Source organism: Burkholderia sp. AU16741 (assembly GCF_002223345.1).
GTDB classification, from domain to species: Bacteria; Pseudomonadota; Gammaproteobacteria; order Burkholderiales; family Burkholderiaceae; genus Burkholderia; species Burkholderia sola.
Genome location: NZ_NKEZ01000003.1, coordinates 1,194,750 through 1,423,496, shown reverse-complemented (window position 1 = coordinate 1,423,496; position 228,747 = coordinate 1,194,750). Strand labels below are relative to the sequence as shown.

The window sequence follows — 228,747 nt, the reverse complement described above, 5'->3', positions numbered from 1 at the left end:
AACCTGAAGCACAACAAGGTGCTGCACGAGCGGACCATTTTCCTGACGTTCGTCACGCGCGACATTCCGTACGTGCGCGACGACAAGCGCCTGAGCTCGCGCGATGCGGGTGGCGGCCTGTACATCGTCAAGGCCGAGTACGGCTTCAACGAGACGCCGGACGTGAAGGCCGTGCTCGAGGAATTCGGCCGCACGCACGACATGACGTTCGAACTGATGGACACCTCGTTCTTCCTCGCGCGCGAAACAGTGGTGCCGACGCATCTGCCCGGCATGTCGATCTGGCGCGAACGCGTGTTCGCGTGGATGCATCAGAACGCGGCGAAACCGACCGACTTCTTCTCGATTCCGGCGAACCGCGTCGTCGAGCTCGGCACCAAGATCGAGATCTGACGGGCGCGGTGGGGCCGCCCCCATGCGGCGGCCATGCCGAGCAGGCCGCGCGCTTCGCCGAAGCAATAAAAAACCCGCCTTTCGGCTAATGCCGTTCAGTTAAGAACTGAACGGCATTTTTGTTTTGGGTGTTGTAAACGGTGATGGAGGCTGTTAACCTGCGTCGCCATGCTTGATGACACCCTGAATTTTCTCGCTGAAGAACAGGAGACGCCCGACTGGGCTCGTCTGGGTGAGCACTTGCCCTACGAGTGGATTGAGCAGGTGGTGGCTTACACGGGACGGGCGAGCATCCGGCAACGCCGCTTGCCCGCTGAACAGGTTGTTTGGCTGGTTATTGCGCTGGCATTGTATCGGCATCAATCGATCAGCGAGGTTGTCGACGATCTCGATCTTGCGCTACCGGATATGCAGGCGCCGTTCGTCAGCAAGAGCGCTGTCGCTCAGGCCCGGCAGCGCCTGGGCGCGCAACCACTGAAGGCGCTGTTCGAATTGTCGGCCAAGGCGTGGGCCGAGCAGGACCGCAAACAATACCTGTTCAAGGGGTTGAGCCTGTTTGCGATGGATGGCACGACGCTCAGGACGGCGGACACCCCCGAACATCGGGCTCATTTCGGCGCCCAGGTTTATGCCGGCAACACCATCGCCAGTTATCCGCAGGTCCGTGGCGTGACGCTGACTGCCGTGCCCACGCACCTGATCCGCAGCGCGGCGTTCGGTCCGTATGGCACGAACGAGATGCTATATGCCAAGGATCTGCTCGACGCCATCCCCGATGATTCGCTGACGGTATTCGACAAGGGGTTTCTATCTGCAGAAATCCTGTGTGGCTTGAGCCGCGCGGGTTCGAACCGTCACTTCCTCATCCCGGCCAAGGCCAACACCAAATGGGAAGTCATCGAGGGAACGCCTGATGATGCGGTGGTAAGCATGCGCGTGTCGCCCCAGGCACGCAAGAAATGCCCGGACCTGCCAGAGGTGTGGCAGGCGCGAGCCGTCACCCTGGTCGACTCAAGTGCCCGCAAGCGCGTACTGCTGACGTCACTGTTCGACCGAAAACGCTACACGAGCGCCGATATCGTGGCCTGCTATGCGCGCCGCTGGCAAATTGAAACCAGCTATCGAGAACTCAAGCAGACGATGATGGGCATGGCGCCGATCCTGCGCAGCCGCAGCGTTGAGGGGGTGTATCAGGAAATCTGGGGCGCGCTGATTGCCTACAACCTCGTGCGATTGGAGATTGCCAAGGCCGCGCTTGCGGTGAAGTGCGAGCCGACCGAGATTAGCTTCGTGCGCGCCTTCCACGTCATCCAGTACGAATTGCACTGGGCCGCGGTTACCCGTGCGCAGGGCAAACTCCCAGCCCTGCTGCAACGACTGCGACTACGTCTGGTCGCGCTACTCAAAGAAGAACGGCCCGCTCGAAAATTCGAGCGGGCCGTGAAGGCTGTGCCAAAACGCTATGCCGTCCGTGTCCTTAAAAAGAACCTTAACTGAACGGCATTACGCCTTTCGGCGGGTTTTTTGTGCGTCGACGCTTCGCGTGCTCAGCGTTTCAGCTTCGCGAATGCGGCGGCCATCGCGCCGGCCGGTTCCGGCTCGCGCGAACGCTGCGGGCGGGCGGCGCCGCGGCCCGCGTTGCCGCGATCCTGGCCGCCGCGCGGGGCCATGCCGGGCGCGGCCGCGTCGTCGTCGAGCCGCATCGTCAGCGCAATGCGCTGGCGCTTCACGTCGACGTCGATCACCTTCACCTTGACGACCTGGCCGGCCTTCACGACTTCGTGCGGATCCTTGATGAACTTCGTCGACATCGCGGACACGTGGACGAGACCGTCCTGGTGCACGCCGATATCCACGAACGCGCCGAATGCGGCGACGTTCGTCACGACGCCTTCGAGCGTCATGCCCGGCACGAGATCCGACACCTTTTCGACGCCTTCGCGGAACGTGGCCGTCTTGAATTCCGGGCGCGGATCGCGGCCCGGCTTCTCCAGTTCGGCCAGGATGTCGCGCACGGTCGGCAGGCCGAAACGTTCGTCAACAAATTCCGCCGGAGACAAACCCGACAGCGCTTCGCGGTTGCCGAGCACGTCGTCGATACGCTTGTTGATTTTCGCGAGCATCCGTTCGACGACCGGATACGCTTCCGGGTGCACCGACGAGCGGTCGAGCGGATTCTCGCCGCCGTTGATGCGCAGGAAGCCGGCGGCCTGTTCGAAGGTCTTGTCGCCGAGGCGCGGCACCTTGCGCAGATGCTCGCGCGACGGGAACGGGCCATTCGCATCGCGGTAGTCGACGATGTTGCGCGCGAGCGTCGCGTTCAGGCCCGACACACGGGCGAGCAGCGGGGCCGACGCCGTGTTCGCGTCGACGCCGACCGCATTCACGCAATCCTCGACGACCGCGTCGAGCGAGCGGGCGAGTTCGCGCTGGTTCACGTCGTGCTGGTACTGGCCGACGCCGATCGCCTTCGGCTCGATCTTCACGAGCTCGGCGAGCGGGTCCTGCAGGCGGCGGGCGATCGACACGGCGCCGCGCAGCGACACGTCGAGTTCGGGGAATTCCTTCGCGGCGAGCTCGGACGCCGAGTAGACCGACGCGCCGGCCTCCGACACGACGATTTTCTGCAGCCGCAGCTCCGGGTGTTTCGCGATCAATTCGCTCGCGAGCTTGTCGGTCTCTCGCGACGCGGTGCCGTTGCCGATGCTGATCAGCTCGGCCTGCGTCTGCGCGGCGATGCGCGCGAGTTTCGCGATCGAGCCGTCCCAGTCGCGGCGCGGCTCGTGCGGGTAGATCGTGTCGGTCGCGAGCACCTTGCCGGTGCGGTCGACGACCGCGACCTTCACGCCCGTGCGCAGGCCCGGGTCGAGGCCGATCACGGCCTTCGGGCCGGCCGGCGCGGCGAGCAGCAGGTCGTTCAGGTTGCGTGCGAACACGCGGATCGCTTCGGTTTCGGCCGTTTCGCGCAACTGCGTGAGCAGTTCGTTTTCGATATGCGGCTGCACCTTCACGCGCCAGCACCAGCGGCAGACGTCGGACAGCCATTTGTCGGCCGGCCGGTTCTGGTTCGCGATGCCGAAATGGCGCGCGATCATCGCCTCGCCGGGGTGCGGCACCTGCGCGTCGAGTTCTTCGCCGAGGCCGAGCTTGATCGTCAGCACGCCGGCGTTGCGGCCGCGGAACAGCGCGAGCGCGCGGTGCGACGGCACGGTCTTGATCGTTTCCGCGTAGTCGTAATAGTCGCGGAATTTCTCGCCTTCCTCGTTTTCCTTGCCCTCGACGACGGCCGACGACACGACGCCCTGGCTGTGCAGGTAGTCGCGCAGCTTGCCGAGCAGCTCCGCCGTCTCGCCGAACTGCTCGGACAGGATGTCGCGCGCGCCGTCGAGCGCGGCCTTCACGTCGGCGACGCCCTTGTCGGCGTCGACATAGGCGGCCGCCTCGGCCTGCGGGTCGAGCAGCGGGTTCGCGAGCAACGCCTGCGCGAGCGGCTCGAGGCCGGCCTCGCGGGCGATCTGCGCACGGGTGCGGCGCTTCGGCTTGTACGGCAGATAAAGGTCCTCGAGCACCTGCTTGCTGTCGGCCGCGTCGATCGCGGCACGCAGTTCGTCGGTCAGCTTGCCCTGTTCGTCGATGCTCGACAGGATCGCGGCGCGGCGATCCTCGAGCTCGCGCAGGTACAGGAGGCGTTCCTCGAGCTGGCGCAGCTGCGTGTCGTCCAGGTTGCCGGTCACTTCCTTGCGGTACCGGGCAATGAACGGAACGGTCGAGCCTTCGTCGAGGAGTTGCACGGCCGCCGCGACCTGGCGCGGCTGGACGGACAGTTCGGTGGCGATGCGCTGTACGATCTTGAGTGCTACGGTTTCCGTCATGTCGTGGATGGTCTGTCTGCCTGCTGAAATCGCGGCGCGGGCCGGCAGGCCCGAAGCGGCGGGCTGCCCGGCGGGCCCGGCGAGGCCGGAGGCCGCGGGTGAATGAAGCGGGGCATTTTGCCATAAATGGCGGAGCGTCCAGCCGGGGGTGATAGAATTTGACACATGTCCCGCAGCTTTCCTACGACGTTGCCAACTTCCCGTATTTCTCTCGTCGCGCTCGGCGCAGCGCTCGCCGCGGCTTTGTCTGCCGGGCCTTCCGGCGCATTCGCGCAGGCCTCGGACGCCGCCGCGTCCGCGTCCGTTGCCGCCTCGGCCGCCCCGGATTTCGACGCCCGTCAAAAAGTGCTCAATCAACGCTCCGCGGAAAACGATTATCGTTATGCGGTGGCGGAGCACGATTGCTATAGCAAGTTCTTCGTCAATCACTGTCTCGGCAAGGCGCGCGACCAGATGCGCGAGGAGCGGGCTAGCATCCGCCAGGAGCAGCTCGCGCTCAACGACGAGCAGCGTGCGGTGCGGGCGCAGCAGCGCGACCAGCAGCAGGCGCTGAAGCAGGCCCAGAACGCGGCGGAAGCACCGCAGCGGGCGGCGAACGACGCGGCCAACGCGGCTGCATTCCGCGACAAGCAGGAGCAGAATGCACTGAAGCAGGCGCAGCGCGGCGCGGAAGGGCCGCAACGTGCGGCGAGCAAGCAGGCATACGACCAGAAGCAGGCGGATTTCCAGCGCAAGCTCGACCAGGCGCGCCAACAGGCGGCGCAGAAGGCGCAGGAGCGGGCGGACAACGCCACGCGCTACGAGCAGAAGCAGAAGGAAGCCGCGCAGCACAAGGCCGATGTCGAGCGGCGTCAGCAGGAAGCGGCCGAGAAGGCCAAACAGCAGCAACAGCAGGGGCAGTAACGTGTTGAATTGATCGGGATCAGTCTCGGGCGCGTCGGCATGCCGGCCGTCGCGCTGCTTCGATGAGGAGGCAAGTATGCAAAACCGTCACACGGAACAGCAGCAGGAATTGCACAACCGTTTGGCTGCATTGCAGGAGCAGCACCAGCAGCTCGCTCGGGAGATCGAGCTGAAGGAAGGACACTCCGACATCGACGACATCACGCTGCACCGCCTGAAGAAGGAAAAGCTGGCGGCCAAGGACAAAATCATTTTGCTGCAATCGCAGCTCGAACCGGATAAGCGCGCCTGAGCGCGGCCTGGCAAGCGCCGGCGCCGCCCGGGCGCTGGACACAGGAACGCTTGCCTTGAATTCACCGCTTGAAGCCACCCCCGATGCCCGACGTGACACGACGTCCGCCGGGCGCGCTCGTGCGCCCGAAGGCACCTTCGAGCTGAGCCGCAAGCGCGTCGACGAACTCGACACGATCTTCGGCGAAGGCGGGTTGCTGGCGCGCGCGCTCGACGGCTATCGGCCGCGCACGTCGCAGATCGAGATGGCGCGCGCGGTCGCGTCCGCGATGGAAGCGTCGGCGCGACGGATGCCCGAGCCCGAGATCTTCGAAACCCGCAAGCGGCCGGCGCGCCGCTTGGGCGACGCCGACAAGCCGGCCGGGCCGGCCGGGCCGGCCGCGGAGGATGCCGCGGCAACCGAGTCCGACGGCGACGCAGGCGACAACACGCTGATCGTCGAGGCCGGCACGGGCACCGGCAAGACCTACGCGTATCTGGTGCCCGCGATGCTGTGGGGCGGCAAGGTGATCGTGTCGACCGGCACGAAGCACCTGCAGGACCAGCTGTTCCAGCGCGACATCCCGACCGTGCGCAATGCGCTCGCGGTGCCGGTGACGGTCGCGATGCTCAAGGGCCGCGCCAACTACCTGTGCCACTACTACCTGCAACGCACGGCCGACAACGGCCGGCTGCCGTCGCGGCAGGATACGGCCTATCTGCAGGAAATCGTCCGCTTCGCGAAAATCACGAAGAGCGGCGACAAGGCCGAACTCGCGAGCGTGCCGGAAAACGCGCCCGTGTGGTCGATGGTCACGTCGACGCGCGACAACTGCCTCGGCCAGGAATGCCCGCACTACAAGGAATGTTTCGTGATGCAGGCGCGGCGCGAGGCTCAGCAGGCCGACGTCGTCGTCGTCAACCATCACCTGTTCTTCGCGGACATCATGCTGCGCGACACGGGGATGGCCGAACTGCTGCCGAACGCGAACACGATCATCTTCGACGAAGCGCACCAGTTGCCGGAGACGGCGACGCTGTTCTTCGGCGAGACGCTGTCGACGACGCAGATCCTCGAACTCGCGCGCGACACGGTGGCCGAAGGCCTGAGCCATGCGCGCGACGCGGTCGAGTGGGTGAAGCTCGGCGGCGATCTCGAGCGCGCGGCGCGCGACTTGCGCCTCGCGTTCGCGAACGACCAGATCGTGCGCATGTCGCTCGCGCAGCTCGGCGACGATCACCCGATGTTCGGTGCGCTCGACGCGCTCGACGTTGCGCTCGACGCGCTCGCATCGGCGCTCGCGGGCCAGGCCGAGCGCGCGGAATCGCTCGGCGCGTGCTTGCGGCGCGCCCGCGAACTGCAAGACCTGCTGGCCGGCTGGGGCGCGCCCGGCGCGGCGGAAGCGGCCGCGAAGGCCGATGCGGCGGCAGCCGGCGACAAGGCGGCCGCCGACGGCGATCCGAACGAGAAGGTGCGCTGGGTCGAAGTGTTCGCGCATACCGTGCAGCTGCACGAAACGCCGCTGTCGGTCGCACCGATTTTCGCGAAGCAGCGGGCGGGCGTGCCGCGTGCATGGGTGTTTACGTCGGCCACGCTGTCGGTGCGCGGCGATTTCACGCACTACGCGGCGCAGATGGGCCTCAGCTCGCGTCGTTCGATGACGCTCGCCAGCCCGTTCGATTACCAGTCGCAAGGGTTGCTGTACGTGCCGCGCAACCTGCCGCAGCCGTCGTCACCGGCGTTTACCGATGCCGTCTTCGATGCCGCGCTGCCGGCGATCGAGGCATCCGGCGGCGGCGTGTTCATGCTGTGCACGACGCTGCGCGCGGTCGACCGGATCGCGTCGAAGCTGCGCGACGTGATCGAATCGCGCGGCTGGAACACGCCGCTGCTCGTGCAAGGTGACGCAAGCCGCACCGAGCTGCTCGACCGCTTCCGCGCGTACGGCAATGCGATCCTGGTGGGCAGCCAGAGCTTCTGGGAAGGCGTCGACGTGCGCGGCGATGCGTTGTCGCTGGTCGTGATCGACAAGCTGCCGTTCGCGCCGCCGGACGATCCGGTGCTGGCCGCGCGGCTCGACGCATTGACGAAGAAGGGGCTGAGCCCGTTCGCCGTGCACCAGTTGCCGCAGGCCGTGATCACGCTGAAGCAGGGCGCGGGCCGGCTGATTCGTGCGGAGACGGATCGCGGCGTGCTGATGATCTGCGACACGCGGCTCGTCGACAAGCCTTACGGGCGCCGGATCTGGCAAAGCCTGCCGCCGTTCAAGCGCACGCGCGAGATCGCGGTCGTGCAGGATTTCTTCGACGAGCATCGCTCGGGCAAGCACGCGTGACCGCACACGCGGCGCGCCGCGCATGAATGCCCCGGCGCCGCCCGAATGCGGCGCCAATAAAAAACCCGGCTCGATGGCCGGGTTTTTTGCATGCGCAACGGGTGTTACATCGCGCCGTGTTTCAGAACTGCCACCACGACTTCTTCGTACCGGGGCGCGCATGGCCGGTCACGTACGGGCTGTCGGGGAACGTGCCCGCGAGCACGCGCTTCGTGTCCTCGGCGAGTTCCGGCTGGTTCAGCTTGCCGTACGACAGGATCATGATGTGCAGCGCATCCTCGATCGCCGGCGCGCCCTTGTAGTCCTTGATCGCGAGCTGCGCGCGGTTGATGGCCGCGACATACGCGCCACGACGGTAGTAGTAGTCGGCCGCGTGCACTTCGTGCGATGCCAGCGCGTTGACGATGTAGCGCATCCGTGCGGCCGCGTCGGGCGCGTACTTGCTCTTCGGGAAGCGGTCGACGACGACCTTGAACGCATCGTACGATTCGCGCAGCGCCTGCGGATCGCGCTCGCTCATGTCCTGGCCGGAGAAGCGCCCGAACAGGCCGAGATCGTCGTTGAAGTGGATCATCCCCTTCAGGTAGTACGCGTACGGGATGTCCGGATGATCGGGGTGGAGCTGGATGAAGCGATCGACGGCCTGGTCGGCGGCTGCCGCTTCGTTGTCCTTCCAGTTGCAGTATGCAACGTTGATCTGCGCTTGCTGCGCGAAATGGCCGAACGGATCGCGGCCTTGCAGCGATTCGAAATATTTCGCGCACTTGCCCCAGTCGCCGCCGGACAGTGCGTCCTGGGCCTCTGAGTATAATTTGTTGTTCGACCAGGTAGCCGTCTCGTCCTGCTTCTGCGGCAAGCCGTGGCAGCCGGCGATGAGGGCCGCGGCCGCTACCGCCGCAGCCCGGGCGGCGACGGTTCTGGCCGTGCGTTTGGTCGAATTCATCATGCTCGCATGTCCTAGCTTCAAGTCTCGGTGACCCAGTCTAAATGACCCGTTCAAGTTCGCAGAATGCCCAGCCGGGCACACCAAATCGCGAAGATTATAGCCCAAGCGATCGGCCCGCCGACGCTGCGTCGGGGGATTCCCTCGATGACGATCTGGCCGGCGACGCATTGCAGCCGCCCGTGGTGCCGTCCGCGGCGGGCGACGATGCGCCGCGCGTCGTCGAAGTGCCGCTGTCGCTCGCGGGCGAACGACTCGACAAGGCGCTCGCCCAACTGTTCCCCGAATTCTCGCGCAGCCGCCTGCAGAGCTGGATCGAGGCGCAGCGCGTGCTCGTCGACGGCGCGCCGGCGAAGATCCGCCAGCCGGTGCCGCTCGGCGCGAAGATCCAGCTCGTGCCCGATCTGCTGCCCGAGCAGCTCGCGTTCACGCCGGAGCCCGTGCCGCTCGACGTGATCTACGAGGACGACGCGCTCGTCGTCATCAACAAGCCGGCCGGCCTCGTCGTCCATCCGGCCGCCGGCAACTGGAGCGGCACGATCCTCAACGGTTTGCTGCATCGTTACGGCGACGCGGCGGCCGGCCTGCCGCGCGCAGGGATCGTCCACCGGCTCGACAAGGAAACCTCCGGCCTCATGGTCGTGGCGCGCACGCTGGCCGCGCAGACGGACCTCGTGCGCCAGCTGCAGGCCCGCACGGTGAAGCGCCGCTATTTCGCGCTGGTGTGGGGCACGATGCCCGAGGCGGGCACGATCGACGCGCCGATCGGCCGCGACCCGCGCGAGCGCACGCGCATGGCCGTCGTTACCGGCGCGTCGGGCAAGCCCGCGCGCACGCATTTCCGTACGGTTGACACATGCCTGTGGCAACGTCAGCCGGTGTCGGCGATTCAGTGCGATCTCGAAACCGGCCGCACGCACCAGATCCGCGTGCACTGCGCGCACGCCGGGCACCCGCTGCTTGGCGATCCCGTCTACGGGCGCGCGCGCGGCAAGCGCTCGGTCGCGCCGCTGCCGGACGGATTCGCGCGACAGGCGCTGCATGCGTGGCGGCTCGGCCTCGTGCATCCGGTCACGGGCAAGGCGATGCAGTGGCGCTGCCCGCTGCCGGACGACATGAACGCATTGGTCGCGGCGCTCGGTTTCGGGCAGGGCGACGAGGAATTCGACGACGACGACGGTGTCTACGACGATGACGATTTCGGCGACGAGTATCACGACGACGAGCCGTACCTGGACGATGAGGAGGAGTGAGTGCCGATGACGAACCTGGCGCCGTTGACGTGGCAGGACTGCGTGCAGCCCGACTGGCAGGTGTCGCCGCGCGTGCGCGCGCTGATCACGACGCGCGACGGCGGTGTGAGCGAAGGCCCGTACGGGCGTTGGCGGGACGGTGCCGCGCTGCCGGGCGGGATGAATCTCGGTTTGCATACCGGTGACGATCCCGATCATGTCGCCGTCAATCGCGCGCGCATGCTGGCGCTCGCCGGCCAGTCGAGCGCCGCGTGGCTCGAGCAGGTTCACGGTGCGCAGATCGTGCAGGCGGACGAGGTGATTGCCGCTGCGCCCGCTGCAACGGCGCCGGTGCGGGCCGACGCGAGCGTCACGAACCGGCCGGGCGCCGTCTGCGTGGTGATGGTGGCCGATTGCCTGCCCGTGCTGCTGTGCGATGCGCAGGGCCGTGCGGTCGGCGCCGCGCATGCGGGCTGGCGCGGGCTTGCGGCCGGCATCGTCGAGCAGACGGCGGCGCGCGTCGCGGCGCTGGCGGGCGGCGCGACGCGCGCGCTCCATGCGTATCTCGGGCCGGCGATCGGCCCGCAGGCGTTCGAGGTGGGCGCCGACGTGCGCGATGCGTTTCTCGACACGGCCCCGCAGTCGGAGCATGATGAAACCCGTCATGCGTTCGTCGCGATCGACGGCGCGCCCGGCAAGTTTCTCGCCGATCTCCATGCGCTCGCACGCTTGCGACTCGCGCGTGCCGGCGTGGCGCACGTGAGCGGCGGGGCCGCGTGCACGGTCGCCGACCGCGCGCGCTTCTATTCGTACCGGCGCGACCGTGTGACGGGCCGCATGGCCGCGGCAATCTGGCTGGCCGATTGACGGCATGCGCATGCGTGCGCGGTTTTGTTGCGCCGCGAAATCGGGTTATCTCGATATTGAGGCGGCAATGCGGCGCCGCATGCGCGACTGAATGAAAAATCCCGGAGTCAAGCCATACAAAATGTTTTATGTTTCGCCGGAACCCTTGTCCCGTCTGTTGCGCGCGGATTATCTCCGTGTAGAAATGTTCAGTGGTTTGATCGTGCGCTTCACATGGGGAAAACGATAATGATAAAAATACCGCACTGCGGCAGAATCTGGAGACGCCTCTCCAGAGCATGACGGCCCGGCTCGCAGCCGGCACGCCGCGCGCGAGCAGGATTTCACGATTGACGCTCACGAATCACCGGTAAGGCAGGTAATGACAGCATCGAAAAATTCGTCGACGTCCGCGCATGCGGGCACTTCCGCAGGCAGCGCCGGTTTCGATCCGGCCGCCCAGCCGATGCAGCAGATGTTCGAGTCGTGGTTGAACGCGTGGCGCGGTTTTGCCGATCCGGCGCGCGCCGCGACGGCATCGGCCTCCGTCAATCCGTTCGCGACATTCCAGTTCCCGACGTCGTTTCCGTTCCAGATGCCGTCGATGCCCGACTTCGGCGCGATGGCGTCGCCATTCGCGGGGCTGAAGCTGCCGGTGGCTGCGATTCCGCCCGAACGGCTCCAGGCATTGCAGGCCGACTACGCGCGCGATTGCATGACGCTGATGCAGCAGGCGGCCGCCGCGAAGCTCGAGTCACCGGAATTGAAAGACCGTCGCTTCAGCGGCGACGCGTGGAAGGCGTCGCCCGCGCATGCGTTCGCGGCCGCGTGGTATCTGCTCAACGCGCGTTACCTGCAGGAGCTGGCCGACGCGCTGCAGACCGATCCGAAGACGCGCGAGCGCATCCGCTTCACGGTCCAGCAATGGACGGCCGCCGCCGCGCCGAGCAACTTCCTCGCACTCAATCCCGACGCACAGAAATCGATCCTCGAAACGCAGGGCGAAAGCCTGCGGCAGGGGATGATGAACCTGCTCGGCGACCTGCAGCGCGGCAAGATTTCGCAGACCGACGAATCGCAGTTTGTGGTCGGCAAGAACCTCGGGTGTACCGAAGGCGCGGTCGTGTACGAGAACGACCTGATCCAGCTGATCCAGTACACGCCGAAGACGGACAAGGTGTTCGAGCGGCCGCTGCTGATCGTCCCGCCGTGCATCAACAAGTTCTACATCCTCGACCTGCAACCCGAGAATTCGCTCGTCGCGCATGCGCTGTCGAACGGCCATCAGGTGTTCCTCGTGTCGTGGCGCAACGCGGACGCATCGGTCGCGCACAAGACGTGGGACGACTACATGAACGAAGGGCTGCTCGCGGCGATCGACGCGGTGCAGCAGGTCAGCGGCCGCGAGCAGATCAACACGCTCGGCTTTTGCGTCGGCGGCACGATGCTCGCGACCGCGCTCGCGGTGCTCGCCGCGCGCGGTGAACATCCGGCCGCATCGATGACGCTGCTCACCGCGATGCTCGACTTCACCGATACGGGCATTCTCGACGTATTCGTCGACGAGGCGCACGTGCAGATGCGCGAGCAGACCATCGGCGGCAAGAACGGTACGCAACCGGGCCTGATGCGCGGCGTCGAGTTCGCGAATACGTTCTCGTTCCTGCGGCCGAACGATCTCGTGTGGAACTACGTCGTCGACAACTACCTGAAGGGCCGCACGCCCGCGCCGTTCGACCTGCTGTACTGGAACAGCGATTCGACGAGCCTGCCGGGCCCGATGTACGCGTGGTACCTGCGCCATACCTATCTCGAAAACAAGCTGCGCGAACCGGGTGCGCTGACCGTGTGCGGCGAATCGGTCGACCTGTCGCTGATCGACGTGCCGACCTTCATCTACGGTTCGCGCGAGGATCACATCGTGCCGTGGCAGACGGCCTACGCATCGACGTCGATCCTGTCGGGCCCGTTGAAGTTCGTGCTCGGCGCATCGGGGCACATCGCGGGCGTGATCAATCCGCCGGCGAAGAAGAAGCGCAGCTACTGGGTCAACGACGACCTGCCCGAATCCGCGGACGACTGGTTCGCCGCGGCGACCGAGCAGCCGGGAAGCTGGTGGACGACGTGGGTCGAGTGGCTGGACGCGTACGGCGGCCGCAAGGTCGCGCCGCCGGCCCAGGCGGGTTCCGCGCAATTCCCGGTGATCGAGCCGGCGCCCGGGCGCTACGTATTGCAGCGCGATTGACGAAAGCCGGACAGCGGCGCACGCTGTCCGGCGCACCGCAGTTTTTTTAACAGGGCCGGTAACGATGCGCCGTGTCGTGCGGGCCTGGAGGAAAGGGAAATGACGGATGTAGTGATCGTATCGGCCGCGCGGACCGCGGTCGGCAAATTCGGCGGCTCGCTCGCGAAGATCGCGGCGCCGGAACTGGGCGCGACAGTGATCCGCGCGGTGCTGGAGCGCTCGGGCGTGAAGCCCGAGCAGGTCAGCGAAGTGATCATGGGCCAGGTGCTGACGGCCGGCTCCGGACAGAACCCGGCGCGGCAGTCGCTGATCAAGGCAGGGCTGCCGAGCGCCGTGCCGGGCATGACGATCAACAAGGTGTGCGGCTCGGGCCTGAAGGCCGTGATGCTGGCGGCGAACGCGATCGTCGCGGGCGACGCGGAGATCGTGATCGCGGGCGGCCAGGAGAACATGAGCGCGGCGCCGCACGTGCTGCCGGGCTCGCGCGACGGGTTCCGGATGGGCGACGCGAAGCTGGTCGACACGATGATCGTCGACGGGCTGTGGGACGTGTACAACCAGTACCACATGGGCATCACGGCAGAGAACGTCGCGAAGGAATACGGGATCACGCGCGAAGAGCAGGACGCGTTCGCGGCGCTGTCGCAGAACAAGGCGGAAGCCGCGCAGAAGGCCGGGCGTTTCGATGACGAGATCGTGCCGGTGTCGATCCCGCAACGCAAGGGCGAACCGCTGCAGTTCGCGACCGACGAGTTCGTGCGTCACGGCGTGACGGCGGAGTCGCTGGCCGGGCTGAAGCCGGCGTTCGCGAAGGACGGCTCGGTGACGGCGGCGAACGCGTCGGGGCTGAACGACGGCGCGGCGGCGGTGCTGGTGATGTCGGCGCAGAAGGCGGCGGCGCTGGGCCTGACGCCGCTGGCGCGGATCAAGGCGTACGCGAACGCGGGCGTGGATCCGAGCGTGATGGGCATGGGCCCGGTGCCGGCGTCGCGCCGTGCGCTGGAGCGCGCGGGCTGGACGCCGGGCGACCTGGATCTGATGGAGATCAACGAGGCGTTCGCGGCGCAGGCGCTGGCGGTGCACAAGCAGATGGGCTGGGACACGTCGAAGGTGAACGTGAACGGCGGGGCGATCGCGATCGGCCATCCGATCGGCGCGTCGGGCTGCCGGATCCTGGTGACGCTGCTGCACGAGATGGCCAAGCGCGATGCGAAGCGCGGGCTGGCGTCGCTGTGCATCGGCGGCGGGATGGGCGTCGCGCTCGCGGTCGAGCGTCCGTAACCGGCCCTCCGTAACCGGCCGTTCGCCACTGGCGAACCGGATCCGTGCGCCGGCCGATTGCGGCTTCGGCCGGCGTCACGTGAAGTCAGAGGGGGCTTCAGGCAGCTCTCGAAACCAAAAAATGGAGTGAGATTTATGTCTCAGCGAATTGCGTACGTAACGGGCGGGATGGGCGGCATCGGCACCAGCATCTGCCAGCGCCTGTCGAAAGACGGCTTCAAGGTGGTTGCAGGTTGTGGCCCGAACTCGCCGCGCCGGGTGAAATGGCTCGAGGACCAGAAGGCGCTCGGCTACGACTTCATCGCGTCGGAAGGCAACGTCGGCGACTGGGACTCGACCAAGGAAGCGTTCGACAAGGTCAAGGCCGAAGTCGGCGAGATCGACGTGCTGGTCAACAACGCGGGCATCACGCGCGACGTCGTGTTCCGCAAGATGACGCATGAAGACTGGACGGCCGTGATCGACACCAACCTGACGAGCCTGTTCAACGTGACGAAGCAGGTGATCGACGGCATGGTCGAACGTGGCTGGGGCCGCATCATCAACATTTCGTCGGTGAACGGCCAGAAGGGGCAATTCGGCCAGACGAACTATTCGACCGCGAAGGCCGGCATTCACGGCTTCACGATGTCGCTCGCGCAGGAAGTCGCGACGAAGGGCGTGACGGTCAACACCGTGTCGCCGGGCTACATCGGTACCGACATGGTGAAGGCGATCCGTCCGGACGTGCTCGAGAAGATCGTCGCGACGATCCCGGTGCGGCGTCTCGGCGGGCCGGAGGAAATCGGTTCGATCGTCGCCTGGCTCGCGTCGAACGATTCCGGTTTCGCGACGGGCGCCGACTTCTCGCTGAACGGCGGCCTGCACATGGGCTGAGCGTCCGGGCTGCGCGGGCCGGATGGCCGCGCAGCCGGGCGTTTCCGAAGGCCCCCGCCTCCCGGATTCGGGCGGCGGGGATTCGTCACTTGCGCTACGCTGCACTCAAAGGCGTTACATGACTACTACAAAGAAGACGGCCGAACGGCTCATCAAGAAGTACCCGAACCGCCGGCTCTACGATACCGAGACAAGCACGTACATTACGCTGACCGACGTGAAGCAGCTCGTGCTCGAGCAGGAGGACTTCAAGGTCGTCGATGCGAAATCCAACGAAGACCTGACGCGCAGCATCCTCCTGCAGATCATTCTCGAAGAGGAAAGCGGTGGCGTGCCGATGTTCTCGTCGTCGATGCTGTCGCAGATCATCCGTTTCTACGGTCATGCGATGCAGGGCATGATGGGCACGTACCTGGAAAAGAACATCCAGGCATTCATCGACATCCAGAACAAGCTCGCGGATCAATCGAAGAACCTCTACGAAGGTAACGCGATGAACCCGGAAGTCTGGTCGCAGTTCATGAACATGCAGGCCCCGATGATGCAGGGGATGATGACGAGCTACATCGAGCAGTCGAAGAACATGTTCGTGCAGATGCAGGAGCAGATGCAGAACCAGGCGAAGTCGATGTTCAGCACGTTCCCGTTCAAGCAGCCGGGATCGTCGGAGCCGGAGAAGAAGTAAGCGGCGATCCGGTGTGGACGCGCAAAGTGTCGCACCGGCATCGCGTGGGACGTCCCGTGCGGGACGGCAACCGGCCGCGTCGCGGAACGATTGTCCGCACGGTGGCATTGCCCGCGCGTACATGGGCGTTGTCGTGCCGTCGCACATCGGTGCAGATTAAAACGCACAAGGCCGACCGGCAAAGCCCGGTCGGCCGAACATCAGATAAATCGCCGATTGTAAAAAAAGCCGATGGCCGGATTTTCGGCCGGCTTATCGAACCGCGAAGCGGCCTGCCGCCGATCCATTCGCGCAATTATTTCCGTAAATAAACAGATTTCTATTTTCGGAAAATGCCGAGTAGATGATCGGGAACACTTCCTTGGCGCTGAACGAGTAAATGCCATCGTTGATGGATACGAGGAGATTGCCGCTCGTATCGGTTTCGATCTTGTCGATCTTGCCTGCCTTGCAAAGCGATTCCGCAGACGCATACGAGGAGGCGGCAAGCATCATGACGGAAGCGAGGGTGGCCGCAAGTTTTCTCATGGTCTTTCCTTGATGAATGAGTGGATTGCTGGGGTTGTGATGCGGGTCATGCACGGTTCAGTATTGGCTGGCCGAATGGGCGCCGATGTCTGAGTGACGTGAAATATATCGGAGGTTGATCGGGTTTTGGATGAGGGTGGCGGATTTGGAAATGGTTTTTATTGATTGTTGAGTGTTATAAATTATTCTGATGAATTGTATTGTGCGGTCAGGCGAAGATCGGGGGGGGCTGAGAATAAATAAATTTATCGATTATTTTTATTTATTTCTCTATTTTTTATTTGCTTGGCCGGATTTTTTGAGTAATGGCATCCGGTATTGAGGCTGGCAGCCGATGCTGCAAAGGGGCATATTCACGGGCGATGCGCGCGGCGGACACGTTTCGTATGCGATTTGTCAGTATCGCGCGGTGAGTGCGGTCGATAGCGATAGTCATGCGTCTGCGCCGACAACCGGCCGGCCGCAACTCCATACGGAGTTCGGCCTGATCGCCGATGGCGACGAGGCGGTCTGGTTCAACCGGTGCCTGACGATGTATCCGAAGTGAACATCGGATCGAGTACGGGCCTGCTTCGGTGGACTTCTTGCGATTTCGTCACGGAATTGGAGGCGTCACGCCGGATCGAATCCGTTTTCGCCATCCGGCGGCGGCAGATCGAGAACGAGCTTGACCGCGCTGTAGTTGGCCTTGAGCGAAAACACGCGGCCGATCACGAGAAACGTCTGCCGGGAATTTTCGAGCTCGACGAAGTCGCCGGGTTGCGGCACGTGGGCACCCTGGTCGTAGGAAAAGCTGGTGCTGGTTTGCTCACCGATGGCTTCTGCCGCGTGTTCGGTGAATTCGATCGTGATGTGGGTGGTCATGCGAGCCCCGTTGAGTGGAGGGAAGAGAGCGATGGCTTCGATTTTCGCATAGCGGCGCCGCGAATCCGTGCCGATTTTTGTGCGATACGCTTGACCGCAACTTCACTCTCCGGGGGGGGGCGTGTGCGCTGAACGATGCGGCGGGATGCACCGGAAGGCGTCATTCACGGGTGCTCACTTTGACGAAGCAGGCACCCGTCGCCCAGCCTCTCGGGTTTCTATTTACAGCGCCAACGTGGTAATTGTCGGATCCCATTCGTAGTAGCTGTGAAGGCTTTGCGTCTCCCCGTCTGCGTCGAGCTTGTATAGTGCGAATTCGATATTCCACGCGCCTTGATTGTTGGAGCGGCGGTAAGGGTCGTCGCACAGCAGGTATTGATGATTCCGATCTGGACAGGGGCGGTTTTGACCATGGACGTTCTGCCCTGCGCCTCTTCAATCACTTTTTCCGCATTAATCACCGCGAGCAAGGTGATTTCCCGAATGCCGGCGTCAATGTTGGGTTGCTTGTACATTTCGTTTCCTCGAGTGAATTGCTACCGCGGGTCGAAGGGGGCGCGCGATTTGTCTGCAAGGCCGGTGACTGTCGTGGAGCGTTGGCCGAAAAACCGTGATTGACTCAATTTGATTCGCGACCTTCGGGTTCACGGCATGACGTATGCAATCTCGCACACGAAAAACATAACTTCCCCCGCGCGGCACATCCATTACACTCGATTACATGTCCACGTCATTTGAATTCCGTATGATCGGCTGAAGCGGCAAAGCCCGATATTGGGCTTGCACTTGCCAGCACGGCGGGAACCGGTGCGGTTTTCACAGAGGGTATTGGGGTCCGGTGGCTTGAGTGCGATTACCCATTGCACGGGCTTGCGTTCGGTCGTCACGGCATGCGGCATAGAGGCTGTCCCGCGCACGGCCGGGCGGGGGGCGAAGGCGCCGGTTCCCGCAACCGCAGGCCTGTCATTCATTTTGGCTCGCCGCCCCTAAATGGCTGTAAACTCACGCTTTTGCTGCCACGCCCCACATTCCAGATGTCCCAGTCCCCCAAAGTAGGGTTCGTATCCCTCGGGTGCCCGAAGGCGCTCGTCGATTCCGAACAAATCATCACGCAACTGCGCGCCGAAGGTTATGAAATCTCCGGCAGCTACGACGGCGCCGACCTCGTCGTCGTGAATACCTGCGGCTTCATCGACGAAGCCGTGCAGGAAAGCCTCGACGCGATCGGCGAAGCGCTGACCGAAAACGGCAAGGTGATCGTCACCGGCTGCCTCGGCGCGAAGTCGAGCGCGAGCGGCTCGAACCTGATCGAGGAAGTCCATCCGAAAGTGCTCGCCGTCACCGGCCCGCACGCGGTGGGCGAAGTGATGCAGGCCGTGCATTCGCACCTGCCGAAGCCGCACGACCCGTTCGTCGACCTCGTGCCCGCGGCCGGCATCAAGCTCACGCCGCGCCACTACGCATACCTGAAGATCTCCGAAGGCTGCAACCACCGTTGCACGTTCTGCATCATCCCGTCGATGCGCGGTGATCTGGTATCGCGCCCGGTCGCCGAAGTGATGCTGGAAGCCGAGAACCTGTTCAAGTCGGGCGTGAAGGAACTGCTCGTGATCTCGCAGGACACGAGCGCATACGGCGTCGACGTGAAGTACCGCACGGGCTTCTGGAACGGCAAGCCGATCAAGACGCGCATGACCGACCTGGTCGCCGCGCTCGGCGAACTCGCCGCGCAGTACGGCGCGTGGGTGCGCCTGCACTACGTGTATCCGTATCCGAGCGTCGACGAAGTGATTCCGCTGATGGCCGAAGGCCCGTTCAAGGGCCACGTGCTGCCGTATCTCGACGTGCCGTTCCAGCACGCGCACCCGGAAGTGCTGAAGCGCATGAAGCGGCCGGCGAACGCCGAGAAGGTGCTCGAGCGCGTGCAGAAGTGGCGCGAGATCTGCCCGGACCTGACGATCCGCAGCACGTTCATCGCGGGTTTCCCCGGCGAGACGGAGGAACAGTTCGAAACGCTGCTCGACTTCATCCGCGAGGCGGAACTCGATCGCGTCGGCTGTTTCGCGTATTCGCCGGTCGAGGGCGCGACCGCGAACGACCTGGACGGCGCGCTGCCGGACGAGGTTCGCGAGGAACGTCGCGCGCGCTTCATGGAAGTGGCGGAGGAAGTGTCGGCGAACCGCATGCAGCGCAAGGTCGGCAAGACGCTCAAGGTGCTGATCGACGAAGTCGGCGCGGAAGGCGGCATCGGCCGTACGGCAGCCGATGCGCCGGAGATCGACGGCGTCGTCTACGTCGAGCCGGCGGCGAAGGCATCGAAGCGCTACAAGGTCGGCGATTTCGTGTCCGTGAAGATCACGGGCGCCGACGGCCACGATCTGTGGGGCGAGGTATAAGCGATGGCCGCTGGATTCCCGGAGATCCTCGCGCTCGGCGAGGCGATGATCGAATTCAACCAGTCACAGCCGGGACGGCCTGAATACCTGCAGGGCTTCGGCGGCGACACGTCGAACTTCTGCATCGCGGCGGCGCGCCAGGGCGCGTCGACGGGCTTCGTGTCGGCGATCGGCGACGATCCGTTCGGCCGTCTGCTGGCCGACATGTGGGCGTCGGAGCAGGTAGACGCGACGTACGTGCGGATCGACCGCTCGGCGCCGACCGGCGTGTATTTCGTCACGCACGGCGCCGATGGCCATCAGTTCGACTATCTGCGCGCGGGGTCGGCGGCGAGCCGCTACGCGACGGCCGACTTGCCGCTCGACGCGCTCGCGGCCGCGCGGGCCGTGCACCTGTCGGGCATCAGTCTGGCGATCAGCACGGCCGCGTGCGACGCGGCGTTCGCGGCGATCGACCATGCGCGTCGCAACGGCGCGAAGGTCAGCTTCGACACGAACCTGCGGCTGAAGCTGTGGCCGCTGCCGCGTGCCCGTGCGGTGATGCGCGAGGCGCTGCGGCAGACGGACATCTGCCTGCCGAGCTGGGACGACGTCACGGCGCTCACCGGCGCGAACGATCGCGACGCGATCGTCGACGCGATGCTCGAACACGGGCCGCAGGTCGTCGCGTTGAAGCTCGGCAAGGACGGCGCGTATGTCGCGACGCCGCACGAACGGCGCGTCGTGCCGGGCTTCGCGGTCGAGGCCGTCGACGCCACTGGCGCGGGCGACTGCTTCGGCGGCGCGTTCGTCGCGCGGATCGTCGCGGGCGACGATCCGTTCGCGGCCGCGCGTTATGCGAACGCGGCGGCGGCGCTGTCGACGACCGGTTACGGTGCGGTCGCGCCGATTCCGCGTCGCGATGCGGTGGAACGCCTGATGCAGGGCTGACGCGAAACGCGCAAGCCCCGCGCATCCGCGGCGCAGGCTTGCGCGGTCATGCAGGAACCGGGTCCGGCCCGGCACGGTCCGCGATGGTCGGGCGAATCTGAAGCAAGGAGCAACACACGGTGGGTCGATATTCGGAATGGCAACGGGCGCTCGTCGTCGCGGGCGCGCTGGTGGCAAGCATCGCGATGCCGACGGGGGTCGCCGCGCAGGCGGTCGCGCCGGGCGTGCAGCAGGGCGAACCGGCGCCGGCGCGGCCGCTGAAGCCGAATCCGGAGTTTGCCCGCCTGCCGCGCTACGAAGGCACGCTCGGCGATCGGCCGATCGTCGTGCACCTCGGCCCGAAGACCGACGAGGAAGGCGTGCACGGCGAATACCAGTTCGCCGACACGGGCGAAGTCGTGCTGCTCGCGGGCGACCGCGACGGCGATACGCTCGAGATCGAGGAGTCGAACGACGGCACGAACATCACCGGCGTGTGGATCGGCCGCTTCGACGCGACGGGCGACCTGAAGGCCGACCGGATGAATTCGGACGAATCGGACCCGCAGCCGGTCGTGCTGCGTCTGGCGCCGGGCAAGCGCGCGGCGCTGCAGGTGCGCGACGGCCGCGTGCAGGAAATCGAGACGGTGGGCGGCGTCGTCAACCTGCGTACCGACGACTGAGCGCGTGCTGGCTCGGTGCGCGCGGCGCGCATTGTACCGGGCCAAGCGCGCCGATTTTGGCTACTCTAACGACATATTCCGCAACCGAACGGCCGCGTGCCCGGCCCCCCAGTCATGACTGCATCCACTCCCAAGCGCGCGCTGCAAACCCGCATCGTTCAACCCGACGACGTCATTCCGGAAGGCTTCCGTTCGTTCGTGCCGCCGGTCGCGCGCGCGTCGACGGTCGTGTTCCCCGATCTCGCGACGATGCGCGCGCTGGTCTGGCACGACGACAATCAGTGGCGCTACGGGCTGCACGCGACGCCCACGTCGCTCGCGCTCGCGCAGCGGCTCGCCGAGATCGAAGGCGGCACGCACGCGCTGCTTCAGCCGTCGGGCCTCGCGGCGATCATGAACGTCTACTTCGGGATCGTGAAAGCGGGCGACGACGTACTGGTTCCGCATAACGTGTACGGCCCGAACGCCGATTTCGGCCACTGGCTCGCGAACGATTTCGGCATCACCGTGCGCTTCTACGATCCGCTGATCGGCGCCGGCATCGCCGAGCTGATCCAGCCGAACACGCGGCTGGTCTGGCTCGAGGCGCCGGGCTCGGTGACGATGGAGGTGCCCGACGTGCAGGCGATCACGGCGGCCGCGAAGGCGCGCGGCATCGTCACCGCGATCGACAACACCTTCTCGGCGGGGCTCGCGTTCAAGCCGTTCGCTCACGGCGTCGACATTTCGGTGCAGGCGCTGACCAAGTACCAGTCTGGCGGCAGCGACGTGCTGATGGGCGCGACGATCACCGCGAACGCGGAACTGCACGCAAAGCTGAAGCTCGCGCGGATGCGCTGCGGGATCGGCGTGTCGGCCGACGATTGCTCGCTCGTGCTGCGCAGCCTGCCGAGCATGCAGGTGCGCTTCGATGCGCATAGCAAGAGCGCGCTTGCGCTCGCGCGATGGCTGAAGGGGCGGCCGGAGATCGCGACGGTGCTGCACCCGCAGATCGCCGACTGCCCGGGGCACGCGTCGTTCATGCGCGATTTCACGGGCGCGGGCGGGTTGTTCTCGGTGGTGTTCGACGCACGCTACAGCGCGGAGCAGATCGACCGTTTCGTCGAGTTGCTCGAGCTGTTCGCGATCGGCTGGAGTTGGGGCGGCGCGTGCAGCCTCGCGATGCCTTACGACGTCGCGTCGATGCGTCCGGACTGGCCGCATCGCGGCACGCTGGTGCGTTTCTACGTGGGTCTCGAGGACGAAGCGGACTTGCGCGCGGACATCGAGCGGGCGATGCAGGCCACGCTCGGCTGATCGCACGCCGGCAACGTCCGGCACAAAAACGAAACGCCGGCGCGATGCGATATCGCGCCGGCGTTTTCATTGACGGTGCCGGGGGATCAGAACAGGCGCAACAGCCCGTCGAGGCCGACATGGTCGAATGCGACGGTGGCCGCATCGCGCACGACGGGCTTCGCGTGGAACGCGACCGACAGCCCGGCTTCCGCCATCATCTTCAGGTCGTTCGAGCCGTCGCCCATCGCGATCGCGCGGCTCGGCTCGAGGCCGAGCGACGCGCAGGTATCGCGCAGCAGGCGCGCCTTCACGTCGGCGTTGACGATCTCGCCCAGCACCTTGCCGGTAAGCTTGCCGTCGACGATCTCCAGCGTGTTCGCATGCGCGTAGTCGAGGCCGAGGCGGGCTTTCAGCCGCTCGGTGAAGAACGTGAAGCCGCCCGACACCAGCAGCGTCTTCATGCCGGCGGCCTTCACGCCGGCCAGCATCGTTTCGGCGCCCGGCGACAGTTGCAGCCGTTCTTCGTACACGCGCTCGAGCGCGTGCGCGTCGAGCCCGGCCAGCAGCGCGACGCGGCGCGTGAGGCTTTCGTTGAAATCGCGGATCTCGCCGCGCATCGCCGCTTCGGTGATCTCCGCGACCTGCGTTTTCAGCCCGCAGAAATCGGCGATCTCGTCGATGCATTCGATCGTGATCAGCGTCGAATCCATGTCCATCACCGCGAGCCCGAAATCGCCGAGCGTGCGGCCGGCCTCGACGAAGCCGAAGTCGAGCGCGTGCGTGCCGCAGTACGCATCGATGTCGAGGCGTTGCGCCGGGCTCGCGTTTTCGATGCGCAGCGCGTGATCGTCGGTCTGCACGACGCGGGTGCCGCGCGACAGCGCGAGCAGCGGTTTGTGATGGGCGTCCGACAGCGGCGCAAGACTCTGGATGACGAGATTGTGGGTCATGACGAGTGGTTGGTAAGCGAATGAATGACGTGCGCGGCCCACGGGCGGCCGCCTGCGCGCGCGGGCCCCGTGCGGCGGCGGGCCAGTGCGTCGCGAACGCGCCATTGTAGCCGGTTGGCCGCGCGTGGCGGCCGGCGCGGGCGCGAAACCGTGCGCGGGATGGCGGTGGTCACCCGTTTGCGCGATCCCAGTACGGCGGATCGCCGAAATGCTCGGCCAGGAACGCGATGAACGCGAGCGTTTTCAGCGGCACGTGCGCGCGGCTCGGATAGACGGCCCAGATCGCGACGTCGTCCGCGAACGGGTAGTCGTCGAGCACGGTGACGAGCGCGCCGCTCGCGAGCAGCGGGCCGACGTCCCAGGTCGACTTGATCGCGATCCCGAAGCCGTCGACGAGCGCTTCGCGGATCGCCTCGCCGTTGCTCGCGACGAGCCGGCCGCCGACCCGCACCGTGAGCGCGCCTTGCGGCGTCGCGAACGACCAGTCGCGCTGGTCGCCGAGGATCACGCATTCGTGCTGCGTCAGGTCGGCCGGATGGCGCGGCGTGCCGTGTTCGGCGAGATAGGCGGGCGAGCAGCACAGCACGCGCCGGTTGGTGGCGAGCTTGCGGGCGACGAGCGTCGAATCCTTCAGCGCGCCGAGACGGACCGCGACGTCGTAGCCGTCGTCGACCAGATCGACGATCTCGTCGGACAGCCGCAGATCGAGCGACACGGACGGGTAGCGGCGCAGGAACGCCGGAATCACCGGCGCGACGTGCTGGCGTCCGAACGACGACGACATCGACACCTTCAGCCGCCCGTACGGCTCGTTGCGACCGCGACCGACTGACGCACGCGCCGCGTCGGCGGCCGCGAGCAGCGCGTCCGCGCGTGCCATGAAGATTTCGCCGTCCTGCGTAAGGCTGATGCGGCGCGTGGTGCGGTGCAGCAACCGCGCGCCGAGCTGGCGTTCGAGCTGGGCGATGCGCGCGCTCGCGACCGCGGCCGACACGCCGAATTCGCGCGCGGCCGCGCTGACGTTCGCGAGCAGCGCCGCGCGCACGAACAGCGCGACGTCGAGCAGGTCGAGCGGCTTGTCGGGCGCGGGAATCGGACCAGCCTCGGGATCGGACGTCATTATTCTGAAATTCCTGAAAATGTTTCAGGAAATATAGCGGTTTTCTCGAATGATCGGGTTGCCTACGATGGCACGCATGGAGGTTGCGCCGCAGCCTGCCGGATCCCCCTGAAAGGAGTATCGAGATGAAAGCCGTTGGATTGACCCGTTATTTGCCGATCGACGACCCGCAAGCGTTGCTCGACGTGGAACTGCCGCAGCCGGTGCCGGGCCCGCGCGACCTGCTCGTGAAAGTCGAGGCGATTTCCGTGAACCCGGTCGACACCAAGGTGCGTGCGCCGAAGCCACAGGTCGAGGAGACGTCGCGCGTGCTCGGCTGGGATGCGGCCGGCACGGTCGTCGCGGTCGGCGCCGACGTCACGCTGTTCCGGCCCGGCGACGAAGTGTTCTACGCGGGCAGCATCACGCGGCCCGGCGCGAACAGCGAATTCCACGCGGTCGACGAGCGAATCGCCGCGCTGAAGCCGCGCACGCTCGACTTCGCGGCGGCGGCCGCGCTGCCGCTCACCGCGTTGACCGCGTGGGAAGCGCTGTTCGATCGGTTGCGCGTGTCGCCGCAGGGCGCGGACGCCGGCAAGTCGGTGCTGATCATCGGCGGCGCGGGCGGCGTGGGCTCGATCGCGATCCAGCTCGCGAAGACGCTCGGCAAGCTGCACGTGATCGCGACCGCGTCGCGGCCGGCATCGGCCGAATGGGTGCGCACGCTGGGCGCGGATGCGGTGGTCGACCATTTCGGCGACCTGCCGGCGCAGTTGCGCGAGGCCGGCCATCCGAGCGTCGACTACGTGCTGATCTTCAACGATACCGACCATCATTTCCCGGCCGCCGCGGAAGTCATCCGGCCGCAGGGCGGTATCTGCACGATCGTCGAGAACGCGAAGCCGGTGCCGGTCGAATTGCTGAAGGCGAAGAGCGCCGCGTTTCACTGGGAATTCATGTTCACGCGCGCGATGTTCGAGACGCCGGACATGATCGAGCAGCACAAGATCCTCGGCGAAGTCGCGCGGCTGATCGACGCCGGCACGCTGCGCACGACGCTCGGCGAACAGCTCGGCACGATCAATGCCGAGAACCTGCGGCGCGCGCATCGAATGCTCGAGGGCGGCCGTGCGATCGGCAAGCTCGTGCTGAGCGGCTTCTGAGCCGGCAACGCGCGTCGATAAGGTGACGGCGCCGCGAACGCAAGCGGGGTAACACCCGATGCGTTTGCGGCGCATTGCATCCTGCTTGGCGGTAGACTGGCAACGCATCATGCATCTAAAACCGCGCGGCACGCGCGTGCCGTCGCTTGACAAGGAGGTCAGCATGAGCCAACGCAGCTTGTCGGTCGCCGCATCGTGGTCGGTCGTGTTCGCGGCGGCGTGCGTCAGCGCGAGCGTATTCGCGGCGCCGCCGGTCAAGGGCAGCCTGAAGGGCGGCGGGACGGGACAGCTCGAATACACCGTCAAGGTCGACTCGAAGACCTTCGGCAATACGCAGGAGACCCGCAAGATCCGCTCGGGCGAGACGGACGATTTCAACTGGAAGTCGGTACCGCCGAGCGGTGCGGTCGCGATGCCGGACGGTTGCCCGAACGCCGACAACCTGCCGCGCGACGCGAACGGCGCGATGGTGCGGCAGACCCAGGTGCGGCTCGCGCCGTCGGTCGACGCGAAGGGTATCGCGAACGTGCAGTTGAGCTTCCAGGCGGCCGCGCCGAAGGGCACGCGCAGCGTGACGGCCGGCGGCAAGTCGCTGCAGTGTCCGGACGTCGTGTCGGTGAGCCAGGTGAAGTGGGTGTCGATTCCGACCAACGGCGGGTCGAAGGCCGTGACGATGAGCGAAGGCACCAAGGTGACGGTGTCGATCAAGCATTGAGCGGCGCGCGCGGGCCGGCGTTTCGTCCGGTGCGCGCGCAACCGGTTCGGTGGGCGGCCGGGCAGGGCCGCACGCGAGCGCGTCGTGCGGCGCCGCCGTTGCAATGCGCTTGCGCCACCCGTTTCGCGGCATGGTGCGCCGACCGTGCAGAGGCGATGCGTGACGTCTGCGGATGTCACGTTATGCTCGCCCGCATCCTTTCCTTTCCGTCACGACATTCCGCGCTTGGCCCGCAGCGGCGGCTACGTCGGCGCGCAGGCCTATGTGACGACGCCGCGCGCGGTGCGGCTCGTCGCATCGGTCGACGGCTCGCGCCCGACGCGGATATCGCGGCCGCCCTTCGACAGGCAATCGGCAAGCGACGCCGCGCGCATTGATCGCGCCGGTTGCCCGATGTGCCGCCGCCGCGCGTCAGTGCGCGCGCTCTTCGAGCCGCGACGCGAGAAAGCGGTGATCGGCGGAGAACAGCCGGCGATAGGTCATCAGCACCGCGCCGACGGTGCCCAGCGCCGAGGCCGCCGCGATCAGGAACATGATCACGATCTGGTAGCGCACGGCCTGCAGCGGCGACTGGCCGGCCAGCACCTGGCCCGTCATCATCCCCGGCAGGCTCACGACGCCGACCACCGCCATCTGGTTCAGCGTCGGCAGCATGCCCGCCCGCACGGCCTGGCGCGCGGCGTCCTGCGCGGCTTCCCAGCGCGTCGCGCCCAGTGCGAGCGCGGTCTCGACGCGATCGCGGCGCGCCGTGAGTTCTTCCATCATCCGCTCGACGCCGAGCGACACGCCCGTCAGCGTATTGCCGAGAATCATCCCGAGAATCGGGATCGCGTATTGCGGCGCGAACCACGGATGGATGCGGATCACGACGAACAGCCCGACCGCCGCGACGAACCAGCTGCTGAACCAGATCGACGCGATGCTGTCGATGCGCTGGCCGCGGTACGTGCGCTTGCCGCGCCCCGCGCCGGCGAAACCGGCGATCAGCGTCATCAGCGCGGTGAGCGGCAGCACGACGTACCAGTGCGGATGGCCGAACACCCAGCCGAGCACGTAGCCGATCGCGAGCAACTGCACGACGGTGCGCACCGCCGCGAGCGCGAGCTTGCGGCCGAGGCCGAGCGACAGCGCCGCCGAGATCGCGCCGTTGACGGCGACGAGCGCGGCGGCGATGCCGACGTCGACGAGGCTCAGATCCTGCAGGGCCGGGCTCATTGCGCCTCCGTCGGGTTGGCCGCATGCAGGACGCCGGCCTGCATCACGAGCCGCATCGTGCCGATTCGCGCGGCCTGGGCCGGATCGTGCGAGATCCACATGTAGGCGCGGGCATCGGGCGCCGCGTCGAACCATGCCTCGACGAGCGCTTCGATCGCGCGCGCCGATTCGGGATCGAGCGCGGAGGTCGGCTCGTCGAGCAGCAGCACGTCGGGATCGAGCTGCAGCACGCGTAGCAGCGCGGTGATCTGCGCTTCGCCGCCGGACAGGTCGCTCGCGCGCTTGTCGAGAAAATCGGCGCCGCGGCCGGCCTGCGCGGCGAGCGCTTCGGCGCGGGCGCGATCGAACGCGACGTCGCGATAGATCGCGAGCGAGTACGGGTAGCGCAACTGCGATTCGACGGTGCCGTCCATCTGCGCGGGGCGCTGGCGGACATAGGCGATGCTGCGCCGATAGCGCGGAATCGCGCTGCGCCGGATCCGGCGGCCGCGCCACAGGACGTGACCGCCGTCGAGCGGATCGAGCAGCGCGAGCGCGCGCAGCAGCACGCTCTTGCCCGATCCGGATGGTCCGGTGATAGCAATTCGCGATCCCGCGGCGAGGCTGAAATCGGTCGGGGCGAGCAGCGTCTTGCCGCTGCTGGCGTCGCGCCGCGTGATGTGCTGTGCGTCGATGAGGCCGGTGGGAGAGGTCATGGCAAAAGTGAAAAAAAGCGTTAATGGCGCCGAAAGGCCGCCATGTCGTGCGCCATAATACCGAGTGAAAAGCCGCAGTTGTCGTGCGCCGTTCGTCCACGCTAGCGGCCCGGCATGGTGCGGCAACGCTTCAGAACAACAACGGAACCGCCATGACGCTAACCCGAGCCATCGGCAAATCGGCTGCATGGATCGTCGGTATCGTCGCGGTGCTCATCGCGGCGGCCGGCATCTTTATTGTCACGTTCGACTGGAACCGCGCGAAACCGTGGGTCAACGAACAGGTGAGTACCGCGCTCGGTCGCCCGTTTGCGATCAACGGCGATCTCAAGGTCGGCTGGCGTCGCCCCGATGGCGAGACCGGCTGGCGTGCATGGGTGCCCTGGCCGAGCTTCTCGGCCACGCAACTCGAGATCGGCAATCCCGACTGGGCACAGGCGCCCAAGTTCGTCACGCTCGATGCCGCGCACTTCGATCTCGCAATCCTGCCGCTGTTTGCGCATGAGATCGTCATCCCGTCGATCGACGTCGTCAATCCCGCCGTGGATCTCGAACGGCGCGCGGACGGCAGCAATACGTGGACCTTCCAGTTCAAGCAATCGTCGCAGCCTTCGCGGTGGAAGGTGCGGCTCGACAGCTTCGGGTTCGCGAAAGGCACCGTCACGTATCGCGACGCAATCACGAAGGCCGACCTGACCGTCGCGATCGATACGCTTGGCCAGCCGATTCCGCTCGGCGACGTGCTGAAGGAACAGGAGCAGACGTCGCGTGCGGCGTCGGCGCAGCGCGTGGGCAAGCACGGCGCCGCGCAACTGGGCGCGAAGGCCGATGCGCAAGCCGCGTCGGGGGCGAGTGCGGCTGCGGCCTCGGGGGGGGCGGCTGCGAGCGTCGTTGCTTCGGCGGCTTCCGGTTCGTCGGGTGCATCCGCTTCGTCCGCGTCTTCCGCGTCGGCGGCCTCCACCGCGTCCGGCGCGAGCGGAGCCGCGGCGCCCGCGAAGCCGTCCGGGCCGACCTATGCATTCGGACTCAAGTTCGACGGTCGCTACAAGAACGTGCCGATCAGCGGCACCGGCAAGGTCGGCGGCGTGCTCGCGATCCAGGACACGACGCGGCCGTTCCCGCTGCAGGCCGACGTGAAGGCCAGCGATACGCGGCTCGCGATCGTCGGCACGCTGACCGACCCGACGCATCTCGCGGCGCTCGACCTGCGGCTGTGGCTGCAGGGCACGTCGATGTCGCACCTTTACCAGCTCACCGGCATCACGCTGCCCGATACGCCGCCTTACGCGACCGAAGGGCGCTTGATCGGCAACCTCAAGCCGAACGCGAGCACGTTCCGCTACGAGAACTTCAACGGCCGGGTGGGCGGCAGCGATCTCGGCGGCACGCTCACGTGGGCGCAGCGCGAGCCGCGTCCGAAGCTGTCGGGCGAACTCGTGTCGAACCTGCTGCAGTTCTCCGACCTCGCGCCGGTGATCGGCGCCGATTCGGCCGCGAGCAAGAAGAAGCGTGGCGACACGACGCGCCAGCCGCCCGACCGCGTGCTGCCGGTCGCGGCGTTCCGCACCGAACGGTGGAGCGCGATCGATGCGGACGTGAAGTTCACCGGCCGCAAGCTGATCAAGAGCCCGCAGTTGCCGATCACCGACCTGTACACGCATATCCTGCTGCAGGACGGCGTGCTGACGCTCGAGCCGCTGCAGTTCGGCGTGGCGGGCGGCACGCTCGCGACGAACGCGCGTCTCGACGGCAGCCGCACGCCGCTCAAGGGGCGCTTCACGTTGAGCGCACGCCACCTGAAGCTCAAGCAACTGTTCCCGACGCAAAAGGTGATGCAAACGGCGCTCGGCGAGATCAACGGCGACGCGTCGCTGTCGGCGACCGGCAATTCGCCGGCCGCGCTCGCCGGGACGTCGACCGGCGAGGTGAAGGCGCTGATCACCAACGGCCGCATCAGCCGCTTGCTGATGGAGGCGGCGGGGTTGAACGTCGCGAACGTCGTCTACGAGAAGCTGTTCGGCAACCGCGACGTCAACATCAACTGCGCGGCGATCGACTTTGTGGCGAACGACGGCATGCTCGACCCGAAGGTGTTCGCGCTCGATACCGACGATGCGCTGATCAACGTCGACGGCCCGATCAACCTGCGCGACGAATCGCTGGACCTGAAGATCCATCCGCACACGAAGGGCTTCCGGATCTTCTCGCTGCGCTCGCCGTTGTATGCGAAGGGCACGTTCAAGAACCCGAAGGTCGGCGTCGATGCGGGCGCGCTCGCGCTGCGCGCCGGCGCGATGGTCGGGCTCGGGCTGGTCAACCCGTTCGCGGCGCTGATCCCGCTGATCGCGCCGAGCAACAACCGCGACGTGCCGTGCTCGGAACTGTTCGGGCAGATGAAGGCGCCGGCGGCGCAGAAGGCGGCCAAGAAAGCCGGCAAGTGACGCGCAGCCGCGAGAGCGGCATGCGCTGCCGGGCGGGCTTGGCGTCGTTGCCGCGCCTGGCCGGGCGTCGGCCGCGCTGTGCTCAGCGGCGGGCGCGCGCCCAGACGATCACCGGTTCGACCTCCCGGCCGGCGATCCGCACCGGTCCGGCGGTGCCGAGCTGCAGCCGGTCGCCGTCCAGGCTGACGACACGCTGCTGGACGTTGCCGATCCAGTTCGGATACAGGCTGACGTCCATTTCATGGGTCAACGTGCCGTCGTCGTCGACGTTGAAGGGGCCTGAATACGCGATGTAGCCGTGCGCCGCGGCCGCGCGCTCCTCGATGCTGCCGCCCTGCAGGTCGCCGTCCGCGTAGGGCGGGCGGCCGGCCGCCATCAGCTGCGCGGACATGTAGCCGTCGGGCGTGTAGAGAATCCAGCCGCGCGCGTCGCGGCCGAGCGGATAGGTGACGGTACTCCCGTCGCGCGGGCGGATTTCGTACGACACGAGGCGCCATGCGCCGACGAGTTGTTCGCGAAGCTGGCTGGCGAGCATGCGGCGTTCCGGTGAGACGGCGGTGAGACGCGTGCCGTCATGTTGACGGGCCGCCCGGCGGCGGGTGCGAGAGCCGCGAATGGGCCGCCGGGCCGGGGCGGTCGGCAGTTTCTCCGACACCTGCTAAAATACACGGTTTTCCGTCGATTTCTCTCTTAACGGGACCTGCCGTGCTTTCTACTGCCAACATCACGATGCAATTCGGGCCGAAGCCCTTGTTCGAGAATATCTCGGTCAAATTCGGCGAGGGCAACCGCTACGGTCTGATCGGCGCGAACGGCTGTGGCAAGTCGACCTTCATGAAGATCCTCGGCGGCGACCTCGAGCCGAGCGCCGGCAACGTCGCGCTGGAGCCGAACGTCCGCCTGGGCAAGCTGCGCCAGGACCAGTTCGCGTACGAAGACGTGCGCGTGCTCGACGTCGTGATGATGGGCCACACCGAGATGTGGGCCGCGATGACCGAGCGTGACGCGATCTACGCGAACCCGGAAGCGACCGACGACGACTACATGCACGCGGCCGAACTCGAAGGCAAGTTCGCCGAATACGGCGGCTACGACGCCGAAGCGCGCGCGGGTGCGCTGCTGCTCGGCATCGGCATCGAGGAGAAGTTCCACAACGGCACGATGGCCGACGTCGCGCCGGGCTGGAAGCTGCGCGTGCTGCTCGCCCAAGCGCTGTTCTCGAAGCCGGACGTGCTGCTGCTCGACGAACCGACCAACAACCTCGACATCAACTCGATCCGTTGGCTCGAGCACACGCTCAACGAGTACAACTCGACGATGATCATCATCTCGCACGATCGTCACTTCCTGAACTCGGTGTGCACGCACATGGCCGACATGGACTTCGGCACGCTGAAGGTCTGGCCGGGCAACTACGACGACTACATGCTCGCATCGGCACAGGCGCGCGAGCGCCAGGCCGCGGCGAACGCACGGGCGAAGGAGCGCGTGGCCGAACTGCAGGACTTCGTGCGCCGCTTCTCGGCGAACAAGTCGAAGGCGCGTCAGGCCACCAGCCGCGCGAAGCAGATCGACAAGATCAAGATCGAGGAATTCAAGCCGTCGTCGCGCCAGAACCCGTTCATCCGCTTCGAGTTCGAGAAGAAGCTGCACAACGTCGCGGTGGTCGCCGAAGAGATCACGAAGAAGTACGAGCGCACGATCTTCCAGAACTTCAACCTGTCGGTGCAGCCGGGCGAGCGCATCGCGATCATCGGCGAGAACGGCGCGGGCAAGACGACGCTGCTGCGTTCGCTGCTCGGCGCGCTGCCGCTCGATCACGGCACGGTGAAGTGGTCCGAGAACGCGAATGTCGGCTACATGCCGCAGGACACGTACGAGGAATTCCCGAACGACATCACGCTGATGGACTGGATCGACCAGTACCGCAAGGACGGCGACGACGAAACGATGGTGCGCGGCACGCTGGGCCGCCTGCTGTTCTCGTCGGACGACATCAAGAAGTCGGTGAAGGTGCTGTCGGGCGGCGAGAAGGGCCGCATGATCTGGGGCAAGCTGATGCTGGGCCGCCACAACGTGCTGCTGATGGACGAGCCGACCAACCACATGGACATGGAATCGATCGAGTCGCTGCAGATCGCGCTCGAGCAGTTCGAAGGCACGCTGATCTTCGTGTCGCACGACCGCGAGTTCGTGAGCGGGCTGGCGAACCGGATCATCGAAGTGAAGACGGACGGCACGCTGTTCGACTTCGGCGGGAATTACGAGGAGTTCCTGACGAGTCAGGGGCAGGAGTAAGTGTCCTCAGGTTTCCTCCGGCCGTGAGTCGAGCTTAGGCATCGCCGCACGGAGCGAACCGCCGGAAGCGCTACAGGCCCGCATCGACAGCCATGTCGCTGCGGGCTTTTTCATGTCGCCGCGGCAAAACCGTCCGCGCCGCGCATTCCAGTTTCCTCTGCTGAATCGACTTCAGGTAAATTACCCACCCAATACCCCCATCATTCCCCATTTCGCCCCGGAGCCGCCTTCGATGCAGGACCATCCTCGCCCGCTCGACCTGTCCGGCCTTGCGCCCAGCCTGTACGCGCAGGGCACCGAGGAGGGCATCCTGTCCCGCCTGATGGAGCGGATCGTGCCGACCAACCGTTTCTGCGTCGACATCGGCGCGAGCGACGGCCTGCGCAACAGCAATACCGCGCGATTGCTGCGCGAACAGGATTGGGCCGGCGTACTGGTGGAAGGCAGCGCATACCGGTTCGGCAAGCTCGCCGCCCACTACGCGGGTGTGGAGCGCGTGCGCCTGCATCACGATCGCGTCCAACCCGATACGGTCGATCAATTGCTCGCCGATGCGAACGTACCGACCGACTTCGACCTGCTGTCGATCGACATCGACGGCAACGACTACTGGGTGTGGCGCGGCCTGCAGGCGTTCCAGCCGCGCATCGTCGTGATCGAATACAACCCGTACTACACGCCGCCCGAGCGCTGGGTCATGTGCTTCAATCCGGACCACGAATGGGACGGTTCGACCTATTACGGCGCGAGCCTCGAATCGCTCGTGCACCTCGGCCGCCGGAAAGGCTATGAGCTCGTCTGCTGCGACGACATGGGCAACAACGCGTTCTTCGTGCGACATGACCTGTACCCGCTGCTCGGCATCGCGAACAACGCTCCGTCGGTGTTGTTCCGGCCGGCGATGTACAAGCTGCGATACGTCGGACACAACACGTTCCTGACCGGTCACCCGTATCGGCACGGGCCGGCCGAGCACATCTGAATGGATGCGCTCGCCGTCACCTTCGACGAGATTCGCGACGCCTACGGGTTCGGTCGCGGCGGGCCGCCGACGCAGGTCAGCGAACGGGTATGGCATTTGCCGACCAACAGCGGCGCGGGCGTGGCGGTCAAGCTCTATGCGCTTGAACACCATGCGCGCGCGCTCAAGGAAACCGCCGTCCTCACGCATCTCGAAACGCACGGCGATACCCGTTTCCATGTGCAGACGCTGAAGCGCACGACGTCCGGCGAATCGCTTTGGTCGGGACAAAATTCCCATGCGATGCTGACGCGCTGGGAAGCCGGGCAATTCAAGACCTACGATACGTTCTCGCCAGCCGAATGGGATGCGCTCGGTGCGAGCCTGGCCGCGTTGCACGTGAGCCTCGAACGACTGCATCTGCCGTCGCTCGATACGATCGGCGCGCGGCTGACCTCGATCGATGCGGATGCGGTACGCCGCAATTTGCTGGACGCACTCGATCGAGCCGATGCGAACGCCGCTGCCTCCGCGAACCTGCGCCGCTACGTCGATCTCGCGCTGCGCCTGCTCGACCGCTACTATCCCGGCAGCGTCGATGCGTTTCCGGCCGACGATCCGCAGCATCCGATCCACAACGACTACAACCAGTTCAACTATCTGTTCACGGGCACGCTGCCGCCGTTGATCGTCGACTGGGAAGCGTCGATCGGCGCGCCGCGCGAATACGAACTGGTGCGCTGCCTGAATCATTTGCCGCTGGAAGCGCCGCACCTCGCGCAAGCATTCGTACGCGCGTACCGACGCGTGCGGCCGGTGAACCCGGCGCACATCGCATGGGCGGTCGATGCCGCATGCGTGCAGCACGCGCTCAAGCTGTGGATCGTGCAGGGCTGGCTCGACGATCCGTCGCGCTTCGCGTCGCACCTGAACGGCGCGGTGACGATGGCGTCCGCGATGGCGGACGCGCGTGGCCTTCTGATAGATTTCTTTTCCCGTTGCGTGGAAACAGGAAGCTGATGTGAGTGCGAACCCGAACAAGATTCCGAATCCGCCGCAAGCCGGCGAGCGGCAGCACGTGTTTCCGCCGCCGCTGGATCGCGATTACCGCGTCGAGGACGGGCGCGTCCAGACGCGCTCGCTGGAAGCGCATATCGTCGATCACTGCAATCTGACCTGCGCGGAATGCTGCTCGCTGTCACCGCTGTTGCCGGAGTGGTACGCGAGCCCCGAATCGATCGAAGCCGATTTGCGCAAGGCCGCGAAGGTGCTCCGCCCGCGCATGTTCAAGCTGGTCGGCGGCGAACCGTTGCTGCATCCGGCGCTCGTCGAGCTCGTCGAACGCGTGCGCGGCACCGGCATCGCGCCCGTGATCTCGGTCACGACGAACGGCCTGAAGCTCGGCGAGATGCCCGACGCGTTCTGGCAGGCAGTGGATGCGCTGACGATCTCGCGCTATCCGAAACCCGCGCTTTCCGCCGACCTGATCGCGCATGTCGAGCGTCAGGCCGCGCGCTTCGACGTGCGGCTGAACTGGAAGGTGCAGGACGTGTTCACGACGATGAACCGCGCGCAGCCCGGCACGGATCGCGACGAAGCCCGGCGCCTGTATCACGATTGCTGGATTCGCGAGCGCTGCCATATGATTCGCGACGGCATGTTCTACACGTGCACGCGGCCCGCGCATTTCCATACGCTGTACAAGGGCGAGAAGGATTTCCAGGCCGACGGCCTGGCGCTGCGCGACGACGCGGGCATGCTCGACGCGATGCTTGCCTATCTGCAACGCGAGACGCCGCTCGAAGCGTGCCTGCATTGCCAGGGCGGCAGCGCACCGGTGGCGCCGCATCGCGTCCTCAAACGCATTGAAGTGGACACCTTGAAGGCTCGTTATCCATGATCGTCGGCACGCGCGACCCGTTCGGTTTCGATCGTCTGCACTACCATCCGCGCAGTGGCGTGTCGGCGTCCGGCATCCGCGCCGTATTGCGGGCGGCGGGGCAACCGGCCGGCGCGCCGGATACGGCTGCCATCGCGGGCTACCTGAGCGGCGAGCGCCTCGTCGGCCGCACCGTGCTGCGCGACGTGCGCGCGGTGCCGCCCGGCCACGCCCTGATCCGGTCGCCGCAAGGGCTGACGGCGCAGCCGGCGCCCGAGCGGCCGCAGCCTGCCGATCTCGACACCGTGCTGCGCGCGTCGCTGCAACGTGTGCTCGACAGCGGCAAGCGGGTTGCGCTGGCGCTGAGCGGCGGGCTCGATTCGGCGCTGCTGCTCGCGTTGCTGCGCGAACTGGGCGCGCTGCGGCACGTGACGGCCTACATCCTCGCGACCGACATGCCCGATTACTGCGAACGCGACGCGGCGCTCGAACTCGCCGCGCAGATGCAGGCGAGCGTGAAGATCGTGCGCGCGAACGAGGCCGATTTCATCGCGGCGCTGCCGAGAACGACGTATGCGGTCGAGGAGCCGATGTTCAACCTGCATCCGGTCGCGAAACTGCTGCTGGCCGACGCGATGGCGGCGGACGGCGTCGAGGTGGCGATTACCGGTGACGGCGCGGATCAGGTGTTGCGCCGCGACCGGTCGGCCAACTATCTGCCGCTGTGCCACGCGTTGTTCGACGAGGCGTCGGTCGACCTGCATCCGCCGTTCGTCGACGCCGCCGTCGTCGCGCATCTGACGAGCCTCGCGCCCGACCCGGACAAGCGGTGCCTGCGCGAGCTCGGTGCGCGCCTGAACCTGCCGGAGCGTCTCGTGCGCGGCCCGAAGCGCGGGCGCCTCGCGCCGGCGATGGATCTCGCGACGCTGCTCGATCGCGACCGCACGCATGCGCTGGCCGATACGTTCGGCGTTGGCGCCCCCGCTTTGCAGACGGATACCGAACGCGTGCTGTGGACGACGCTGACACTGTTCCTCGATCATCTCGATCGTCTTCACCCCGATGTCGCGCATCGCCCAGCCTGAGCCGCTCATGAAACGCATCCTGTTCTGCGTGGTGCCCGAGAAGGGCCACGTCAATCCGTGCATCGGCCCGGCCCAGCAGTTGCGCGCCGCCGGCTGCGACGTCGCGTTCTATGCGCCGGCCGACATCAGCGCACAGCTCGACGGCGCCGGCGACTTCGCGTTCGTCGGGCCGCGCGAGACGCCCGAGCGCCACGACCTGTCGCGCGGCGCGAGCTTCGCCGCGAACATTCGCGACGCCGATTGGCTGCGGCACTGGATCCGGACGCTGCTGATCGACCTCGCGCCCGCGCAGGTGGACGGTATCCGCGCGGTGCTGCGCGAATGGCGGCCCGACGTGGTCGTGATCGACCCGCTGCTGTATGCGGCGGCGATTGCGGCCGAGCTGGAAGGGCTGCCGTGGGTGTCGATGTCGAATTCGCTGAATCCGGTGCTGCCGGACGATCTCGATTCGGAGTTGCTGCGCACGGTGCGCTGGCTCGAACCGGAACGCACGCGCCTGTTCGCGCGCTACGGCCTCGACGCACGCTTTCGCGGTTGCGACGTGCTGTCGCCTCACCTGACGCTCGCATTCACGACCGACGCGCTGGTCGGCACGCCGCCGCCCGGTGTCGAACTGGTCGGCCCTGCCATGCCGTCGGGCCCGCGCGGCGACGAGACGGCATTTCCGTGGGAACGCGTCGACACGGATCGTCCGCTCGTCTACATGTCGCTCGGCAGCCAGCTTTACTACCACCCGGAGGTGTTCGCGAAGGTGATCGACGCGACGCGCGCGACGTCGGCGCAACTGGTGCTGTCGGTCGGCGAACTGGTCGATTCGGATCGGCTGCCGGCCGGCGACGAACGCGTGATCGCGGTGCGTTACGCGCCGCAACTGGCGCTGCTGCGGCGCACGCACGCGTTCGTCAGCCACGGCGGCGCGAATTCGGTGATGGAGTCGCTCGCGTGCGGCGTGCCGATGCTGCTGTCGCCGTTCTGCAACGACCAGTTCCATTCGGCGCACTTCGTCGAGCGGGCCGGCGCGGGCTGCGTGCTCGATCTGCAGCAGGCCGGCGTCGCGGCCGTTACCGATGCGCTCGAACGTCTGTTGCGTGCCGGATCGTTGCGTGAGCAGGCGGCGCGAATCCGCGACAGCTATGCCGCGCACGACGGCTCCGCGCAAGCCGCCCGCCTGATCAGCGCACTCGCTTCAGGAAGCCGCCTGGCGACAGCGTCATGAGGACGCGGTCCTCGATGTCGTGATCGATGTCGAACCGGTCGTCGCGGGCGAGAAATTCGCGTGCGGCCGTGGCCGGGTTGTTGCCGCGGCCGTACGGCTTGCCGTCGAACATCGACTCCGGCAGGTACTCCATGATGGTGTCCATCACGATCGCGTAGCTGCCGGGCGTTACGAACGGCGCATAGCATTCGAGTTCGCGCAGCACGTGCGCGTGCGTATGCGCGAGATCGAGGATCGCCATCACGCGCGCGCCGTCGTGAATCTGCGCCCGCACCGAGGCGAGCGTGTCGGCCGCGCACGATTCGCCTTCGATCAGCACCATGCGATGGGCGAGCTGGTGCGATTGCAGGCGCTGGCGGACTTCGTCGCGCAGGCGCGGCTCGATCGCGATGACGCGGCCGGGGTTGCCGGCCAGTTCCAGCATCGACGCGGTGAACACCACGCCGCCGCCCGCCGCGATGCCGGTCTGGACGATGCAGTCGGGGCGCTCGCGCCAGATCAGTTCCTGCAGCGCGAGCATGTCGCCGGGCAGATGGAAGAAGCGCTCGCCGAGCCAGCGGGTCTGGAACAGATGGCCGAATTCGGCGGCGCGGGTCAGCCATTCGATGTTGATGTCCCGCATGCGGGCCGAAGGACGCTCTGACATGGTCGATGCAACGAGTAGGAGTGACGTGAAAACGCTGGAGCCGTGGCTACACCAGTACTGGAACATCGGGCCGGCGCGCCTGCACGCGCTGGCGTCGGGCCATACTAACAAAACCTATCTCATCGAGTGCGATGCGGCGCGCACGGTGCTGCGCGTGTCGTGGTCCGGCAAGCCGGTCGGACAGATGCGGCGCGAGGCGTCGATACTCGGTCAGCTTGGCGAGGCGCGCGCCGCGTCGCGGCTGCCCGCGCTGCCGCGGCTACGGCCGACCGCCGATGCAGGAACCGGCGTGCGGATGCCGGACGGACGCTGGCTGCATCTGTTCGAGCATATCGACGGCCGCCCCGGCTTGCCGGACGACGCGCACGCAGGGGCGACCGACGCAATGCGCACGCTCGCGCATCTGCATATGGCGCTGGCCGCGATACCCGCCAGCGAAGCGGCGCCGCTCGCATGGCTGTCCGCACGTCATGCACGGGTGGCGGCGCGCGCGATGCCGTCGCTGCCGGCCGACTTGCACGACGACTACGACACGGTGATCCGGCGGATCGGCGCGCATCTCGACGCGGCGGCGTCGTGGCTCGCGGGGCCGGTGCATTGGCTGCACGGCGACTATCACGCGGGCAACCTGCTGTATGTCGGCAACGCGGTGAACGGCGTGCTCGATTTCGACGATGTGGGGCAGGGCGCGCAATGGCTCGAGGCGGCCTTTGCGTCGTTCGCGCTGTCGCGCGATGCGGGCCGGGACGACAGCTTCGTGTTCGACCGCGGGCGATGGACGGCCTGCCTGCACGTTTATGCCGCGACGCGGCCGGATGCGGCGCCCGATTGGCTGCGCGACAACCGCGACACGCTGACGGCGCTGTTCTGCGCGGACCAGACGCTGATCCATCTCGAAGCCGCGCAGCGCGGCCTGTGGATGCCGGGGCCCGGCATCGGATTCCTCGGTGGCTGGCGCCGGTTGCTGGACGGGGCGGCGCCCGCGGGCTAGCCGATCGTCGCGTCAGCGCTGCCGGTTCAGGAACAGCCGCACGGCTTCGACCGTGTTGGGGCGCGCGTCGCCGTGCCGCGATCCGTCGTGCAGACAGAACAGCACGTCGCGATGCTGCGCCATGCACGCGTCGACATGCGCGCACATCGCGTCGAGCAGCGCCTGCGGCGATGGCGCCGGCCGTTGCCAGTCGTTCAGTATCGCGGTCCAGCCCGTGTGTTCGCGTCGCAGGCGTGCGAGCACGTCGGCGCGATCGTCGTGCGGCATCAACCCGTACGGCAGCCGCAGCGGGATCGCATCCGGTGCGGCAAGGCCGGCGCCGCGATAGACGTCGCGAATCAGCGCATCGGTCGTGTCGATTTCGTCGATCAAGGCGGCGTCCGCGAGCGCGCCCGGCTTCGCATGCGAATAGGTGTGATTGCCGAGCCGGTGGCCTTCGCGCGCGATTCGCGTCGCGACGTCGTGCGCGAAGGCCAGGTGCTTGCCGAGCACGAAGAAGGTCGCCGAGCACGACGCATCGCGCAGCACGTCGAGCAGCGCGGGCGTCGACGGGCCGGGGCCGTCGTCGAAACTGAGGTGAATGGATGTCATGGGTCGCCCGGGTCGGTTACCGAACCGGCTCGATGGCCAGCGGACACGTGCCGACCGGACGCAGCCGGGTGCCGGTCCATTCGTAGAAGAACCGGGCCGTTTTCGCCGGCACGGCTCAATCGGCCAGCCGCTTGTCGGCGAGCGCCTTGCAGCAGTCTTCGTACACCCACTGCACGAGTTTGGCCCGATAGTCGAGATCGTCGGTATCGACGATTTCCTCGACCGCGTCGCGTGCCCACGACGCGTCCACGAACCCCGCATGCCGTTTCGCGATGTCCTGCGCGAGCGCCGCGAGCCGGGCGACCGAGAGCCAGTCGGCCTGGCGGTGATGGCGGTCGAGCCAGCGGTGCGCGGCCTGGACCTGGAACGCGGCGTCCGGCCAGGATTCGTTCAGGTAAAACGCGCCGAGGTTGCCGCAGGTGAGCCAGCAAAGCAGCTCCAGGCGGTCTTGCGAGCCGAGGGTATGGGATGCGTCGGACATGGCAGCGCTCACGAAGTGCGTCGATTCCGGGCGGCGCCGGCCGCGACGGGCCGATGCCGATAGTAAAAACATAGCACGATGCGGGCCCGGCCGCGCACCCGGGCGGATGCTGACGCGGCGGCGGCCCGACGAACGCCGCGCCGGCCATGCGCGTCACCCGGCGGAGCATTCGGCGCGAGGGTGCGCCGCCCTTTCGGATGGCTGTCATTCGTCACACCAGCCGCCGAAACGCTCGCTAGAATGTCGGCTTCCCTGGAGGCGGAAAGCGATGAAAATCTACGACCAGTTCTACATCGACGGCGCATGGCGCAAACCGGCCGGCACCGGCACGATCGACGTGATCGATTCGGGCACCGAAGCCGTGATCGGCCGGATTCCCGAGGGCGTCGCGTCCGACGCACAGGACGCGATCCGCGCGGCGCGCGCGGCCTTCGACGCGTGGGCGGCCACGCCGGCCGCGACGCGCGCGGGCTACCTGCGCAAGATCGTCGAGCATCTGCAGGCGCGCAGCGAGGAACTCGCGCAGTCGATCACCGGGGAAGTCGGCATGCCGATCAAGCTGTCGCGCGCGATCCAGGTCGGCGGCCCGGTCTAGAACTGGAAGGCGTACGCGAAGCTCGCCGAATCGTTCGAATTCGAGGCGCGGGTCGGCAATTCGCTGGTGGTGCGCGAGCCGGTCGGCGTCGTCGCGGCGATCACGCCGTGGAACTACCCGCTCAACCAGATCACGCTGAAGGTCGCGCCGGCGCTCGCGGCCGGCTGCACGGTGGTGCTCAAGCCGTCGGAAGTCGCGCCGCTCAACGCGTTCATGCTGGCCGAAGCGATCCACGAGGCTGGGCTGCCGGCCGGCGTGTTCAACCTCGTGTGCGGGTATGGCCCGGTCGTCGGCGAGGTGCTGGCCACCGATCCGGACGTCGACATGGTGTCGTTCACCGGCTCGACGCGCGCGGGCAAGCGCGTGGCCGAGCTGGCGGCCGCGGGCGTCAAGCGCGTCGCGCTGGAGCTGGGCGGCAAGTCGGCGTCGGTGATCCTCGACGATGCCGATTTCGCGACGGCGGTGAAGGGCACGGTCAACGCGTGCTACCTGAACGCGGGCCAGACCTGCTCCGCGCATACGCGGATGCTGGTGCCGGAAGCCCGCTACGAGGAAGCGCGCGAGATCGCGAAGGCCGCGGCCGAGACGTACGTCGCGGGCGACCCGCGGCAGGAGACGACGCGCCTCGGCGCGCTGGCGTCGGCCGCGCAGCAGCAGCGCGTGCAGGCTTACATCCAGCGCGGGATCGACGAAGGCGCGGAACTCGTGACGGGTGGCACCGGCTTGCCGGCAGGGCTCACGAAGGGCTTCTTCGTGAAGCCGACCGTGTTCGGCCGCGTCGATCCGAAGGCGACGATCGCGCAGGAAGAGATCTTCGGGCCGGTGCTGTCGATCATCACGTATCGCGACGAAGACGAGGCCGTGCGGATCGCGAACGACTCGCCATACGGGCTCGGGGGCGCGGTGTGGGCCGGCAGCGACGCACGCGCGATGCGCGTCGCGCGCCGCATCCGCACGGGGCAGGTCGACATCAACGGCGGCGCGTGGAACGGCGCCGCGCCGTTCGGCGGCTTCAAGCAGTCGGGGCACGGCCGCGAGAACGGCGTGTACGGGCTCGAGGAATACCTCGAATACAAGTCGATGCAGCTGAAGCCGGCGAAGCCGGCCTGAGCGTTTCGTCCCGCCTGACCGCGCAACGGCACGCTCGCGTGCCGTTTTTTTATTGACGGCCGTCAAGGTGCGCGGCGGTGGATCGTCGATCATCGCGATTTCGATGTTCCGACGAGGTTTCAGATGACCGTACGCACTTCCTTTCCGCCGCTGACGATCCGCGGCCGCACCTTGCTGCCCGTCGTGCAGGGCGGCATGGGCGTCGGTATCTCCGCGCACCGGCTGGCGGGCAGCGTCGCGCGCGAAGGCGCGGTCGGCACGATCGCGAGCATCGACCTGCGCCACCATCATGCGGATCTGCTCGCGCGTTGCCGCGCGCAACCCGATCGCGCGACGCTCGAAGCGGCGAACCTCGACGCGCTCGCGCGCGAGATCCGTCTCGCGAAAACGTACAGCGAAGGGCGCGGGATGATCGCGGTCAACGTGATGAAGGCGGTGAGCGCGCATGCGGACTACGTGCGGGTCGCGTGCGACGAGGGCGCGGACGCGATCGTGATGGGCGCGGGCCTGCCGCTCGATCTGCCCGATCTCACGCAAGGGCACGACATCGCGCTGATCCCGATCCTGTCGGACAGCCGCGGGATCGCGCTGGTGCTCAAGAAGTGGATGAAGAAGGGGCGCCTGCCCGATGCGATCGTGATCGAGCATCCGGCGCACGCGGGCGGGCACCTCGGCGTGACGCAGATCGACGACATGCACGACGGTCGTTTCGATTTCGCGCGCGTGCTCGACGAGACCGCGCAGGTGATGGCGTCGCTCGGCCTCGCCCGCGACACGATCCCGTTGATCGTCGCGGGCGGGATCAACAGTCACGACACGGTGCGCGCGGCGTTCGCGGCCGGCGCGAACGGCGTGCAGGTCGGGACGCCGTTCGCGGTGACCGAAGAAGGCGATGCGCATCCGCACTTCAAGCGCGTGCTCGCCGATGCGACGCCCGACGACATCGTCGAATTCGTCAGCGTGACGGGGCTGCCGGCACGCGCGGTGAAGACGCCGTGGCTCGATCGTTACCTGCGCAACGAGACGCGCATTCGCAACAAGCTCGGCGCGTTCAAGCAGCGTTGCCCGACCGCGCTCGAATGCCTGAGCGTATGCGGGCTGCGCGACGGCATCGAGAAATTCGGCCACTTCTGCATCGACACGCGGCTCGCGGCCGCGCTGCGCGGCGACGTCGCGAACGGGTTGTTCTTCCGCGGCCGCGAAGCGTTGCCGTTCGGCCGCGCGATCCGCAGCGTGCGCGATCTGCTCGACCTGCTGCTGACGGGCAGTGCGACCGAGCCTGCGGCAAACCGTCCCACGTTTACGCTGGCTTGACCAATATCAAGATGACGAAAAGACCCTACAGGGAGAATGGAAACCATTCTTTGGGGGTCCGTACCATGCATAAAACGATTCGAACTTGTGTCACCGCAGCCGCCGTCGCGGCCAGCTTCGTCGCGATGCCGTCGCTGTCGCACGCGGCGTCGCCGGGCGACGGCATCAACCAGGGTGACGTACTGGTCCGGCTTCGCGCGATCAGCATCCAGCCGAACGAACGCGCGAGCGACACGCTCGGCGCGATCAACACGGGCGTGAACAACGCGATCGTGCCCGAACTCGACTTCACGTACATGATCCGCGACTACCTCGGCGTCGAGCTGATCCTCGGCACGTCGCGGCATCAACTGACGTCGAGCCTCGGCAATCTCGGCGGCGTGGGCGTGCTGCCGCCGACGCTCTTGCTGCAGTATCACTTCAACCATGCGGGCAAGGTGCGTCCTTACTTCGGCGCCGGGTTGAACTACACGTACTTCTACAACAACGGGCTCAACGTCGGCGGGGAGGGCGTGTCGATCAACAAGAGCAGCTTCGGCCCCGCGCTGCAGTTCGGCGTGGACGTGCAGTTGACGAAGAAGGTGTTCATGAACGTCGACGTGAAGAAGATCTGGATGAGCACCGATGCGACGCTCGGCGACAAGGGCATCGGCACGCTGCACATCGATCCGCTGATCGTCGGCGTGGGCGTCGGGATGAAATTCTAGGCGCGACGAAACAAGAACAGAGTTGGGGTTGGCGGCATGGCGGTCGGCATGCCGCTCTTTTTTTGTGCGGCGGATTTACAGCTTGTCGTACTGGAAACGCATCGCGGTGCCTTCGCGCGTGATGCGCTCCCACACCGCGCGCTTTTCGTCGTCGCTCAGGAACACCCAGTTCGACACTTCGGCGGCCGTGCGGCCGCAGCCCTTGCAGACTTCGTCGAAGAGCGTCGAGCACACGCCGATGCAGGGGCTGTCGGGGAGGTCGTGAAGATTGGAGGCCATCGGAAGGGTTTGCGCAGTTGAATCGTCAGCCGCCATTTTAATGCATCGCGGCGCCCCGGCCGGCCGCCGGGGCCGGGCGCCGCCGCCCGCCATCCGAACGCCGCGTCGCCGCTGCCCGTTTTTCCCGGTGGACAGCCGCCGATTACCCGATAGAATTCCCCCGGAACGCGCCGCCGCACGGGCGGCTCGACCGAGCGGCGGCGGGAATCTGTTCCGTTTGCGCGACACCGGCACGATTTTTTTGTGACGGGGCGCGAATGATGGTAGTTTTCGGGGTTTTCGAGGGGCGGCACACCAGAATGCGCCGCCATGACGAGGCAGACGGCAGCCGGGCAACGCGTCCGGCCGAAGGGAGAACGGGATGAAAGCAAAGGTAGTGGGCCGGTTCGCAGCGCTCGCGCTGTGCGTGGGGGCTTCGGCGGCAGCGGCGAAGGATACGCAGCTCAATGTCTATAACTGGTCGGACTACATTGCGAAGGACACGATCCCGAACTTCGAGAAGCAGACGGGCGTCAAGGTTCGCTACGACAACTACGACAGCGACGACACGCTGCAGGCGAAGCTGCTGACGGGCAGCTCGGGCTACGACATCGTCGTGCCGACCAGCAACTACGCGGGCAAGCAGATCGCCGCCGGCATCTTCGCGCCGCTCGACAAGTCGAAGCTGCCGAACCTCAAGTACCTCGATCCGCAACTGATGGCGCTCGTCGCCGGCGCGGACCCGGGCAACAAATACTCGGTGCCCTGGGCATACGGCACCACCGGCCTCGCGTACAACCTGACGAAGGCGCAGCAGGCGCTCGGCAAGGTGCCGCTCGACAACTGGGACATCCTGTTCAAGCCGGAAAACCTCGCGAAGCTGAAGACCTGCGGCGTGTCGGTGCTCGACGCGCCCGACCAGATGTTCGCGGCGGCGCTGCACTACATCGGCAAGGATCCGATGAGCACGAACCCGGCCGACTACAAGGCCGCGATGGAGGTGCTGAAGAAGATCCGTCCGTACATCACGCAATTCAACTCGTCGGGCTACATCAACGACCTGGTCGGCGGCGACATCTGCTTCGCGTTCGGCTGGTCGGGCGACGTCGTGATCGCGAAGCATCGCGCGATCGAGGCGAAGAAGCCGTACAAGATCGAGTACTACATTCCGAAGGGCGGCGCGCCCGTGTGGTTCGACGTGATGGCGATCCCGAAGGATGCGAAGAACAAGGAAGCCGCGCTGCAATGGATCAACTACATCGAGGATCCGAAGGTGCACGCGGCGATCACGAACGCGGTGTACTACCCGAGCGCCAACACCGAGGCACGCAAGTACGTGCGGCCCGACGTCGCGAACGACCCGGCCGTGTACCCGCCGGCCGACGTCGTGAAGACGCTGTTCCTGCTCAAGCCGCTGCCGCCTGAAATCCAGCGTCTGCAGACGCGTCTGTGGACCGAGCTGAAGTCGGGCCGCTGACGCGAGCCGAAGTGAACCCGTAGTCATGAAGCCCCTGGTGCCCCCGGGGGCTTTGTTCGTCTAACGCAGGAGAGAAGCAGCACATCATGAATAGCCAGTCGGGTGCGCCGGTCGCAGGCGCGCCGTTCTCCGTTTCCTCCTCCGGCGCCGATGCGCGCGCCGAGAACTTTGTCCAGATCGTCGACGTCGTCAAGAAATTCGGCGACACCGAGGCCGTGCGCAGCGTCAACCTGACCGTGCGCCAGGGCGAGCTGTTCGCGCTGCTCGGCAGCTCGGGCTGCGGCAAGTCGACGTTGCTGCGGATGCTCGCGGGCCTCGAGACGGTCACGTCGGGCAAGATCCTGATCGATGGCGAGGATCTCGCGCAGATGCCGCCGTACAAGCGGCCCGTGAACATGATGTTCCAGTCGTATGCGCTGTTTCCGCACATGTCGGTCGAGTCGAACGTCGCGTTCGGGCTGAAGCAGGAAGGCACGCCGAAGGCCGAACTGAAGGCGCGCGTCGCGTCCGCGCTCGAACTCGTGCAGATGGGCAAGTACGCGAAGCGCAAGCCGCACCAGTTGTCGGGCGGCCAGCAGCAGCGCGTCGCGCTCGCGCGTTCGCTGGTCAAGCGCCCGAAGCTGCTGCTGCTCGACGAGCCGATGTCCGCGCTCGACAAGCAGATTCGCCAGCGTACGCAGATCGAGCTCGTCAACATCCTGAACAAGGTCGGCGTCACCTGCATCATGGTCACGCACGACCAGGAAGAGGCGATGACGATGGCGAACCGTCTCGCGGTGATGAGCGAAGGCCAGATCGTGCAGATCGGCTCGCCGAACGAGGTGTACGAATACCCGAACAGCCGCTTCTCGGCCGAGTTCATCGGTTCGACGAACCTGTTCGACGGCGTGACGGTCGAGGACGAACCCGATCACGTGTACATCGAATCGCCGGAACTGCCGAGCCGGCTGTACGTGAGCCACGGGATCTCGGGCCCGCTCGGGATGCCGGTCACGGTGTCGGTGCGCCCCGAGCGGATCGCGCTCACGCGCAAGCCGCCCGAAGGCGCGTTCAACTGGGCGCGCGGCCGGATCAGCAACGTCGCGTACATGGGCGGCTATTCGCTGTATCACGTGAAGCTCGACGGGGGCAAGACGGTGATCGCGAACGTGTCGAGCCTCGCGATTTCCGAACTTGACACGCCCGCGCTCGCCGACGAGATCTACGTGCGCTGGAGCGCGACCGCCGGCGTGGTGCTGACGTCATGAACGCGTTCAAGTCCCTGCTGGAGTGGCCGGTGCGGCGCTTCAACCTGACGGGCGCCACGGCGGTCGTGGCCGGGCCGTTCACGTGGCTCGTGCTGTTCTTCCTCGTGCCGTTCGTGCTGGTCGTGAAGATCAGCTTCGCGGAGCTGCAGCTCGGCATCCCGCCGTATACGGAGCTCGCGTCGTACACCGACGGCGTCGTGCACATCGCGTTGAACCTGTCGCACTACGCGTTCCTGTTCACGGACAGCCTGTATTTCGCGACCTACGTGAACTCGGTGTGGGTCGCCGCGATCACGACGCTGCTGTGCCTGCTGCTCGGCTATCCGATGGCGTACTACATCGCGCGCTCGAACCCGGCCACCCGCAACCTGCTGATGATGGGCGTGATGCTGCCGTTCTGGACGTCGTTCCTGATCCGTGTATACGCGTGGATCGGGATCCTGAAGAACAACGGGCTTCTGAACAACTTCCTGATGTGGATCGGGCTCACCCATACGCCGATCGAGCTGTACCGCACGAACTACGCGGTATACATCGGGATGGTGTATTCGTACCTGCCGTTCCTCGTGATGCCGCTCTACGCGCACCTCGTGAAGATGGACCTGCGCCTGCTCGAAGCCGCGTACGACCTCGGCGCGAAGCCGTGGAAGGCGTTCGTGCGGATCACGCTGCCGCTGTCGAAGAACGGGATCATCGCGGGCTGTCTGCTGGTGTTCATCCCGGCGGTCGGCGAGTACGTGATTCCGGAGCTGCTCGGCGGCGCGAATACGCTGATGATCGGCCGCGTGATGTGGAACGAGTTCTTCAACAACGCGGACTGGCCGATGGCGTCTGCCGTGACCTGCGCGATGGTGCTGCTGCTGCTCGTGCCGATGGCGATGTTCCAGCACTTCCAGGCGAAGGAACAGGGAGGCCGTCGATGAAGCCGAATCGTTACCTGCAGTTCGCGGCGCTGTTCGTCGGCTTTGCGTTCCTGTACATCCCGATCATCAGCCTGATCGTCTATTCGTTCAACGAGTCGAAGCTCGTCACCGTGTGGTCGGGCTTTTCGTTCCGCTGGTATACGGCGCTCGTGGAGGACGACGAACTGCTGACGGCCGCGTGGCTGTCGCTGAAGATCGGCGTGCTGACCGCGTTCGCGTCGGTGTTCATCGGCACGTGGGCCGGCTTCGTGCTCGCGCGGATGGGCCGCTTTCGCGGCTTCGCGCTGTTCAGCGGGATGATCAATGCGCCGCTCGTGATCCCCGAGGTGATCCAGGGGATCTCGCTGCTGCTGCTGTTCATCGAGCTCGCGAAGTGGATCGGCTGGCCGGCTGAGCGCGGCGTGTTCACGATCTGGCTCGGCCACGTGATGCTGTGCATCTCGTACGTCGCGATCATCGTGCAGTCGCGCGTGCGCGAGCTGAATCCGTCGCTGGAAGAAGCGGCGCTCGATCTCGGCGCGACGCCGCTGAAGGTGTTCTTCACGATCACGCTGCCGCTGATCTCGCAGGCGCTGGTCGCGGGCTGGCTGCTGTCGTTCACGCTGTCGATCGACGACCTCGTGCTGTCGGCGTTCCTGTCGGGCCCCGGCTCGACGACGCTGCCGCTCGTCGTGTTCTCGCGCGTGCGCCTCGGGCTGAACCCGGAGATGAACGCGCTCGCGACGCTGTTCATCATCGCGGTGACGGCCGGCGTCGTGATCGCGAACTTCGTGATGCTGCGTCAGGAGCGCAAGCGGATGGCGGGGTTCGCGGCCTGATACGCCGGTTGCGGCCGTCATGAAAAACGCCCGGTGCCGACGACGAGTCGGGCCGGGCGTTTTGTTTTGATGGCGCGTGTCCTCGTGCGCCGAGAGTTCACGCGCCGAACGCCGCCTTCGCCAGCAACCCCACCGCGACACAGACGAGCACGGCCGCGAACCCGGCCTGCACGTGCCGTGCGGAGAGGTGGCGCGACGCGCTGCGGCCGGCGGCCATGCCGAGCGCGGTCGCGACGCTGAACCACAGCGTCACGTCGAGCGGCGCGCGCGTGCCCGACACGAGCGTCGCCAGCACGCCGCCGGTGCCCACCAGCGCGATTACCATCAGCGACGTCGCGACCACCCCATGCATCGACACGTTCGTGAACTTGCGCAGCATCGGCACGATCACGAAGCCGCCGCCGACGCCGAGCAAGCCCGTCATCAAGCCCGTGACCGCGCCGGTCGACGCCAGCGCGATGCCCACGGGCCACGACCACACGAGCCGGCCCGTATCGGGATTCACGCGGCCGACGCACAGCGGCGACGCATCCGCGTCGGTCGCCTGCTGCCGTAGCGCCTGTCGCAGCAGGCGGCCGGCGACGACCAGCATCGTCAGCGCGAACAGCGTGAGCAGCAGGCGCTGCGGCAGCACGTGCGCGAGCCGCACGCCGAGCGTGGTCAGCGGCACGCCGGCCACCGCCATCAGCAGCGCCGCGCGATAGCGCACGAGCCCGCGACGAAAGCCTTCGAGCGCGCCGAGCGCGGCGCTGCCGGCCACCGCGACGAGTGCGACGGGCGTGGCCTGCTGCATCGGCCAGCTCATCCCGACGACGAGCGCGGGCACCGCGAGAATGCCGCCGCCGGCGCCGGTCAGGCCGAGCACGGCGCCGACGAAGCCGCCGAGTACGAGGGAAATCAGCATGACGTCATCGCGCTCCGGTCAACGGGCGATCGCGGGCTTCGCGAGCCATTCGCGGCCCTTGAGCATCGCCTTCCAGTAGAGCGGCGGCAGCACGCGCTCCTTGAGCAGCCACGCGAGCCGCGACGGGCGCTTGCCGTCGATCAGCCACGCGGGGAAGGTCGGCGCGACCTTGCCGCCGTACAGGAATTCGGCGAGCACGATCTTGCCGCGCTCGACGGTGAGCGGACACGAGCCGTAACCGTCGTACGCGGCGTCGCCGTGCGCGCGGCCGAGCGACGCGAGCAGGTTGTGCGCGACGACGGGCGCCTGCTTGCGCGCGGCCGCGGCCGTCTTCGCGTTGGTCGTGTTGGTGACGTCGCCGAGCGCGTAGATGTCCGCGAACTGCTTGTGCCGCAGCGTCGCCGGATCGACGTCGATCCAGCCGGCCGCGTCGGCGAGCGGGCTTGCGCGCACGAAATCGGGCGCCTTCTGCGGCGGCACGACGTGGATCATGTCGAACGCACGCTCGACGGTTTCCTTGCCGCCGTCCGGCAGCGCGCGCGAGAACGTCGCGCGGCGTGCGGGCCCGTCGATCGCGACGAGGTTGTGGCCGAACGACAGCGCGATGTCGTAGCTTTTCACGTACTCCATCAGCGCGGGCACGTAATCGGCGACGCCGAACAGCGCGCCGCCCGCATTCAGGAATTCGACGTTCGCGGCGTCGAGGCGCTCCGTGCGCCGCCAGTGGTCGCACGACAGGTACATCGCCTTTTGCGGCGCGCCCGCGCACTTGATCGGCATCGGCGGTTGCGTGAAGAGTGCATGGCCGCCGCGGAACGCGCGCACGAGCTCCCACGTGTACGGCGCGAGATCGTAGCGGTAGTTCGACGTGACGCCGTTGCGGCCGAGCGTGGCGGTGAGGCCGTCGATCGCATGCCAGTCGAGCTTGAGCCCCGGACACACGACGAGCTTGCGATAGCCGATGCGCCGGCAGCCGTCGAGCACGACCGCGTGCGCGTCGGGCTCGAAGCCCGCGACCGCGGCCTGAATCCGCTGCACGCCGCGCGGCAGCAGGTCGGTCATCCGGCGCGCGGTCGTCTCGGGCCGGAACACGCCCGCGCCGACCATCGTCCAGCCGGGCTGGTAGTAGTGGACGTCGGCGGGATCGATCACCGCGATGTCGAGCGACGCGTCGCGCGCGAGCAGGCTCGACGCGACCGCGATGCCGGCCGCACCGGCGCCGACGATCACGATGTCGTGCCGCGCGTCCACGGCCGGCGCCGCGCGGCGGCCGCCCTGCGCGATACGCGAGGCGAGCGCGCTCAGGTCGTAGCCGGCCGCGCCGGCGGTGGCGACGAGGTCGTCCAGCGGGCGCAGCGCCGCCTGCGACAGCGCCCACAGCGTGGCCGACCGCGTGCCGCTGCGGCAGTACGCGAGCACGGGCCCGTCCAGTGACGCGACGAGCGCGCCGAACTGCGCGGCCTGGTCGTCGGTCACCTTGCCGGTATCGACCGGCAGGTAGTGCACGTCGATGCCGAGCGGCGCGGCGGCCGCGCGGATCTCGGTGACGGTCGGCTGGTCGGCGCCTTCGCCGTCGGGTCGGTTGCAGATGATCGCGCGGATGCCCGCCGCGTGAAGCGCGGGCAGGTCGGCCGCCGCGATCTGCGGCGAGACCGACAGCGTGTCGGTCAGCTTGCGGATGGTCATGTCGGGTCTCCGGTGGGGCGCGCGGCTCAGATCGCGTCGAGCGGAATCTTCAGGTAGCGCACGCCGTTGTTCTCGGGTTCGGGCAGGTGGCCGGCGCGCATGTTGACCTGCACCGACGGTAGCATCAGCACGGGCATGTCGAGCGTCGCGTCGCGCGCGGTGCGCATCGCGACGAAATCGTCCTCGGTCACGCCGTCCTTCACGTGCACGTTCGCGCGGCGCTGCTCGGCGACGGTCGTCACGAACTGCACGTCGCGCCCGCCCGGCTGGTAGTCGTGGCACAGGTAGAGGCGCGTGTCCGGCGGCAGCGCGAGCACGCGCGCGATCGAACGGTACAGCGTGCGCGCGTCGCCGCCGGGGAAGTCGCAGCGGGCCGTACCGTAGTCGGGCATGAACAGCGTGTCGCCGACGAACGCCGCGCGCTGCGTCGCGTCTTCCACGCAGTAGGTCATGCACGCGGGCGTGTGGCCCGGCGTGTGCAGTGCGCGGATCGTCAGCGCGCCGAGCGCGAGTGTGTCGCCGTCGTCGACGAGCCGGTCGAACTGGCGGCCGTCTTCCGCGAAGCCGGGGCCTGCGTTGAACAGCGTGCCGAACACGTGTTGCACGCGGCGCACGTGCGAACCGATCGCAATCTGGCCGCCGACCTGCGCTTTCAGGTACGGCGCGGCCGACAGGTGGTCGGCGTGCACGTGCGTCTCCAGCAGCCAGTGCACGGTCGCGCCGAGTTCGGCGACGCGCGCGATCAGCCGGTCGGCGCTGGCGGTGCGCGTGCGGCCGGATTTCGGGTCGTAGTCGAGCACGCTGTCGATCAGCGCGCACGCGCGGCTCGCGGTATCGAGCAGGAGATAGCTGACGGTGTGGGTGGCCGGGTCGAAAAAGCCTTCGACCGCCAGGGCGGGGGCGTTGCTCACGGGGTGTCCTCGATCGGGTTCTGCATCTGCAATCGCGATCTTTACCTCAAGAAGCATGCCAGCCGGCGGCGCGGCACCGGTTGATGTGGCAACGACTTGATTCGGCTCGGGTTTTCGGCGCATTGGCGGCGTCGAGAAGGCGGCGGCGACATCCGGTGGCGGACGGGGGCTGCCACAACTGGCAGTGTCGTGGCAGAATTGGCAGTCAGCCTGGCAGTCCGTCCGGGCGCCCCTTCGCCGAGCGAGCCGCCGCATGAATCCGCACGACACCATTCCGATCGTCCCCGTCCCGCGCCGCGACGCGATGCCGGACGTCCGCGCGCTCGTCGCGTATCTCGAGCAGGACCCGCTGCCGATGATCGTCGTCGACCCCGACTACCGGATCCTCGCGGCGAACGATGCGTACCGGCGCCAGTTCGGCGTGGCGGGCGTCGAGCACGTGGGCCGGCACTGTTTCCAGGTATCGCATCACTACGACGTGCCGTGCGACCAGGCCGGCGAGCATTGCCCGATGAAGCAGGCGCTCGAATCGCGCGGGCTGAACCGCGTGCTGCACATCCATCACACGCCGCGCGGCCCCGAGCATGTCGACGTCGAGCTGCGGCCGATCTTCGATGCACACGGCAACGTGATCGCGTACGTCGAGCGGCTGACGACGGTACGCAGCGCGTCCGCGCAGCCGAGCGCGGAAGGGCTCGTCGGCGGCTCGGACGCGTTCAACGCGGCGCTCGGCGCGCTGCAGCGCGTGGCGCCCTCGACGCTGCCGGTGCTGCTGCTCGGCGAATCGGGCACGGGCAAGGAGCTGTTCGCCCGCGCGCTGCGCGAGGCGAGCGATCGCGCGATGGGGCCGTTCGTCGTCGTCGATTGCTCGGGGATCGCCGAGACGCTGTTCGAGAGCGAACTGTTCGGCTACGAGAAGGGCGCGTTCACCGGCGCGAACCAGCGCAAGCCGGGCCTCGTGGAAACCGCGCAGGGCGGCACGCTGTTTCTCGACGAGATCGGCGACGTGCCGCTGCCGATGCAGGTGAAACTGCTGCGGCTGATCGAATCGGGCACGTTCCGGCGCGTGGGCGGCGTCGAGGCGCTGCGCGCCGATTTCCGGCTCGTCGCGGCCACGCACAAGCCGCTGCGCGAGATGATCGACGACGGCCGGTTCCGGCAGGATCTCTACTACCGGATCAACGCGTTTCCGATTCCGCTGCCGGCGCTGCGCGAACGGCAGGGCGACGTCGCGCTGCTGGCCGAATCGATCCTGCGGCGGATCGCGAACGCGCGCGGCAAGGCGGGCGACGCGAATGCCCGGCCGTTCACGCTGACCGAGCGCGCGCGGGCGTGCCTCGACGCGTATGCATGGCCCGGCAACATCCGCGAGCTGCGCAACGTGCTCGAACGCGCGTGCCTGTTCGCCGATGACGGCACGATCCGCGTCGAACATCTGCCGGCCGAGCTCGTCGCGGCCGCGGCGGCGCCGCACGCACCGGCAGCGGATGCGCGCGGCGTGTCGGACGCGGAGCTCGTCCGGGTCGCCCGCGCGTTCGACGGCACGCGCAAGGCGCTGGCCGCGCAGCTCGGATTGAGCGAACGGACGCTGTACCGCCGGATGAAGGCGCTCGGGCTTGGCACGCGCGAGCGCTGAGCGGGCGTCGCGCGCGCGGCTGGCGGCGGCGGGCGGCTTTATCGATAATGGCGCGTTCGATTCCCGTTTTCTCCATCGCCGATGAAAAGACATGCCCTCTTGCATTGCCTGTTGCTTGCAGCCGCGGCATTGGCCAGCCCGGCGCACGCCGCCGACTACACGTGGACCGATGCGGCCGGTGCGCATGCGGTGACGCTCGCCAGAACCGAGTCCGGCGATGACGTCGAACTCAAGGTGTCCGCGACGCTCGACGGCCGCCCCGACTGGATGGTGCGCGACTACGTGAAGGCATGCCCGGTCGACGTGATTCTCGACGTCGTGCCGAAGTCGATCGAAATGCGCGACCTGCTCGGCAACGGCCGCAAGCAGTTCCTGTTCGCGTACAAGATCGGTTGCCGCGGCGACGTGAGCGCCGATCAGGTCAAATACTTCCTGATCGACGCGGGCACGAAATACGTGCTGCGCGGCGAGGAAACCGTGACGATCAACGGCAAGTTCGTCGACGGCGGCGCGGCGCCCGTGCCGAACGCGGACCTGAAGGGGCAGCCCGCGTTTCTGCGTTACATGATGAAGCGCTGGCGCGGGATCAGCCTGCGTAACGACTAGGCGGGCGCTTGGCCATTGGGCGTGGGATTCCTGCTGCCCGTGGTGAAACGGGCGGCACAGGGGAAACCCGCGTGCCGCCCGGGAATCATGCGATCAGCGCGCCGGCGCCAGCTGTGCCATCGCCTCGCGCATGAAACCGAGCAGCGTCTCGTCGGTCCACGAATCCTTCGTCAGCGCCGGCTCGTTCATCAGCGCCTGGCGGAATTTCGCGTGCGTGGCCGGATCGTGGCCCGCGTAGCTGCGGAACAGCTCGAGCCAGCGTTGCGCGAGCGCGCGGCCTCGCGGCGAATCGGGCTGCGCGCCCGCATCGATCGCGTCGCGCACGTCGGCCATCAGTTGCGGCCATTCCATCGCCCGTTCCCGGTAGTGCGCCCGCATGAAACGGATCTCGTCCGGCCCGAGGTACTGCTCGAAGATCCGCATTTTCGTTTCCGCCGAAGCGCGCAGCACGTAGTCGCGCAACGCGGTTGAAATGCCGATCTTCGACTGCATCGACGGCTCTTGCGCGTGCATCAGGTTCAACTTCGCGAGCAAGCGCGGATCGTTGTTCGTGTCGCGCACCAGCAGCGCCATCCAGCGCGCGGCGAGCGCCCGCACGCGTTCGTCCTCGGCGGGCACGCCCGCCTCGTGCAGCGTACGGACCTCGTCGACGAGCGCGATCCATTCCGCGTCGCCGGCCTGGCTCTTCCGGTACATCGGCAGGCGCGCGAGTTCTTCCTCGGAGAAATATTTGTCGTACACGGTCATCAACTCCAGTGTGGTGAGCCAATCGGCCAGTTCCGGCTCGGTGCCCGCCGCGAGCTGTGCATGCAGGCTCGCGAGCCGCTCGCGCAGCTGCGCGGTTTGCGCGAGCTGGCGGTCGAGCGACGCGATCTGTTTCGCGACGAGATCGACGAGCGGCGTGCAGGGCCGGTTCAGGTAGTCGCCGATTTCGGCGAGCGACAGTCCGAAGCGACGCAGGGCCTGGATCTGGTGGAGCCGGGCGATGTCGTCGCGGTCGTACAGCCGGTAGCCGTTGTCGGCGCGCGCCGAAGGCGTCAGCAGACCGATTGCGTGATAGTGATGAAGCGTGCGGACGGTCAGCCCGCTGCGTTTCGCCAGGTCTCCCACTTTCAGCCGCATTCGTTCCTCCGTTCGGTGCGCACACTGGAGTCTCGAACGTTACGCTACGTGAGGGTCAAGCGGAAGATCGGCGATCGGACGGGCGTGGCGGAAGTTCGCACGCGCGTCCGATCGGAGGGGTGGTTACTGCGGTGATTGCGCCGAAGGGGCGGGCGCGGCGGCACGGGCCTGCGTGCTGGCCGTGCCGTCGCCGGCGGCTTGGGCGTTTTTACCGGACGTGTCGCCGTTGCCGGCCGGCGGCGTGCCCATCGCCTGGTAAAGCCGCGCGGTATCCGCGAACCGTGCGCCGGTCGCGCGAATCTCGTCGAGCCGTGCATTGCGGTACTGCAACTCGCTCGCGCGCGCGGCCGACGGCGGCAGCGCACCGAGCCGCACGCGGGCGGCCGCGTCGTCGTATGCGCCACGGGCGGACAGCGCGGCGCGCGACGACGCATCGAGCGCCTCCGCGTCGTGCTCGAGCGCCGCGAGCGAATCGGCGACGTTCTGGAACGCGCCGAGCACCGCCTGCTTGTACTGGTCGACCGCGGCCTCGTAGGTCGCCTTCGCCGCGCGGCGCTGCGCGAGCAGCGCGCCGCCGTGGAAGATCGGCTGGCTCAACGACGCGCCGACGTTCCAGATCGCGCCCGCCCCCGACAGCATCGCCGGCCAGCTGAAGCCTCCTTTGCCCATCGCCGCCGACAGCGACAGTTGCGGAAACATCTGCGCGGTCGCGAGGCCCACCTCGGCGGCGGCGGCCTTCAGCCCCGCGTCGGCGGCCTGGATGTCCGGACGGCTTTGCAGCAGATCGGACGGCACGACGACGGGCACCTGCTCGGGCAGGTGCAGATCGGTCAGCGCGAGATCGGCCGGCGGCCGGTCGGGCGTGCGGCCGACCAGCACCGCGAGCGCGTGGCGCGCCGAGTCGCGCTGCTGGCGCAGTGCGGGCAAGCCAGCCGCGAACGTGTCGGCGCTTTGCCGGGCATTCAGCGCGTCGCTGCGCGAGGCCGAACCGAGCGCATGGCGGCGCTCGGCGTCGTGCGCCTGGTCGTTCGCGAGCGCGACGAGCCGCTCGGTCGTGTCGATCTGCGCATTGAGCACCGACACGGTGATCGACGCGGTCACGATGTTCGCGGCCAGCGCGCGCCGCGCGGATTCGAGCTGGAACGCGCTGACGTCGACGCGTTTCGCGAGCGCGCGGTTCGCGAAGCGCGACACGCCGAACAGGTCGACCGTATAGCTCGCCTGCAGTTGCCCGACGAACGTGTCGTACAGCAGCGTCGGCGCGCCGAGCGCGGGAATCGGCACGCCGAGCGCGCGCTGGCGCGTGGCCTGGCCGACCGCGTCGATCGACGGCAGCATCGAGCTGCCGATCTGCCCGCGCAACTGTTCGCGCGCGGCGTCCAGCGAATGCGACGCCGCGCTCAGCGTCGGGCTGTTGCGCAGCCCTTCGTCGACGAGCGCGTTCAGCGCGTCGGAGCGGTACTGTTTCCACCAGTCCGGCACCGGCTGCGCGCCAACTTCGAACTGCTGCGCGACGCCTTGCGCGGATACGGTCTGCTGGATTTGCGGCGCGGCGCCGTAGTGCGCGGGCGACGGCATCGCGGGCGGCTCGCCGCTCGGCGCGAACCATGCGCAACCCGCGAGCGGGCCGGCGACGCTCGCCGCGGCGAGCGCCCGCACGGCTTTCTTTTTCAGGGTCATCGATCGATCCATGGTCAGACTCCCGACGGCGCGGCAGGCGTGGCGCCTGGCGGCGGCCCGTCCTGCGGGTCGCGTTCGTCGCGCTTCACGCGGAACCACGTCGCGTACAGCGCGGGCAGGTAGAACAGCGTCAGCACGGTCGCGCTCGTGATGCCGCCCATCAGCGCGGTCGCCATCGGCCCGAAGAAGTTCGAGCGCAAGAGCGGGATCAGCGCGAGCACCGCGGCCGCGGCCGTCAGCGTGATCGGGCGGAAGCGCCGCACGGTCGCGCCGATGATCGCGTCGACGCGGCCGTGGCCGGCCGCGATGTCCTGCTCGATCTGGTCGACCAGGATCACCGAGTTGCGCATGATGATCCCGAACATCGCGATCACGCCGAGCATCGCGACGAAGCCGAACGGCTGGCCGAACAGCAGCAGCGTCGCGACCACGCCGATCAGCCCGAGCGGCGCGGTCAGCACGACCATCAGCACGCGCGAGAAGCTCTGCAGCTGGATCATCAGCAGCGTGAACACGGCGATCGCCATCAGCGGCATCTGCGCGTTGATCGACGTCTGCGCCTTCGCGCTTTCCTCGACCGAGCCGCCGATGTTGATCTGATAGCCGACCGGCAGCTGCGCGCGCAGCGCGTTCAGCTTCGCGTCGACCGCATGCGTGACGTCGATGCCCTGGGCGCCGGCGCGCACGTCCGACTGCACGGTGATGGTCGGCTGGCGGTCGCGCTCCCACACGACGCCGTATTCGAGCGTCGGCGTGAAGCGGCCGAGCGAGCCGAGCGGCACGGGGCCGTTCGGCGTCGGCAGCGCGAGGCCCGCGAGCTTCGCCGGATCGACACGGTCGGCGCGCGGCGCGCGCAGGTCGACCGCGATCAGCTTGTCGCGCTCGCGATACTGCGTGACGGTCGTGCCCGACAGCGTCATCGCGAGGAAGCTCGACACGTCCTGCGACGTGACGTTCAGCTCGCGCGCCTTCTTCTGGTCGAGCTCGAAGCGCACCGAGCGCTCGGCCGGCTCGTCCCAGTCGAACTGTACGTTGACCGTGCGCGCATCGCCGCGCATCGTCGCCGCGACCTTCTCGGCGATCGAGCGGACCGTCGCGATGCTGTCGCCGCTCACGCGGAACTGCACCGGATAGCCGACCGGCGGGCCGTTCTCGAGCCGCGACAGGCGCCAGCGCACGGCCGGAAATCTGTCGCGCAGCGTGGTTTCGAGCCAGGTCGCGAGTTTCTCGCGATCCTCGACCGATTTCGCGGTGATCACGAACTGCGCGAAGTTCGGCAGTTGCAACTGCTGGTCGAGCGGCAGGTAGAAGCGCGGCGCGCCGCTGCCGACGAAGTTCACCGCATGGTCGATCTCGGGACGCTTGTCGATCGCTTTCTCGAGCCGCTCGGTCTCGCGCAGCGTCGCCGCGAACGACGCGCCTTCGGGCAGCCGCAGATCGACCAGCAGCTCGGGCCGGTCGGAGCTCGGGAAGAACTGCTGCGGCACCAGCGAGAAGCCCATCATCGCGACGACGAACAGCGCGCCCGTGATCAGCAGCACGACGAAGCGCCGCTCGATGCACCAGTCGATCCAGCCGCGCAGCCGCCGGTAGAAGCGGGTGTCGTAGATGTCGTGCTCGTGATCGTCGGGCAGGTGCGCCTCGTGCGCGTGCCGCTTGCGCTCGGGCAGTATGTGATAGCCCAGCAGCGGGATCAGCACGACGGCCGCGAACCACGATGCGATCAGCGCGATCGCCGATACCTCGAAGATCGAGCGCGTGTATTCGCCGGTGCTCGATTTCGCGAGCGCGATCGGCAGGAAGCCCGACACCGTGACGAGCGTGCCCGTCAGCATCGGGAACGCGGTGCTGGTGTACGCGAACGCGGCGGCGCGCGCGCGGCTGTAACCCTGTTCGAGCTTCACGGCCATCATCTCGACCGCGATGATCGCGTCGTCGACGAGCAGCCCGAGCGCGAGCACGAGCGTGCCGAGCGACACCTTGTGCAGCCCGATGTCGAACAGGTACATGAACAGCGCGGTGACCGCGAGCACGACCGGGATCGAGATCACGACGACCATCCCGGTGCGCAGCCCGAGCGACACGAGGCTCACGACCAGCACGATCGCGACCGCTTCGGCGACGGCTTCGAGGAAGTCGTCGACCGAATGCGACACCGCGTGCGGCATGCTCGACACCTCGGTCAGCTTCAGGCCGGCCGGCAATTGCGCCTGCAGCTCCTTCGATTCGGCGTCGAGCGCCTTGCCGAGCCGGATCACGTCGCCGCCCGGCTGCATCGTCACGCCGATGCCGAGCACGGCTTTGCCGTTCATGCGCATCTGCGTGACCTGAGGATCGTCATAGCCGCGCTTCACGGTCGCGAGATCGCCGAGCCGGAACGTGCGGCCGTTGATGCGGATCAGCGTATTCGCGATCGCGTCGACGTTGTCGAACTGGCCGCTCGGCCGCACGAACACGCGATCGTCGGCGGTCGTCAGCACGCCGGCCGACGAGATGTCGTTCTGCGCGTTGATCGCCTGGCCGAGCTGCTGCGGCGAGAGGCCGAGGCGCGTGAGCTGCGCGTTGTTGACCTCGATGAAGATCCGCTGGTCGGGGTCGCCGAAATAGTCGACCTTGCCGACGCCCGGCACGCGCAGCAGCACGGTGCGCAACTGGTCCGCGTAGTCGTGCAGTTGCGCGGGCGTGAAGCCGTCGCCCTCGAGCGTCCAGATGTTGGTGTAGACGTCGCCGAATTCGTCGTTGAAGAACGGGCCCTGCACGCCGGGCGGCAGCGTGTAGCCGATGTCGCCCACCTTCTTGCGGATCTGGTACCAGGTCTCGGGCACGTCCTTCACGGGCGCCGAATCCTTCATCGTGAAGAAGATCAGCGATTCGCCGGGGCGCGAATAGCTGCGCAGGAAGTCGATGGCCGGCGTTTCCTGCAGCTTGCGGCCGATCCGGTCGGTCACCTGTTCCTGCACCTGCCGCGCGCTCGCGCCGGGCCAGAAGGTGCGGATCACCATCACGCGGAACGTGAACGGCGGGTCTTCGGATTGGGCGAGCCGCGTGTAAGCGAGGATGCCCGCGAGCGTCGCGAGCGCGATCAGGTAGACGACCAGCGCCTGGTGGCGCAGCGCCCATGCGGACAGGTTGAAGCGGCCTTCTTCGTGGGAGACGCTCACGATGCGAAGTCCTCCGGATGCAGCGGCGCGATCGCCCGCACCTTCTCGCCCGCGCTGACCGTGTGCACGCCTTGCAGCACGACGCGCTCGCCCGGTTGCAGCCCGTGCGACACGGTGACCGTGCGCTCGTTGAAGCGCGCGACCTCGACGCGGCGCAGCTCGAGCGTGTCGTCCTTCGTGCGCACGACCCACACGGCCGGTTGCGCGCCGTCGTGGAACAGCGCGGTCGCGGGCAGCGTGATCGGCTGCGTATTGCCGGCGGCCGGCGCGCCGTCGAACGCGACGTCCGCGGTCATCCCGAGCCGGATCGCCGGATCGGGCACGCCGAGCGTGAGCTTCACGCGATAGGTGCGGCTTTGCGGATCGGCGGCCGGCGCGATTTCGCGCACCTTGGCGGAGAACTGGCGGCCCGGCAGCGCCGGCAGCGTGATGGTGGCCGCATGACCGGGCGCGAGCGACGCGAGCGCCGCCTCGGGCACGTCGCTGACGACGTCGACGTCGCCCGACCACGCGAGCTGGTAGACCGGCTGGCCGGCCGACACGTTCTGGCCGGTATCGGCCTGTTCGGCGGTGATGGTGCCCGCATGGTCGGCGACGAGCGTCGCGTAGCGGAGCTGGTTCTTCGCGAGCGCGAGCTGCTGCTGCGCCTGGTCGCGCTGCGCGAGCGCCGACGTGTAGCTGTTCTGCGTCTGTTCGAGCTGCGCGGTGGCGATCAGGTTTTCGCGGGCCTGCGCGCGATCGCGGTCGAGCTGCTGCTTCGCGAACGCGAGGCTGTGCGACGCGGCATCGAATTGCGCCTGCGCGCTCGCGGCGTTCTTTTCGACGTCGGACGGATCGAGCAGCGCGACGACCTGGCCGACCTTCACCGTATCGCCGAGCCGCACCCGGCGCTCGATGAGCTTGCCGGCGATGCGGAACGACAGCGGGGTGGCATAGCGCGGCTGGATGTCGCCGGGCAACGTGCGCGCGGCGGCGGCGGTGTCGGCCCGCGCGGGCAGCGCGACGACGGGGCGCGGGGCGGGCGGCGCGGATTCTTTCGGATGACAGGCGGCAAGGACGAGCGCGGCGCCGATCAGCAGCGCGGCGCGGGAACCGGAGCGATTCACGAAACCCCCAGGTGAGGTGGAGCGGAACGAGGCCGGCAAGCGCGGCGGGCGCTTGCCCCAAGTGGCGCCGGCAGCGGCGCACACGGACAGACGAACGACATCTTCGGAAACTGTGGCGGATTCTAATACACGCCTGTATTTGAATGCAAAGATGAATCCGAAAGGGAAGGGATGCTAGACTGCGCGGCATGAAACCACAGCGCTTAACCCGCGAGCAGAGCAGGGACCAGACGCGCGAACGTCTGCTGAAAGCCGCGCATCGCATTTTTCTGAAGAAAGGCTATGTGGCCGCGAGCGTCGAGGACATCGCGGCGGCGGCCGGCTATACGCGCGGCGCGTTCTACTCGAATTTCCGCAGCAAGTCCGATCTGTTGCTGGAATTGCTGGAGCGCAACCACGAGGAGGTGCGGGCCGACTTCGAGGCGATTTTCGAAGGGGGCGGCACGCGCGAGCAGATGGAATCGATGGCGCTCGCGTATTACCGGACGCTGTTTCGCGACGACGAATACTCGCTGCTGTGGGGCGAGGCGAAGCTGCAGGCCGCGCGCGACGCGAAGTTCCGCGTGCGCTTCAACCAGTTCCTGCACGGCAAGCGCGTGCAGATGGCCGAATTCATCGAGCGCTTCGCCGAACGGGCGGGCACGCCGCTGCTGCTGCCGGCCGACACGCTCGCGTTCGGGCTGATGTGCCTGTGCGACGGCGTGCAGTCGTATTACACGGCCGATCCGCAGCACGTGTCGGCCGACGTGGCCGAAGCGGTGCTCGCGGGGTTCTTCGCGCGGGTCGTGCTGGGGCGCGCGCCGGACTGAACACGGCAGGCGGCGCGGGCGATGCGCGTCAGCGCTCGCCGGTCATCCGCCGGTACGCGTCGAGCAACGACGTCTTGTAGACGACGCCCGCGAGCGTCGGCTCGGCTTCGCTTTCGATCACCGGCAGCCGTTCGCCCTGGAACGCCATGAAGCGCTCGAGCGCGGTCGCGAGCGGCATGTCGGGCGTGAGCAGCGGAAACGGCGTGTGCGCGTAGTGCGCGGCCGTCTTGTCGGTCGTGTCGCGCTTGTCGAGCAAATCGGACGTGATGTCCTTCAACGCGACCGCGCCGCGAAAGCGCCCGGTGTCGTCGGTCACGTACAGGTATTTCACCGGATATTCGAGAAACACGCGCGTCATGTCGGCGACGCTCGCGGTGAGCGGCACGACCGTCTGCGCGGGCTGGATCAGCTCGCGCATCTGCGTGGTGCGCAGCCGCTGCCGCTCCTGCGCGTCCTGGTGGTGGTGCTGCGTGATGTCGTACATCGACGTCGTGCCCGTTGCGCGCGCGACGAAATACGCGAACACGCACGACACCAGCAGCGGCAGCACGACCTGATAGCTCAGCGTCATCTCGAAGATCATCAGGATCGCCATCAGCGGCGCCTGCGTGGCGCCTGCCATGAACGCGCCCATCCCGACGATCGCGTACGCGAAATACGCGGACGTATGGCCCGGCCACAGCGCGCCCATCGCGAGCCCGAACAGCGAGCCGAACACCGCGCCGACGAACAGCGTCGGCGTGAACACGCCGCCGATCGCGCCCGAGCCGGCCGTCGCGGCGGTCGCGATCACCTTGAACACGAGCACCGCGACGAGCGCCTGCCAGGTCCACGGCGAATGGAGGATGTGGTTCACGACGCTGTAGCCGTTGCCCCACACGTCCGGAATCCACACCGAGATCACGCCGACGACGAGGCCGCCGAGCGCGAGCCGCACGGGCAACGGCACGGGCAGCCGCTTGAACTGCGTCTTCGACGCGTCGAGCAGGTGCAGGAACTGCGGCGCGAGCACGCCGCACAGCGCGCCGAGCACGACGAACGGCAGCACCTCGGCGCCCGTCACGGCCGGAAACACCGGCATCTCGTACGGCGGCCGGTAGCCGCCGAATTCGCGCATCACGATGTTCGCGACGACCGACGCGACGACCATCGGCCCGAAGCTCTCCATCGCGATCGTGCCGAGCACGATCTCCGACACGAAGAATGCGCCGGCGATCGGCGCGTTGTACGCGGACGTGATGCCGGCGGCCGCCCCGCACGCGACCAGCAGGCGCAGGCGCGGCGGGTCGAAGTGCGCGAAGCGGCCGACGAGCGACGCGGCGAGCGCCGCGAGCTGCACCATCGGGCCTTCGCGGCCGATCGAGCCGCCGCTGCCGATCGTCAGCAGCGACGACACGCTGCGCCACAGGCTCTGCCGGACCGGCACGACGCCGTTGCCGAGCGCGACCGATTCCATGTAGTCGGTCGTGGCGGCCGCTTTGTCGCCGCGCGTCGCGAGCAGCAGCACGCAGCCGGCGAGGAAGCCGCCCGCGGCCGGCATCCAGAATCGCACGTACCACGGCAGGCTTTTCGCCATCTGCACGAAGCTGCCGCTGTGCCCCGAGATCAGCCGCTGCATCAGGTCGATGCCCTCGCGGAACGCCATCGTGGCAAAGGCGCCGCCGACGCCGACGATGGCCGACCAGATCAGCATCGTATGGGCGTCCGACAGGCGGAGCAGCGTTCGGGCGCGAGTGCGCAGCTTCAGCAGGAACGAGAGCACGGCTGAAAGGGGGCGATGGAAAACGACGCGAAGCATAGCACTGCGCCGCGCCCGCGGGTCTTCCCCGTCGGGCTTCCCGTAGGGCGCGGCGCGCGAACCGTCGCGGACGTGCGGCTCAGCCAAGCCAGTGCTGCACGGCCCAGGTGATCGCGTAGCCGCCGGCGATCAGCCACACGTACAGGATCAGGCCGGTCATCAGCGCGCGCGGGCCGGCCGCGCGGATCTGCGCGACGCGCGTCTCGATGCCGAGTGCGGTCATGGCCATCGTCAGCGCGAAGGTGTCGAGCACGTTCAGCGTATGCGTGACGTCCGCGGGCAGCACGTTCAGCGAATTGACGATCACGAAGCCGAGGAAGCCGAGCGCGAACCACGGCACCGCCACCTTGCGCTGGCGTTGCGTGCCGCCGGCCGCGTCGTGCGCCGAGCGTGCCGAACGGGCGAGCCACCAGCCGAGCGCGAGCAGCACCGGCACCAGCAGCATCACGCGCGTCATCTTCACGATCGTCGCGACGTGCACGACCTGCGGGCTGATGTCGCTCGCCGCGCCGACCACCTGCGCGACCTCGTGGATCGTGCCGCCGAAGAACAGGCCGAGGCCGGCCGGATCGAGGTTCAGCAGCCCGGCGTGATAGGCGAGCGGATACAGGAACATCGACAGCGTGCCGAACAGCACGACGCTGCCCACGGCCATCGCGCTCTGGTGCGGCTTCGACTGCAGCGTCGATTCGAACGCGAGCACGGCGGCCGCGCCGCAGATCGCGCTGCCGGCGGCGGTCAGCAGCGCGGCGTCGCGGTCGAGCTTCATCAGCTTCATGCCGACCCAGGTGCCGATCGCGAGCGTGCTGACGACGACCAGCGCCGATACCGCGAGGCCCGGCAGCCCGACCTGCGCGATTTCCTGCAGGCTCACGCGCAAGCCGAAGAACGCGACCGCGATGCGCAGCAGCTTGCGAGCGGAGAAATTGACGCCGGCCGCCCAGCTGGCCGGCATGCCGTCGCGCAGCGCGTTGCCGTACAGCGCGCCGGCGACGATGCCGACGATCAGCGGCGACAGGCCGAGCCCCGCGATCGCGGGAAGCTCGGACAGGCTCGTGACGGCGGCGGCGAACAGCGCGACGAACAGCACGCCGTTCAACTGGCCGCGCATCGACGGCGCGGCGTGGCTGATAGGGGAAGTCGGAGCAGTAGACATGGAAGCACCGTGATGGACCGTGTGGCGATGGTGTAATCCTAATTTCGTTATATCGATATGAAAAATTGTGATTTGTGACGTAAAGTATCAGGAACGCCGATAATTTCTGCCCATGACCCCGGATCAACTGATAACGTTTGCCGCCGTCGCCGAGCATCTGAACATCAGCCGCGCCGCCGTCGCGCTGCATCTGTCGCAGCCGGCCGTGTCGGGCCAGTTGCGGCTGCTGCAGGACGAGTTCGGCGAGCCGCTGTACCAGCGCGACGGCCGCGGCATCCGCCTGACGCCGGTCGGCGAGCAGCTCGCGCAGTACGCGAAGGCGCAGCGCGATACGTTCGCGCAGGCGCGTGCGTTTCGCGATGCGGTGCGCGGGCTGGAAGCCGGCACGCTGCGCATCGGCGCGAGCACGACGCCCGCGAGCTATCTGCTGCCGTACCTGATCGCGGCGTTCCAGCCGCGTGCGCCCCGCGTGGCGATCCAGACGATGAGCGGCAATACGGCCGACGTGGTCGCGGCGCTGCCGTCGCTCGACATCGCGCTGATCGAAGGGCCGCCCGGCGAGGCGCTGCCGCCCGGCACCGCCGTGCATGCATGGCACGAGGACGAGATCGTCGCGATCGTGCCGGCTGGCCATCCGCTCGCGGCGCCCGGCCACGACGCGGGCGTGACGCTCGCTGCGCTGGCCATGCATCCGCTCGTGCTGCGCGAGGCGGGCTCCGCCGTGCGGCAGCTCGTCGAGCGCGCGTTCGCGCATGGCGGCGCGCCGATGCGTGTCGCGTTCGAGATCGCCGGCGTCGAAGCCGTGAAGGAGGCCGTGCGCGCGGGGATGGGCGTCGGGTTCGTGTCCGCGATGTCGCTGCGGCACGAGGATGCGGCGCTCGTGCCGCGCTCGCTGGCGCCCGCGCCGCTCACGCGGCACTTTTCCATTCTCGTACCGCATGGCGGCGCGCCGTCGCGGGTCGCCGTGCAATTCCTCGAAATGAGTCTTGCGCAGGATCTCGCGTAGGCGCTCGAAGCCGCGCCGGGAACATGCATTGCATACGGCCGGGGCGCGTATTCGCGTCACGACAGAGCCTTAGGGATTTCCTCTATGGCGTGTGTCCGAAGCGAAGCGCACCATCCGTCTCAAGCAAATGGAACCGGTTCCATTCCGGTGAAAAAGGGCAATATGGCAGACATCGTGATCGTGGCGAGCGCATTCGGAATGGACCGGGTGCGCCAGGAGGGCCACAGTGCATTCATCGCGACCGTGGCGGCATCCGGCGCGGCCGGTTTCGAAGTGCGGCGCGAACTGTTCGCGTCGGACGACGACACGGCGCCCGGCGCGCTGGCCGCGCTCGGCGCGCAGATCGCCGGCCACGGGCTGTGGTCGGTCTATTCGACGCCGGATTCGCTGTATACGGAAACGGGGGCGCTCGATGCCGACGCATTGCGCGACGCGCTCGCGCAAGCCGACGCGCTCGGCGCGCGCTTCGTGAAATTCCAGCTCGGCGGCTTCGCCGGCGATGCGCACGCGGCGGAGATCGACGCGCTGTCGCGCGGCGCGCGGGCCCGCGTGGTGGTGGAGAACGGCCAGCTCGAGGTCGGCGGCGCGTTCGCGCAGTTCCGCGGGCTGTTCGACGCGCTCGCCGATGCCGGCCTGCCCGACGCGCTCGGCATGACGTTCGACATCGGCAACTGGCAGTGGCGCGGCGAAGCGCCGCTCGATTGCGCGCAGGTGCTCGCACCGCATGTGGAATACATTCATTGCAAGGCCACCGAAGGCGACGGCGCGCGTCGTTTCGCCGCCGCGCCGGCGCCGAACGACCCGCTCGTGACCGGCGTGCTCGCGGCGCTGCCGCAGCATGCGCCGCGCGGCATCGAGTTCCCGTTCGACGCGGCCGACCTGGCCGGCGATGCGTGCCGGCGCGTCGCGTGGCTCGCGACCGCGTAACGGCGGCAGGATCCTGAGGAGTTCAGTCATGAAAGCAGCACTCGATGTCGTGACCTACGGCGAAGCGATGGCGATGTTCGTCGCGACGGAGCCGGGCCACCTCGCGCACGCCGGGCAATTCGCGAAGCGGATCGCCGGCGCCGATCTCAATGTCGCGATCGGCCTGTCGCGGCTCGGCTTCCGGGTCGGCTGGATGAGCCGGGTCGGCAGCGATTCGTTCGGGCGCTACGTGCTCGACACGCTGGCGCGCGAGGGCATCGACGCGTCGTGCGTGACCGTCGATCCGCGCTACCCGACCGGTTTCCAGCTGAAGTCGCGCAACGACGACGGCAGCGACCCGACCGTCGAATATTTCCGCAAGGGCTCGGCGGCGAGCTACCTGTCGTGCGACGACTACGTGGCCGACTACGTGCTCGGCGCGCGTCACCTGCACCTGACGGGCGTCGCGCCGGCGATCTCGGCGACGTCGTGCGAACTCGCATTCCGGCTCGCGCGCGAGATGCGTGCGGCCGGCAAGACGATCTCGTTCGACCCGAACCTGCGTCCGACGCTGTGGCCGTCCGCCGACGTGATGGCGAAGACGCTGAATGCGCTCGCGACGCTCGCCGACTGGGTGCTGCCGGGTCTGGCCGAAGGGCGGCAGCTCACCGGGCACGACACGCCGGCCGACATCGCGGGCTTCTATCTCGCGCAGGGCGCGCGCGGCGTCGTGATCAAGCTCGGCGAGCAAGGCGCGTATTTCCGCACGGCCGACGGCCGCGAAGGCACGATCGCAGGCGAGCGCGTCGACAAGGTCGTCGATACGGTCGGCGCCGGCGACGGCTTCGCGGTCGGCGTGGTCAGCGCGCTGCTCGAAGGGCGCAGCGTCGAGCAGGCGGTCGCGCGCGGCAACCGGATCGGTGCGCTCGCGATCCAGGTGATCGGCGATTCGGAAGGATTGCCGACGCGCGACGCGCTCGACCGGCTGGAAAAGGTCAGCAATCGCGCCGATCGCCTAGAGGAAACCGTCACCGCGCAATGAGAGGCCGGACACGGCACGATCCGCGGATCCATTTCGTGCTTCATGCACGGTTTTGCATGAGACCGGACGACGCAACGATGCGCCGATGCCGGTCTACTCAGGAGACACTCTGATGGCAGCCAATCTCGCAGCTCGACGCTGGTGGACGATCATGCCGATCGTCTTCATCACGTACAGTCTTGCCTACCTCGATCGCGCGAACTACGGGTTCGCGGCGGCGGCCGGCATCAACCAGGATCTCGGCATCAGCAAGGGCCTGTCGTCGCTGATCGGCGCGCTGTTCTTCCTCGGCTACTTCTTCTTCCAGATCCCCGGCGCGATCTATGCGGAACGCCGCAGCGTGAAGAGGCTCGTGTTCGTCAGCCTCGTGCTGTGGGGCGGTTGCGCGGCGCTGACCGGCGTGGTCAGCAACATCCCGTCGCTGATGGCGATCCGCTTCGTGCTCGGCATCGTCGAGGCGGCCGTGATGCCGGCGATGCTGATCTACATCAGCAACTGGTTCACGAAGAACGAGCGCTCGCGCGCGAACACGTTCCTGATTCTCGGCAACCCGGTCACCGTGCTGTGGATGTCGATCGTGTCCGGTTATCTCGTGCATGAATTCGGCTGGCGCCACATGTTCATCGCCGAAGGCGTGCCGGCCGTCATCTGGGCCGTGTGCTGGTGGGTCCTCGTGCAGGACAAGCCGGCCGATTCGCCGTGGCTCAGCGCGCAGGAAAAGCGCGATCTCGACGCCGCGCTCGCGGCCGAGCAGGCGGCGATCAAGCCGGTGCGCAACTATGGCGAGGCATTCCGCTCGCCGGCCGTGATCAAGCTGTGCGCGCAGTATTTCTGCTGGAGCATCGGCGTGTACGGCTTCGTGCTGTGGCTGCCGTCGATCGTGAAGAACGGCTCCGACCTCGGGATGGTCGCGACCGGCTGGCTGTCCGCGCTGCCGTACCTCGCGGCGACGATCGCGATGCTCGCGGCGTCGTGGGCGTCCGACAAGGTCGGTTCGCGTCGCGGTTTCGTGTGGCCGTTCCTGCTGGTCGGCGCGGCCGCGTTCGCCGCGTCGTACGCGCTCGGCTCGTCGCATTTCTGGATCTCGTATGCGTTGCTGGTCGTCGCGGGCGCCGCGATGTATGCGCCGTACGGCCCGTTCTTCGCGATCGTGCCGGAACTGCTGCCGAAGAACGTCGCCGGCGGCGCGATGGCGCTGATCAACAGCATGGGCGCGCTCGGCTCGTTCGTCGGCTCGTATTTCGTCGGCTATTTGAACGGCGCGACCGGGTCGCCCGTCGCGTCGTACGCGTTCATGAGCGCCGCGCTCGTCGCCGCGGTGATCCTCACGCTGTCCGTCAAACCCCAGGCGCGCGATGCGCATCCGCTCGCCGCGCCGCTGCAAGGAAAATGAAACGATGAAGCCCCGTATCGTCGCGTACAAGCCGCTGCCCGATGACGTTCTCGCGTACCTGCGCGAGCATGCGGACGTCGTGCAGGCCGACGGCGCCGACGCGCTCGCCGCCGCGCTCGGCGACGCCGACGGCGCGATCGGCGCGAGCCTGAAGGTCACGCCGCAGATGCTCGATCGCGCGCCGCGGTTGAAGGCGTGGTCGACGATCTCGGTCGGCTACGACAACTTCGACGTCGCCGATCTCACGCGGCGCGGCATCGTGCTCGCGCATACGCCGGACGTGCTGACCGAGTCGACGGCCGATACGGTGTTTTCGCTGATCCTGGCCTCCGCGCGGCGCGTGGTCGAACTGGCCGAGTGGGTGAAGGCCGGCCACTGGCATCGCAGCATCGGCCCGGACCTGTACGGCACCGACGTGCAGGGCAAGACGCTCGGCATCGTCGGGCTCGGGCGGATCGGCGGCGCGGTCGCGCGTCGCGCGGCGCTCGGCTTCCGCATGCAGGTGCTGTACGCGAACCGGTCCACGCATGCCGAGGCCGAGACACAGTACGGCGCGCGGCGCGTGACGCTCGACGCGCTGCTCGCGCAATCGGATTTCGTGTGCCTGCAGGTGCCGCTGTCGCCCGACACGCGCCACCTGATCGGCGCGCCCGAATTCGCGAAGATGAAGCGCGGCGCGATCCTGATCAACGCGTCGCGCGGGCCCGTCGTCGACGAAGCCGCGCTGGTCGATGCGCTGCGCGCGGGGACGATCCGCGGCGCGGGGCTCGACGTGTTCGAAAAGGAGCCGCTGCCGGCCGATTCGCCGCTGCTGCGGATGAAGAACGTCGTCGCACTGCCGCATATCGGCTCGGCGACGCATGAGACGCGCCATGCGATGGCGCGCTGCGCCGCGGAAAACCTGGTCGGCGCGCTGGCCGGCACGCTGCGCACGAATCTCGTCAATCCGGATGCGCTGGCGCACGCCTGAGTCGTCGCCGCAACCGGCGCGACGCGGCGCAGGCGCCGTTAGAATCGATGATCTTGGTGCCGGAGGGCTGGCTGCGTTATGATCGCCCGCGCTCGTCGTATCGACGGCCGGCCACGCGGCCGGCGGCGTCGCGCGACGGGCATCCGCGCCAGGTCCGGTGCGGCCGGCTGCCGTAGCGCGCGGCTGACGGGCGCGGCTCGACGGCGCAGCGCCGGGCCGGTACAGGCGCCCACGCGCCAGGACAGGGGAGGCCGCTGGTTGGCTTACGTTTCCAACAACAAAGGTCCGTCTGCTCGAGAAGCGGCGCGGATCGTACGTCGCGAGGCACGACAGTGACCGATTCGCAACCTTCCACGACGCGTCCGGCGACGATCAGCGACGTCGCGCGCGAGGCCGGCACGGGCAAGACCAGCGTTTCGCGCTATCTGAACGGCGAGACGCATGTGCTGTCCGTCGATCTGCGCCAGCGGATCGAGGCGGCCATCGCGCGGCTCAACTACCGGCCGAACCAGATGGCGCGCGGGCTCAAGCGCGGCCGCAACCGGCTGCTCGGCATGCTCGCGGCCGACCTGACCAATCCTTACACCGTCGAAGTGCTGCAGGGCGTCGAGGCCGCGTGCCATGCGCTCGGCTATATGCCGCTCATCTGTCACGCCGCGAACGAAGTCGAGATGGAGCGCCGCTTCCTGCAACTGCTCACGACCTACCGCGTCGAAGGGCTGATCGTCAACGCGCTCGGTGCCGAGGAAGACGTGCTGCGTCCGCTGCGCGGCGCCGGCATTCCGGCCGTGCTCGTCGACCGCACGGTCGAGGGCTTCGAGGCCGACCTGATCGGCCTCGACAACGCCGATGCGATCGAGACGGCGCTCGGGCACCTGGTCGAACACGGTTTCGACGCGATCCATTTCGTCGTGCAGCCGTTCGAGCACGTCAGTTCGCGACGCGTGCGCGAGACCGCGTTCCGCGCGGCGCTGGCGGCGCGCGGGCTGCCGGCGCCGCCGACGGTCGTGCTCGATCTGAACGAAGCGGACGCGGCCGCGGCGGCGCTCGCCGACGTCGATGCCCGCATCGACGATGCGGCCCGGCGCGGCGTGCGCGCCGCGCTGTTCGCCGCGAATGCGCCGGTCGCGCTGGCGATCGCGCGCCATCTGCGCGCGCGCTTCGGCGCCGCATGGCAGCAGCAGGCGGCGCTGCTGTCGATCGACGATCCGGAATGGGCCGAGCTGATCGGCATCACCACGATCCGTCAGCCGACCTATGAAATCGGCTACAAGGCCGTCGAATTCGTGCACGAGCGGATCGACGGCGCGGCCGGCGACGTGCGCGTCGCGATGCTGCCCGGCGAGTTGATCGCGCGCGCGTCGACCGCAAGCTGAGTATCATTCGGGGCACGCGGCGCGTCAGGTGCGCTGCCTCGAACCAAGGAAATACATGACTGTCGCTCCCGTCACGCTGGCGGCGCTGATCGCCGCCACGCTGATCATCGCGCTGCTGCCGCTCGTTCTCTACCGCTTCCTGCGCAAGCCGCTTGCGCTCAACCGCCGCGACACGATCGTCGGCGTCGCCGTCTTCACGCTGTTCGCGATGATCCTCGAGCGCGCATTCCACGGGCTCGTGCTGAGCCACACGCCCGAGGACGGCTGGCTGACGCAGCCGCTCGCGTTCGTCGCGTACGGCGCGCTCGCGTCCGCCGTATTCGAGGAAGTCGGCCGCTATCTCGGGATGCGTTTTCTGAACCGCCGGTACGGCGCATCGGCCGGCGACGGTCGCGGGATCGGCTACGGAATCGGCCACGGCGGCGCCGAAGCGTGGTTCGTCGGCGTGCTCGTGTGGGGCCAGTGGTCGTATCTCGCGTGGCTCGCGAGCCGCGGCCAGCTCGAGACGCAGCTGGCCGACCTGCCGGTCGACACCGTGGTGCGGCTGCACATGATGCTCGCGACGCTGTCGGCCCAGTCGATCTTGCTGTTGCTGCTCGAACGCTGCGCGGCGTTCGCGGTGCAACTGGCGCTGTCGGTGCTGGTGTGGCGCGGCGTGCAGGCCGGCCGAATCGCCGTGTTGCCGCTCGCGATTGTGCTGCATGCGCTCGCGGCGACGCCGACGCTGCTGTACCAGGTGCGCGTGCTGCCGGCCGCGTGGGTCGAGGCCGCGTATTTCGTGCTGGCCGCAGTCCTGGTGGTCGTGCTGGTGAAGACGTGCCGGCCGTCGCGTGCGGCGGCCTGACGGGAGAGACGGAATGGACGACTATCTGATCGAATGCCAGAGCGCGGAATTCGACGCGCTCGCGCGCGTGATCTGCGATCTCTTTCCGGAGCAGACGCGCTTCGCCGAAAGCAGCGACGCGCGCGGGCGCTTCCTGTCCGTGCACTGGCTCGCGATGCGGTTCGGCGCGGTGCCTAAGCGGATGACGCTCGACATCCGGATCGTGCCGGCCGCGCTCGCGCGCTACCTGGCGCTCAAGCCGATGCAGCGCGCGCGCAGCCATGCGGTGCTGCATGCGTATACGGAAGCGATGCTCGGGTCGCTCGAAGAACGGCACGCGGCGGGCGAGGCCGTCGAGCGCGACGCGGAACTCGAACTCGACGAAGATTTTGCGTGAGCGGCGGCGCCGGCATCGGGCCGGCGCGGTGCATTATGCGTCGCGGTAAACCTGCGCGAAGCGCTGCGCCTGCACGACGCCGTAGTCGCCGGGCGCATACTGCATCACCCAGTCGCCGGCCACGCCGCGCAGCGTGTCGCCGTTTTCCGAGCGGGCGATCGTAAACGGTTCGTCCATCCGGCGCGCGAGCACGACGGCCGGCCGATTGCGATAGGCACCCGGCGTGCCGGGCGCGAGCGCCGGATCGGCGGGCAGGTATTTGGCGTCGAAGCGCGCGCGCGACACGACCCAGCGGTCGCCCGTCGAGCCGGTGATCAGCGCGTCGCCCGCGACATAACGGTTCGGGCCTTCGAGGCTCATCAGTTCGCCGTCGGCATCCGCGAACGACACGGCGACGGTTTCGTCCTTGACGACGCGACGGGCCTGCGGATCGGTATGCAGATCGAGTTGCTTGAGTTCGAGCATGGCGGGGAAGGGCGGGAAACCGGGAAAAGCCGGGAGCTTATCCCGAATTCGGCGCGCCGTGTGACGCGCCGTCGCCGATCGCGCCGTTCGGCCCGGGCGGGCCCGCACGGCGCCGGCAGGGAGGCCGTCAGGGCTGCGCGGGCGCGCTCGCGGCCGGCGCGGCGGCCGCCTTGCCTTCCTTGCCCTTCGTCTTGCCCTTGCCGCGGTGCTCGCCGCCGTGATGCAGCCAGTTGCGGAAGGTCGTGTCGGCCAGCGCTTTCTGCTCGGCCGGGAAGCTCTCGTAGAGCGGCGCGAATGCGTCGGCGAGCTTCTTCGCGCCGTCGGCGTTCGCCTGCGACAGTTCCGCATACTGCTTGATGTCGTCGAGCGCGGACACGTCGCGCTTGGCCATCCGTTCGCTATAGAGGCGGCCCATCGTGGCGCCGTTGTCGCGCATCGTATCGGCGAACGTCTTCCATTGCGGCTCCTGCGCCGACGTGATCTTCAACTGGTCGTGCAGATACTTGATGCGCTCCTCGATGCGCGCTTCGTGGCGTGCCGCGCGTTGCTCGGCGCTCGGTGCCGACGCCGCGACCGTCGTGGCCGGCGCCTGGGCGGGTGCTTGCGGCTGCGCCGGGGTTTGCGCGAATGCGCTGGCTGCAACGACGAGCGTAGCGAGGGTGAGCGAGATTTTCTTCATGGTTGGCTCCCGGGGTGGTGTCTTGCGAGCGGGCGCGGCGGCCATCGCCGCCGGCGCGGATCTCGCGTCGCCCATTATTAGTAGCACGTTGCCTGCAGGGCGGCAGTGAATGCGACACTTGCTTACATCCGATACGAATCGAAATCGAAGCGTCGAAGCCGGGCCATACCGGTTGGGCGTGCACGCGTTCGGCGCTATCATCGCGTCACTTTCCACTCCGTCGGCACGTGCGTGCCGGCCCAGCGTCATGCGTCCACCCCGCCTCGACCAACTCGACGATCTCGACCGGCAGCTCGTCGCGCTGCTGCAAGCCGACGCGCGCGCGAGCGTCGCGGATCTCGCGCGCCAGCTCGACGTGGCGCGCACGACGGTCGTCGCGCGCATCGCGCGGCTCGAACGCACCAACGTGATCGCCGGGTACAGCGTGCGGCTCGGGCAGGACGTGCTCGACGCGAGCATCTATGCGTACGTCGGCATCATCCTCACGCCGAAGTTCGGCAAGGACGTATTGCGCAAGCTCGACCGGATGCCGGAAGTCCAGTTGCTGTGCGCGGTGAGCGGCGAGTACGACTACGTCGCATGGCTGCGCGCCGATTCGCCCGAACGGCTCAACGATCTGCTCGACCAGATCGGCACGCTCGAAGGCGTCGAGCGCACGACGACGTCGATCATCCTGTCGCGCAAGATCGATCGCGGGACGATCGGCGGCTGAGTTGTTGTACGTCGCGCCGCGCATGACGAACGGCGCGAGCGCATGCGCGGCGCAGGCTTCGTTGCGTCACGGGCGCCGGGATCAATGTCGCGTAGGTGCCCGCACGTATTCGCATCGGCCTTCGCTGGACATCATGATCGGCACGGGCGCCCGTCGCCATTCTTTCGCGTACTTCACGCGTCTCTCCCGAATCGCCTTCCGTATTCCGCTTCTACCGGCGTGTCGCACCTGACGCATGAGCAGTTCGTGCGTTCGGAACCACGCCGTACGTCGTCTTCGCGCATGCAATGCACAACCGTCCGCCAACGGGTGGTTTGCGACAGCCTTGCCACGCGATTTCTAGATGGATTGGTCGTTTCGACGAAATATATCGTCATAACGTCGAAACTATAGGTCGTTTCGCATCATTCTTCGTCTTGGAACTGATTTTGAGCGTCCCTACACTGTGTTCATGGCTCGACGCCGTACACCCACACCAACCCATCATCAGGAGATAAGCGCATGAAAATCGCCATCGTCGGCGCAGGTCTGATCGGCCACACCATTGCTCACATGCTGCGCGAAACGGGCGACTACGAAGTCGTCGCGTTCGATCGCGATGCGGATGCGCTCGCGAAGCTGTCGCGCGAAGGCATCGCGACGCAACGGGTCGACTCGGCCGACGCGAATGCGATTCGCGAAGCGGTGAAGGGCTTCGATGCGCTCGTCAACGCGCTGCCTTACTACCTCGCGGTCAACGTGGCCGCCGCCGCGAAGGCCGCGGGCGTTCATTACTTCGACCTGACCGAAGACGTGCGCGCCACCCATGCGATCCGCGAACTGGCCGACGGCTCCGACCGCGCGTTCATGCCGCAGTGCGGCCTCGCGCCGGGCTTCATCGGCATCGCCGCGCACGAGCTCGTGAACGGCTTCAGCGAAGTGCGCGATGTGAAGATGCGCGTGGGCGCGCTGCCGGAATATCCGACCAACGCGCTGAAGTACAACCTGACGTGGAGCGTCGACGGCCTGATCAACGAATACTGCCAGCCGTGCGAGGCGATCCGCGACGGCCGCAAGCAGTGGGTGCAGCCGCTCGAAGGCCTCGAGCACTTCTCGCTCGACGGCACCGAATACGAAGCGTTCAACACGTCGGGCGGCCTCGGCACGCTGTGCGAGACGCTGTCGGGCAAGGTCGAGACGCTCGACTACAAGTCGGTGCGCTACCCGGGCCACCGCGAGCTCGTCCAGTTCCTGCTGGAAGACCTGCGCCTGTCGACCGATCGCGACACGCTGAAGTCGATCATGCGCCGCGCGGTGCCGTCGACGAAGCAGGACGTCGTGCTCGTATTCGTCACGGTGACGGGCGTGAAGGACGGCCAACTGGTGCAGGACGTGTTTACGCGCAAGATCTTCGCGAAGGACGTGTGCGGGATGCACATGAGCGCGATCCAGATCACGACGGCCGGCGCGATGTGCGCGGTGCTCGATCTGTTCCGCGAAAAGAAGCTGCCGCAGAGCGGTTTCATCCCGCAGGAAAAGGTGTCGCTGAAGGCGTTCCTGGCGAACCGTTTCGGCAAGCTGTACGAAGGCGGCACGATGGAGCGCATGCACGCGGTTGCCTGACTGTCGTCGTTACCAGACGATTCGCCAGCCAGTCTCCGGCACGAGGGCCGTACGACGCCGGGAGCGCAGCAGCGCTTCCGGCGTCGTTTTTTGCGGGAAGGGAAAGCGCGATCAGGCCGGCAGCGGCGGGACGATCGTCGCCGGTTGCGGCGGCGGCACGATGCGGTACAGCAGCGCGTCGATGTCCGCGTCGGACGGCGCGGTGTTGTCGAACATCACGATACCGTCGCATTCGCGGCCGGTCGGCACGAAGCGGCGCTGCCGGTATTCGTCCCAGTGCGCGAGCTTGTACGCATCGTTCGGATTGGCGCGCGCGACGATCCGCCGATGCGCGACGTCTTCCGACGTGTGGACCCAGACGACCGTCAGCGTGACGTCGGGCGCGATGCCGAGCCATGCGCGATCGAGGATGCGCCGGTCGCGCACTTCACGCGACAGCGGGCCGACGACGAGCGCGCCGATGCCGAGCGAAAGATTTTCACGGGCCGTGTCGAGCAGGCCCTGGTATTCGGGATCGCGAAGATGTTTCAGGTAGAGCGGGCTGTCGCGGTCGTTCGGATCGTCCGTGAGCGCGGCCATCGCGGCCGCGCTGTAGCGGCCGTACAGCGTGTCCTTGTCGAGCAGGCAGAACGCCTCGCCGGTCGCGCGCATCAGCGGCCCGATGAGCCGCTTCGCGAGTGTGGTCTTGCCGGTGCCGGCGTGACCGCAGAAGAACACGAGATGCGTCACGAATACCGGCTCCCCGCGTCCCGGCGCGACGTGTCGCCGCGCTTGTCGTCGCGCGAGAACACTTCCGCTTCCAGCCACATCGCGTTGATGATGCCGAAGCCGAGCGCCACGCCGATGCCGAGTATCCACGAGAAATACCACATAGGTCTGTCTCCTTGACGGTGGGGCCGCACGGCCGTTGTGCATTGCGCAACGCAGGCCCGGCGGGCCTGTCGGCGTGCCCCGACGCGCGTGCCGCGGCGCACGCAGCACGATCATGACCAATATCGGCGGGCCGCGCAAGCCGGGCCGTTCGTGCGGCAACCCGGTAAACTGATGCGCAAACCGCAACATCGTGGACAACATGCTGATCAACTGCGCTGCTTACCAGGATGGCCGCAAGCTGGCCGATATCGACATCGACGCCATCAGCGATTACGTGTCGAAGCCCGAATGCTTCGTATGGGTCGCGCTGAAGGATCCGACGCCCGAGGAAATCGACCTGATGGGCGAGGAGTTCGGGTTGCACGAGCTTGCGCTCGAGGATGCCCGCAAGGGCCATCAGCGGCCGAAGATCGAGGAATACGGCGATTCGCTGTTCGCGGTGCTGCATACCGTCGAACTCGACGACGACGGGGAATTCAAGGTCGGCGAACTGAACGTGTTCGTCGGCCCGAATTACGTGCTGTCGATTCGCAACCATACGGAGCACGATTTCCGCGACGTGCGCAAGCGCTGCGAGCGGGAGCCGCATCTGCTGCGGGAGGGCTCGGCGTTCGTGTTCTACGCATTGATGGACCAGGTCGTCGACCGGTATTTCCCGATCCTCGAAACGCTTGGGGCCGAACTCGAGGAACTCGAGGATCGCATCTTCGCGAAGGCGACACCCGCGTCGTCGCGCGCGATCATCGAGGATCTCTATTCGCTGAAGCGCCGGCTCGTGCTGCTGTACCAGCACACGGCGCCGCTGATGGAGCCGCTCGCGAAGCTCACCGGCGGGCGCGTGCCGCAGGTCTGCAGCGGGATGGCGGCTTACTTCCGCGATGTGTACGACCATCTGCAGCGGATCGTGAAGACGATCGAAGGGCGCCGCGAGATGGTCGTCACCGCGATCCAGGTCAACCTCGGGATGATTTCGCTCGCGGAGAACGAGGTGACCAAGCGGCTCGGCTCGTTCGCCGCGCTGTTCGCGATACCGACGATGATCGCCGGCATCTACGGAATGAACTTCGCGAACATGCCCGAGCTGCACCTGAAATACGGGTTCTACGGCTGCATCGCGGTGATGGCCATCGCCGACCTCGCGCTGTGGTGGCGCTTCAAGCGGGCAGGGTGGCTGTAGGGCCTGTTTACGCCGGCCGCGGCGCGTGCTTGCCGACCACGACGCGCCACGGCCGCACGCGCCACGATTTCACGAGGCCGTTCTGCACGTACGGATCGGCGCGCGCGAACGATTCGGCCGCTGCCGGCGAATCGCCTTCGAACACGAGCACGGCCTGATCGGCCGGCTCCGCCAGCGCGCCGGCGAGCACGAGTTCGCCGCGCTCGGTCGCGGCCTGCGCGAGCGCAAGATGCTCCGCACGGAATGCGTCGCGCCGCGACAGGTAATCGTCGACGAGTTCGTAGATCAACTGGTAATGCATGATCGCTCCGGGAGTCGGTTTCCGCCGCGGGACAGTGGGCGGCCGGCTCAGTATAGGGCACCGGGAAAGCCGTGGGCCACGGCGTTTGCCGGCGCGCCGGCGGGCATTCGCGGGCGCGCTTTTGAATGTCGCATCCGGGCGGTATCTTCTTGTTTCCCTAGATAAATGCAACTAACGGTCGAACTTCTCGTCATCGGCCAATTGTCGAGCTCATCCGCCTTTACACAGGCACCGCCTAAATTCGTCTACAAAAATGAGGGGCTGCCCAAGCCTGTTCCGAGGCGGAATTTCGCCTGCCGGCGAGGGCGGCGAGCGATGAAAAGGGGCCGGTGGCCGGCTGTGGGCCATCTGCACGGGGCGCCGCGCAAGGGCGTTTCCATTGGGCCGAAATGCGACCTATGCTGAACGAATCCGGAGCGAACGCCGTTCGCCCGATTGGCCCGATTTGCCCAGACGAGGTGCGCCATGCCGGTCTCAGCCACCCTGCAGGATTGCCTGCGCCAGAAGTCATCGCGGTACGAAGTCGTGTACCACCCCTATAGCCATACGAGCATGGAGACGGCTGCCGCCGCGCACATTCCCGGCGATCGCCTCGCGAAAACCGTGCTCCTCGAGGACGCCGAGGGTTACGTCGCCGCCGTACTGCCGACGACGCACGCCGTGCGCCTGTCGGACCTCTGGGTGAAGACGGGACGCCATCTCGTGCTCGCCCGGGAGGTCGAATTACGCGAGCTGTTCAAGGATTGCGACATGGGCGCGCTGCCGCCGGTCTGCATGGCGTACGGGATGAAGACGTTCCTCGAGGAACGCCTCGCGCAGCAGCCGGAAGTCTATTTCGAGGCCGGCGATCATGAGGCGCTGATTCACATGACGCAGGACGAATTCCTGATGCTGATGGAGACGGCCGAGCGCGCGCATTTCTCGCACAGGATGCAGGGGATGATGCTGTCCTGAGCGATGTCGGTGGGGCGTCGAGAAAGCCCGCGCGCAGGCATTTTCGGCCGCGTTCGGTGAGGGCAATGCAGTCGTGCCGGTGCAGCGAGATCCTGCTTCGGATAATAGATTGGTTATCGGCCGCAGCCGGCGACAGCGGCACGACATGTCTGGGCGTACGACTTCGTATTCGACGAGTGCGCCGACGGCCAACAGTTGAAGTGTCTGACGGTGATCGACGAGTACACGCGGGAATGCCTGGCAATCGACGTGGCCGGATCGATTCGTTCCGGACGTGTCATCGAAGTCCTGTCCCAATTGGTCAGCCTTCATGGTGCGCTTCGTTACTTGCGTTCGGACAACGACTCAGAGTTCGTATCGAGCGCCATCCTGAGGTGGCCTGCACAGAATGGCATGGACATGGCACTCAGCGACCCCGGCAAGCCTTGGCAGAACGGCGCGGACGAGAGCTTCAACGGCAAGTTCCGAGATGAATGCCTGAGCCTGGAATGGTTTCGAACCCGCATGGAAGCGAAAGTTGTGATCGAGCAGTGGCGGCGTCACTACAATGCCATCCGACCACATTCGAGTCTGGCCTATCCGCCGCCCCACGAGTTCAAGCAGCGGTATTGTTCAGCTGAAGCAGCCGAGGCCCTTCTCCAAGATTGAAATGGCACGAAGAAATCAGGCAGGTCAAGACCCGCCGGCAGCTCGATGAATAATATGCGTGACGACTTAGTGGAAGACGAAAAATATATTGGACGTCACGAAATGGATGTTGCATTGTTCACGCATTCGATGTGATCGCAGAAAGTGTGCTGAGCGGTGCAGCAACGCGAACGCAGAGAGCGCCATACATGATTGCGGTCATGGCTCCTGTTCCCGGAGCCGGGGCCTGGACGATCCGCGGCGTGCGCGACGCATGTGCGCGTGCGTGTAGCAGGATCAGCGCAACAGGCAAAGAAAAGCGGCAAAAAGGACCTGAGAAGATGAAGGAGACGCGACGGACGCGGGCGGCATTCCGGATCGGGCGCAAACCCGACCCGGCTTCGCCGCTACGCCCAGATCGAGATCTGTTCGACCGACAACGCGGTCGCGACGGCAGGGCGGCGGAGCATGCGCTCCGTATGCGCGGCCCAATGTTCGAACCCGCGCATGTCGAGCTTCAGCATGTTCCCCCATTTGAAAAATATCAGCAGCATCGGATCGACGATCGAGTAGTGCTCGCCGAGCGCCCAGTCGCGCGCCGCGAGCCGTTCGTCAATCTGCGCATACGCAGCAAGGATGCCCGCGCGGCCTTTCGCGCGAATGCCGTCGTGCGCAGCCGGGTCTTCGCTGAAACGCGACGGATGGAAGTTGAGCGCGACCGTTCCGGGCAACACTGACGCCAGCCAGTTCATCCACTCGATGGCACGTGCGAGGCCCATCGCGGTATCGGGCACGAGCCGCGCCTGCGGAAAGCGCAACGCGAGATAGAGCAGGATCGCCGACGACTCTGTCAGCACTTCGTCGCCGGTATGCAGTACGGGCACCTTGCCTTTCGGGTTGAGCTGCCGGAATTCGGCGCTCTGCGTCGCACCGTCCTTGATCGAGACGAGTGCGAGTTCGAATGGTTCGCCCAGCTCGCGCAAGATGACGTGCGGTGCAAACGAAAGATGGCCGGGGCAGTAGAACAGCGTATGAGTTGTCATATTGATTAAGTCTCCTATTTATCTCTGGTGGAGATGCTGACCGGGTTTGTCGTGTCGACGCGTCGCATGGTGCATGACGCCCGGTCGAAAGTCAAAAGCGAAGGACGATGTGAAGGATCTTGCGGTTCGGTGAAGGCGAAGCCGGCCGGTGCGATGCGCGCGGGCCGGGATGAACGTGCGTTTCTGGAGCGTGATCGTGATGCGGATGATGAGCCTCGACGAATTGATCGACAGCGTGAAGACGTTTCTGGCCGGGATCGACCCGGGCGCGCCGGCGCGCGTGACCGCGCAGACGAACCTGCTCGACGCCAACCTGCTCGATTCGCTGTCGCTTGTGCACTTCGTGCTGTTCATCGAGCAGACGCTCGGCATCGACATCCCGATCGGCGACTTCGTGCTCGACTCGATCGCGTCGGTCGCGGCGATCTACGACCACTACGTGCTCGGCACGCCGCATGCCGCGAGCGCGTCGTGATGACGCCGGACGACCTGCTTCGTGACGAGCCGTTCGCGTATTTCGCATACGGCTCGTGCATGAACCTTGCGAGCCTGTCGGCGTCGCTCGGCTGCGACGCGGCGACGTACTTCGCGGGCGCGGCGCGGCTCGACGGCCATCGCCTCGCGTTCAATTACGCGTCGCTCAACGAGCCGGTCTGCTGCGCGAACATCGAGCCGGCTGCCGGTGCGATCGTCGAGGGCGCGCTGTACCGGTTGCCGATGCGCATGCTCGACGCGCTCGAGCGTCGCGAAGGCGTGCATCTCGGCCGCTACGTCCGCTACGCGGTCGAGGTGCTGGAGCCCGGCGGGCGGCGCGTACATGCGCTGACGTATCGCGGTGCGGTCACGCTCGATTGCGACGCCGCGCCGAGCGCGCGCTACCGCGACCTGCTGATTCGTGGGCTGGCCGACGCGGGCGTGTCGGCGGCCTATCACGACCGCACGGTCGCCTACATGGCGGGGCTGCGCGATCGGCCGCCGCGTGCGGCATGACGGAATCAAGGCATCGAGCGCTCCACAAGAGCGCCCGATCCAGCGGTGCGTTCGCGACTTCGAACGTCGACGAGCGTTTTAAAGGCGCCCTAAGCGGGCATGTGAGCAAAAGGTTGAACATGAACAAGGCTTTCGACCATCCGCGCGTCATGCGCATCTTGCGCGTTGCCTGCGACGCTGCGCCCGGGCACAACGACGTACAACGAGCCCCCCGGATCTGCGGCAACACCACGAACGGACCTCGCGAGGCCGACGCGCACCTGATCCGCGCCCGCGAGCCGGATCGACACCCGCCCGGCGTGCCGCACACATGCGTGCGGCACGCGGCACCCCGCATGCGAGAACGAGCCGACCGGAGGAGGACGGCTCGCCGCCTCGTGCGCCGGATCGCGGGTGCCGCCGTCGGGCGACGCGTGCAAGACGCCGTGCGCAACGAATGACAATCGATCGCAAACAAGGAAAAAAATCATGGAGACGCTCGTATCGACCCTATTGCCCGCAGAGCGGGCGTCGGAAGACGCCGCCTATCGCAAGGTCGCGTGGCGGCTGATGCCGTTACTGCTGTTCTGTTACCTGGTGTCGTATCTCGACCGCGTGAACGTGGGCTTCGCGAAGCTGCAGATGGCAGGCGATCTCGGGCTGTCCGACGCGGCCTACGGGCTCGGCGCCGGCATCTTCTTCTTCGGTTATTTCATCTTCGAGGTGCCGAGCAACCTGATCCTCCACCGCATCGGCGCACGCGTCTGGATCGCGCGAATCATGGTGACGTGGGGCGCGGTGTCCGCGCTGACGATGTTCGTCACGACGCCGACGGCGTTCTACGCGATGCGATTCCTGCTCGGCACCGCCGAGGCCGGCTTCTTCCCGGGCGTGATCCTGTACCTGACCTACTGGTATCCGGCCCATCGGCGGGGGCGGATCACGACGATGTTCATGACGGCCGTCGCGCTGTCGGGCGTCGTCGGCGGCCCGATTTCCGGCTACATCCTGAAGGCGTTCAACGGCATCAACGGGTGGCACGGCTGGCAGTGGCTGTATCTGCTCGAAGGGCTGCCGTCGATCGTCGCGGGTTTGCTCGTCTACGCGCTGCTCGACGACCGGATCGCGCAGGCGAAGTGGCTGAACGACGAAGAGCGCGCGCTGCTCGAACGCAACGTGAATGCCGAGGATGCGGTCAAGTCTCACCTGTCGCTCGGTGCGGTGCTCGCGAATCCGCGTGTGTGGCTGATGTGCGCAATCTACTTCTCGTTCGTGATCGGCCTGTACGGCGTCGGCTTCTGGCTGCCGACGCTCATCCATGCGACGGGCGTGGCCGATCCGCTGACGATCGGGCTGCTGTCGACGGTGCCGTATGCGCTTGCGGTGGTCGCGATGATCGCGATCGCACACAGTTCGGATCGCCTTCGCGAGCGCCGCTGGCATCTCGCGGTGCCCGGTGCGATGGGCACGGTGGGGCTCGTGCTCGCGGTCGGCTGGGCGCATCAGACGGGGCTTGCGATCGCGGCGCTGACGCTCGCGACGATGGGCATCCTCACCGCGATTCCGCTGTTCTGGAGCCTGCCGACCGCGTTCCTCGGCGGCACAGCGGCCGCCGCCGGGATCGCGATGATCAATTCCGTCGGCAATCTCGCAGGCTTCCTCGGCCCTTATCTGATGGGGCTGCTCAAGCAATTGACCGCATCAAACGACGCGGGCCTCTACATGATGGCCGGCTGCATGGCGCTGGGCGGACTGCTCGCGCTGTCGCTGCCGAAAGCGCTGGTGAACCGGTAGCGATGCGCGGCTTTTCCCCCATGCACGGAGAAAGGACATGATCCACAACGAACCCGCACTGTTCCCCGACCAGTCGATGGGCGCCTCGCCGCAGCGCTTTCGCGACGCGATGTGCCGCGTGGCGTCGGCCGTTCACGTACTCACGAGCGACGGGCCTGCCGGGCGCTGCGGCATGACGGCGACCGCCGTGCTGTCGGTGTCCGATGCGCCGCCGACGGTGCTCGTGTCGGTCAATCGCGGCAGCGTATCGGCGCAGCGGCTGATCGCGAACGAGGTGTTCTGCGTGAACACGCTCGGCGCCGCCGACCGGTTTCTCGCCGACGTGTTCGCGGGCAGGACCGCGCACGAGCGCGACGCGCGCTTCACGGTGGGCGAGTGGGGCGAGCTTGCGACGCGCGCGCCGGTGCTGGCGAGCGCGCGCATCGCGCTCGACTGCCGGCTCGTCGCGTCGATGAGCGCGGCGACGCATGAGCTGCTGGTCGGCGAAGTGGTGGCGCTGCACTGTGCGGTGCCCGACGACGACACGCTCGTCTATCTGCAGCGGGAGTTCCGCGTCGTGTGACGACGCGTGCCGACAGGATGACCGACATGAAACGCGAAATCGTACTAGCCACCAACCGCTGCCGCGGCGAGATCCTCGCCGGCGGTTTTCGCACCGACGTCGCGCGCATCGCGCAGTGCGCACGCACGCATCTCGGCGACTACGCCGACAACCCGCATGTGCGTGCGCTGCTCGTGGCGCTGGAGAACCGCTGCCTCGCATCGGGACGCCTGCTCGATCTCACGTACTCGGTGGACCCGAGTTTCATCCTCGGGTTCTTCGACGTGCCCTACAACGCCGACGCGTTCCTCGAGGCGGCCGCGATCGCGCCCGTGCCGATTCCGCCGAGCGTACTCGCGATCGCGCCGGACGGCAACGCGCTGCCGGTGCAGATCCGCATGTGCACGGACGGCTTTCTCAATCCGCTCGCGGTCGCGGTATTCGGCGAGAACTTCATCGACGCCGACCTGCGCGCGTATCACAAGGCGTACTACTTCATCGACAAGTTCGTCGAGCGCTTCAAGCGCCATACGCGCCCGGCAATCGAAGCGAACTGGTCGCCCACCGCGTTCCCGGATCTGCTCGCGGCGGACGACGAGCTGCTGACGCAGGCGAGCGCGATCTGGGTCCATCTGCACGAGTACCACCATCGCACGGGCTTCCTGCCGATCCCGGAGTACCTCGATGCGAAGAGCACGCGCAACGGTGCGGGCGCGGAGGAGTTGCGGGTCGACATCCTGTCGATCCTCGCGCTGTTCCGGCTGCGCTCGGACGACCGCGTGCTGCGCGCTTCGATCCAGTACATCCTGGCCGAGCGCCTGATCCGCTACCCGCTGCAGGCGCCGCCGCTCGACAACTACGACGCGCGCTCGTCGGTCGCGCTGTTTCATTACCTGTCCCGTCACGGCGTGATCGCGCAGCGTGGCGGCTCACTCTATTTCGAAGGGGGCTACGAACGCCTGACCCAGGCGCTTAGGTCCATCGTGATCAAGCTGACGGCGCTCGAATACAAGCTCAGCGTGTCGTCCGATCTCGACCGGAGAAAGATCCTGTCGTTCGTGCTGCCGACGCTCGCGAAGAACGACAACAACTGGGGCGCGGCCGGCAGGCCGCATTGACGGCAGCCCGCCACCCGCCCCCATTTCGCAACGAATCAACCGAGGATCACGATGCCCACCTATCGTTCACGCACTTCCACGCACGGCCGCAACATGGCAGGCGCGCGCAGCCTGTGGCGCGCCACCGGGATGACCGACGCCGATTTCGACAAACCGATCATCGCGGTCGTCAATTCGTTCACGCAGTTCGTGCCCGGTCACGTGCACCTGAAGGATCTCGGCCAGCTGGTCGCGCGCGAGATCGAAGCCGCCGGCGCGGTCGCGAAGGAGTTCAACACGATCGCGATCGACGACGGCATCGCGATGGGCCACGACGGCATGCTGTACAGCCTGCCGTCGCGCGAGCTGATCGCCGACAGCGTCGAGTACATGGTGAACGCGCACTGCGCGGATGCGATGGTCTGCATCTCGAACTGCGACAAGATCACGCCGGGGATGCTGATGGCCGCGATGCGCCTGAACATCCCGGTGATCTTCGTGTCGGGCGGCCCGATGGAATCCGGCAAGCTGACGTTCCGCGGCAAGCGCCGCGCGTTCGACCTGATCGACGCAATGGTGGTGGCGGCCGACTCCCAGGTGACGGACGACGAGGTGCGTGCGGTCGAGAACGTCGCGTGCCCGACCTGCGGCTCGTGTTCCGGGATGTTTACCGCGAACTCGATGAACTGTCTCGCCGAGGCGCTCGGGCTCGCGTTGCCCGGCAACGGCTCGGTGCTTGCGACGCATGCCGAGCGCAAGCGCCTGTTCATCGAGGCCGGGCGCACGATAGTCGATCTCGCGCGCCGCTACTACGAGCAGGACGACGCGAGCGTGCTGCCGCGCTCGATCGCGACGCGCGATGCGTTCGAGAATGCGATGACGCTCGACATCGCGATGGGCGGCTCGACCAATACGGTATTGCACCTGCTCGCCGCCGCGCACGAAGGCGAGGTGCATTTCACGATGGCCGACATCGACCGGCTGTCGCGCCGCGTGCCGGTGCTGTGCAAGGTCGCGCCGTCGGTGCAGGACGTCCACATGGAGGACGTGCACCGGGCCGGCGGCGTGATCGGAATCATGGGTGAACTCGATCGCGCGGGGCTGCTGAACACGACGCTGCCGACCGTCCATGCGCCGAGCGTCGCGCACGTGCTCGCGCGCTGGGACGTGATGCGCAACCGCGTCGATTCGGTGTCGCGCTTCTATCGCGCGGCGCCCGGCGGCGTGCGCACGCATGTCGCGTTCAGCCAGGACAACCGCTACGACGAACTCGATCTCGACCGCGCGAACGGCTGCATCCGCGATGCCGAGCACGCGTTCTCGCGCGACGGCGGGCTCGCGGTGCTGTTCGGCAACATCGCGCGCGACGGCTGCATCGTGAAGACCGCGGGCGTCGACGGCGGGATGCTGAAGTTCACCGGCACCGCGCGCGTGTTCGAAGGGCAGGAGGAGGCGGTCGAAGGCATCCTCGGCGGTGAGGTCGGTCCGGGCGACATCGTGATCGTCCGCTACGAGGGGCCGCGGGGCGGCCCGGGCATGCAGGAGATGCTCTATCCGACCAGCTACCTGAAATCGAAGGGGCTCGCGAAGCAGTGCGCGCTGATCACCGACGGTCGCTTCTCCGGCGGCTCCTCGGGGCTGTCGATCGGGCACGTATCGCCCGAGGCGGCGGAGGGCGGCGAGATCGGGCTGCTCGAGAACGGCGACGCGATCGAGATCGACATCCCGAACCGCTCGATCAACGTCCTCGTGTCCGACGACGAACTGCGGCGCCGCCGCGCGGCGATGGAGGAGCGCGGCGCGCGTGCGTGGCAGCCCGAGAAGCGGCAGCGCCGCGTGTCGGGCGCGCTGCGCGCATACGCAGCGATGACGACGAGCGCGGCGCGCGGCGCCGTGCGGATCGTGAAGGGCTGACCGTGCGGCCCGCCCCGAACCATCCGGCGGCCGATGCGCAGGTCGACACCGTGCTCGTCACGGGCGGCCGCGCGCCGGCCGCGCATCACGGCTTCGTCAACCCGCCGGTGTATCGCGGCTCGACGGTGCTCGCGCCGAGCGTGGCCGACCTGCTCGGCTACACGCAGCCATACGTGTACGGCCGGCGCGGCACGCCGACCACGGCCGCGCTGCAGGAAGCGGTGCGCGCGCTCGATCACGGCGCGGGTGTCGTGCTGTGCCCGTCGGGGCTTGCCGCAATCACGACCGCGCTGTCGTCGTGCCTGTCGGCCGGCGACCATCTGCTGATGACGGATGCGGTGTACAAGCCCGCGCGCCAGCTGTGCGACGGCGTGCTGCGGCGCGCGGGCATCGAGACGACCTACTTCGATCCGTTCGCGTCAGTTGACGCGCTCGCCGCGCTGATCCGGCCGAACACACGTGCGCTGTATCTCGAAGCGCCCGCGTCGCAGAGCATGGAGCTGTGCGACGTGCCGGCGTTCGCCGCGCTCGCGCGCGACCGCGGGCTCGCGGTGCTGTTCGACAACACGTGGGCGACGCCGCTGTTCTTCGACGCGTTCGCGCACGGCGCCGATCTCGTGATCCAGGCCGGCACCAAGTACCTCGCCGGTCATGCGGACGTGATGATCGGCATGGTGTCGGCGTCCGCGCGCGCGCTGCCGGCGCTCGAACAGTATCAGCGCGACACGGGGCAGTGCGTCGGCTCGGACGACGCGTTTCTCACGCTGCGCGGCATCCGGACACTCGGCGTGCGGCTTCGCCAGCACCAGGCGAACGCGCTGCGCGTCGCGCGCTGGCTCGCCGCGCGTCCGGAAGTGCGGCGCGTGTGCTATCCGGCGCTCGAGGACGATCCCGGTCATGCGCTGTGGGTGCGCGACTTCGGCGGCGCGACGGGGCTGTTCTCCGTCGTGCTGCGCCCGGCGCCCGCGCAGGCCGTCGCCGCGCTGCTCGAGGGGCTCGCGTATTTCGGGCTCGGCTATTCATGGGGCGGCTATGAAAGCCTCGCGATGCCGTTCGACTGCAGTGCGTACCGCACCGCGTCGCACTGGGACCCGGGCGGCCCGTGCGTGCGCTTTCACATCGGGCTCGAAAACGCCGACGACCTGATCGGCGACCTCGAGGCCGGCTTTGCCCGCTTCAACGCCGCGCGCTGACGCCGACACGAGCAGCACGCGCGCGGCCCGCACGTTTCGCACCGCATTCCAATGACGAGGAGCCCCGTATGACGAAGCAACTCTGCCTGGGTGGATTCATGCGCCCCATCTGCCTGCACACAGCGTGGTGGCGGCACCCGAGCGCGCCGACGCTCGCGAACTTCAACTGGCCGGTGATCCGGTCGCTCGCGCAGAAGCTCGAGCACGCGTGCTTCGACGCGGTCTTCACGGCCGACCACCTCGCGGTGATGCCGATGCCGCCGAATGCGCTCAAGCGCAGCGGCACGATCACGTCGTACGACCCGCTCGTGATGCTGTCGGCGATCGCCGCATGCACCGACCGCATCGGCCTGATCGCGACCGGCACGACGAGCTACGAGGATCCGTACCTGCTTGCGCGCCGCTTCGCGTCGCTCGACCACCTGAGCGGCGGCCGCGCGGGCTGGAATATCGTCACGACGGTGAACCCGGAGGCTGCGCTCAACTTCGGTCTCGAGACCGCGCTGCGCCATGCCGAACGCTACGAGCGCGCCGAGGAATTCTTCGACGTCGTGACGGGGCTGTGGGACGGCTGGTCCGATCACGCGCTCGTGATGGACAAGGAGGCGGGGGTGTTCTCCGATCTCGACAAGATCCGGCCGCTCAACCACAAGGGCAAGTTCTTCTCGGTCAAGGGGCCGCTGAACATCGCGCGGCCCGTGCAGGGCTGGCCGGTGATCGCGCTTGCCGGTGCGTCGGAGGAAGCGCGCGACATGGCCGCGCGTTCGGCCGATCTGGTGTTCGGCAACGCGCGCAGCATCGAGACGGGCCGGGCGTTCTACCGCGACGTGAAGTCGCGCGCGGTCGCGGCCGGGCGCAACCCCGATCACGTGAAGATCCTGCCCGCCAACCAGGTGTATGTCGGCCGCACGCGCGCGGAGGCGCTGGCGAAGAAGCGCTACATGGACGATCTCGTCCACGTGGACAGCAACATCCCGAACCTGTCGATCCGGCTCGGCGTCGACTGCTCGAAGTTCGATCCCGACAAGCCGTTGCCCGAGCTGCCGCACACGGAACAGGGGCAGGGCAACCAGCGCGAATGGGCGGCGCTCGCGCGCCGCGAGGGATTGACGGTGCGCGAGCTGGCGAAGCGGGCGGCCGAATCCGGCACCGGCGAGATGGTCGGCACCGCATCCGAGATCGCCGACCAAATGGAGGAGTGGCTGATGACGGAGGCGTGCGACGGCTTCATCGTCGTGTTCTATACGGTGCCCGACGGCTACGACGACTTCGTGACGATGGTGGTGCCGGAGCTGCAGCGGCGCGGGCTGTTTCGCACCCGCTACGAAGGCACGACGCTGCGCGAACACATCGGCCTGCCGCGGCCGAAGAGCCCGCTCGACTGAGCGGCGCGTCGCCAGATTTCGTTCCGGGAGACCGCAATGACCCACGATTCACCCCGATCCACATGGATGACGACGCCGTACCGCCGCCGGCTCGGCGTGCTGAGCGACGCCGCACACCTGCCGCTGCTGGGTGACGGGCTATGCGGCGTCGAGCGCGAGACGCTGCGCGTCGATGCCGCCGGCCGGCTCGCGCTGACGCAACACCCGCACGCGCTCGGCGCGGCGCTCACGCACCCGTCGATCACGACCGACTACGCGGAGCCGCTGCTCGAGTTCGTCACGCCGCCGCAGCACGATGCGGCCGACGTGATCGAGCGGCTCGACGAGCTGCACCGCTTCGCATGCGGCGCGATCGGCGACGAGCTGCTGTGGAGTCAGTCGATGCCGTGCCCGCTCGACGACGACCGCCGCATTCCGATCGCGTGGTACGGCACGTCGAACATCGGCATCCTGAAGCACGTGTACCGGCGCGGGCTGGCGTTCCGCTACGGCAAGGCGATGCAGTGCATCGCCGGGATCCACTACAACTATTCGCTCGCCGATGCCGTGTGGCCGCTGCTGCGCGACGTGCACGACGGATGCGAGCCTGCCGGCCGCGATGCGCGCGACATGCGCTCGGCAGGCTATCTCGCCCTGATCCGCAATTTCCATCGCTACGGCTGGCTGCTGCTGTATCTGTTCGGCGCGTCGCCGGCGCTGTGCGCGGGTTTCGTCGCCGGCGACCGGCACGGGCTCGACGCGTTCGATGCGCAGACGCTGTACCTGCCGTACGCAACGAGCTTGCGGATGAGCGACCTCGGCTACCAGAACCGGGTGCAGGGCGCGTTCGCGCCGTGCCTCGACAACCTGCCCGCGTACCTGGACGGCCTCGCGCGAGCCGTCGCGCAGCCGTGCCCCGAGTACCAGGCGATCGGCGCGAAGCGCGACGGAGAATGGCTGCAGCTCAGCACGCACTTGCTGCAGATGGAGAACGAGTTCTACTCGTCGATCCGCCCGAAGCGCACGGTGCGCAGCGGCGAGCGGCCGATCGATGCCCTGCGCAGCCGCGGCGTCGAATACGTCGAGGTGCGCTGTCTCGACATCGATCCGTTCGCGCCGCACGGCGTCGCCGAGACGACGCTGCGCGTTGTCGATGCGTTCCTGCTGTTCTGCGCGCTCGACGACAGCCCGTGCCTCGCGGGTGCCGAGCAGGACGCGTGCCGGCGCAACTTCGCGGCGGTCGCGCGGGAGGGGCGGCGCCCGGGGCTCGAGTTGCAGCGTGGCGGTGAGCGCGTCGCGCTGCGCATGTGGGCGCACGAATTGCTTGCGCGAATCAACGAGGCGGCCGGCGTGCTGGATCTGCAGCGCGGCGACACGCGCACGACCGCCGCGCTCGACGCGCAATACGCGAAGCTCGACGATCCGCAGGCGACGCCGTCGGCGCGCGTACTCGATGCACTGCACGCGCTGCGCGACGAGCCGGGCGGCGCGTGCTTCGCGTTCGGGATGCGGCAGACGCTCGCGCATACCGGGGCGTTCCGCGCGCGTCCGCTGCCGGCCGACGTCCAGGCGCGTTTCGACGCGACCGCGGCCGAATCGCTGAGCCGGCAGGCCGACCTGGAGCGCACGCAGATCGGCAACTTCGACGCGTTTCTCGCCGCGTATCACGCGGGCACGCTGAACCAGGAGTGCGGCGAGCCGACACATGGTGCGCACTGATACGGTCGCCACCGTATCGAATCCATCTCACGGAGGACAGATGAGCAGTATCGCGGAAATGAAGGCCGATCGCGGGTTCTCGGCGCGGGCGGCCGGCGCGGGCGCGTTGGCGTCGTTCGTCGGCTTTGCATCGACGTTCACGCTGATCGTGAATGCGCTGACGAACGTCGGTGCAACGCGCGCGCAGGCCGCGTCCGGCCTGATGGCCGTCTCGATCGTAATGGGGCTGGCCGGCATCGTGCTCAGCTACCGGACCCGGATGCCCGTCAGCGCTGCGTGGTCGACGCCCGGCGCGGCGCTGCTGCTCGGCCTGGGCGCCGTGAAGGGCGGCTATCCGGCCGCGGTCGGCGCGCTCGTGCTGACCGGCGTGCTGCTCACGCTGGCCGGGCTGTGGAAGCCGCTCGGCCGCGCGATCTCGAGGATTCCGCTGCCGATCGCCAACGCGATGCTCGCGGGGATCATCCTGAACCTCTGTGTCGCCCCGATACACGCACTCGAGCAGTATCCGCTGTACGTCGCGCCGATCCTGCTCGTCTGGGTCGTGATCATGCGGGTTCGCAAGATTCTCGCCGTGCCTTGCGCTGCGGTCGCGACGCTGATCGTGATCGCGTTCATCGCGAAGACGGGTGGCGTCGGCGCGACCGGGATGTTGCCGCACCTTGCGCTCGTCGGGCCCGCGTTCTCGGCATCGACGATGGTGAGCGTCGCGGTGCCGCTCTTCATCGTGACGATGGCGTCGCAGAACATCCCGGGCGTCGCGGTGCTCAACGTCAACGGCTACCGGCCCGAGGCGTCGCGGCTGTTCACGGCCACGGGGCTGTGCAGTCTGCTCGCCGCGCCTTTCGGCGGGCCGCCGATCGGGCTGGCCGCGGTCACCGCCGCACTGTGCGCCGGCGAGGAGGCCGGCCCCGACGAATCGCGGCGCTACTGGGCCGGAATCGTCTGCGGCGCCGCGTACATCGTGTACGGGTTCGCGGCGAGCGCCGCGACGCTGTTCATCGCGGTCGCGCCGCCGATCATCATCGAAGCGGTTGCCGGCCTCGCGCTGATGAACGCCCTCGGCGGCGCGCTGCTCAATGCATTCACCGAGAAGGACGCGCGCGAGGCCGCGATCCTGACCTTCCTCGTGACGATGGCGAGCCATGCGTTTCTCGGCATCGGCGGCGCGTTCTGGGGCCTGCTGACCGGCATCGGGCTGACGTGCGTGCTGCGTCGCGAGAAGGGCCGGTGATGCCGCGCGACGACGCGGCCCCCGCAGTTCTGCCATTCCCTTAAAAAAAACGGAGAAGACATGCAGCACAACATCGTGAAAGTGACCGCGACGCCGGTGTTCGCGCGTGGCGACGCGGAGATCGCCGGCGTGCGCTTGTCCGGCAAACTGTCGGGCGTCGTCGTCGAAATCGAGACGTCGCAGGGCGTGGTCGGCCACGGCTTCACGGCGATCACCGACGAAGCGGTCGTGGCCGCGGCGATCGATCACGTCGCCGCACCCAACCTGGTCGGGATGAACGTCGTCGAGCGCGAGCGGATTCTCGACAAGCTGTACTGGCTGCTATGCCCGCGCGGGCAGACCGGCTATGCGGGGCACGCGATTTCCGCGATCGACATCGCGGTCTGGGATGCGATCGGCAAGATCGCGGAGCTGCCGGTATGGAAAATGCTCGGCGGCGCGCGTCCGGTCGTGCCGCTGTATACGACGTTCGGCTTCGCGTCGCTCGAGCGCCCGGAGCTGATACATGCCGCGCGTGCGCTCATCGGCGGACATCACCGCATCAAGATGATCGTCGGCTATCACGCGCTTGCGCGCCGCGACGAAGGGCGGTCGCTCGACCAGGTCGTCGCGGACGACGTTGCGCGCGTGCGCGCGGTGCGCGATGCGGTGGGCGACGCCGCCGAGATTTACATCGACGCGAATTGCGGGCTCGACCACTATCACGCGCTGCGGCTTGCCGAGCGCGTGGCCGATTGCGACATCGGTTTCTTCGAGGAGCCGATCGCCGGGAACGACCCCGCGAAGCTCGCCGACCTGAGAAAGCGCGGCGGCATTCCGGTCGCCACCGGGCAAAGCGAGGGGCAGTTGTTCCGGTTCAGGGATTTCCTCGTGAATGACGCCGTCGACATTCTCCAGCCAAACGTGTGCGTGTGCGGCGGGTTCTCCGTCGCGGCGCGTGCGGCCGCGCTCGCACAGGCGTTCGGTGTGCCGATCGACAACGGCGGCACGTTCCCGTTCCACAACATGCATCTGCACGGCGGACTCGCGAACGGCGGCTCGGTCGAGTGGCACGTCGTCGCGGTCGATATCTGCCGAAACCTGTTTACCGGCCTGCCGACCGCGCAGAACGGGACGTTGGCACTGCCCGACACGCCGGGCCTCGGTTTCGGCATCAATCGCGATGGGGTCCGCGAATTCTCGTCGGGCCCGGGATCGCAGGGGCACGGTAAAGCCTGACCGGTGTCGCGCCCGTTCGCGTCGATCGGGCGTGCGATGAACTACTAGCGATCGACCGTTTCGTCCACGGCGCGGCGTGGCTGCGATCCGTGTGTTGATCGTCGTACGGTAGAAGGCAGGAGAATCCGTCCCGGCATGCCGGGATTTACGCGGTTCTCGTTTGAATCATGTGGGGGGCAGTGTCCGCACGATGTTGATGAAGCTTGCGAGCACACGGCTGATATCACCCGTCCGCCACGCGAGGCCGGTTTCAACGATGAACGGGTTGTGTGCGAGCGGCCGATAGATGACGCCTGTACGTCGCAGGTTACGCAATGATTGCGGCACCAGCGCAACGCCAATGCCTGCGGAAACGAGGCTGATGATCGTCTGCATCTGGATTGCTTCCTGGCCGATTCGCGGGACAACGCCTGCAGCGCTGTAGCACCCCATGATGCCATCGTAAAACTCCGGCGCGAGACGACGCGGAAAAATCACGAGTGGAAGCGTTGCGACTTCCTTCAGGTGGATGGGCACATCCTCCGGAGCGTTCGACACGGCAGTTGGCATCGCAAGCACGAGCGGCTCGCTCAGAAGCGGCAAGTACGATATCTCGGCCACGTAACGTGGTGGCACCGGGGCGATAATCAGGCCTGCGTCGATGTGGCCCGCGGCCAACTCGTCGATTTGCACGTCAGTCGTCGATTCGGTAAGTTGCAACCGCACCAGCGGATAGCGCGTTCCGAACTCGCGTAGCAATGAAGGGAGAAGCCCGTAATCGGCAATCGATACGAACGCGAGTGACAACCTCCCGGTCTCGCCGAGCGCGAGGCTTTGCGCCAGAGGGGGAAGCGCCTCTGCAGCCGCGAGGAGTTTGAGCACTTCCGGAAGCAGTGCTTCGCCGACCGCGGTTAGCGCAACACTGCGCTTCGTGCGCGCAAATAACTCTACGCCGAGTTCCCCCTCCAGGGCGCGAATAGCCTGTGACAGCGGAGGCTGGGTCATTGATAGTCGCGCGGCCGCGCGACCGAAATGCCGCTCTTCTGCAACGGCCACGAAGTAATACCATTGACGTAAATCGGGGGGGAAGTTTGGCATTTGTTCAATCTGAAGTGCGGCTGAACGGTGATGAATAATATATTGGACAAGCGGGTCGTGGTGTAACGAGGCAGCACTGGACATCGATGCTGTCGAGACGATTTCTACCTCTGAACCCGTGGAAAACGGGAGGATTACCGAGTCCGTTCCAGAGCGAAGTTCCTTCGTATAGACCACGCTTGGAATTCGATTCATCCATGCCTCCGTCTCTCGGTTTTACGAAACGTTGGCTTCCATTTTTCCGACCGCCCTCAGTTCGAGAGTGGCGCGTCTGGTGGAATTGGTCAGCTTCCGGTCGACAGGTATTGCTGGGGCGCCTGCCCGAACAGCCGCCGGAACATCACGATAAAGGCGCTCGGCGTGCTGTACCCGAGATCGAGCGCGACGGACGCGACGCTCGCGCCCTGCGCGAGCCGCGTCATCGCCTCGTTCGCGCGCATGTGCTGCCGCCAGTGGCCGAAGCTCATTCCCGTTTCGTCGCGGAAATGCCGCGCGAGCGTGCGGCTGCTCGTGCCGATCTCGTCGGCCCAGCGGTCGAGCGTGTAGTCGTTCGCCGGGTCCGTCATCATGTGCTCGCAGATCGCCAGCAGCCGCCGGTCGCGTGGCAGCGGCAAGCCGCCTTCGCCGAGCGGCGGCGCTTCCTCCAGCAGCTTCAGCAGCAGCGGTACCGACAGCGCGGTGCGGCCGTCGGGCGGGTAGTCGTAGCCGTCGGGCAGCATGTTCGCGACAAGTTCGCGAATCAGCGAGTCGATCGCGATCACCCGGGCGGTCGACCAGCGCCACGGCGTGGCGTCCGACTCGACGCTGATCGTGCACAGAGTCAGGCTCCCGACCGCGTGCAGTTCGTGGTCGATGTTCGGCGGTAACCATACGCCGCGCGACGGCGGCAGCGTCCAGGTGCGGTTCGGCGTCAGCACGCGCACGACACCCTTCAGCGCGACGATCACGTGACCGAATTCGTGCTGGTGCCATGGCTCGTGCTGGCCGTTCTGGTACGCGATCGCCCGCACGATGACCGGGCGCGGCAGGCGCCGCCGTTCGTGCGGATAGCGATTGAGCAGGAATTCCTTCATCCAGGGTCCGGGTCGAGTGATTCGAGATGTTCAGCGTCGGACAGAATTTGGCTGAAATTGAATATTTTTTGTCTACCTGCGAAATAAGGTAGTCGTTATTCTTGCTGGGTGTCAAATAAACGAAAACGATAGTGCGACTAAAAATGGTAATGAGTCGCATTAGCAATGTCGAGAATCGGCGAAAGCCATACGCAGGGGCGACTGGAATGAGGTTCGGGGAAATGGGAAGGCCATTGAAGCTGGGCATCGCGGCGACGCTGCTGGGCGGCACGGTGCTGCGGGCGAACGCCGCGGACGACGCAACCGCGCCCGCGCCCGCATCGGGCGGCACGCTGCCGGCGCTGGAAGTGCGGGCGCGGTCGATGCAAGACCCGACGGGGCCGGGCGTGGGCTATGTCGCGACGCGTTCGACGACTGCCACGAAGACGGATTCGGACCGACTCACGCAGCCGCAGAGCGTGTCGATCGTCACGCGCGGCCAGATGGACGATCTCGGCGTGCAGACGGTCGACCAGGCGCTGCGTTATACGCCGGGCGTCTATTCGCAGGACGGCACCGATATCCGCTTCGACCAGTTGGCGGGGCGCGGCTTCCCGCTCGATTCCTATTTCGACGGCCTGCATCTGTACCAGTCGCCGCGTTTCGCGACGCCGCGCATCGATCCGTACTTCGTCGAACGGATGGAAGTCCTGCACGGACCGGCGTCGGTCCTGTACGGTCAGGGCAGCCCGGGCGGCCTCGTCAATTACGTGAGCAAGCTGCCGACGGCGGAGCCGTATCACGAAGTCATGCTGCAGGTCGGCAACCACGACAACTACCAGCTCGGCTTCGACTTCAGCGGCCCGGTGGACAAGGCGGGCACGGTGTCGTACCGCGTGGTGGGCCTCGGCCGGACGGCCGACACGCAGGTCAGCCAGATCAAGGACCAGCGGATCGCGATCGCGCCGTCGGTCACGCTGCGCCCGGATCGCGACACGACTTTCACGCTGCAGGGCGGTTTCCAGCGCGATCCGAACGGCGGCCTGTTCAATCCGGTGCCCGCGAGCGGCACGCTGTTCGCGAACCCGAACGGCCGGCTCGGCCCGGACCGCTATTTCGGCGATCCCGACCGGGACGGCATGCAGCGCACGCAGTACTGGTTCGGTTATCAGTTCGAGCATGCGTTCGACGACCGCATCAGCGTGTCGCAGACGCTGCGCTACCTGCACATCGACCAGCACTACTACCAGACGTCGGTCACGAGTCCATTCGCGGCCGATGGCAAGACGGTCTCGATGTGGGGCAACGTCGACAACGAGCACTACACGCAGTTCGAGGTCGACACGCATGCGCAGGCGCGCGTCTCGACCGGGCCGATCGAGCATACGGTGCTGTTCGGCATCGACTATCAGCGCTCGATGCTCGGTGACAACGAAGGCAACGCCGTGGTCGGCACGGTCAACCTGTTCCAGCCGAACTATGCGGCGCTGGCGACCCAGCCCGTCAACACGCGGCTCGACTATGCACTCAGCACGTTCGGAATCTACGCGCAGGACGAGGCGCGCTACCGGAACTGGGTGCTCACGCTCGGCGTGCGTCAGGACTGGACCGGCGGCAACCAGCAGACCACGTCGATCGCGACCGGCGCGGGCACGCTCTATCACTCGAACGATCACGCGTTCACGTGGCGCGCGGGCCTCGCATACCGCTTCGACAACGGGATCGCACCTTACGTCAGTTTCGCCCGTTCGTTCCAGCCGCTGCTCGGCGCGGCATTTGGCGGCCAGCCGTACTCGCCGACCAAGGGCAAGCAGCTCGAGGCCGGCATGCGTTACCAGCCGAAGGGTTTCGACGGGTTCTTCTCGGTCGCGGCGTTTACGCTCACGCAGGACAACGTGCAAGTGACCGATCCGGCCCATCCGCAGTTCGCGATCCAGACCGGGCAGGTGCGCTCGCGCGGCATCGAGGCGGAGGCGCATGCGAACGTCACGCCGAACCTGAAGCTGATCGCGTCGTATTCGTACCTGAACCAGTCGGTGACCGAGAGCACGACGGCGAACCTCGGCAAGCGGCCGACGGTCGCGCCGCGCCACACGGCGGCCGCCTGGGCCGACTACACGTTCCTGTCGGGGCCGCTGCGTCACTTCGGGATCGGGTCGGGCGTGCGTTACACGAGCCGTTCGGCGGGCGACAGCACGAATACGTTCGACGTGCCGGCGCGTGTGCTGGTCGATCTGGGCGTGCACTACGACCTGAAGAACTGGCGACTCGCGCTGAACGTGAACAACCTGTTCGACCGCGAATACATCTCGTACTGCTCGTCGGCGTCGGTGTGCTATTGGGGCGCGACGCGGACGGTGCTCGGCACGGCGCGCTATCAATGGTGAGCCCGGTGCGGAAGAACATCGGCGGTTTCGATGCGCAACAGGTAGACGCGACACGCCGCCGCGCGCTTGCGTGGTGTGCGGCGGCGCTCGGCGGCATGAGCGCCGCGGCGCGTGCGGTCGTTGCGGCGCCGCCATCGTTGCCCATGAAGCCGGCTTTCGCACCGAACGCACCGAGAATCGTCGTGCTGGACTGGCCGCTGACCGAGATCGTGCTGTCGCTGGGCGTCGTGCCGGTGGGCGTGTCGCGTCCGCCGTGGTACATGCGTGTCGACGGCGTTCCGCCGTTACCGCGCGACGTGACCGATACGGGGCTGCTGTTCCAGCCGAACTTCGAGGTGCTCGATGCGCTGAAGCCGGATCTGATCGTGATCACGCCGTTCCACGCGCCGCTGCGCGCGATGCTCGAACGGATTGCGCCGACCTTGACCGTCGGTCTGTTCGGGCAAGGCCTCGATGTGTATGCGGCCGTTCGCGATGCGACTCGGCAGCTCGCGCAGGTCTTCGACCGCCCGGCGACAGCCGACGTGCTGCTGGCGCGGGCCGATGCGCAGCTTGGCAACGTCACGCGGCAGCTGGCTGGTTTTCGTGCGACGAAGCGGCCGGTGTACCTGCTGTATCCGATCGACGATCGGCACATGTCGGTGCTCGGTGAAAACAGTCTGTACGGCGGGGTGCTGTCGCGCGTCGGGATCGCGAATGCATGGCGTGGCGATGCCGATCCGCAAGGTGCGACGCAAACCGAACTCGCCGCGCTCGCGCGGCAGCCCGACGCGCAGGCGCTGGTGCTCGACATGCCGCCCGGTGTCGGTGCGCAGCTGGCGCGTGGCCCACTGTGGAATGCGCTCCCGTTCGTGAAGGCAGGCCGCGTGCGCACGCTCGGCGCGCTGCCATCGCTCGGGGGCGTCGTTGCGTCGATGCGCTTCGCGCATGGCCTGGCACTCGCATTGCAGGAGGGCGCGCGATGAGGGCGCGGACGATGACGGCCGATGCCGGCTCGCGCGCGTGGATGCTGCCGGCGCTGCTGGCGCTGGCAACGGTGTGGGCCGTCTTTCACACGCTGGCCGCGCAGCTTCCCGTCGCGCAATGGCCGGGCATGCTGACGGGCGGCGCGGACGTGTCGATGGCGCAACTCGTCGCGCGCTATGCGTGGCTGCCGCGCGTCGTCGTGTCGATGACGACGGGCGCCGCGCTCGCACTGGCCGGGGTCGTGTTTCAGCAGGTGCTGCGCAATCCGCTCGCGGAGCCGTTGACGCTTGGCGTATCGTCGGGCGCGTCGCTCGCGCTGTCGGCCACGTCGATCGTCGCACCGGCGCTGGTGGCGGGCGAGCGCTTCGCGGTTGCGCTCGGCGGTGCGGCGATCGCGATCGCGGCGACGCTCGCGCTGACCTGGCGCAAGGGTTTCGCGCCCGTGCCGGTGACGCTCGCCGGCATGGTCGTGAGCCTGTACGGCGGCGCGCTCGCCGTGCTGCTGGCGATCGTGAACGAGCGTTCGCTGGTTGCGGTGTTCATCTGGGGCGCGGGCTCGCTCGTGCAGAACGGCTGGGAGGTCGCGGCCTGGCTCGTGCCGCGCGTGGCCGGCTGCATGGTCGCGGCGTGGCTGCTCGCGCGGCCGCTGGCGCTGTTCGCGTTGGACGATCGCGGCGCGCGCCAGCTCGGGTTGTCGGTCACGGCGGTGCGGTTGGTCGCGCTCGCGATCGCCGTGTGCCTGAGCGCGCTCGCGACGAGCGCGGTTGGCGTGATCGGTTTCATCGGGCTTGGCGGCCCCGCGCTCGCGCGGCTCGCGGGGGCGCGCCGGCTGCGCGACCAGCTCGCGTGGGCGCCGTGCATCGGCGCGCTGCTGCTGACGCTCGCGGATCAGCTCGTGCAGTGCCTGCCCGGCGTACTGGGCGGCCGGTTGCCGACCGGCGCGGCGCTGGCGCTGCTCGCCGGTCCGCTGCTGCTGGCGATGCTGCGGGGCGTCCGTACCGGCGGCGTGCGGTCTGCGATCGATACGTACGACACGCGGCGCCGTTCCGTCGTCCGGTTCGTGTTGCCGGGCGGCGTTGCGCTCGTGCTGGCCGTATGGGTGTCGCTGCATTTCGCGGTGACGATCGACGGCTGGCAATGGACGCATGCCGCGCAATGGCCGGCTGTCGCGTTCTGGCGCGTGCCGCGCGTCGCTGCATCGCTCGGCGCGGGCGTGATGGTTGGGCTGGCCGGCACGGTGCTGCAGCGCCTGATCGGCAACCCGATGGCGAGCCCGGATCTGCTCGGCGTGAGCGGCGGCGCGATGCTCGGGCTGCTGGCGGTCGCGCTCGGCGTGGGCGTGCCGTCCGCGCCCGCGTTGCTCGGCGGTGCGTCGGCGGGCGCGCTCGCGTGCCTGGCGGCGATCATCGCGTTCGGGCGTCGCACCGGCTTCGCGCCGGACCGGATGCTGCTCGCCGGCATCGCGATCAGCGCGTTCTCTCAGGCCGCGATCGTGCTCGCGACCGCGCGCGGCGGCGTGCAGGCCGAACTGCTACGCGCGCTGCTGTTGGGCTCGACTTATGTGGTCCTGCCGCAGACTGCGGTTGCGGTGTGGATCTGCACGGTCGCGGGGGGCGCGCTCGCGTGGCTGGCGCTGCGCTGGCTCGACATCCTGCCGCTCGGTGCCGACGTCGCGACCGCGCTCGGCGTGCGTGCGAGCCACGCACGGGCGGCACTGTTCGTGGTGGCCGCGCTCCTGACGGCGGGCGCGACGATCGTGATCGGACCGATGTCGTTCGTCGGCCTGATGGCGCCTCACTTCGCGCGGCTGCTCGGCTTCGCGCGCGCGCGTTCGCAACTGCTCATCGCGGCGCTCATCGGCGGGCTGCTGATGGTGGCCGCCGACTGGCTCGGCCGCAACCTGCTGTTTCCGCAACAACTGCCGGCGGGCATTCTCGCGACGCTGATCGGCGGTCCGTATTTGTTCTGGCTGCTGCGACGATGATGCCGGCGGCACGTTCAATCCCCACTACAACCGATGGCGGCGCGCCGCCCGTCGCGCGAGCGGCGCGGCCGCGTCGCATGCGCAAGGACACTCCATGTCGCTGTTTCGTTTCCTGACCGGCAGTTTTCGCTGGACCCTGCCGTTCGCGTTGTTGACGAGCCTCGCGAGCGGGATCGGCAATGCGACGCTGATCGCGCTGATCAACCAGGCGCTCGGCGCACCGCCCGAACGCCTCACCGCGCTCGGCTGGCGTTTCGCGGCTGTCGTCGTCGCGGTGCTCGCCGCGCGCGCCGTGTCGCAGATGCTGTTCATGTCGCTCGGGCAGCGTGCGAAGGCGATGCTGCGCATGCGCACGATCCGCCGCATCGGCGACGCGTCGTACCCCGATCTCGAACGGCTCGGCAGCGCGAAATCGCTGTCGGTGCTCACGCAGGATCTCGACACGATCGTCGTGTTTTTCGTGAATTTGCCGACGATTGCGATGCAGGGCGCGGTCATTGCCGGCTGTCTCGCGTATCTCGGCTATCTGTCATGGCAGATCCTGCTGTTCGCCGCCGTCACGATCGGGATTGCGATGCTCGGCTTCCGCGCGGTCCAGGGGCGCGCGATGGCCGACCTGCGCGATTCGCGCAGGCGCGAGGACGATCTCGTGCGCCACTTCCGCGCGCTGTTCGATGGGGCGAAGGAACTGAAGCTTCATCGGGCGCGGCGTGACGCGTTCGTCGGTGAAATGCTGGAGCCGGGCGTCGAAGCCGTGCGCGTGCAGCGCACGCGCGGCTACATGCTGTACGCGGCCGCGGCGAGCTGGGGCAACCTGGTGTTGTTCGCGTTCATCGGCCTCACGCTGTTCGTGCTCGCGCGCTGGTTCGAGATCGATGCACGCGTCGCGTCGGGCTACGCGATGGTGTTCCTGTACATGATCATGCCGATCGAGGGGCTGCTCGCCGCGATTCCGTCGCTCAGCCTCGCGCGCGTCGCGTTCGAGCGTATCGAGCAGCTCGACGCGGAACTGCCGCGCGAGCCGGCCGACGGCGAACGGCCCGGGCACGCGTTCGCGCGGATCACGCTCGACGGCGTCACGCATCGCTACGTGCGCGACGGCGAAGCGTTCACGCTGGGGCCGATCGACCTGTCGTTCGTACCGGGCGAAACGGTGTTCCTGATCGGCGGCAACGGCAGCGGCAAGACGACGCTCGCGAAATTGATCACGGGCCTTTACGCACCGGAAGGAGGGCGGATCCTGCTCGACGGCGAACCGGTCGACGCGGCATCGCGCGAGCGCTACCGCCACCTGTTCTCGGCGGTGTTCAGCGATTTCTTCCTGTTCGAGCGGCTGTTCGGAATCGACGCGGCGTCGCGCCAGCGGGCGCACGCGTTGCTGGACGCGCTGCAGTTGTCGCACAAGGTCGCGGTCGACGGCGCCGCGTTCTCGACGCTCGACCTGTCGCAGGGGCAACGCAAGCGGCTCGCGCTGCTGGTCGCATACCTGGAGGACCGGCCGTTCTACGTGTTCGACGAATGGGCGGCCGACCAGGACCCGCTGTTCAGGGACGTGTTCTACCGGCAGCTGTTGCCGGAACTCAAGGCGCGCGGCAAGACGGTGCTGGTTATTTCGCACGACGACCGCTATTTCTCGCTGGGCGATCGCAGCGTGAAGCTCGACTACGGGCGGATCGTCGCGCAGTTCGGTGCCGTGACGTCGCATTCGACGGTATCTCCGACATGAATCCGATTGCTTCCGTATCGGCGCAGGCTTGCGCGCCGGAGTCGTCCGTGGCCGCGGCAGCGCGGATGGCCGAATTGCAGGCGCCGTTCTTCGCGCTCGAACGCGTGTCGTTCGAAGCGGCCGGGCGTGTGCTGCTGCATCCGGTCGATCTTGCGTTTGCGCGCGGCAGCGTGGTCGGCCTGCTCGGTCACAACGGCTCGGGCAAGTCGACGCTCTTGAAGCTGCTCGCGCGGCAGCAGCGACCGCATGGCGGCACGATTCGGCTGCAGGGCCGGCCGCTCGACGCATGGGCGAACCGGGCGCTCGCACGTGCGATCGCGTATCTTCCGCAGCATCTGCCCAGTACCGACGGCCTGACCGTGCGCGAACTCGTCGCGCTGGGGCGCTATCCGTGGCATGGCGCGCTGGGCCGGTTCGGCGACGATGATCGCGCGATGGTCGACGAGGCGCTGCGTGCGACGGACACCGCGGCCTTCGCGGACCGGGCCGCGGACAGTCTGTCGGGCGGCGAACGGCAGCGCGCGTGGCTCGCGATGCTCGTCGCGCAGCGCAGCGAGTGCCTGCTGCTCGACGAGCCGATTTCCGCGCTCGACATACGGCATCAGATCGAGGTGCTGGCGCTCGTGCGCGCGCTGGCGCTCGAGCGCGGCCTGTGCGTGGTGGTGGTGCTGCACGACGTGAATCTCGCCGCGCGCTACTGCGACCGACTCGTCGCGTTGCGGCAGGGGCGCGTCGTGGTCGACGGCACGCCGGCCGAGTTCATGTGCGACGCCGTGCTGACCGACGTCTACGACGTCCGGATGGGGACGGTCGCGCATCCGATGGGCGACGGGCGCATCGGGTTCCCGTATTAGGTGGCGTTTGCGTAGCAAACCGATACCACTTTGGCTTGTCTTGAAAAAGCAGATGGCGTTGTCGCGGGCCATCTACCAAAAATCAGTCAGGATTTAATTTGACATAATCAACATTATCGACATTTTTGTTGTAAGAGCAAAGTTGTAATGTCGTATCTGGGCAAAGTTGAAATGTCGTAGTTCGAGGGTTTCGGCGCATGCTGGCGGCGATTTGAACTGCCGGAGCGCATCGTGGGCCAACCTGGACTGATCACCATGAGCACGCGGGAGAACGATCGTCGTCACGAAAGAACGGGCTCGTCGTCTCTGCTGGACATACGCGCCCGCAATAGTTCGAAAGCCTCGTTGCTTGTAACTGCTTTCCCGAACAGATAGCCTTGCCCATAAGTACAACCTCGCTCTCTAAGTGCATCCTCAAGCTCGATGGTCTCAATCCCTTCAGCTAAGGTTGACAACCCGAGCCCGCTGACAAGGCTGAGCATCGCGTCGACGATCTTTTCGCTTTCCCTATCAACAAGCATCGATTGAATGAAAGATTTGTCGATCTTGACCTTATCGAAATGCAATTCGCGAAGATGATGCAGACTTGCGTATCCCGTACCAAAATCATCCAGAGACACCCGTATCCCCCATCGCTGTAAATTCTCGATTGTTGATTTTGTCGCCTCAATATCTCCTACCAAGGCTGACTCAGTCATTTCAATTTCCAAACGTTCTGGCGGAAAATCTTCCTCATTAAGAATCGAAAGGATTTGGGCTGGAAAATGTGCGTCGGCGAGCTGTTGAGGAGACACATTCACCGCCAGCGATGGAGTGCCTGGCCACTGCCGGGCATCCCGGCAAGCCTGCCTTAATATCGCGAGCGTAAACGAGGCCGCCAATCCGAGCCGTTCAATGACTGGGACAAACACCTCCGGGGTGACGGGCCCGCGCGTAGGATGAGTCCAACGCGCAAGCACTTCAAAGCCATGAATCTCTCTTGTGGAGAGGTCGACGAGCGGCTGATAATACGGACAGATTGCGTGAGCCGTAACCGCCGTCCGTATGTCAATCTCGAGTTCAGCTTCTTTCCGAAGTTCCTCTCGCATGCTTTCCTCGAAAAACTGGTATTCGCAGATCGACTTTCCTTTGGCACGATACATGGCGGCATCCGCAGATCGTACGAGCGAGTCTGCATCAGATCCGTCACGGGCGTACATTGCCACGCCGATACTTCCACCCATCTCGAGATGAATTCGCTCAATATCAAACGGTGCCCGCAGTGCCTCGATTACACGGATTGCGAGTGCCTCCGCGCTTTGCTGCGCTGCGTGCTCGTCGAAACTGACAAGGAGGGCGAACTCGTCGCCGCCGTGACGGGCGACGATGTCGGTTGTACCTACAAGCGCGCGCAGCCGGTTCGCGATAGTACACAGAACAGTATCACCCGCAGCATGACCATAGAGGTCATTGATTGGCTTGAACCGAACAAGATCAATTACGTACAAAAAGTGCTTCCGGTCGGACGTGTCGTCTTTGAGGTGGTCAATGCGCGAGCGGAGATGCCTTCGGTTGAACAGCCCGGTCAGAGGATCGTGATGTGCAAGGCGTGTGGCGGTTTCCTCGGCGAGCTTTGTCGCAACGTAGGTTTCACGGAGCACTTCCGTGTTGAGTCGGAAGCGTTGGAACGCGCAAATGAGGCCGCCAATTTCATCTCTACGATCGGTCACCGGAAACTGAGTGTCCTCTTGACCTGAAGAAAGGCGGCTAAGTGCGTCGGTGATTCTTTCCAAGGGATGAAATATGAGCAATTCAAGCCGACGCGTCGTCCAAAACTGCACGGCGCATGCCAGGATGCCGACTCCGATAACCAAGAAAAATAATGCCCGTGACGTGCGGACGATTCGAAATGTGTCTATATATGCAGCCGCCGCGTTGGCGTCAATGAGTGTGTCGATTGCCCCGTCAGCCGCTTCGTACAGATTTTTGGTTTCACCTTCAAACGCGGCTTCTGGTGAGCTGCTATTTTCCCAGTCACTCTCAGAGACAATATACGCGTTCGTCCTTTCGAGTGCATGGCTGAGGTCGCCCGGCGAGTATGCCGCGTTACTCGCGGCCAGCACGGCCTTTGACTCGGTAAGTGCACGTCGGTGCTCCGCTGCGCGGCTTATTGCCGTCTGCAGATCTTCTGCCTTCCTAGCCAATAGAATTTGAGCTTGCGCCAGTCGAAGTTCAGTGACTCGGTCGCCCATCTCACCCAATAATTTCGTGTTTGCAATCCATACGCTATTTAACCAATAGGCTTCATTCCGAGTACTGCTGAGCTGTATGCAGACGGCAGCGAATGAGCAGCAGAACAAAGTCGCGATCACAGCGCCGAATACTCTGAATCGTAATCTCGTTGACGCGTTGAGTCTGTCAAAAAAGCTCGTCTGCATCCGGCCTCCGTAATTTTTGTACGTGAACAGCAGTCTGTTTACAGGGTGATCTCACCAGTCTGTACAGGCATTTCTGCTGCGGTTCTCATGCACGACTCTGAAAGTTGCCGCTTCCATATACGGTACGTCCACGGCGCGCCGACAATTTGCGAGTTCAATCAATACAGAGCGAGATCGAAACGAACGCCGACCGCAGGATTGGTTGGCAGAATCAGGAGACTGGTCGCTTGGGCATCACGCCGGTCGGGAGTCGGATCTCGCTGCCTGCGAAGACTTGGCCGCCGATCCAGCGAGCTGCCGTGTCAAAGTGCACAGGCCACCACTTAGAACGACCGCCAACCAGCACTGCTTTCGTTGGAAGGCAGTGCGGCTTCGGGCCTACGTTGAGCAATGCTCCTCGCCTTAGGCATTGGCCGCCGCGCAAGCTCGGGCAGTTGCCCGGGCACACTGGTAGTGCCACGGGTCGAATCAGGCAGGCGGAAAATCGAGACGAGGTCGCGAAGGGTGCTTGACTGCGATGCCATCGACTGGGCCGCTGCCGAAGCCTCTTCCACGAGTGCTGCATTCTGTTGCGTAACTTCGTCCATTTGCATGACAGCCTGATTGACCTGCTCGATACCGGTATGCTGCTCAATCGATGCAGACGCAATTTCCCCCATGAGGTCAGTGACCCGCTTTACGGATTCGACTACGTCCTTCATGGTGGCGCCCGCGTTGTCCACAAGCGATGTACCCGCTTCAACCTTGGCCACCGACTGGACGATTAGCTCCTTGATTTCCTTGGCAGCCGAAGCACTTCGCTGCGCAAGTCCCCGCACCTCGCTCGCCACTACCGCAAAGCCCCGGCCCTCCTCGCCCGCACGTGCGGCTTCAACGGCCGCATTCAGCGCGAGTATGTTCGTCTGGAAAGCGATGCCTTCGATGACCGCAATGATCTCGGCGACCTTTGCCGAGCTTTTGGAAATGTCGTGCATGGTGTCAACGACTTCCGCGACCACCCGCCCTCCTCTGGCAGCGATCTCCGATGCGTTGCTGGCGAGTGTGTTTCCCTGCCTCGCGTTGTCCGTGTTCTGTTTGACCGTCGCTGTCAACTGCTCCATGCTGGCCGCGGTCTCCTCAAGAGATGCTGCCTGCTCCTCAGTCCGTTGGCTAAGGTCAGTGTTACCTGCGGCGATCTGCGCGGAGCCTGTAGCGATGCTCTCGCTACTCGAGCGGACGCGGCTCACCACATCCAGCAACCGTGCGTTCATATTGCGTAGCGCGAGCAGAAGCTGGCTCGTTTCATCGCTACCGGATACTTCAATGTCGGATGTCAGGTCGCCGCGCGCCACAGTCTCGGCAATGCCAACCGCTCGTCCCAGCGGAGTGACTATGGAACGGGTAATCAACCATGCGACAGCGACGGACAGCAGCAGCGCTGCGCCGCAAAGCACACCGGTCAGCACGATCGTCGCGTGATAGTTATTCGCCGCTTCGCTCGTGGCAGCATCTGCTCCAGCGCGATTGAGCTTCACGTCCTGCTCGACCAACTGCACTGCTTGCGCGAACAGCGCTGCAGATTCGCCTGTCGCGAGCGATCTGGCGGCGGAAAAGCCGACATCGCCCGATTCCGAGAGATCAAGAAGTTTCGTGTCGGATATTTCGTATGCAGCCCACGCCCTGTTCAGATCGCCGAAAGCCTGTCGCTCCTCGGGCGATGAAAGGAGCTTCTCGTAGCTTGCCATAGCAGCTTTGAGGGATGACAACGCAGCGTCGTGCTGTGCGCGCTGGTTTCGCTTCGCTGTCGCCTCGCTCTCCATGACGGAGCGCAAGCTCGCTCGCCGGACGCCGTTAGCAAGCGCCCTGATTTCGCCTAGTTTCTGAACACTGGAGAGCCAGTTGTCAGCGATGTCCTGAGTACCCGCATAGATTCTCGACGCCTGCAGCATCGCCAGGCCCCCCGTCATCATTAGAAGCAGCAACGTGATGCCGAACCCGACCCGCAGGCGAGTACCGATCCGTAGGTTTCCTAAATACCTCATTAGCTTTCCCCAGTTCAATATCCGTTTTTAGTGGTGTTGCTCTGCAACTGCCTCCGTTCCGCAACTTCAGCTCATAGGCGCCCCGTTCCTGTCCTGTCGAAAACGGGCTGGCGCGCCATGAATGTTGGAGTATGTTTGGTCGTTCGTTTGGCCCCGTGGGGCTCGTCAGTTTCCCCCTTTGTTTTTGCGGGTCTTGATGCACGCGTACAGCGCCAAGTTATATCGACTATAACGGCAGCTATTTGAAAGGCTTTAGGATATTTTGCCGATTTTTCCGTTTTAAGTGTTTACTGCTTACGGAATCCCCGAGGGCGTTGCGCCGACCGAAGCGATCCTTCGCGGCCTTGAATTTCAACTTCCTTGGCAAAAAAATCACATAGGCCGGTCCCCGCTCCCTTCCCACAGGGGCGGGGGAAGCGAATCAAGGATCGATGCGCACGCGACATCGTAGGTTAAATTGCCGAATTTGCCATATTTGATTTCCCGGGTGCGGTATACCCTTGCATCAGGTATTCTGCGAGCAATGTAGACAGGAACCTCATGGAAGACCCCATCATTACCACCCGGGAAGCAGCGGAGATCCTCGGCGTGTCGGTGCGTACGGCCCAGACATGGATCGAAGAGAACGCGCTCGACTCCTGGAAGACACCCGGCGGACACCGACGCATCCGGCGCAGCGCTGTCACGGACCTCAAGGCTAGGCTTGCTGAGGAAAAGATCGATGTGCCCGCGCTGTTGCTCGTGCATGCGCCACAGCATAAGACCCAGCGTCTTGTGGAAATGCTCGGCGTTCTGCCCGAGTGCGCGGTGCACGCGAGCTCGGACGCCGTTCAGACCTCGCTATGTGCCGGTCATCTTCTGCCCTCAGTGATCGTCGTTGACGACGACAGCGCCGACTGCTTGACCCTTGTGGAGCACATTCTGGAACATCCTGCGCTCGGCCACACTCACGTTGTCATGGTTGGCCATCCCAAAGGCACAGAGAACCCCGCATTCCAAGGCGTCGGACGGCGTTTACACCTGCTAGACGTCGGCAGGTCCGCGAGCGTCATTCAGACCACGGTCCGCCGGTTGCTTGCCGACGACGGAGCACTAAATGAGCTTGCAGCCGGTCCGCTGAAGGGCAGACCGGCTGGCAACGAAGTGCAAAGGCTGAGGGCAGTGACTGCTTCTGGCCTGGTAGATACCCCGACCGAAGAAGCCTTTGATGAAATTACGCGTCTCGCCGCGGCCATTCTTGAGGCCCCCATTGCGCTACTGACTCTTCTCACGCCCGACAGGCAATGGTTCAAGTCACGTTGGGGGCTTGAAACGACGGAAACGCCGCGCTCATGGGCGTTCTGTAACTTCACGATCCTACAGGATGACGTGTTTGTCGTTGAGGACGCGACCATCGACGTGCGCTTTGCCGATAACCCCCTCGTGACGGGCTCGCCGCACATCCGTTTTTATGCCGGGGTCAACATTCGTGACAGTCAGGGGTATCCACTGGGCTCGCTATGCGTGATCGACCGCATGCCGCGCAGACTTCCGAAATCGCAGCGCGACGCACTGAACACGCTTGGGCATCTGGCGTCTGACCGCATTAATCTGCGCATCATGGAACGTAAGCTCCGCTGGGCCACAGGGCAACTGGCCAGCCATACCGCCATATCGGGGCGCTGATCGCCGCCGCTTCCCGAGTTCCACGATCGCGCCGATGTGATCTGGCCAAGTCGCGAGCAGTCATTCAGCTTGCACGCACGGCACCACGTGGACGCAACTGCTGATGCACTTCATGACCGAGAGATCGCTGTTGATGTCATAGCCAGACTTGCCGTCGAGGCTGTCTAACCCGAGAAAGCGTATGGAAACCATACCGTACCGCAACTAGTGGGTCCGGTTTTGGCCTGTAGTTTGATCGCCTGCATCCTTGGGAGCGCCGGCGAAGAACGGGACTGGGACGACCACGATGACGATGCGTGAAGTGGATCGACTCGAGGTAATGCCTTCAGGCAGCCAACGCCGGCGATGATTCCTCCGTGACATCCGGGTTGAAACGGGTCATGCAGTTCAGGTCAAGTGCGCGTATCTGCTCGGTCATGAAGTCGACGAAGATACGAATGCGTGTCGGCAGATGTTGCCGACTGAGATAGCAGATATAGTGGCCGCGATCTTCCGGCAAATACTTCGCCAGCGCGACTACGAGCTCGTTCGATGCAAGGTGGTCGCGAATCTGATAGCCCGCCATCTGCGCGATACCCGTTCCGCGTAGAACCGCCTGCAACACCAGATCCGCGTCGTTGAACGTGAGGCGGGACGTCGGCAAGTACTTTTGTACTCGGCCGTCGACGTTGAATTCCCATTCGAAAATGCGGCCGTTCGCGAATCGGAAGTTGATGCACTCGTGCCGGTCGAGATCCGCCAGACTCTTCGGAAGCCCGTGCCTCGCCACGTACGATGGTGCTGCGCAAAGCGCCATCTGCATCGGAATCAGTTGCCGCGCGATGATGCTGGAGTCCTCGATGCGGCCATTGCGAAACGCCACGTCGATCCGTTCCGACACCAGGTCGAGCGGCCGGTCGTCGAGCAGCAGGTCGAAGACGATGTCGGGGTATGCCCGTGCAAACGTTTCCAGCAACGGCGCAACGATTTTCCGGCCAAACCCCACCGCCGAGCTGATACGGATCAGGCCGCGCGGCGGCCCCTGCCGCAGTTCCAGCATGTCGTTCATGGCCTCGACGATCTGCGCGACGCCCTGGCGGCAGTTCTCGAAAAATCGCTGGCCTTCGCTCGTCAGCTCGGTCATGCGCGTGGTCCGCTGGAACAGCCGCGTACTTAGTTGCGTTTCGAGCTTCTGGACATTCCGGCTCACGGCTGGCCGTCCGACGCCGAGCCGTTCGGCGGCCTTGGTAAAGCTTCCCTCGCTCGCCACTGCAACGAAGGCAAGGATGCCTGCATAGCTCGCCCCGAAGCTCGCGGACAGCGCATCGGCGCGACCGGTCAGGTCGCGACAAACGCCCCGCCCCGAAGGTTCCGAATGATTCATTTCCGCTTCCTCAGACATGTCGCCCACTCCGATTGCCCGTTGCCGGCGTGCGCCGGCGAACCACTGCACACGCGAATCAGCTTCTTGCGAGCCACGGGTCGAGACCGATGCGGCCGAGTCGCGCACTCCCGAGCGGCACCAGCGATTTCTCCTCGACGCGGCCGCCGTAGTAACGGGCATCGCGATCGGTCACCACCGTACGTGTATCGCCGACCGATTTCAGATACCGCGCGACGATCTCCGCGAACGGCGCGCGATCCGGGCCCGCGATTTCGACCGTGCCGTTCCGCGGCCCGGTGAGCGCGATCTGCGCGACGAGCGACGACACGTCTTCCGCGGCGATCGGCTGAAACAGGCCGTCGCCGATGCGGACCGTGCCGTCCACCGTGCCGGCATCCGCGATGCCGCCGATGAATTCCATGAATTGCGTCGCGCGAACGATGGTGTACGGAACGCCCGCCGCCTCGATCGCCTGTTCCTGCGCGACCTTCGCCGCGAAATAGCCGTTCTCCGGCATGCGGTCGCAACCGACGATCGACAACGCGACATGGTGGCGCACGCCGGCCGCCACTTCCGCCTTGCCGAGATTGCGTGCCGACGTGCGGAAGAAGTCCAGCACCGCCTGCGGCTCCCATGACGGCGCATTCGCCACGTCCACGACGACGTCCGCGCCCGTCAATGCGTCAGCCAGGCCTTCGCCCGTGATGGTATTGACGCCGGTGCGCGGCGACGCAGCCAGCGCATGATGACCGGCTTCGCCGAGCAGCGCGACGACATGCGAGCCGATCAGGCCCGAACCACCGATGACAACGATCTTCATCGCAAAATCTCCTGACGAATGGATTGCATTGAACTGCGAGGGGGTATGCGGCGGCGTCGGATCCGTTGAAAGGCGATCGTGACCGTCGCATGCCGTGCCGCAATTGTGGAAGAATCATGTCCTATCCATAAGTGCCAAGAATCGTCGATCGGACTGGTCCATGCGGCATCGATTCCCGTCCTGTTCGCGCTACCCGGGAGACCGTGATGTCCGCGCAAACGCCCCCGCTGTCCATCGAAATCGACCGGCACCACCAGTTGCCCGTCTATCTGCAGATTTGCGAGCGGTTCAAGGCCGCGATCGCCGCCGGTCATCTGCGCCCCGGCGATCGCGTGCCCGCGCTGCGCGGCCTGGCGACGCAACTGAATACGGCGCGCGGCACGGTTGAGCAGGCCTATACGGTCCTGGTCGACGAGGGCTATCTGCAAATGCGCGGCGCGGCAGGCACGTTCGTCTCGCCGTCCCTGCCGGTCTCGCTGACGCAGTCGCTGCCCGCCTCCGCCGAACATGCCGACCCGCAGCGTGCGTCGGTCGGATCGAACGACACGCCGCCGCTACGCCGAGCGCAGCCGATCGCCGTCGCGCTGAGCGGCGAGCCGCACCCGCTGCAACCCGGGCTCCCGGCGCTCGATGCATTTCCGCGCAAGGTCTGGCACCGGCTCGTGTCGCAGCGCGCGCGCAGCAGCGAACGCGCACTGCTCGGCTATCCGGATCCGGCCGGTTACCGGCCGCTGCGCGAACACATCGCCACCTATCTGACGCTGTCGCGCGGCGTCACCTGCGTGCCGGAACAGGTGTTCGTCACCGGCGGCTACCGCGCCACGCTGGAACTCATCCTGCGCAGCCTGGCACGGGCAGACGAGCGCGTGTGGTTCGAGGATCCCGGCTATCTGCTCGCACGCGGGTTCCTGTCCGAGACCGGCGTACAACTCGTCCCCGTGCCGGTGGACGCCGACGGGATCGACGTCGAACGCGGCATGCAGCTGGACGCGCAGGCACGTTTCGCCGTGGTGACGCCGTCGCATCAGAGCCCGCTCGGGCATACGCTGTCGCTGTCCCGCCGCATCGCGTTGCTCGACTGGGCGGAAAAAATGTCGGGGTGGATCGTCGAGGACGACTACGACAGCGAGTTTCGCTATCTCGGCCGCCCGCTGCCCGCGTTGAAGAGTCTCGACCGGCGCGATCGCGTGATCTATTGCGGCACCTTCAGCAAGGCGATGTACCCCGGTTTGCGGCTCGCCTACGCGGTCGTGCCGGAGCGCGCCGTGGAGCGCGTCGAACGCGTGGCGTGCAGCATGAATGCCGGGTCGCCGCCGCTCCTGCAGGCGGCGCTGGCCGATTTCGTCGAACAGGGGCACTTTGCCCGCCATCTGAAGCGCATGCGCGCGCTGTACGGCGAGCGCCGCATGCTGATCGTGCATGCATTGCGTCAGGCGTTCCGCGAGCGGCTGATCGTCGAGTCGCCGGTGGGTGGGATCCAGTTCGCGGTGCGATTCACCGACGGGCCCGATGGGCCGGTCGACGACGTCGCCGTCGCCGCACGCGCGCGCGACGCCGGGCTCGCGGTCGTGCCGTTGTCGATCTGGTATACGAACAGCCATACGCAGCTCACGCCGCGCGGCCTCGTCATCGGGTTCGCGAACATCGTCGACGCGGACGAAGCGCAGCGTCACGCGACAACGCTGCGCGCCTGCGTCGGCCGCTGACGCGCGGGCCGCAGCCGGCCGGAGTGTCACAGTCCTGCGTCAGGGCCCCGATTGGTGTCCGACGGGAAACATTGAATCGCCCGCGACGGCCATACCGTCGCACGGTGCGCTCCGCTAGCATGGGGCGCCCTTCTCGATGGACGAACCTGGAGTCGGGCTGCACCGGAAGATCGCCGCGGTCCGCATACGATCGTTCGCTCCACCTGTTCGTGAAGAGGCCATCTGCCCGGCCGTGCAGCCCCCCTTTGCAACACGCTTCGACAAATGAACGACCGGGAATCGAAGCGTCGCCGAACTCGAGCACGCATCATGAATGACAACACGCTGCAGGCCCCGCCGCTCTCCCTCCTCGACAAGTATCGGGGTCGGGATTTTCAGCCGCTCTATACGACGAGCGTCACCGTGTCCGGTGGCGAGACGGGACACGGCCGCGCATCCGGCGTCGTGCGCTCGGACGACGGAAACCTCGCCGTCGATCTGCGCCTGCCCGCCGAGTTGGGCGGACCCGGCAACGGGACCAACCCCGAGCAATTGTTCGCGGCGGGTTTCGCCGCGTGCTTTCACGGTGCGCTGAACCTGCTCGAGCAACGCGCCGGCATGGAATCCGCCGATACGATCGTGGAGGTGCGGGTTTCGTTTGGCCGCGATCCGATGGACGGCGGCCATGCATTGCTCATAGACGTTCGCGTCCGGATGCCTGGCGTCGATCAAAACATCGCGGAAGAACGGGTTCGAGCCGCGGAGCGCCTGTGCCCGTACGCGAAGATGGCTAGACAAGCCATCGTCAATATCGTGACTGTCGTTGATTGACGCGACGCCCGTCGGGCGGTAGCGACACCTGTCCGCTGAAGACCTTCGTTGCGGCGCTGTCGCGCGTGGCCGCTGCGCCCTGCACTCGGTGGCGCGCCGAGCCCTCGATGAGGCAAATGAAATGCATCTCGGAAAATCGTACAAGTTGTCGGAGTTCCTGATCTGGACACGCTGGAACCTCTACGCGCTTTTCGTCTTCGGGACTGTGCCGGTCATTTTGTACAAGTTCCTGTGCGTCACATGGTTGTCGATCCCGCTGACGATCGTGGTCTCCTCGGAACCGCGACGTCGTTCATCGTCGGCTTCAAGAATGTCCAGACGTACAACCGCGCCACGGACGCGCTGGACATCTGGACCGAAATCGTGGGCAAGAGCCGTCGCTGGGGCCAACTCGCGCGACCACACGATCATCGCGTTATAGGAACGCGAGCGGATCGATATCCGCGACGCCACCGTGGCCGTCGAAGTCACGTTCGGTCGTGATTCGATGGATGGCGGATATGCGCTGATCGCCAATCTCACCGTCCGCATGCCGGGTATCGACCGGCAGTTCGCTGAACGTCTTGTCCGCGGCACGGAACGCCTGTGCCCCTATACGAAGATGGTGCGACAGGGAATCCGCAGCGTCCTCGCCGTGTCGGTGTGACTGAATCTCGCCGGCATACGTGGCGCACGATTGGTGCCGAAGCGACAACAGAGTGCAGGCGCGCCCGGTACTACTGCCCCGCGGGAGCCGCGATTACGATGGTTGCCACGCGGGTCGTGCGATCGATCGCGATACGCAGGGCCGGAAGTATCCATGTCCACAAATCAGGAGAACGGATCATGACGCAACGTATCAACTACTTTCAGCAATCGCCGGAATTCACCAAGAAACTCGTCGAGCTCGACGGGTTGTTTCAAAAGACGACGATCGAAGCGCCGGTCCGCGAGCTCGTCGAGATGCGCGCATCACAACTGAACGGCTGCGCGTTCTGCGTCGACATGCACGTCAAGATGGCCCGGATCCACGGCGAGCGCGAGCTGCGCATGCATCACGTCGCGATCTGGCGCGAGTCGACGCTCTTTTCGCCGCGCGAACGCGCCGCGCTCGCATGGACCGAAGCGCTGACGCAGCTTTCGTCGGATGGCTTGCCGGACGATCTCTACGAACGCGTGCGTACCCACTATTCCGAAAAGGAGCTGTCGGATCTGACCTTCCTCGTCGGTGCGATCAACTGCTGGAACCGGCTGAATGTCGCGTTCCGGATCGTGCCCGGATCGTTCGACAAGACGTTCGGGCTCGACAAGGCCAACCTGGAGTAACGACATGAAACGCAACATGCTCGCACTTGCACCGCTCGCACTGTCGCTGCTGATGCCCGTTCAGCCGGCTGCCGCCGCGCCGCACGCGACCGTTACAACGCTGACCACGGAGCCGTTGCCCGAGTATCCGGGCAAGGAGGTCGAGATGATCGTCGTGGATTATCCGCCCGGCAGCGTCGATCCCGTTCATCGTCACGACGCGCACGCATTCGTCTATGTGCTGGACGGCAGCATCGTGATGGGCCTGAATGGCGGGAAGGAGGTTACGCTCCATGCCGGCGATACGTTCCACGAAGGCCCGAAAGACCTGCACACGGTGGGCCGAAATGCCAGCAGCACGAAGCCGGCAAGATTCGTCGTGTTCCTGATCAAGAACAAGGGCGCGCCGGTCCTCACGCCGGTGAATTAGCGCAATCGTCGTCGAGGCCCGGCAACGCCGGGCCGTTTCCCCGGTTTTGGTCGAGCGAATGTGTCGCGATCGCGCGCGACCCAGGTCGTAATTCTTGACCATGCCGTTCTGTTCAGATTGCCCAACTTAATCAATAGGATTATTGAAGATGAGCGCAAAAATCCGCAATGTGCAGCCGGTCACCGCCAACCTTGGAAAAGGCGGATCGGGCGAACTCGTATCTTCCCGCTATGCCGTGCGCGTGGGCGACGTCGACGTCGTGTTGATTAGCGACGGCGTTTTGCCGCTGCCGACGTCCACCATGTCGACCAACGTGAGCGAAACCGACCGCAACGAATGGTTCGACGGTCGTTTCCTCCAGCGCGACATGTTCGACTGGGCACTGAACATCGCGCTCGTGCGTAGCGGCGAACGCCTGATCCTGATCGACTCGGGCGTGGGTGACGGATTCGAATACTTCTCGCGCGCCGGTCGGTCGGTGATGCGTCTGGAAGCGGCCGGCATCGACCTGGCGGCGATCACCGATATCGTGATTACACATATGCACATGGATCATGTCGGCGGACTGAACGTCGATGGCGTCAAGGCCAAGCTGCGCCACGACGTGCGCATTCACGTGTCGGCCCCGGAAATTGAATTCTGGAAAAACCCCGACTTCAGCAAGACGGTGATGCCGGAAGCGGTACCTCCCGCGCTGCGCAAGGCTGCTGCAAAGTTCGTGGAACTCTATCGCGAGAACATCGCGCAGTTCGATCGGACCGTGGAAGTCGCCGCGGGCGTGTCGGCCCGCGTGACGGGTGGTCACACGCCGGGACACTGCGTCGTGGACATCACGTCCAACGGCGAGAAACTCACGTTCGTGGGTGATGCGATTTTCGAAGTCAACTTCGACAATCCCGATTGGCAAAATGGCTTCGAGCATGATCCTGAAGGCGCTATCGACGTGCGTATGGCGTTGCTCAACGAAGCGGCTGAAACCGGCGCACTGCTGGCCGCGGCGCATGTCGCGTTCCCTTCCATCGGTCACATTGCAAGGCGCGGTGAAGGTTTTCGCTTCGTGCCGGTGCAGTGGGACTACTGATCGATACTCGACTCTCGACCATCGTCGTATAGGTGGCCTTGACGGTTGCCGGAGAACTGCCGCGAGCTCACATGACTCGCGGCGGTTTTTTCGTCAATAGTCGCCGGCACGAGCGACGATCGAATCGACTGAAAGTCCTGCCAGCGGCGTTGCAGCGAAAGCAACATCGTGGTTCGCGAATCTGCCTTCCGACGCGAATCGCTACACGATACGGTTGATGCCGGCGTACTGAACTCCTACCCTTCAACGGAGCACATCATGCGATCGAGGATTTTATTTCCCGCGCTGCTATGCACTTCAGCAGCACTAGCGGTCATCCCGGCGACAGCCGGCGCGGCGCCGTTCACCATCAGGGTCGATGACCTCAGTCACGGACACTTCACGAACGAACATGTGTACGGAGGTTTTGGCTGTCACGGTCGGAACGTTTCGCCGCGCATTTCGTGGACTCACGTTCCGCGCGGCACGAAGAGCATCGTCGTGACAATTTTCGACCCCGATGCGCCGACCGGCGGCCTCGGCTGGACTCACTGGGCGATCGTCAATATTCCGCCTTCGACGTCGTCGATCGAAAAAGGCGCTTCCGGCAATCCGACGTTCTTGCCGGCGGGCGCGGTCGAGACGTTGACGGACTTTGGCGAATCCAGATACGGTGGGCCCTGCCCGCCTGAGGGGGCATCGCATCGATATGTCGTGACGGCGTCGGCCCTGGACGTGGCAAAAATTGACGTGGCGTCGGCGGCGAGTCCTGCGCTCGTCGCCTATCAGATGCACGGGAAAGTCATCGCTCAGGCCAAGTACGTCGCCAGATATCGTCGCGCCTTGACTGACGATTGATGGGGGCAATTACGCGGGGCGATCGGCTGCGTCGATACCCAATCTGGAAAGACTGGGCATGTCGACGGAACCTGGACTCATCACATTGGCCCCGATACCGCGCGCTTTGAATTCGAGCGCCCAACTGCGAGCGAAAGCTTCGAATACTTTCGCACGGGAGCCGGCCATGCAGCCTGCCGGATGGGTGACACCGACGATGCGCGAACTGCACCGATTCAAGGTCATTCGCCGGAACTAGAAATTGCGTGCGACGCCGACCATGAACATGTCCTGATCCTTGTCGTTGCCGGTTGCGACACGATTGAAGCGCAAGCTTGCCGCCCAATCGTTCGTGATCTGATAAGCCACTTGCGCGCTGAGCAACGCATTGAGTCGTGTCGTGCCCGAAACATCGTTCCGATCCCGCGACAGATACGGACCGACGCCTGCCGAAAGCGTCCATTTGCTCCTGATCGGCGCGACGTACCACAATTGCGCGGCCACGCCGCGTCGGCCGGCAACGCCATTGTTGCCTTCATAGATGAAGCTCGCCGAATAGGCCCACGCATTGCCGAGCGGCCGCTTGACTTCGACCATGTATCCCTTCTCGATCGGCACTTGAGGACGGTTCGTCTGCGACGTCCCGGCCCAAACGCCGACCTGCGTCTTGCCGTCCGAAAACGCCGGGCCCGGATCGCCGCCGAAATCCGAGCCGATACCGAAGAGCACCGCGTCGGAATTGAATCCGCCGATCATCTGGACGTGGTTGTACTGCAGCTTGAGGAAGAAGCGGTTGGGAACGACGTAATACCGCACCGCTGCCGACGCGCGTACGCCCCAGCGCTTGTCGTTGCGTGGCTGGCCGTCGACATGCGTCGTGTCCATGCTGAAATACGGGCCCGCCGAAAATTCGAGCGCCACACGACTGCCGACCGGCCAACGAAACGAACCCAGGGCGGCAAAACCGTCACGGTGGTGATCCAGCGGATGCCCCTCGTTCAAATATGCAAGGTAGACGGAGAGGTAGTCATTCAAGACGTCGCCGAAGCCGACTTCGTACGCACGCCAATGCATGTCGCCGCCCTCGGTCGCGCGTCCGCCGCCATACACCGCATAGACGTTGAGCGTTCTCCCGGATGGTTGGGGCCCGCTCGGCGAGCGCGAAGGACCCTCCTCGGCGTGCGCGTGTCCCGGCCCCGACAGTATCGTCAGACCAGCGATCGAGCTTGCGAGGACGAAGCGCGAACAGATGCGACGGCACTTTCCCATTTGGACACCCCCACCCTGGTCAGCACGATTTACTGGAAAAGCTGATAGCGATTATAGGCGGCGTCCGATCAGGCGGAGGACGTGCAGCGAGGCTGAAATGCGACATATCGCCGATCCCGCCAAACCGCTCATTCACCCTGCAACTACCACTACTGCCAGTACCTGCGCTGTCCCTGCCCCCTTAACCTTGTCGTCATCGCTGGCGCGCCGTCGAAGGCCGCGCCGCTTCGACCGGAGACAGGACAGATGCCATTCGACTGGACACAGGAACAGCACGCGACGCTTGCGCGGTTTCGCGAGATCGGCGCGGGGATCGCCGCCGCCGTGGAGCAGGACGGCCGCGCCCCCGCCGCATTCGACGAAGCCGGCTGGACGCGGCTCGGGCACGAAGGGCTGTGGGACATGATCGTGCCCGAGACGTATGGCGGAGACGGTCACGGCTGGTGGCATTTTTCCGCGGCGCTCGAAGGGCTTGCGTCGTCGATCCGCCGCCCGGCGCTGCTGCTGTCGGTGATCGCGCAGGCCGGCATGGTGCGCGCACTCGAGCGCCATGGCACGGCGGCGCAGCAGGACCGCTATTTCGGCGCGATCCTGCGTGGCGAACTGAGCGCGACCGCGATTGCCGAGCCGGGCACCGGCACCGACGTACGCAGCATTGCGACGACGCTCGCCGAGCACGGCGACGGCTACCGGTTGACCGGCAGCAAATTCAATATCGCGCATGCGCCGCTTGCGCGTTTCATCCTCGTCGTCACGCGCATCGAAACGCCGGGCCGGCGCAATACCGCGCTCGTGATCGTCGATCGCGACCAGCCGGGCATGACGGTGGCCGCGCCCGACCGCAAGCTCGGCCTCGAAGACCTGCCCACCGGCGCGCTGCATTTCGACGACTGTCCGATCGCGCGCGGCCAGTTGCTCGGCGAACCGGGCGCCGGGCTCGGCAACCTGATCGACATCATCTCGCTCGGCCGTCTCTATTACGGCCTCGTCGCGGCCCAGGTGACGGCGCCCTATCTGCGCGATGCGATCGGCTATTGCCGCGAGCGACGCAGCTTCGACAGCACGATCGATGCCCACCAGTACGTGCAGCGCCGCCTCGTCGACCTGCGGATCGGCATCGAGCGCGGCACGTGGCTCGCGCGCGGCGCGCTCGCGCAGTTGCTGACGGATCACCCGCAGGCGTTGATGACGTGCTCGATCGCGAAGCTGGTCGGCGCGCAGGATCTCGTCGACGGCGCGATCGGTCTCGTGCGGCTGTACGGCAGCCTCGGCTATCAGGCCGGGCCCGTGGCCGCGTTCGCGTCGGACGCGCTCGGCTTCATGAGCGTCGGCGGCACCGAGGAAATGCATCGCAAGAACATCTTCAACCAGATGATGCGCGCCGGCTGAGTGCCGCGCCATCGCCACGCGCTCCACGCGCCCTACAGGAAACCACGCATGACACCGACGAACCGACGCCCTTCCCGCCTGCGCCGCTCCTGGCTGTTTCTCGCCGGCGCCGATCACGATGCGCTCGTTGAAGGCACCGCGAGCGGCGCGGATGTGCTGATCCAGGAACTGGAAACCTTCACCCCTCCCGACCGGCGCCCGGCCGCGCGCGAACTGAGCGAGCGCGTGCTCGCGGGCTGGCGCGACGCCGGCGTGCTGGCGTCCGTGCGCGTGAACCCGCTCGACGCGGGCGGCATCGACGACCTGCGCGCCGCGATGCGCGGCCGCCCGGACATCGTGATGATGTCGTACGTGGCGACGCCCGAGCAGGTCGTCGCGCTCGACGAGGCCGTCACGCGCTTCGAGCGCGAATACGACATCGCGCCGGGCTCGACCGAACTGGTGCCGAACGTCGAGACGACGCTCGGCCTCGTGAACACGATGGCGATCGCGCGCTCGAGCCCGCGCGTGTCGGCCGTGCTCGTCGCGACCGAGGACATGGTGGCCGACATGTGCGCGGAACGCACCCGTGCGGGCCGCGAGCTCGACTACGTGCGCTCGCGCTTTCGTGTCGAATGCGCGGCGGTCGGCGTGACCGCGATCGACTGCCCGTACAGCTATGCCGACAACGAAGGCGCGGAACTCGACATGCGCGTGTCGCGCGGCCTCGGCTACCAGGCGAAGGCGATCGTCAACGCGCAGTTCGTGCCGGTCGTCAATCGCGTGCTGACGCCGACGGCCGATGAAGTCGCCGTCGCCCGCCGCGTGATCGACGCATTCGATCACGCGCGGCGTACCTCCGGCGGCCGCCGCGTGGCCGCCGCCGTCGTCGACGGCTTCCTCGCGGAAGTCCCCGACTATCTCGCCGCGCATCGGCTGATCGCCCGCGCGACGCAATTCGGCATCGCATGAGTGTCGCCATGGATACGATCGCCACGCGCCTGAAGGCGCTGAAAACCCTCGCGTATGCCGCACCGCACGTGCCGGCCGACAACTGGGCCGATACGCCGCACGCGCAGTTCGAACGCTGGCTTGACGAGGCCGTGACCGCGGGCGCGCTCGAACCGCAGGTGAGCACGCTGTCGACGGTCCACCCGGACGGACGGCCCGATGCACGTTCCGTCGTGCTGCTGAACCTCGACGCTCGCGGCTGGCATTTCGCGGCGAACGCGCGCAGTCCCAAGGGGCGCCAGCTCGCGAACCGGCCGTTCGCGGCGCTGACGTTCTACTGGCCCGCGATCGCGAGCCAGATCCGGCTGAGCGGCCCGGTCGAGCGGTTGCCGGACGCCGAAGGCCATGCCGATTTCGCGAGCCGCCCCGAGCGGTCGCGCGCGAGCATCCTGGCCGGACGGCAAAGCGAACGGCTCGACGATCCGGCCGACCTGACGCGTGCGATCGACGCGCAGCTCGAACGGCTGGCCGCCGATCCGGCGCTCGTGTCGGCCGATTGGCACCTGTATGCGCTGGCACCCGACGAAGTCGAGTTCTGGCGGGCCGACAGTTCGCGCCGGTTCGCGCGGCAGGCTTATCGTCGCGCCGGCGAGCACTGGGAGCGGTGTGCGCTATGGCCGTGACGCCTGACGAACCGCCGTCGCCGTCGTGCGACAGCGCGCACGACCGCCTGCACGACGACACGCGGCTCGCGCACGCGGGCCGCGACAGCGCCGCGTGGCACGGCTTCGTCAATCCGCCCGTGTACCACGCGTCGACCGTGCTCAGCCCGACGGTGTCGGATCTGCTGAACCGCACGCAGCCGTATATCTACGGCCGTCGCGGCACGCCGACGACGGACGCGCTCGAGCGCGCGGTGACGAGCCTCGAAGGCGGCGCCGGCGCGGTGCTGTGCCCGTCGGGCCTGTCCGCATGCACGCTCGCGTTGCTGTCGTGCCTGAAGCCCGGCGACCATCTGCTGATGACCGCATCGGTGTACGGCCCGGTGCGTCACGCATGCGAAGGCGTGCTGGCGCGGCTCGGCGTCGAGACGACGTGGTACGACGGCAGCACGCCGGTCGCCGCCGCGTTTCGTCCGAACACGCGCGCACTGTACGTCGAGGTGCCCGGCTCCTACACGTTCGACATGCACGACATCCCTGCCCTCGTCGGGCTCGCGCATGCACACGGCGCGCAGGTCATCGCGGACAACAGCTGGGCCACGCCGCTGTTCTTTCAGCCGCACGCGTTCGGGATCGACGTGTCGATCCAGGCCGGCACCAAGTATCTGGTCGGGCACTCGGATGCGATGCTCGGCACGGTCTCGGCCAACGCGCGCGCATGGCCCGCGCTGAAGCAACTGCATGGCGATCTCGGACTGTGCGCGGGCCCCGACGACGTGTATCTCGCGCTGCGCGGGTTGCGCACGCTCGGCGTGCGGTTGCGGCAGCACCAGCGCAACGCGCTCGCGGTCGCGAGCTGGCTCGAGCGGCGTCCCGAGGTGCAGCGCGTGCTGTATCCGGCGTTGCCGGGCGACGACGGCCACGCGCTGTGGCGCCGCGATTTTCGCGGCGCGTCCGGGTTGTTCTCGGTCGTGCTGCAGCCGGCGCCCGCGCACGCGATCGACGCGTTTCTCGATCACCTGGCGTTGTTCGGGCTCGGCTATTCGTGGGGCGGCTACGAGAGCCTCGCGCTGCCGTTCGAGCTGGATGCGCACGGCCTCGCGGCGCGCTGGCCGTCCGGCAGCCGCGGCGTGCGCCTGCACATCGGCCTCGAGGATGCGGGCGACCTGATCGCCGATCTTGCGGCGGGCCTCGACCGCTACGCGGCATGCGCGTCGATCGCCGCCTGCGAGGATGCCGCGCGATGCTGACCGTCTGGGGCCGCCGCACGTCGTTCAACGTGCAGAAGGTGTTGTGGCTCATCGGCGAGCTCGGCCTGCCTTACCGGCATATTGCGGTCGGCGGCGAGCACGGCTCGCTGCAGACGCCCGCGTTCGCGGCGCTGAATCCGACCTGCCGGATTCCGGTGATCGACTGGGACGGCGACGTCGTGTGGGAGTCGCACACGATCCTGCGTTATCTGGCCGCGCGCGTGCCGAACAATCCGTTCTGGTGCCGCGACACGTTCGCCCGTTCCCGCGCGGAGCGCTGGATGGACTGGTCGCAGACCGCGCTCGAACCCGACGTGATGACCGGGTTGTTCTGGGCACTCGTGCGAACGCCGCCGGAGCGGCGCGACGACGCGATCGTGCTCGACAAGGCCGCACGCAGCGCGACGCATTACCGGCTGCTCGACCGGCTGCTGTCGACCCAGCCGTTTCTCGGTGGCGCGTCGCCGGGCCTGGCCGACATCCCGGCCGGCGCGACGCTGTTCCGCTATTTTTCGCTCGACGTCGAGCGGCCGCCGTTGCCGCACGTCGAGGCCTGGTACGCCCGCCTGTGCCGACGGCCCGCCTACCGCGAACAGGTGATGGTGTCGTTCGACGCGTTGCGCGGCCAGCCGGGCTGACCTTCTACCGACCACACGACATGACGCACTTAGCCCTTCGTCCGATCCTGATCGTGCTGCATCGCGAGCAGTCGAGCCCCGGCCGGATCGGCCGGCTGCTCGCCGCCCGCGGCCATCCGCTCGACATCCGCCGCCCGCCGCTCGGCGATCCGTTGCCGGCGACGCTCGCCGACCATGCGGGCGCCGTGGTGTTCGGCGGCCCGATGAGCGCCAACGACGGCGATCGCTGGATCCGCGACGAGATCGACTGGATCGGTGTGCCGCTGCGCGAGGCGGCGCCGTTTCTCGGCGTCTGCCTCGGCGCGCAGATGATGATTCGCCACCTGGGCGGCCGCGTGAACGCGCATCGCGACGGGCGCGCGGAAATCGGCTACTGGCCGATCGCCGCGACGCCAGCCGGCCGGCGGCTCGGTTCATGGCCGTCGCACGTGTACCAGTGGCATCGCGAGGGCTTCGAGCGCGTGGCCGGGCTCGAGATCCTCGCGACCGGCGAGCATTTCGAGAACCAGGCGGTTCGTTACGGGCCGCGCGCGTACGGCGTCCAGTTCCATCCGGAAGTGAGCTATCCGATGATGCGGCGCTGGAGCACCGCGGCCGCGCACAAGCTGACGGCGCCCGGCGCGCAGGATCTGGCGACGCAGGCCAGCGAAGGCCACCGGCACGATCGCGCGACGGCCGCGTGGCTCAGCGCGTTTCTCGACCGCTGGCTCGACGAGACGCCGGCATCAGCGTCAGGTCGGCACCGTCACGTCGGAGATGCTGATCAGCCCCCACTCGACCGCGCGCAGCACGGCTTCGTGCCGACGTGACACGTTGAACTTGCGGCGGATGTTCATGAAGTGGAAGTTGATGCACGACTCGGTCACGTTCAGGATGTGGCCGATTTCCCACGAGGTCTTGCCGGCCGCATGCCAGCGCAGGCATTCGACTTCCCGCCGGCTGAGGCGCGGCACGCTGTCGGGCGGTGTGTGGCAGCGCGTGCCCGCGATCGCTTCGCAGGCGATGTCGCGCAACAGCGTGAGCGCCGCCAGATGCCGGTCGCAGCGCTCGCGCGTGGCGGCGAGATCGTCCGCGCTCGCGCACGACAGCATGCCGACCTCCCCCTTCGGGCCGCGCACGGGCAGCACGACGCCGCTGCGCATGCCGTACGCGGCCGCCGCTTCGTAGCATGGCCGTTGCCCGGCCAGCCCGAACAGCGTGTCGTCCCAGACGAGCGGCAGCGCCGAGCGGAAGCAATGTTGCAGCGTCGGATCGATGCGGTCGAACTGCCGCTGCCGGTACAGCGCCGTCCAGCCCGGCACGCCGCTACTCCACTTGCGCGCGAGATCGAACGATGCGCCGGTAAACGGCAACACGATCAGCACGACCTTGTCGAATCCCATGCCGGCGGCCGCGTCGGTCATCCGCTGCCATGACGCATCCGTGTCGCCGGGTACCAACCATTTCAGGCAATCCAGTCCTTTCATACAAGCCACCCCGTTTATTAGCTGGAATCTGCAATCAGGCGGACTTGCGCAACCGGTTCGAGGCGTTGCGCGCGAACGGGCCGCGCTAGACCGCCTCCGTCAAGCGTCGCCGACCCGCCTGCTTCGCGTCGTCGAGCGAAGCCGTCACGTCGAACGGAATCCCGAACGCCTTTTCGATGCCGGCCGCGTTGGCGATGGCCGCTTCACGCTCGCGCGGGTCCGGTTCGACCGACACGAGCGCGCGGCAAACCGCGGCGAGCGCGGCGCGGTTCTGCTTGAGCCACATGCCGCGCTCCTTGCGGTCGTCGTGCGGCTCGTCGGGGCGGGCCGGCGGAAAGATCATGACAAACGGCTCGCCGTGCCGCATCAGCGCGTGCATGTCGTCGAGCCAGCGCTGCGCGTAGCCGGCGGATGCGATTGCATCGTTGCGCACGACGACGAGCGGAAATTCCGTGACGTCGAACACGGCGAGCGCCGCCAGCGCGGACGGCGCGTTCTGAGCGTGGTGGGTAGGCATCGGGTCAATCTCCATCGAATTGAACAGCATGGGTCGGAACGGGCCGCGCGGCGCCCGCTTCATCGTTTCGCGGCGGCGCCGGGGCCGAACGGCGGGCGGGCGAGCCACACCACCGCGATCACGGCGAGATACACGCAGCCGAGCGCGAACGACACGTCGTTGAACGAAATCTGATATGCCTGCGCATCGACCAGGTTGCCGAGCAGCGTCGCCGCGCGTTGCGGATCGCCGCCGCCGAGCTGCGCGAGTTCGGCGCGAACGGCCGGATCGAACGTGCTCAGGTGTTCGCTGAGCTGCGCGTGATGCAGGATCGCGCGCCGGTCCCACAGGAACGACGTGATCGACACGGCGAAGCTCGCGCCGAGCGTGCGCAGGAACGTGGACAGGCCGGAGCCCGCGGCGATCTCGTCCGGCTTCAGGTCGGACAGCAGGATGCTGTTGATCGGCATGATGAACAGCGCGAGGCCGAGGCCCTGCAGCAGCTGGATCAGCGCGATGTGCGTGAAGTCGACGTCGGGCACGAAGCCCGCGCGCAGGAACGACGACGTGCCGAGGATCGCGAACGCGCAGCACACCAGCACGCGCATGTTGAAGCGCGGCGCGTACTTGCCCATGAACGGCGTCATCAGCACGGGGATCACGCCCATCGGCGCGACGGCCAGCCCGGCCCAGAACGCCGTATAGCCGAGCGTGCGCTGCAGCCATTGCGGCACGATCACGTTGACCGCGAAGAACGCCGAGTACGCGAGCACCAGCGTCAGCGTGCCGGCCGCGAAGTTGCGATGCGCGAACAGCCGCAGATTCACGATCGGGTTCGGCTCGTTGAGTTCCCAGATCAGGAACAGCGCGATCCCGAACGCGGCGACCACCGACATCACGACGATGAATGTCGAGTTGAACCAGTCGGCTTCGTTCCCCTTGTCGAGCACGATCTGCAGCGCGCCGACGCCGACGACGAGCGCGGCGAGACCGACGTAGTCGACACGCGCGGCGACCGTCGTCTCGACGCGCGCGCGCATCTGCGCGAACACGCACATCGCGGCGAACACGCCGATCGGCAGATTGATCAGGAACGCCCAGCGCCACGAATAATGTTCCGTCACCCACCCGCCGAACACGGGGCCCGCGATCGGCGCGACGACGGTCACCATCGCGATCATCGACAGCGCGAAGCCGCGCCGCTGCGGCGGGTAGATCGACAGCATCAGCGCCTGCGTGGTCGGGATCATCGGCCCGGCGACGAGGCCCTGCAGCGCGCGGAACGCGACGAGCTGCGGCAGGTTTTGCGCGAGGCCGCACAGCAGCGACGCGAACGTGAACGCCAGCGTCGCCCACACGAACAGCCGGACCTGCCCGACGCGCTTGACGAGAAACCCGGTCAGCGGCAATGCGATCGCATTGCTGACCGAGAACGTCGTGACGACCCATGCGCTCTGCGTCGTGCTGACGCCGAAGTTGCCGGCGATCGTCGGCAGCGACACGTTCGCGACGGTGCCGTCGAGCACCTGCATGAACACCGCGAGCGCGAGGCCGAACGTCGTCAGCGCGACGCTCGACGGACGAAAACCGGCGTCCGCGGCCGGCATCGGGCCGCTCATCGCACACGCTCCGTACGCGCGGCCGCCGGCAGGTTCGCATGCACGACGTCGGCGATCAGGCTGTCGGCGCGCGCGAGTTCGTCGCGGTACACGTCGGTCCGGAACACCGGCGTATCCTGCGCGCGATGCGACAGCATCGCACCGCTGCGGTCGTGCTGGTCGACGCGCGCATGCATCGACAGGCCGATGCGCAGCGGATGCGCGTCGAGTTGCGACGGGTCCGTCAGTTCGATGCGCACCGGCAATCGCTGCACGATCTTGATCCAGTTGCCGGTCGCGTTCTGCGCGGGCAGCAGCGAGAACGCGCTGCCGGTGCCGACGCCGAGGCTCTGCACGCGGCCCGTATAACGCACGGCGTCGCCGTACAGGTCGGCGCTCAGCTCGACCGGTTGGCCGATCCGCATGTGCTCGAGCTGCTTTTCGGTGAAGTTCGCGTCGACCCACAACTGGCGCAGCGGCACGACCGCGAGCAGCGGCACGCCCGGCGACACGCGCTGCCCGACCTGCACCGTGCGCTTCGCGACATAGCCGGTGACGGGCGCGACGATGTCGGTGCGCGCACGGGCCAGATAGGCGGCGCGCAGCCGCGACGCCGCGGCCTGAACGTCGGGATGCGACGCGACCGCGGTGTCGTCGACGAGCGCCTTGCTCGTCAGGTGCTGTTCGCTCAACGTCGCGAGCGCGCTTTGCGCGGCGGCGTACGCGCTTTGCGCGGACGTCAGCGTGTCGAGCGCATGCGCGAGCTCCTCGCGCGAGATCGCGCCGGAGCGGCCGAGATCCTCGCGGCGCCGGTAGTCGGCCTTCGCCTTGTCGAGCGCGGTGCGCCGCGCGTCGAGGTCGGCGCGTGCGCCGTCGATGCTGTTCGCGAGCCCGCGCTCGTTGCTGTACAGGCCGCGCACCTTGCGCACCGTGGCCGCGAGGTCCGCCTGCGCGGCCGCGAGCGCGATCTGCGCGTCGCTCGCGTCGAGACGGACGAGCGGCGTGCCGGCGCGAACGAGGTCGCCGTCGTCCGCGTCGATCGACACGACGGTGCCCGTCACCTGCGGCGTCAGCTCGACGACGTTGCCTTGCGCGTATGCGTTGTCGGTGGATTCGTACCAGCGGCCGACGAGCCCGTACCAGATGCCCCAGCCGACGATGCCGAGCGCGAACACGCCGACGAGCGCACGCACGAGATGCTTGCGTCGTGCGGGCGGCGGCGTGGCCGGTGCGGCGCCGCCGGGCGCCGGTTGCGTGCGGGCGTCCGACCCGCCTGGCGCGCGCGGCGCACCGGTGTGGTCGGCCGACGGGGGCTGCCGGGCAGTGGCGGGATCGGTGGTCGCGGGCCGCGCGGGAGTCTGCAAGGTGTTGTCGCTGCTCATGGTTCGATGTCAAGGACGGTGGGAAGGAGTGGCGGCGAGCGCGACGTCGTCCGGCTCGGCGTGGAAGCCGCCGCCGAGCGCGGCGACGAGCTGCAGCGACTGGTCCGCGCGCTGGGCGCGCAACGCGGCGACTTCGCGGCTCGCGATCAACAGCTGCTGGCGTACGACGAGCGCGTCGAGGTAGCTGCCGACGCCGGCCCGGTAGCGCGCATCTGCGAGCCGCCATGCGTCGGTGGCGGCGTCGAATGCGCGCTGCTGCGCATCGGCCTGCACCGTGAGCGAATGCACCCGGTGCAGATCGTCGGCCACCTCGCCGATCGCGCCGATCAGCGTCTTGTTGTAGCTGGCGACCGCGACGTCGTATTGCGCGTCGCGCTTGCGCAGCACGCCGCGCCGTTCGCCGCCGTCGAAGATCGGCAGGCTCACGGCCGGGCTGACGTTGTAGGTGCGCGAGGCGGCCTGGAACAGCGATGCGCCGCCGCGCGTCGCGAGACCGATCAGCGCGGTGAGGCTCACGTCGGGCAGGAAGTCCGCGCGGGCGGCCGCGACGTTGCGGCTCGCGGCTTCCACCCGCCAGCGTGCGGCGACGAGATCGGCGCGCCGGCCGAGCAGCGCGGCCGGCAGGTCGGCCGGCACCGCGAGCGCGGCGGTGGGCAGCGGCGCGGGCCGCACGAGCGCGAGACCGCGATCGGGGCCGGCGCCGAGCAGGATCGCGAGCGCGATGCGCGCGCTGTCGATCGCCTGCGCCGCGCGTGCCTGCTCGCGCATCGCGGCCGCGACTTCGCTTTCGGCCTGGCGCTGCTGCGCGACGTTGTCGATGCCTTTCGTGACACGCTGACGCGTGAGCGACAGCGCTTCGTCGGCGCGGTCGTATTCGGCCCGCGCGACGTCCTGCTGATCGAACGCATAGGCAAGATTCACGTAGGCGCGCGCGACGTTGACGGACAGCAGCACGCGCGCGGCCCGTGCATCGATCCGCGCGGCCCGCGCTTCGCCGAGCGCGGCCTCCCACGCCGCGCGGCGGCCGCCCCACAGATCGAGATCCCAGCTCAGGCCGAGATTGATCTCGCGCGTGTGGCTGAAGAAACCGCCGCCCTCGGCCGTCGAGAACTGCGTGCCGGACGTGCGTTCCCCTTTCGCGCTGGCGCGGCCGACGAGGTGCGGCAAGCGGGCAGCCTGGGCTTCGATCACGAGCGCCTGCGCTTCGCGCGCACGCGCATCGGCGGTCGCGAGATCGGGATTGCCGGCAAGCGCTTCGTCGATCAGCGCGTTCAGCTGCGCATCGTTCAGCGCCACCCACCAGTCGGCGGCCGGCCAGTCGGCGACGGGCGCCTGCGCGAGGCTTCGCGATGCGGCGAGCGTATCGGCACCGCGCAGCGTGCCGGCGGGTGTGAGCCCGTCGCGGCTCGCGCATGCGCCGAGCATGACGAGCACGACGGCGACGGCCATTCGCGACAGGACGCGCGGCGCGACGGCATCGCGTGGCGGCGGAGCAAGTGCTGCATGCATCGCATTCCTCGGATTCGTTTTGGTTTGAACACGACACGCATTGTTGGACGCTCCCCGGCAAAGCTGATAATGTTGTTTAGACAAAAAATAATGAATTCCGGCCATGCCCATCCGAGAAGCTTTTCCCGCCCGCGCGGTGCAACGCGCCGACGCCGATCCGAGCGAACGCGCGGACGGCCCGTCGCTGATCGCCGTCTGGGGCGAGGACGACGGCAGCAACGCCTACCAGCTCGGCACGCGCGAGGTCGACTGGCACAGCCATCTGCGCGGCCAGGTGTTCTGCGTCGAAAGCGGGTTCGCACACGTGCGCACGCCACACGGTTCGTGGCTGCTGCCGCCGCATCGCGCGGGCTGGATTCCGCCGGGCGAGCAGCACAAGGTCAGCATCAGCGGTGCGTTGAGCGGCTGGAGCGTCGTGATCGCGCCGGCCGCGAGCCGCCGGATGCCCGGCCAGCCGTGCGTGATCGCGATCAGCGAACTGATGCGTGCGCTCGTGCGGCGCGCCGTGTCGTGGGCCGACCAGGACCGGCTCGACCTCGAGCAGGCGCGCATGAGCGTCGTGCTGCTCGACGAGATGCGCCGCGCGCCGCACGAACCGCTGCACTTGCCGATGCCCCACGACCGGAGGTTGCTGCGGATCGCCAACGCGATCCTCGGGCAGCCGCACGACAGCCGGACGCTCGACGCGTGGGCCGAATGGGCCGGGCTGTCCGCCCGCACGCTGAGCCGGCTGTTCGTCGCCGAAACGGGCACGAGCTTCGCACAGTGGCGGCAGCAGGCGCGGCTCACGCATGCGCTCGAACGTCTGGCGAACGGCGACAGCGTCGCCGACATCGCGGACGCGCTCGGCTATGCGACGCCGAGCAATTTCATCGCGATGTTCCGCCGCGCGTTCGGCGATTCGCCCGCGCACTACTTCGCGAAGCGCAAGCAACCGTAATGCCGCGCGGCATCGCCCGGCCCCCTATCACCCCTGCCAGTACTGCGCGCGCGTCGACGTCGCTATAGTCGCCGTGCGACCGGCCGGTCGGTCGCCCAATGTGACCTGTGGAGGGTGTCGATGTCGAATGCCGTCGGATCGGACAACACGCCGATCGTCTCCGAGCAGCAGCTCGCCGATCATCTCGCCGCCGGCTGCAAGCCGGCCGCGCAGTTCCGGATCGGTACCGAGCACGAGAAGTTCGTCGTTTCCCGCGCGACGCACGAGGCTGCGCGTTATGAAGGACCGTCCGGCATCGCCGAGGTGCTGGCGCGGCTGCGCGGCGACGGGACGCCGATCGTCGATGCCGGGCAGACCGTCGGCGTGATCCAGCGCGACGGCGCCGCGATCTCGCTCGAACCGGCCGGCCAGCTCGAACTGTCGGGTGCGCCGCTCGATACGCTGCACGACACGCACGCCGAACTGCACGCGCACCTCGCCGCGGCCCGTGCGGCATGCGACCCGCTCGGCCTGCGCTGCGTGCCGCTCGGCTTTCACCCTCACCTGTCGCGCGACGCGCTGCCGTGGATACCGAAGCAGCGCTACGCGCTCATGCGGCGTTACATGCCGCGCGTCGGCACGCGCGGGCTCGACATGATGCAGCGCACCTGCACCGTGCAGGTCAACCTCGATTTCGCATCGGAAAGCGACATGGCGCGCAAGCTGCGCGTGTCGCTCGCGTTGCAGCCGGTCGCGACCGCGCTGTTCGCGAATTCGCCGTTCCTCGACGGCCACCCGTCGGGCCTGCTGTCGACGCGCGCCCACACGTGGCTCGATACCGACGGCGATCGCTGCGGCGTGCCGGCGCTGTTCCTGTCGCGCAGCTTCGGCTTCGAACGCTACGTGAGCTGGCTGCTCGACAACGTGCCGATGTACTTCGTGCGGCGCGGCGATCGTTACGCGGACGCGACCGGGCACACGTTCCGCGATTTCATGCGGCGGCGCATTCCGCATCTCGAAGGCGAGATGCCGACGCTGGGCGATTTCGCGGACCACCTGACGACGGTGTTCACCGAGGTGCGGCTGAAGCGCTATCTCGAGATGCGCGGCGCCGATGCCGGCTCGCCGGACATGATGGTCGCGCTGTCCGCGTTCTGGACCGGCCTGCTGTACGATCCGGCCGCGCTGTCGGAAGCCGAGACGCTGGCCGCCGAGATCGACCGCGGCACGCTGCTCGCGCTGCGTCGCGACGTGCCGCGCACCGGGCTCGACACGCCGGCCGGCGGCCGGACGTTACGCGCGATGGCGGCCGATGCGCTCGCGATCGCGCATCGCGGCCTGCGCGCGCGGGCGCGCACGGATGCGGCCGGCCGCGACGAATCGATGTATCTCGCGCCGCTCGACGAGATCGTCGCCGGCGCGCCGACGCAGGCCGAACATTGGCTGGCCCGCTATCGCGATGCGTGGGCCGGCGACGCGACGCGGATCCATGACGAAGCCGCTGTCTGAGCGCATCGCGCCGGGCCGCTCACGCGCAGCAGGCGAGCAGCGGCTCGTGTGCGAACTCCGCGCCGGGCGGCAGCGCATGGCCGCGTCGCCGGGTACGCACGGCGTGCGCGAGCGTCTCGAACAGCCGCGCGGTATCGGCGAACGACAGGCACGCGTCCGTGATGCTCTGCCCGTAGCGCAGCGGCACGCCGGGCACGAGGTCCTGCCGCCCTTCGATCAGGTTCGACTCGATCAGCACGCCGACGATGCGCGTATCGCCGGCCGCCACCTGCGCGGCGACTTCCGCGCCGACGGCGAGCTGGTTCCGGTACTGGCGGCGGCTGTTGCCGTGACTGACGTCGATCATCACGCGCGGCGCGACGTGCGCGGCCGTCATCCGCTCGCAGGCGGCGTGCACGGCCGCCGCGTCGAAATTCGGCTCGCGCCCGCCGCGCAGCACGACGTGCGTATGCGGATTGCCTTGCGACACGCTCGCGCATAGCCGGCCGTCGGCATCGATCGACAGGAAACGGTGCGCATGCGCCGCCGCGCGCATCGCATCGACGGCGACCTGGACATTGCCGTCGGTGCCGTTCTTGAAACCGATCGGGATCGGCAGCGACGACGCCAGCTCGCGATGCACCTGCGACTCCACGGTGCGCGCGCCGATCGCGCCCCACGCGACCAGATCGGCCAGGTAGCGCGGCGACAGCGGATCGAGAAACTCGGTCGCGGCCGGCATCTCAGTGCCGTTGACGTCGCACAGCAGCGCGCGGGCCGTCTGCAGCCCGACGTCGATCCGGTCGCTGCCGTCCAGCAACGGGTCGTTGATCAGCCCCTTCCAGCCGACCGTCGTGCGCGGCTTCTCGAAGTACACGCGCATCACGATTTCCAGCTCGTCCGCAAAGCGCGCGCGTTGCAGCGCGAGCCGTGCCGCGTAGTCGCGCGCGGCGTCGGGATCGTGTATCGAGCACGGGCCGGCGATGATCACGAGCCGGTCGTCCGCGCCGTCGAGCACGTCGACGATCGCGCGGCGGGTCGTATGAACGGTGCGCGACGCGCGCGACGCCGGCGGCAGTGCGCCGGCCAGATCCGCAGGGGACGGCAAGCGCAGCACGGGGTCGCGGTTTGTCGTCCAGGCGTTTGCATGCATGGGGACTGCCCTCCTGTCGATAATGAGCGGGATTTTTTACTACAGCGCGACTGTATTGAATGGCGCTTTTGGTGCGCAACTAACATATTTATCAGTTTCTCATTCATAACGTTATGAATGAGAAGAATAAGCGTCGGGTCCGATAATCGGGGAACCCGGCTTGAGAACGTTTGCAGTGTGCGAAATGGCGCGTAAATCGGGTTTAATTCGAAAATGCGGATGTGATTCTGCAGAGGGGAATGGAGGCTGGTGCGACTTTCCGCCACGCCTCGCTATTCGTTCTGATAGTGGCGACCCGATATTCGTTCGATTAATTTTCGGATGCCCGACAGGCCGTTCGGGCTCGAAAATATAAATCAACCCAGTCATCGCGGAGAGTCACCATGTCGAAACGACATTACGAAACCCCCATTCACGTCAAGTATCGCGATACGGATTCGATGGGGCATGTGAGCAGCCCCGTCTATTACGACTACCTGCAGCATTCGTATCTCTGCTACATGTTCGACCTGCTCGGCCTGCCGCGCAGCGAGAAACTGCCGCACATCATGGTGAAGACGCAGTGCGAGTACCTCGCGCCGGCGCAATTCGGCGACAACCTGACCATCCGCTCGAGCATCGTGCGCTTCGGCAGCAAGAGCTTCGATCTCGAACACCTGATGGAGCGCGACGACCAGACCATCGTCGCGCGCGGCGTGTCGACGCACGTGATGTTCGATTACGTGAACAACACGACGCTGCCCGTGCCCGACGAATTCAAGACGCGCGTGCTCGAATTCCAGGGGTCGCTGTGATGCGTGCGCATCCGTTCGGGAGCGACACGTGAGCTGCGCGGTGGCGCGCGCCCGGCGCCGGATCGGCGCGATCGTGGAGCGGCGGGACGATCGCGCGATCGTGATCGTCCGGCAGGCGGCGCAGGCCTTGCTCGAGCCGGCTGCGCTCGAGCGGCACCGTGCGCTCGCGTCCCGCCACGAGGACGAGCTGGAGGTGCTGCTGCAGCCGTGCGGTGGCGCGCACGACGGCGTGCGCACGCTGCTCGGCCGGCTGCGGGACGCCGGCGTGGCCGTCGCGCTCGATGCGGCGACGGTCACCCACGATGCGTCGCTGCTCGAATTCGCGAGCTGGGTCACACGGTGTACGACGCCCGACGGCTCGGCGACGGCACCCGACGACGCGGCCGTGCCGGGCGGTGCGCTGCTCGCCGGGCTGGTCGTGCGATGGCGCGATCTGCACGGCAAGTGGCGGCGGCCCGAGCGCGACGCGATAGCGGAACGCACGCCGCGGACCATCGCGGCGGATGCGGCCGAGCACATCGCAGCCGGCGATCCGGACGAGCCGATACTCGGCGCGCTGCTCGACGCCGATGACGCGTCGACCGGCGCGGCGCTCGACACGCTGTCGGACGCGGTGCGCGCGCGACGGATCTGCATGGCGACGCGGGCGCGCTGGCCGCTCGCGCGACGGTTATGAACACCGCCGTCGCGACGGCCGGCGGGCGCGCGTTTCTGGTCGGCATGATGGGCGCGGGCAAATCGACGCTCGGCCGCGCGCTCGCGGCTTCGCTCGGCTGGGCGTTCGCCGACAGCGACGACGAGATCGAGCGGCGCACGGGGCGCTCGGTCGCCGCGCTGTTCGACCTCGTCGGCGAAGGCGGCTTTCGACTGCTCGAAACGCAGATCGTCGACGAGTTGACGCAGCGCGCGAACGTGGTCGTGGCGACCGGCGGCGGCGCGGTCCTGAATCCGCGCACCCGCGTGCGCCTCAGCGAACGCGGCAGCGTGATCTACCTGCATGCGGACCCCGATGTGCTTTGGCGGCGGACGCGCGACGACGCGCGGTGTCGGCCGCTGCTGCAGGCGGGCGAGCCGCGGCAGACGCTCGCCGCGCTGTACCGGCTGCGCGACCCGCTGTATCGCGAATGCGCGCATGCGCTGGTCGATACGACCGCACACGGCGTCGCGCATGCAACGGCGGAGGTGTTGAAGCTGCTCTTTGCGCGGATGAACGCGCCGGCGTGACGGCGCGTTCACTTCCTTCCCCTTCGAATCGACCGCACGCCCGGCGTCACGCGCGTTTTTGAAACGACGAGTTTGGATTATCGATAGTGCTATTGTGATAAGAAAAGTTATCCGGATATCGGTATTTTCTTATCCAACTACGCGTTTGCGTAGCCAGCGAATCGACGCTTCAAGCTGCCGGAAAATCGGTCCATCAGGCCAGATCCCGCCCGCGCCGGAATGCTGCCGTCGCGCATCGACGCGCTTGTGTGCGACGTGGCGTGCCGACTGGGCGAACAGCCGGTGCAACGGCGGCGTACCCGACTCCAGCGCGGCGATCGCCGCAGACCCTCACCTTTTTCCCGTCATTTGTTCCCGCGACGCAAGACTGTTGCTCCATGGAGGGTGTTCGAAATCGTGACCGGCACGCCTACAGTCTGCCCATCGGATTCATCGATCCGGTCGGTACCGAGACCGAACACCATTCACCTGTCGAGGTACATCATGAGCGCATCCAAAGTCGTCATCGTCACCGGCGCATCGCAAGGCATCGGGGCGGAAACGGTCAACGCATTCCGGGCACGCGGCCATCGGGTCGTCGCGACGTCCCGTTCGATCGGCACGCTCGTCAACAATGCGGGCATCTTCATCGCGAAGCCGTTCACGCAATACACCGCGGACGACTACGCGCAGATCGCGAGCGTCAACCTGAACGGCTTCTTCCACGTCACGCAGCGTGCGATCGCCGCGATGCAGAAGCATGGCACCGGCCATGTGGTCAGCATCACGACGAGCCTCGTCGACCATGCGAACAGCAGCGTACCGTCGGTGCTCGCGTCGCTGACCAAAGGCGGATTGAATGCCGCGACGAAGTCGCTCGCGATCGAGTATGCGAAGGCCGGCATTCGCGTGAATGCGGTGTCGCCCGGCGTCGTCAAGTCGCCGATGCATGCGCCCGATACGCACGCGACGCTCGCGTCGCTGCATCCGGTCGGTCGGATGGGCGAGATGAGCGATATCGTCGGTGCGATCCTGTATCTCGATTCGGCGCCGTTCGTCACCGGCGAAATCCTGCACGCGGACGGCGGTCAGAGCGCCGGGCATTGAGCAGCGGCGTCGAAGCCGCGAGCCGGTGCGTCTATCGCGACGCGCCGGCGCGTTTGCCGCGCGGGCCGGCTGTCCGGCTGGCAGGCGCATGCACGCGCTGTTCGACGAGAAAGTCGACGAACACCCGCACGCGCGACGACAGAAAGCGCGCATGCGGGTACAGCAGCACGAAGGGCCGCGACCGGCCGCCGAGGCCGGACAACACTTCCACGAGCCCTGCGGGGCCGCATCCGCCCCACCGGGCGTTTTGGCAGGCCCTGCCCGGCATCCGGCACGCATGCCGGCGCACCGCGCATCGGGGCCGGATCATCCGAAAAGCTTGTCAGGCAAGGCGTTACACGTTTCAGATACATTGGAATACAAAATATCGCATACGATTTAATCGAATCCGCTTGACGGCGGCGGTCGCCAAGCGGAAACTGCATCGCATGCGATCGAATCGCATCTGACACAACCTTCGACTGACGGAGCAAACGATGAGCAAGATCGACAAAGTGCTGTACACGGGCAAGACGCATACGACTTCCGGCGGCCGCGACGGCGCGGCGCGCAGTTCCGACGGTCGTCTCGACATCCAGTTGTCGTCCCCCGGCAGCGCCGGCACCGGCACCAACCCGGAACAGCTGTTCGCAGCCGGCTGGTCGGCCTGCTTCATCGGCGCGATGCAGCTTGCAGCGCGTGCCGAGAAGGTGACGCTGCCGGCCGATCTCGCGGTCGACGCCGAAGTGGATCTCGGCACGGCGGGCAACGCGTACTTCCTGCAGGCCCGGCTGAACGTGAGCGTGCCGGGGCTCGAGCGCGACGTCGCGCAACGCATCGTCGACGCCGCACACCAGACCTGCCCGTATTCGAAGGCGACGCGCGGCAACATCGACGTCGATATCCGGATCGCCTGAACGTTGCATCGGGCGGCCGAGCGCCGCCCTCCCGAATTCCCGATTCCTTTTCCATCGAGGTGAAACATGAAAACCCCATTGATCGCCGCCCTGCTCGTCGCCGTTTCGTCTGCCGTTGCCGCTCCGGCATTTGCCAATGAGGCCACCGTGACGCGTGCCCAGGTGCGCGCCGAACTCGCGCAGCTTCAACAGGCCGGCTATCCGCTGAACCGCGCGACCGACGCCACCTACCCGAGCGATCTGCAGGCGGCGCTGACGCAGATCCACGCCGACGATGCCGTCGCGGCCCATGCACCGGCTGCCGGCTATGGCAGCAACGGCGACACCGCGACGCAATCCGGCCGCCGGTATGTCGCGAGCGTGGCCGAGCGTTCGATCTACTTCGGCCATTGAACGAACGCGCGAACGGCGCCGATGGCCGGCGTGCGGTGCGTTCCCTGAATTCCTTTTCCATCGAGGTGAATAATGAAGTCCCAACTGATTGCCGCCCTTCTCGTTGCCGTATCGGCCACCGTCGCCGCACCGGTTTTTGCAAGCGAAAGCACCGTCACGCGTGCGCAGGTGCGTGCGGAACTGGCCGCGTTGCAGCAAGCCGGCTACCAGCCTAATCGCCCGAACGATCCGAACTACCCGGACAACATCCAGGCGGCGCTGAAACGAATTCGCGACGGCGGCGCCGTCGCGGCCGATACGCAGGCGGCCGGTTACGGCAGCGACGCCGGCGGCGCCACGCAGTCGGGCAGCCGAATCGCGCTGCGCACCGCCGAGCGCTCGGTCTATTTCGGACATTGAGCACGGTACGGCGAATTCGCCGCCGAAGTCCGTCATATAAAGCGTATGCGATGTAATCGCGTACGCTTTTTTATATTGCATGGATCCGCGTCGACGGTGCTATCTGCCCCGGCCCATCCCGGATTATTCTGTGCGGCATCCCATCTTCCACCAAGGAGCCGCCGATGCCGGACGCCACGACCGGAAACACGACAGGCGATGCGCACGTGCTCGACCGGGTCGTCTGGAATGCGCTGACGGGCAGGCAACGCCGCTTTGCGCTCGGCGACGGCCGTGCGTTGCGGTTCCCGACGGCCATCGCGCCATTTGCCGCGATCGACCAGCCGAGCCCGGCGTCGTTCGACGCACTGCGCATGCTGATTGCGGCACACGGGCCGGCGGCGCTCGTCACGCCGGACGAGATCGAGCCGCCCACGGGATTGTCGGTGATTCGGCGCGCGACGTTGCTTCAAATGATGTGGCAACGGACGTTCGACCCGGCACCCGAACCGGAGCATGTTCCGCTCGGTGAAGCCGACGTGCCCGACATGCTCGCGTTGACCGCCGCCGCGCAGCCCGGCCCGTTCGGCCCGCGCACGTTCGAGCTCGGCCATTACATCGGCGTGCGCCGTGACGGCAGGCTGGCCGCGATGGCCGGCCAGCGGATGCAGGTGGACGGATATACCGAGATCAGCGCCGTGTGCGTGGATGCCGCGTTTCGGCGGCAAGGGCTGGCGGCGCGGCTGATCCGGTCGTTGATCGCGACGATCGATGCGCGTGCGGAAACGCCCTTCCTGCACGTCCTCACGACGAACCGGGTGGCGATCGAGCGCTATCTCGCGCTCGGTTTCGCCGTCCGACGCGAGATGCACCTGCTGGTGCTGGACGAGGCGCGCGCATGACAATGCGGCCGGCGCGATGCACGCGTCGGCCGCTTGCGGCGCCTGAGTATTTTCATGCTTCGGTCGACCGGATCAGGTTGCCGCGCAGCGTGACGATCGCCTTCTGCACCTTCGCGAACTCGTCCGGCTTCAGCCCGGTCGCTTCGACCAGGTTCATGTCGAGCCCCTTCTCGCGCACGCGGCGGCCGCTTTTCGTCAGGCTGACGAGCACCTGGCGCTCGTCGGACGGATCGCGGTGCCGCTCCAGATAGCCCATTGCCTCGAGCTTCTTCAGGATCGGCGTCAGCGTATTGGATTCGAGGAACAGCTTCTCGCCGAGTTGGCCGACGGTCTGGTTGTCCTGCTCCCACAGCGCGATGATCGTGATGTACTGCGTATACGTGAGGCCGAGCTCGTCGAGAATCGGCTTGTACGCCTTGCCGAACGCGAGGTTCGCCGAGTAGATCGCAAAGCACAGGAACTCGGACAGCTTCGGCGCGGCAGACGACGGGGTTTCGGTCGGCTTCATGGACTTCCTCCAGCGACACGAACGGTCGCAGACAATCGCATTATATATCGCATGCGATCTTATCGGAAGCATGATAATCGGGGGCGATCGGCTGAGGCGCGGCGCGCTCAGCCCGGCTTGCGGCGCTTGCCGGTTGGCCGACGGCTCATCGACAGCAACGTGCATTGCACCGGATGTGCGATTTCGGTGGCGAGGCCGCCCGCGGCAAACAGCAGGATCATCAGCCAGCGTTTCATGCGTCCTCCACGACGGAGAGGCTCGCGCCATCGGCGACCGTCGCGTCGAGCGCGTACGGATCGACGCCGTCCAGGCAACCGAGATTGACGCGCCAGCACGCCGGATCCTTGCGGGTCTGGTGGAACGGATAGACGCCGCACCGGCTGCAGAAATAGTGACGCGCCGTGTGCGTGTTGAAGCGATAGCACGTCAGTGCGCCCTCGCCTTCGACGATCGTCAGGTTGGCGGCGGCGAACATCGGGCTCATCAACGCGCCGCGCCGGCGGCACAGACTGCAGTTGCAGCGGATGGCCGGCGCGATCGCCGTCACGACTTCGAATTTGACGGTCCCGCAATGGCAGGACCCTTTGAACCAGGTGGCAGACATGATGGACTCCAAAGCGGTCATGCCTGCTTTATAGCGAACCTGAGCGCGGGCGGTGTATCTCACTGTATCGGCGGTCTGTGGAGATACAGGACATTGCAAATCCACGGCTCGCGCGATCGGTCCCGCACCCGTTGCATCCGCTCGATCGCCGCGCGCGTTTTGCGTTCGGGCGCCGCGAACGGCTCGGCAGCCGAAGTGTCGGCACGCATGCGGCGCATTTCCTGTTTCGGCCCCAGGATATTCGTCGTGTTCTGCCGGACCACGCTTTCCGCCATGGTGCGCGAAGCGGTCTGACGACCCGACTCTCATGGTTTTCCCCACCCGCCCGGCCGCGCGGGCGCACCCCGTTTCCGGCAAGTCACCCGTGTCACGCAGGCCGCAACGGCCTGCCGCGCGCATCCTGTCCCCCACCCGTGCCCTACCCTTTCTGCTCGGGAAAGGAGGCTTGAGACATCCTCAATTATCACGTGCCGCCGATTTGCCCACCATGTATCGGACGATCGGCGCAACCCGCATGGCAGGCGCTTGCGCGAGCCCGGCGATGCCTGTCGTCGCGCCGCGCGGCAGACCCGTTACGCCGGTCGCGAACGGCGAGAGCCCGCAACACCGCATATCGATAATCAGGAGACACCATGAACAGCCAATCCCTCGACCTCGACGGCCACGCGGGCGGACCCGCGTCCGCCCGCCCGCCGACCGCCGCCGCAGGCGCTAGCATCGGCGTCGACGCAGCGGCCCTCCCCGCCCGCCGCGTCATGCTCGGCGATTTCATGGACGATCTGCCGGTCGGTGCATTGCATCGATTCGTCGTCTGGGTGATCGGCATCGGGTTGTTCTTCGACATGTACGAGATTTTTCTCGTCAGCACGATCGGCTCCGCGTTGCAGCACGAGTACGGGCTGAGCCGGCAAAGCGCCGATTTCAAGCTGCTGCTGGCGTCCGCGTTCATCGGCATGTTCGTCGGCGCGATGTGCCTTGGCAGCCTGGCCGACCGTATCGGCCGGCGCAAGGCGTTCCTGCTCACGCTCGGGTGGTACAGCGCGTTCTCGCTGGTCGGTGCGTTCTCGGTGAACGCCGACATGCTCGTGGCATGCCGGTTCCTGACCGGCATCGGCGTCGGCGCGATCTATCCGGTCGCCGACAGTTTCCTCTCCGAAATCCTGCCGAAGGACAAGCGTGGGCGGCTCGCCGCGTGGGCCTATACGACTTCGTATGTGGCGGTGCCGCTCGTCGGCTTTCTCGCGCTGTGGCTGAACCCGCTGCACGTGGCGGGCGTGGCCGGCTGGCGCATCATTCTCGCGATCGGCAGCCTCGGCGCCGTGTACGTGCTGTTCGTCCAGCACCGGCTGCCGGAAAGCCCGCGCTGGCTGCTCGCGCAAGGCCGCGCGGCCGATGCGCATGCGGCGTTGCGGCGCTTCGCGGAAAGCGCCGGCGTGCGCGTGCCCGAACACTTCGCGGAACCGGTCGAGCCGCAGCGGCCGCTCGGGCTCGGCGAGCGCATCGCGCTGCTGCGCCGCCAACCGTATGGCGCGCGCTACCTGATGCTGGGGATCTTTCACCTGTTCCAGGGTTTCGGCTATTACGGGTTCGGCACGCTGGCCGGCACGGTCGTGAAGAGCCGCGGTTTCGACGTGACGGACAGCACGCTGTTCATCGCGCTATCGTTCATCGGCTACCCGATCGGCTCGCTGCTGTCGATTCCGCTGCTCAACTGGATCGAGCGCCGCACGCTCGTGATCGTGTCGATCGTATCGATCGCGGTGTTCGGGCTGTGCTTCGCGTATTCGGGCAATACCGTGCTGATCGTCGGCTTCGGGTTCCTGACGACGTGCGCGTCGAACGTGTTCAGCAACGCGTATCACGTGTACCAGGCCGAGATCTTCCCGGCGCGCGTGCGCTCGACGGCGATCGGCAGCACCTATGCGCTGTCGCGCATCGTCAGCGGCGCGCTGCCGTTCGTGTTGCTGCCGGTGCTCGTCAATTACGGTGCGGGCGCGATGTTCGGCGTGATCTCGGTTGCGCTCGGCGTCGTCGCCGTCACGCTGCGCGTGCTGGGGCCGCTGACCACGCGGCGCAGCCAGGACGAGATCAATCCGGTTTGACGCGGCGAACGGCACGGCGCGCACGGGCGCATGCCCGCGCGTCGCCGTTTCATCTCGTCCTCGCATTCACCGCGCCGACATGAAATCGAACAGCTTCGCGACGTCGGTCGTCAGCACCGTGCCGGCCTTCACGCCGACCCACAGCGTGCGCGTCGCCCACGCGTCGTCGAGCGTCACGACACCGAGCCGCGCCGCGCGCTCGCCGGTCACCGCGTCGCGCGGCAGCACGCCGATGCCGAGGCCGGCCTCGATCATCCGGCTCACGCCGTCGAAATTCGATACCTGGATCCGCAGCTTCAGCGAGCGCTCGGCCGCGAACGCGGCATCGGTCATCCGTGCGAGCAGCGAGCTGCCGTCGCTCAGGCCCACGTAGTCCTCGTCGAGCGTATCCGCGAAGCGGATGCTGTCGCGCGCGGCGAACCGGTGCGTGCGCGGCACGAGCAGCACGAGTTCGTCGCGCCGGTACAACCGCCGTTCGATGCCGGGCGCCGGCACGTTGTCGGCGAATACGCCGAGATCGGCCTTGCCCGACGCGAGCGCGTCGACGATCTCGTGGCTCAGCCGCTCCTCGAGACTGACCTTGATGCCGGGGTTGTCGGTGAGGAACGCCGCAAGATCGGCGGGCAGGAACTGGACGATCGCGGACGTGTTGGTCCACACGTGGATATGGCCGCGCACGCCGGCGACGTAGTCGCTCATCTCGTGCGCCATCCGGTTCACCTGCTCGATTACCTTCGCCGCATGATCGAGCAGCGCGCGGCCCGCGGGCGTCAGCTCCACGCCGCGCGCGTGCCGGACGAACAGCGCGCTGCCGGTCACGCTTTCGAGTTCGGCGATGCGCTTGCTGACCGCGGACAGCGTGAGCTGGCCGTGTTCGGCCGCCTTCGTCAGGCTGCCGTGCTCGGCGACGAGCGCAAACACGCGCAGCGACTGCAGATCGAAATGAAGCGGGTTCACCATGTCGGGATCCTGGAGGGCCATGCGGGGTATGCGGTCAGCGCACCGGCCTGACGCCGATCATACGCCGGGCCTTGCGCGTGCGATATGCACGACACGCACGATACGGCACGATATGACGCAGCTAGCGCGGCGCGATGGCGTGCAACGCGGCGAGCATCGCGCCGTCCGGCGTCGCGAGATCGTCGAGCACCGCGAAGTGCTGCATGCCGGGCAGCCACGCGCGGGCGACCCGCTCGCCGGCCGCTTCGCACGCCGTCGCGTACACGTCTGCTTGCCGGATGAGTTCGGGCAGTTCGGCGTCGCCGACCGCGATGACGGTCGGGGCGCCGGACCCGACGTGACGCAGCGGGCTGTATGCGTCGACTTCGTGTGCGGTGAGCTGCAGCTTGTCGTTCAGGCAGCACAGCGCGATCGGTTCGAGATCGACGAGCGGGCTGATCGCAAGCGCCGACACGACGGCCGGATGCGCGCGATGCATGGCCGTCAGGTGGCCGCCCGCCGAATGGCCGCTCAGGTGGATCGGCCGCCCCGCGATGCCGAGGCCGTCGGGATCGGCCGCGAGATGGTCGAGCAGCGCGCCGATTTCGCCGACGATATCGGTCATCGTCGCGACCGGCGCGAGCGTGTATTCGGCGAGCACGACGTCGTAGCCGCGCGCGAGCGGCCCGCTCGCCGCATACGCGAAATCCTCTTTCGTGCAGTGCTGCCAGTAGCCGCCGTGGATGAACACGAACAACGGCGCGTCCGGCTGTCCGCACGGCAGCCAGTCGAAGCGCTGCGCGGGCCGCGCGCCGTAACGCAGGTCGCGGCGGCCGGGCGTCGCCGCGTACAGCGCCGCGCTGCGCGCCTGGCATGACGCCAGCAGCGCGGGGAAATCGGGAACGGCCTTCGTGTTCAGGTACGCGGCGTCGAGCGCCGTGCGGTCCATGCCGCGATAGAGGATCGTCATTCGGGAAGCGCCTGGATCGGGTTGCGGATGCGCGCGGCGGGCGAATTCCGTGCGCGCGGCGAAGGCGGCGGCCGCGCCGCCGCCGTGGCGCCATTATCCGCAGCGCGGCCACGCACGGCTATCCGGAATCGGCGGGTGCGGCGCCTGCCTGTCCGCTTTCGGCGAAGGACCGTGGCGGCCTGCGCGCAGCGTGCCGGTGCGCGCGCGGCCGTCGGATCAGATCGGCTCGGAGATTTCGATCAGGTTCAGATCGGGATCGCGCACGTAGACCGAGCGGATCTTCTGCGTCGCGCCCGTGCGTTCGACGGGCCCTTCGACGATCGGCCAGTCGACGCGCCGCAGGTGCGCGATCACGTCGTCGAGCGGCACCGACGCGATGAAGCACAGATCGAGCGCGCCCGGCACCGGCACGTGCGCTTTCGGCTCGAATTCCGCGCCGCGCACGTGCAGGTTGATCTTCTGGTTACCGAAACGGAACGCGAGCCGGCCCGCGCCGAAGGTTTCGAGCTGCATCTGCAGCACCTCGGTGTAGAAATGCTTCGTCCGCTCCGGATCGACGCAGGTCAGCACGAGATGATCGAGGTGGTCGATCAGCGCCATGGAATTCGCTCCTGTTTCTGTTGACGTTCACGAGAAAGCGCGTTGCGCGGGCATGTCGCCGGCGTCGGCGCGCGGCGGCGGATGAAGGTCCGAGCGGCGCCCGGCCTTCAGGAGCTGGCTCGGCACGTCGTGCCCGATCAGCGCGGGCAGCCGCGCCGACGCGGCGAGCACGGCCGCAAGATCGATGCCCGTATCGTAGCCGTCGAGTTCGAGCATGTGCACGAGTTCCTCGGTGCAGGCGTTGCCGGTCGCGCCCGGCGCGTACGGGCAGCCGCCGAGCCCGCCCAGCGACGCATCGAAGCGGTCGATGCCGGCGTCGAGCGCCGCGAGCGTGTTCGCGAGCGCCATCCCGCGCGTGTTGTGGAAGTGCAGCGTAAGCTGCAACGCCTGGAAGCGCTCGCGGGCGCGGCGGGACAAGTCGCGCACCTGCGACGGAAACGCCATGCCCGTCGTGTCGCATAGCGTGAAGCCGTGCACGCCGAGATCCGCGAAGCGCTGCATCCACGCGAGCACCGTTTCGGCCGGCACGTCGCCTTCCATCGGGCAGCCCATCGCGGTCGACAGCGACACGTTGATCGCGACACCCGTGCCGCGCACCGCGTCGATCACGTCGCGCAACTGCGCGAACGACTGCTCGCGCGTCATCCGCAGATTCGCGCGGTTGTGGCTCTCGCTCATCGACATCACGAGGTTGACCTCGTCGACGCCGCACGACAGTGCGCGCTCGGCGCCGCGCACGTTCGGCACGAGCACCGTATAGACGACGCCCGGCGCGCGCGCGATGCCGTGCATCACGGCCTCCGCGTCGCGCAGCGCGGGAATCGCCTTCGGCGACGTGAACGACGTGACCTCGATCTTCGCGTAGCCGCAGGCGCTCAGCGCGTCGACGAGCGCGATCTTGTCGTCGGTGTCGACGAACGCCGCTTCGTTCTGGAAACCGTCGCGGGTCGCGACTTCGTGGATATGGAGTCGTTGCGGATGGCCGGTCATGTCTTCGTCCCCGAGGTTGTTTCAGATCACGCCGCGCGTGCGCCAGTCGTCGCGCGTCGCCGCATCGATGCCGAGCGATTCGAGCACCGCATCGGTATCCGCGCCGAGCGCGGGCGCCGGCCGCTCGATGCGCCCGGGCGTGGCGTCGAGTTTCGGCACGATGCCCGGCACGAGCACGGGCGTGCCGTCGGGCAGCGCGGCGTCGACGATCATGTCGCGCGCACGGTAGTGCGGATCGGCCGCGATGTCGGCCACGTCGTAGATGCGCCCGGACGGAATGCGCGCGTCGTTCAGCGCGGCGAGCACGTCATCGAGATCGTGGCGTGCGCTCCATTCGCCGATCGCCGCATCGATGCGCGCGACCTGGGCGACGCGCCCGTCGTTGTGCGCGAGCGCCGGATCGTTGCCGAGATCGGGCCGGCCGATCAGTTCCATCAGGCGCCGGAAGATGCTGTCGCCGTTGCCGGCGATCAGCGCGTACCGGCCGTCGCGGCAGCGGTACGCGTTGGTCGGTGCGATGCCCGGCAGGCTGCTGCCGGCCGGCTCGCGCACCGCGCCGAACGCCGCGTATTCGGGCAGCAGGCTTTCCATCATGTTGAACACCGATTCGTAAAGCGCGACGTCGACGACCTGCCCGTTGCCGCCCTGCTGTTCGCGATGCCGCAACGCGAGCAGCACGCCGATCACGCCGTGCAGCGCCGACAGCGAATCGCCGAGCGAGATGCCGACGCGTACCGGCGTGCGGCCCGGCTCGCCGGTCAGGTGGCGCAGGCCGCCCATCGCCTCGGCGATCACGCCGAAGCCGGGGCGGTCGCGATACGGGCCCGTCTGCCCGAAGCCCGACACGCGCAGCATCACGAGCCCCGGGTTGATCGCGGACAGCGCGTCCCAGCCCAGCCCCCAGCCTTCGAGCGTGCCGGGCCGGAAGTTTTCGATCAGCACGTCGGTGTCGGCGACGAGGCGGCGCACGACGTCCTGCCCTTCGGGCGTGCGCAGGTCGAGCGTGAGCGAGGTCTTGTTGCGCGACTGCGCGGCCCACCAGACCGACGTGCCGTCGTGCAGCAGCCGCCATTTGCGCAGCGGATCGCCGACGCCGGGCGGCTCGACCTTGATGACCTCCGCGCCGAATTCGGCGAGCATCCGACCCGCGAACGGCCCGGCGATCAGTTGGCCAAGCTCCAGCACGCGGATGCCGTCCAGAGGGCGTGTCATGACTGTCTCCGATGAAATCGTGTTGTCGATGACGGCGATCATGACGGCGTTCGCGTCCGGTGAAAATCGATCGATGGTCAACCCGCCTTTCCGAAACGGAAAGGCGCGCGACAGCGCGAGCGCGGTGTCGGCGACGTATGACGCGTCAGCCTTTCCATCCGGGAAAGCGCGCTCGCGCAACGGTCAAACGACGGCGCGCGCGCCGCCGGCAGAATCGGATCCGTTCCGCGCCACCGGGCGCCTGTCAGTGAGACCCGCCATGTTTTCCGTTTCCGCTCCCGCGAAGATCGTGTTGCTCGACCGCGCGACGTTGTCGCCGCAGACGGTGCTGAAGCCGTTTCCGTTTCCGCACGTGGTGCAGGCGTTCGACCGCACGGCCGCGCACGAAGTCGCGGCGCGCATCCGCGATGCGGACATCGTCGTGACGAACAAGGTGCGGCTCGACGCGACGACCCTCGCCGACGCGCGGCGGTTGCGGATGATCGCGATCGCCGCGACCGGCACCGATATCGTCGATCTCGATACGTGTGCGGCGCGCGCAATCGTGGTGAGCAACATTCGCGGCTACGCGGTGCGTACGGTGCCCGAGCACACGTTCGCGCTGATCTTCGCGCTGCGCCGCAGCCTCGTCGCGTACCGCGACGCGGTACGCGCCGGGCGCTGGCTCGACAGCGGGCAGTTCTGCTTCTTCGATCATCCGATTCGCGACCTGGCCGGTTCGACGCTAGGGATCGTCGGCGACGGCGTGCTCGGGCGCGCGGTGGCCGCCATCGCGCGGGCGCTCGACATGCGCGTGCTGTTCGCCGCGCACGGCGACGCGGCGGGCGACGGTCATGCGCCGCTCGACACGCTGCTGCGCGTGAGCGACGTGATCACGCTGCACTGCCCGCTCACGCCCGCGACGCGGCATCTGATCGACGCATACGCGTTCGCGCGGATGGCGCGCCGGCCGCTGCTGATCAATACCGCGCGCGGCGGGCTCGTCGACGAAAGCGCGCTCGTCGACGCGTTGCAGTCGGGGCAGATCGCGGGCGCGGGGTTCGACGTGGTCACGCAGGAACCGCTGCCGGCCGCGCATCCGTTTCACGCGATCCTGTCGCATCCGGCGTTCATCCTGACGCCGCACGTCGCATGGGCCAGTGACGAAGCGATGCAGGCGCTGGCCGATCAGCTCGTCGACAACGTCGCCGCGTTTGTCGGCGGAGAACCGCGGCACGTCGTGTGACACACGCAAACGAAACGGCCCCGCCCGATTGCTCGAAGCGGGGCCGACGGAACGCGGGACTGCTTACGCCAGCGACGCGGCACGTAACGGGGTCGTGCATTCGCGCTGTCTTGCGGCGGATTTCCGAATACGTGACGAGACGACTTCAGGGTATTCAGACCGGCAGTGACATCGCGCAAGGCCGAAAAGCGGAAAGCCGGCTCAGTAAGCGGACATCTCGACGCAAGGATCGACCTTGGACGGCGAGCAGATGACCGAGTACTTGGCGCTCTCGCGCATCAGCGCTTCGCCTTCATGCAGTGCGATCTTGATCTCGGGGTGACGCTCGTACGCGAGGAAGGCCGAGCACACGACGGCGGACATCACGACGAGGGAAAACACAAATTTTTCAAGGGTTTGGAAGCGTTCAGGCATGGTATGACCTTTCTCTCATGGCCGGAATTATACCTTGAGATAAGGGTTTTCCCTATAACCCTGCCTGCATACCGAGGATGCGCTCAAACGAGATAGGCGCGGTGCTCGCGCCCTTTTTATCGGAGGGGAAGCGCGGCGGCGCGGCCGGCAAGGCCGAGCCTGTTTATCCGGGGGAACGGAACGAAGGCTCGCCGCCCGCGCGTCACTGCGGCGCCGACGCGCCGCTCGCCGCATTGCCCGGCCATGCCTTGCCGATATGGTCGATCAGCGACTTCGCGGTGCCCGTCACGAGCGCCGCGTCGACGCCCGACGTCTGCCACGCGCCGTCGGCCGCCTTCACGAAGGTCAGGTTCGCGCGCGACGGCGAATAATCGGCGTTGCGCCACGTGATCACGACGTCGCACGAGTACGTGCGATCGCCGAGCTTCTTGCAGTCGCCGTCGGGTTTCGCCGAGATCACGTCGGCCGACACGGGCAACGGCTGGCCGAACAGCGCGTTCAGCCCGCCGTGGTTTTCGGCTTCGAGCGCGCGGCGCACGGCGGCGTCGACGTCGCTCGACCCGGGCCCCTCGTGAAGCAGGTTGCAGGCGGCGAGCAAGGTCGAGGCGCCGGCGAGTGTCAACAGCGTTTGAAACTTCATGGATATCCGTCGATCGGGTGAACGCCGCGTAGTCTGCAACGTCCGCGTGTCGTGCGCGGTATCCATTTGTAACCAATTGCATGGCGGCGGCGCCTCCGTTGCCGCCCTCGCCTACTGCCGCTCCTGCTTCACGCGGCTCACGAGCTGGGTCGGACTGACGAACTGCAATGCGATCACGACCCACACGAGCGTGATGGCCATGTAGATCATCGCCATCGCGTCGATCGACTGCGGCGCGCGCACGCCGGTCGAGAACACCGCGTAATACAGCGCGACGACGAGCGTCTGCGTGCTCGGGCCCGCGGTGAAGAACGTCAGCTCGAACATCCCGATCGTGCGCACCAGCACGAGCAACCCGGCCGCGAGCATGCCGGGCACCAGCAGCGGCAGCAGCACATAGCGGAAATAGCGCCACGTGTTCGCGCCGAAGATGCGCGCGGCGGCTTCGAGATTGGGATCGATCTGCTCGATGAACGGCGTCATCACGAGGATCACGAACGGCAGCGCCGGCACGAGGTTCGCGAGGATCACGCCCGGCAGCGTGCCCGCGAGCCCGATCTTGTACATCACGGTCGCCATCGGAATCCCGTAGGTGACGGGCGGCACCATCAGCGGCAGCAGGAACACCAGCAGCGCGAAGCGCTTGCCGCGAAACTGCACGCGCGCGAGCGCATACGCGGCCGGCACGCCGAGCGCGATCGACAGCAGCACGACCGCGCCGACGACCTCGACGGTCACCCACAGCACGCTCGCGAGCTGGAAGTCTTCCCACGCCTTCGCATACCAGTGCAGCGTGAAGCCCTGCGGCAACGGCGTGCCGAACCAGCGCGTCGCGACCGAGTTCACCGCGACGGTCGCGATCAGCAGCATCACGTTCAGCAGGAAGAACGCCATCAGCCCCCAGACGAGCGCCTTCCATGCGCGGCCGGCGAGGTTGCTTTTCATCCGGTGCGGTTTCCTTGCATCGACAGGCCGCGCATCGGGCGCATCGTGCTTCGGCGGCCACGTGCGAGCGGCATGATTGTCGGTCGCCATCAGCCCTTGCCTCCCGTCACCGCGCCCGTATAGAAGAAGCGGCGCGCGCCGAGCATCGACGCGACCACCAGCAACTGCACGAAGCCCATCACCATGGCGATCGCCGACGCGAGCGAATAGTCGTAGCTCTCGAACGCGGCTTCGGCCGCCGCGATCGAGATCACGCGCGTCGGGCCGGCCGGCGCGCCGAGCAGCACGGCCGACGGAAACACCGAGAACGCCTGCACGAACGACAGGCATGCGGCCATAGTGAGCCCCGGCACGAGCAGCGGCAGATAGATCTGGCGGAACTGTTGCCACGGGTTCGCGCCGAGCGTCGCGGCCGCGCGCGCGAGCGTCGGGTCGATGCCGCTGATGTACGACAGCATCAGCAGGAACGCGAACGGAAAGCCCGACACGATCAGCGACAGCAGCACGCCCCAGTAGTTGTGCGTGAGGCGCACTTCGTCCGTGTACAGGTGCAGCCCCTGCAGCGCCTGCGGGAACCAGCCGTTCGGCCCGAAATACGTGAGCATCCCGTCGGCGACGAGCACCGTGCCGAGCGTGACGGGAATCACGAGCAGCGTCGTGACGAACTTCTGGTACGGCGAATGGCGGCGCAGCGCGAATGCGACGGGCACCGCGATGCCGACGTTGAGCAGCGTGGCCGGCACCGCGAGCTTCAGCGTGACGAGCACGGTCGGCCACATCGCGGTGTCGGTGAAGAACTGCACGTAGTTCGCGAGCGCGCCGCCGTTCGCCGCGTTCGTCGGCTGGAACGACAGCACGAGGCCGTACGCGAACGGATAGATGAACAGCGCGGCGATGAACGCGAGCGCCGGCGTGACGAGCCAGGCTTTCGCGTCGCGCGGTGCGCCGCCGGTCGCGAGCGTGCTCATGCGGCCTCCGGGCGCAACGCCGCCGCGCATGCCGGGTTGCGCGGGCCGTTCATTGCGCGTCTCCCGCATAGACGAGCGTGCGCGCCGGCGCCACGCGCAGCCGCAGCGCCTCGCCTTGCGCGAACTCGCCGGCCACGCGCGCCCAGATCGCGCCGAACGGTGTGATCGCGCGGATCAGCGAGTCGCGGCCGCCGTACTCGACCGTCTCGACGGTCGCGTCGAACGCATTGTCGGCACCGGCTTCCGCGCGCTCGACGTCGTCCGGACGCAGCGCGACCATGACGTCCTTCGCGTCGAAGCCGGCCATCGGCACACCGACGAGGCGCACGCCACCGGCTGCCACTTGAACGCCGTCGCCGGCCATGCCTTCGAGCGTAAACGGCAGCACGTTGCGATAGCCCATGAAGCGCGCGACGTGCAGGTTGTGCGGGCGCGTGTAGACGTCCTTCGGCGACGCGACCTGCTGCACGACGCCCTCCTTCATCACGACGATGCGGTCGGCCATCGACAGCGCCTCGTCCTGGTCGTGCGTCACGTAGATCGTCGCGCGTTCGAGCTGCGTGTGGATGCGGCGGATCTCCGCGCGCATCTCGATGCGCAGTTTCGTGTCGAGGTTCGACAGCGGCTCGTCCATCAGCACGAGCGGCGGCTCGATCACGATCGCGCGCGCGATCGCGACACGCTGCTGCTGCCCGCCCGACAGTTGCCCGGGCAACTTGCCTTCGTGGCCGACGAGCTGCACGAGTTCGAGCGCCTGCTGGGCGCGCCGCCGCGTTTCCTGCTTCGCCACGCCGCGCATCTTGAGGCCGAAGCCGACGTTGTCGAGCACCGACATGTGCGGAAACAGCGCGTAGTTCTGGAACACCATCCCGAAGCCGCGACGCTCGGGCGGCAGCACGTCGATGCGCGTGTCGTCGAGCCAGATGCCGCCGCGCGTGAGCGGCTGCAACCCGGCGATGCAATTCAGCGCGGTCGATTTGCCGCAGCCCGACGGGCCGAGCAGCGCGATGAACTCGCCGCGCCGGATCTCGAGGTCGAGGCCGCTCAGCGCGGCGACCTGCGCGCCTTGCGCATTGGTGAAACTGCGGCACACGCCGTCGAGCCGCAACCGTTCGAAACTGTGCTTCATTCCACGAACTCCATCGACGCGGGCGCCGCGGCGCCCGCCGGTTCAGCCGTCACTTCGATTTCTGCGAGCCGATCTCGCGATCCCATTTCTGGAACGCGGCGACCATCGCCTGCGCGTTGAGCGGCTGCACGTGCGGGCGATCGGCGAGCAGCTTCGCGTATTCGGGGCGGCCGAATTTCCTGATCACGTCCTGGCTGTGCGCGGGCGCCATCTCGAGCGTCACGCCCTTCACCGCCGGGCCCGGATAGAAGTAGCCGTCGTCGTAGGTCATCGCCTGCTGCGCCGGCTCGAGCAGGAAATTCATCAGCTTGAACAGCACGTCGAGCTTTTCCTTCGGCACGCCCTTCGGGATCACCATGTAGTGCGCGTCGTTGACCCACGTCATGTTGTCGAACGCCTGGACCCTGAATTCGGCCGGCACGATGCCGAGCGCGCGCGGGTTGATATCCCAGCCGGTGACGGTGACCGTCATGTCGCGCGTGCCTTCGCCGAGCTCCTTCATCACCGCCGACGTGCCGCCCGGGTAGTACGGCACGCAGTCGTTCAACTGTTTCAGGAACGCCCAGGTCTTGTCCCAGCCGTTGATCGGGTCCTGCGGATTCTTGTCGCCGAGCACATACGGCAACCCCATCAGGAACGTGCGGCCGGGGCCCGAGTTCGCCGGGCGCGCATAGATCAACTTGTTCGGATGCGCCTTGCACCACGCGAGCAACTGAGCGGGCGTCTTCGGCGGGTCGCTGACCTTCGCCGGGTTGTATTCGAGCAGCGGGCCGGCCGGCATGTAGGTCACTTCGAGGCCGAAGCCCTGCGCGAGATCCTGCATCTTGCGCGGGCCAGGCGCGTACTTGTCGAGCACGCCGGGGAACGCGGCCGCGTTGTCGGGCAGAAGCTTTTGCCACAGGTTCTGTTCGATGCCGGCGGCCAGTGCGTCGGTGCCCGTCAGTACGAGATCGATGTCGGAGCGCCCCGCCGCCTGCATCGCCTTGATCTTGCCCGGCAACTGCGGCGCGGGCGCGTTCGTGAACGTGACGTTCGCGACGAGGGTCGGGTTCTTCTCCTTGAACGCCTCGATGGCCTTCTGCGTGAGCTGCAGATTGCCTGCGACGTCGACGATGTTCAGCGATACGGGGGCGGCGACGGCTGAGGCGGCCGACAGCGTGAAGCCCAGGGCGAGTGCGATCCGGCGGACGCGGCGAGCGATCGGGGTGTTGTTCATGTCTCCTCACTTCGGTCGGTGGATGGGACTTTTCTTGTCAGGAAATCATGACGGCGTTATACGATGTCGGTCAACAAAAAACAGCCGGATGCGGGGCGGGACTTTCCCTGACAAAAAGCTTCCGTTTGTCGATGAATTGCGCGGTGCTCGACTTTGTCGGCAGTTGCGGGGTTGTTTTGCAAGACGTGTAGGACGTCGTATCTCGATGGGAGGCGAAATGTGCGGGGCCGCCTGCGGTCCGTCGGCCAACGGAGGCGCCCTACGCGTCGTGTCTGGCGGCATCGGCGCGACGCCAAGCACGGCTCTCGAGCCGACTCGTCGGCGGCCGGCCGACCCCTGCATCGATTTCCCGGATCGGCTACAGTGGGCGCTTTCGGCGCGCTGCGCCCGGCCGCCGCGTCGCGAACCGTGCGTGAGCGAGGCGGCACGGGCGCAGCGCGGATCATTCACTTCGACGAGCGAACCTTCATGCCCGACCTGTCCGCCTTCTCGATCACGCAAAAGTGGCCGGCCCAGCATCCCGACCGCCTCCAACTCTACTCGCTGCCGACGCCGAACGGCGTCAAGGTGTCGATCATGCTCGAGGAAACCGGCCTGCCGTACGAGCCGCACCTCGTGCGCTTCGACACGAACGACCAGCTCTCGCCCGAATTCCTGTCGCTGAACCCGAACAACAAGATCCCCGCGATCATCGATCCGAACGGCCCCGAGGGCCAGCCGCTGCCCCTGTTCGAATCGGGAGCGATCCTGATCTATCTCGCGGACAAGACGGGCCAACTGATCCCGAAGGATCTCGCGGGCCGCTACGAGACGATCCAGTGGGTAATGTTCCAGATGGGCGGCATCGGGCCGATGTTCGGCCAGCTCGGCTTCTTCCACAAGTTCGCCGGCCGCGATTACGAGGACAAGCGCCCGCGTGACCGTTACGTTGCCGAATCGAAGCGGCTGCTCGGCGTGCTCGACGCGCATCTCGCGAACCGCCAGTGGGTGATGGGCGATACCTACACGATCGCCGATATCGCGATCTTTCCTTGGGTGCGTAACCTGGTCGGTTTCTATGAGGCGGGCGACCTGGTCGGCTTCAGCGAATTCCGGAACGTCAAGCGGGTGCTCGACGCGTTTGTTGCGCGGCCGGCTGTCGAGCGGGGGCTCAATATTCCGGCGCGGGGGTGATTGGTCACGCGGGCACACCACCTGCGCCTGCAACCTGCGACGCCCGTCGCATTGTGCGGCGGGCTTTTTGTGGGCATCGCGAATTTTCGGGGAAAGCTGGGAAGGCTGTCGGTGTTCGGCCATCAAGCGTCGTTCGGATGTCCCATCAACCTTCGAAAGCGGTCACCCGAAAGTCAGATTCGTCACGTGTGAGCCCGGTTCGCTGCTCACAACGATAGCGTGTCACGCAAGGTTCGCCGGCCTGCGCAAATACTCGCCCAGGAAGTCAACAAATGTCCTGAGCTTGACCGAAAGCTGGTTGCGCTCCAGATAGATCGCATGGATATTGGCGTCCGGCAATGCCCAGTCCGCGAGCAACGAAACGAGTTCGCCGCTCGCTAGGTGCTCCGCGATCTCCCACTGCGATCGCACGACAATCCCGCGCCCTTCGAGCGCCCAATGCAGCACGACGCCGCCGTCGTTGCTGGACAATGCGCCATCCACCTTGACAGTCTCCGCCCGCTTGCCGCGGGAAAAATGCCACGTGCCGTACGCCGACTCGTTCTCGCGCAACACGATGCACGCGTGCCGTATGAGATCGTGCGGCACGGAAGGCTCGCCATGCCGCGCTACATAGCCGGGTGACGCGCACACCACGCGCCTGTTTTCGAGCAGGAGCCGCGCGTTGATGCGCGCATCCGGCACCTCGCCGAAGCGAATTCCGAGATCGAAGCCCTCGTCCTGAAGACTCATCGGGCGGTCGGTCAGATGCAGCAGAATCTTCATCGCGGGATAGCGCGCGACGAATTCCGACACCGCCGGCGCAATGCGCGCCCGGCCAAATCCAAACGAAGCATTCACACGCAGAAGTCCCGTCGGCTCGCCGCGGCTTTGCGTGACGAGATGCTCCAGTTCCGACAACTCGTCGAGAATGCGCGAGCCGTTCGACAGGTAGAGCTCGCCCTCCGGCGTAAGACTCAGACGCCGCGTCGTGCGGTTCATCAGGCGCACGCCGAGGCGCCGTTCCAGTTGCGCAAGCCGCTTGCTGATCGCGGGCGGCGTCACGCCCAGTTCGCGCGCGGCAGCGGCCAAATTCCGATGCCGCGCCACGAGCGCGAACAGATTCAGGTCCGAGAAACCATCCATTTCAATGCTCCATATCGTTTGTTGATTCGTTCCTTAAAGTTACGACCGGAATGAATTTCAGGAAACCAAATCGCATGATTCATCAATTAGACTCGAATCAAGATCAGGAGACAACCATGTTCGAAGGCTTCAGGAACGTGTCGGCGACTGTCGACGATGTACGCATTCACGCCATACAGGGCGGGCGCGGCCCCGCGCTCCTGCTCCTGCACGGGCATCCGCAAACGCATGCGATCTGGCACAGGGTCGCGCCCGCGTTGGCGGAGCATTTCACGGTGATCGCCGCCGATCTGCGCGGCTACGGCGACAGCGGCAAGCCGCCGGGCGCTGCCGATCACGCGAACTACGCGAAGCGCCGCATGGCGCTCGATCAGATTGAACTGATGCGTAGTCTCGGCCACGCGACCTTCGCGGTGATCGGCCACGATCGGGGCGGGCGGGTCGCGGCGCGCATGGCGCTCGATCATCCGGATGCGGTGACGCGCGTCGTGACGCTCGATGTCGCGCCGACGCTCGCGATGTACGAGCAGACTTCCTTCGACTTCGCGCGCGCCTATTGGCACTGGTTCATGCTGGTGCGTCCCGCGCCGTTTCCGGAGACACTGATCCTCGCGGATCCCGATCTCTATCTCAAACAGACGATCGGCGCGCGCAGCGCCGGCCTCGCGCCGTTCGCGGCCGACGCTTACGCGCAATATCTGCGTTGCCTGTCCGATCCGGAAACGGCGCACGGCATCTGCGAGGACTACCGCGCGAGCGTCACGATCGACCTTGAGCACGATCGCGCGACGCTCGCTTCACGGCAGCGCATCGTCTGCCCGTTCATGGCGTTGTGGGGCGCGCAAGGTGTGATCGAGCAATGCTTCAAGCCGCTCGCCGAGTGGCAGGCGTATGCAACGAACCTGCAGGGCGAAGCCCTGCCTTGCGGCCACTACATTCCGGAAGAAGCGCCGGAGTTGTTGCTTGAACGCGTGCTGCCTTTTCTCAGCGAGTAAGCCGATGTCCAACCGAACCCTTTACCAGAAACTCGTCGATTCGCACACCGTCGCGCGTATCGACGAACAAAACGTACTGCTGTACGTCGATCTGCATCTGATGAACGAGTACACCAGCCCGCAAGCGTTCAGCGCACTGGATGCACGTGGCCGCGCCGTGCGCCGTCCGCATCAGCAGCTCGCCGTCGTGAGCCACATCATTCCCACTCATGCGGAGTCGCCGCGCGTAATTCGCGATGCGGCGTCGCTGTTGCAGGCGCAGAACCTGGCGCGCAATTGCGCGCGCGCGGGCATCCGGCTCTTTGCAGCGGACGATCCGCTGCAAGGCATCGAACATATCGTCGCGCCGGAACTCGGCCTGATCCGCCCCGGCATGGTCGTGCTGTGCGGCGACAGCCACACCACCACCTACGGCGCGCTCGGCGCATTGGGCTTCGGCATCGGCACGTCGGAAGTCGAGCACGTGCTCGCGACGCAAACGCTTGTGTACCGGCTTGCGCGGACCATGCGCATCACGATCGACGGCGCATTGCCGTACGGCACGTCGTCAAAAGACGTCGTCATCTGGATCGTCGGCAGGATCGGCGCGCAAGGCGCGCGCGGGTATGCCGTGGAATTCGCAGGTTCGACAATTGAATCGCTGTCGGCCGAGGCGCGCATGACCTTGTGCAACATGACGGTCGAAGCGGGCGCGCGCGCCGCGCTGATCGCGCCGGACGCGACCACCTTCGACTACGTGCGCACCCACGCGCCTTCACTCGACGAAGCAGCCTGGGAAGCTGCACTCGAAGACTGGGGCGACTTGCAGTCTGACACGGGCGCACACTTCGACGTCGAACACCGCTTCGACGCGTGGAACATCGCGCCGTTCGTCACCTGGGGCACGAGTCCCGATCAGGCGGTCGCCATCGATCAGCCGATCCCCGACGAAACCGTGCAATCGACCCCGGAAGCCGCGGCCTCGCTGCGCCGCGCGCTCGACTACATGGGACTCGCCCCCAACCGGCCGATTGCCGGCACCCGTATCGACCGCGTGTTTATCGGCTCATGCACCAACGGGCGCATCGAAGATCTGCGCACGGTGGCCGCGATCGTGCGCGGCAAGCGCGTCGCGCCAGGCGTGCGCGCGATGGTCGTGCCGGGTTCGGGCAGCGTGCGTCGTGCCGCCGAACAGGAAGGCATCGCGAAGACGCTGATCGATGCGGGCTTTGAATGGCGCGAGCCGGGCTGCTCGATGTGTCTTGCGATGAATGACGACATACTCGAAGCCGGCGAACGCTGCGCGTCCACCACCAACCGCAATTTCGAAGGCCGCCAGGGACGCGGCGGCCGCACGCATCTGATGAGTCCGGCCATGGCGGCGGCTGCCGCGCTGACCGGCTGCATCACCGATGTCCGCACACTGGAGGCATATGCATCATGACGCGACTCACGATCATCGAAGGCATCGCCGCCCCGTTGCCGATCGACAACCTCGACACCGACCAGATCATGCCGAAGCAGTTTCTGCGCATCATCGACAAAACAGGTCTCGCCGACGGTCTGCTGTACGACCTGCGCTTCGACGGGCGAGGCGCAGCTCGCGCGGACTGCGTGCTGAACCGGAGCGCTTACGCGAACGCGCGCATCCTGATCGGCGGCGCGAATTTCGGCTGCGGATCGAGCCGCGAGCATGCGGTGTGGGGCTTGCAGCAATACGGATTTCAGGCGGTGATCGCGCCGAGCTTCGCGGAAATCTTCTATTCCAACGCGATGAATAACCGTCTGCTGCTCGTGCAACTGGATCGCGATGCCGTCGATGCGTTGACGCGCGAGGCGATCGCAACGCCCGGCACATCGATCTCGATTGATCTCGAACAGCAGACGGTGAGGTCCGCGTCGGACCAGCAGTATGCGTATCCGCTTGGTGCGCGCCACAAGCGCATGGTGATCGAAGGCATGGATACCGTCGATCTGACGCTCGACTCTCTCTCCACAATCGAAGCGTTCGAACAGGCGCATTTTGCGCGGCATCCCTGGGCGCAAGTGATGTAAGCATCCAACCGCCGCGCGACGCAGCGGGTTCCCTGCTTTAGCCAAGCCGATTCCCTTCCGACCGAAGAAGGGAAGGGCATCCCTTTGCCTCGAAAATGGAGGAGACACATGAAGCGCAAACCGTTTTACACGATTCTCTATGTGCAGGTGCTTGCGGCCATCGTCGCCGGCGTGCTGCTCGGCCATTTCGCGCCGCACGCGGCGATTGCATTGAAGCCGCTTGGCGATCTGTTCATCAAACTCGTGCGGATGGTCATTGGGCCGGTGATTTTTTGCACGGTCGTGACGGGTATCGCGGGCATGCAGGACATGAAGAAAGTCGGCCGCGTCGGCGGCAAGGCGCTGCTCTATTTCGAGGTCGCATCGACCCTCGCGCTAGGGATCGGTTTGCTGGCCGCGCACGTGATCGCGCCGGGCAACGGCTTCAACGTCGATCCGTCGACGCTCGATGCCCGCGCCGTTTCAGGCTATGCGGCGCAGGCGGCGCATGGCGACGGCATCGCCGGATTTATAGCGCATGTGATACCCGACACGTTTCTCGGCGCGCTGGTTCAGGGCGACATCCTTCCCGTGCTGCTGATCGCGATGCTGTTCGGCACGGCGCTCGCACTGATGGGCGGGCCCGCAGCGCCCGTCACGCAGATGATCGAAACCTTGTCCAAGGCATTCTTTCGCATCGTCCGGATGGTCACGAGTCTCGCGCCGATCGGCGCCTTCGGGGCGATGGCATTCACGATAGGCCGTTACGGCATCGGTTCGCTGCTGCCGATGCTGAAGCTGATCGGCACGTTCTATTTCACCGCGTTCGTGTTCGTGGCTGTCGTGCTCGGCATCGTCGCGCGTCTGTGCGGGTTCAGTCTCTGGCGCTTTCTCGCTTATATCCGCGACGAATTGCTGATCGTGCTAGGTACATCGACGTCCGAGGCGGCGTTGCCGCAACTGATGGACAAGCTCGAACGCCTGGGTTGCCCGCGCGGCGTGGTGGGGCTCGTCGTGCCGACCGGTTACTCGTTCAATCTCGATGGCACTAACATCTACATGACCCTCGCCGTGCTGTTTCTCGCACAGGCGACCAACACACATTTGTCGTTTGCGCAGCAACTCACGCTGTTGCTTGTCACGATGCTGACCTCGAAGGGATCGACGGGCGTGACGGGCGCGGGATTCATCACGCTCGCTGCGAGCCTGTCCGTGGTGCCGACCGTTCCCGTCAGCGCGATGGTGCTGACCCTCGGCATCGATCGCTTCATGTCCGAATGCAGGGCGTTGACCAACATCGTGGGCAATGGTGTAGCGACGATCGCGGTATCGGCGTGGGAAGGCGAGCTCGATCGAACGAAGCTCGCGATGGCGTTGGGCAATGAGGAGCAGGCCAGAGGCCATTCACGGCCCCCCGATATGCGCGAAACGGCCGCTATTGATCGCGAACGGTCCTTCACAAATAATTTGATCCGGTGACCGCTTCGGGTCGGCAAGCGACATCCACGAAAATTCACGAATAGCTTTTTTTGCCCGCCGCGTACGTTTCCATCACGCATTCTTCAACGCGGCGTCCCTTCCCCCCCTTCCGGCGTCGCTCCTTCCAGCCCCGCCAGCAGCTTTCCGAGCAGTTTCGACAACTGCGCCTGTTCCGCCCTCGACAACACAGCCAGCAGCGCACGCTGATTGTCGATATGCGCAACAACCGCTTCATCGATCAGCGCCCGCCCGGCATCCGTCAGCGCGACGAGCGTGCCGCGCCCGTCGGCCGGGTTCGGCCGCCGCTCGACCCAGCCCGCCTTCTGCAGCCGGTCGATGCGCGCGGTCATCCCGCCCGACGACATCATCAGCGCGTCGTACAGCGCGGTTGGCGTCAGCGCGAACGGCGCGCCGCTGCGCCGCAGCGTCGCGAGCACGTCGAATTCGCCCGGCTGCATGCCGTAGCGCGCGAACAGCGGATTGAGACGGTCGCGCGCGATCACGAGCGCAGCTTCCTGCAACCGCCCCATCACCACCATCGACGTCGCGTCCAGATCCGGACGCTCGGCGCGCCATTGCGCGAGCGCATGCTCGGCTCGATCCATTAACCCTCCTCGGCTCGCCAGTTATCTTGACGTCGAGATAAATCGGCGATTATCTTGATGTCGAGATACTTTACCTGAAAACGCGCGGCGCCCCGCGGGCAGCCGCGCATCGATATCGAGGGCCATGCAATGAATCGCTTCACTTCCCCCGGATGGCGGCTCGCCGCGATCGTGCTCGTCGGGCTGAACCTGCGGCCGGCGCTCGCCGCGGTCGGCCCGCTGCTCGACATGATCCAGCGCGCGACGGAGATCGGCGACGGCGCGGCCAGCCTGCTGACGACGATTCCGATCCTGCTGATGGGGCTCGGCGCGCTGAGCGCGCGGCGCTTGCAGCGCGTCACCGGGATCGCGGTCGGCGTGTGGCTCGGCGTCGCGCTGATCGGGCTGGCCTGCACGTCGCGCGTCGGTGCGCAGCATGCGTGGCTGCTGCTCGCGAGCGCGTGCTGCGCGGGCGTCGGGATCGCGATGGTGCAGGCGCTGTTGCCCGGCTTCGTGAAGGCGCATTTCGCGACGCGCATCGGCGGCGCGATGGGCGTCTATTCGACGTCGATCATGGGCGGCGCGGTGCTCGCGAGCGTCATCGCGCCGTTCGCCGCGGCGCGCTGGGGCTGGCTCGCCGCGCTCGCGGGCTGGGCGTTGCCGGCGGCGCTCGCCGCACTGGCCTGGCCGCTGGCCAGCCGGGGCGGCGACGCGCTTGCCGCCGGGCCGGCGTCGGTATCGAATGCACGGCCGTCGCGTTCGCCGCGCGCCTGGCGGCTCGCGCTGTTCTTCGGCATCGCGACGGGCGCGTACACGCTCGTGCTCGCGTGGCTGCCGCCGTACTACATGCGGCTCGGCTGGTCGCCGACCGCGGCCGGCAGCCTGCTCGGCGGCGTGACGCTCGCGGAAGTTGTCGCGGGACTCACGATTTCCGCGACGATCGATCGCTTGCCCGATCGCCGGCCCGCGCTGCATGCGGCGGTTGCGTCGTTGTTCTTCGGGTTGCTGGTGATGCTGGCCGCGCCGGAAGCACTTGCATTGCCGGCCGCGCTGCTGCTCGGCGCGGGAATCGGCGCGCTGTTTCCGCTGTCGCTGATCGTCACGGTCGACCATGCGGCCACGCCGGCCGACGCCGCGTCGCTGACGGGGTTCGTGCAGGGTGTCGGCTATTTGATCGCCGGCTTGTTTCCGTTCGCGGCCGGCATCGTGCGCCAGCATCTCGCGGACCTGACGCCCGCGTGGATCGCGATGGCATGCCTCTGTGCCGTGTTGTTCGCGCTGGCGGCCGGGTTTGCGCCGAAGCTGGCGCGGCACGTCGCGCGGGCCTGAGCGACGCCGCTCGCTAGCGGCGCGGGCGCCTGCATGCAGGCTGTCGTCCCGGGCATGCTCGCGCCAGGAATATCGTCGCGGCCCATCCGGATACTCGGCTCCACGGCGCAGGCGCGTTCAGCCCGCGCTCGCGTACAGCGTCGAATCCGCGAATCCTTCTGCGTCGAGCACGCGCCCGATCAGGATCAGCGCGGTGCGCTCGATCTGCGTGCCGCGCACCTTGCCGACGATGTCGGCCAACGTGCCCGTCACGCGTTCCTCGTCGGGCCAGCTCGCGCGATAGATCACCGCCACCGGGCAATCGGCGCCGTAATGCGGCAGCACTTCGTCGACGATGCGCGCGAGATGGCGCACGCCGAGATGGATCGCGAGCGTCGCGCGATGCGCGGCGAGCGCGCCGAGCGCTTCGCCTTCCGGCATCGTCGTCTTGCCCGCGAAGCGCGTGAGGATCACCGTCTGCGCGACGCCGGGCAGCGTCAGCTCGACGCCGAGCGTCGCCGCGCACGCGGCCGTGGCCGTCACGCCCGGCACGATTTCGTACGGAATCCCGAGTGCTTTCAGGCGGCGGATCTGTTCGCCGATCGCGCCATACAGCGACGGGTCGCCCGAATGCACGCGCGCAACGTCCTGCCCTTTCGCGTGCGCGGCGGCGAGCAGCGCGACGATCGCATCGAGGTCGAGCTCGGCCGTGTTCACGACCTGCTCCGCGCGATGGCCGTCGAGCACGGCGGCCGGCACGAGCGAGCCCGCATACAGGATCACCGGGCACGTGCGCACGAGGCGCTGGCCCTTTACCGTGATCAGCTCCGGGTCGCCGGGGCCCGCGCCGATGAAGTACACCGTCATCGAAATTTCTCCGTCAATTCGTGGGATGGCCCGCTGCGTCGCGTCACGCGCGCGCGGCCGGATCGAGTGCATCGACGAGCGCCGTGACCGAGTCGAACGCGCGGTCGGCATCGGGCAGCGGCGGCCGGCGCAGCATCACGACCGGCAGCCTGCGTTCGCGCGCGACGTCGAGCTTGGCCTCGGTGGCCGCGCCGCCGCTGTTCTTGCTGACGACGACGTCGATGCCCGCCAGCGCGAACAGCGCACGCTCGCCGTCGGGTGTGAACGGCCCGCGCGCGGCGAGCACCTGCGCGCGGGCGTTGCCGGGATGCGCATCGAGGCAGCGCACGAGCCAGAACTGGTGCGGCGGGATCGCATCGAGATGCGCGAGCGGCTCGCGGCCGAGCGTGAACAGCGGGCGCCTGAACGGCGCGAGCGCGGCCTCGATGCCGGCCCAGTCGTCGACCATCCGCCAGTCGTCGCCCGGCTGGGGCGTCCACGGCGCGCGGCGCAGCGCCCATAGCGGCACGCCTGCGTCGCGCGTCGCCGTCGCGGCGTTCGCGCTGATTTGCGCGGCGTACGGATGGGTGGCGTCGATCGCGAGGCCGATGCCGGCGCTGCGAAGATACGCGGTCAACCCGGCTGCGCCGCCGAAACCGCCGACGCGTACGTCGCAGCGCAGATCGTCGGGCGTCTTGCCTAGACCGGCGAGACTGTAGACGTGATGCGGGCCGAGCGCGCGCGCGATTTTCAGCGCATCGCCGGTGCCGCCGAGCAGCAGAATGCGTGGACTCATCGCGCCTCCCCGACGAAACGGCCTTGCCGGTCGATCGCGAACATCTCGACCGCGACCGACGGCGGCACGATGTCGCGCGCCACCCGCAGCGCATGCGTGCAGACGAGATCGCCGAGCGGCACGCCGTCGGCCTGCGCGAGTTTCAACGCTTCCTGGCTCGTGTTCGCAGCGCGCATCGTCGCCTGCAACGCCTCGCTCGCGCCGGCTTCGGCCGCCCACTGCGCGAGCAGCGGCAGATCGATGCTCGAATGGCGGCTGTGCAGGTCGAGATGGCCGGCCGCGAGCTTGCTCAGCTTGCCGAAGCCGCCGCACATCGACAGGCGCGCGACCGGCGCGCGCCGCAGGTGCTTGAGCACCGCGCCCGCGAAATCGCCCATCTCGATCAGCGCCATGTCGGGCAGACGGTAGTGCGCGCGCATCGCATCCTCGCTCGCGTTGCCCGTGCAGGCGGCGATGTGCGCGATACCGTTCGCCCGTGCGACGTCGATACCCTGATGAATCGACGCGATATAGGCCGAACACGAAAACGGCCGCACGATGCCGGTCGTGCCGAGGATCGACAGCCCGCCGACGATACCCAGGCGCGGGTTCATCGTCTTCAGCGCGAGCGCCTCGCCGCCTTCGACGCCGATCGTCACGTCGAAACCGGCCGTGTAACCGTGTTCGGCGGCGAGCGCTTCCAGGTGCGTGGTCATCATCTGGCGCGGCACCGGGTTGATCGCCGGTTCGCCGACCGGCAGCGTGAGCCCCGCGCGCGTGACCGTGCCGACGCCCGGCCCCGCATGAAAACGCACGCCGGGCGCCGCCGCGAGCGCGACGCGCGCGAAGACCAGCGCGCCGTGCGTGACGTCCGGATCGTCGCCGGCATCCTTGATCGTGCCGGCTTCGGCCCCCTCAGCCGTGGCGCGGCAGAATTCGAGCCGCATCATCACGCGCTGCCCCTTCGGCAGCACGATCTCGACCGCGTCGTCCGCGTGGCCCGCGAGCAGCAGCCGCGCGGCCGCGAGCGACGTCGCGGTCGCGCAGCTGCCGGTCGTGTAGCCGAAGCGCAGCGGCGCGGGCTGTTCGGGGGTTTCGTCGCGCATCACGCGTCCATTGGGTTCGACGGATTCGACATATTCGACGAGCCGGCCGCGTCGGCTGCGTCTGTCGTGTCGGGTTTGCGCACGTCGTACAGCGTGACCGGCAGCGGTTGCCGCCACGTGTCGAAACGGCCGAGCGGTTCGGCGTGCGCGAGCGACACGCGCGTGAGCGTGCCGCCGTGCGCATCGCGCCACGCGGCGAGCGCCATCTCGCCTTGCAGCGTCACCGCGTTCGCGACCAGCCGCCCACCGGGTTTCAGCGACGCCCAGCACGTGTCGAGCACGCCGGGCGCCGTCGCGCCGCCGCCGACGAAGATCGCGTCGGGCGCGGCGAGCCCCGCGAGCGCATCGGGCGCACGGCCTGAAACGAGTTGCAGGCCCGGCACGCCGAGCGTATCGCGGTTGTGTTCGATGAAGCGCTGCCGTTCCGCATGCGCTTCGATTGCGATCGCCTGGCAGGATGGATGCGCGCGCATCCATTCGATGCCGATCGAGCCGCTGCCGGCGCCGACGTCCCACAGCAATTCGCCGGCCGCGGGCGCGAGGCGACCGAGCGTCATCGCGCGCAGGTCGCGCTTGGTGAGCTGGCCGTCGTGGCGGTACGCGTCGTCGGGCAGCCCGGGCGTGAGCGCGCGGCGCGGCGCGTCGGGGCTCGCCCGACAGGCGAGCGCGACGAGATTGAGCGCGGCGGTTTCGTCGATGTTCCAGTCTTGCGCGAGGCCGTCGATCCGCCGCTCGAGCGGGCCGCCCAGATGTTCGAATACGCTGATGCGCGTCGGCCCGAAGCCGCGGGCGGCAAGTTCGGCGGCGACCGCGGCCGGCGTGCGGCCGTCGGCGCTCAACACGAACAGGCGCCGGCCCGGCAGCAGGTGGCGGGCCAGCGTCGCGAGCGGACGCCCGACGAGCGAGACCGCACCGACGTCCTGCAGCGCCCAGCCCAGGCGTGCGGCCGCGAGCGACAGCGACGACGGCGCCGGCAGGACGCGCCATTCGTCCGGGGAAAGCTCGCGGGCGAGCGTCGCGCCAACGCCGAACAGCATCGGGTCGCCGCTCGCGAGCACGCACACGGGCGCGCCGCGGCGCGCGAGCAGCCCCGACAGGTCGAACGGCGACGGCCATGCTTCGCGCTCGGCGCGCAGCCGCGCGGGCAGCATGTCGAGATGCCGTTTCGCGCCAACCACATGCGTCGCATCGAGCAACGCGCGCCGCGCGTGGCGTCCGAGCCCCGCGTAACCGTCGTCGCCGATGCCCACTACCGTCAGCCACGCCGTCATGCACCCTTCCCCATCGTTCGATTTCATACCGTGTGTAGCGATGCGCAGCCGCCGAGCTGCCGCGCATCGATCCGTTTCCGTGCCGCGGCATTGGCGCCACGGACGATGCCGCCACGCTCCTGGTCAGCCGCGCGGCGTGCCGCCGATCCACATCACCATCGCCAGATACAGTCCGGCGATCGCCGCGACCAGCAGCCAGCCGAGCAGCAGCCATGCGAGCGGTCGCACGCCGCCTTTCCTGAACAGGTAGGTTCCACCTGCCGCGATCGGCGCCGCGAGGCCGGCGAGCCCGACATTCTTCGGCCATTCGGCGGACGGCGCAAACGGAATCAGCATGCCCGCGAGCATCATCCATGCGGGCAGGCCCAGCAAGGCCAGTGCGATTCCGATGCCGAACAGCTCCGTCCTGCCGAGTTTCATCATCGCGGATACCGGGCGTCGCGCCGATCGAATGTCGAGCCGCCAATCGTACCATCCGCGCAACCGCACGCCGGTCGTCACAGCCATGCTGCGACACCGTTGCAGCGCACACCGCCGATGCAGGATCGCCGCGAAAATCGGGTATCCTACGGCCGTTCGTTCGCCGGTGCCCCTCGGGGCCGAAGAGGGAACACAGGGCGCACCGCGCGCCGCTGTGGCTGCCCCCGCAACTGTAGACAGCGAGCCGATCTCCCCCTCATGCCACTGGTTTCACCGGGAAGGCCGGGAGGCGGCGCCGACCTGTCAGCCAGGAGACCTGCCGGCCAGAAAGTGCGTGCGTGCCAGTCGGCGTCGGGCGGGGTGTACCGATGCGTTGGCCGCGGCGCCACACTGTTCCGGTATCCCGTTGAGTTCCGCCCCCGATTCGATTCCTGCGTCGCCCGTCGTGCGCCCGTCGGCTTGCCCGGGGCTCGTGCGCGTGGTCGCGGCCGCCGACGGCGGGCTGTGCCGGATCAAGTTGCCAGGCGGCCGGCTCGACGCGCGCCAGGCGCGCGCGATCGCCGCCGCCGCGCGCCGGTACGGCTCCGGCGAGATCGATGCGACCAATCGCGCGAATCTCCAGTTGCGCGGCATTCGCGACGGCGCGGCCGATGCGCTCGCGCGCGCGCTGCTCGACGCGGGGCTCGGCCCGCGTACGAGCGCCGACAATACCGCCTTCGATGCGGCCGCGCTCGCGGCGAGCGACGACGTCCGCAACGTGTTGCTCAGCCCGCTCGCCGGGCACGACGCGGCCGCGCTCGTCGATAGCCGTGCGCTCGCCGTGCCGCTGCTCGACATGCTCGCGAGCGAGCCGCGCCGCGGCGAACTGTCGCCGAAATTCTCGATCCAGCTCGACGGCGGCGAAGCGGTCGCGGCGCTCGATCATCCGCACGACATCTGGCTCGCCGCGTGGCGTCGCGGCGACGGCGCGGTACGTCTCGCGGCGGGGCTGGCCGGCTGTCCGCCGGTGGCGCACGGCGACCGGCCCGCGTCGGTCGACGTGTCGATCGATCAAGGCGTCGCACTGGTTCGCGCGCTGCTGCTCGCGTTCCTCGATCTCGCGCCGGCCGACGTCGCGCGGATGCGCGCGCTGCTGTCGACGTGCGGCGAACCCGCCCTGCTCGAGCGCGCGCAACGCTACCTGCCCTTCCCGCTCGCGGCCGATCCGACGCTTGCCGGCTGGCGACGCACGCGTGCCGACCCCGCGTCGCGTTTCGGCGCATACCCGTCGCGCGACGCGGCGCGCTGCAGCGTCGGCGCGCAATTCGCGCTCGGGCGGCTCGACGCGGCGCAACTGGAGCGGCTCGCCGCGCTGGCCGAAGCCGACGGCGACGGCACGCTGTCGATGACGCCGTGGCAAGGGGTGTTCATGCACGGCGTGCCGAACGAGCGTGCGGCGGCGACGCGCGAAGCCCTCGCGTCGCTCGGCCTCGTGTGCGCGGCGTCCGACCCGCTGGCGACCCTCGTTGCCTGCACCGGCAGCGCGGGCTGCGCGAAAGCGCGCGCCGACACGAAACACGACGCGCGCGTGCTTGCCGCGCGCATCGGCCATCCGCTCGACGTGCATCTGACCGGTTGCGAACGCCACTGCGCGCTGCCGCACCCTGCCACGCATACGCTCGTCGCGGTGGCGCCCGAACACTACGACCTTTATCGGCGCAACGCGGCCGCGGGCCTCGGCGCCCCGCTCGCGCGCCGTCTGACGATTGACCAGGCCGCGGTCCGACTCATGGACGCGCGGCGCAGCCAGGACACCACCGATGCTTGACTACATTCGCGACGGGCAGGAAATCTACCGCCAGTCGTTCGCGACGATCCGCGCCGAGGCCGACCTGTCGCAGGTGCCGCCCGATCTCGAGAAACTCGCGGTACGCGTGATCCACGCGAGCGGGATGGTCGACGTCGTGTACGACCTGCGTTTTTCCGCCGGCGCCGGCACGGCCGGCCGGACCGCGCTCGCGGCCGGCGCGCCGATCCTGTGCGACGCGAGAATGGTCGCCGAAGGCATCACGCGCGCGCGGCTGCCCGCGGCCAACCGCGTGATCTGCACGCTCGGCGAGCCGGAGGTGCCCGACCTCGCGCAACGCGTCGGCAACACGCGCTCGGCCGCCGCGCTCGAACTGTGGCGTCCGCATCTCGCGGGCAGCGTCGTCGTGATCGGCAACGCGCCGACCGCGCTGTTCCACCTGCTCGACATGATCGATGCCGGCGCGCCGCGCCCCGCGCTGATCCTCGGTTTCCCGGTCGGCTTCATCGGCGCGGCCGAATCGAAGGCGGCGCTCGACGCCGACAGCCGCGGCGTGCCGTACGTCACGCTGCTCGGCCGGCGCGGCGGCAGCGCGATGGCCGCCGCCGCGGTGAATGCGCTCGCGACGGAGGTCGAATGACGCGCGCGCGTGGGCGGCTGTTCGGCGTCGGGGTCGGCCCCGGCGACCCCGAACTGATGACGATCAAGGCGCTGCGCGTGCTGCAGGCGGCGTCCGTGGTCGCGTATTTCGTCGCGAAGGGCAAGAAAGGCAACGCGTACGGCATCGTCGAGGCGCACCTGCTCGACGGGCAGACGCAACTGCCGCTCGTCTACCCGGTGACGACCGAGGCACTGCCGCCGCCGCTGTGCTACGAGACGGTGATCGCCGATTTCTACGACACCGCGGCCGAGATCGTCGCCGCGCACCTCGATGCAGGCCGCGACGTCGCGGTGATCTGCGAAGGCGACCCGTTCTTCTATGGCTCGTACATGTACCTGCACGACCGCCTCGCGCCGCGCTACGAGACCGAGGTGATCCCGGGCGTGTGCGCGATGCTCGGCGGCACGGCCGTGCTCGGCCAGCCGCTCGTCTATCGCAACCAGAGCCTGTCGGTGCTGTCGGGCGTGCTGCCCGAGCACGAACTGCGCGAGCGGCTCGCGCGGGCCGACGCGGCCGTCGTGATGAAGCTCGGCCGCAACTTCGACAAGGTGCGGCGCGTGCTCGACGCACTCGGGCTCGCGAAGCGCGCGCTGTACGTCGAGCGCGCGACGATGGCGAACCAGCGCATCGTGCCGCTCGACGAAGTCGATCCGATGGCGTCGCCATATTTCTCGCTGCTCGTCGTGCCGGGGGAAAAATGGCAAGGATGACGACGCCGCCCGCGATCGTGATACTCGGCGCGGGCGCGCTCGATACCGCGCGACGTATCCAGGCGCGTTACCCGGGCGCGCGCGTGCATGGTCTCGCGTCGCGCGTCGACGCCGACGTGCCGTTCGACGAACTCGGCGCGCATCTGCGTGAACTCTATGCGCGCGGCTCGCCGATCGTCGCGCTGTGCGCGGCCGGCATCGTGATCCGCTGCCTCGCGCCCGCACTCGCCGACAAGGGCGTCGAGCCGCCGGTGCTCGCGGTCGCGGAGGACGGCTCGGCCGTCGTGCCGCTGCTCGGCGGGCTGACGGGCGTCAACGTGATCGCGCGCGAAATCGCCGAATGCGTGGGCGTCGCGCCGGCGATCACGACGAGCGGCGAACTGCGCTTCGGCGCGTGCGTGCTCAATCCGCCGGAAGGCTATGCGCTCGCCGATCTCGCGCAGGGCAAGCGCTTCGTGTCCGACCTGCTCGCGGGCGCGTCGACGCGCATCGACGGCGCCGCGCCGTGGCTCGACGACGTCGCGCTGCCGCGCGATGCCGCGGCCGCACACGCGATTCGCGTGACGCCCGATGCGTGGCGCGGCGCGCACGACGAACTCGTGATTCATCCGCGCAGCGTGGTGGTCGGCGTCGCGGCGGATGTCGTGCATGCAGACGAAGCGCTGGCCGCGCGCATCGCAGCCACGCTCGACGCCCAGGGCCTCGCGCGGCTGGCGCTCGCGGCCATCGTCGCGCCCGCGTCGGCGATCGGCGAACCCGCGCTGGAAGAAGCGGCGCACACGCTCGACGTGCCGCTGCGTTTCGTCGATGACGATAGCGGTCCCGATCGCGACACGCCCGCGGACGCCGCCACGCTGCTCGGCCGCGCATTACGCGTCGCCCACACACTGCGTGAAGCATCGAACGGCCTCGCGTGCGCGATCGCATCCCATCCGGTCGATCCGGCCACGCTCGGCCGCGCGCGCGGCCGCCTGACGGTACTCGGCCTCGGCCCGGGCGGCGGCGCCTGGCTCACGCCGGCCGCGCGCGCCGCGCTCGCGGACGCGACCGACATCCTCGGCTATACGACCTACGTGAACATGGCCAGCCCGTTTCGGGCGGACCAGCGCGTGCACGGCACCGACAATCGCGAGGAAATGCAGCGCGCGCGCCATGCGTTCGAACTGGCGGCCGAGGGCCGGCGCGTCGCGGTCGTGTCGTCGGGCGACCCCGGCGTGTTCGCGATGGCGGCGGCCGTGCTCGAAGCGCTCGATGAAGCCCGCGACCCGCACTGGGCCGCGGTCGACCTGCGCGTGGAGCCCGGCATCTCGGCGTCGCTCGCGACGGCCGCGCAGGCCGGCGCACCGCTCGGCCACGATTTCTGCGCGATCTCGCTGTCGGACAACCTGAAGCCGTGGGACGCGATCGAAACGCGTCTGCGGCACGCGGCGCAAGCCGATCTCGTGATGGCGTTCTACAACCCGATTTCGCGCGCGCGGCCGTGGCAGCTCGACCGGGCGCTCGACATCGTGCGCGCGCATCGCGCGGCCGAGACGGTGGTCGTGCTCGGCCGCGACATCGGCCGGCCGGGCGCGACGCTTTCGACGACGACCCTCGGCGCGCTGCGCGGCGACCAGGTCGACATGCGCACGATGGTGATCGTCGGCTCGTCGACCACGCGGCGCTTCGCGATCGGCAACGCACGCGAATGGGTCTATACGCCGCGCTGGTATCGCTGAACGCCGCTGCGCCCGCCGGGTTGCGCATACCTACCGCATCCGGCGGCATTCGCACGAATGTGAACGCACAGGCGTGCGAGCGAGCCGTTCATCGACATGCCGGCGCGTCGCCGGTTCGCTGGAACCGGTCCATCCGCGCGGCGTCGTGCGATCGATCGGAAAAAATGCCCTCCGCGCGTTTCGATATTCGACCGAATCGGCAAGTTCGTTACGTATCGAGAATCGAATAACAAAAAGAAGAACACCTAAGTTTCCTATTCGACGCGAATCCTCCAAGATAGGCACGCCGCCGGCGGGACACGTGCTTTTCCCGCCGGCGACGATACGCAGGCCAGCGTATCCCTCTTCCACTTGGAGAACACAGAATGAACAACAATGTGTTGCCGCGTTTCATTCCGCGTGCGTTTGCCGCGGGTTGTCTGCTCGCGATGGCGAGCGTGTCGCAAGGTGCCGGCGTCTATGCGCCCTTTGTCGACGTGACGCTTTATCCCACGCCGTTGGTCGACCAGATCGGCGTGCGCCAGGGCATCCAGCAGTTCACGCTCGCGTTCGTGGTCGCGGGCAACGGCTGCGTGCCGTCGTGGGGCGGCGTGCAGCCGATCGGCAACGGCGCGAGCGGCGGCCTGCTGACCGCGCTGTCCACGTCGATCGCCAGCTACCGCGCGAAAGGCGGCGAAGTCGCCGTGTCGTTCGGCGGTGCGAACGGCACGCCGCTGATGCAGGCGTGCTCGACGGTCCCCGCGCTGAAGACCGCGTACCAGACGGTGATCGACACGTACGGCCTCACGCATGTCGACTTCGACATCGAGGGCGCGTCGCAGCAGGACACGGCGGCGGTCGCGCGCAACTTTCAGGCGGTCGCGCAACTGCAGGCCGACTACGCGGCGAAGGGCAAGCCGCTGCACGTGACGCTGACGCTGCCGACGATGCCGACCGGGCTCACGCAGGACGGCGTGAACGTCGTCAACGCGGCCATCGCGAACAAGGCCACGTTCGACGCGGTCAACGTGATGGCGATGGATTACGGCCCCGCGAACATCGACATGGGCGCCGCCGCGATCAGCGCCGCGCAGGCGCTCTATTCGCAGCTCGACACCGCGTTCAAATCCGCCGGCCAGCCGAAGACCAACGCGCAGCTGTGGCAGATGGTCGGCGTCACGCCGATGATCGGCGTCAACGACGTGCAGGGTGAAACCTTCACGCTCGCGAATGCGCAGACCGTGCTGAACGCGGCCGTCGCGAACGGCTACGGTTTCTTCGGCAACTGGTCGATCGGCCGCGATCAGGCGTGCCCGTCCGGCGGCACGTATGCGTCGCCGACCTGCTCGGGCGTCGCGCAGCAGCCGTACGCGTTCGCGACGATCTTCAAGAAGCTCGACGGCAAGTGGGGCGCGGGCGTCACGCAGGACCCGAACTACGGCGGCGGCTCGGACGGCGGCACGCCGCAGCCGGGCGCACCGTGGGCGGCCGGCCAGGTCTATACGGCCGGCGCGACGGTCACCTACCAGGGCACGACGTATCAGGCGCAGTGGTGGACGCAGGGCGACGTGCCCGGCCAGGCGGCCGTATGGAAGCCGATCAACGGCGGCACGCCCACGTGGTCGGCGACGACCGCCTATCAGGGCGGCACGTGCGTGACGTATCAGGGCGCGAAGTATTGCGCGAAATGGTGGACGCAGGGCGACAACCCGAGCGCGGGCGGCGTGTGGGTGAAGTCGTGACGGTGCGACGCGCTCGCGCGTGACGCGCGGCGGGGCGTTGCCGGCGTGGCGGGACCGCACGCCGGCGCCGGCGCGCGCCGCCGCCCTACCCGCGCGCGTGTTCGGCCAGCAGCCGCGCCTTCGCGTCGACGAGCAGCGCCGCATGCGTGTCGCGATGCTGGCGGATCCGCTCGGTCGGCCCGACGACCGACAGCCCGTACCAGTCGCCGTCGAGCGTCAGCGCGACCGCGATCGCCGACAGCTCGGGCGCGCTCTCGCCGAAGTTCTCCGCCCAGCCGAGTTCGCGAAACCGCGCGGCCTGCGCGACGAGCGACGGGAGATCGGCCACCGTGGCGTCGGTAAAGCGTTCGAACGGCAGTTGCGCGCCGAGCGCCTGCTGCGCGTCGCTCGCGAGTTCCGCGAAGATCGCCTTGCCGATCGAGTTCGCGTGCAGCGGCCGCAGCTCGCCCGGCTGGCGCGTATAGCGGATCGCCTGCTCCGATTCGACGACGTCGAGATACGTGACCGACGCGCCCTGGATCTTGCCGAGCACGGCCGTTTCGCGGCTCGCGTCGCGCAGCGCGACGAGGTGCGGATGCACGATGTCGACGACCGGATCGGTCGCATCGATCGCGGCGGCGACCGTCTGCAGGCGCCGCGTCGGGTAGTAGCCGCCGCGCTTGCGCACTTCGTACAGGTAGCCGCGGCTTACGAGCGTGCGCGCCATCGCGAGGCAGCTCGACGCCGGTACATTGAGCAGGCGCGCGAGTTCGGTGAGCGGCAGCGGCCGCCGTTCGGCGGCGAACAGCTCGAACAGGTCGAGCGTGCGGGCAACGAGTTTGACGTCCATGACGAGCGCTTGATTCGGAACGGGAAACCGCGCGCCGGGCGGCCTGCCGGGGCGGTACGGTCAGTACGACTTCGGCAGCCCGAGCACCTTCTCCGCGATGTAGCACAGGATCAGTTGCGGGCTCACGGGCGCGAGCCTCGGAATCATACACTCGCGCAGATAGCGCTCGACGTGATATTCCTTCGCGTACCCCATCCCGCCGTGCGTCGCGATCGCCGTCTGGCACGCCTGGAACGCGGCTTCCGCGCCGAGGTATTTCGCGGCGTTCGCCTCCGCGCCGCACGACTGCCCCGCGTCGTAGCGCGTCGCGGCCTTCATCACCATCAGCCACGCGGCCTGGAGCTGCATCCACGCCTGCGCGAGCGGATGCTGGATCGACTGGTTCTGCCCGATCGGCCGGCCGAACACCACGCGCTCGCACGCATATTGCGTCGCGCGGCGCAGCGCGGCCTGCCCGAGGCCGATCGCCTCGGCCGCGATCAGGATCCGTTCGGGGTTCAACCCGTGCAGCAGATAGCGGAAACCGTCGCCTTCGTTGCCGATCAGGTCGTCGCGCGACACGCGCAGGTTGTCGATGAACAGCATGTTCGAATCGACCGCCTTGCGGCCCATCTTGTCGATTTCGCGCACCTCGATGCGGGTACGATCGAGGTCGGTATAGAACAGGCTCAGCCCGTCGGTCGGCTTCGCGACCTGGTCGAGCGGCGTCGTGCGCGCGATGATCAGCATCTTGTTCGCCACCTGCGCGGTCGAGATCCAGATCTTGCGCCCGCTCAGCACGTAGTGATCGCCGTCGCGGCACGCCTGCGTGCTCAGGTGCGTGGTGTCGAGGCCCGCGTCGGGTTCGGTCACCGCGAAGCACGCCTTGTCGCGCCCCGCGATCAGCGGCGGCAGGAAGCGCGCCTTCTGCGCGTCGTTGCCGAACACCTGCACCGGGTTCAGCCCGAAGATGTTCATGTGGACGGCCGACGCGCCCGACAGGCCGGCGCCCGACGCGCTGATCGCGCGCATCATCAGCGCGGCCTCGGTCATCCCGAGCCCGGCGCCGCCGTAGGCCGGGTCCATCGCGATGCCGAGCCAGCCGGCCTCGGCGAGCGCCGCGTGGAAATCGGCCGGAAACCCGCCCGCGCGATCGCGTCCGAGCCAGTAGTCGTCGCCGAAGCGCGCGCAGATTTTCTCGATCGCGCTTTCGATCGCGCGCTGGTCGTCGGTCAGGTCGAACTGCATGGATTGCTCTCCCGGAAAAAGCCGAGCGGCCGCGCCGCTCTCAAGAAAATGCCAGGGGGCGCCAGGGTTTCCGCTTCGCACGACGGTCTTGCGCGGGATTGCGCGCCGGAAGCATCGGCACGAAGCGGCAGGTCCCGGGCGCTCACAACGGAAACACGCCCACGATCACCGCGGCGAAGACCATCAGCACGGTGGCGGCCAGCAGGAACGGAATCGTGAATTTCTGGTGCTCGGCGAGCTCGACGCCGGTCAGGCCGACGATCAGGAACGTCGCGGGCGTGAGCGGGCTCACCGGAAAACCCGTCGTCATCTGGCCGAGCAGCGCGGCCTGCGCCATCTGGATCGGCGGCACGCCGAGCAGCTTGCCGCTCTCCGCGAGCACCGGCAGCACGCCGAAGTAGAACGAATCGGGATCGAACAGCAGGCTGAGCGGCATCGACAGCAGCCCGAGCACGAACGGCATGTGGCGTGCATGCTCGACGGGCACGTGCGCAACGACGACTTCGGCCATCGCCTTCAGCATCCCGGTGCCGGACATGATGCCGGTGAACGCGCCGGCCGCGAGGAGCACGCTCGCCATCATCAGTGCGGCCTTCGCATGCGCGTCGATCCGCTCGCGCTGCGCCCGCACGTCCGGATAGTTGATCACCAGCGCGGCGACCGTGCCGAGCATGAACATCACCATCGGGTCGACGATGCCCGACACCAGCGTGACGAGCACGACCAGCGTCAGTGCGACGTTGATCCCGAAGCGTCCCGGCCGGCGCAATGCGCGTTCGGCGTCGGTCAGCTCGCGCGGCGCGATCGCGAGCGCGGCCGCGCCGGCACGGTCGAGCCCGAGCCGTTTCGCCTCGCGCACGCCGAGCACCCACGCGGTGCCGAACACGAACGCGAGCCCGACGATCTGCACCGGAATCATCGGCGTGAAGATCGCCGAACCGGGAATGTGCAGTGCGGCCGACGCGCGCAGCATCGGCCCGACCCACGGCAGGAAGTTGACGCCGGCCGCCATCGACGCGACGCACGCGAGGATGCGGCGATCCATTCCGAGCCGCGTGTAGAGCGGCATCATCGCGGGCAGCGTGACGAGAAACGTGACCGCGCCCGAACCGTCGAGATGGATCAGCAGCGCGAGCAGCGCCGAGCCCATCACGATGCGCGGCGGATGGCAGCCGATCACGCGCAGCACACCCGCGATGATCGGATCGAGCATCCCCGCATCGGTGAGGATCCCGAAAAACAGAATCGCAAAAACGAACATCCCGGCGATCGGGCCGATGTTCTGTACGCCGTGCACGATGAACTTGCCGGTCTGCAACCCGAAACCGGCCGCGAGCGACGCGGCCACCGGCACGACGATCAGCGCGACGAGCGGCGACAACCGCTTCGTGATGATCAGGCCGAACAGCGCGACGATGGCGATCGCGCCGATCCATGCGAGCATGATGCGTCTCCTCTTCAGCCGGTGCGCAGGTCGATGCGGGTCGATGCGCGGGCCGGCGTGATGTCCGAATGGGGGGATGCCGGCGCGCGCGGCCCTGCGCCGCGGTACGGCACGGCTGGCGGCGGCGATGCCGGTCAGGTGCGGCGGGGGCCGTCGTTGCCGTTATCGCCCGCAAACACCTGCGCCGCATGTTCGTTCAGCGCGGGCGGCGGCCGCCGGTACGTGGCCGGCGTGCGGCCGAGCTTGATCGGCGACGCGATGCCGCGATGCCGGCCCAGTTCGACCTTCATCTGCCGGTGCGCGACATGCGGATGGTCGAGCGCCGCGTCGAGCCCGAGCACGGGCGCGCACGGCACGCCGCGGCGCATCAGGTGCTCGGCGAGTGTCGCGCCGTCGTGCGCGGCCAGCGCCGTTTCGAGCAGCGTGCGCAGCGCGGCGCGGTGCTGGCTGCGCGCGCGGTTGTCGGCGAATCGCGGATCGTCGAGCCAGTCGCGCGTGCCGAGCACGTCGCACAGTGCCGCGAACTGCCCGGTGTTGCCCACCGCCAGGAAGATGTCGGCGCCCGCCGTCGGAAAACTGTCGTACGGCGTGATGTTCGGATGCGCGTTGCCGGTGCGCACGGGCGCGTTGCCCGAATGGAAGAAGTTCGGCGTATGCGGATGCAGGATCGACAGCGCGCAGTCGAACAGCGTCGATTCGACGAACTGGCCGCGCCCGCTCGCGTCGCGTTCGCGCAGCGCCATCAGCACGCCGAGCGCCGCGTTCAGCCCCGTGACGAGATCGACGATCGGCACGCCGACGCGCAGCGGTGCGCCGCCGGCTTCGCCGTTGACGCTCATCAGCCCCGCGAGCGCCTGCACGGCCGCGTCGTAGCCCGGCAGCCCGCCGAGCGGGCCGTCCGCGCCGAAACCCGACACGCGGCAATAAACGAGGCGCGGAAACCGCGCATGCAGCGCGTCGAACCCGAGCCCCCAGCGCTCCATCGTGCCGATCTTGAAGTTCTCGACCAGCGCATCCGCGTGTTCGAGCAGGCCGAGCAGCCGCTCGCGATCGGCCGGCTGCGTCAGGTCGAGCGCGATGCCGAGCTTGTTGCGGTTCACGCCGAGGAAATACGACGCGGTGTCGCCGTCGAACGGCGGGCCCCACGTGCGCGTCTCGTCGCCGGATGGCGGTTCGACCTTGATTACCTCCGCGCCGTGGTCGGCGAGAATCTGGGTCGCGTACGGGCCGCCCAGCACCCGCGACAGATCGATGATGCGCAATCCCGCCAGCGCGCCCTGCTGCTCGTGTTCCGCCATGCGTCTCGCTCCTGGTTCCGGTCGATCGGACTGCCGGTTCCGGTGGCCCGGCACTTGCGCTCCGCTTCTCCGGATTCGACAAATAATTCTTGTGTGTGAATTTATATTCACACTCAGGAATTGCATTGTCAACCCCGGATGGACCCCGGCTGCCCCGCGGGTCACGTCGTTGCTCGCCAATAGCGACGACGCCGAACGCGGGCCGGTTGCGGTGACGCCCCGCCGTTCGTTAAGCTGGCGGCCCACGTTCATCCCGGACGATACTAGGCGGAATATTCATGAAACGATTGTGGCTGGCGGCCTTCGTGCTGGCGTCGATGCTGGGCGTCGCGCACGCGCAAAACCAGACTTTCCATTTCGGCGAAGGACAAACCGGGATGCCGGGCGCCGCGCCGCACGCTAGCGCGTCCACCGCCCGGCCCGCGCCCGCACGCCGGCATGTCACGGCGCCGTCGCCTCATCACCGGCGTGCCGTTCACACGCGCCGCCGTTCGCGCCATGCGAAGCCGACGCGCAGCGGGATCTACACGCACGCATGAGTGGCCGTCCGTGGCGCGACGGCAGTGCACGGAACTGTCACGAACGGCCGGTAACATCGGCGCGGCGGCTTGCATGCCGTCGCCGCCTGCTGTCGGACAACGGCCGCCGGCGTGCACTTCTCTCCACGCTTCAGCACCTGTCTTGCCAGACCATGAGCACCGGGCCGGATACCCTCGCCGTTATCAAGGAGCGCGCCACGATCGTGTGCCGTCAGCGCAGCAGCGTGCTGCTGGTCGCGCGCACCGCCGCGCGCTGGTCGCTGCCGGGCGGCACGATCCGGCGCGGCGAGACGCCGCTCGAAGCCGCGCGGCGGGAGCTCGCGGAGGAAACGCGGCTGGAGGGGCTCGCGCTCGACTACGCGGTGCAGTTCGGCGGGCTGACGAAGCTGCATCACGTGTTCGTGGCCGACGTGCCGGCGCACCTGACACCGCGCGCGAGCAACGAGATCGCCCACTGCAAGTGGTTCGCCGTCGACCGGCTCGACACGCTCCGGGCGAGCGTGCCGACACGCAGGATCATCGAGCTGCTGCGGCTCGACTGTTTTTCCGCATTCGCGAGCCCGCCCCTTCGCTGAGGTCGATCCCGGCCCGGACTCGAGCACGGATGGCGCCGATTACCCGCGCAGGAACGGCCCGGCCTTGCGTTCGAGCAGCGCGACGAGTTCGGGCTGCATGAACGCGTAGCGGTCGGGGATATCGAGGCAGACGATCTTCCGGTGCTTCAGATGCGCGCCGAATTGCGCCGACAGTCGCGCTTTGTGCGCGCGCTCCATCACGAACACGATGTCCGCCCAGTCGAGTTGCTCGGCGGACAACCGCACGTCCGCGTCGGGCGCGAGGCCCGCGGAATCGGTTTCGATGCCCGGCCACGCGGCGAACACCGCTTCGGCCGTCGGGCTGCGCAGCCGGTTGCGGCTGCAGATGAACAGAGCGCGTGCCATGTCGCTTCACGCCGCCTGGAGCCGGCTCAACCCTGCGGAATCGTGCCCTGCCGCACGTACGCGAGCATGTGCGGCACGTAATCGGCCTTGCCGAGTTCGACGCCGTGATGGCGCAGGATCGCGTCCGCGGCGATCGCGTGAAAGTAGAACTGCGGCAGCGCCCAGTCGCGCGCGTACTGTTCGCCGGTCATGTCGAACGCGATCCCGTTCGACATCTCGAGAGGGATCGGCAGCGTTGCGCCGCCATCGAGCGCATCCGGTGCGAGTTCGCCGAGAAAGGCGAGCGTGCCGGCGATGAGCGCCTGCGCATCGGCCGGCGAGCCCGGTTGCGCATCGGCGTTCCAGCCCGCCTCGCGCAACGCGAGCAATGCCGCCGGCAGCGGTTCGCCGCGCAGCCGGTGAACCGGCTCCATCGCCTGGAAACACGAGAAGCGCACCTGCGCGGCGAGCGGATACATGTCGGGCGCGAGCCTCAGCGTCATCGCCGCGTCGGGCTCGTCGCCCGCGGCCTGCCGGTGCGCGATGGCCTTGTCGAGCCACGCGGACAGTGCGCGCAGCATCTGGGTATAGGTCGGAACGAGAAGTTGGGTCAGTGACACGCGTGCGCTCCTGTGCTGGGGTTCTCGTCCAACGATAGCAGCGTCGGCGCGAACCCGCATCCTCGCCGCGCGCAGACGCATGCCGTTACGGCTTGCCGTGCCGCGCGAGGAACCGGTCGAGCTGCGACGCGAACGTCTTGCCGTCGCGCGCGCTGAACGGCGCCGGCCCGCCCGTGTCGATGCCCGCGCTGCGCAACTGGTCCATCATCGCGCGCGTCGACAGGCGTTCCTCGATGTTCTCGCGGCTGAACCAGTTGCCGCGCGGGTCGAGCGCGTGCGCGCCCTTGTCGAGCACGGCGGCGGCCAGCGGGATGTCGGCGGTGATCACGAGGTCGCCGGCTTCGGCCAGCTCGACGATGCGCGCATCGGCCACGTCGAAGCCGGCCGGCACCTGCACGGCCTTGATGAACGGCGACGGCGGCGTACGCAGAAACTGGTTCGCGACCAGCGTCACGCGGATTTCGGCCCGACGCGCGGCGCGAAACAGCATGTCCTTGATGACGGCGGGACATGCGTCGGCATCGACCAGTACTTGCATGGCGGGAGTTTCCAGTGGGCAGAAGCGCAAACGCCGATCATAGCGCACCGCCGTGCCGGCCATCAGCCGGCGAGATCCGTGCGCAGCGCGTCGGCCGTCACCCACTGCGCGCCCCACGCCGCGGCGAGCCGCGCGCCCTGCCCGATCCGCACGGCCGCATCGTCGAAGTCGACGAACACGACGTGATCGGCCGCCGCGGGTTTGGCCGGCATCTCGCGCGTGCGCCCGTCGGACAGCACCCACAGCCAGCGCTGCTTGCCGGGCTCGCGGCGAGCGGCGCGGGCAAGCAGCCGCGCGGCGGTCGCGATACCGTCCGCGAGCGGCGTGCCGCCGCCACCGTCGACCGGTTCGAGCCAGCGCGCATTCCACCAGCGCGGCACGGCCGGACCGAAGCGCCGCGCGGCGCCGTTGCCGCCGAAGCAGACCAGCGCGGTTTCGACCCGCTCGCGCGCGGCCTGATCGAAATACGCGACGATCAGCCCCTTCGCGAGCGCGAGCCGCTCGTGCGACAACATCGACGCCGAACAGTCGAGCACGAAGCAATGCAGCGCGTGCGGCGCGCCCGCGCGTTTGCCGTAGCGCAGATGCTCGCGATGCAGCGGGCCGCCGCGTTTCGCGGCGAGCGTCGCCGGCCACGCGACGGCCGTGCCGGCGCGCACCGTGCCCGGCACGCGCGCGGCCGCGCCTGCCTGCCATCGAGGACCGCGAATCCCGTTCGCGGCGGCGCCGGCTCGATGGCTCAGCGTTTTTTTAGCGGCAGCGGCACCACGCTTTTCACGTCGCGCAGCCCGGCCGGTTCGGGCGGCAGGTAGCCCCAGTCGCCTTGCGATGCGGACGCGTCGGCCGCTTTGTCGTCGGTGTCGCCTTGTCGCTTGTCAGGCTGCCGGGGTGTATCCGGCCGCACACGATCGTCGCGCTCACCGTCGTGCTGCGGCGACTGCTGCAACGGCGGCGGCCCCGCATGGCGCCGATGCCGAAGCACGGCTTCGGCCACGCGCGCCACATGCGACACCGTCACCGCGTCGGCCTGCTCCAGCGCGGCCAGCGCCCGCGCGGCACGCAGCATCACGAGATCGGCGCGCAATCCGTCGACGGCCGCGTCGATGCACAGCGCGCTGACGCGCGCGTGGACCGCATCGTCGAAATCCAGCGTCGGCAGTCGCGCGCGCGCCGCATGAATCCGCTCCGCGAGCTCCCGCTGGGCAGCCGCGTGACGCGCGCGAAACGCGTCCGGATCGAGATCGAACGCAAGACGCGCCTTCACGATCCGTTCGCGCTGCGCGGCGTCGAAGCAATTCTCCAGCTCGACCATCAGCCCGAAGCGGTCGAGCAGTTGCGGACGCAACTCGCCCTCCTCGGGATTCATCGTGCCGACCAGCACGAAGCGCGCGTCGTGCGCATGCGACACGCCATCGCGCTCGACGATGTTCACGCCGCTCGCGGCGACGTCGAGCAGCGTATCGACGAGCCCGTCGGCGAGCAGGTTCACTTCGTCCACGTACAGCACGCCGAGATGCGCCCTCGCGAGCAGGCCGGGGCGGAAGCGCACGCCGTTTTCGGCCAGCGCATGCGCGAGATCGAGCGTGCCCGTCACCTGCTCGTCGCTCGCCGACAGCGGCAGCGTGACGAACTGCCCTTCCGGCAACAGCTCTGCGAGGCCGCGCGCGGCAGTCGATTTCGCGGTGCCGCGCGGGCCGCTGACGAGCACGCCGCCGAGCGACGGGTCGATCGCGGCAAGCAGCAGCGCCTGCTGCAACGCGTCCTGCGCGACGAGGGCCGCAAACGGAAAAACCGCGCGGGCGCGGTGCGTCGTCGGATCGGTCATCGCCGTTCTCCTTCCTGACGTTGTTCGCTGGCGAGCCAGATCGCTTCGATCCGCTCGCGATAGTGGCCCGGCTGCTGCCACAGCCCGCGCTGCATCGCTTCGACGAAGCGTTCGCAGATGCCGTGCAGCGCCTTCGGGTTGTGCCGTTCGAGGAACGCGCGGGTGGCGTCGTCGAACAGGTACGCGTCGGCGACGAGCGCGTACTGGTGATCGGACAGCACACGGGCGGTCGCGTCATAGCCGTACAGATAGTCGACGGTCGCGGCGAGTTCGGCCGCGCCCTTGTAGCCGTGACGCTTCACGCCGTCGAGCCATTTCGGGTTGACGACGCGCGAGCGGATCACGCGCGCGATTTCCTCGCGCAGCGTGCGCATCTTCGGCGCGACCGGGTTCGCATGGTCGCCGTGATAGATGCTCGGCTGCTGCCCCGACAGGTGCCGCACGGCCGCCGTCATTCCACCCTGGAACTGGTAGTAGTCGTTCGAATCGAGGATGTCGTGCTCGCGGCTGTCCTGGTTCTGCACGACGACGTCGATCGTCGCCAGCCGCTCGCCGAACACGTCGTGCGCCGCGTCGCCCGCGCTGTTCTGCGCGTACGCATGGCCACCCCATTGACGGTAGGCATCCGCGAGATCGGCGTCGGTCTGCCAGCGGCGCTGGTCGATCAGGTCCTGCAGGCCCGCGCCGTAGCTGCCCGGCCGCGCGCCGAACACGCGCCAGCCGGCGCGGCGCCGTGCTTCATCGAGCGCCACGCCCTGCGCGACCCACTTCTCCCGTTCGCGCTCGATGCGCGCGCGGATCGGGTTCAGTGCCTCGGGCTCGTCGAGCGCGGCGACCGCCTGCACGGCCGCATCGAACAGGTGCATCAGGTTCGGGAATGCATCGCGGAAGAAACCCGACACGCGCAGCGTCACGTCGATGCGCGGCCGGTCGAAGATCTCGATCGGCAGGATCTCGAAGTCGGTCACGCGATGGCTGCCGTGCGCCCATTTCGGCCGCACGCCGAGCAGCGCGAACGCCTGCGCGATGTCGTCGCCGCCCGTGCGCATCGTGGCCGTCCCCCACACCGACAAGCCGATCGCGCGCGGATAGTCGCCGTGATCCTGCAGATGGCGCTCGATCAGTTGCTGCGCGGATTTCAGGCCGAGCGACCAGGCGGCCTGCGTCGGCACCGCACGCGTATCGACCGAGTAGAAATTGCGGCCGGTGGGCAGCACGTCGGGACGGCCGCGCGACGGCGAGCCGCTCGGCCCCGGCGGCACGAAGCGGCCGTCGAGCCCGCGCAGCAACTGCCGCATTTCCTCGCCGCCGCACGCGTCGAGCGCGGGCAACAGCGTCGAACGCACGCGTTCGATCACCGCGAGCGTATGCTGCCATTCGCCGGGCGGCGGCATGTCGATGCCTGAATCTTCCGAAGCGGCCCCGCACACGGCGTTCAGCCAATGCTGCGCAAGCCGTTCGAGCCGCTCGCGCGTATCGCCCGCATGACGCCACGGCGACGCGTCGAGCGTTTGCAGCACGGCCGGCCGCGGCCCCGTCCACGGGGCGGCCCAGTCGGCCGAAAGCGGGTCGAAATCGTCGCCGAGCGCGAGATCGCGCGCGAGCGCGCCGATCAGGCCGGCCCGTTCGCCCTTGCCGTCGCCAACCGGGAAGCGTGCGAGCGCGAGCAGCGTGTCGCGCCGCTGGCGCTCGACCGGCGACGCGCCGAACACGTGCAATCCGTCGCGAATCTGCGCTTCCTTCAATTCGCACAGCCACGCATCGACGCGCGTGAGCAGCGCATCCTCGTCGCCCGCATCGCGCGGCGGCGACACGCTCAGTTCGTCATGCAGACGATGCTCGGCGATCGTCGCGAGGATCGTCTTGCGCAGCAGCTTCGCGCGCCGCGCATCGACCATCAGCGCTTCGTAGTACTCGTCGACCTGTCGTTCGAGATCCTGCAGCGGGCCGTAGTTTTCCGCGCGCGTGAGCGGCGGCATCAGGTGATCGACGATCACGGCCTGCGCGCGGCGCTTCGCCTGGCTGCCCTCGCCCGGATCGTTGACGATGAACGGATACAGGTGCGGCAGCGGCCCGAGCGTCAGGTCGGGCCAGCACGCGTCGGACAGCGCGACGCTCTTGCCCGGCAGCCACTCGAGATTGCCGTGCTTGCCGAGATGGATGACCGCGTCGACGCGATACGCATCGCGCAGCCAGAAATAGAACGCGAGATACGCGTGCGGCGGCACGAGGTCGGCATCGTGGTAGCTCGCATAGTCGTTCTCGTCGCGCGAGCGCGACGGCTGGATGCCGACGAACACGTTGCCCGCGCGCCAGCCGGCGATCGTGAAGCGCTGTTGCCGCAGCGTCGGGTCGGCTTCGGGCGGCCCCCAGCGTTCGTTCAGCGCGTCGCGCACGGCCGCCGGCAGCCGCGCGAAACGCACGACGTAGTCGGCCAGCGCGTAACTCTGAAACGCGGGACGCAGCGTGCGCACGGCGGGATCGTTGGTCACGCCTTCGGTGAGTTGGGCAATCAGTGCGTCGCCGTCGGGCGGCAGGTCGGCCACCGTATAGCCCGCATCGCGCAGCGCCGCGAGCACGCGCAGCGCGGAGGCCGGCGTGTCGAGCCCGACGCCGTTGCCGATCCGCCCTTCGCTTTGCGGATAGTTCGCGAGAATCAGCGCGATGCGCTTGTCGGCGCTATCCAGCGTACGCAGCCGGCACCAGCCGCGCGCGAGCGCCGCGACGAACGCGATCCGCTCCGCGTCCGGCTGGTAGCGCACGACGTCGACCTCGGTGTGCGGGCAACGATACGCGAGCCCCTTGAAGCTCACCGCGCGCGTGACGATGCGCCCGTCGACTTCGGGCAGCGCGACGTGCATCGCGATGTCGCGTGCATGCAGGCCCTGGTTGTCGGCCACCCATGCGTCGCGGTTGCCGCCGGACAGGATCACCTGCAGCACCGGTGCGTCGCCGGCCAGCACGTCGTGCTCGGGGCTGTCGATCGCGCCGGCCGCGAACGCGGTGGTGTTCAGCACGAGCGCGACGCCGTGCGTATCGCACAGCTGCGTGATGACCTCGCGGCTCACCGCGTCCTTCAGCGACGTCACCGCGATCGGCAGCGGATTCAATCCTTCGTCGACGAGCGCATCGGCCAGCGCGTCGAACACGGCCGTGTTCGCGGCCTGCCAGTGCGCGCGATAGAACAGGATCGCGACGACCGGCGCGCCGGGCGTCCAGCGCGGCCGCCAGTCGTCGACGCTCGCGCGGTCGCGCGCCGGGTGATACAGCGCGGCGGCCGGCAGCGGGCGCGGCGGTTCGGGTGCTTCACCGAACCCGAGCGTGTGAAACGCGATGCTGCGCAACAGCGCGTCGGCGTTGTGCACGCCGCCTTCGCGCAGGTAGCGCCACCACAGCCGGCACAGCTCGGCCTCGACCGTGCTCTTCGCGACGAGGTTCGGGTCCTCCTGCAAGTCGCCCGAGAACATCGCGAGCTGCTGCCCGCGCTTCGACGCGAGCGACACGGCCTGCTCGATCCCGTACGGCCAGTACGCTTCGCCGCCGAGATGATCGATCACGACCGTCTTCGCGTGGCGCAGCACGTCGTCGACGTAGAAATCGACCGACGCCGGCTGACGCAGGAACGTGACGTTCGCGAGCCGCACGCTCGGGAACCCGGCCGGCAAGTGCGGCACGACGCTCGCGAGCAGCGACAGCGTCGTGTCGGCCGAACTCAGGATCACGATGTCGGCCGGCTGCTGGTCGATCCGGACGACGCCTTGCGTATCGTCGACGAAGCCGCCCGGCGTGGTGCGCAACAGATGCATCGTGCGTTACGCCTGTTGCGGCTCGGCCGCGCACGCGGCGTCGAACGCACGTTGCAGCGCGGCCGCGTCGAGATCCTCGCCGATCAGCACGAAGCGGCTCGCGCGCGTTTCGCCGTCCTGCCAGCGGCGGTCGAAATAGCTGTCGAAACGGCGGCCGACGCCCTGGATCACGAGCCGCATCGGCGCGCCGGGCAGCGCGGCGAAGCCTTTCGCGCGATAGATCGTGTGCGTTTCGACCACCCGCTGCAACGCGGCGATCGTCGCTTCGCGCGTGCCGGCGTCGCCCGACACCACGACCGAATCGAAATCGTCGTGATGGTGATCGTGATCGCCGTCGTCGGCCGAGCCGTGATGGTCGTGACGCAGGTGGATCGTGTCCTCCGACGCCGATTCGAGGCCGAGCAGCATCGCGAGATCGAGCTCGCCGCGCGTCGCGCGCACGATCTTCACCTGCGGCGGGATTTCCTCGCGGATCGCGGTTTCGATCTGCGCGAATTCGGCGTCGCCGACGAGGTCGGCCTTGTTCACGATCACGAGATCGGCCGACGACAGTTGATCGGCGAACAATTCGTGCAGCGGCGATTCGTGGTCGAGGTTCGGATCGGCGCGACGCTGCGCGTCGACGGCCTGCGGGTTTTCCGCGAACTGGCCGCTCGCGGCGGCCGGCCCGTCGACGACGGTCACGACCGCGTCGACCGTGAAGCTGTTGCGGATCGTCGGCCAGTTGAACGCCTGCACGAGCGGCTTCGGCAGCGCGAGGCCCGACGTTTCGATCAGCACGTGATCGATGTCCGCGCGGCGCTCGACGAGCGCTTCCATCACCGGATAGAACTCCTCCTGCACGGTGCAGCACAGGCAGCCGTTCGCGAGTTCGTACAACTGGCCCGAGGCCTCGCCCTGGGCGCCGTCGGCATCGTCGCAGCCGATGCCGCAGCCCTTGAGGATTTCGCCGTCGATGCCGAGCTCGCCGAATTCGTTGACGATCACCGCGATGCGGCGGCCTTCGGCGTGCTGCAGGATGTGCCGCATCAGCGTCGTCTTGCCGCTGCCGAGAAAGCCCGTGACGATCGTGACGGGCAGCTTGCGTAGGGTCATGGTAGGTCCGGTGTCGAAGAGGGAATCAGGACGGGATCGTCGCGTCGGGGGCGGCGCGGCCATTCACGGGGCGGTACGCGGGAAGGTCGCCGCGCAGTCCGGCCGGACAGCCGCGGGACGGGCGGAACAATGGATCGGGCATGGTGCTTCCTTGCGAACGGTCGACATCGTGAATGCCAACACGGCTGCCGCCTGCCTCGCCCGCGTCGCCTGCCGTTCGCCGCGCCGGTCGCGCACGTGCGTGCGGCGGCAGATGGGCGGAGCAAGCATCGAACACCGGGCGTCGGGCCGGCTGCGGCCGTGGACGATGCGCCGCCTCCCCGCGGCGCTGAACCCCAACGTTTAGGCCGGTATCCGGGCTGACGAACACGCCGCTTCGCCTTCCCGGATGCGCGGCATCCAGTGGCGGTCGTCCGCATGCGCGGGGCATGCGGCGAAGCGGCGCTGCGTGGCGCTTGCGCGCGACGCGTTCGCTTACCGTTGCGGGGGCAGCACAGGTTGGCTCGACTGCGGTGCAGGCAGGCTCCCTGTTTCCCGTTTAACTGCACGCGCCGGAGCGGCGCGCGCGAGCACCAAAACGCGTGCGAGTGTAGGCGGCGGGGCCGGGAGCGTCAAGGCGAGCCGTGCGGGAGCCCATGCGAGCGCGGGTCGCGGCCGGGTTTTCGGTCCGATGCTCAGCCTGTTCGCAGCGATTGCGCCGTGATCGCGCCTTGCAGCGCTTCGACCGTATCGGGGCGCCCGAAATACCAGCCCTGCGCATAGACCGACTGCCCCGGCATGTCGAGCATGCGCGCCTGCTCACGGGTCTCGACGCCCTCGAAGACGACGCCGACCCCGAGCCGACGGGCAATCGCCAGGATCTCCGGAATGATCGAGGTGCGGTCGTGCTGCGGCGTGGCCGGCAGCAGCGAACGGTCGACCTTGATGTAGTCGATCGGAAGATGCTGAAGCAGGCTGAGGCTGGAGTAGCCCGTGCCGAAATCGTCCATGTAGACGGGATGCCCGAGGTCGCGCAATTGCCGAAGCGCCGGCACAATTTCCGGCAGTTCCACGGTCGACCGTTCGGTCAGCTCGAAACCGACATGCTTGCGCGGCAATCCGGCCGGCCAGCAGTTGTCCAGCGTCGCCATCAGGCTGCCGTCCCGCAACTCGGGCGCGCTGATGTTGACGGTCACGCGAAAGTCCGGCGCGTTGTCGAACAGCGCACGCATCTCCCGCAGGACGGTGCGCACGACGAAGGCCGTGACGTCCACGATCATTCCGGCGCGTTCTGCCTCGGCAATGAACACGTCGGGTGCGGCCGGCCCGTCGATCCAGCGGATCAGCGCTTCGGCGGAGACGATCCGTGACGACGCGCCCAGCGCGACGATCGGCTGATAGCGCAGGACAAATTGTCCGTTTGCCAGTGCTCGACGTATCTGCGCAGCAAGCGCGGCCCAGCGTCGGTGCAGCATCAGCGCCCCGAGCCCCAGGCAGCAGCCCGCCGCGCCGCCGGCGATCCCGAGCAGCCAGGCGGCGTGCCGGCTGGCGTTGGCCTGCGCTTGCGGCGTCACGACGACGATGGCGCACACCGGCACGCGGGCCGAGCAGAACGATTTGCCGTCCCGAAACCCCGGCACCTGGCCGGCATCGACGTACGCCGGGACACCGCGCGCGTCGAGCCCGATGACGCGCGCGGTCGGGTGGCCGCGGAGCCCGATCAAGTAGTGCAGGCCTGACGGCGGCAGTACCCTGAAGGCGTCCAGATCCATCAGCAGGTTCGCCCGCCTTCCCGCGACCACGAGCCCCAGCGTGTCGGGGCTCGACAACAACGGCACGGTCCAGAAGGCCGACATCGTGTCGGTCAGCCGGAATGGCTGCCGCTTCGGAGAAAAGGGCCTGGGCAGCATGCCCAGCATCGTCGTGCAGAGCAGAGCGGCGCCCGACCGGCGTCCGACGTCCTTGACGTACTTCGACTGCACGGAAGCCGATCGCAACAGGCGCAAATCCTGCGGCGAGCAGTCCGCGTACGGCGAGGCATCCACGTCGGCAAGCGTCCGGGCCGCCGAATCGAACACGACGTCGATCTGCTGCACGACTTGCGTCCCCAGCCCGGCAACCGATTGCGCCAGCACGGTCGTCGTGACCAGCGGCCACGCTTCCAGCGCCAATCCTGCCGAAACGACCAGCATGCCGATCGCGAGTGCATAACCGGCCCGACTGGAGGTTGTCCATCTGCGTACGTTCGCCATAGGCGCGGCACTTCGCGATGTAGTGGTAGTGGCCATCGCCCTGCAGGTCCGGCAGAGCGAGCCGATTTTGGTATGACTCTCGTCAGCTTGGTGCGACCGGCCACCCGAGGCTGAGCCTTGCTCATGACGCCGGCCAGATGATTGCACACCAATATTACGGATGCGCGATGGCTCTCCCAAGGATTGCGTCCCGGACGGATACGGGCGCGGTTCGCCGGCCTCGCGCCCGATGCACGCTGTGCTATCGTATGCGCCGCGTTCGGTGCTCGCATGCGCATTCCGTGCATGCAGTTAAACGGGAAACAGGAGGCGGATATCCGCCCGGCCTGTGCTGTCCCCGCAACGGTACGCCGCCCGCGCCACGCGCTTTCCCGCGCGTGCGCCCAGGCCGCCCGCGATGCCACTGCCCTTCGACCGGGCGGGAAGGCTGCGGCCTGGCAAGCGGCCAGCCCGGATACCGGCCGACGCAAGGGGCGAGCGCGATGCTCGCCGAACGCCCGATCCGCGGGGAACGGATCGGGTGCGCATTCCCCCCGCGCTCGCGCGGATTTTGCCCGTTCCGACATGCACTGCCTGCCCGCCGGCCGCCGATGTGCCGCCCGCCCTCCCTGCTTCACTGTTTCGACACGGTGCGCGCCGTGTCGCGCGCGATGAGCCGCGCGTGGCTGATCGGCGCCGGCCCCGGCGACGCCGACCTGCTGACGCTCAGGGCCGTGCGCGCGATCGGCGCGGCCGACGTGCTGCTCGTCGACGATCTCGTGAACCCCGACGTGCTGCGCCACGCGCGCGCCGATGCGCTGATCGAGCACGTCGGCAAGCGTGGCGGCCATGCGTCGACGCCGCAGGAGGCGATCGTCGCCGCGATGCTCGCGCACCTGCGCGCGGGCCGCAGCGTCGCGCGGCTCAAGGGCGGCGATCCGTTCGTGTTCGGCCGCGGCGGCGAGGAGCTGATCGCGCTCGGTGCGGCGGGTTTCCCGGCGGAAGTCGTCAACGGGATCACCGCGGGCATCGCCGCGCCGGCCGCGCTCGGCATCCCGGTCACGCACCGCGGCGACGCGCAGGGCGTGATCTTCGTCACCGGCCACGGCGCGGGGGCCGACGAGCCCGACTGGAGCACGCTCGCGGCCACCCGCATGACGATCGTGATCTACATGGGCATCCGCCGGCTCGACGCGATTGCCGCGGCGCTGCGCGACGGCGGCCTGCCCGGCGACACGCCGTGCGCGGCGATCGAGAACGCGACGCGCCCCGAACAGCGCCACGTCCTCGCGACGCTCGATACGCTCGTCGAGCGCGTCGCCGAAACCGGTATCGGTTCGCCGGCGATCGTCGTGATCGGCCGCGTCGCGGCGCTCGCCGACGATCCGGCGGTGCGTGCGGCGCTCGGCGGCCGCGCATGATGCGCGTCGCGCTCGGTGTCGGTTTCCGCGCGGGCGTCACGGCCGCGCAACTCGATGCCGCGATCCGCGCCGCGCTCGCGCGCTATCCGGCCGCCGAACCGGCGCTCGTCGCGACGCTCGCCGACAAGGCGCGCGCCTGTGCGCTGCGCACGCTGTGCGCGCGCCGCGGCTGGCCGCTCGTCGCGTTCGATGCGGCGCGGATTGCGAATTGTTCCGAATGCGCGTCGAGCGCTCCGTCGGCGGCCGCGCTTGCGCGTTTCGGCGTCGCCGGCGTGGCCGAGCCGTGCGCGCAGCTCGCGGCGCCGCATGGCCGGCTGCTCGGCCCCAAATCCATTCTGGGCGGCGTGACGGTTGCGCTCGCCGGCCCGCTCTGAACCTTTATTCCGCTTTCGACAGGACGACTCCCGATGAAGACCGATGCCGAATCCCATCAACGGATGACCGAACGCCGCCGCGCCGGCCATGAAAAGAAACAGGCCGCCGCCACCCAGGAAAAGGGCCTGCTGATCGTCCACACCGGCAACGGCAAGGGCAAGAGCACGGCCGCGTTCGGGATGGCCGTGCGCGTGCTCGGCCACGGCATGCGGCTCGGTGTCGTGCAGTTCATCAAGGGCGCGCTGCATACGTCCGAGCGCGATTTCCTCGGCGCGGTCGCGGAGTGCGATTTCGTGACGATGGGCGACGGCTATACGTGGAACACGCAGAACCGCGACGCCGACATCGCGACCGCGCGCAAGGGCTGGGACGAGGCGCGCCGGATGATCGAAAGCGGCGATTACCGGATGGTGATCCTCGACGAGCTGAACACCGTGCTGAAGTACGAATACCTGCCGCTCGACGAAGTGCTCGCGACGCTCACGGCTCGTCCGGAATCGGTGCACGTCGTCGTCACCGGCCGGCACGCGCCCGATGCGCTGATCGATGCGGCCGATCTCGTCACCGAAATGCGGCTCGTCAAGCATCCGTACAAGGAGCAAGGCGTGAAGGCGCAGCGCGGCGTGGAGTTCTGAGCATGCCGGCCTGCCCCGCGCTGTTCGTCAGCGCGCCCGCGTCCGGACAGGGCAAGACGTCGGTGACGGCCGGCCTCGCGCGGCTGCACCGTCGGCTCGGCCGCCGTGTGCGCGTGTTCAAGACCGGACCGGATTTTCTCGATCCGATGCTGCTCGAACGCGCGAGCGGTGCGCCCGTGCATGCGCTCGATCTCGGCATGGTCGGCGAGGCCGGTTGCCGCGCGCTGCTCGCCGACGCCGCGCGCGACGCGGACCTGATCCTGATCGAGGGCGTGATGGGATTGTTCGACGGCACGCCGAGCAGCGCCGATCTCGCGGTCGCGTTCGGCGTGCCGGTCGTCGCGGTGATTTCGGCGAAGGCGATGGCGCAGACGTTCGCGGCGATCGCATTCGGGCTCGCGCGGTTCCGGCCCGAGGTGCCGTTTCACGGCGTGCTGGCGAACCGCGTCGGGTCGGCGCGGCACGCGGAATTGCTGCAACAGGCGTTGCCCGACGCGTTGCGCTGGCTCGGGCACGTGCCGGCCGATGCGGGCATCGCGCTGCCGGAGCGGCATCTCGGGCTGCATCAGCCGGCCGATATCGACGATCTCGATGCACGGCTGGATCGCGCGGCCGATGTGCTCGCGCAAACCGCACTCGCCGAGTTGCCGCCTGCCGTCGCGTTCGCGGAACCGGACGTGGCCGCGCCGCTGCCGCGCGCGCTGGCCGGCAAGCGGATCGCGGTGGCGCGCGATGCGGCGTTTTCGTTCATCTATCCGGCCAATCTCGCGTTGCTGGAGACGCTCGGTGCCGAGCCGCGGTTCTTCTCGCCGCTCGCCGACGAACCCGTGCCCGACGATTGCGACGCGCTGTTTTTGCCGGGCGGCTATCCGGAACTGCATGCGGCGACGCTGGCGGCGAATGCCCTGACGGCTCAGACGATTCGCGCGCATGCGGCAGCCGGCAGGCCGATCGTCGCGGAATGCGGCGGCATGGTGTATCTGTGCGAATCGCTGACCGACGTGGACGGCTCGACGACGCCGATGCTCGGCCTGCTGCCGGGGCGTGCGACGATGCAACGCCGGTTCGCGGCGCTCGGCATGCAGCAGCTCGATACGCATACCGGGCCGATGCGCGGCCATACGTTTCATTATTCACGGCTGGATACGCCGCTGGCGCCGGTCGCGACCGCCATCCGGCCCGATGGCGCGGCCGGCAGCGGCGAAGCCGTTTATTGTGCGGAGGCGATCGTCGCGACGTACATGCACATGTACTGGCCGTCGAATCCGGATGCGGTCGTGGCGCTGTTCGGTGGGGAAGCGTTCTGAACGATCGATGTCGTGCCTGCATGACGCGGCACGAAGCCTGTCGAGATGGACGTCGCTTTGTAGCGACTACAGCATTCGACGGGCGCGGCTACAGATGTCGGTACATTTTGCATTCGCCCCGCTTAAGTGGGCCGATGGTCGGCCCTGTGCCGCATGTCTCGCCTCCTCCGTCACACCAGAAACGCCTCGGCCAGCTTGACCCAGTACGACGCGCCGGTCGGCAATGCCGCGTCGTTGAAGTCGTAGCCGGGGTTGTGCACCATGCAACCGCCCTCCCCGTCGCCATTGCCGATGATCAGGTAGCAGCCCGGCCGTTTCTCGAGCAGGAACGCGAAATCCTCGCTGCCGGTGAGCGGCACCATCCCGTCGATCAGATTGGCTTCGCCGATCCATTCGCGTGCGACGTCGCGTGCGAACGCGGTCATCTCCGCATCGTTGACGAGCACCGGATAGCGGCGCTGATAGTCGATCGTCGCGGTCGCGCCGAACACGGCCGCCTGCGCATGGACGACCTCCTTGATGCGCGTTTCGAGCAGGTCGCGCACGTTGGGTTTCAGTGCGCGCACCGACAGGCGCATCTGCGCGCGATCGGGAATCACGTTCGGCGCGTCGCCCGCATGGATCGCGCCGACCGTGACGATCGCCATGTCGAGCGGCGACACGTTGCGCGACACGATCGTCTGCAACGCCAGCACGATCTGCGCGCACACGACGACCGGATTGATCGCGCGATGCGGCACCGCGCCGTGGCCGCCGCGGCCCTGCACGTCGATGACGACGGTATCCGACGACGCCATGAACGGCCCCGGCAGGAAACCGAAGGTGCCGGTCGGGAAGCCCGGCATGTTGTGCATCGCGAAGATCGCGTCACACGGAAATTGCTCGAACAGCCCTTCGTCGAGCATCTTCTTCGCACCGCCGAGCCCTTCCTCGGCCGGCTGGAAAATCAGGTTCAGTGTGCCCGAGAAGCGGCGTTCGCGCGCGAGGTGCTTCGCGGCCGCGAGCAGCATCGCCGTGTGGCCGTCGTGGCCGCACGCGTGCATCTTGCCCGCGATCGTGCTCTGGTACGGCAGGCCCGTCGTTTCGTGGATCGGCAGCGCGTCCATGTCCGCGCGCAGGCCGAGGCGCTGCCGGCCCTCGCCCGCTTTCAACTGCGCGACGACGCCGGTGCCGCCGAGCCCGCGATGCACGACGTAGCCCCACGACTGCAACTGCTCGGCGACGAGGTCGCTCGTCGCGAATTCCTCGAAACCGAGTTCGGGATGAGCGTGGATGCGGTGCCGGATCTCGATCATTTCGTCGGCGAGGCCTGCGGGAATCACGCTGTGCGTCACGGTGTCGTCTCCTGAAGTGCGGTGGGGAAGGTGCAGGCAGGATAGTGTGTTGAGCAGCAACCGGACAGACAGAAAGTCGTCACGGCAGCAACTATTGATTGCCGGTCGAATCGCCTCTCCCATCCGGACGACTGCCGCGTGCGCTCGGTACGCGCGACACTCTGTGTTCGGGCTCGAATTTTCACACGGAGGCTATCGTTGGTTGCGACTCATCGCCCCGAAACAACCCTTTCACATCAAAGGCTTGAGAACGTTTGTTCATTTTTTGACGGCTGTACATTTTTTGTGTACGCTGACAAAATAATGAACAAGCGCTTCTCCGTGATGCCCGCGAATGCCTCCCTCCCGATGTCGGAACAGCATGTGCTCGACGCGGCCTGTGCCGCGTTCGCGCGCGCGACCCGGCGCTTCGATGCGCGGCCCGTGCGCGTGCCGGCGGCGTACCGGGCGCGCGCCGACGCGATGATCCGCTTCGACATCGCCGGGCAGACCTTCGAGATGCCGGTGGCCGTGAGCGTCGGCATCGACTCGCTGCAGGGCGCGCTCGCGGCGCTGCGTCGCCGCGGCGGCACGCCGGTGCCGGGCAAGCGGCCGCTGATGCTGGTCGCGCCTTATTTTTCTGCCGAACTGGCCGCCCGCCTGATCGAGCACGACATCCCGTTTCTCGATACCGCCGGCAATGCGAGCCTGATCCAGCCGGAGGCCGCCGTGATGATCTCGGGCCGGCCGAAACCTGCCCGCACGCCGCGCCGTCAGGCGTCGCGCGCGACCACGCCGAAAGGGCTCGCCGTGATGTTCGCGCTCGCGACGCAGCCTGGCCTCGTCGCGCAGCCGTACCGCGCGATCGCCGCCGCGTCGGGCGTCGCGCTCGGCACGGTCAACCTCGCGATGGACGACCTGATCGCGCGCGGCCTCGTCGCACAGCGGCGCAACGGCGAACGGCTGATGCCGGACTGGCCGCGCTTCCTGCAGGAATGGGTCGCGCTGTACCCGAGCCGCCTGCGCGCGAAACTGCCGGCCCGGCGGTTTGCCGCGATCGCACCCGACTGGTGGCGCGGCTTCGATTTCGCCGCGTTCGATGCACGGCTCGGCGGCGAAGCGGCGGCCGATCTGCTCACGCACGACCTGAAGCCCGCGACGATCACCGTCTATACGCACGGCGCCGCGCCGAACCGCCTGCTGCTGCAAGCCCGCCTGCGCCCGGACGAGCACGGCGACGTCGAGCTGCTCGAAGCGTTCTGGCCGCCGTCGCCGACGCTCGACTGGCGCGAGCAGGACGTACCGCTCGTGCCGCCGCTGTTGATCTACGCGGATCTCGTCTCGTCCGGAGACAGCCGCAATCTTGCCGCCGCCGAACACATCCATGACCGATACCTCGCCCACCCGCCCGCTTGAAATCGACGCGCGCCGGCCGCTCGAGCCGGCGGCGGTCGCGCTGCTGCAGGCGGTCGGCACGGCCTGCGCGCGGCTCGACGCGGCATTCGTCGTTGCCGGCGCGACCGCGCGCGACATCCTGATGTGGCACGTGTACGGCATCCGTCCGATGCGAGCGACGCGGGACGTCGACGTCGCTGTGTGCGCGGTGAGCTGGCCGTTTCATGCGCAGCTCGTCGATACGCTCGTCGCGACCGGGCGATTCGCGCTCGCGCCGAAACATCGGCAAAAGCTGCTGTTCGACAGCGGCTCGCCGGGTTTTCGCACCGAACTCGATCTGGTGCCGTTCGGGCCGCTTGAAACGCCGCCCGGCGAAATCGCCTGGCCGCCGGGCGGCGACTTCGTGCTGAACGTGCTGGGGTTTCAGGAGGCGGTCGATACGGCGCTCGCCGTATCGATCGGCGCCGGCGTCACGGTGCCGGTGGCGAGCCTGCCGGCGCTCGCGCTGCTGAAGCTGCTCGCGTGGAAGGACCGGCGCGCGCGCCAGAACAGCGACGCGTACGACCTGCTGTTCCTGCTCACGCATTTTCACGACGCGGGCAATCGCGAGCGGATCTGGGACGTTGCGCCCGATCTCGTAGAACTGCATGGTTTCCAGCCGGCGCTGGCGGCAGCGGCGTTGCTGGCGCGTGATGCGAAACAGATCGCGTTGCCGCAGACGCACGACGCCATTCACGCGCTGTTATCCGACGACGCGATTTACGCAATGCTCGGGCAGGATCTGCTGGCGCGTGCGTTCGCACTGTTGCCGGGTGAATTCAACGACGACGCGGACCGGTATCTCGACGCGTTCCGTGGCGCTTTTCTTGCCGCTCCGCTCGCGCGCGACGTGTGACGTGTAACGTGACGCACCCCGGCAAGATGACGACGCCACAGCCCATCCGGCTCAAGCTGCCCAGTCTTCGACAGACAACCCCGTGACACGACCGAATTCGCGGCCGTTGTTCGTGACCAGCACCGCGCCGGCCGCGATCGCATGCCCGGCGATCGACGCATCGTTTGCGCCGATCGGCGTGCCGCGCACGGCGAGATCCGCGCGAATCGCGGCGGTGGCGTCGACTGCCGCCGCATCCCACGGCAGCACGCCGTCGAGCCGCGCAACGAAGGCCGCGACGAGTTCCGCATGCTTCGGCGACGCTTCCTTGCCCACCGCGTCGAAGCGCATCTCGGCATAGGTCACGGCCGACACGACGATCCGGTGCTGCGCGTGAACGCACGACTGCAACCGTGACAGCACCACGGGCGGCCGCTCGCGCATGATGAACGAACAGATGTTCGTATCGAGCATATAGAGCGTGGTCACCGATGGGACTCCGACGGCGCATCGGCATCGCCGGACAGGTCGAAGCGACCGGATTCGATGACGGCCGGGCGTTCGGCCAGGAAATCGGCATCGGCCCGCGGTTCATTCGCGAACGACAGCCACGTGGGACGGACCGGCCGCAACAGCAGTGTGTCGCCCTCGCGGCGGATCTCGAGTTCCGTGACGCCCTCGAACTCCATGTCCTTCGGGATGCGGATTGCCTGGTTACGGGCGTTCTTGAAAATGGAAACAGTGCGCATGAGCCACTCCATGGGAGTACGATGCGCCCATTCTAGGCATATGCTGGCATATGTCAATTTGGCGGGACGCGAATTCTCCGCTGCGCCCCACGCCGTCGAGGATGTCTGATTCATGCTGCCGGCCTGTCGTCGATGAGAGGAGCGATCCATTCTTCATGACGCAGGCCACGCGGTCCATATACCGGACGGCCGATGCATGCGCATCGCCAGGCCGCGCACGCCGTCGCACCGACGCCGCGCGCCCGCCCTCTCACGGCAACCGGAAAGTGTCAAAGAACGTCTCGCGCTCGATCACCGTGAGCGCCGCGCGCTTGTGCGGAAAATCGAATTCCTTCAGCGTATAGAACCCGAGCCGATGCATGTACGCGATATGCCGCACGTGATCGACGCGCGGCTCGCCGACGAGCCGCTGGGTACGCGGTTCGTCGACGAACATGTAGTGCAGCACCCCGCTCCACCACGCATGCAGCTTGCCGGCGCTCTGGAACCGCGAGTCGCCGATCAGCAGGTGCAGCCCGCGATCGTAGTCGTGCGCGTCGTAGAACGGCGCGAGGCGGTCCTCCTTCGCCCAGTAGAACTCGAAATAGCCGAACGGCGTGTCGTCGAAATAGCCGATCATCGGGTGCATGTGCGGGTCGGCCAGCCGTTCGGCGAGATACGCCGCATGCTCGTCGCGCGTGCCGCGCTGGTCCCAGAAATGCGCGACGCGGTCGAGGTTCATCCAGCCGCTGAACAGGTCCGCGTGCGTGTCGATGTCGACGGTGCGCAGGCTGAACGTCATCCCGACCTGCGGCATAGGGCGCGCATAGATCTCGCCGGCCGGCGACGGCGGCCGCACCGGATGACGATGGCCGTTCGTGATCGCGTAGCGCAGCGGCATCCCGCCGGACGCGGGCGCCTTCAGCCACGGCCGCGGATTCTGCCAGAACGTCGTGCGCGACACGGTGAGCCGCAGCGTGTCGCCCGCGACCTGCGCGCCGTCGATCACGCCTTCGCGCACCGCACGCGCCACGTACGACGCCACGGCCGCCGCATCGGCGCCGCCGAGCGGCACCGAGACCGTCGCCGCGTCGAGCCGCGTGTCGGTGTTGAACAGCGCCACCAGCGTCGGGAGCAGCGCGTCGGGTGCGTCGTCGGGCCGCCATGCGTCGAGCGCATGCTCGACGACGGCCGCCGCCTGCCCGTGCACGGCGCCGTCGAGCGCGGCGGCCACTTCACCTTCGACGGCGTCGGCGGCGCCGGCCGGTTTCGTCAGCGTGTCTTGCATCACAGTGCTCCCGCGTCGTGGCGATCGGCGAGCACGTGCAGCCCGCGCTCGAGCGCCGGAAACAGGCTGCGCTGGAAGTTGTTCCAGCGCAGTTCGAGAATCGTGTCGTCCGGCGCGATCGGCGTGTCGAGCACGTCGCAGATCACCTCGCCGGAATCGATACCGTTGTCGACGTAGTGGAACGACGCGCCCGTCATCGTCACGGGTTCGATGGACGACGTCGCGCCGGTGGCCCAGTCGACCCGTTCGCCGCGTGCGCCGTGCAGCGCGTCGAGCGTCGCCCACGCGCCGCGCCGCTGGTACGGCGAATCGTCGGCGGTGATGCCCGGGTGGATATTTGCGATGCGCCGGTGAAAGCGCGCGCCCGGCCGCACGAGTTCGTCGAGGATCACGAGCAGCCCGTCGAGCACGACGATGTCGGCGTCGAGTTCGAGCAGGCGCTCGAGCAGGCGGCGCTCGAACGCCTGTTTGCCGGCCACGCGCTCACGCGCGTCGCGCGGCAGCCGCCGATACGTCGACGGGATCGAACAGAACAGTTCGTCGACCGCCCGGCCCTGCACCGTCAGGCCTTCCGGCAGAATCCACGGGCGGCCCGGCGTGCGCGCGAAACCGTAATCGGCCACTTTCGCGCGATCGGCCGGCGAGCCTTCGTCGTCGTCGACGATCACGCCCTGCAGCGTGTAGCGTTCGCCGAGCGGCGAATCGTTCAGGCGCTCGACGAGGAATTCGAGCGGCGCCTTCATGTAGCGCGTGCCGCCTCGATAAGCGACCGGCTGGCCGGCGCGATCGGCCGCGCCGTTGCGCAGCGACTGGATGTAGACGAGATTTTTCTTCGGCATGGATGCGTCGTGGAAAAAAGCGGACGAAGGCGCCGCGGCCGGCCCGCGCCGGCCGCGAGGGCCGGCCGGCGAGCCGTGGCGCGCGACGTCACCAGTTGTATTTCGCGGTGGCGATCACCGTGCGGTCGGTCCCGAAAACGCAGACGTTCGCCGACTGGCAACCGCTGATGTAATGGCGGTTGAACAGGTTCGTTCCGTTCACGGCGAAGCGCCAGTTACGCACGTCGTAATGCAGGCCCGCGTCGAACAGCGTGACGCTCGATACCGTCAGCGAGTTGTCGGCCGCACCGGCCGACGCGCTCTGGTAGCGAATGCCGCCGCCGAGGCCGAAGCCGGCGAGCGGCCCGGTGTGCCAGGTCCAGTCGGTCCACAGCGACGCCATCTGGCGCGGCCGCGGAATGTCGACCGGCCAGTTGTTCAGCGAGACGTCGTTGGCCTGCACGTTCTTCACGTCCTGATAGACGTACGACGCGATCACCGACAGGTTGCGCGTGACCTTGCCGGTCGCGCTCAGCTCGATCCCGCGCGAACGCACCTCGCCCGTCTGCACCGACTTCGTGCCGGTCGGGTCCTGGCTCGGCAGCGCCGACGTGAGCACGTTGGTCTGGTTGATCTGGTAGATCGCCGCGTTCAGCATCAGGTTCTTGCCGGGCGGCTGCCAGCGCAGGCCGGCTTCGATCTGCTTGCCGCGCGTCGGTTGCGGCAGTCCGCCGCCGAGCAGGTTCACGCCGATCAGCGGATTGAACGACGTCGCGTAGCTGACGTACGGCGACAACCCGTAGTCGCCCTGGTACGTGAGGCCGACGCGGCCGGTAAACGCCGTCACGTCGGCCTTCGTCGACGTGCCGGCCGCGCGGTCGTCCTGCCGCATGTTGACCCAATCCTCGCGGCCGCCGAGCGTCAGCGTCCAGCGGTCCCACTTGACCTGGTCCTGCGCGTACAGGCCGAACGTGTTCATCGTCGTGTACGTGTTGGTGCGGAACGTCGCGTCGGGCGTGAACACCGCCGTCGTGACCGGCTGGTACACCGGGTTGTAGATGTTCAGCGGCGGCGCGGCGGCGAGCCATTCGCTGTCGGTCGCGGTCTGCCGGTTGTACTGGAAGCCGAGCAGCAGCGTGTGCTGCAGCGGGCCCGTCGCGAACCGGCCCTCGAGGTTGTTGTCGATGTCGAAGCGGCTGTAGTTCATCTGGAACACGCCGGCCCAGCGCGACACGTCGGTCGTGCTGCCGTCCACGAAGCCGTTGCCGAACACCGAGCCGTTGTCCAGCGACAGGTGCATCAGCCGGGTGTTCTGGCGGAACGTCCAGGCCGGCGTCAGGTTGCGCTCGAACTGGTAACCGACCGACCACTGCTTCTTGCGGTAGTAGTTGAAGCTGCCGTCGCCTTCGTAGATGTCCTTGTTGATCTGGCCGTTCGGGTTCGGCAGCACCGTGCCCTGCGCGGGCATGAAGTTCGACGAGATGTCGCCCCAGTCCTGCAGGTAGGTCGCCGACAGCGTCAGCGACGTATCCGCGTCCGGGCGCCAGCGGAACGACGGCGCGAGCGCGACGCGCTGGTCGTTGTTCGGGCCGGTCAGCGCGTTGCCGTCGCGCGCGACGCCGACGAACCGGTACGCATACTTGCCGTCCGGGTCGAGCTTGTCGCCGACGTCGATCATGAACTGCTTGCGCGCGTAGTTGCCGATCTGCACGCCTGTCTCGCGCACGCGCTCGCCGTCGGCGAGCTTGGTGTGCACGTCGATGATCGCGCCCGGATCGCCCGCGCCGTACAGCACCGAGGTCGGCCCGCGCAGCACGCTGATGCTGTCGATCATGTACGGATCGACGCGCCAGCTCGCGAGATTGATCGTGTTCGGCACCTGCAGCCCGTTCACGTAGGCGGTCGGCGTGAAGCCGCGCAGCGCCGCGTACCAGTCGGAGCGGTTGTCCGACCCGTACGACGAGAAGCCCGGCACGTAGCGCAGCGCCGCGTTCACGTCGGTGGCGCCGGTCATCTCGATCTGCTGCGCGGTGACGACGTTGATCGTCTGCGGGATCTCGTTGAGCGGCGTGTCGGTCTTGGTGCCGGTCGTGCTGCGCTTCGCGACGAGTCCGACCGTGCCGTCGCCCTCCGAGGCCGCGTTGACGGTGATCGCCGGCAGCGTGCCGTTCTGCGCGGCGGTCGACGTATTCGCCGCCGCGCCATTTTGTGCACTGCTGGCCGACGCCGCGGCGCCTGCGTTCACGGCCGGCGCCGTCTGGGCATAGGCGTGCCCTGCCGCTGCCGTACCGAACGCCACGCTTGCTGCGGCTGCGATCGCACGCAAACGCGTGCCTGTTGCCCACTCCATCTTCTTCTGCTCCACTTTTTCATGCGGTCTCCGACCGCGCCTTTGTCAAAGAGCGAAGGCCATCCGGCCCGCGCTCACCCCGTTGTTCGGTCGTTGTTCGTGCGTGGCCCGGGCCGCGCCTTCGTCATGCCTGGGCGCGATCCCGTCTTCGAGCGACGCGCAGATTTCGTCGGCGCGGCGCGCCAGTACCGACAGCAGCGTGTCGGACAGGCCGTGGCTGTCTTCGCAGCAGCCTTGCAGGTAGATGCGCGGCGCGAAGTGCTCGGGCGTCGCGAGCAGGTAGTCGCGCGTGACCTCGCCGCGCGTGAGCGCATCGCCCAGGTGCGGCGCGAGCCCTTCGAGCAGCGCCGAATGCGTGTCGCGGCGGTAGCCGGTCGCGAGCACGAGCGCGTCGAAACGCTCGACGCGCGTGGCGCCGCTCATCCGGTCGCGCAGCGTCAGCTCGATGCGGCCGTCGGCGGTGCGCACCGCGGCCTCGATCGCGGTGTTCGCGAGCAGCGCATGACGCGGCGTGCCGTCGATGCGCTGCAGGTACAGCATTTCGTAGATCTGCTCGATCAGCGGCCGGTCGACCACCGCGTAGTTCGTGTCGCGATAGCGCTCGAGCAGCGCGCGGCGCGCGTCGTGCGGCTGCGCATAAACGACGTCGGTGAATTCGGGGCTGAAGATTTCGTTGACGAACGGGCTGTCGTCAGCCGGTTTCAGCGCGCCCGCGCGCATCACGAGGCTCGCGTCGACGTGCGGGAAGCGGCGCGCGAGGTCGATGAACACCTCGGCCGCGCTCTGCCCCGCGCCGATCACCGCGACGCGGCGGCGTTCGCCGTCGGGCGACGCGACGAGCCGGTCGATGTCGGCCAGATACGTCGACGAATGGATCACGCGGTCGCGGCCGAGCGCGGCGAACGCATCGGGAATCGCCGGCGTGCCGCCGACGCCGACCGACAGCGCGCGCGTGACGCGCTGGCGCTCGTGGCCGGCCGCGTCGCGCGACAGCACGCGCAGTGCGTCGATCTTCGCGCCGTCGCCGCGCACGGGTTCGATCCCCAGCACGGTCTCGCTGTAATGGACGCGATCGTCGAACGCGTCGGCCACCCAGCTCAGGTAGTCGTGGAATTCGACGCGGGTCGGATAGAAGTTCTTCAGGTTGATGAATTCGTTCAGCCGGCCGCGTTCGAACAGGTAGTTGATGAACGTGTAGCGGCTTTTCGGATCGCGCATCGTCACGAGATCCTTCAGAAACGAAATCTGCATCCGGCAGTCGTCGAGCAGCATCCCGCGATGCCAGCCGAATTCCGGCTGGCGCTCGATGAAGCAATGGGCGAGCGTGTGCGCACCGCTGCGCTCCGCGAGGCGCACGGCCAGCGCCAGATTCGACGGCCCGAAGCCGACGCCGATCAGGTCGAATACGGTTTCTCTCTGCATGTCTCAGCTCCCTTTATCGGTGAATCCGGCCCGTCAGACGTGACGGCCGGAGAAGAACGTCTCGCGCAGCGTGCGCATCCACAGCGGCTGCGCGTCGGCCAGCGCGAGACGGCGCTGCCGCGCGAAGCCATGCCGCGCGAGATGGTCGGCAACCCGCGTGTGGCCGGCCGGAACGGCACAGCCGACCGCTTCGGTACGCAGGTCGTCGAGAAACAGGTAATGCACGACGGACGGCAGCCAGCCGGCCACGCGGTGCGCGCCGCGCCAGCGCGGCTCGCCGACCAGCATCCGCAGCCCTCGGTCGTAGTCGCGCGCCGCGACGTGCGGCGCGAGCGCGTCCTCCTTCAGCCAGAACGCCTCGAAATACGCGAACGGCTCGCCGTCGAAACAGCCGACGAGCGGCGTCACGTGCGGGTCGGCTTCCTGCGCGCCTTGCGCGCTGTGTTGCGCGGGCTGTGCGCCCGGCCAGCCGTCGCGCACACGCGGCTCGTCGAACCAGCGCGCGAGCCGCTCGGTGTCTTCCGCCGGCTGCCAGCCGCGCAGCGTGAAGCGCACGCCGAGCGCCGGCAGGTCGCGCGCATAGACGTCGCCGCGCGGGGCGGGCGGCCGGCGCGGATGACGCCGGCCGTCGGTGATGGTCGGCAGCGTCGCGCACGGCAGATGCGGGCCGGCGCGCCACAGGTCGGCCTGTTGCGCCCAGCCGTCGCGCATGCAGCGGCCGCCGTCGGCCAGCACGCCGCTCGCGCGCAGCGCGTCGAGCGCGACCGCCGGCCATGCGGCGGGGTCGAGCCGGATCGCCGCGTGGCGCGCGCTGTCCGAAAACGCCGCGGCCAGTGCGGCCAGCAGCGCCCGCCGCTGGTCGGCCGGCGCCGCGCGATGGTTGTACGCGACGAGGCGCAGCGCGCCGTCGTCGCCGAGCTGCGCGCGCAGCAACTGCGCGCCGATCCCGTCGCCCTGCGCGACGCGGATCTCCGCGCCGTCGCGCGCGGCGAACAGGCCGTCCGCGAACGCGAGGCGGTAGGTATCGAGCATCGTGAATCCGTCCGGGCGCACTTCAGCCAGCATGACGCGCCTCCTGCCCCGCTTCCGCGTGCGCATCGAGCCGCGCGCCGAGCGCCGCGAGCGTCGGCGCCGCGAACACGTCGGCGACCGTCAGCGCATGGCCGGCACGGCTCGCCGCGTCGACGAAGCGCACGACGTCGAACGACGTCGCGCCGGCTTCGAACAGATCCGCATCGGGCTCGGGGGCGGCCGTCGAGAGCGTGTCCGACCACAGCGCGGCGAGCACGGCGGCCGCATGCGACGGCTTTACGTGGAGCGGTGTCGCGGCGTTGGTACGTGCGCCGGACACCGCGTGCGCGGCGGCGTGCGCATCGGGTCCGCCGAGCGCCGCCTGCGACGCACCGGCGAAACGCGCGACTTCGTCGTGATACAGATCGACGAGCGTCTCGACGAAATCGCGCGCGAGCAGTTCGTCCGCATACGAAAACGCGGCGCTCACGCGGCCGTCCGGATGCTCGACGACGTCCAGCTCCAGCGTGAACACGACGCGATGGCGCACGTCGTCGAATCCGGCCAGCGACAGGCCGGCCCAGTCGCGCGCGGCGGCGCCGGTCGGGCGCAGGTAGTTGAACATCACCTGGAACAGCGGATTGGCCTGCGCGGCGCGCGGCGCACGCAGCGCGGCCACGACGTCGGCGAACGGCACGTCGGCATGCGCATACGCGGCGAGCGCCGTGTCGCGCACTTGCGCCAGCACGTCCGCGCGGCGCGCGGCCGGATCGATCCGCGTGCGCACGACGACCGAGTTGATGAAGAGGCCCAGCGCGGTGCGGGCCGCGTCGCCCGTGAGCTCGCGCGTCGACGCGAGCACGCCGACCGGCTGGTCGGCCACGCCCGTCGCGCGGAACAGCGCGGTGTTGAGCGCCGCGTGCAGCAGCATCGGCAGCGTCGCATGCGAAGCCGACGCGGCGTCGCGCGCGGCGCGAATCAGCGGCGCATCGAATTCGAACGCGATGCGGGCCGCGCGCCATTGCGGCACGGCCGGCGCGTCGGCGCGCTGCGGCAATACGCGCGACGGCAGATCGGCGAGCGCATCGCGCCAGTACGCGACGCGCGCCGGATGGCACGGCGCGGGCAGCACGAGCGGTTGCGCGGCCGGTTCGACGGCTCGATCGGCCGGCGCGGCGCTGCGTTGCACGCGGGCAACATAGCGGGCGCGCACCGCGTCGAGCCACAGCTCGATCGATTCGCCATCCGACACGATGTGGTGGATCGTCACCGACAGCACGTGATCGTCCGCCCCGAGCCGCAGCACGCGAGCGCGCCACAGCGGCGCGTCGGCCGCGAGGTCGAACGGGGCGAGCGCATCCGCGTCGGTCAGCGCGGCCGCGCGGGCCAGCGCATCGGCTTGCGCCGACAGGTCGATTACCGGCAGATCGACGGCAACGTCCGCGTCGATCCGCTGGCCCGGCAGCGCGCCGTCGCGGACGACGAGCCGCGCACGCAGCGCCGGATGCACGGCCGCCGCCTCCGCGAACGCGGCGCGCAGCGCATCGACGTCCAGCGGGCCGCGCACGCGCAGCGCGACCGGAATGTTGTACGCGGCGCTGTCCGGCTGCGCGCGCCACAGGAACCACAGGCCGAGCTGCGCGGGCGACAGCGGCCACACGCCGTGCGCGTCCGGTTTGGCCACGGCCACGCCCGGTGCGGTGGCGCCGGAATGCGCGGCGCGCGGCGCATCGGCCACTTGCCGCGCGTATTGCGCAAGCACGGGCGCCTCGAACAGCGCGCGCACCGGCACGTCGCGGCCGAGCCGTTCGGCCACGCGCGTCGCGACGCGCACGGCCGCGAGCGAATGACCGCCGAGATCGAAGAAGTGATCGCCGCGGCCGACGCGTTCCAGGTTCAGCACGTCGCACCAGATCGCCGCGAGCGCGGCTTCGTCGCCGTCGTGCGGCGCTTCGTACGCGCGTTCGACACGCACCGGCGCGGGCAACCGCGCCCGGTCGACCTTGCTGTTCGCGTTGCGCGGCAGCGCGTCGAGCACGATCAGTTGCGCGGGCACCATGTAGTCGGGCAGCGTGCGGCGCAGGTGCGCGTCGAGCGTCGCGGCTTCGACCGGCTGCGCGGCCGCCTGTGCTTCGGCGGTCAACTCGACGTACGCGACGAGCTGCGCGAGCGCGCCCTGCCCGTGCACGACCGCGCAGGCTTCGCGCACCGCGTCGTGCGCGGCGAGCTGCGCTTCGATTTCGCCGAGTTCGATGCGCAGGCCGCGCAGCTTCACCTGGTGATCGACGCGGCCGATGAAATCGAATACGCCGTCCGCGCGGCGGCGCACGAGATCGCCGGTACGGTACAGCCGCGCGCCCGGCGCGCCGTACGGATCGGGCACGAAACGCTCGGCCGTCAGCGCCGGACGGTCCAGGTAGCCGCGCGCGACACCGATGCCCTCGCCGCCCAGATACAGTTCGCCGATCACGCCGACCGGCAGCGGATGCAGCCGCGCGTCGAGCACGTGCGCGGTGCGCGCGCCGACCAGCGTGCCGATCGGCAGATATGCGGCGTCGCCGAGCTTCGCGAGATCGTCGCCGGGACGGAACATCCACAACGTCGGCGTGATGACCGTTTCGGTCGGGCCGTAGCCGTTGACCACGCGCACGTTCGGCAGCGCGCGGCGCAGCATCGCGAACGCCTCGCGCGACGTCGCCTCGCCGCCGACGGTCAGCGAACGCAGCGTCGGCGGCGCACCGTGCGCGAGCGCCCATTCGGCGAGCTGGGCCGCGCAGCCGGGCGGCACGTAGGTCATCGTCACGCCGTCGCGGATCATCATCGCGCAGGTCTGCGCGGGCGGCCACAGCACGTCGGCCGTCACCGACACGGCGGCGCCCGACATGTACTGCGAAAACCAGCCTTCGTGCGCGCCGTCGAAATTGACCGACTGGAACAGCAGGAACACGTCGTTCTCGCCCGCGCCGTAGCGCTCGGCGATCGCCGCGCAATGCAGCGCGAACGACGCGTGGTCGACGATCACGCCCTTCGGCTTGCCGGTCGATCCCGACGTGTAGATCGCATACGCCGCATGGCCGGGCAGCACGTCCGGCAGCGCGACGTGCGCGGCTTCGTCGAGCGCATCGATTGCGTCCGCGCGCCAGATGCGCAGTTCAGGCAATTCGGGCAGCGACGGGGCGCTCGCGGCGTCGGTCAGCACGTGCGTTATGGCCGCATCGCCGACGATCTGCGCGAGCCGTTCGCGCGGATGAGCCGGATCGAGCGGCACGAACGCGGCGCCCGACTTCAGCACCGCGATCAGCGCGACGAGCAGGTCGACCGAGCGCTGCAACGCGACGCCCACGCGCATCTCGGGCCGCACGCCGGCCGCCACCAGATGGCGCGCCAAACGTGCGGCACGGGCATCGACCTCGCCGCGCGTCAACGCGCGGTCGATATCGGCGACGCCACGTGCGTCGGGCCGCGCGTGCGCATGCGCGGCGATGCGCGCATGCACCGGTACGAACGGCTCGGCGTCGGTCGCGCCGGCCGGCGCGTTCCACGCGAAGAGCTGCGCGCGTTCGTCGGCGGGCAGCCAGTCGAGATCGCCGATCGGCATCTCGGGACGCGCGAGCGCATCGGTCAGCAGCGTGACGAAGCGCGCGGCCAGCCGTGCGATCGCATCCGCGTCGAACAGGTCGAGCGCGTAGATGAAGGCGGCGTCGAACGTGCCGTCCGGCGTCGCCTCGACGGACAGCGTCAGGTCGAATTTCGCGGACGGCGTGCCCGACGGCAGCAGCGCGGCCGACGCCGCGCCGAGCGGCGGCAGCGCGCGGCGTTCGCCGTATGCGGCCATCACCTGGAACAGCGGATGGTGACTCGCGCTGCGCGGCACGCCGAGCGCGTCGACCACCTGCTCGAACGGCACGTCCTGGTGCATCTGCGCGTCGACGAGCGCGCGCTGCGTACGCGCGACCAGCGACGAGAAATCGCCGTGCGCGGGCACGTCGACGTCGATCGCCAGCGTGTTGACGAAGAAGCCGATCAGGCCAGCGACTTCCGCGCGTTCGCGGTTCGCGGCCGGCACGCCGACGCAGATCCGCGCGTCGCCGGTCGCGCGCGCCAGCAGCGCATCGAGCGCGGCGAGCAGCACCGCGAACGGCGTCGCGCCGGACGCCGCCGCGAACGCACGCAACTGCGCGCCGATACGCGCGTCGAGCGAAAACACATGACGCGCGCCGCGCACACTGCGACGGGCCGGCCGCGCGGACGCGCCGGGCAGCGTCAGCACGCCGCGCTGCGGATCGAGCCGCTCGCGCCAGAATGCGAGCTGACGGTCGCGCTCGCCGGCATCGAGCCAGCGGCGCTGCCACAGCGCGTAGTCGGCGTACTGGATCGGCAGCGGCGCGAGCGGCACCGGTTCGCCCGACGCATACGCGCGATAGAACGCCGCAAGCTCGAACAGCATCACGCCCGACGACCAGCCGTCCGACACGATGTGATGCACGGTCAGCGCGAGCCAGTGATGCGTCGCGTCGAAGCGCACCAGGTGCGCGCGCACGAGCGGCGCCGTGCCGAGATCGAACGGCTCGGCTTCATCGGCCGTTGCCACCGCTTCGGCGCGCGCCGCGCGCTGCGCGTCCGGCAGCGCTTCGAGATCGGTTTCGCGCCACGGGCAGCGCAGCGGTGCGTGGATCGTCTGCGCGACGCCGTCCTGCGCTTCGTCGAAGGTCGTGCGCAGCGCCTCGTGGCGCGCGATCAATGCATCGCATGCCAGACGCAGCGCATGCACGTCGAGCGGCCCCGTCAGCGCCAGGCGCTCGGTGATGTGATACGCGTCCGGCGCATCGATCAGCCGCGCGTGCAGCCACAGCCGCGTCTGCGCGAACGACGCCGGCACGCGATCGCCGCGCGGCGTGCGCGGCGGAATCGGCAATACGCGGAAGTCGATGCCGGCCGCGCCGAGCTTGTCGATGAAGACCGCGCGCTGCGCGTCGGGCAGTTGCGCGAAACGCGTCGCGAGCGCGAGCCAGTCGGGTTGAACCTTCGTCATCCGTCGTCCTTATTGGGTTTCCAGTTCGCCGAGCAGCGCGTCGATCGCGCTCGCCGCATCGGTCGCGCCGCGTGCCGCGCAGGCCGCGTCGATCGCTTGCGCGCAGCGCGCGAGCGTGCGCGTGTCGAACAGCGTGCGCAGCGGCAGCGCGAGCCCCCAGTGCAGGTTCGCCTGCGCATGGGCCTGCGTCGCGAGCAGCGAGTGGCCGCCGAGCAGGAAGAAATCGCCGTCGCGGCCGATCGCGTCCACGTGCAGCACGCGTTGCCAAATTGCCGCGAGCGCGCGCTCGGTATCGGTCGCGAGTTCGACGGTTTCGGTCGCTTCGCGCACCGGCGCGGGCAGCGCATGGCGGTCGCACTTGCCGTTCGGCGTGACCGGCAACGCATCGAGCTCGATCAACTGCGACGGCACCATGTACGCCGGCAGTTGCGCACGCAGCGCGTCGAGCAGCGCCGCACGGTCGAGCGGGCCGGCGTCGCCGCGCGCGACATAGCCGATCAGTTGCTCGTCGCGCACGATCACGACCGCATCGTTGACGCCCGGCGCCGCGCGCAACAGCGCCTCGATCTCGCCCGGCTCGATCCGCTGGCCGCGCAGCTTCACCTGCGTGTCGACGCGGCCGAGGTAGTCGAGCGCGCCGTCCGCGCGTCGGCGTGCGAGGTCGCCGGTGCGGTACATGCGCGCGCCCGGCACGAACGGATCGGGCACGAAGCGCTCGGCGGTGAGCGCCGGACGGCCGAGATAGCCGCGCGCGAGGCCCGCGCCCGCGAGATACAGTTCACCGGTCGCGCCGGCCGGCACCGGCTGCCATGCGGCATCGAGCACGTGCAGTTGCAGGTTCGCGATCGGATGGCCGATCGGCACCGCGACGGCCTGCGCGTCGTCGGGGCCGCAGGTCCAGTGCGACACGTCGATCGCGGCCTCGGTCGGCCCGTACAGGTTCACGAGCGTCGCGTTCGGCAGCAACCGCGCCATCTTCGCGACGAGTTCGGGCGCCAGCGCCTCCCCGCTCGCGACGATCAGGCGCACGCTGTCGCATTGCGCGGCGGCCGAGAAATCGTCGAGATACGCGGCGAACGCGGCGAGCATCGACGGCACGAAATGCAGCACCGTCACGCCGTGCGCGTGGATCGCGGCGGCCAGGCGCGCCGGGTCGCGGTGGTCGCCCGGCGCGGCGATCGCGAGCTTCGCGCCGATTGCGAGCGGCCACACGAATTCCCACACCGACACGTCGAAGCCGAACGGCGTCTTGTGCAGCACGACGTCGTCGCGCGTCAGCCGGTACGCGTGCTGCATCCACGCGATCCGGTTCGCGAGCGCGCCGTGCGTGTTGCCGGCGCCCTTCGGCTTGCCGGTCGAGCCGGACGTGTAGATCAGGTACGCGAGCTGCGCGTCGTCGATCGCGATGGTTGCGTCGTCGATCTCGCCCGCTTCGTCGGCCAGCAGATTCGCGACCGTCAGCAATGGCGTGTCGGCGCCCTCGCCCAGCGCGGCCTCGACCGGCTCGCGCAGATGCGCCTGCGTGATCGCGACGGCCGGCCGCGCATCGCGCAGCAGGTATGCGATGCGCTCGGCCGGATAGTCTGGATCGACCGGCAGGTACGCGGCGCCGGCCTTCAGCACGCCAACGAGCGCCATCACCATGTCGAACGAGCGCTCGACGCACAGCGCGACCGGCGTATCGGGCTGCACGCCGCGCCGGCGCAGCGCGGCGGCGATGCGCGACGTAGCGGCGTCGAGTTCGCGATAGGTCGCGCGCTGCACGCGGCCGTGAGCGTCCGCGTATTCGAGTGCGGTCGCGTCGGGCGTCGCGCGTGCGGCGTCCATGAATTGCAGATGCAGCGGCTGACGCTGCGCGTCCGGCCAGGTTTGCGCCGTGTCCTGCGCGCGCGCCAGCGCATCGCGGGTCGCCTCGTCGGCGATCGACAGCGTGCCGAGCCGCGCGTCCGGCGTACGGGCCAGCGCATCGAGCGCGCAGGCAAACGCGCGATGCCAGGTCTCGACCTGACGCGCATCGACGCGTGCGGTGTCGTAGCCATAGTCGATCGTCAGTTCGGCGCCGCTCTCGATCACGAGCGTCAGCGCGAAATCGGTCGCTTCGATGCTGCGGACGCCGCTCAACGCCAGCGCGCGCGGATCGGCGTCGCGCACCGATTCGTCGACCGGATAGTTCTCGAACACGACCACCGTGTCGAACAGTGCGCCGCCCGACCCGCGCGCCCAGCGCTGGATGTCGGCGAGCGGCGTGTGCGCATGTTCGGCGGCCGCCGCGTTTTCGCGTTGCAGCGTTTGCAGCCAGTCGGCCGCACGTTGCCGCGGCGCCGGTGCGGTGATGACCGGCAGCGTGTTGATGAAGAGGCCGAGCACCGAGTCGACGTCCGCGAGCGCATCGGGACGGCCGGCGACGGTCGCGCCGAACGCGACGGCCGGCTGGTGCGTCATCCGCTGCAGCGCGAGCGCCCATGCGCCCTGCACCAGCGTGTTGACGGTCAGCTTCAGCGCGCGGGCGGTCTGCGCGACGCGCGCCGTCGTGTCGGCGTCGAGCGTCGCGCGCCACGTGACCATCTCGGCCTCCGCGCGGTCGGCCGTGCGCTCAGCGATCAGCGTCGGTGCGTCGAGCCGCGCCAGGCGCTCGGTCCAGAAGCGCTCGTCGGCGTCGCGGTCGCGCGTGCCGAGCCATGCGATGAAATCGCGATAGCGCAGCGCCGGGCGGCTCGCGAACGGCGACACGGCGTCCGGGTCGCGGTAGTCGCGCAGCACGTCGGCGAGCAGGCGCGCGGTGCTCCAGCCGTCGAGCAGCACGTGGTGACGCGTCCAGACGACGCGCCACGCATCGTCCGTCACGCGGATCAGCGTGAGCCGCATCAGCGGCGGCTCGCGCCAGTCGAAGCCGCGCGTGCGGTCGGCCGCGAGCCACGCGTCGAAATCGGCGTCGAGCGTGTCGCCGCGCGTGCGCCAGTCGAGCTGCTCGACCGGCATGCGCGCGTGACGATGCACGCACTGCAGCGGCGCGGCCTCGTCCGGCATCACGCTCGTGCGCAGGATGTCGTGACGCGCGACGGACGCGTCGAACGCGGCCGCGAGCCGGTCGGCGTCCAGCGCGGTCGCGGTCGCGACGAGCTGGTTCACGTAGCTCGCGTGGCCGGGCGCGAACAACGCATGGAACAGGATGCCCTGCTGCATCGGCGACAGCGGATACACGTCGTCGATCGCGCGCCAGTCGAGCGGCGCGCGTTCGATCGCGGCCTGCGTGAGTCCGGCGGCCTGCGCGAGCGGGAAATCGCCCGGCGTCGCGCCGGCGCCACGATGCGCGATGCGCGATGCGCATGCGTCGACGAGTTCGCGCAGCGCGGCCGCGAAGCGTTCGGCGAACGCGTCGATCGTCGCGCGTTCGAATTGCGGCGCACCGTAGACCCAATGCACTTTCAGCGTGCGCGCACCGTCGCCGTCCGTGTCGAGGTACGCATGAATCGCGAGCGTGTTGCCGAGCGGCCCTTGGGGATCGCGCTCGACACCCGTGCCGCCGAAACGCGGGACGAGCGTCGCATCGCGCGGCGCGTCGAACTGGCCGAGATAGTTGAACGTGACGCGCGGGCGCGGCACGGCAGCCAGCGTCGCACGCGTGGCCGCATCGCCGTAGTGCGCGAGCACGCCGAAGCCGAGCCCCTTGTGCGGCACCGCGCGCAGCGTGTCCTTGACCGCGCACAGCGTGTCGCGGGCCGTCGCCTCGACCGGCAGCGTCACCGGGTAATGGCTCGTCAGCCAACCGATCGTGCGGCTGGCATCCGCATCGTCGAACAGCGCTTCGCGGCCGTGTCCTTCGAGTTCGACCCGGCACGATGCGGCGCCGCTCGCGCCGGCCAGCGCCAGCGCGAGCGCCGCGCCGAGCAGCTCGATCGTCTGCGTGCGATAGGCCGCGTGCGCGTCGGTGAGCGCGGCGCGGGTCAATGCCGCGTCGATCGTCTGCACGACGACGGCCGCATCGGCGTTCGTCGCCGCTGCGTCGGCGTGATCGGGCACGATGTCGTCGCCCTGCGCCATGCCGGCCCAGTAGGCGGCTTCGCCCGCGAACGGCGACGCCGGCTCCGTCGCCGCGCGGGCGAGCCGTGCGGCCCAGGCGTCCGCACGCAGGCCCGGCTGCGACAGGCGGAGCGGCGTGCGTTCGCATGCGGCGCGGTAGCCGGTGTCGAGGTCGTCGAGCAGGATGCGCCACGACACGCCATCGACGATCGCATGGTGAATTGCCAGATAGAGTCGCGTCGAACCGTCCGGCAGCCGTGCCGCGCACGCGCAGGCGAGCGGCCCGTTGCCGAGGTCGAGACGGCGTTGCAGCGCATCGAAGCGCGCCAGCGCGTCGGCTTCGTCGCGTGCGACGACTTCGACGAACGGCAGCGCATCGTACGGCTTCGCCGCGTCGCTCGCGTGCCACGCGCCGTCCGCGCCGCGCGCGAAGCGCTGGCGGAATGCGTGGTGATGCGAGAGCAATGCGTCGAATGCGCGTGCGAATGCGTCCGCGTCGAACGAACCGCGTACATCGAACGACACCGACTGGTTCCAGTGGCCGCGATGCGGGATATCGAGCGCGAAGAAGCGCTGTTGCGCGGGCGTCAGGATCGGCGTGTCAGCCGGTGTTGCATGTGTCGTTCCGACCGTGCTCGCCGGCTGCTGCGCGGCGACGGCCGTGTCATCCGTTTTCGCGATGCGCGCGAGTTCGGCGACCGTCGGCCCGTCGAACAGCTGCTTCGGCGTGAAGCGCACGCCGCGCTTGCGCGCCCGGGCGATCACCTGCAGCACGAGGATCGAATCGCCGCCGAGTTCGAAGAAATTGTCGTCGCGGCCGACCTTCGGCGCCTTCAGCACGGCCTGCCAGACGTCGGCGAGCACCGTTTCGATCGTGCCTTGCGGCGCATCGCCGGACGCGGCTGCAACCGGCGCGACGGCCAGTTCGCGCAATGCCGCGCGATCGATCTTGCCGTTCGCCGTCACCGGCAGACGCGCGAGCGCGACGAATTGCGCGGGCACCATGTAGTCGGGCAGCTTCGCGGCGAGCGCGGCACGCAAGGCCGCTTCGTCGAACGCAGCGCCGTCGCGCATCACGACGAACGTCGCGAGCCGCAGGCGGCCATCGTGCTCGATCGCGAGCGTTTCGGCCTGCGCGATCGGGCCGGCCGCGCGTACGGCCGCACTCACCTCGCCCGGCTCGACACGGTAGCCGCGAATCTTCACCTGATCGTCGATACGGCCGAGGAAGGCGACGCGGCCGTCCGTACGCAACCGCACGCGGTCGCCCGTGCGATACAGCCGCGCGCCCGGCGTGAACGGATCGGGCACGAAGCGCTCCGCCGTTTGCGCCGGGCGGCCGAGGTAGCCGCGCGCGACGCCCGGGCCGCCGAGATACAGCTCGCCGGTCGCGCCGGCCGGCACGCACGCGCCGAACGCGTCGAGCACCAGCGCGCGCGCATTCGGCAGCGGCAGGCCGAGCGGCACGCCGCTCGCGGGATCGCGCGCATCGGCGCCGATCGACGCTGTGTCGCACGCGATCGCGCCGACCGTCGCTTCGGTCGGCCCGTAATGGTTGATCACGCGGCAGGCCGGCGCGAGCGCGGCCAGCCGCGCGACGAGCGCCCACGTGAGCGTTTCGCCGCCCGTCACGAGCGCGTGGCGCGGCAGCACGTCGGCCGGCACGCGCGCATCGAGCAGCGCCTGCAGGTGGCTCGGCACGATCTTCAGCACGCCGACTTCACGGCGGCGCATTTCGTCGGCGAACAGGTCCGGATCGAACGCGCACGCGGCCGGCAGCAGGTGCAGCGTGCGGCCCGCGCACAACGCGCCGAACAGCGTCGTGTGGCCGAGGTCGGCCGCGACGGTCGACACCATCGCGAACGATGCGTCGGGCGCGAACGCGAGTTCGTCGAGCATCCCCTGCACGTAGTCGGCCAGCGCGCCGTGCGACACGACGACGCCCTTCGGCGTGCCGGTCGAGCCCGACGTGTAGATCAGGTACGCGCCCTGTTCCGGGTGCGGCGCGACGCGCGCGCCGGCCGCATGGGCAAGCGTCGCGTCCTGCGCGAGCGCGTCGACGTCGAGCGGCTGCGCGTCGATGCCGGCCGGCCACGCGGCCGGCTCGGCGACGAGCGCCCAGCGCGCGCCGCAGTCGGCAGCAGCAGCCGCAAGACGCGCGGCCGGCTGCGCGGGGTCGAGCAGCACGGCCAGCGCGCCGGCTTTCAGCGCGCCCAGCAGGCCGACGACGAAACGCGCCGAACGCTCGATGCAGACGACGACCGGCGCTTCGGCGGCCACGCCGCGTTGCGTCAGCGCCCGCGCGATGCGGTTCGATGCGTCGTCGAGTTCGGCGAACGTCAGCGATGCCGATGCGTCGGCGAGCGCGACGCGATGCGGATACGCGGCCGCCTGCCGCGCGAATGCGGCAACGACGTCGGCATGTTCGACGCGCAGTGCACGGCCGTCGCGCGGCTGGCGCGACACAGCCGATGCATCGCACGGCAGCGCGGCCGTCGTCGCATGCGGTTCATGCGCGGCGGACGCGACGAGCGCCGCATAGCTGTCGAGCCAGGCACGCGCGGTATCGGCATCGATGCAGTCGGTCGCATAGGCCGCGACCAGTTCGATCCCGTTCGCGTCGTCGGTGAAATCCAGCGCGAAATCGAAGCGCGCGGCGAGATCGGGCCCCGGCGTCGCGACCGCCGTGGCGCCCGGCAGCACGCTGTCGTGCCGTGCGTCGAACTGCTGCGCGAATTTCACGCGCAGCCATTCGTCACCGCGCTTGACGGGCGGCTTCACCGCGTCGACGACGCGCTCGAACGGCACGTCCTGGTGCGCGACCGCATCGAGCGCCGCGGTACGCGCCGCGTCGACGAGCGCACGGAACGGCAGCGTCGGCGCCACGCGCACGCGCAGCGCGACCGTATTCAGGAAAAGACCCAGCAACGCACGCGTTTCGGGGCGCTGGCGATGCGCGACCGGCACCGCGACGACGACGTCCGTTTCGCCAGTCAGGCGCGACAGCCACGCGTCGAGCGCGGCCAGCAGCACCGTGAAGACGGTCGCCTGCGCGTCGCGGGCGAGTTGCCGCACGTCGGCCGCGACCGCATCGGGCAGGCGCACCGATACGCGCGCGCCGTGCAGCGTGCGTGCGGCGCCCGGCTGGCGATCCACCGGCAGCGCGAGCGGGCCCGGCACGTCGCGCAACGCGCCTCGCCAGTAGTCGAGCTGGCGCTCCCCCTCGCCGCCGGCCAGCATGTCGCGCTGCCAGTCCGCGTAGTCGGCGTACTGGATCGGCAACGCGGGCAGCGACGGTTCGCGGCCTTCGGCATACGCGCGGTACGCCGCCGACAGTTCGTCGAACGCGCAGCGCGAGCTCCAGCCATCGGTGATCGCGTGATGCGCGGTCAGCAGCAGCCGGTGACGGTCGTCCGCGAGCGCGACCAGCGTCGCGCGCAGCAACGGGCCGCGCGCGAGGTCGAACGGTTCGGCCGCGTCGCGCTCGGCAAGACGCGCGGCTTGCGCGTCGCGGGCAGCCGGCGGCTGTTCGCGCAGGTCGACCGCGGCGATCGACACGGGCAGATGCGCGTGAATCCGCTGCATCACGACGCCGTCGTCGTTGTCGACGAGCGTCGTGCGCCATGCTTCGTGACGCCCCACCACGTGATCGAGCGCACGCTGCAGCGCGTCGCGGTCGAGCACGCCGTCGATCGTCCAGTGCGCGGCGATGTGATACGCGGCGCTGGCGTCGCGCGTTTGCGCGAGCACCCAGAAGCGTTGCTGCGCGAGCGATGCCGCACGATCGACGTACGGCGCACCCGCCGCGGCCGCATCGGCCGGCGCGCGGCGCGCGGCAATCGCGGCCAGCGGTTCGCCGGTCTCGCGTTCGGCGCGGTCGACGGTTTCGGCCAGTTCGGCGAGCGCCGGATCGGCGAACAGCGTGTCGAGCCGCAGATTCACGCGCACGGCGGCACGGATCGCGGCCTGCAACTGCATCGCGGCGAGCGAGTCGGCGCCCAGCGCGAAGAAACGATCGTCGCGCGACGGCGTGACGTCGAGGCCCAGCAGCGTTTTCCAGATATCCGCGATCTGTTGTTCGGTCGGCGTGCGTGGCGCCTCGCCGGCAGCTTGCGTCGTGTCGCGCGCGGCGGCAATCCGCTCGCGCAGCGCGGCACGGTCGAGCTTGCCGTTCAGCGTATAAGGCAGCGCGTCGCAACGTACGAACCGGTGCGGCTGCCACGCGGCCGGCAATTGCGCGGCCACGTGCGCCTTCAATGCGGCATCGTCGGCCGCCGCGCACAGCGCGACGCACGCGATCAGCCGCGTCGGCCCGCTGGCGGTGTCGGCCAGCACGGCCGCGTCGGCCACGGCCGGGTGCGAGCGCAGGCACGCGGCGATTTCCGCCGGCTCCACGCGCACGCCGCGCACCTGGACCTGATCGTCGAGGCGGCCCAGATAATCGTATGCGCCGTCGTCGCGCAGGCGTGCAAGGTCGCCGGTGCGATAGACGCGCGCGCCGGGTTCACCGTCCGCATCGGGAATGAAACGCTCGGCCGTGAGCGCCGGGCGACCGTGATAACCGCGTGCGACGCACACGCCGCCGAGCAGCAACTCGCCGACCCCAGCGGCGTCGGCGCCGTCGATGCGCGCGACCCGCGGGCCGATCACGCGGCCGATCGGCAGCGACGCAAATGCATCGTCGGCGGCCAGCACCGGCGTCTCGCCCGGTTCGACCGGCCACAGCATCGGCGAGATCACGGCTTCGGTCGGCCCGTAACCGTTGATCAGGCGTACCGCCGGGAACGTGCGGCGCACGAATTCGAACGCCTGCTGCGGCAGCGCTTCGCCGCCGAACGCGAGCACGCGCAAGGCCGGCGGCACGCCGTCGCGCGCGGCGACGGCCGCGAATTCGCGCAGGTACGCCGGCGGAAATGCGGCGACGTTCACGGCTTCGCGCACCATCAGCGCATGCGCGGCGTCCGGCGCGAACGGCTGCGGCGGCGCCACGACGATGCCGGCGCCGACCGCAAGCGGCGCGAGCCAGCATTCGTGCGCGGCGTCGAAGTTGACCGACGCGAAATGCAGCAGACGGTCGCCGGCCTCGATCGGCAGCGCGGCCGCGAGCGCGTCGCAATGCGCGGCGAGCGGCCCGTGCTCGACGACCACCGCCTTCGGCGTGCCGGTCGAACCCGACGTATAGATCATGTAGGCGGCCGAACGCGGATGCACGGTCACGATGTCGTCATCGAACGCGTGATTCTGCGCGACGCCCGATGCCTTCTCCGTTGCGTCGAACGCGTGTTCGAACGGCGTGCCGAGCGCCGCGCGGCCGGCGGCGTCGACGATGCCGTGGCGCAATTGCGCGTCCTGCACGATCCAGTCGAGGCGCGCGGCCGGATGGCGCGGATCGAGCGGCACGAACACGCCGCCGGCCTTCAGCACGGCCAGCAGCGCGACGAACAGGTCGCCGGAACGCTCGACACACACGCCGACCCGCACTTCGGCGCCGACGCCGGCCGCGCGCAGGCGCCGGGCGAGTTGCGATGCGCGTGCGTCGAGCGCACCGCGCGACAGGCGCAGGTCGTTCTGGAAAGGCACCGCGATGGCGGGCGCGTCGGGCGCGATGCGCGCCAGTTCGCGGATTCGGTGATGCAGCGCAGTCGGGAAACTCGTCATGTGCGTGAAATCCTTCGGTCCGGCCGCTTCGGCCAAGTCTCGGGGCCGCTTGGGGCGGCTTCACTGGTGTGACGAACGACGCGGCCGATTTTTTACCGCTTTGTGCGCAAAATGCGTGCGACCGCTTTTTTTTGACGATGTCGCTAAATATTTGCGCGGCCCGTTCGTCTATCAGGGAGGAAAGCCGGAACGGGGTTCGCCCCGCCCGCCGCTTTCGCGCCGGATTTGCCGTTTTTCGCGTTATTGCCTGCCTTCCCTTTACCGACGTTGCCGATGACAGCCGCCCACGAGCCTTCTTCCCCGCCGTCCCTCGACGCTTCCCCCGGCCGCCCCGCGGCGCGCCTGATCCTTGCGCTGCTGCGCGAAAGCCGCGTGTCGCTCACGCTGGCGCTGACCGCCTGCGTGCTGAACGGCGTCGCGAGCGTGCTGCTCGTCGCGACGCTGAACCGCGCACTGTCCCAACCGGGGGCCGCCGATGCGTCCCTCGCGTGGCGCTTCGCACTGTGCGCGGTGATCGCGCTCGTCACGCGGATCGTGTCGGGCACGCTGTTCGCACGCCTGTCGCAGGACACGATGGCGCGGTTGCGCGTGCATCTGGCGCGGCGCGTCGGCGCGGCCGAACTGCGCGACATCGAGCGGATCGGCGCGGCGCCCGTGCAATCGGTGCTGACCGACGACGCGACCAACGTGTCGATGCTGTTCTTCGCGCTGCCGAACCTGGTCATGCACGGCTCGATCGTGTTCGGCTGCCTCGGCTATCTCGCGTGGCTGTCGTGGCCCGTGTGCCTGCTGGCGCTGGCCGCGATCGTCGCCGGCTCGCTCGGCTATCACACCGGCGACCGCCGCGCGATCGCGGCGCTCGAAGCCGCCGGTCAGGCGCAGGACCGCCTGTTCGGCTATCTCGGCTCGCTGTTCTCCGGCGCGAAGGAGCTGAAGCTGCACGACGCGCGCGCCCGCCAGTTCGTCGACGGCCAGCTCGGCGCCGCCATCGGCGAAGTGCGCGACCACCGCCGCCGCGCGTTCAGCGCGTATGCGGTCGGGGTCGGCTGGATCATCTTCCTGTTCTACGTATTCCTCGGCGTCGCGTCGTTCTGGCCGCAGCTCGGCGTGCATGCCGACCCGGCCGCGGCCGCCGGCTACGTCGTCGTGTTCCTGTTCATGCTCGTGCCGCTCGACGGCCTGCTGAACAACCTGCCGACCGTCAACGCGGCGCGCGTGTCGCTCACGCGGATCGAAGGCGTGATGGCCGAGTTCGGCGCGCTGCGCACGGTGCCGCCCGCGGCCGATGCGCCCGACATGCCGCCGGCCGGCGCGGTCACGCTGCGCGGCGTCACGCATGCGTATTTCCACGAGCGCGACGAACGGATGTTCAGCATCGGGCCGATCGATTTGACGATCAAGCCGGGCGAGCTCGTGTTCATCGTCGGCGGCAACGGCAGCGGCAAGACGACGCTCGCGAAGGTGTTGACGGGGCTGTACGAGCCCGAGCAAGGCACGATCGAGGTCGATGGCTGCACGATCGGCTGGCGCGAGCGCGCGGCCTATCGGCAGCGCTTCAGCGCGGTGTTCAACGATTTCCACCTGTTCGATGCGCTGCTCGGCATCGTCGACCCCGACGATCCGTCCCGCGCGCAGGCCGATGCGCGGGCGAACGCGCTCGTCGCGAAACTCGCGCTCGACCACAAGGTGAAGGTGGTCGACGGCGCGTTTTCGACGCGCGCGCTGTCGACCGGGCAGCGCAAGCGGCTCGCGCTCGTCGTCGCCTACCTGGAAGATCGCCCGTTCTACCTGTTCGACGAATGGGCGGCCGACCAGGACCCGTCGTTCAAGGCCGTGTTCTACGAACAACTGCTGCCCGAGCTGCGCGCGCGCGGCAAGGCCGTGATCGTGATCACGCACGACGACCGCTACTTCGATCTCGCCGACCGTCTGTTGAAGCTCGACAACGGGCGCATCGTCAGCGACACGCAACCGGCGCGCCTGCGTGCGCAGGATGGCGTCGATGCGCTGAGCGCGTAACACGACACCGACGGTCGATCGAAAAAATCGCCGACACGCTGCGATGGCAGCGAGTCGGCGATTTTCGTTTCAGCGGGGGATTCGACTGACGTGTCGCGAAACGGAAAGGCGGAAACCGCGTGTCGTCAGGCCGGTCGCCGCGCCCTGCCCGTCAAATGCAGCGTCGTCCGCGGCTCGAAGCGCGCCCGGCGCTCAACGCACGGCCGGCAGCTTCAGCATCGTATCGGTCATCACGTCGGCCAGCTTCAGCGCCGACATCGGGCCGCCGAATCCCCAGATATTGCGCTCGATCAGCGCGATCCGGTGCTCACGCAGCGCGGGCACGAAACGCCATACAGGCGAATCGAGTTTCGACGACAACGGCACGTCCATCCCCGACGCGGTCACGAACAGCACGGCCAGGTCGCGCTGCCGCAGCAGATCGGCCGACGTCACGTACAGCGTGCCCTCCCGCGTCGGCTTCCGCGGCCACGGATCGAGCCCGAGCGCGCGCGCGAGGCCCGCCGACGTGCTGTTGCCCGTATAGGCCCAGTAACGATCGGGCAAGCCGAGATCCTGCAGCAGCGCGACGCGCTCGCCGTGGCGGCCCGCGGCCGCGAGCCGCGCCGCGTTGCGCGCGATGCCGGCGTCGAGTTGCGCTTCGACCGCCTGCGCGCGCGCGTCGCGCCCCGTCACCGCGCCGATCGTCCGGAAGATCTGCCGCATCCAGTCGAGCTGCGTGACCGGCACGCCGTCTTCCGACACGTTCGGGCTGAACTGGAACAGGATCGTCGGCGCGATCCGGTCGAGCGCGTCGAAGATCGGCGCATGCCGGAAACCGACGCCGATGATGAGATCCGGCTTGACCGCCGCGATCGCCTCGAGCCCCGGCTCCTGCCGCGAGCCGATGTCGGTCACGTGCGCGAGCTGCTCGCTGCGGTAGCCGAGCCAGCCCGGGTAGAACGCGGTATCGGCCATCCCGACCGGCACGAGGTCGAGCGCGATCACGCTTTCCGCGAACATGAAGTCGAGCGCGACCACGCGCTGCGGCCTCACGGGCATCCTCGCGCTGGCCTGCGACACGACGGGATTGCCGGCCAGCGACACGCCGCCCTGCGCACCGCCGGCGCCTCCGGCCACGGAAGCGGCGGCCGCCGATGCGGAAAACGCGCCGCACCACGCGGCGCCGAGCGCGGCCGCGAGCGTGCCGAGCACATGCCGGCGACCGGCGTGCGTCACCGGATCGCGTCCTGCCCGGCCAGCGCCGCGTCGTCCATCGTCAGTAGCAGGGGGCAGCTTCCACACAGTTGCGTTTCTCCAGGAATTTCGTAGCGCAGGCAGCACACGCGGCGCGCGCGAAACGGCGTCGGCAGCAGCGGCGAGCGCGGCACGGCATCGCGCACGGGCTGGCGCAGCGGATTCGATTCGCCGCGCACGCAGGCCGAACCGAACAGCCAGTCCGCATCGCGGACGGGATCGGCCGCGCACGGCAGCGCACGATACGTATCGAGCAGATAGTCGAGCAGGTTGCCCGCGTTGCTCCACAGCACGCGCGGCGTGACGCGGCCCATTGCCGCGAGCAGGTCGATCACCGCGCCGAGATGCGCGACGAGCCCCGCATAGCGCGGCTCGGGTTCGTCGCACGGCGCGCCGAGCGCATCGCTCGCGAAATACAGCGCGGCCGGCATTCCGTCGTCGAGCGCGACGAACGTGCGTTCGGGCGTCATGTCGAGCGGACGGCCGAGCGTCAGCGCGGCGACGACGCCGGCCGGCGCCGCGCGGCCGAAATAGTATTTGCTCCATTGCGACATCAGCGCGCGCGCATGCTGCGCGGGATCGCCGCCGTAATGGTCGACCATCGCGCCGAGCACGGCGTCGCGGTGCGCGGGCAACGCGCTGACGGGCACGATGACGCGCCCCGGCGCATGCGCGTCGTCGGGCATGCCGAGCCACACGACGTCGAGGTGCTCGGCGAACGGTTCCGGCGCGAACGCCGAAAAGCGCGTGGCGCGCGCGCCGTCGAGCGCCGGCGTCATCGCCCCGCGCGCCGGGCGCGGCGCCCCTCGAGAATCAGCAGCCCGAGCAGGTACGGCGCGCCGATCAGCGCGGTCAGCACGCCGGCCGGCACTTCGCGCGGCGCGACGACGGTGCGCGCCGCCAGATCCGCGACGCCGAGGATCAGCGCGCCGCATGCCGCCGCGAGCCACAGCCGCGTGCGATGCCGGCGCGCGCCGAGCATCGTCGCGACGTGCGGCGCCATCAGCCCGATGAAGCCGACCGGCCCGACCGCCGCGACGGCCGCGCACGCGGCGAGCGTCGCGATCGTCAGCGCGAGCGGCCGCAGCGCGGCCACCGGCAGGCCGAGCGCGGCCGCCTGATCGTCGCCGAGCGCGAGCATGTCGAGCGGTTTCGCGAGCCACGCGAACACCGGCACCGCGAGCACGCACCACGGCAGCAGCATCGACACCTCGCCCCAACTGCGGCCGTACGTGCCGCCGACGAGCCACACGACGAAGCGCGCGGGCTGCACGCTTTCCTGCGTGATCAGCCATTGCGCGAGCGTGGTCCACAGCGCGCCGATCACGATGCCGGTGAGCGCAACCGCGAGCGGCGCGTAGCGATGGCGGTGATTCAGCGCGAGCGTGATCGCGAGCGACAGCCCGCCGCCGATCAGCGCGGCGGCGGCAAGCGTCGCATGGCCCATCAGCGGCCACGTCGACAACGCGAACAGCGTGACGAGCCCCGCGCCCTGCGTCACGCCGAGCACTTCGGGGCCCGCGAGCGGATTGCGCACGACGCTCTGCATCGCGACACCGCTGACTGCCAGCAACGCACCGGCGAGCAGCGCGCACAGCAGGCGCGGCATGCGCAGGTCGATCAGCATCCGCGCGAGCGCGTCGTGACCGGACAGCGCGGCCGACCAGCGCGCGGGCGACAGCCATTCGGGGCCGGCCGACACGCCGACGAACACGACCAGGCCGCCCGCCACGACGAACAGCACGGTGCGCAACGGCCAGCCGAGCCGTTCGAGCCAGCCGACGAGCCGCGTCGAGCCGCCGCCCGCCGCGCGTTCGCCATCCGCATGCAACACGCCCGACCACGCGGCGCCGCGCCGGATCATCGCGAGCATCAGCGGCGTGCCGACCAGCGCGATCGCGACGCCGGTCGACAGCGTCGCATCGAGGCCCGACGCGAGCACTGCGCTGTCGGTGACAAGCACCAGCGCACCGCCGGCGAGCGCCGACAGCGGCACCAGGACACCGAGCCGCGCCGCGCGCGCGCCGCGCACCTGGCGCAGCAGGTTCGGCGCGACGAGGCCGACGTACGACAGCGGGCCCGCGATGCTGACGGCCACGCTCGTGAACGCGACCGCGACGATCGTCGCGGCGAGCCGCGTCACATCGACGCGCACGCCGGCCGCGGCCGCCGCATCGTCGCCGAGCGTGAGCGGATTCAGCGGCCGGATCACGAACGGCAGCGCGACGAGCGGCACGACGAGCCAGCGCGCGGCGAGCGCGAGGCCCGTCGCGCCCGGCTGGTACAGGCTGCCGTTGGTCCACAGCGCGGCGCCCGCGATGTTCTGCTCGAAGAACGCGAGCACGAGCGTCGACAGCGCCGCGAACAGCAGCATGCAGACGCTGCCCGCGAGCACGAGCCGCAACGGCGTCGCGCGCCAGCCGCCCGCCGCGACGATCGCGCAGGCGGCGGCCGCGAGCCCGCACACGAACAACAGCGGCACCGATGCGACGCCCGCCAGCGCCGGCACCAGCATCGCCGCGAGCAGCCCGAGCTGGGCGCCGCCCGTCACGCCGAGCAGGTCGGGCGACGCGAGCGGATTGCGCGTGAGCGACTGGAACAGCGCGCCGGCGATGCCGAGGCAGCCGCCCGCGACGAGCGCGGCCGCGACGCGCGGCAGGTTGAGGTCGAACAGGAACACGTGCGCGAGCGCGGCGGCATCGCTGCCGGGCGCCGCGGCCCACCACACGCGCAGATCGGGGGCGATCCGCAGCGCCGCGAGCAGCGCGATCAGCGCGACGAGGCCGAACGCGATCGCGCCGGCCCGCCCCTTCGCCGCGCCCCTGCCCGTCGCCGCGAGGCGCTTGCGCATCGCGAACGTCGTCATACGGCGAGATCCCGGTCGAAGACGCCGGCCGCCTGCGGCGGCGCGCCGTCGGTCGACGGCCCGTAGGCCGGCACGCACATCGGCGCGCCCGTCTGCGGATGCGCGAGCTTCAGCATCTCGACGCCGAACGCCGCGCGCAGCCGCGCCGGGTCGAGCATCGCGTCCGGCGTGCCCTGCGCGACGAGGCGGCCCGCGCGCATCAGCACGATCTCGTCGCTGTACGCGGCCGCCTGGTTCAGGTCGTGCAGCACCCATACGATCGTCAGCCCGCGTGCGCGGTTCAGCGCACGCAGCGCATCGAGGATGTCGAGCTGGTGATGAATGTCGAGATAGGTCGTCGGTTCGTCGAGCAGCACGATCGGCGCCTGTTGCGCGAGCGCCATCGCGATCCACGCGCGCTGGCGTTCGCCGCCCGACAGCGCGCCGACGTCGCGTTCCGCGTCGCCCGCGAGGCCGCTCGTGTCGAGCGCCTCATCGATCGCCGCATGATCGGCCCGCGACAGGCCGCGCAGGAAGCCGCCGTACGCATAGCGCCCGTACGCGACGAGCTCGCGCACCGTGAGGCCCGACGGAATCTGGTTGAACTGCGCAAGCATCGTCAGCTCGCGCGCGAGCGCGCGACGGCGAAACGACGCGAGCGGCTTGCCGTTCACGTCGACCTGGCCGGCACGCGCGGGCTGCAGGCCCGCGAGCGTGCGCAGCAGCGTGCTCTTGCCGCAGCCGTTCGGTCCGCACAGCGCGGTTACGCGGCCGGCCGCGATCGACAGGTCCAGCCCGTCGATCACGACATGGTCGCGATATCCCACCGACAGCCCGCG

The 228,747-nt window shown here is 67.9% G+C and carries 200 protein-coding genes, 4 pseudogenes and 3 riboswitches (2 of these 207 running past the window's edge); of the genes and pseudogenes, 113 read left to right on the top strand and 91 right to left on the bottom strand.

Going from position 1 to position 228,747, the window contains the following annotated elements:
* Together CFB89_RS09015 and CFB89_RS09010 are read left to right on the top strand one after the other, a co-directional pair.
* Window positions 1–393: the 3' portion of a potassium transporter Kup gene (locus CFB89_RS09015; RefSeq protein WP_089467566.1), read on the top strand. 1,524 nt of this gene lie to the left of the window's left edge; 393 of the gene's 1,917 nt are visible here — the last part of the coding sequence; the start codon falls outside the window, past its left edge; its stop codon occupies window positions 391–393.
* A 168-nt stretch (window positions 394–561) separates the two neighbouring features.
* Window positions 562–1,890, top strand: coding sequence for an IS4 family transposase (locus CFB89_RS09010; protein WP_089466718.1), 1,329 nt, complete (start codon window positions 562–564; stop codon window positions 1,888–1,890).
* A gap of 50 nt (window positions 1,891–1,940) precedes the next feature.
* On the opposite strand, the gene CFB89_RS09005 is transcribed toward CFB89_RS09010, so the two are convergent.
* Window positions 1,941–4,265 carry a Tex family protein gene (locus tag CFB89_RS09005; RefSeq protein ID WP_089467565.1) on the bottom strand — a complete coding sequence of 775 codons (2,325 nt, stop codon included), beginning with the start codon at window positions 4,263–4,265 and terminating at the stop codon, window positions 1,941–1,943.
* Window positions 4,266–4,430: 165 nt separating this feature from the next.
* On the opposite strand from CFB89_RS09005, the gene CFB89_RS09000 reads away from it, so the two are divergent.
* The 3 genes from CFB89_RS09000 to CFB89_RS08990 all read left to right on the top strand — a co-directional run bounded on the left by CFB89_RS09000 (window position 4,431) and on the right by CFB89_RS08990 (window position 7,774).
* Window positions 4,431–5,168 carry a hypothetical protein gene (locus CFB89_RS09000; RefSeq protein ID WP_089467564.1) on the top strand — a complete coding sequence of 246 codons (738 nt, stop codon included), beginning with the start codon at window positions 4,431–4,433 and terminating at the stop codon, window positions 5,166–5,168.
* 76 nt (window positions 5,169–5,244) lie between these two features.
* A complete protein-coding gene (locus tag CFB89_RS08995; RefSeq protein WP_006478692.1) occupies window positions 5,245–5,460 on the top strand; it encodes a YdcH family protein in 216 nt (71 codons plus the stop codon).
* 55 nt (window positions 5,461–5,515) lie between these two features.
* Window positions 5,516–7,774, top strand: coding sequence for an ATP-dependent DNA helicase (locus tag CFB89_RS08990; protein ID WP_089467563.1), 2,259 nt, complete (start codon window positions 5,516–5,518; stop codon window positions 7,772–7,774).
* A 121-nt stretch (window positions 7,775–7,895) separates the two neighbouring features.
* Here the strand turns inward: CFB89_RS08990 and CFB89_RS08985 are convergent, their stop codons facing one another.
* Window positions 7,896–8,720 carry an outer membrane protein assembly factor BamD gene (locus CFB89_RS08985; protein ID WP_089467562.1) on the bottom strand — a complete coding sequence of 275 codons (825 nt, stop codon included), beginning with the start codon at window positions 8,718–8,720 and terminating at the stop codon, window positions 7,896–7,898.
* 41 nt (window positions 8,721–8,761) lie between these two features.
* Between CFB89_RS08985 and CFB89_RS08980 the strand changes: the two genes are divergently transcribed.
* The 6 genes from CFB89_RS08980 to phaR all read left to right on the top strand — a co-directional run bounded on the left by CFB89_RS08980 (window position 8,762) and on the right by phaR (window position 15,882).
* Window positions 8,762–9,970 (top strand): RluA family pseudouridine synthase, encoded by a 1,209-nt coding sequence (locus CFB89_RS08980; protein ID WP_089467561.1) that lies wholly within the window; start codon window positions 8,762–8,764, stop codon window positions 9,968–9,970.
* A gap of 6 nt (window positions 9,971–9,976) precedes the next feature.
* Entirely contained in the window at window positions 9,977–10,816 is an 840-nt protein-coding gene (gene pgeF / locus CFB89_RS08975) for a peptidoglycan editing factor PgeF (RefSeq protein WP_089467968.1), read from the top strand.
* Window positions 10,817–11,177: 361 nt separating this feature from the next.
* On the top strand, window positions 11,178–13,040 hold the full coding sequence (gene phaC, locus CFB89_RS08970) for a class I poly(R)-hydroxyalkanoic acid synthase (RefSeq protein WP_089467560.1): 1,863 nt from the start codon (window positions 11,178–11,180) through the stop codon (window positions 13,038–13,040).
* Window positions 13,041–13,139: 99 nt separating this feature from the next.
* Complete coding sequence (locus CFB89_RS08965) at window positions 13,140–14,321, top strand: acetyl-CoA C-acetyltransferase (RefSeq protein ID WP_089467559.1); 1,182 nt, start codon at window positions 13,140–13,142, stop codon at window positions 14,319–14,321.
* Between the two features lie 135 nt (window positions 14,322–14,456).
* Window positions 14,457–15,197, top strand: a complete 741-nt coding sequence (locus CFB89_RS08960; protein ID WP_006491801.1) for a 3-ketoacyl-ACP reductase — start codon at window positions 14,457–14,459, stop codon at window positions 15,195–15,197.
* A gap of 118 nt (window positions 15,198–15,315) precedes the next feature.
* Window positions 15,316–15,882: a polyhydroxyalkanoate synthesis repressor PhaR gene (gene phaR, locus CFB89_RS08955; RefSeq protein ID WP_089467558.1), complete on the top strand. Its 567-nt coding sequence runs from the start codon at window positions 15,316–15,318 to the stop codon at window positions 15,880–15,882.
* A 252-nt stretch (window positions 15,883–16,134) separates the two neighbouring features.
* On the opposite strand, the gene CFB89_RS08950 is transcribed toward phaR, so the two are convergent.
* Window positions 16,135–16,410: a hypothetical protein gene (locus CFB89_RS08950; RefSeq protein WP_089467557.1), complete on the bottom strand. Its 276-nt coding sequence runs from the start codon at window positions 16,408–16,410 to the stop codon at window positions 16,135–16,137.
* A gap of 334 nt (window positions 16,411–16,744) precedes the next feature.
* Here CFB89_RS08950 and CFB89_RS08945 point away from each other — a divergent pair, with 334 nt between their 5' ends.
* Window positions 16,745–16,957 carry a hypothetical protein gene (locus CFB89_RS08945; protein WP_089467556.1) on the top strand — a complete coding sequence of 71 codons (213 nt, stop codon included), beginning with the start codon at window positions 16,745–16,747 and terminating at the stop codon, window positions 16,955–16,957.
* Between the two features lie 65 nt (window positions 16,958–17,022).
* On the opposite strand, the gene CFB89_RS08940 is transcribed toward CFB89_RS08945, so the two are convergent.
* Window positions 17,023–17,274 (bottom strand): hypothetical protein, encoded by a 252-nt coding sequence (locus CFB89_RS08940; protein ID WP_089467555.1) that lies wholly within the window; start codon window positions 17,272–17,274, stop codon window positions 17,023–17,025.
* Window positions 17,275–17,496: 222 nt separating this feature from the next.
* Entirely contained in the window at window positions 17,497–17,595 is a 99-nt protein-coding gene (locus CFB89_RS35745) for an AidA/PixA family protein (protein WP_367620045.1), read from the bottom strand.
* A gap of 713 nt (window positions 17,596–18,308) precedes the next feature.
* Here CFB89_RS35745 and rimO point away from each other — a divergent pair.
* The 4 genes from rimO (at window position 18,309) to CFB89_RS08920 (ending at window position 22,558) form a co-directional block, all read left to right on the top strand.
* A complete protein-coding gene (gene rimO / locus CFB89_RS08935) occupies window positions 18,309–19,670 on the top strand; it encodes a 30S ribosomal protein S12 methylthiotransferase RimO (protein ID WP_089467554.1) in 1,362 nt (453 codons plus the stop codon).
* Between the two features lie 3 nt (window positions 19,671–19,673).
* Entirely contained in the window at window positions 19,674–20,600 is a 927-nt protein-coding gene (locus CFB89_RS08930) for a sugar kinase (protein WP_089467553.1), read from the top strand.
* A gap of 119 nt (window positions 20,601–20,719) precedes the next feature.
* Complete coding sequence (locus CFB89_RS08925) at window positions 20,720–21,262, top strand: hypothetical protein (protein WP_089467552.1); 543 nt, start codon at window positions 20,720–20,722, stop codon at window positions 21,260–21,262.
* A gap of 114 nt (window positions 21,263–21,376) precedes the next feature.
* Entirely contained in the window at window positions 21,377–22,558 is a 1,182-nt protein-coding gene (locus CFB89_RS08920; RefSeq protein ID WP_089467551.1) for a cystathionine beta-lyase, read from the top strand.
* A gap of 86 nt (window positions 22,559–22,644) precedes the next feature.
* Here CFB89_RS08920 and serB read toward each other — a convergent pair whose 3' ends face one another.
* Together serB and CFB89_RS08910 are read right to left on the bottom strand one after the other, a co-directional pair.
* Window positions 22,645–23,490: a phosphoserine phosphatase SerB gene (gene serB / locus CFB89_RS08915; RefSeq protein ID WP_089467550.1), complete on the bottom strand. Its 846-nt coding sequence runs from the start codon at window positions 23,488–23,490 to the stop codon at window positions 22,645–22,647.
* Window positions 23,491–23,659: 169 nt separating this feature from the next.
* Window positions 23,660–24,610: a LysR family transcriptional regulator gene (locus CFB89_RS08910; RefSeq protein ID WP_089467549.1), complete on the bottom strand. Its 951-nt coding sequence runs from the start codon at window positions 24,608–24,610 to the stop codon at window positions 23,660–23,662.
* A gap of 125 nt (window positions 24,611–24,735) precedes the next feature.
* Between CFB89_RS08910 and CFB89_RS08905 the strand changes: the two genes are divergently transcribed.
* Both CFB89_RS08905 and CFB89_RS08900 read left to right on the top strand, forming a co-directional pair.
* Window positions 24,736–25,752 (top strand): zinc-binding alcohol dehydrogenase family protein, encoded by a 1,017-nt coding sequence (locus CFB89_RS08905; protein ID WP_089467548.1) that lies wholly within the window; start codon window positions 24,736–24,738, stop codon window positions 25,750–25,752.
* Between the two features lie 163 nt (window positions 25,753–25,915).
* Window positions 25,916–26,467: a DUF6013 family protein gene (locus CFB89_RS08900; RefSeq protein WP_089467967.1), complete on the top strand. Its 552-nt coding sequence runs from the start codon at window positions 25,916–25,918 to the stop codon at window positions 26,465–26,467.
* 411 nt (window positions 26,468–26,878) lie between these two features.
* On the opposite strand, the gene fetB is transcribed toward CFB89_RS08900, so the two are convergent.
* Together fetB and CFB89_RS08890 are read right to left on the bottom strand one after the other, a co-directional pair.
* Window positions 26,879–27,682: an iron export ABC transporter permease subunit FetB gene (fetB, locus tag CFB89_RS08895; protein ID WP_089467547.1), complete on the bottom strand. Its 804-nt coding sequence runs from the start codon at window positions 27,680–27,682 to the stop codon at window positions 26,879–26,881.
* Entirely contained in the window at window positions 27,679–28,377 is a 699-nt protein-coding gene (locus tag CFB89_RS08890) for an ATP-binding cassette domain-containing protein (protein ID WP_089467546.1), read from the bottom strand. Before CFB89_RS08890 ends, fetB begins: the two co-directional genes overlap by 4 nt.
* A gap of 152 nt (window positions 28,378–28,529) precedes the next feature.
* Between CFB89_RS08890 and CFB89_RS08885 the strand changes: the two genes are divergently transcribed.
* Entirely contained in the window at window positions 28,530–30,818 is a 2,289-nt protein-coding gene (locus CFB89_RS08885; RefSeq protein ID WP_089467545.1) for an AsmA family protein, read from the top strand.
* 82 nt (window positions 30,819–30,900) lie between these two features.
* On the opposite strand, the gene CFB89_RS08880 is transcribed toward CFB89_RS08885, so the two are convergent.
* On the bottom strand, window positions 30,901–31,353 hold the full coding sequence (locus CFB89_RS08880) for a lipocalin-like domain-containing protein (protein WP_089467544.1): 453 nt from the start codon (window positions 31,351–31,353) through the stop codon (window positions 30,901–30,903).
* A 170-nt stretch (window positions 31,354–31,523) separates the two neighbouring features.
* Here CFB89_RS08880 and CFB89_RS08875 point away from each other — a divergent pair, with 170 nt between their 5' ends.
* From CFB89_RS08875 to CFB89_RS08850, 6 genes are all read left to right on the top strand, one after another.
* Entirely contained in the window at window positions 31,524–33,116 is a 1,593-nt protein-coding gene (locus CFB89_RS08875) for an ABC-F family ATPase (protein WP_006485248.1), read from the top strand.
* 232 nt (window positions 33,117–33,348) lie between these two features.
* Window positions 33,349–34,098 (top strand): FkbM family methyltransferase, encoded by a 750-nt coding sequence (locus tag CFB89_RS08870; RefSeq protein ID WP_089467543.1) that lies wholly within the window; start codon window positions 33,349–33,351, stop codon window positions 34,096–34,098.
* Window positions 34,099–35,097: a phosphotransferase enzyme family protein gene (locus tag CFB89_RS08865; RefSeq protein WP_089467542.1), complete on the top strand. Its 999-nt coding sequence runs from the start codon at window positions 34,099–34,101 to the stop codon at window positions 35,095–35,097. It abuts the gene before it with no gap.
* 1 nt (window position 35,098) lies between these two features.
* Window positions 35,099–35,977 (top strand): 4Fe-4S cluster-binding domain-containing protein, encoded by an 879-nt coding sequence (locus tag CFB89_RS08860; RefSeq protein ID WP_089467541.1) that lies wholly within the window; start codon window positions 35,099–35,101, stop codon window positions 35,975–35,977.
* On the top strand, window positions 35,974–37,041 hold the full coding sequence (locus CFB89_RS08855) for an asparagine synthase-related protein (protein WP_089467540.1): 1,068 nt from the start codon (window positions 35,974–35,976) through the stop codon (window positions 37,039–37,041). Before CFB89_RS08860 ends, CFB89_RS08855 begins: the two co-directional genes overlap by 4 nt.
* A gap of 7 nt (window positions 37,042–37,048) precedes the next feature.
* On the top strand, window positions 37,049–38,257 hold the full coding sequence (locus tag CFB89_RS08850) for a glycosyltransferase (RefSeq protein WP_089467966.1): 1,209 nt from the start codon (window positions 37,049–37,051) through the stop codon (window positions 38,255–38,257).
* Here the strand turns inward: CFB89_RS08850 and CFB89_RS08845 are convergent.
* Window positions 38,214–38,903, bottom strand: a complete 690-nt coding sequence (locus CFB89_RS08845; RefSeq protein WP_089467539.1) for a cephalosporin hydroxylase family protein — start codon at window positions 38,901–38,903, stop codon at window positions 38,214–38,216. The two genes, CFB89_RS08850 and CFB89_RS08845, sit on opposite strands and share 44 nt — an antisense overlap.
* A gap of 25 nt (window positions 38,904–38,928) precedes the next feature.
* Between CFB89_RS08845 and CFB89_RS08840 the strand changes: the two genes are divergently transcribed.
* A complete protein-coding gene (locus CFB89_RS08840; RefSeq protein ID WP_089467538.1) occupies window positions 38,929–39,894 on the top strand; it encodes a phosphotransferase in 966 nt (321 codons plus the stop codon).
* A 12-nt stretch (window positions 39,895–39,906) separates the two neighbouring features.
* On the opposite strand, the gene CFB89_RS08835 is transcribed toward CFB89_RS08840, so the two are convergent.
* Both CFB89_RS08835 and CFB89_RS08830 read right to left on the bottom strand, forming a co-directional pair.
* The gene (locus tag CFB89_RS08835; RefSeq protein WP_089467537.1) at window positions 39,907–40,485 is read right to left on the bottom strand and encodes a polysaccharide deacetylase family protein; all 579 of its coding nucleotides are present in this window, start codon (window positions 40,483–40,485) and stop codon (window positions 39,907–39,909) included.
* A gap of 115 nt (window positions 40,486–40,600) precedes the next feature.
* Complete coding sequence (locus CFB89_RS08830) at window positions 40,601–40,966, bottom strand: hypothetical protein (RefSeq protein WP_006488152.1); 366 nt, start codon at window positions 40,964–40,966, stop codon at window positions 40,601–40,603.
* A 268-nt stretch (window positions 40,967–41,234) separates the two neighbouring features.
* Between CFB89_RS08830 and CFB89_RS08825 the strand changes: the two are divergent.
* From CFB89_RS08825 to CFB89_RS08815, 3 genes and pseudogenes are all read left to right on the top strand, one after another.
* Window positions 41,235–42,671: pseudogene (locus tag CFB89_RS08825) on the top strand (aldehyde dehydrogenase family protein).
* Window positions 42,672–42,794: 123 nt separating this feature from the next.
* The gene (locus CFB89_RS08820; RefSeq protein ID WP_089467536.1) at window positions 42,795–43,985 is read left to right on the top strand and encodes a nitronate monooxygenase family protein; all 1,191 of its coding nucleotides are present in this window, start codon (window positions 42,795–42,797) and stop codon (window positions 43,983–43,985) included.
* 65 nt (window positions 43,986–44,050) lie between these two features.
* The gene (locus CFB89_RS08815) at window positions 44,051–44,692 is read left to right on the top strand and encodes an OmpW family protein (RefSeq protein ID WP_089467535.1); all 642 of its coding nucleotides are present in this window, start codon (window positions 44,051–44,053) and stop codon (window positions 44,690–44,692) included.
* A 75-nt stretch (window positions 44,693–44,767) separates the two neighbouring features.
* Here CFB89_RS08815 and CFB89_RS08810 read toward each other — a convergent pair whose 3' ends face one another.
* Window positions 44,768–44,971: a DUF1289 domain-containing protein gene (locus CFB89_RS08810; protein ID WP_006493160.1), complete on the bottom strand. Its 204-nt coding sequence runs from the start codon at window positions 44,969–44,971 to the stop codon at window positions 44,768–44,770.
* A gap of 361 nt (window positions 44,972–45,332) precedes the next feature.
* Between CFB89_RS08810 and CFB89_RS08805 the strand changes: the two genes are divergently transcribed.
* The 4 genes from CFB89_RS08805 (at window position 45,333) to CFB89_RS08790 (ending at window position 49,415) form a co-directional block, all read left to right on the top strand.
* Window positions 45,333–46,427 (top strand): polyamine ABC transporter substrate-binding protein, encoded by a 1,095-nt coding sequence (locus CFB89_RS08805; protein ID WP_089467534.1) that lies wholly within the window; start codon window positions 45,333–45,335, stop codon window positions 46,425–46,427.
* Window positions 46,428–46,513: 86 nt separating this feature from the next.
* Window positions 46,514–47,674 carry an ABC transporter ATP-binding protein gene (locus tag CFB89_RS08800; protein ID WP_069620801.1) on the top strand — a complete coding sequence of 387 codons (1,161 nt, stop codon included), beginning with the start codon at window positions 46,514–46,516 and terminating at the stop codon, window positions 47,672–47,674.
* Window positions 47,671–48,597 carry an ABC transporter permease subunit gene (locus CFB89_RS08795; RefSeq protein ID WP_089467533.1) on the top strand — a complete coding sequence of 309 codons (927 nt, stop codon included), beginning with the start codon at window positions 47,671–47,673 and terminating at the stop codon, window positions 48,595–48,597. Before CFB89_RS08800 ends, CFB89_RS08795 begins: the two co-directional genes overlap by 4 nt.
* Complete coding sequence (locus CFB89_RS08790) at window positions 48,594–49,415, top strand: ABC transporter permease subunit (protein WP_089467532.1); 822 nt, start codon at window positions 48,594–48,596, stop codon at window positions 49,413–49,415. Before CFB89_RS08795 ends, CFB89_RS08790 begins: the two co-directional genes overlap by 4 nt.
* A gap of 97 nt (window positions 49,416–49,512) precedes the next feature.
* Here CFB89_RS08790 and CFB89_RS08785 read toward each other — a convergent pair whose 3' ends face one another.
* The 3 genes from CFB89_RS08785 to CFB89_RS08775 are packed head-to-tail and all read right to left on the bottom strand — an operon-like array spanning window position 49,513 to window position 52,916.
* Window positions 49,513–50,319, bottom strand: coding sequence for a sulfite exporter TauE/SafE family protein (locus tag CFB89_RS08785; protein WP_089467531.1), 807 nt, complete (start codon window positions 50,317–50,319; stop codon window positions 49,513–49,515).
* Window positions 50,320–50,337: 18 nt separating this feature from the next.
* Entirely contained in the window at window positions 50,338–52,005 is a 1,668-nt protein-coding gene (locus tag CFB89_RS08780; protein WP_089467530.1) for a bifunctional protein tyrosine phosphatase family protein/NAD(P)/FAD-dependent oxidoreductase, read from the bottom strand.
* A 26-nt stretch (window positions 52,006–52,031) separates the two neighbouring features.
* A complete protein-coding gene (locus tag CFB89_RS08775; protein WP_089467529.1) occupies window positions 52,032–52,916 on the bottom strand; it encodes an MBL fold metallo-hydrolase in 885 nt (294 codons plus the stop codon).
* 253 nt (window positions 52,917–53,169) lie between these two features.
* Between CFB89_RS08775 and CFB89_RS08770 the strand changes: the two genes are divergently transcribed.
* A complete protein-coding gene (locus CFB89_RS08770) occupies window positions 53,170–54,552 on the top strand; it encodes a sigma-54-dependent Fis family transcriptional regulator (RefSeq protein ID WP_089467528.1) in 1,383 nt (460 codons plus the stop codon).
* 81 nt (window positions 54,553–54,633) lie between these two features.
* A complete protein-coding gene (locus tag CFB89_RS08765; RefSeq protein ID WP_089467527.1) occupies window positions 54,634–55,158 on the top strand; it encodes a M949_RS01915 family surface polysaccharide biosynthesis protein in 525 nt (174 codons plus the stop codon).
* A 93-nt stretch (window positions 55,159–55,251) separates the two neighbouring features.
* Here the strand turns inward: CFB89_RS08765 and CFB89_RS08760 are convergent, their stop codons facing one another.
* From CFB89_RS08760 to CFB89_RS08745, 4 genes are all read right to left on the bottom strand, one after another.
* Window positions 55,252–56,280 carry a MerR family transcriptional regulator gene (locus CFB89_RS08760; protein WP_089467526.1) on the bottom strand — a complete coding sequence of 343 codons (1,029 nt, stop codon included), beginning with the start codon at window positions 56,278–56,280 and terminating at the stop codon, window positions 55,252–55,254.
* A gap of 123 nt (window positions 56,281–56,403) precedes the next feature.
* Window positions 56,404–57,972 (bottom strand): efflux transporter outer membrane subunit, encoded by a 1,569-nt coding sequence (locus tag CFB89_RS08755; protein WP_089467525.1) that lies wholly within the window; start codon window positions 57,970–57,972, stop codon window positions 56,404–56,406.
* A gap of 2 nt (window positions 57,973–57,974) precedes the next feature.
* On the bottom strand, window positions 57,975–61,121 hold the full coding sequence (locus tag CFB89_RS08750) for an efflux RND transporter permease subunit (RefSeq protein WP_089467524.1): 3,147 nt from the start codon (window positions 61,119–61,121) through the stop codon (window positions 57,975–57,977).
* On the bottom strand, window positions 61,118–62,227 hold the full coding sequence (locus CFB89_RS08745) for an efflux RND transporter periplasmic adaptor subunit (protein WP_089467523.1): 1,110 nt from the start codon (window positions 62,225–62,227) through the stop codon (window positions 61,118–61,120). The genes CFB89_RS08750 and CFB89_RS08745 overlap by 4 nt, the downstream gene beginning before the upstream one ends.
* A gap of 188 nt (window positions 62,228–62,415) precedes the next feature.
* Between CFB89_RS08745 and CFB89_RS08740 the strand changes: the two genes are divergently transcribed.
* Window positions 62,416–63,036 carry a TetR/AcrR family transcriptional regulator gene (locus CFB89_RS08740; RefSeq protein ID WP_089467522.1) on the top strand — a complete coding sequence of 207 codons (621 nt, stop codon included), beginning with the start codon at window positions 62,416–62,418 and terminating at the stop codon, window positions 63,034–63,036.
* A gap of 28 nt (window positions 63,037–63,064) precedes the next feature.
* On the opposite strand, the gene CFB89_RS08735 is transcribed toward CFB89_RS08740, so the two are convergent.
* Together CFB89_RS08735 and CFB89_RS08725 are read right to left on the bottom strand one after the other, a co-directional pair.
* Complete coding sequence (locus CFB89_RS08735; protein WP_218828342.1) at window positions 63,065–64,798, bottom strand: ClcB-like voltage-gated chloride channel protein; 1,734 nt, start codon at window positions 64,796–64,798, stop codon at window positions 63,065–63,067.
* 115 nt (window positions 64,799–64,913) lie between these two features.
* A complete protein-coding gene (locus tag CFB89_RS08725) occupies window positions 64,914–65,990 on the bottom strand; it encodes a YeiH family protein (RefSeq protein ID WP_089467519.1) in 1,077 nt (358 codons plus the stop codon).
* A gap of 112 nt (window positions 65,991–66,102) precedes the next feature.
* Between CFB89_RS08725 and CFB89_RS08720 the strand changes: the two genes are divergently transcribed.
* The 8 genes from CFB89_RS08720 to CFB89_RS08685 all read left to right on the top strand — a co-directional run bounded on the left by CFB89_RS08720 (window position 66,103) and on the right by CFB89_RS08685 (window position 73,903).
* Entirely contained in the window at window positions 66,103–66,996 is an 894-nt protein-coding gene (locus tag CFB89_RS08720) for a LysR family transcriptional regulator (protein ID WP_089467518.1), read from the top strand.
* Between the two features lie 162 nt (window positions 66,997–67,158).
* Complete coding sequence (locus CFB89_RS08715) at window positions 67,159–67,923, top strand: TIM barrel protein (protein WP_089467517.1); 765 nt, start codon at window positions 67,159–67,161, stop codon at window positions 67,921–67,923.
* Between the two features lie 28 nt (window positions 67,924–67,951).
* Window positions 67,952–68,944: a sugar kinase gene (locus CFB89_RS08710; protein WP_089467516.1), complete on the top strand. Its 993-nt coding sequence runs from the start codon at window positions 67,952–67,954 to the stop codon at window positions 68,942–68,944.
* Between the two features lie 112 nt (window positions 68,945–69,056).
* Window positions 69,057–70,337: an MFS transporter gene (locus CFB89_RS08705; RefSeq protein ID WP_089467515.1), complete on the top strand. Its 1,281-nt coding sequence runs from the start codon at window positions 69,057–69,059 to the stop codon at window positions 70,335–70,337.
* Window positions 70,338–70,341: 4 nt separating this feature from the next.
* A complete protein-coding gene (locus tag CFB89_RS08700; protein WP_089467965.1) occupies window positions 70,342–71,307 on the top strand; it encodes an NAD(P)-dependent oxidoreductase in 966 nt (321 codons plus the stop codon).
* Window positions 71,308–71,639: 332 nt separating this feature from the next.
* Window positions 71,640–72,683, top strand: a complete 1,044-nt coding sequence (locus tag CFB89_RS08695; protein ID WP_089467514.1) for a LacI family DNA-binding transcriptional regulator — start codon at window positions 71,640–71,642, stop codon at window positions 72,681–72,683.
* A 55-nt stretch (window positions 72,684–72,738) separates the two neighbouring features.
* Window positions 72,739–73,527: a YhfC family intramembrane metalloprotease gene (locus tag CFB89_RS08690; RefSeq protein ID WP_089467513.1), complete on the top strand. Its 789-nt coding sequence runs from the start codon at window positions 72,739–72,741 to the stop codon at window positions 73,525–73,527.
* 13 nt (window positions 73,528–73,540) lie between these two features.
* Window positions 73,541–73,903 carry a DUF3022 domain-containing protein gene (locus tag CFB89_RS08685; RefSeq protein WP_089467512.1) on the top strand — a complete coding sequence of 121 codons (363 nt, stop codon included), beginning with the start codon at window positions 73,541–73,543 and terminating at the stop codon, window positions 73,901–73,903.
* Between the two features lie 33 nt (window positions 73,904–73,936).
* On the opposite strand, the gene CFB89_RS08680 is transcribed toward CFB89_RS08685, so the two are convergent.
* On the bottom strand, window positions 73,937–74,368 hold the full coding sequence (locus CFB89_RS08680) for a PGDYG domain-containing protein (protein WP_089467511.1): 432 nt from the start codon (window positions 74,366–74,368) through the stop codon (window positions 73,937–73,939).
* Window positions 74,369–74,495: 127 nt separating this feature from the next.
* Complete coding sequence (locus tag CFB89_RS08675; RefSeq protein ID WP_089467510.1) at window positions 74,496–75,047, bottom strand: Spy/CpxP family protein refolding chaperone; 552 nt, start codon at window positions 75,045–75,047, stop codon at window positions 74,496–74,498.
* 247 nt (window positions 75,048–75,294) lie between these two features.
* Between CFB89_RS08675 and CFB89_RS08670 the strand changes: the two genes are divergently transcribed.
* Both CFB89_RS08670 and CFB89_RS08665 read left to right on the top strand, forming a co-directional pair.
* A complete protein-coding gene (locus CFB89_RS08670) occupies window positions 75,295–75,759 on the top strand; it encodes an Lrp/AsnC family transcriptional regulator (RefSeq protein WP_006481526.1) in 465 nt (154 codons plus the stop codon).
* A 501-nt stretch (window positions 75,760–76,260) separates the two neighbouring features.
* Window positions 76,261–77,361, top strand: coding sequence for a saccharopine dehydrogenase family protein (locus tag CFB89_RS08665; RefSeq protein ID WP_089467509.1), 1,101 nt, complete (start codon window positions 76,261–76,263; stop codon window positions 77,359–77,361).
* 111 nt (window positions 77,362–77,472) lie between these two features.
* On the opposite strand, the gene CFB89_RS08660 is transcribed toward CFB89_RS08665, so the two are convergent.
* Entirely contained in the window at window positions 77,473–78,090 is a 618-nt protein-coding gene (locus CFB89_RS08660; RefSeq protein WP_089467508.1) for an ATP-binding protein, read from the bottom strand.
* A complete protein-coding gene (cydX, locus tag CFB89_RS08655) occupies window positions 78,087–78,233 on the bottom strand; it encodes a cytochrome bd-I oxidase subunit CydX (protein WP_089467507.1) in 147 nt (48 codons plus the stop codon). The genes CFB89_RS08660 and cydX overlap by 4 nt, the downstream gene beginning before the upstream one ends.
* 200 nt (window positions 78,234–78,433) lie before the next feature.
* Here cydX and corA point away from each other — a divergent pair, with 200 nt between their 5' ends.
* Entirely contained in the window at window positions 78,434–79,411 is a 978-nt protein-coding gene (gene corA, locus CFB89_RS08650) for a magnesium/cobalt transporter CorA (RefSeq protein ID WP_089467506.1), read from the top strand.
* A 7-nt stretch (window positions 79,412–79,418) separates the two neighbouring features.
* Here corA and CFB89_RS08645 read toward each other — a convergent pair whose 3' ends face one another.
* The gene (locus tag CFB89_RS08645) at window positions 79,419–79,712 is read right to left on the bottom strand and encodes a YciI-like protein (protein ID WP_089467505.1); all 294 of its coding nucleotides are present in this window, start codon (window positions 79,710–79,712) and stop codon (window positions 79,419–79,421) included.
* A 465-nt stretch (window positions 79,713–80,177) separates the two neighbouring features.
* Here CFB89_RS08645 and CFB89_RS08640 point away from each other — a divergent pair, with 465 nt between their 5' ends.
* Complete coding sequence (locus CFB89_RS08640; protein WP_027784485.1) at window positions 80,178–80,666, top strand: aminoacyl-tRNA deacylase; 489 nt, start codon at window positions 80,178–80,180, stop codon at window positions 80,664–80,666.
* Window positions 80,667–80,783: 117 nt separating this feature from the next.
* Window positions 80,784–81,314: pseudogene (locus tag CFB89_RS08635) on the top strand (integrase core domain-containing protein); the annotation flags it as partial.
* Between the two features lie 386 nt (window positions 81,315–81,700).
* Here CFB89_RS08635 and CFB89_RS08630 read toward each other — a convergent pair.
* Window positions 81,701–82,336, bottom strand: coding sequence for a glutathione S-transferase family protein (locus tag CFB89_RS08630; RefSeq protein ID WP_089467504.1), 636 nt, complete (start codon window positions 82,334–82,336; stop codon window positions 81,701–81,703).
* A gap of 169 nt (window positions 82,337–82,505) precedes the next feature.
* On the opposite strand from CFB89_RS08630, the gene CFB89_RS08625 reads away from it, so the two are divergent.
* On the top strand, window positions 82,506–82,811 hold the full coding sequence (locus CFB89_RS08625; protein WP_089467503.1) for an acyl carrier protein: 306 nt from the start codon (window positions 82,506–82,508) through the stop codon (window positions 82,809–82,811).
* Window positions 82,811–83,326, top strand: a complete 516-nt coding sequence (locus CFB89_RS08620) for a gamma-glutamylcyclotransferase family protein (protein ID WP_089467502.1) — start codon at window positions 82,811–82,813, stop codon at window positions 83,324–83,326. Before CFB89_RS08625 ends, CFB89_RS08620 begins: the two co-directional genes overlap by 1 nt.
* Before the next feature lie 89 nt (window positions 83,327–83,415).
* Here CFB89_RS08620 and CFB89_RS34090 read toward each other — a convergent pair whose 3' ends face one another.
* Complete coding sequence (locus tag CFB89_RS34090; RefSeq protein WP_144030077.1) at window positions 83,416–83,796, bottom strand: hypothetical protein; 381 nt, start codon at window positions 83,794–83,796, stop codon at window positions 83,416–83,418.
* Here CFB89_RS34090 and CFB89_RS08615 point away from each other — a divergent pair.
* The 9 genes from CFB89_RS08615 to CFB89_RS08575 all read left to right on the top strand — a co-directional run bounded on the left by CFB89_RS08615 (window position 83,795) and on the right by CFB89_RS08575 (window position 95,376).
* A complete protein-coding gene (locus CFB89_RS08615) occupies window positions 83,795–85,099 on the top strand; it encodes an MFS transporter (protein ID WP_089467501.1) in 1,305 nt (434 codons plus the stop codon). The genes CFB89_RS34090 and CFB89_RS08615 overlap by 2 nt on opposite strands.
* Before the next feature lie 37 nt (window positions 85,100–85,136).
* Window positions 85,137–85,661, top strand: a complete 525-nt coding sequence (locus CFB89_RS08610; RefSeq protein ID WP_089467500.1) for a flavin reductase — start codon at window positions 85,137–85,139, stop codon at window positions 85,659–85,661.
* A gap of 26 nt (window positions 85,662–85,687) precedes the next feature.
* Complete coding sequence (locus tag CFB89_RS08605; RefSeq protein WP_226144601.1) at window positions 85,688–86,758, top strand: DUF6421 family protein; 1,071 nt, start codon at window positions 85,688–85,690, stop codon at window positions 86,756–86,758.
* Window positions 86,759–86,809: 51 nt separating this feature from the next.
* Window positions 86,810–88,651: a dihydroxy-acid dehydratase gene (gene ilvD, locus CFB89_RS08600; RefSeq protein WP_089467499.1), complete on the top strand. Its 1,842-nt coding sequence runs from the start codon at window positions 86,810–86,812 to the stop codon at window positions 88,649–88,651.
* A gap of 2 nt (window positions 88,652–88,653) precedes the next feature.
* Window positions 88,654–89,844: a cystathionine beta-lyase gene (gene metC / locus CFB89_RS08595; protein WP_089467498.1), complete on the top strand. Its 1,191-nt coding sequence runs from the start codon at window positions 88,654–88,656 to the stop codon at window positions 89,842–89,844.
* A 68-nt stretch (window positions 89,845–89,912) separates the two neighbouring features.
* Complete coding sequence (locus CFB89_RS08590; RefSeq protein WP_021156686.1) at window positions 89,913–91,229, top strand: LLM class flavin-dependent oxidoreductase; 1,317 nt, start codon at window positions 89,913–89,915, stop codon at window positions 91,227–91,229.
* A gap of 66 nt (window positions 91,230–91,295) precedes the next feature.
* Entirely contained in the window at window positions 91,296–92,927 is a 1,632-nt protein-coding gene (gene gshA, locus CFB89_RS08585) for a glutamate--cysteine ligase (protein WP_179233415.1), read from the top strand.
* A gap of 40 nt (window positions 92,928–92,967) precedes the next feature.
* Window positions 92,968–94,158, top strand: a complete 1,191-nt coding sequence (locus CFB89_RS08580; protein ID WP_089467497.1) for a benzoate/H(+) symporter BenE family transporter — start codon at window positions 92,968–92,970, stop codon at window positions 94,156–94,158.
* A 60-nt stretch (window positions 94,159–94,218) separates the two neighbouring features.
* Window positions 94,219–95,376, top strand: a complete 1,158-nt coding sequence (locus CFB89_RS08575; RefSeq protein ID WP_089467496.1) for a mandelate racemase/muconate lactonizing enzyme family protein — start codon at window positions 94,219–94,221, stop codon at window positions 95,374–95,376.
* A gap of 165 nt (window positions 95,377–95,541) precedes the next feature.
* Here CFB89_RS08575 and CFB89_RS08570 read toward each other — a convergent pair whose 3' ends face one another.
* Entirely contained in the window at window positions 95,542–96,453 is a 912-nt protein-coding gene (locus CFB89_RS08570) for a LysR family transcriptional regulator (RefSeq protein ID WP_089467495.1), read from the bottom strand.
* A gap of 284 nt (window positions 96,454–96,737) precedes the next feature.
* A complete protein-coding gene (locus CFB89_RS08565) occupies window positions 96,738–97,526 on the bottom strand; it encodes a helix-turn-helix domain-containing protein (protein ID WP_089467494.1) in 789 nt (262 codons plus the stop codon).
* A 221-nt stretch (window positions 97,527–97,747) separates the two neighbouring features.
* On the opposite strand from CFB89_RS08565, the gene CFB89_RS08560 reads away from it, so the two are divergent.
* The 5 genes from CFB89_RS08560 (at window position 97,748) to CFB89_RS08540 (ending at window position 105,422) form a co-directional block, all read left to right on the top strand.
* Entirely contained in the window at window positions 97,748–99,892 is a 2,145-nt protein-coding gene (locus CFB89_RS08560; RefSeq protein ID WP_256979611.1) for a TonB-dependent siderophore receptor, read from the top strand.
* Window positions 99,893–100,074: 182 nt separating this feature from the next.
* Entirely contained in the window at window positions 100,075–100,857 is a 783-nt protein-coding gene (locus tag CFB89_RS08555; RefSeq protein ID WP_256979610.1) for an ABC transporter substrate-binding protein, read from the top strand.
* Window positions 100,854–102,842 (top strand): Fe(3+)-hydroxamate ABC transporter permease FhuB, encoded by a 1,989-nt coding sequence (fhuB, locus tag CFB89_RS08550; protein WP_089467492.1) that lies wholly within the window; start codon window positions 100,854–100,856, stop codon window positions 102,840–102,842. Before CFB89_RS08555 ends, fhuB (CFB89_RS08550) begins: the two co-directional genes overlap by 4 nt.
* 94 nt (window positions 102,843–102,936) lie before the next feature.
* Window positions 102,937–104,568, top strand: coding sequence for a cyclic peptide export ABC transporter (locus CFB89_RS08545; RefSeq protein WP_089467491.1), 1,632 nt, complete (start codon window positions 102,937–102,939; stop codon window positions 104,566–104,568).
* Window positions 104,569–104,633: 65 nt separating this feature from the next.
* Window positions 104,634–105,422: an ATP-binding cassette domain-containing protein gene (locus tag CFB89_RS08540; RefSeq protein ID WP_179233414.1), complete on the top strand. Its 789-nt coding sequence runs from the start codon at window positions 104,634–104,636 to the stop codon at window positions 105,420–105,422.
* A 281-nt stretch (window positions 105,423–105,703) separates the two neighbouring features.
* Here CFB89_RS08540 and CFB89_RS08530 read toward each other — a convergent pair whose 3' ends face one another.
* Together CFB89_RS08530 and CFB89_RS08525 are read right to left on the bottom strand one after the other, a co-directional pair.
* Window positions 105,704–107,839, bottom strand: a complete 2,136-nt coding sequence (locus CFB89_RS08530) for a bifunctional diguanylate cyclase/phosphodiesterase (protein ID WP_089467488.1) — start codon at window positions 107,837–107,839, stop codon at window positions 105,704–105,706.
* 323 nt (window positions 107,840–108,162) lie between these two features.
* Entirely contained in the window at window positions 108,163–109,860 is a 1,698-nt protein-coding gene (locus CFB89_RS08525) for a methyl-accepting chemotaxis protein (RefSeq protein WP_089467487.1), read from the bottom strand.
* A gap of 540 nt (window positions 109,861–110,400) precedes the next feature.
* Between CFB89_RS08525 and CFB89_RS08520 the strand changes: the two genes are divergently transcribed.
* Window positions 110,401–111,525, top strand: a complete 1,125-nt coding sequence (locus tag CFB89_RS08520) for an excisionase family DNA-binding protein (protein WP_089467486.1) — start codon at window positions 110,401–110,403, stop codon at window positions 111,523–111,525.
* A gap of 325 nt (window positions 111,526–111,850) precedes the next feature.
* Here the strand turns inward: CFB89_RS08520 and CFB89_RS08515 are convergent, their stop codons facing one another.
* Complete coding sequence (locus tag CFB89_RS08515) at window positions 111,851–112,888, bottom strand: LysR family transcriptional regulator (protein WP_089467485.1); 1,038 nt, start codon at window positions 112,886–112,888, stop codon at window positions 111,851–111,853.
* Window positions 112,889–112,964: 76 nt separating this feature from the next.
* Window positions 112,965–113,708: an SDR family oxidoreductase gene (locus CFB89_RS08510; protein ID WP_089467484.1), complete on the bottom strand. Its 744-nt coding sequence runs from the start codon at window positions 113,706–113,708 to the stop codon at window positions 112,965–112,967.
* A 206-nt stretch (window positions 113,709–113,914) separates the two neighbouring features.
* Between CFB89_RS08510 and CFB89_RS08505 the strand changes: the two genes are divergently transcribed.
* From CFB89_RS08505 to CFB89_RS08470, 8 genes and pseudogenes are all read left to right on the top strand, one after another.
* Entirely contained in the window at window positions 113,915–115,414 is a 1,500-nt protein-coding gene (locus CFB89_RS08505; RefSeq protein WP_089467483.1) for a PLP-dependent aminotransferase family protein, read from the top strand.
* A 309-nt stretch (window positions 115,415–115,723) separates the two neighbouring features.
* Entirely contained in the window at window positions 115,724–116,224 is a 501-nt protein-coding gene (locus CFB89_RS08500) for an Ohr family peroxiredoxin (protein WP_089467482.1), read from the top strand.
* Between the two features lie 121 nt (window positions 116,225–116,345).
* Window positions 116,346–116,623, top strand: a pseudogene (locus CFB89_RS35260) (multidrug transporter); the annotation flags it as partial.
* 55 nt (window positions 116,624–116,678) lie between these two features.
* The gene (locus CFB89_RS08490) at window positions 116,679–116,870 is read left to right on the top strand and encodes a hypothetical protein (protein WP_256979609.1); all 192 of its coding nucleotides are present in this window, start codon (window positions 116,679–116,681) and stop codon (window positions 116,868–116,870) included.
* A gap of 179 nt (window positions 116,871–117,049) precedes the next feature.
* Window positions 117,050–117,529 carry a carboxymuconolactone decarboxylase family protein gene (locus CFB89_RS08485; protein ID WP_089467481.1) on the top strand — a complete coding sequence of 160 codons (480 nt, stop codon included), beginning with the start codon at window positions 117,050–117,052 and terminating at the stop codon, window positions 117,527–117,529.
* Between the two features lie 4 nt (window positions 117,530–117,533).
* Window positions 117,534–117,938, top strand: a complete 405-nt coding sequence (locus tag CFB89_RS08480) for a cupin domain-containing protein (protein WP_089467480.1) — start codon at window positions 117,534–117,536, stop codon at window positions 117,936–117,938.
* 148 nt (window positions 117,939–118,086) lie between these two features.
* A complete protein-coding gene (locus CFB89_RS08475) occupies window positions 118,087–119,019 on the top strand; it encodes an MBL fold metallo-hydrolase (RefSeq protein WP_089467479.1) in 933 nt (310 codons plus the stop codon).
* A gap of 258 nt (window positions 119,020–119,277) precedes the next feature.
* The gene (locus CFB89_RS08470) at window positions 119,278–119,856 is read left to right on the top strand and encodes a YbhB/YbcL family Raf kinase inhibitor-like protein (RefSeq protein ID WP_089467478.1); all 579 of its coding nucleotides are present in this window, start codon (window positions 119,278–119,280) and stop codon (window positions 119,854–119,856) included.
* A gap of 234 nt (window positions 119,857–120,090) precedes the next feature.
* Here the strand turns inward: CFB89_RS08470 and CFB89_RS08460 are convergent, their stop codons facing one another.
* Window positions 120,091–121,104, bottom strand: coding sequence for a hypothetical protein (locus CFB89_RS08460; protein ID WP_089467477.1), 1,014 nt, complete (start codon window positions 121,102–121,104; stop codon window positions 120,091–120,093).
* A 246-nt stretch (window positions 121,105–121,350) separates the two neighbouring features.
* Between CFB89_RS08460 and CFB89_RS08455 the strand changes: the two genes are divergently transcribed.
* From CFB89_RS08455 to CFB89_RS08430, 6 genes are read left to right on the top strand one after another with little or no spacing between them, the layout of a single operon-like run.
* The gene (locus CFB89_RS08455) at window positions 121,351–122,493 is read left to right on the top strand and encodes an acyl-CoA dehydrogenase family protein (protein WP_089467476.1); all 1,143 of its coding nucleotides are present in this window, start codon (window positions 121,351–121,353) and stop codon (window positions 122,491–122,493) included.
* 48 nt (window positions 122,494–122,541) lie between these two features.
* A complete protein-coding gene (locus tag CFB89_RS08450) occupies window positions 122,542–123,444 on the top strand; it encodes a CoA ester lyase (protein ID WP_089467475.1) in 903 nt (300 codons plus the stop codon).
* Between the two features lie 8 nt (window positions 123,445–123,452).
* Window positions 123,453–124,106, top strand: coding sequence for a pyridoxal 5'-phosphate synthase (locus CFB89_RS08445; protein WP_179233389.1), 654 nt, complete (start codon window positions 123,453–123,455; stop codon window positions 124,104–124,106).
* A complete protein-coding gene (metC, locus tag CFB89_RS08440) occupies window positions 124,097–125,335 on the top strand; it encodes a cystathionine beta-lyase (RefSeq protein WP_089467473.1) in 1,239 nt (412 codons plus the stop codon). The genes CFB89_RS08445 and metC (CFB89_RS08440) overlap by 10 nt, the downstream gene beginning before the upstream one ends.
* Window positions 125,329–125,973 carry a glutathione S-transferase family protein gene (locus CFB89_RS08435; RefSeq protein ID WP_089467963.1) on the top strand — a complete coding sequence of 215 codons (645 nt, stop codon included), beginning with the start codon at window positions 125,329–125,331 and terminating at the stop codon, window positions 125,971–125,973. Before metC (CFB89_RS08440) ends, CFB89_RS08435 begins: the two co-directional genes overlap by 7 nt.
* A gap of 20 nt (window positions 125,974–125,993) precedes the next feature.
* Window positions 125,994–126,782, top strand: coding sequence for a glutamine amidotransferase (locus CFB89_RS08430; RefSeq protein ID WP_089467472.1), 789 nt, complete (start codon window positions 125,994–125,996; stop codon window positions 126,780–126,782).
* Here CFB89_RS08430 and CFB89_RS08425 read toward each other — a convergent pair.
* From CFB89_RS08425 to CFB89_RS08405, 5 genes are all read right to left on the bottom strand, one after another.
* The gene (locus CFB89_RS08425; protein WP_089467471.1) at window positions 126,705–127,439 is read right to left on the bottom strand and encodes an autoinducer binding domain-containing protein; all 735 of its coding nucleotides are present in this window, start codon (window positions 127,437–127,439) and stop codon (window positions 126,705–126,707) included. The two genes, CFB89_RS08430 and CFB89_RS08425, sit on opposite strands and share 78 nt — an antisense overlap.
* An 85-nt stretch (window positions 127,440–127,524) precedes the next feature.
* Complete coding sequence (locus CFB89_RS08420) at window positions 127,525–127,956, bottom strand: hypothetical protein (protein ID WP_089467962.1); 432 nt, start codon at window positions 127,954–127,956, stop codon at window positions 127,525–127,527.
* 59 nt (window positions 127,957–128,015) lie between these two features.
* Window positions 128,016–129,554, bottom strand: a complete 1,539-nt coding sequence (locus CFB89_RS08415) for a DHA2 family efflux MFS transporter permease subunit (protein WP_089467470.1) — start codon at window positions 129,552–129,554, stop codon at window positions 128,016–128,018.
* Window positions 129,551–130,915: an efflux RND transporter periplasmic adaptor subunit gene (locus tag CFB89_RS08410; protein ID WP_089467469.1), complete on the bottom strand. Its 1,365-nt coding sequence runs from the start codon at window positions 130,913–130,915 to the stop codon at window positions 129,551–129,553. Before CFB89_RS08410 ends, CFB89_RS08415 begins: the two co-directional genes overlap by 4 nt.
* Window positions 130,916–130,924: 9 nt before the next feature.
* The gene (locus CFB89_RS08405; RefSeq protein ID WP_089467468.1) at window positions 130,925–132,424 is read right to left on the bottom strand and encodes an efflux transporter outer membrane subunit; all 1,500 of its coding nucleotides are present in this window, start codon (window positions 132,422–132,424) and stop codon (window positions 130,925–130,927) included.
* A gap of 103 nt (window positions 132,425–132,527) precedes the next feature.
* Here CFB89_RS08405 and CFB89_RS08400 point away from each other — a divergent pair, with 103 nt between their 5' ends.
* On the top strand, window positions 132,528–133,364 hold the full coding sequence (locus CFB89_RS08400; RefSeq protein WP_089467467.1) for a helix-turn-helix domain-containing protein: 837 nt from the start codon (window positions 132,528–132,530) through the stop codon (window positions 133,362–133,364).
* Between the two features lie 120 nt (window positions 133,365–133,484).
* A complete protein-coding gene (locus tag CFB89_RS08395) occupies window positions 133,485–134,852 on the top strand; it encodes a glutamate--cysteine ligase (protein WP_089467466.1) in 1,368 nt (455 codons plus the stop codon).
* Window positions 134,853–134,871: 19 nt separating this feature from the next.
* On the opposite strand, the gene CFB89_RS08390 is transcribed toward CFB89_RS08395, so the two are convergent.
* Complete coding sequence (locus CFB89_RS08390) at window positions 134,872–135,984, bottom strand: 3-deoxy-7-phosphoheptulonate synthase (protein WP_089467465.1); 1,113 nt, start codon at window positions 135,982–135,984, stop codon at window positions 134,872–134,874.
* 383 nt (window positions 135,985–136,367) lie between these two features.
* Here CFB89_RS08390 and CFB89_RS08385 point away from each other — a divergent pair, with 383 nt between their 5' ends.
* The 4 genes from CFB89_RS08385 (at window position 136,368) to CFB89_RS08370 (ending at window position 139,088) form a co-directional block, all read left to right on the top strand.
* Window positions 136,368–136,778, top strand: a complete 411-nt coding sequence (locus CFB89_RS08385) for a thioesterase family protein (protein ID WP_089467464.1) — start codon at window positions 136,368–136,370, stop codon at window positions 136,776–136,778.
* Window positions 136,779–136,806: 28 nt separating this feature from the next.
* Window positions 136,807–137,454 (top strand): hypothetical protein, encoded by a 648-nt coding sequence (locus CFB89_RS08380; protein ID WP_144030076.1) that lies wholly within the window; start codon window positions 136,807–136,809, stop codon window positions 137,452–137,454.
* Window positions 137,451–138,002 (top strand): shikimate kinase, encoded by a 552-nt coding sequence (locus CFB89_RS08375; RefSeq protein ID WP_089467462.1) that lies wholly within the window; start codon window positions 137,451–137,453, stop codon window positions 138,000–138,002. Before CFB89_RS08380 ends, CFB89_RS08375 begins: the two co-directional genes overlap by 4 nt.
* 483 nt (window positions 138,003–138,485) lie before the next feature.
* A complete protein-coding gene (locus tag CFB89_RS08370; protein ID WP_089467461.1) occupies window positions 138,486–139,088 on the top strand; it encodes an SDR family NAD(P)-dependent oxidoreductase in 603 nt (200 codons plus the stop codon).
* A 31-nt stretch (window positions 139,089–139,119) separates the two neighbouring features.
* On the opposite strand, the pseudogene CFB89_RS08365 reads toward CFB89_RS08370, so the two are convergent.
* Window positions 139,120–139,302: pseudogene (locus CFB89_RS08365) on the bottom strand (LysR family transcriptional regulator); the annotation flags it as partial.
* A 262-nt stretch (window positions 139,303–139,564) separates the two neighbouring features.
* Here CFB89_RS08365 and CFB89_RS08360 point away from each other — a divergent pair.
* The 4 genes from CFB89_RS08360 (at window position 139,565) to CFB89_RS08345 (ending at window position 141,657) form a co-directional block, all read left to right on the top strand.
* Window positions 139,565–139,984, top strand: a complete 420-nt coding sequence (locus CFB89_RS08360) for an organic hydroperoxide resistance protein (RefSeq protein ID WP_069620746.1) — start codon at window positions 139,565–139,567, stop codon at window positions 139,982–139,984.
* 66 nt (window positions 139,985–140,050) lie between these two features.
* Window positions 140,051–140,377 carry a DUF4148 domain-containing protein gene (locus tag CFB89_RS08355; RefSeq protein ID WP_089467460.1) on the top strand — a complete coding sequence of 109 codons (327 nt, stop codon included), beginning with the start codon at window positions 140,051–140,053 and terminating at the stop codon, window positions 140,375–140,377.
* 69 nt (window positions 140,378–140,446) lie between these two features.
* Complete coding sequence (locus tag CFB89_RS08350; RefSeq protein ID WP_089467459.1) at window positions 140,447–140,776, top strand: DUF4148 domain-containing protein; 330 nt, start codon at window positions 140,447–140,449, stop codon at window positions 140,774–140,776.
* 164 nt (window positions 140,777–140,940) lie between these two features.
* A complete protein-coding gene (locus tag CFB89_RS08345) occupies window positions 140,941–141,657 on the top strand; it encodes a GNAT family N-acetyltransferase (protein WP_089467458.1) in 717 nt (238 codons plus the stop codon).
* 52 nt (window positions 141,658–141,709) lie between these two features.
* On the opposite strand, the gene CFB89_RS08340 is transcribed toward CFB89_RS08345, so the two are convergent.
* The 3 genes from CFB89_RS08340 to CFB89_RS08335 all read right to left on the bottom strand — a co-directional run bounded on the left by CFB89_RS08340 (window position 141,710) and on the right by CFB89_RS08335 (window position 142,769).
* Entirely contained in the window at window positions 141,710–142,165 is a 456-nt protein-coding gene (locus CFB89_RS08340) for a MarR family winged helix-turn-helix transcriptional regulator (RefSeq protein ID WP_012328506.1), read from the bottom strand.
* 107 nt (window positions 142,166–142,272) lie between these two features.
* Window positions 142,273–142,401 carry a hypothetical protein gene (locus tag CFB89_RS35250; protein ID WP_256979608.1) on the bottom strand — a complete coding sequence of 43 codons (129 nt, stop codon included), beginning with the start codon at window positions 142,399–142,401 and terminating at the stop codon, window positions 142,273–142,275.
* Window positions 142,398–142,769, bottom strand: coding sequence for a GFA family protein (locus CFB89_RS08335; RefSeq protein ID WP_089467457.1), 372 nt, complete (start codon window positions 142,767–142,769; stop codon window positions 142,398–142,400). The genes CFB89_RS35250 and CFB89_RS08335 overlap by 4 nt, the downstream gene beginning before the upstream one ends.
* A gap of 93 nt (window positions 142,770–142,862) precedes the next feature.
* Between CFB89_RS08335 and CFB89_RS34085 the strand changes: the two genes are divergently transcribed.
* Both CFB89_RS34085 and CFB89_RS08320 read left to right on the top strand, forming a co-directional pair.
* Window positions 142,863–143,063, top strand: coding sequence for a hypothetical protein (locus tag CFB89_RS34085; protein WP_144030075.1), 201 nt, complete (start codon window positions 142,863–142,865; stop codon window positions 143,061–143,063).
* Between the two features lie 338 nt (window positions 143,064–143,401).
* On the top strand, window positions 143,402–144,871 hold the full coding sequence (locus tag CFB89_RS08320) for an MFS transporter (RefSeq protein WP_089467454.1): 1,470 nt from the start codon (window positions 143,402–143,404) through the stop codon (window positions 144,869–144,871).
* 66 nt (window positions 144,872–144,937) lie between these two features.
* On the opposite strand, the gene CFB89_RS08315 is transcribed toward CFB89_RS08320, so the two are convergent.
* From CFB89_RS08315 to CFB89_RS08295, 5 genes are all read right to left on the bottom strand, one after another.
* Window positions 144,938–145,831, bottom strand: coding sequence for a LysR family transcriptional regulator (locus CFB89_RS08315; protein WP_089467961.1), 894 nt, complete (start codon window positions 145,829–145,831; stop codon window positions 144,938–144,940).
* Between the two features lie 121 nt (window positions 145,832–145,952).
* Window positions 145,953–146,780 (bottom strand): alpha/beta hydrolase, encoded by an 828-nt coding sequence (locus tag CFB89_RS08310; protein ID WP_089467453.1) that lies wholly within the window; start codon window positions 146,778–146,780, stop codon window positions 145,953–145,955.
* A 216-nt stretch (window positions 146,781–146,996) separates the two neighbouring features.
* Complete coding sequence (locus CFB89_RS08305; protein WP_034207330.1) at window positions 146,997–147,380, bottom strand: VOC family protein; 384 nt, start codon at window positions 147,378–147,380, stop codon at window positions 146,997–146,999.
* A gap of 27 nt (window positions 147,381–147,407) precedes the next feature.
* On the bottom strand, window positions 147,408–148,370 hold the full coding sequence (locus tag CFB89_RS08300; protein WP_089467452.1) for a hydroxymethylglutaryl-CoA lyase: 963 nt from the start codon (window positions 148,368–148,370) through the stop codon (window positions 147,408–147,410).
* Window positions 148,371–148,391: 21 nt separating this feature from the next.
* Window positions 148,392–149,582 (bottom strand): CaiB/BaiF CoA-transferase family protein, encoded by a 1,191-nt coding sequence (locus CFB89_RS08295; protein WP_089467960.1) that lies wholly within the window; start codon window positions 149,580–149,582, stop codon window positions 148,392–148,394.
* Window positions 149,583–149,841: 259 nt separating this feature from the next.
* Between CFB89_RS08295 and CFB89_RS08290 the strand changes: the two genes are divergently transcribed.
* Complete coding sequence (locus tag CFB89_RS08290; RefSeq protein ID WP_089467959.1) at window positions 149,842–150,807, top strand: D-2-hydroxyacid dehydrogenase; 966 nt, start codon at window positions 149,842–149,844, stop codon at window positions 150,805–150,807.
* Window positions 150,808–151,008: 201 nt separating this feature from the next.
* Here the strand turns inward: CFB89_RS08290 and CFB89_RS08285 are convergent, their stop codons facing one another.
* From CFB89_RS08285 to CFB89_RS08260, 6 genes are all read right to left on the bottom strand, one after another.
* Window positions 151,009–151,221, bottom strand: a complete 213-nt coding sequence (locus CFB89_RS08285) for a hypothetical protein (RefSeq protein ID WP_006497261.1) — start codon at window positions 151,219–151,221, stop codon at window positions 151,009–151,011.
* Window positions 151,222–151,423: 202 nt separating this feature from the next.
* Window positions 151,424–151,861: a hypothetical protein gene (locus tag CFB89_RS08280; protein ID WP_089467451.1), complete on the bottom strand. Its 438-nt coding sequence runs from the start codon at window positions 151,859–151,861 to the stop codon at window positions 151,424–151,426.
* Window positions 151,862–151,972: 111 nt separating this feature from the next.
* Window positions 151,973–152,896: an ABC transporter permease gene (locus tag CFB89_RS08275; RefSeq protein ID WP_060318577.1), complete on the bottom strand. Its 924-nt coding sequence runs from the start codon at window positions 152,894–152,896 to the stop codon at window positions 151,973–151,975.
* Window positions 152,896–153,774, bottom strand: coding sequence for an ABC transporter permease (locus tag CFB89_RS08270; protein WP_089467958.1), 879 nt, complete (start codon window positions 153,772–153,774; stop codon window positions 152,896–152,898). Before CFB89_RS08270 ends, CFB89_RS08275 begins: the two co-directional genes overlap by 1 nt.
* Window positions 153,775–153,823: 49 nt before the next feature.
* A complete protein-coding gene (locus CFB89_RS08265; protein ID WP_089467450.1) occupies window positions 153,824–154,903 on the bottom strand; it encodes an ABC transporter ATP-binding protein in 1,080 nt (359 codons plus the stop codon).
* Window positions 154,904–154,952: 49 nt separating this feature from the next.
* Window positions 154,953–156,119, bottom strand: coding sequence for an ABC transporter substrate-binding protein (locus CFB89_RS08260; RefSeq protein ID WP_089467449.1), 1,167 nt, complete (start codon window positions 156,117–156,119; stop codon window positions 154,953–154,955).
* Between the two features lie 468 nt (window positions 156,120–156,587).
* On the opposite strand from CFB89_RS08260, the gene CFB89_RS08255 reads away from it, so the two are divergent.
* Entirely contained in the window at window positions 156,588–157,292 is a 705-nt protein-coding gene (locus tag CFB89_RS08255) for a glutathione S-transferase N-terminal domain-containing protein (RefSeq protein ID WP_089467957.1), read from the top strand.
* Between the two features lie 222 nt (window positions 157,293–157,514).
* Here the strand turns inward: CFB89_RS08255 and CFB89_RS08250 are convergent, their stop codons facing one another.
* Entirely contained in the window at window positions 157,515–158,417 is a 903-nt protein-coding gene (locus tag CFB89_RS08250) for a LysR family transcriptional regulator (RefSeq protein WP_089467448.1), read from the bottom strand.
* Between the two features lie 116 nt (window positions 158,418–158,533).
* On the opposite strand from CFB89_RS08250, the gene CFB89_RS08245 reads away from it, so the two are divergent.
* The 4 genes from CFB89_RS08245 (at window position 158,534) to CFB89_RS08230 (ending at window position 162,904) form a co-directional block, all read left to right on the top strand.
* Entirely contained in the window at window positions 158,534–159,412 is an 879-nt protein-coding gene (locus CFB89_RS08245) for an alpha/beta fold hydrolase (RefSeq protein WP_089467447.1), read from the top strand.
* Between the two features lie 4 nt (window positions 159,413–159,416).
* Window positions 159,417–160,835: a 3-isopropylmalate dehydratase large subunit gene (leuC, locus tag CFB89_RS08240; protein WP_089467446.1), complete on the top strand. Its 1,419-nt coding sequence runs from the start codon at window positions 159,417–159,419 to the stop codon at window positions 160,833–160,835.
* Entirely contained in the window at window positions 160,832–161,446 is a 615-nt protein-coding gene (leuD, locus tag CFB89_RS08235; protein WP_089467445.1) for a 3-isopropylmalate dehydratase small subunit, read from the top strand. The genes leuC and leuD overlap by 4 nt, the downstream gene beginning before the upstream one ends.
* A 108-nt stretch (window positions 161,447–161,554) precedes the next feature.
* Window positions 161,555–162,904: a dicarboxylate/amino acid:cation symporter gene (locus tag CFB89_RS08230; RefSeq protein WP_089467444.1), complete on the top strand. Its 1,350-nt coding sequence runs from the start codon at window positions 161,555–161,557 to the stop codon at window positions 162,902–162,904.
* An 83-nt stretch (window positions 162,905–162,987) separates the two neighbouring features.
* Here CFB89_RS08230 and CFB89_RS08225 read toward each other — a convergent pair whose 3' ends face one another.
* Window positions 162,988–163,509, bottom strand: a complete 522-nt coding sequence (locus CFB89_RS08225; RefSeq protein WP_089467443.1) for a MarR family winged helix-turn-helix transcriptional regulator — start codon at window positions 163,507–163,509, stop codon at window positions 162,988–162,990.
* Window positions 163,510–163,638: 129 nt separating this feature from the next.
* Here CFB89_RS08225 and CFB89_RS08220 point away from each other — a divergent pair, with 129 nt between their 5' ends.
* Window positions 163,639–164,817: an MFS transporter gene (locus CFB89_RS08220; protein WP_089467442.1), complete on the top strand. Its 1,179-nt coding sequence runs from the start codon at window positions 163,639–163,641 to the stop codon at window positions 164,815–164,817.
* Window positions 164,818–164,934: 117 nt separating this feature from the next.
* Here the strand turns inward: CFB89_RS08220 and cobM are convergent, their stop codons facing one another.
* The 5 genes from cobM to CFB89_RS08195 form a co-directional block, all read right to left on the bottom strand.
* Window positions 164,935–165,663 (bottom strand): precorrin-4 C(11)-methyltransferase, encoded by a 729-nt coding sequence (gene cobM, locus CFB89_RS08215; RefSeq protein WP_089464757.1) that lies wholly within the window; start codon window positions 165,661–165,663, stop codon window positions 164,935–164,937.
* Between the two features lie 43 nt (window positions 165,664–165,706).
* Window positions 165,707–166,438 (bottom strand): cobalt-precorrin-6A reductase, encoded by a 732-nt coding sequence (locus CFB89_RS08210; protein ID WP_089467441.1) that lies wholly within the window; start codon window positions 166,436–166,438, stop codon window positions 165,707–165,709.
* The gene (locus tag CFB89_RS08205) at window positions 166,435–167,523 is read right to left on the bottom strand and encodes a cobalt-precorrin-5B (C(1))-methyltransferase (protein WP_089467440.1); all 1,089 of its coding nucleotides are present in this window, start codon (window positions 167,521–167,523) and stop codon (window positions 166,435–166,437) included. Before CFB89_RS08205 ends, CFB89_RS08210 begins: the two co-directional genes overlap by 4 nt.
* Window positions 167,523–168,794 carry a precorrin-6y C5,15-methyltransferase (decarboxylating) subunit CbiE gene (gene cbiE, locus CFB89_RS08200; protein WP_089467439.1) on the bottom strand — a complete coding sequence of 424 codons (1,272 nt, stop codon included), beginning with the start codon at window positions 168,792–168,794 and terminating at the stop codon, window positions 167,523–167,525. Before cbiE ends, CFB89_RS08205 begins: the two co-directional genes overlap by 1 nt.
* Window positions 168,795–168,917: 123 nt before the next feature.
* On the bottom strand, window positions 168,918–169,301 hold the full coding sequence (locus CFB89_RS08195; protein WP_144030074.1) for a hypothetical protein: 384 nt from the start codon (window positions 169,299–169,301) through the stop codon (window positions 168,918–168,920).
* A 60-nt stretch (window positions 169,302–169,361) separates the two neighbouring features.
* A riboswitch (cobalamin riboswitch) is annotated at window positions 169,362–169,553 on the top strand.
* Between the two features lie 106 nt (window positions 169,554–169,659).
* Here CFB89_RS08195 and cobG point away from each other — a divergent pair.
* The 5 genes from cobG (at window position 169,660) to CFB89_RS08170 (ending at window position 175,810) form a co-directional block, all read left to right on the top strand.
* Window positions 169,660–171,021, top strand: coding sequence for a precorrin-3B synthase (gene cobG, locus CFB89_RS08190; RefSeq protein ID WP_306427121.1), 1,362 nt, complete (start codon window positions 169,660–169,662; stop codon window positions 171,019–171,021).
* On the top strand, window positions 171,014–171,640 hold the full coding sequence (locus CFB89_RS08185) for a precorrin-8X methylmutase (RefSeq protein ID WP_089467436.1): 627 nt from the start codon (window positions 171,014–171,016) through the stop codon (window positions 171,638–171,640). The genes cobG and CFB89_RS08185 overlap by 8 nt, the downstream gene beginning before the upstream one ends.
* The gene (locus tag CFB89_RS08180) at window positions 171,637–172,371 is read left to right on the top strand and encodes a precorrin-2 C(20)-methyltransferase (protein ID WP_089467435.1); all 735 of its coding nucleotides are present in this window, start codon (window positions 171,637–171,639) and stop codon (window positions 172,369–172,371) included. The genes CFB89_RS08185 and CFB89_RS08180 overlap by 4 nt, the downstream gene beginning before the upstream one ends.
* Window positions 172,368–174,089, top strand: coding sequence for a precorrin-3B C(17)-methyltransferase (gene cobJ, locus CFB89_RS08175; RefSeq protein WP_089467434.1), 1,722 nt, complete (start codon window positions 172,368–172,370; stop codon window positions 174,087–174,089). The genes CFB89_RS08180 and cobJ overlap by 4 nt, the downstream gene beginning before the upstream one ends.
* Before the next feature lie 365 nt (window positions 174,090–174,454).
* A complete protein-coding gene (locus CFB89_RS08170; protein WP_089467433.1) occupies window positions 174,455–175,810 on the top strand; it encodes a chitinase in 1,356 nt (451 codons plus the stop codon).
* An 85-nt stretch (window positions 175,811–175,895) separates the two neighbouring features.
* On the opposite strand, the gene CFB89_RS08165 is transcribed toward CFB89_RS08170, so the two are convergent.
* From CFB89_RS08165 to CFB89_RS08150, 4 genes are all read right to left on the bottom strand, one after another.
* A complete protein-coding gene (locus CFB89_RS08165; RefSeq protein WP_089467432.1) occupies window positions 175,896–176,639 on the bottom strand; it encodes an IclR family transcriptional regulator in 744 nt (247 codons plus the stop codon).
* A 60-nt stretch (window positions 176,640–176,699) separates the two neighbouring features.
* Entirely contained in the window at window positions 176,700–177,866 is a 1,167-nt protein-coding gene (locus CFB89_RS08160) for an acyl-CoA dehydrogenase family protein (RefSeq protein WP_089467431.1), read from the bottom strand.
* Window positions 177,867–178,008: 142 nt separating this feature from the next.
* On the bottom strand, window positions 178,009–179,310 hold the full coding sequence (locus CFB89_RS08155; RefSeq protein WP_089467430.1) for a CitMHS family transporter: 1,302 nt from the start codon (window positions 179,308–179,310) through the stop codon (window positions 178,009–178,011).
* A 134-nt stretch (window positions 179,311–179,444) separates the two neighbouring features.
* Window positions 179,445–180,608: a CaiB/BaiF CoA-transferase family protein gene (locus tag CFB89_RS08150; protein ID WP_089467429.1), complete on the bottom strand. Its 1,164-nt coding sequence runs from the start codon at window positions 180,606–180,608 to the stop codon at window positions 179,445–179,447.
* Window positions 180,609–180,886: 278 nt separating this feature from the next.
* On the opposite strand from CFB89_RS08150, the gene CFB89_RS08145 reads away from it, so the two are divergent.
* Together CFB89_RS08145 and CFB89_RS08140 are read left to right on the top strand one after the other, a co-directional pair.
* Window positions 180,887–181,147 carry a hypothetical protein gene (locus CFB89_RS08145; protein ID WP_089467428.1) on the top strand — a complete coding sequence of 87 codons (261 nt, stop codon included), beginning with the start codon at window positions 180,887–180,889 and terminating at the stop codon, window positions 181,145–181,147.
* A gap of 152 nt (window positions 181,148–181,299) precedes the next feature.
* The gene (locus CFB89_RS08140; protein ID WP_089467427.1) at window positions 181,300–181,722 is read left to right on the top strand and encodes an NUDIX hydrolase; all 423 of its coding nucleotides are present in this window, start codon (window positions 181,300–181,302) and stop codon (window positions 181,720–181,722) included.
* 39 nt (window positions 181,723–181,761) lie between these two features.
* Here CFB89_RS08140 and CFB89_RS08135 read toward each other — a convergent pair whose 3' ends face one another.
* From CFB89_RS08135 to CFB89_RS08095, 8 genes are all read right to left on the bottom strand, one after another.
* Window positions 181,762–182,088 (bottom strand): low molecular weight protein tyrosine phosphatase family protein, encoded by a 327-nt coding sequence (locus tag CFB89_RS08135; RefSeq protein WP_089467426.1) that lies wholly within the window; start codon window positions 182,086–182,088, stop codon window positions 181,762–181,764.
* Window positions 182,089–182,114: 26 nt separating this feature from the next.
* Window positions 182,115–182,747 (bottom strand): DUF1993 family protein, encoded by a 633-nt coding sequence (locus CFB89_RS08130; protein ID WP_089467956.1) that lies wholly within the window; start codon window positions 182,745–182,747, stop codon window positions 182,115–182,117.
* 25 nt (window positions 182,748–182,772) lie between these two features.
* Window positions 182,773–183,225 (bottom strand): YaiI/YqxD family protein, encoded by a 453-nt coding sequence (locus CFB89_RS08125; RefSeq protein WP_060172200.1) that lies wholly within the window; start codon window positions 183,223–183,225, stop codon window positions 182,773–182,775.
* A 62-nt stretch (window positions 183,226–183,287) separates the two neighbouring features.
* The gene (locus tag CFB89_RS08120) at window positions 183,288–183,896 is read right to left on the bottom strand and encodes a VWA domain-containing protein (RefSeq protein ID WP_089467425.1); all 609 of its coding nucleotides are present in this window, start codon (window positions 183,894–183,896) and stop codon (window positions 183,288–183,290) included.
* A gap of 68 nt (window positions 183,897–183,964) precedes the next feature.
* Entirely contained in the window at window positions 183,965–185,050 is a 1,086-nt protein-coding gene (locus CFB89_RS08115) for an ATP-binding protein (RefSeq protein WP_089467424.1), read from the bottom strand.
* Window positions 185,047–188,856: a cobaltochelatase subunit CobN gene (gene cobN, locus CFB89_RS08110; RefSeq protein ID WP_089467423.1), complete on the bottom strand. Its 3,810-nt coding sequence runs from the start codon at window positions 188,854–188,856 to the stop codon at window positions 185,047–185,049. The genes CFB89_RS08115 and cobN overlap by 4 nt, the downstream gene beginning before the upstream one ends.
* A gap of 6 nt (window positions 188,857–188,862) precedes the next feature.
* The gene (gene cobW, locus CFB89_RS08105) at window positions 188,863–189,951 is read right to left on the bottom strand and encodes a cobalamin biosynthesis protein CobW (protein ID WP_089467422.1); all 1,089 of its coding nucleotides are present in this window, start codon (window positions 189,949–189,951) and stop codon (window positions 188,863–188,865) included.
* A gap of 327 nt (window positions 189,952–190,278) precedes the next feature.
* A riboswitch (cobalamin riboswitch) is annotated at window positions 190,279–190,543 on the bottom strand.
* 82 nt (window positions 190,544–190,625) lie between these two features.
* The gene (locus CFB89_RS08095; RefSeq protein WP_179233388.1) at window positions 190,626–192,122 is read right to left on the bottom strand and encodes an EAL domain-containing protein; all 1,497 of its coding nucleotides are present in this window, start codon (window positions 192,120–192,122) and stop codon (window positions 190,626–190,628) included.
* A 303-nt stretch (window positions 192,123–192,425) separates the two neighbouring features.
* A riboswitch (cobalamin riboswitch) is annotated at window positions 192,426–192,663 on the top strand.
* A 109-nt stretch (window positions 192,664–192,772) separates the two neighbouring features.
* On the opposite strand from CFB89_RS08095, the gene cobA reads away from it, so the two are divergent.
* Genes cobA through CFB89_RS08075 form a run of 4 tightly spaced genes read left to right on the top strand, consistent with a single transcriptional unit; the run spans window position 192,773 to window position 195,899 of the window.
* Window positions 192,773–193,582: a uroporphyrinogen-III C-methyltransferase gene (gene cobA, locus CFB89_RS08090; RefSeq protein WP_179233387.1), complete on the top strand. Its 810-nt coding sequence runs from the start codon at window positions 192,773–192,775 to the stop codon at window positions 193,580–193,582.
* Window positions 193,579–193,956: a cobalamin biosynthesis protein gene (locus tag CFB89_RS08085; protein WP_089467419.1), complete on the top strand. Its 378-nt coding sequence runs from the start codon at window positions 193,579–193,581 to the stop codon at window positions 193,954–193,956. Before cobA ends, CFB89_RS08085 begins: the two co-directional genes overlap by 4 nt.
* A gap of 33 nt (window positions 193,957–193,989) precedes the next feature.
* Window positions 193,990–194,592 (top strand): cob(I)yrinic acid a,c-diamide adenosyltransferase, encoded by a 603-nt coding sequence (gene cobO / locus CFB89_RS08080; protein WP_089467418.1) that lies wholly within the window; start codon window positions 193,990–193,992, stop codon window positions 194,590–194,592.
* 2 nt (window positions 194,593–194,594) lie between these two features.
* Window positions 194,595–195,899, top strand: coding sequence for a cobyrinate a,c-diamide synthase (locus tag CFB89_RS08075; protein ID WP_089467417.1), 1,305 nt, complete (start codon window positions 194,595–194,597; stop codon window positions 195,897–195,899).
* Window positions 195,900–196,069: 170 nt separating this feature from the next.
* On the opposite strand, the gene CFB89_RS08070 is transcribed toward CFB89_RS08075, so the two are convergent.
* Window positions 196,070–197,233, bottom strand: coding sequence for a M20 aminoacylase family protein (locus CFB89_RS08070; RefSeq protein WP_089467416.1), 1,164 nt, complete (start codon window positions 197,231–197,233; stop codon window positions 196,070–196,072).
* Between the two features lie 324 nt (window positions 197,234–197,557).
* On the opposite strand from CFB89_RS08070, the gene CFB89_RS08065 reads away from it, so the two are divergent.
* Both CFB89_RS08065 and CFB89_RS08060 read left to right on the top strand, forming a co-directional pair.
* A complete protein-coding gene (locus tag CFB89_RS08065) occupies window positions 197,558–198,628 on the top strand; it encodes a type IV toxin-antitoxin system AbiEi family antitoxin (protein ID WP_089467954.1) in 1,071 nt (356 codons plus the stop codon).
* A complete protein-coding gene (locus tag CFB89_RS08060; RefSeq protein WP_089467415.1) occupies window positions 198,597–199,502 on the top strand; it encodes a nucleotidyl transferase AbiEii/AbiGii toxin family protein in 906 nt (301 codons plus the stop codon). The genes CFB89_RS08065 and CFB89_RS08060 overlap by 32 nt, the downstream gene beginning before the upstream one ends.
* Window positions 199,503–199,553: 51 nt before the next feature.
* Here CFB89_RS08060 and CFB89_RS08055 read toward each other — a convergent pair whose 3' ends face one another.
* The 9 genes from CFB89_RS08055 to CFB89_RS08015 form a co-directional block, all read right to left on the bottom strand.
* Window positions 199,554–199,970 carry a PIN domain-containing protein gene (locus CFB89_RS08055; protein ID WP_089467414.1) on the bottom strand — a complete coding sequence of 139 codons (417 nt, stop codon included), beginning with the start codon at window positions 199,968–199,970 and terminating at the stop codon, window positions 199,554–199,556.
* Entirely contained in the window at window positions 199,967–200,230 is a 264-nt protein-coding gene (vapB, locus tag CFB89_RS08050; RefSeq protein WP_089467953.1) for a type II toxin-antitoxin system VapB family antitoxin, read from the bottom strand. The genes CFB89_RS08055 and vapB overlap by 4 nt, the downstream gene beginning before the upstream one ends.
* A gap of 250 nt (window positions 200,231–200,480) precedes the next feature.
* Entirely contained in the window at window positions 200,481–201,497 is a 1,017-nt protein-coding gene (locus CFB89_RS08045; protein WP_089467413.1) for a GNAT family N-acetyltransferase, read from the bottom strand.
* On the bottom strand, window positions 201,497–202,336 hold the full coding sequence (locus CFB89_RS08040; protein WP_089467412.1) for a N(5)-hydroxyornithine transformylase PvdF: 840 nt from the start codon (window positions 202,334–202,336) through the stop codon (window positions 201,497–201,499). Before CFB89_RS08040 ends, CFB89_RS08045 begins: the two co-directional genes overlap by 1 nt.
* An 88-nt stretch (window positions 202,337–202,424) precedes the next feature.
* Entirely contained in the window at window positions 202,425–204,665 is a 2,241-nt protein-coding gene (locus CFB89_RS08035) for a TonB-dependent siderophore receptor (protein WP_089467952.1), read from the bottom strand.
* A 45-nt stretch (window positions 204,666–204,710) separates the two neighbouring features.
* Window positions 204,711–206,087, bottom strand: coding sequence for a lysine N(6)-hydroxylase/L-ornithine N(5)-oxygenase family protein (locus CFB89_RS08030; RefSeq protein WP_089467411.1), 1,377 nt, complete (start codon window positions 206,085–206,087; stop codon window positions 204,711–204,713).
* A gap of 33 nt (window positions 206,088–206,120) precedes the next feature.
* On the bottom strand, window positions 206,121–207,152 hold the full coding sequence (locus CFB89_RS08025) for a GNAT family N-acetyltransferase (protein WP_089467410.1): 1,032 nt from the start codon (window positions 207,150–207,152) through the stop codon (window positions 206,121–206,123).
* A complete protein-coding gene (locus tag CFB89_RS08020) occupies window positions 207,142–212,130 on the bottom strand; it encodes a non-ribosomal peptide synthetase (RefSeq protein ID WP_089467409.1) in 4,989 nt (1,662 codons plus the stop codon). Before CFB89_RS08020 ends, CFB89_RS08025 begins: the two co-directional genes overlap by 11 nt.
* A 9-nt stretch (window positions 212,131–212,139) precedes the next feature.
* Window positions 212,140–221,808, bottom strand: coding sequence for a non-ribosomal peptide synthetase (locus tag CFB89_RS08015; RefSeq protein WP_089467951.1), 9,669 nt, complete (start codon window positions 221,806–221,808; stop codon window positions 212,140–212,142).
* Between the two features lie 273 nt (window positions 221,809–222,081).
* Between CFB89_RS08015 and CFB89_RS08010 the strand changes: the two genes are divergently transcribed.
* Window positions 222,082–223,827, top strand: a complete 1,746-nt coding sequence (locus tag CFB89_RS08010; protein WP_089467408.1) for a cyclic peptide export ABC transporter — start codon at window positions 222,082–222,084, stop codon at window positions 223,825–223,827.
* A gap of 192 nt (window positions 223,828–224,019) precedes the next feature.
* Here CFB89_RS08010 and CFB89_RS08005 read toward each other — a convergent pair whose 3' ends face one another.
* The 4 genes in view from CFB89_RS08005 to CFB89_RS07990 are tightly spaced (each overlapping or abutting the next) and all read right to left on the bottom strand, a layout consistent with a single transcriptional unit that may run on beyond the window.
* Entirely contained in the window at window positions 224,020–225,045 is a 1,026-nt protein-coding gene (locus CFB89_RS08005; RefSeq protein WP_089467407.1) for an ABC transporter substrate-binding protein, read from the bottom strand.
* Window positions 225,042–225,842: a siderophore-iron reductase FhuF gene (gene fhuF, locus CFB89_RS08000; RefSeq protein WP_089467406.1), complete on the bottom strand. Its 801-nt coding sequence runs from the start codon at window positions 225,840–225,842 to the stop codon at window positions 225,042–225,044. The genes CFB89_RS08005 and fhuF overlap by 4 nt, the downstream gene beginning before the upstream one ends.
* Complete coding sequence (fhuB, locus tag CFB89_RS07995; RefSeq protein ID WP_089467405.1) at window positions 225,839–227,929, bottom strand: Fe(3+)-hydroxamate ABC transporter permease FhuB; 2,091 nt, start codon at window positions 227,927–227,929, stop codon at window positions 225,839–225,841. The genes fhuF and fhuB (CFB89_RS07995) overlap by 4 nt, the downstream gene beginning before the upstream one ends.
* On the bottom strand, window positions 227,926–228,747 hold the 3' portion of the coding sequence (locus tag CFB89_RS07990) for an ABC transporter ATP-binding protein (protein ID WP_089467404.1). The gene runs 30 nt beyond the window's last position; the window shows 822 of its 852 coding nt (coding positions 31–852); its start codon lies off the right edge, out of view — the gene reads right to left on this strand; its stop codon occupies window positions 227,926–227,928. The genes fhuB (CFB89_RS07995) and CFB89_RS07990 overlap by 4 nt, the downstream gene beginning before the upstream one ends.

Excerpts from the sequence above, each read along its gene's own strand:
- CFB89_RS08510 (WP_089467484.1), bottom strand. The coding sequence starts at position 113,708 with ATGAAGATCGTTGTCATCGGTGGTTCGGGCCTGATCGGCTCGCATGTC.
- CFB89_RS08250 (WP_089467448.1), bottom strand. The coding sequence starts at position 158,417 with ATGGATGGTTTCTCGGACCTGAATCTGTTCGCGCTCGTGGCGCGGCAT.
- CFB89_RS08375 (WP_089467462.1), top strand. The coding sequence starts at position 137,451 with ATGAACACCGCCGTCGCGACGGCCGGCGGGCGCGCGTTTCTGGTCGGC.
- CFB89_RS08995 (WP_006478692.1), top strand. The coding sequence starts at position 5,245 with ATGCAAAACCGTCACACGGAACAGCAGCAGGAATTGCACAACCGTTTG.
- serB (WP_089467550.1), bottom strand. The coding sequence starts at position 23,490 with ATGACCCACAATCTCGTCATCCAGAGTCTTGCGCCGCTGTCGGACGCC.
- CFB89_RS08725 (WP_089467519.1), bottom strand. The coding sequence starts at position 65,990 with ATGTCTACTGCTCCGACTTCCCCTATCAGCCACGCCGCGCCGTCGATG.
- CFB89_RS08260 (WP_089467449.1), bottom strand. The coding sequence starts at position 156,119 with ATGAACAACACCCCGATCGCTCGCCGCGTCCGCCGGATCGCACTCGCC.
- CFB89_RS08680 (WP_089467511.1), bottom strand. The coding sequence starts at position 74,368 with ATGCTCGAACTCAAGCAACTCGATCTGCATACCGATCCGCAGGCCCGT.
- CFB89_RS08020 (WP_089467409.1), bottom strand. The coding sequence starts at position 212,130 with ATGACGAAGGTTCAACCCGACTGGCTCGCGCTCGCGACGCGTTTCGCG.
- CFB89_RS08835 (WP_089467537.1), bottom strand. The coding sequence starts at position 40,485 with ATGACATCCATTCACCTCAGTTTCGACGACGGCCCCGGCCCGTCGACG.
- leuC (WP_089467446.1), top strand. The coding sequence starts at position 159,417 with ATGTCCAACCGAACCCTTTACCAGAAACTCGTCGATTCGCACACCGTC.
- CFB89_RS08670 (WP_006481526.1), top strand. The coding sequence starts at position 75,295 with ATGCGTCCACCCCGCCTCGACCAACTCGACGATCTCGACCGGCAGCTC.
- CFB89_RS08845 (WP_089467539.1), bottom strand. The coding sequence starts at position 38,903 with ATGTCAGAGCGTCCTTCGGCCCGCATGCGGGACATCAACATCGAATGG.
- cydX (WP_089467507.1), bottom strand. The coding sequence starts at position 78,233 with ATGTGGTATTTCTCGTGGATACTCGGCATCGGCGTGGCGCTCGGCTTC.
- cobO (WP_089467418.1), top strand. The coding sequence starts at position 193,990 with ATGAAGACCGATGCCGAATCCCATCAACGGATGACCGAACGCCGCCGC.
- CFB89_RS08455 (WP_089467476.1), top strand. The coding sequence starts at position 121,351 with ATGCCATTCGACTGGACACAGGAACAGCACGCGACGCTTGCGCGGTTT.
- CFB89_RS08180 (WP_089467435.1), top strand. The coding sequence starts at position 171,637 with ATGACGCGCGCGCGTGGGCGGCTGTTCGGCGTCGGGGTCGGCCCCGGC.
- cobM (WP_089464757.1), bottom strand. The coding sequence starts at position 165,663 with ATGACGGTGTACTTCATCGGCGCGGGCCCCGGCGACCCGGAGCTGATC.
- cobA (WP_179233387.1), top strand. The coding sequence starts at position 192,773 with ATGTGCCGCCCGCCCTCCCTGCTTCACTGTTTCGACACGGTGCGCGCC.
- CFB89_RS08795 (WP_089467533.1), top strand. The coding sequence starts at position 47,671 with ATGAACGCGTTCAAGTCCCTGCTGGAGTGGCCGGTGCGGCGCTTCAAC.
- CFB89_RS08030 (WP_089467411.1), bottom strand. The coding sequence starts at position 206,087 with ATGCAGAGAGAAACCGTATTCGACCTGATCGGCGTCGGCTTCGGGCCG.
- fhuF (WP_089467406.1), bottom strand. The coding sequence starts at position 225,842 with ATGACGCCGGCGCTCGACGGCGCGCGCGCCACGCGCTTTTCGGCGTTC.
- CFB89_RS08115 (WP_089467424.1), bottom strand. The coding sequence starts at position 185,050 with ATGACCGATCCGACGACGCACCGCGCCCGCGCGGTTTTTCCGTTTGCG.
- CFB89_RS08145 (WP_089467428.1), top strand. The coding sequence starts at position 180,887 with ATGAAACGATTGTGGCTGGCGGCCTTCGTGCTGGCGTCGATGCTGGGC.
- CFB89_RS08890 (WP_089467546.1), bottom strand. The coding sequence starts at position 28,377 with ATGACCTCTCCCACCGGCCTCATCGACGCACAGCACATCACGCGGCGC.
- CFB89_RS08885 (WP_089467545.1), top strand. The coding sequence starts at position 28,530 with ATGACGCTAACCCGAGCCATCGGCAAATCGGCTGCATGGATCGTCGGT.
- CFB89_RS08965 (WP_089467559.1), top strand. The coding sequence starts at position 13,140 with ATGACGGATGTAGTGATCGTATCGGCCGCGCGGACCGCGGTCGGCAAA.
- CFB89_RS08295 (WP_089467960.1), bottom strand. The coding sequence starts at position 149,582 with ATGACACGCCCTCTGGACGGCATCCGCGTGCTGGAGCTTGGCCAACTG.
- CFB89_RS08590 (WP_021156686.1), top strand. The coding sequence starts at position 89,913 with ATGACGAAGCAACTCTGCCTGGGTGGATTCATGCGCCCCATCTGCCTG.
- CFB89_RS08530 (WP_089467488.1), bottom strand. The coding sequence starts at position 107,839 with ATGCAGACGAGCTTTTTTGACAGACTCAACGCGTCAACGAGATTACGA.
- CFB89_RS08220 (WP_089467442.1), top strand. The coding sequence starts at position 163,639 with ATGAATCGCTTCACTTCCCCCGGATGGCGGCTCGCCGCGATCGTGCTC.
- CFB89_RS08625 (WP_089467503.1), top strand. The coding sequence starts at position 82,506 with ATGAACGTGCGTTTCTGGAGCGTGATCGTGATGCGGATGATGAGCCTC.
- CFB89_RS08355 (WP_089467460.1), top strand. The coding sequence starts at position 140,051 with ATGAAAACCCCATTGATCGCCGCCCTGCTCGTCGCCGTTTCGTCTGCC.
- CFB89_RS08435 (WP_089467963.1), top strand. The coding sequence starts at position 125,329 with ATGCTGACCGTCTGGGGCCGCCGCACGTCGTTCAACGTGCAGAAGGTG.
- CFB89_RS08780 (WP_089467530.1), bottom strand. The coding sequence starts at position 52,005 with ATGACCATCCGCAAGCTGACCGACACGCTGTCGGTCTCGCCGCAGATC.
- CFB89_RS08305 (WP_034207330.1), bottom strand. The coding sequence starts at position 147,380 with ATGGCGCTGATCGACCACCTCGATCATCTCGTGCTGACCTGCGTCGAT.
- gshA (WP_179233415.1), top strand. The coding sequence starts at position 91,296 with ATGACGACGCCGTACCGCCGCCGGCTCGGCGTGCTGAGCGACGCCGCA.
- CFB89_RS08865 (WP_089467542.1), top strand. The coding sequence starts at position 34,099 with ATGGATGCGCTCGCCGTCACCTTCGACGAGATTCGCGACGCCTACGGG.
- CFB89_RS08675 (WP_089467510.1), bottom strand. The coding sequence starts at position 75,047 with ATGAAGAAAATCTCGCTCACCCTCGCTACGCTCGTCGTTGCAGCCAGC.
- CFB89_RS08185 (WP_089467436.1), top strand. The coding sequence starts at position 171,014 with ATGCTTGACTACATTCGCGACGGGCAGGAAATCTACCGCCAGTCGTTC.
- CFB89_RS08830 (WP_006488152.1), bottom strand. The coding sequence starts at position 40,966 with ATGTCCGACGCATCCCATACCCTCGGCTCGCAAGACCGCCTGGAGCTG.
- CFB89_RS08360 (WP_069620746.1), top strand. The coding sequence starts at position 139,565 with ATGAGCAAGATCGACAAAGTGCTGTACACGGGCAAGACGCATACGACT.
- CFB89_RS08390 (WP_089467465.1), bottom strand. The coding sequence starts at position 135,984 with ATGCATGCAAACGCCTGGACGACAAACCGCGACCCCGTGCTGCGCTTG.
- CFB89_RS08315 (WP_089467961.1), bottom strand. The coding sequence starts at position 145,831 with ATGGTGAACCCGCTTCATTTCGATCTGCAGTCGCTGCGCGTGTTTGCG.
- CFB89_RS08415 (WP_089467470.1), bottom strand. The coding sequence starts at position 129,554 with ATGAGCGGCCCGATGCCGGCCGCGGACGCCGGTTTTCGTCCGTCGAGC.
- CFB89_RS08290 (WP_089467959.1), top strand. The coding sequence starts at position 149,842 with ATGTTTTCCGTTTCCGCTCCCGCGAAGATCGTGTTGCTCGACCGCGCG.
- CFB89_RS08485 (WP_089467481.1), top strand. The coding sequence starts at position 117,050 with ATGACGCAACGTATCAACTACTTTCAGCAATCGCCGGAATTCACCAAG.
- rimO (WP_089467554.1), top strand. The coding sequence starts at position 18,309 with ATGTCCCAGTCCCCCAAAGTAGGGTTCGTATCCCTCGGGTGCCCGAAG.
- CFB89_RS08610 (WP_089467500.1), top strand. The coding sequence starts at position 85,137 with ATGATCCACAACGAACCCGCACTGTTCCCCGACCAGTCGATGGGCGCC.
- CFB89_RS08615 (WP_089467501.1), top strand. The coding sequence starts at position 83,795 with ATGGAGACGCTCGTATCGACCCTATTGCCCGCAGAGCGGGCGTCGGAA.
- leuD (WP_089467445.1), top strand. The coding sequence starts at position 160,832 with ATGACGCGACTCACGATCATCGAAGGCATCGCCGCCCCGTTGCCGATC.
- CFB89_RS08035 (WP_089467952.1), bottom strand. The coding sequence starts at position 204,665 with ATGGAGTGGGCAACAGGCACGCGTTTGCGTGCGATCGCAGCCGCAGCA.
- CFB89_RS08940 (WP_089467555.1), bottom strand. The coding sequence starts at position 17,274 with ATGACCACCCACATCACGATCGAATTCACCGAACACGCGGCAGAAGCC.
- CFB89_RS08430 (WP_089467472.1), top strand. The coding sequence starts at position 125,994 with ATGACGCACTTAGCCCTTCGTCCGATCCTGATCGTGCTGCATCGCGAG.
- CFB89_RS08705 (WP_089467515.1), top strand. The coding sequence starts at position 69,057 with ATGGCAGCCAATCTCGCAGCTCGACGCTGGTGGACGATCATGCCGATC.
- CFB89_RS08275 (WP_060318577.1), bottom strand. The coding sequence starts at position 152,896 with ATGGCGACCGACAATCATGCCGCTCGCACGTGGCCGCCGAAGCACGAT.
- CFB89_RS08570 (WP_089467495.1), bottom strand. The coding sequence starts at position 96,453 with ATGCCAAACTTCCCCCCCGATTTACGTCAATGGTATTACTTCGTGGCC.
- CFB89_RS08800 (WP_069620801.1), top strand. The coding sequence starts at position 46,514 with ATGAATAGCCAGTCGGGTGCGCCGGTCGCAGGCGCGCCGTTCTCCGTT.
- fhuB (WP_089467492.1), top strand. The coding sequence starts at position 100,854 with ATGAGGGCGCGGACGATGACGGCCGATGCCGGCTCGCGCGCGTGGATG.
- CFB89_RS08135 (WP_089467426.1), bottom strand. The coding sequence starts at position 182,088 with ATGGCACGCGCTCTGTTCATCTGCAGCCGCAACCGGCTGCGCAGCCCG.
- CFB89_RS08720 (WP_089467518.1), top strand. The coding sequence starts at position 66,103 with ATGACCCCGGATCAACTGATAACGTTTGCCGCCGTCGCCGAGCATCTG.
- CFB89_RS08395 (WP_089467466.1), top strand. The coding sequence starts at position 133,485 with ATGTCGAATGCCGTCGGATCGGACAACACGCCGATCGTCTCCGAGCAG.
- cobN (WP_089467423.1), bottom strand. The coding sequence starts at position 188,856 with ATGCATCTGTTGCGCACCACGCCGGGCGGCTTCGTCGACGATACGCAA.
- CFB89_RS08700 (WP_089467965.1), top strand. The coding sequence starts at position 70,342 with ATGAAGCCCCGTATCGTCGCGTACAAGCCGCTGCCCGATGACGTTCTC.
- metC (WP_089467473.1), top strand. The coding sequence starts at position 124,097 with ATGGCCGTGACGCCTGACGAACCGCCGTCGCCGTCGTGCGACAGCGCG.
- CFB89_RS08475 (WP_089467479.1), top strand. The coding sequence starts at position 118,087 with ATGAGCGCAAAAATCCGCAATGTGCAGCCGGTCACCGCCAACCTTGGA.
- fetB (WP_089467547.1), bottom strand. The coding sequence starts at position 27,682 with ATGAGCCCGGCCCTGCAGGATCTGAGCCTCGTCGACGTCGGCATCGCC.
- CFB89_RS08385 (WP_089467464.1), top strand. The coding sequence starts at position 136,368 with ATGTCGAAACGACATTACGAAACCCCCATTCACGTCAAGTATCGCGAT.
- CFB89_RS08400 (WP_089467467.1), top strand. The coding sequence starts at position 132,528 with ATGCCCATCCGAGAAGCTTTTCCCGCCCGCGCGGTGCAACGCGCCGAC.
- CFB89_RS08545 (WP_089467491.1), top strand. The coding sequence starts at position 102,937 with ATGTCGCTGTTTCGTTTCCTGACCGGCAGTTTTCGCTGGACCCTGCCG.
- CFB89_RS08445 (WP_179233389.1), top strand. The coding sequence starts at position 123,453 with ATGGATACGATCGCCACGCGCCTGAAGGCGCTGAAAACCCTCGCGTAT.
- CFB89_RS08340 (WP_012328506.1), bottom strand. The coding sequence starts at position 142,165 with ATGAAGCCGACCGAAACCCCGTCGTCTGCCGCGCCGAAGCTGTCCGAG.
- CFB89_RS08540 (WP_179233414.1), top strand. The coding sequence starts at position 104,634 with ATGGCCGAATTGCAGGCGCCGTTCTTCGCGCTCGAACGCGTGTCGTTC.
- CFB89_RS08300 (WP_089467452.1), bottom strand. The coding sequence starts at position 148,370 with ATGACCGGCCATCCGCAACGACTCCATATCCACGAAGTCGCGACCCGC.
- CFB89_RS08230 (WP_089467444.1), top strand. The coding sequence starts at position 161,555 with ATGAAGCGCAAACCGTTTTACACGATTCTCTATGTGCAGGTGCTTGCG.
- CFB89_RS08405 (WP_089467468.1), bottom strand. The coding sequence starts at position 132,424 with ATGCATGCAGCACTTGCTCCGCCGCCACGCGATGCCGTCGCGCCGCGC.
- CFB89_RS08150 (WP_089467429.1), bottom strand. The coding sequence starts at position 180,608 with ATGGCGGAACACGAGCAGCAGGGCGCGCTGGCGGGATTGCGCATCATC.
- CFB89_RS08155 (WP_089467430.1), bottom strand. The coding sequence starts at position 179,310 with ATGCTCGCATGGATCGGCGCGATCGCCATCGTCGCGCTGTTCGGCCTG.
- CFB89_RS08950 (WP_089467557.1), bottom strand. The coding sequence starts at position 16,410 with ATGAGAAAACTTGCGGCCACCCTCGCTTCCGTCATGATGCTTGCCGCC.
- CFB89_RS08480 (WP_089467480.1), top strand. The coding sequence starts at position 117,534 with ATGAAACGCAACATGCTCGCACTTGCACCGCTCGCACTGTCGCTGCTG.
- CFB89_RS08065 (WP_089467954.1), top strand. The coding sequence starts at position 197,558 with ATGCCCGCGAATGCCTCCCTCCCGATGTCGGAACAGCATGTGCTCGAC.
- CFB89_RS08130 (WP_089467956.1), bottom strand. The coding sequence starts at position 182,747 with ATGCGGGTTCGCGCCGACGCTGCTATCGTTGGACGAGAACCCCAGCAC.
- CFB89_RS08265 (WP_089467450.1), bottom strand. The coding sequence starts at position 154,903 with ATGAAGCACAGTTTCGAACGGTTGCGGCTCGACGGCGTGTGCCGCAGT.
- CFB89_RS08210 (WP_089467441.1), bottom strand. The coding sequence starts at position 166,438 with ATGAGTCCACGCATTCTGCTGCTCGGCGGCACCGGCGATGCGCTGAAA.
- CFB89_RS08880 (WP_089467544.1), bottom strand. The coding sequence starts at position 31,353 with ATGCTCGCCAGCCAGCTTCGCGAACAACTCGTCGGCGCATGGCGCCTC.
- CFB89_RS08760 (WP_089467526.1), bottom strand. The coding sequence starts at position 56,280 with ATGCGGCTGAAAGTGGGAGACCTGGCGAAACGCAGCGGGCTGACCGTC.
- CFB89_RS08685 (WP_089467512.1), top strand. The coding sequence starts at position 73,541 with ATGGACGACTATCTGATCGAATGCCAGAGCGCGGAATTCGACGCGCTC.
- phaR (WP_089467558.1), top strand. The coding sequence starts at position 15,316 with ATGACTACTACAAAGAAGACGGCCGAACGGCTCATCAAGAAGTACCCG.
- CFB89_RS08630 (WP_089467504.1), bottom strand. The coding sequence starts at position 82,336 with ATGACAACTCATACGCTGTTCTACTGCCCCGGCCATCTTTCGTTTGCA.
- CFB89_RS08045 (WP_089467413.1), bottom strand. The coding sequence starts at position 201,497 with ATGCAAGACACGCTGACGAAACCGGCCGGCGCCGCCGACGCCGTCGAA.
- CFB89_RS08920 (WP_089467551.1), top strand. The coding sequence starts at position 21,377 with ATGACTGCATCCACTCCCAAGCGCGCGCTGCAAACCCGCATCGTTCAA.
- CFB89_RS08870 (WP_089467543.1), top strand. The coding sequence starts at position 33,349 with ATGCAGGACCATCCTCGCCCGCTCGACCTGTCCGGCCTTGCGCCCAGC.
- CFB89_RS08160 (WP_089467431.1), bottom strand. The coding sequence starts at position 177,866 with ATGCAGTTCGACCTGACCGACGACCAGCGCGCGATCGAAAGCGCGATC.
- CFB89_RS08665 (WP_089467509.1), top strand. The coding sequence starts at position 76,261 with ATGAAAATCGCCATCGTCGGCGCAGGTCTGATCGGCCACACCATTGCT.
- CFB89_RS08245 (WP_089467447.1), top strand. The coding sequence starts at position 158,534 with ATGTTCGAAGGCTTCAGGAACGTGTCGGCGACTGTCGACGATGTACGC.
- CFB89_RS08270 (WP_089467958.1), bottom strand. The coding sequence starts at position 153,774 with ATGAGCACGCTCGCGACCGGCGGCGCACCGCGCGACGCGAAAGCCTGG.
- CFB89_RS08790 (WP_089467532.1), top strand. The coding sequence starts at position 48,594 with ATGAAGCCGAATCGTTACCTGCAGTTCGCGGCGCTGTTCGTCGGCTTT.
- CFB89_RS08910 (WP_089467549.1), bottom strand. The coding sequence starts at position 24,610 with ATGACGTCCGATCCCGAGGCTGGTCCGATTCCCGCGCCCGACAAGCCG.
- CFB89_RS08450 (WP_089467475.1), top strand. The coding sequence starts at position 122,542 with ATGACACCGACGAACCGACGCCCTTCCCGCCTGCGCCGCTCCTGGCTG.
- CFB89_RS08335 (WP_089467457.1), bottom strand. The coding sequence starts at position 142,769 with ATGTCTGCCACCTGGTTCAAAGGGTCCTGCCATTGCGGGACCGTCAAA.
- CFB89_RS08930 (WP_089467553.1), top strand. The coding sequence starts at position 19,674 with ATGGCCGCTGGATTCCCGGAGATCCTCGCGCTCGGCGAGGCGATGATC.
- CFB89_RS08980 (WP_089467561.1), top strand. The coding sequence starts at position 8,762 with ATGACCCGTTCAAGTTCGCAGAATGCCCAGCCGGGCACACCAAATCGC.
- CFB89_RS08085 (WP_089467419.1), top strand. The coding sequence starts at position 193,579 with ATGATGCGCGTCGCGCTCGGTGTCGGTTTCCGCGCGGGCGTCACGGCC.
- CFB89_RS08960 (WP_006491801.1), top strand. The coding sequence starts at position 14,457 with ATGTCTCAGCGAATTGCGTACGTAACGGGCGGGATGGGCGGCATCGGC.
- CFB89_RS35250 (WP_256979608.1), bottom strand. The coding sequence starts at position 142,401 with ATGAAACGCTGGCTGATGATCCTGCTGTTTGCCGCGGGCGGCCTCGCC.
- CFB89_RS08785 (WP_089467531.1), bottom strand. The coding sequence starts at position 50,319 with ATGCTGATTTCCCTCGTACTCGGCGGCTTCGTCGGCGCCGTGCTCGGC.
- CFB89_RS08645 (WP_089467505.1), bottom strand. The coding sequence starts at position 79,712 with ATGCATTACCAGTTGATCTACGAACTCGTCGACGATTACCTGTCGCGG.
- pgeF (WP_089467968.1), top strand. The coding sequence starts at position 9,977 with ATGACGAACCTGGCGCCGTTGACGTGGCAGGACTGCGTGCAGCCCGAC.
- CFB89_RS08850 (WP_089467966.1), top strand. The coding sequence starts at position 37,049 with ATGAAACGCATCCTGTTCTGCGTGGTGCCCGAGAAGGGCCACGTCAAT.
- CFB89_RS09010 (WP_089466718.1), top strand. The coding sequence starts at position 562 with ATGCTTGATGACACCCTGAATTTTCTCGCTGAAGAACAGGAGACGCCC.
- CFB89_RS08420 (WP_089467962.1), bottom strand. The coding sequence starts at position 127,956 with ATGCCTACCCACCACGCTCAGAACGCGCCGTCCGCGCTGGCGGCGCTC.
- CFB89_RS08505 (WP_089467483.1), top strand. The coding sequence starts at position 113,915 with ATGTCCGCGCAAACGCCCCCGCTGTCCATCGAAATCGACCGGCACCAC.
- CFB89_RS08310 (WP_089467453.1), bottom strand. The coding sequence starts at position 146,780 with ATGACGATCCTCTATCGCGGCATGGACCGCACGGCGCTCGACGCCGCG.
- CFB89_RS08620 (WP_089467502.1), top strand. The coding sequence starts at position 82,811 with ATGACGCCGGACGACCTGCTTCGTGACGAGCCGTTCGCGTATTTCGCA.
- phaC (WP_089467560.1), top strand. The coding sequence starts at position 11,178 with ATGACAGCATCGAAAAATTCGTCGACGTCCGCGCATGCGGGCACTTCC.
- CFB89_RS08095 (WP_179233388.1), bottom strand. The coding sequence starts at position 192,122 with ATGCTGGTCGTTTCGGCAGGATTGGCGCTGGAAGCGTGGCCGCTGGTC.
- CFB89_RS08905 (WP_089467548.1), top strand. The coding sequence starts at position 24,736 with ATGAAAGCCGTTGGATTGACCCGTTATTTGCCGATCGACGACCCGCAA.
- CFB89_RS08025 (WP_089467410.1), bottom strand. The coding sequence starts at position 207,152 with ATGCTGGCTGAAGTGCGCCCGGACGGATTCACGATGCTCGATACCTAC.
- CFB89_RS08040 (WP_089467412.1), bottom strand. The coding sequence starts at position 202,336 with ATGCCGAAGAAAAATCTCGTCTACATCCAGTCGCTGCGCAACGGCGCG.
- CFB89_RS08640 (WP_027784485.1), top strand. The coding sequence starts at position 80,178 with ATGCCGGTCTCAGCCACCCTGCAGGATTGCCTGCGCCAGAAGTCATCG.
- CFB89_RS08425 (WP_089467471.1), bottom strand. The coding sequence starts at position 127,439 with ATGAAAGGACTGGATTGCCTGAAATGGTTGGTACCCGGCGACACGGAT.
- CFB89_RS08805 (WP_089467534.1), top strand. The coding sequence starts at position 45,333 with ATGAAAGCAAAGGTAGTGGGCCGGTTCGCAGCGCTCGCGCTGTGCGTG.
- corA (WP_089467506.1), top strand. The coding sequence starts at position 78,434 with ATGCTGATCAACTGCGCTGCTTACCAGGATGGCCGCAAGCTGGCCGAT.
- CFB89_RS08580 (WP_089467497.1), top strand. The coding sequence starts at position 92,968 with ATGAGCAGTATCGCGGAAATGAAGGCCGATCGCGGGTTCTCGGCGCGG.
- CFB89_RS08690 (WP_089467513.1), top strand. The coding sequence starts at position 72,739 with ATGACTGTCGCTCCCGTCACGCTGGCGGCGCTGATCGCCGCCACGCTG.
- CFB89_RS08810 (WP_006493160.1), bottom strand. The coding sequence starts at position 44,971 with ATGGCCTCCAATCTTCACGACCTCCCCGACAGCCCCTGCATCGGCGTG.
- CFB89_RS08015 (WP_089467951.1), bottom strand. The coding sequence starts at position 221,808 with ATGACGAGTTTCCCGACTGCGCTGCATCACCGAATCCGCGAACTGGCG.
- CFB89_RS08285 (WP_006497261.1), bottom strand. The coding sequence starts at position 151,221 with ATGCCTGAACGCTTCCAAACCCTTGAAAAATTTGTGTTTTCCCTCGTC.
- cobW (WP_089467422.1), bottom strand. The coding sequence starts at position 189,951 with ATGACCCTACGCAAGCTGCCCGTCACGATCGTCACGGGCTTTCTCGGC.
- CFB89_RS08520 (WP_089467486.1), top strand. The coding sequence starts at position 110,401 with ATGGAAGACCCCATCATTACCACCCGGGAAGCAGCGGAGATCCTCGGC.
- CFB89_RS34090 (WP_144030077.1), bottom strand. The coding sequence starts at position 83,796 with ATGATTTTTTTCCTTGTTTGCGATCGATTGTCATTCGTTGCGCACGGC.
- CFB89_RS08515 (WP_089467485.1), bottom strand. The coding sequence starts at position 112,888 with ATGAATCATTCGGAACCTTCGGGGCGGGGCGTTTGTCGCGACCTGACC.
- CFB89_RS08410 (WP_089467469.1), bottom strand. The coding sequence starts at position 130,915 with ATGAGCAGCGACAACACCTTGCAGACTCCCGCGCGGCCCGCGACCACC.
- vapB (WP_089467953.1), bottom strand. The coding sequence starts at position 200,230 with ATGCGCACTGTTTCCATTTTCAAGAACGCCCGTAACCAGGCAATCCGC.
- CFB89_RS08165 (WP_089467432.1), bottom strand. The coding sequence starts at position 176,639 with ATGGACGTCAAACTCGTTGCCCGCACGCTCGACCTGTTCGAGCTGTTC.
- ilvD (WP_089467499.1), top strand. The coding sequence starts at position 86,810 with ATGCCCACCTATCGTTCACGCACTTCCACGCACGGCCGCAACATGGCA.
- CFB89_RS08195 (WP_144030074.1), bottom strand. The coding sequence starts at position 169,301 with ATGGCTGTGACGACCGGCGTGCGGTTGCGCGGATGGTACGATTGGCGG.
- CFB89_RS08470 (WP_089467478.1), top strand. The coding sequence starts at position 119,278 with ATGCGATCGAGGATTTTATTTCCCGCGCTGCTATGCACTTCAGCAGCA.
- CFB89_RS08205 (WP_089467440.1), bottom strand. The coding sequence starts at position 167,523 with ATGCGCGACGAAACCCCCGAACAGCCCGCGCCGCTGCGCTTCGGCTAC.
- CFB89_RS08605 (WP_226144601.1), top strand. The coding sequence starts at position 85,688 with ATGAAACGCGAAATCGTACTAGCCACCAACCGCTGCCGCGGCGAGATC.
- CFB89_RS08460 (WP_089467477.1), bottom strand. The coding sequence starts at position 121,104 with ATGGGAAAGTGCCGTCGCATCTGTTCGCGCTTCGTCCTCGCAAGCTCG.
- CFB89_RS08345 (WP_089467458.1), top strand. The coding sequence starts at position 140,941 with ATGCCGGACGCCACGACCGGAAACACGACAGGCGATGCGCACGTGCTC.
- CFB89_RS08140 (WP_089467427.1), top strand. The coding sequence starts at position 181,300 with ATGAGCACCGGGCCGGATACCCTCGCCGTTATCAAGGAGCGCGCCACG.
- CFB89_RS08770 (WP_089467528.1), top strand. The coding sequence starts at position 53,170 with ATGAATCCGCACGACACCATTCCGATCGTCCCCGTCCCGCGCCGCGAC.
- cbiE (WP_089467439.1), bottom strand. The coding sequence starts at position 168,794 with ATGACGGCGTGGCTGACGGTAGTGGGCATCGGCGACGACGGTTACGCG.
- CFB89_RS08820 (WP_089467536.1), top strand. The coding sequence starts at position 42,795 with ATGACCGTACGCACTTCCTTTCCGCCGCTGACGATCCGCGGCCGCACC.
- CFB89_RS08765 (WP_089467527.1), top strand. The coding sequence starts at position 54,634 with ATGAAAAGACATGCCCTCTTGCATTGCCTGTTGCTTGCAGCCGCGGCA.
- cobJ (WP_089467434.1), top strand. The coding sequence starts at position 172,368 with ATGACGACGCCGCCCGCGATCGTGATACTCGGCGCGGGCGCGCTCGAT.
- CFB89_RS08900 (WP_089467967.1), top strand. The coding sequence starts at position 25,916 with ATGAGCCAACGCAGCTTGTCGGTCGCCGCATCGTGGTCGGTCGTGTTC.
- CFB89_RS08985 (WP_089467562.1), bottom strand. The coding sequence starts at position 8,720 with ATGATGAATTCGACCAAACGCACGGCCAGAACCGTCGCCGCCCGGGCT.
- CFB89_RS08255 (WP_089467957.1), top strand. The coding sequence starts at position 156,588 with ATGCCCGACCTGTCCGCCTTCTCGATCACGCAAAAGTGGCCGGCCCAG.
- CFB89_RS08945 (WP_089467556.1), top strand. The coding sequence starts at position 16,745 with ATGCTGCAAAGGGGCATATTCACGGGCGATGCGCGCGGCGGACACGTT.
- CFB89_RS08125 (WP_060172200.1), bottom strand. The coding sequence starts at position 183,225 with ATGCAAGTACTGGTCGATGCCGACGCATGTCCCGCCGTCATCAAGGAC.
- CFB89_RS08815 (WP_089467535.1), top strand. The coding sequence starts at position 44,051 with ATGCATAAAACGATTCGAACTTGTGTCACCGCAGCCGCCGTCGCGGCC.
- CFB89_RS08755 (WP_089467525.1), bottom strand. The coding sequence starts at position 57,972 with ATGGATCGATCGATGACCCTGAAAAAGAAAGCCGTGCGGGCGCTCGCC.
- CFB89_RS09005 (WP_089467565.1), bottom strand. The coding sequence starts at position 4,265 with ATGACGGAAACCGTAGCACTCAAGATCGTACAGCGCATCGCCACCGAA.
- CFB89_RS08225 (WP_089467443.1), bottom strand. The coding sequence starts at position 163,509 with ATGGATCGAGCCGAGCATGCGCTCGCGCAATGGCGCGCCGAGCGTCCG.
- CFB89_RS08525 (WP_089467487.1), bottom strand. The coding sequence starts at position 109,860 with ATGAGGTATTTAGGAAACCTACGGATCGGTACTCGCCTGCGGGTCGGG.
- CFB89_RS08060 (WP_089467415.1), top strand. The coding sequence starts at position 198,597 with ATGACCGATACCTCGCCCACCCGCCCGCTTGAAATCGACGCGCGCCGG.
- CFB89_RS08370 (WP_089467461.1), top strand. The coding sequence starts at position 138,486 with ATGAGCGCATCCAAAGTCGTCATCGTCACCGGCGCATCGCAAGGCATC.
- CFB89_RS08740 (WP_089467522.1), top strand. The coding sequence starts at position 62,416 with ATGAAACCACAGCGCTTAACCCGCGAGCAGAGCAGGGACCAGACGCGC.
- CFB89_RS08575 (WP_089467496.1), top strand. The coding sequence starts at position 94,219 with ATGCAGCACAACATCGTGAAAGTGACCGCGACGCCGGTGTTCGCGCGT.
- CFB89_RS08565 (WP_089467494.1), bottom strand. The coding sequence starts at position 97,526 with ATGAAGGAATTCCTGCTCAATCGCTATCCGCACGAACGGCGGCGCCTG.
- CFB89_RS08710 (WP_089467516.1), top strand. The coding sequence starts at position 67,952 with ATGAAAGCAGCACTCGATGTCGTGACCTACGGCGAAGCGATGGCGATG.
- CFB89_RS08560 (WP_256979611.1), top strand. The coding sequence starts at position 97,748 with ATGGGAAGGCCATTGAAGCTGGGCATCGCGGCGACGCTGCTGGGCGGC.
- CFB89_RS08280 (WP_089467451.1), bottom strand. The coding sequence starts at position 151,861 with ATGAAGTTTCAAACGCTGTTGACACTCGCCGGCGCCTCGACCTTGCTC.
- CFB89_RS08075 (WP_089467417.1), top strand. The coding sequence starts at position 194,595 with ATGCCGGCCTGCCCCGCGCTGTTCGTCAGCGCGCCCGCGTCCGGACAG.
- CFB89_RS08715 (WP_089467517.1), top strand. The coding sequence starts at position 67,159 with ATGGCAGACATCGTGATCGTGGCGAGCGCATTCGGAATGGACCGGGTG.
- CFB89_RS08170 (WP_089467433.1), top strand. The coding sequence starts at position 174,455 with ATGAACAACAATGTGTTGCCGCGTTTCATTCCGCGTGCGTTTGCCGCG.
- fhuB (WP_089467405.1), bottom strand. The coding sequence starts at position 227,929 with ATGACGACGTTCGCGATGCGCAAGCGCCTCGCGGCGACGGGCAGGGGC.
- CFB89_RS08500 (WP_089467482.1), top strand. The coding sequence starts at position 115,724 with ATGAATGACAACACGCTGCAGGCCCCGCCGCTCTCCCTCCTCGACAAG.
- CFB89_RS08320 (WP_089467454.1), top strand. The coding sequence starts at position 143,402 with ATGAACAGCCAATCCCTCGACCTCGACGGCCACGCGGGCGGACCCGCG.
- CFB89_RS09000 (WP_089467564.1), top strand. The coding sequence starts at position 4,431 with ATGTCCCGCAGCTTTCCTACGACGTTGCCAACTTCCCGTATTTCTCTC.
- CFB89_RS08010 (WP_089467408.1), top strand. The coding sequence starts at position 222,082 with ATGACAGCCGCCCACGAGCCTTCTTCCCCGCCGTCCCTCGACGCTTCC.
- CFB89_RS08855 (WP_089467540.1), top strand. The coding sequence starts at position 35,974 with ATGATCGTCGGCACGCGCGACCCGTTCGGTTTCGATCGTCTGCACTAC.